Origin of the sequence: Streptomyces spiroverticillatus (assembly GCA_014650415.1) — a bacterium.
Lineage (GTDB): Bacteria > Actinomycetota > Actinomycetes > Streptomycetales > Streptomycetaceae > Streptomyces > Streptomyces spiroverticillatus.
Genome location: BMUX01000008.1, coordinates 1 through 226,209, shown reverse-complemented (window position 1 = coordinate 226,209; position 226,209 = coordinate 1). Strand labels below are relative to the sequence as shown.

The following is a 226,209-nucleotide window of genomic DNA, read 5'->3' as shown; positions in this document are numbered from 1 at the left end:
TTCACCGACGCCCGTACGTCCCGCGCCACTTCGGCGCATCGGGTGCGGGCCCGGGCCTGCGACTCTGCCGGGCTGATCCGGCCGTCGTGGTCGGTGTCGGCGGCGGCCCGGTCCTGTGCCGTCGGGATCTCCGCGCTGTCGGTCACCGCCGTGTCCTCGATACGGTCCGGCAGCAGGCGGAGCCTGTCGTACCGGTTGACGGTGAAGTTGCCGAGAGGGTGGGCCGGCGCGGCAGCCTCGACCCCCGTGCCCGCAGCGGCGGCCGGGCCCGTGATCGTACAGAGCGCGGCTGCCGCCACGACGGACAGCAGGGGCGTGAAGCGCCTCATCGTGCGGATTCCTCCGGGGCGAGGTAGGGGTTGAGGGTGCGGGACTGCCTCAAGTGGTGTGCAGCAGAGGGCAGTTGGAGGGAGGTCTCGATCGCGCCGAGGTGCTGGAGGGCGTCGGCGCTGCGTCGGCCGCCAGCTGTCGCCCTGCGTGCGTACTCCAGTGCCTCTTCGCTGCGTCCGGCCCGGTGCAGCGCCCAGCTCAGCGCGTCCGCGACCGAGGAGTGCTGCCTGCGCTGCCATTCGGCGCGCAGCAGACGCACTCCCAGGTGCGGGTCCCGGTGGTTGGCCTGGTAGAGGCCGAGGCACGGGTCGACGGCTCCGCCCTGGGCGAGGGCGAGCCGGGACTGGGCGTCGAGCGCGGCGAAGGCGGTACGGGGGTCCTGGCCCAACTTCTTCTGCAAGGAGCCGAGTTCGTAGAGGAAGCGGGGTGCGGGCGTGCGTTCGGTGACCTTGCGGTAGAGGCGCAGGGCCTCCTGCGTGCGGCCGAGTGCCGCCTTGGCGCGGGCCTTGCCCGCCACGGCGTACGCGTTGCCGGGGGCGACCGCGAGGGACCGGTCGTAGTGGCGGACCGCCCGGTCGGGGTGGCCGGTCTCCAGGTCTAGGTCACCGAGGCGGAGTGCGGCGAACGAGGCGTCGGCCGGGTTCAGGGCGATCTCGGAGGCTCGTTCCAGGGCGGCCCTTGCCTCGTCCGTGCGGCCCTGGGACTCCAGTTCCTGGGCGGCGCGGGCGTACGCGGACGAGGTGGGGGCCAGGTCGAGCAGCCGCTGCACGGCGGCGGTCGCGGCGGCCCGGTGACCGAGCTGCGTCTCGGCGTCGGCCAGGACCGCGTAGCCGGGGGCCCGGTCGGGGGCCATCGCGGTGGCCTTCAGCGCGTGGGCGCGGGAGGCGGCGAAGTCGTGGCGGGCTCCGGCGAGCATGCCGGAGCCGACGACGGCGGTGTAGTTGTCCCGGGGCTGGAGTGCCAGGGAGCGGGCGAGCGCGCGCTCGGCGGTGGCGAGGTGGCTCTCGTCGAGGGTGGAACGGGCCAACTCGATGGATTTCAGCGCTCGTTGGGAGTGGGCGAGGGATGCCGTCGGCGCATGGTCCGGCAGTGCGGGGGATTCCGTGGGGCCCAGTGCCAGCAGGCCTGTGGCGCAGGCGAGTACGACGAGGGTCGACGCGCTTGCGCCCAGGGCGGCTCGGACGGGACGCCTCACAGTCCGGCGTGCGGCAGATTGACGTACGGGAAGGTGTTCTGCGCGGGGGCGGGCTGGAGCTTGGCGATCGGCGGCGGCAGGAGGGCGGGGATCACGGGCTTCGCGGCGGGTTCGCCCATCAGCATCCGCAGCAGCGGCGGGTCGATGTGGTCGTTGATGCGGCGGCCGTTGGGGAAGCCCTGCCGGTCGCCGTCGATGACGCCGCCCGCCTTGGGGTTCGCGGTCAACGGTGTCGACATGTTCAGGCGCATCTCCTCGGCGGGGCGGATGGCGTCGGGGTCCGCGTCGGCGTTGCGGGCGTGCGTGTTGAGGTCGAAGCCGAACTTCGAGCCGTTGTCCTTGCCGATGCCGCTGTAGAGCAGCGCGCGGATGTCCTCGCGCGGTCCCGCGGGCACCGGCAGGTTGTTCAGGCGTCCGATGCGGGCGGGCGGGACCGGGTGGAGGGCGTCCTTGAGGGCGTCCTCGGCCTTGTGGTCGTCGGCGGCCGGGCGCGCCTGGGCCCGGTCCTCGGCACCGCCGGGCCTGGCGAGGATGCCCGTGCTGCCGTAAATGGTGAAGTTCACGTGCGGCATGCCGGAGCGGGCGACCTGCCGGTAGGACGGGCCCTGGGTGCGCAGGTCGCGGCTCAGGTCGACGCCCTCGCGGGAGACGGTGGACCAGACGCCGATCACCGGATTGCGCTGGGGGTCGCCGCGCAGGGCGAGGTCGCGCTTGGGGACCTGGACGAGGAGGGTGCTGACGTTGGTGGCGCTGAGCGGGTTGAGGTCGGGCAGGTAGCCGGGGACCGGGCCGACCGTACCGGCCAGGAACAGGCCGAAGACGCGGATGTCGGCGCGGAAGGGGTCGGCCGACTGCGTGGCCAACGTCTTGATGTTGCCGGGGAGTTGACGTACGGCCTGCTTGCGCAGCGCACCGTAGTCGGGCATCAGGAAGGCCCCCGCGTGGGAGGGTGCGGCGATGCCGTCCTCGACCAGGACCTCGGCCTTGCCGTTGCGTACCCGCTCCAGCGTGTACAGCTGACGGAACATCAGGGCCGGGTCGTTCAGCGACCGCACCGGGGCGAAGGCGATCGGGCCCACCTTGAAGGGGCGCTTGTCCTCGTTGCGGAAGGTCCAGCGGTACGTGGTGTCGGGCCGGCCCGTGCCCCGGGAGTCCACGTGGATCTCGTACCGGGAACGGGTGGTGAAGGGGTAGTTGAGCGCGGCGTTGCCGGGGAGCTGCGCCGGGCGGACGGTGACGGCCAGGGTGACCGTGTCCGGGGCCTCCGGGCTGGTGAACGCGTAGAGGTCGGCGAGGTCGGTGTCCGAGTTGACCATGTCCGTGGGGCTGTCGACGTGCCCTCCCGCGGTGCCGGTGCCGAGCAGCGGGCCACCGAGCGCGGCGCCGATCAGGACGGAGCTCGCGAGGGCGCCGCCCAGCAGGGTGCGGGGTCTTCTGCGGACGCGGGGAAGGGCGGGGGACGGCTTCACGGGGGCTCCTGGGGACGCGGGGAGGACGCGGGGGACGCACGGGTCGGTGAGGTCGACGCCGGATCCGGGGACGGGAACCGGCGGCGGTCTCCTGCCGTGCAGGTTGCAAGGTCCTCTCCCCGTACGCGCGACGGGTGCACCACTCGGGTCGCCGACTCGCACCGCATGGCCCAGCGGGGCGGGCCGTTCGGATGCGGCGGACCGGCCGTTCGGGTGGGCATTGCGGCGCGTCGTGTTGTGCGGGGAAGTGTCGACGGTGCGGGCGCGGCAGAGCGCCCTGCGGCGCGCCCCGTCGCAGGGTCGCCGAGAGCGCCCGGTCCCCCAGTCGCCGAAAACCGCCTCCGTCCCGAGGCATCCAGGAGTGTCATGAAATCCCGTACGTCCATGAACGCCGGTACGTCCACGACTGCCCGCACCTCCACGAAGGCCCGTCGGTCACTGACCGCCGCGCTGCTCGCGGCGCTCGCGCTGACCGCCGTACCGTCCGCCGCGAACGCCCAGTCGGCGGACCCGACGCCTCCCCCGCCGCCCGTCGGCGTGCAGGGGCTCTACATCTCGCCGTGGGGCAGCGCCGAGGCGGAGTGGGGCCCGGAGATGCGGGACTGGATGGAGGAGGAGGGCATCAAGGTCACCGCGCAGGCGCCGTTCAAGGTCACCAAGAACGGCTTCCGCACGCCGATCGGCGCGACCGAGGGCGACCACCTGGAGTTCAACACGAAGGCGCGGATCTTCTATCCGGGCGGCATCACGCTGTACCACCCGCGGACGAAGTCGACGATCAAGCTCGACCCGACGTTCATCACGCTGGTGCCCCCGGGCTGGTCCACCGGGCTGGAGATCAACGGCAAGAAGGTCTCCGACAACTACCAGGTCGCGTACACGACGGTCCACGACGTGCTGCTGGCCGGCCGCCCCACCTTCACCGGCTTCACGCTGCACGCGGTGCCGTTCTACCTCACCCCGCAGTTCTCCGCGCTGCTGTCCAGGACGACGAAGAGCGAGGCCCCGTCGCTCGGGACCCAGATCATCCGGCTCACGCCGAAGTTCGACTACGTGCCGACGAAGCGGTCCTGACCTGCGGGGTCCCGAGGGGGGGCTCACCCGCGGCTCACACATGGCTCACCCGCGACTCACCCGCTCGGCACGCTCAGCGTCTCGTCGAAGAAGTCGCCGACATGGGCGAGGACCTGCGCCCGGTCCGAACCGGGCAGGCCCATCGCCACATGCGTACTGAAACCGTCCAGAAGCGCCCGGATCCGGGTGGCGATGCGTTCCGCGTCCACCGCGCGCAGCTCGCCCCGGGACGCGCCCTCGACCAGGAGGGCCACCAGGTCTCGGTGCCAGGACAGCTCGATGTCCAGAAGGCGGCCCCGGGCCTCGTCGTCGAGGGAGCGCGCCCGGTTCCACAGCTCCAGCCACAGCGTCCAGTGGGGGTCGCGGGGCGCCCGGGGAACGTACAGCCGCACGAAGGCGTCGAGCCGTTCCCGTACGGGAACCTGCCGGGCCAGCGCCTGGCGGCGCTCCACACCGAGCTGCTCCTCGCTCCACTCCAGGGTGCGCAGCAGCAGCTCGTCCTTGGAGCGGAAGTAGTAGAGGAGGTGGCCGCTGCTCATGCCGACCTCCCGCCCGAGCCCGGCCATCGTCAGCCGGTCCAGTCCGTCGTCGGCGATGGCGGCCATGGCGGCGGCAAGCACGGTCTCACGCGGCGGCGCGGCCCGGCGGCGGCGCGGGGCGGGGGTGTCGGGAGTGGAGGTGTCGGGTCGGACGGCAGGGTCGTTCTTCACTCGTACGTTCTACCCGATGAGGTGGCGCAGGTGGTCCCGACTCCGAGAGGCCCGGGTCGTCGCGGGCGTCCTGGAATCGCGCACCGCCGAGCTGGTGGCCTCGCCGTACGTCGGCAACCGCCCAACCCGGTACAGGTAGCGAACTGGCGTGCGAGGATTCCACACCATGCGACCACTGACTGGCGAGGACCAGTCCCACCTCGGCCCCTACCGGCTGCTCGGCCGGCTGGGAGCCGGGGGCATGGGGCGGGTCTACCTGGGGCGGCACCGCGACGCGACGGACGCGACGGCAGACGGTCTGGCCGCTGTGAAGACGATCAGGACCGACATCGACGAACACCCCACGTTCCGGGCCAGGTTCGACCGTGAGGTGCGCGCCGCCCGACGGGTAGGCAACGTATGAACGGCACCGGTCCTCGACGCGGACACGGCCGGGAGTCCGCCGTGGATCGCCACCGCCTACGTCGCGGGTCCCACCCTCCAGGCCGTGGTGGACAGTGACTTCGGGCCTTTGCCCTCGGCGTCGGTCCATGTGCTCGCCCATCGGATGGCTCTGGCCCTCACCGCGATCCACGACGTGGGAATCATTCACCGCGACCTCAAGCCGTCGAACGTGCTGCTCACCGCGTCGGGACCCCGGATCATCGACTTCGGCATCGCCCGCGCCTTGGAAGGGACCGACTCCGACACCCTCTCCTCGACCGGTGCGAGGCCCGGCTCCCCCCCGGTACATGTCGCCGGAACAGGTACGCGGCCAAGACATCTCCACGGCGGCCGACGTCTTCTCGCTGGGCTCGGTACTGGCGTACGCGGCGACCGGCCGGACCCCGTTCGGAGACGGGGATTCCGGCATCCACGCGCTGCTCTTCCGCATCGCCTACGAGGAACCGGACCTCACCGGGATTCCGGAATCGGTGGCCGACCTGGTCGCGGACTGCCTGGCGAAGGACCCGGCCGCACGGCCGAGCACGACACAGATCGCCGAGCGGACGAGGATCGCACCGGCGGGCGCGTGGCTTCCCCCCTCCCTGCTGGCACGGGTGGACAGGTTCGCCGCACAGCCGGTCCCCGCCACGGCCACGCGCGAGGAGATCCGGCCGGCACCGCGGCCGGAGGTAAGCGCCGTCCGCGTATCCGCACCTTCGGCACCTTCCGCACCTCCGACGACTCCCGCGCCTTCGGCGACTTCCGCGAGCTGGGCCCAGGAGTCGGAGGCGGGCGCCGTACTCCACTCCTCACCGCCCACCGTGGACGAGGTACGCGTGGCCCCGCCCGCCGTACGGGTGGCCGTCGTCCACAGGCCCACGCCGACGCGCCGCCCACGCAGGCGCATCGCCACCACCCTGCTGGGCTTCGCCGCACTGGCAGCAGCAGGTTTCGGCTTCTGGTTCGGGATCGACAGCCTGTGGAAGGCCCGCACGGCCCCTACCGGATCGAATGCCAACTTCTCGGGGTCGTGGGTGACGGAGCACTCGAAGAACGTGCCGCTGTTCGTGCTCCGCCTGGACGTACCCGAGAGCTGGGCTCCCACGTACCGGGTCGATGTCATGACGGCCACGGGTGACGCCCTCTGCCGGGGCAGCGCGGTCGCGACGTACGAGAGCGCGACGAGGCTGAAGGTCTCCGAGTTCGCGCTGAGCGAGGTCGGCTCGGGACCGGCACGATCGTGCGGCGAGCCGGACAGCATGCATCTGTCGAGCGAACCGGACAACACCTATGGGGCGATCGGCTCGGGACGGACTGCCGATCACCTTCACCGACGGGGGCCTCGGTTCCGTCGCCGTGACCGGTGAACTGGGTCCGGGCAACCGCTCGTGCCGGTGGGAGGCCGCTCTCCTCTCCTACCGGAACGGGGTGCTGTCGACGACCGGCGCACAACCGGTCGCCGGTGCGCCGCAGTGCAAGGCCCCGCACGGCGCGTACAACTACAGGCTGAACACCCGCGACCGCAACGTCCTCGTACGGACCTCCACTGCCGGGAAGGGCTCCACGTCCGGCGGCACCAGGATCGTCCTGGCGCCGCCGGACGGCTCGACCGGTCAGCAGGGGACGGTCGTCGGCCTGCAAGTCGGGCCGTTGCAGAACGAGTTGAGCCCTACGAAGCGGGCTGCTGCTGCGTGATGCAGTGGATGCCGCCGCCGCCCGCGAAGATCGTACGGGCGTCGACGAGGACGACCTCGCGGTCGGGGAAGAGGCGTCGGAAGATCGCCGCCGCCTCCTCGTCGCGGGGGTCGTCGAAGGCGCAGAGGACGACGCCGCCGTTGCAGAGGTAGTGGTTGATGTACGAGTGGTCGAGCCAGTGGCCCTCCTCGTCCTTGACGCCCGCCGGGGCCGGGACCTCGATGACCTCCAGGGGGCGCGCCTTGGCGTCGGTCTCCGTGCGGAGCCGTGCGGCGATGTTCTTGCACAGCTCGTGGTCGGGGTGGACGGGGTCGGGCTGCGAGTGGACCAGGACCACGCCGGGCGCGGCGAACGCGGCGACGATGTCGACATGGCCGAGGGTGCCGTAGCCGTGGGGCGGGTAGTCGCCGGTGAGGCCGCGGGGCAGCCAGATCGCCTTGGTGGTGCCGAGCTTGGCGTGGATCTCGGCCTCGACCTGCTCGCGGGTCCAGTCGGGGTTGCGCTCGGGGCCCAACTGGACGGTCTCCGTGAGGAGTACGGTGCCTTCGCCGTCGACGTGGATGCCGCCGCCCTCGTTGACGAGGCGGGAGGAGTGGGTGGGGACCGAGGCCAGGTCGGCGACGTACGCGGCGATCTTGGAGTCGTGCTCCCAGGAGGCCCAGTCCTGGGCGCCCCAGCCGTTGAACACCCAGTCCACGGCGGCCAGTCGGCCCGTCTCGTCGTCGGTGACGAAGGTCGGGCCGATGTCGCGCATCCAGGCGTCGTCGAGGTCCTGCTCGACCAGGTCGACGTCCGGGCCGAGAAGGGCTGCGGCGCTGTCGGACTCCCCCGGGGCCACCACCATCGTGACGGGCTCGAAGCGGCGCACCGCGCGGGCCACGGCGGCCCAGGCCTCGCGGGAGGCGGCGAGTTCGGCGGGGTCGGAGAAGGTGGTGTTGGCGCTGGGCCAGGCCATCCAGGTGCGCTCGTGCGGGGCCCATTCGGCGGGCATGCGGAACATGGTCACGTCCTTCAAGCGGGTGGAGGTCAGAGGAAGTAGAGGCGGTTGAGCGAGACGGAGTCCGAGGGTTCGGAGCGCAGCGGGTCGCCGTCGAGGGTGACGAGTCCGGTGCGGCCGTCGACGTCGACGGATCCGGTGCGGGAGTTGAGGAGCAGGTCGGCGGGGCCGATGCCCCGGGTGTTCCGTACCGCGACCCTGCGGCGGCGCGTCGGCATGGTGTCGTTGCCCTGGTCGAGGGCGGCCTGGGCGACGAAGGCCACCGAGAGGTCGGCGGGTGCGGCTCCGTGCGCGCCGAACAGCGGGCCCAGGACGAGCGGTTCGCAAGTGTCGGTCGCGGCGTTCGGGTCGCCGGTGACGCCGTACGCCGGGAAGCCCGACTTCAGCACCATCTGGGGCTTCGCACCGAAGGAGTTGGGCCGCCACAGCACGATGTCGGCCATCTTGCCGACCTCCACCGAACCGACCTCGTGGGCGAGGCCGTGGGCGATGGCGGGGTTGATGGTGAGCTTGGCCATGTAGCGCAGGACGCGGGCGTTGTCGTCGTCGCCCTCGGCGCCGCGTTCGGCCTTCATCTTCCCCGCGAGCTGGAAGGTACGGCGTATGGTCTCGCCCGCGCGGCCCATGCCCTGGGCGTCGGAGGAGGTGATGCCGATGGCCCCGAGGTCGTGCAGGACGTCCTCGGCGCCCATCGTCCCGGCGCGGATGCGGTCGCGGGCCATGGCGGCGTCGCCGGGCAGGTCCGTCTTCAGGTCGTGTACGGAGACGATCATCCCGTAGTGCTCGGCGACGGCGTCGCGGCCGAAGGGGAGGGTGGGGTTGGTGGAGGAGCCGATGACGTTCGGCACACCGGCCATCTTCAGCACGTTGGGTACGTGTCCGCCGCCGCAGCCCTCGATGTGGAAGGCGTGGATCGTACGGCCTTCGAGGACCTTGAGGGTGTCCTCGACGGACAGGCACTCGTTCAACCCGTCGCTGTGCAGGGCGACTTGGACGTCGTGCTCGTCGGCGACGCGCAGGGCGGTGTCCAGGGCGCGGGTGTGCGCGCCCATGTCCTCGTGCACCTTGAAGCCGGAGGCCCCGCCCTCGGCGAGCGCTTCGACGAGCGGCGCGCCGTGCGAGGACGAACCCCGGGCGAGGAAGCCGATGTTGACCGGCCAGGCGTCGAAGGCGCTGAAGGCGTGCTTCAGGGCCCAGGGCGAGTTGACGCCGACGCCCCACACCGGGCCGAACTCCTGCCCGATGATCGTGGTGACGCCGCTCGCGAGCGAGGCCTCCATGATCCGGGGCGACAGCAGGTGGACGTGGGTGTCGACGGCTCCGGCGGTGGCGATGAGCCCTTCGCCGGAGACGATGGTCGTCCCAGTGCCGACCACCACGTCGACCCCGTCCAGGGTGTCGGGGTTCCCGGCCCGCCCGACACCGGAGATCCGCCCTTCCCTGATCCCGATGGACACCTTGCGGATGCCCTGCACGGCGTCGATCAGCAGCACATTGCTGATCACCACGTCACAGGTGTCGCGCACGGCGGCGGCCTTGAGGTGCAGCCCGTCCCGCGCGGTCTTGCCGAACCCGGCGAGGAACTCGTCCCCGGGCAACTGCGCGTCGGACTCCACCCGTACGACGAGCCCGGAGTCCCCGAGCCTGACCCGGTCCCCGGCGCGGGGGCCGTGCACGGCGGCGTACTCGTAGGGGGTGATGCCAGCGGTCATCGTGTCGCCTCCGTCGGACGGGGAGTCGGGTGTTCGGTGGGGGAAGGGGTTACGGTTCCGGGCCGGCCGGCGGCCGAGGTCGCGACGCGGGTCACTCCGCCGCCCCGGGCCTGACGCGCGTCACTCCGCCACCCCCGGGTCCCCCGCTCCCGGGTCCGTCGTCCCGAGGTACCCGCACGCCGCCGCCCTCCGCAGCGCCTCCCCCTTCGCGCCCGGTGCGTCGAGGGGGCCGTCCACGAGGCCCGCGAAGCCGATCGCCACGCGGGCGCCGCCGATCGGCACCAGGCCCACCTCGGCGCTCTCGCCGGGGCCGAAGCGGAAGGAGGAGCCCGCGGGGACAGCCAGGTGCATGCCGTACGCGGCGGCGCGCGGGAAGTCCAGGCGGGGGTTGGCCTCGAAGAAGTGGAAGTGCGAGGTGACCGACACCGGCACGTCGGCGGTGTTGCGCACGGTGATGCGTACGGTCGCGGCCGGGTCCTCGTAACCGGGCCCCGGCAGGAGCGCGCCCGGTGCGTCGGCGCCGAGCGAGCCGCCGCCGAAGGGGTCGCTCACCACGGCGAGCCGCGAACCGTCGTCGAAGACCGCCTCGACATGGACCTCGGTGACCACGTCGGCCACCCCGGGCAGGACGTCGTCCGGCCCGAGCACGCTGCGGGCCGCCTCGATCGCCTCCGCGAGCCGCCGCCCGTCGCGGGCCGCCTCGCAGACGGTGTCGGCGATGAGGGCGGTCGCCTCGGGCACGTTGAGCCGCAGCCCGCGCGCCCGGCGAGCCCGGGCCAGCTCGGCGGCTCCGAAGAGCAGCAGTCGGTCTCGTTCGGTGGGGGTCAGTCGCACGCCGTCACTCCTCCGGGCTTCATTTAGAACGCCACTCTAAACACAAGGCGCTAGGGAGGGAAGCATTGACGTGCACTTATCTGCCGTCGGGCCGAGCGTGAGGGTGCTCTTTTTGAACAGCACTCCAAATGGAGGCACTCGGGCGTTGGGCGACTGCCGGCGGGCGGGCCATAGGCGAAGACGCCCTCCGTACCCCGTTTCTCCCGTCCCTCACGATGACGCACTTCACACCGATCCCCCTGTCCGATCGGTCAGTTCTGACCGATCGGACAGTTACGGTTGCAGGCATGGCACGCCCTGCGTCCGCGATGCGCGGAGAAATTCTTCGGTCCGCCCTGCACCTGTTCGCCGCGAACGGGTTCGGCGGCACCTCCCTGCACGCCATCGCCGCCGACGCGGGCTGCTCGAAGGCGTCGCTGATCTACCACTTCAGCACCAAGGAAGCGATCCTCACCGAGCTGCTGACCCCGGCGGGCGAGGGCCTGGCCGCCCTCGACGCACGGCTCGACGCCCTGCCCCCGGAGGAACGGGTCGCGGCGGCCGTCACCGGATACGTGGAACTCGCCCTGCGCTACCGGCGCGAGGTCAAGATCCTCTTCGAGGCCACCCCCACGATGATCTGCAACCCGGCTCTGGGCGACATCCCGGCCATGGGCGAGCGCCTCGTCGTCGCCATGAGCGGCGGCTCGCGGGACCCCGGACGCATCGTCGGCGCGCACATGGTGCTGGGGGCGGTCTTCGTCACCTGCGCCGGCGAGGTCGACGTCCCCGACGAGGTCCTGCGCGACGAACTGATCGCCGGTGCCCTGCGGACGCTGGACCACCGCGCCGGGTAAGCCCCCGTACCCCCTCCGTACCGAAGACCGCCCCCCGTACCGAACCAGGAGACACACCCTCCGCATGGCATCCCTGCTCTACCGGCTCGGCCGGTTCTCCTTTCGCCGCCGGGGGCGCATAGCCGCCGGCTGGCTGGTCCTGCTCGCCCTGCTCGGTACGTTGGCCCTGCTCTTCCAGGGGCCGACGACCGACAAGTTCACCATGCCCGGCACCGAGTCGCAGCGTGCTCTGACCTCCCTCAAGGAGGAGTTCCCGGAGGCCAGCGGGACCACGGGCACCATCGTGGTGGCCGCCCCCGAGGGCGAGAAGCTGACCCCGGCACGGGTCGCCCCGATCGTGGCCGAGGCCAAGGACGTACCCGGCGTGCTGGGCGCGATGGACCCGTTCCAGACCAAGGCGCTCACCCCCGACCTGCGGTACGCCCTGGTCCAGGTGCAGTTCGACAAGGGCGCCGAGGACGTCACCGACGCCGAGCGCACCGCCTTCGAGAAGGCCGGGAGCGGCGCGAAGGGGCTGACCGTCGAACACGGCGGCGAGGTCATGACCGCCAAGGTCGAGGTCGGCTCGACCGAGGCGATCGGCGTCGCGGTCGCGGCGGTGGTCCTCGTGGTCACCTTCGGCTCGCTGGTCGCCGCCGGAATGACCCTGCTGAACGCGCTGATCGGCGTCGGCGCGGGCATGGCCGGGCTCTTCGCGCTGAGCAGCACCGTCGAACTCACCAGCACCGCGCCCATCCTGGCGCTGATGCTGGGCCTGGCCGTCGGCATCGACTACTCCCTCTTCATCACCTCCCGCTACCGCCAGTACCTCGCCGAGGGCCTGGACGGCGAGGAGGCCGTCGGCCGGGCCACCGGAACTGCCGGTTCCGCCGTCGTCTTCGCGGGTGCCACCGTGGTGATCGCACTCGTGGGGCTGTCCGTCGTCGGGATTCCGTTCCTGAGCGTCATGGGCCTGGCCGCCGCCGGAACCGTCCTGGTCGCCGTGCTCGTCGCGCTCACCCTGCTGCCCGCCGCGCTCGGCTTCGCGGGCGAGAAGGTGCTGCCGCGCCGTCAGCGCAAGGGTCAGCCGGCCGTCGAGAAGAAGGAGGCGTTCGGCTTCCGCTGGGGGCGGCTGGTCGCCAAGCTGCGCATCCCGCTGCTGGTCGTCGGCATCGCGGGCCTCGGCGCGCTCGCCCTCCCCGTCCAGGACATGCGCCTCGCCCTGCCCGACGCGGGCACGGCCGCCGTGGACTCCCCCGCCCGCAAGGCGTACGACCTGACCAGCGAGGGCTTCGGCCCCGGCTTCAACGGCCGGCTGCTCGCGGTCGTCACCTCCGACGACCCGGCGCAGACGAAGACCGCGACCGCGCAGGCCGCGGGGATCATCAAGGACACCAAGGGCGTCCTGGCCGTCGCGCAGCCGCAGTTCAACAAGGACGGCACCACCGCCCTGATCCCCGTCATCCCGAAGGCCGGTCCCACCGACGAGGCCACCGAGAACGCGGTGCACGCCATCCGCGACCGCGTCGAGCAGGTCAAGGGCGTGGACATCGCACTGACCGGCGTCACCGCGCTCGGCATCGACGTCTCCGAGAAGCTGTCGGACGCGATGCCGATCTACCTCGGGCTCGTCGTGGGCCTGTCGGTACTGCTGCTGATGCTGGTGTTCCGCTCGGTGCTGGTACCGCTGAAGGCGGCGCTGGGCTTCCTGCTGACCGTCGGCGCGACCTTCGGCATCACGGTCGCCATCTTCCAGCAGGGCCACCTCGCGGACCTGCTCGGCATCGACACCCCGGGACCGCTGGTCAGCTTCCTGCCGATCCTGCTCATCGGCATCCTCTTCGGCCTGGCCATGGACTACGAGGTCTTCCTCGTCTCCCGGATGCGCGAGGACTTCGTGCACGGCGCACCCGCGCGCGAGGCCGTGGTGGGCGGCGTCGGCCACAACGCCCGGGTGGTGACCGCGGCCGCGCTGATCATGACGGCGGTGTTCGGCGGGTTCGTGCTGCTGGACGACCCGATCATCAAGTCGATCGGGTTCGCGCTGGCGGTGGGCGTCGTCGTGGACGCGTTCGTCGTACGGATGACGCTGGTCCCCGCGATCATGACGCTGCTCGGCCGCGCCGCGTGGTGGCTGCCGCGCCCGCTCCAGAAGGCCCTGCCCGACCTCGACATCGAGGGCGCGAGCCTGGACGCGAAGCCCGCCGGAAGCGACGAGGGCGAGGACGGCGCGGCCCGCGAGCGCGATGCGGTGCGCGTCTGATCCGTACGGCTCCATCCGATCTCGTACGAGGACGAGCAATCGGACGAGTACGAGTACGGCGCCCCGGCCCCGGTCCACGACCGGTGTCCGGGGCGCCCGCGCGTCACACGGGGGCTACGGCAGGATGACCGCCCGCAGCCCGTAGTCCAGCTCCGCGCCGTCGACCAGCAGTGCCTCGACCGCCGGTGTCGCGGCGTCGATGTCCGCGACGAGGCCGCCGCCCGCATAGCGCGGGTAGCCGGACGCGCCCTGCTCGCCGGTGGGTTCGACCACCTCCGCGCGGACGGCGGTCTCCTGCACGGTGGCGTGGGTGCCCTCGACGTGCTCGGGCACCAGGTAGATCGTGAAGCGCTCGGTAGCCATGCCCGCAATGTAAGGGGCCCGGCCGCGCCCGGCACTCCGGGAACGCTCAGGTGGCGGTGCGCTCCCGCAGCGTGCGGTGCCAGGCCGGGGCGGTCTCCTCCGGTTCGACGGGGGCCGGGTGGCCGCCCCGGGCGAAGAAGTCGGCCAGCGGCAGGATCGCCGCGCCGACGGTCACCGCGTCGGGACCCAGCGTGCCGAGGCTGACGGTGACCAGGCTCGCCGGGTAGCTGAGGGCGTACGAGGTGGCGTGGGCCCGCACCAGGTCCAGGAAGCGCGCACCGAGCTGCAGGCCCGCCCAGCCGCCGACGAGGATGCGTTCGGGCTGGAAGAGGTTGATCAGGTCGGAGAAACCGGCGCCCAAATACTCCGCGGTCTCCTCCAGGACGGCCAGCGCCGTGGCGTCGGGCGTGGTGTCCTCGCCCGGCGGCGGATAGGCCGCGGCCAGCATCGCGGTCAGCGCGGTCTCCTCGGAGGCCCCGGCCGGGGGCCGCCCGCCCGCCTCCGCCCAGCGGTCCAGGAGCGCTTCGGCCCCCGCGTACGCCTCCAGACAGCCCAGCGCCCCGCACCGGCACCGGCGGCCCTTGACCCGTACCGTCAGATGGCCCCACTCCAGGCCGCGCCCGGGACTGACCTCGTCGGTGACCACGCAGGCGCCGACGCCCGAGCCGAAGAGCACCACGACCGCGTCCCGCGCGCCGCGCCCGGCGCCGAACCACATCTCGGCCTGGCCGAGGGTCTTGGCCCCGTTGTCGATGAAGTACGGGACGGAGTCGGGGAGTTGGACCGTCTCGCGGAGCAACTTCTCCAGCGGTACGGCGTCCCAGCCGACGGTCTGGCCGTGCACGACCGCACCGTCCTCGGGGGTGTGCGCGACGATGCCGGGGACGCCGATGCCGACGCCCAGGAGGAGTTCGGGGGCGATGGCGGCGCGGGCGAGGACCTCGTTGATGCCGTCGCGGAGGTGGGCGACGACCACGTTCACGTCGTAACGGTCGGTGCGGCGCGGGCCGTTCGCCTCCAACCGCCGCTCCACGCGGGCGAGTTCGGACAGGGCGAGGTCGAAGAGCTCGATCCGGACGCGGGTCTCGCCGACGTCGACACCGATCAGGTAGCCGCTGCCGGGTGCGATGCGCAGCAGGATGCGCGGGCGGCCGCCCGCGGAGTCCACGCTGCCGGCCTCCTCGACCAGGCCGTCGGCGACCAGTTCGGCCACCACATTGCTGACGGAGCCCGAACTCAGGCCCGTGGCGGGGCCGAGCGAGAACCGGCTCATCGGGCCGTCGAAATACAACCGTTGCAGAACCGCGGTCCGGTTCGCCCGCCGCAGGTCACGCACCGTGCGTCCGCCACTCGCCATCGTCTCTCCCCCATGTCTTCGAAACCTGACCGCAACATACCTCCGTCACAGCCCTTGACGCGACTTTCCCTTGAGGTTTAACTCACACCATAAATTAAGCCGTGTGGGGCTTCAGAAGGTGAACGCGGAACGTTCAACACCCCTTCCCCGCAGGCGACTTCAGCCTCTTCGAAAGGCCCTGGAGCCATGCCCAGAATCAGAGCCGCAGTCGTTGGTGCCCTCACGCTCTCGCTCGCCCTGTCCGCAACCGCCTGCGGCGGGGGTTCGACCGGCGGCGGGTCCAACGAGCAGCCCAAGACCCTTACGTACTGGGCCTCCAACCAGGGCGCGAGCATCGAGGTCGACAAGAAGGTCCTCCAGCCCGAGCTCGACAAGTTCGAGAAGCAGACCGGCATCAAGGTCAAGCTGGAGGTCGTGCCCTGGGCCGACCTGCTCAACCGCATCCTGACCGCGACGACTTCGGGCCAGGGCCCGGACGTCCTGAACATCGGCAACACCTGGTCCGCCTCGCTCCAGGCCAGCGGCGCCCTGCTCGACTGGGACGACGCCGCCTTCCAGAAGATCGGCGGCAAGGACCGCTACGTCGACTCCGCGCTCGGCTCCACCGGAGTCGAGGGCAAGCCGCCGGCCGCGGTGCCGCTGTACTCGATGGCGTACGCGCTCTACTACAACAAGAAGCTGTTCAAGGAGGCGGGCATCGCCCAACCGCCCACCACCTGGGCCGAATTGGTCGAAGCAGGCGAGAAGCTGAAGGCCAAGGGCAAGAACGGCATCGGTGTGGAGGGCTCCAACCTCTCCAACAACATCCACCAGATCTTCGTCCTCGGAAAGCAGCACGGCGCCGACTTCTTCACCCCCGACGGCAAGGCCGACTTCACCTCCGAGGGCGCGGTCAAGGCCGTCAAGCAGTACGTCGACCTGATGGCCGCCGACAAGATCGTCGCCCCGGGCAACGCCGAGTACGCGCAGAACCAGTCGCTGAGCGACTTCACCAAGGACAAGACCGGCATGGTGCTGTGGCAGACCGCCGCCGCCACCTTCAAGGCCCAGGGCATGGCCGACGACGCGTACGGCGTGGTCCCGGCCCCCGTCCAGTCCGGCACCCCGGGCACGGGCAAGAACGTCAACTCCATGGTCGCGGGCATCAACATGGCCGTCTTCAAGAACACCAAGAACACCGACGGCGCCCTGAAGTTCGTGAAGTTCATGGGCAGCGACGAGGAGCAGAAGATCCTCAACAAGGCGTACGGGTCCATCCCGCCGGTGAAGGCCGCGCAGGAGGACCCCGCGTTCAACGGCCCGGCCACCGCCCCGCTGCGCCAGACCCTGGCCACCAGTGCGGCGGCCCTGCCGCAGGTGCCGGAGGAGTCCCAGTTCGAGACGGTCGTCGGCACCGCCGTCAAGGAGCTGTTCGCGGAGGCCGCGGCCGGGCGTCCCGTGACCGAGGCCTCGGTGAAGGCCAAGCTCGACAAGGCCCAGCAGCAGATGCCGAAGAAGTGAGTACGGAACCTTCATGACCACCACCGCTGCCCCCGAAGCAGGCCGGCGGGCGGTCCGCAAGGACAAGAGCGGTCCCGGAGCGCCGGCGCCTCGTGCGCCGCGCTTCGGGCGGCTCCGCCAGATCGGACTGCCGTACCTGCTCCTGCTCCCCGCTCTCCTGCTGGAACTGCTGGTGCACCTGGTGCCGATGGTGATCGGCATCGTCGTGAGCTTCAAGGAGCTCACACAGTTCTACATACGGAACTGGGGCTCCGCCCCCTGGGCCGGGCTCGACAACTACAGCGTCTCGATCGACTTCAACGCCCCCGTCGGCAAGGCACTGCTCGCCTCCTTCGTCACCACCTGCCTGTTCACCGTCCTGTCGGTCGGCCTGTGCTGGCTGCTGGGCGTGACGGCCGCGATCTTCCTCCAGGAGAACTTCCGGGGGCGCGGACTGCTCCGCACGATCTTCCTGGTGCCGTACGCACTGCCCGTGTACGCGGCCGTCATCACCTGGGCGTTCATGTTCCAGCGGGACAACGGCCTGGTCAACGGCGTGCTCAGCGATCTGGGCATCACCGACGGCAGCTCGTTCTGGCTGATCGGCGACAACGCCTTCGTCACCCTGCTCGTCGTGTCGGTGTGGAAGGGCTGGCCGTTCGCCTTCCTGATGCTGATGGCCGGGCTCCAGAACATCCCGCGCGACCTGTACGAGGCCGCCGCGCTGGACGGGGCCGGGATCTGGCAGCAGATCCGGAAGATCACGATGCCCTCGCTGGCCCCGGTCAACCAGGTCCTCGTGCTGGTCCTGTTCCTGTGGACCTTCAACGACTTCAACACGCCGTTCGTGCTGTTCGGCAAGGCCGCGCCCGAGTCGGCCGACCTGATCTCGCTGCACATCTACCAGTCCTCGTTCCAGACCTGGAACTTCGGCACCGGCTCGGCCATGTCGGTCCTCCTGTTGCTGTTCCTGCTGGTCGTGACCGGTGTCTACCTGGCGTTCACCTCGCGAGGCTCCCGAGGAAGGAAGGCCTGACATGCCTGGACCCACAACGCGCTCCCCGATGGCGGCCCCGCCCTCGTTCCTGTGGACCCGCCGGGTCTTCCTGACCCTGCTCACCGGCTTCGTGCTGCTGCCGGTGTTCGTGATGGTCTCCAGCTCGCTGAAGCCGCTGGCCGACGTGACGGGGAAGTTCCAGTGGCTCCCCTCCTCGATCACCGTCCGCCCCTACCTCGACATCTGGAAGACCGTCCCGCTCGCCGACTACTTCGTCAACTCGCTGATCGTGGCGGGTGCGGCGACGGGCTGCTCGGTGGTCATCGCGGTCTTCGCCGCGTACGCGGTCAGCCGCTACAACTTCCGCGGCAAGCGCGCCTTCACCGTGACGGTGCTCTCCACCCAGATGTTCCCCGGCATCCTCTTCCTGCTGCCGCTGTTCCTCATCTACGTCAACATCGGCAACGCCACCGGGATCGCCCTCTTCGGCTCCCGCATCGGCCTGATCATCACCTACCTGACCTTCTCGCTGCCGTTCTCGATCTGGATGCTCATCGGGTACTTCGACTCGGTGCCCCGGGACCTGGACGAGGCGGCGAAGGTCGACGGCTGCGGGCCGGTCGGCGCACTGTTCCGCGTGATCGTGCCGGCCGCGCTGCCGGGCATCGTGGCGGTGGCGGTGTACGCCTTCATGACGGCCTGGGGCGAGGTGCTCTTCGCCTCGGTGATGACCAACGACACCACCCGCACCCTCGCGGTCGGGCTCCAGGGGTACGCCACCCAGAACGACGTGTACTGGAACCAGGTCATGGCCGCCTCCCTCGTGGTGAGCATCCCCGTGGTGGCCGGCTTCCTGCTCCTCCAGCGCTATCTGGTCGCGGGCCTCACGGCCGGTGCGGTCAAGTAACTCGTCCTTGCACATTCTTTGTTGACGGTACGTCAGTGACGTGCGCCCACCGAACCCCGAGAGGTTTACCACCCGTGCCCGAATCCATCGACCTCGCCGCCTTCCCCCCGGGCTTCGCCTGGGGAACCGCCACCGCCGCCTACCAGATCGAGGGAGCCGTCGCCGAGGACGGCCGCTCCCCCTCCATCTGGGACACCTTCTCCCGCACGCCCGGCAAGGTCGCAGGCGGCGACACCGGCGACGTGGCCTGCGACCACTACCACCGGTGGCAGGAGGACATCGCCCTGATGAAGCAACTCGGCGTCGACACCTACCGGTTGTCGGTGGCCTGGCCGCGCGTGGTGCCCGGCGGCGACGGCCCCGTAAACGAGAAGGGGCTCGACTTCTACGACCGGCTCATCGACGGCCTGCTCGACGCCGGAATCAAGCCGTCCGTCACCCTGTACCACTGGGACCTGCCGCAGATCCTCCAGGAGCGCGGCGGCTGGACCGTCCGCGAGACCGCCGAGCACCTCGCCTCGTACGCGAGTGTGGTGGCCGGAAGGCTCGGCGACCGCGTCACCCAGTGGGCCACCCTCAACGAGCCGCTGTGCTCGGCGTGGATCGGGCACCTGGACGGCGTGATGGCCCCCGGGCTCACCGACCTCACGGCCGCCGTCCGCGCCTCGTACCACCTGCTGCTCGGTCACGGACTCACCGCCCAGGCGGTACGGGCGGCCGTGCCCGGCGCGCGGATCGGCCTGGTTACCAACCACTCCCCCGTCGAGCCCGCGAGCACCCGCCCCGAGGACCTGGCGGCGGCCCGCCGGATGGACGGACACATCAACCGCTGGTTCCTCGACCCGGTGTACGGGCGCGGCTTCCCCACCGACATGCGCGAGCTGTACGGGGTCGAACTCCCCGAGCGGGAGGGGGATGCGGAGATCATCGCCACGCCGCTGGACTGGCACGGGGTCAACTACTACTTCCCCGTCACGGTCGAGGACGACCCCGCCGGGCCGATCCACGCCCGCGAGATCAGGCTGCCGGGCGTGCCGCGCTCCGGCATGGACTGGCAGATCGACGCGGGCGGGCTGGAGACGCTGCTGATGCGGCTCACCGACGACTACGGGGTGCGCGAGCTGTACGTCACCGAGAACGGCTCGGCCTTCCCCGACACGGTGACGGCCGAGGGCACCGTCGACGACCCGGAACGCATTCGCTACCTGGAGGAACATGTGGCTGCGTGTGCGCGGGCCGTGCGCAAGGGGGCTCCGTTGGCCGGGTATTACGCGTGGTCCCTGCTGGACAACTTCGAGTGGGCGTACGGGTACGACAAGCGGTTCGGGCTGATTCACGTCGACTACGAGACCCAGCAGCGCACGGTCAAGGCCAGTGGCCACCGGTACGCAGACCTCATCCGCGCCCACCGCTCCTCCACGGCCCCCTAACCTCGCTGCCCCGTCGGGGCCGCCCTCCGCTTCCGCCCCTGCCCCCTCGGGCGGCCCCCCGTCCGCCCCCGCCCCCTCGGGCGGCGCCCCTTTCCACCTCCCTCGTCCCCTTGGGCGGCGGGGCCGCCCCCCGGGGGCGGAACGGGCGGGCAAGGGGGCGGTACGCCCGATCCGGGCCCGCCCCGGCACCGGCCCCCGCCCGCACCTCCAACGCCGGACGCCCGCGACGCCGGGGCCCGGGTCCGCCTCCCGGCACGGGACCAGTTCAGCCCCGGCCCGCCGGGCCAAAGGGTCCCCAGCCCCGCCCCTTCACCTAAACCCTGCGGGGCAAGAGGGGACCGGTTCCGTGCAGGTGCGTCGTGGCTGGTCGCGCAGTTCCCCGCGCCCCTGAAGGGGCACGGATCAGCGGCCGCGTCGCGCCCGCGCGGCGGAGCCGCAGATCCAGAACAGCCCCGCGCCCCTGCCGGGGCACGGGCCCCCAAAGCCACCCGACCCGCACCACCCCACCCCCGAGGATCGGCGCCACACCCCAACACACCACACCCGCACGGGAATCCGAGGAGACCCCCCATGCCCGCAGCCGCCACACCCCCCATCAGACCCCCTCACCGACCCCCCACCCACACCCCCCACCGCACCCTCGCCGCAATCCTCGCCGGCACCCTCACCGCCGTCCTGCTCGTCCTTCTCCCCTCCACCAGCGCCTCCGCCGCCCCCGTCCTCCTCTCCCAGGGCAAGCCCGTCACCGCCTCCAGCCAGGAGAGCGGCGGTACCCCCGCCACCGCCGCCGTGGACGGCGACACCGGCACCCGCTGGTCCAGCGCCTTCGCCGACCCCCAGTGGATCCGCGTCGACCTGGGCGCGCCGACGGCCGTCAGCCAGGTCGTCCTGCGCTGGGAGACCGCCCACGCGAAGTCGTACCGCATCGAGCTCTCGACCAACGGCACCGACTGGACCACCGCGCACTCCGCGACGAACAGCCCCGGCGGCGTCGAGACCCTCAACGTCACCGGCACCGCCCGCTACGTCCGCATGCTCGGCCTGACCCGCGCCACCGGCTACGGCTACTCGCTGTGGGAGTTCCAGGTGTACGGCGGGGGCGACGGCGGCCCCACCCTCCCCGGCGGCGGCGACCTCGGCCCCAACGTGCACGTCTTCGACCCCTCCACCCCCGGCATCCAGGCCAAGGTCGACCAGATCTTCAAGGAGCAGGAGTCCGCGCAGTTCGGCACCGGACGCCACGCCCTGCTCTTCAAGCCCGGCACGTACAACAACATCAACGCGCAGATCGGCTTCTACACCCAGATCGCCGGTCTCGGCCTCAAGCCCGACGACACCACCTTCAACGGTGACGTCACCGTCGACGCGGGCTGGTTCAACGGGAACGCCACGCAGAACTTCTGGCGCTCGGCGGAGAACCTCGCCGTCAACCCGGTGAGCGGCACCAACCGCTGGGCCGTCTCCCAGGCCGCCTCCTTCCGCCGCATGCACGTCAAGGGCGGGCTGAACCTGGCTCCCGACGGCTACGGCTGGGCCAGCGGCGGCTACATCGCCGACAGCAAGATCGACGGGCAGGTGGGGAACTACTCGCAGCAGCAGTGGTACACCCGTGACAGCGCCATCGGCGGCTGGTCCAACTCGGTCTGGAATCAGGTCTTCTCGGGTACGGAGGGCGCTCCCGCCACCGGCTTCCCGGAGCCCCGGTACACCACGCTCGACACCACCCCCGTCTCCCGCGAGAAGCCCTTCCTGTACCTCGACGGCAACGAGTACAAGGTCTTCGTCCCCGCCAAGCGCACCAACGCCCGCGGCACCACCTGGGCCAACGGCACCCCGGCCGGTGAGTCGATCCCGCTGAGCAAGTTCTACGTCGTCAAGCCGGGCGCGACCGCCGCCACCCTCAACCAGGCCGTGGCCCAGGGCCTCCACCTGCTCTTCACCCCGGGCGTCTACCACGTCGACCGGCCCATCGAGATCAACCGGTCCAACACCGTCGTGCTGGGGCTCGGTCTCGCCACGATCATCCCGGACAACGGCGTCACCGCGATGAAGGTCGCCGACGTCGACGGCGTCCGCCTGGCCGGCTTCCTGATCGACGCCGGGCCCGTCAACTCCCCCACCCTGCTGGAGGTCGGCCCGCAGGGCGCGTCCGCCGACCACGCGGCCAACCCCACCACCGTCCAGGACGTCTACATCCGCGTCGGCGGCGCCGGTCCCGGCAAGGCCACCACCAGCATGGTGATCAACAACGACGACACCATCGTCGACCACACCTGGATCTGGCGCGCCGACCACGGCGAGGGCGTCGGCTGGGAGACCAACCGCGCCGACTACGGACTGCGGGTCAACGGCGACGACGTCCTGACCACCGGCCTGTTCGTCGAGCACTTCAACAAGCACGACGTCGAGTGGTACGGCGAGCGCGGCAAGACGATCTTCTTCCAGAACGAGAAGGCGTACGACGCGCCCAACCAGGCCGCCATCCAGAACGGCGCCACCAAGGGCTACGCCGCCTACCGGGTCGACGACTCGGTCACCGTCCACGAGGGCTGGGGCCTGGGCTCCTACTGCTACTACAACGTCGATCCGACGATCCGTCAGGACCACGGGTTCAAGGTGCCGGTGAAGCCGGGTGTGAAGTTCCACAGCCTGCTCACCGTCTCGCTGGGCGGCAACGGCCAGTTCAACCACGTCGTCAACGACACCGGCGCACCGACCTCGGGAACCTCGACCGTTCCGTCGACGGTCACCTCCTTCCCGTAGGGGTTCGCCGCCTCAACTGCCCGACGCGTACGGGTGCTTGGTACGCGTACGGGTGCACCACCCCTCTCCGGGCCGGGGCACTCAGCCTCCCGCGAACCCCGGCCCGGAGAGACCCACCCGCACCGTCGGACACCCGGTTCCGCGGACCGTCCGGTCTGCATGTTTGGCAGGTGCATGCCATATGCATGCGTCGGCTGCCCGGAACCGGCCCCCCACCCCCTGGAGCAGTCATGACCCGTCCACCCGTCCCCCTCACCCCACCCCGCGTGCGCTGCCCCGTCGCGCTGATCACCCTCGGGGCGCTCCTCGCCTCCTGCGTCACCCTCGCCACCGCCCCCTCCGCCGGGGCCGCCGACACCCTCCTCTCCCAGGGAAAGACGGGGACCGCCTCCTCCCAGGAGGGCGACGGGCTCGCCGCGGCGGCCGCCGTCGACGGCAACCTCACCGGCACCCGCTGGGCCAGCAAGTGGAACGACTCGGAGTGGCTTCAGGTCGATCTCGGCGCGACCCGCAACCTCAGCCGGGTCGTGCTGAGCTGGGAGTCCGCGTACGGGAAGTCGTACGAGATCCAGTCCTCCGACGACGGCACCACCTGGCGCACCCTGAAGACCGTCACCGGCGGCAACGGCGGCACCGACGACCTCGCCGTGTCCGGCTCCGGCCGGTACGTGCGCATGCAGGGCGTCGCCCGCTCCGGCGGCTACGGCTACTCGCTCTGGGAGTTCCAGGTCTACGGCGGGGACGGAGGGACGAACCCGCAGCCGGGTGGTGCGGTCAAGGTGACCGGTTCGCAAGGGAATTGGCAGCTCACGGTCGGCGGCCAGCCATACACCGTCAAGGGTCTGACCTGGGGCCCCTCTGTCGCGGACGCCCCGAAGTACCTGCCCGACGTGAAGTCCATGGGTGTCAACACGATCCGCACCTGGGGCACCGACGGCTCCACCAAGCCGCTCCTCGACAGCGCGGCGGCCCAGGGGCTGCGCGTGGTCAACGGCTTCTGGCTCCAGCCGGGCGGCGGCCCGGGAAGCGGCGGCTGCGTCAACTACGTCACCGACACGACGTACAAGACGAATTCGCTCAAGGAGTTCGCGAAGTGGGTCGACGCGTACAAGAGCCACCCGGCGACGCTGATGTGGAACGTCGGCAACGAGTCGGTGCTCGGGCTCCAGAACTGTTACAGCGGTACGGAGTTGGAGGCGCAGCGCAACGCCTACACCACCTTCGTCAACGACGTCGCCAAGAAGATCCACTCCATTGATCCCGACCACCCGGTGACGTCCACGGACGCGTGGACCGGCGCCTGGCCGTACTACAAGCGCAACGCCCCCGACCTCGACCTGTACTCGATGAACTCCTACGGGAACATGTGCAAGGTCCGCCAGGACTGGATCGACGGCGGCTACAACAAGCCGTACATCATCACCGAGACGGGCCCGGCCGGCGAGTGGGAGGTGCCCGACGACGCCAACGGCATCCCGGACGAGCCCACCGACGTGCAGAAGGCCGAGGGGTACACCAAGGCCTGGGGCTGTGTGACGGGCCACGCGGGTGTGGCGCTGGGCGCGACGATGTTCCACTACGGCACCGAGCACGACTTCGGCGGCGTCTGGTTCAACCTGCTGCCCGACGGGCTGAAGCGGCTCTCGTACTACGCGGTGAAGAAGGCGTACAAGGGCAGCACGGCCGGGGACAACACTCCGCCGGTCGTCTCCAACATGGCGGTCACGCCCGCGGGTTCGGCTCCGGCCGGGGGCGAGTTCACCGTGCGGGCGGATGTGCGCGACCCCGACGGCGACCCGATCACGTACAAGATCTATCTGAGCGGCAACTACGCCAGCGGCGACAAGCGCCTGGTCGAGGCGCAGTGGCGGGCGACCGGCAACGGGACCTTCGCCGTCACCGCACCCGAGAAGCTCGGGGTGTGGAAGGTGTACGTCCAGGCGGAGGACGGGCGCGGCAACGCGGGCATCGAGACGAAGTCCATGAAGGTCGTCGCCCCGCCGGTCACCGGGACGAACGTCGCGCTGAACAAGCCGACGACCGCCTCCTCCTTCCAGGGTTCGTACGGCGACTGCCCGTGCACCCCGGCGATGGCTGTCGACGGCAAGCAGGGGACCCGGTGGGCGAGCGACTGGGCCGATCCGCAGTGGATCAGGACGGATCTCGGCGCGCCGACCCCGATCCGCACGATCCAGCTCGTCTGGGACCCGGCGTTCGCGAAGGCGTACGAGGTGCAGGTGTCGAACGACGGGAACACCTGGCGCACGGTCCACTCCACCACCACCGGCAACGGTGACATCGACACCATCGGCCTCAACGAGACCGCCCGTTACGTCCGGCTCAACCTGACGCAGCGCGGCACCGGTTGGGGCTACTCGCTGCACGAGTTCGGGATCTACAGCTGACCACCGGGCCCCGCCACCGTGCGGGGTCCGGGGCACCATCCCTTCGACATGGGCAGGAGAACCCCATGCCAGTGAGCAAGAGAGCCAGGTCGCGAGGCCTGCCGGCACTGCTCGTCAGTACGGCGCTACTGGTCGGTGCGCTGAGCGTCGGCACGGTCGCCACGGCCGCACCGGACACGGGTGCCAGCACCACGGCCAGTTCGCACGCGGGGCACAACATGGCCCCCTCCACCAAGGCGTCGGGCGACGACCCCGACGGCGACGGCTACATCCCTGCCGTCCCGCAGGTCACCGGGGTGACACCGTCCGACAAGACCCCGCCGCGCGCGTACTTCCACGAGTTCCAGGCCAACTGCGCCCCCACGCACACCGCACCGGACGACCCGATCGTCTACCCGGGCCAGTTCGGCAAGTCCCACGACCACACGTTCATGGGCAACACCTCCACGAACGCGGCCAGTACGACCGCGAGCCTCTACGGCGGGAACACCACGTGCAAGGCCCCCGCCGACGCGTCCGCGTACTGGATGCCCTCGCTGTACAACGGCGACCAGAAGATCCTGCCCGTCGGCCCGCAGACGATCTACTACAAGTCCGGCGTCACCGACTACACCAGCGTGCGTCCCTTCCCCAAGGGGCTGCGCTTCGTCGTCGGCAACCCGATGCAGTCCGCCGAGGAGTTCCGGGCGCACAAGGGCTTCGTCGAGGGCTGGGAGTGCGGTGACAGTTTCTTCAACACCGACATCCCGGCCACCTGTCCGCAGCGGCCCGACGTACAGCTCAACCTGCGGATGCAGGCGCCCAGTTGCTGGGACGGCAAGTACCTCGACACGCCCGACCACAAGAGCCACATGGCGTACCCGGTCGTGAAGCCCGGCACCAACGACAACATGTGCCCGGCCACTCACCCGGTGGCCCTGCCGATGATCGAGTTCAAGATGGCGTGGCCGGTCAACGGCGACATGAGCGAGGTCAGGCTGGCCAGCGGGCGCGGCTACTCCTTCCACTACGACTTCTTCAACGCGTGGGAGGAACGGACGCTGAAGGCGCTGGTCGACCACTGTGTCGTCGGCGGTCTCCAGTGCAACGCGCGCGGGTACGACGAGACGCAGCCGCAGAAGGGAGCGGCGCTGAACGCGGACTACCGGCTTCCGTAGCCACCGGTCCCGGCCCGGCCGTCCTTCCCGCGTGTACGGGGAGGGGCGGCCGGGCCTCCCCGTGTCCGCCCGCAGGAAGGGCGGCCGGGCCCCGCCGCTTTGGCCGGGCGACCAAAAGGCGGGCCGCACCTTCTTTTCCCCGGCCAAAGAATCCGGGAAGGCCCCGCTCCTACTCTTCGCACGTGGAAATCACCGGAATCGAACTTCGCCGCATCGCCATGCCCCTCGTCACCCCCTTCCGCACCTCCTTCGGCGTCGAGAGCACCCGCGACGTGCTGCTCGTGCGCGTCGTCACGCCCGACGCCGAGGGCTGGGCCGAGTGCGGGGCGATGTCCGAGCCGCGCTACTGCTCCCAGTACACCGACGGGGCGCAGGACGTCCTGCGCCGCTTCCTCATCCCCGCGCTGCCGAAGGGCTCCGTGGACGCGGAGGCCGCGGGACGGGCGATGCGGCCGTTCACCGGGCACCGGCTGGCCAAGTCCGTGCTGGAGACGGCGGTGCTGGACGCCCAGCTGCGCACCACCGGCGAGTCCTTCGCCTCCTTCTTCGGGGCCGACAAGGACCGGGTGCCGTGCGGGGTGTCGGTCGGGATCGCGGACTCGGTGCCGGAACTCCTGGACACCGTGGCGGGGTACGTCGCCGAGGGGTACGTCCGCATCAAGCTGAAGATCGAGCCCGGCTGGGACGTCGAGCCCGTGCGGGCCGTGCGCGAGCGCTTCGGGGAGGCGTTGCAGCTCCAGGTCGACGCCAACGCCGCGTACACCCTGGCCGACGCCCGTCACCTGGCCCGGCTGGACGACTTCGACCTCCAGCTGATCGAGCAGCCGCTGTCCCACGACGACCTGGTCCAGCACGCGGCGCTGGCCCGGCAGTTGCGCACCCCGCTCTGCCTGGACGAGTCGATCGAGTCGGCGGCCGACGCCGCGGCGGCGATCCAGCTGGGCTCCTGCCGGGTGATCAACATCAAGCCGGGGCGGGTCGGCGGCTATCTGGAGGCCCGCCGCATCCATGACCTGGCCCGTGCGCACGGCGTCACCGTCTGGTGCGGCGGGATGCTGGAGACCGGCATCGGCCGGGCCGCCAACGTGGCCTTCGCCGCGCTCCCGGGCTGCACGCTGCCCGGCGACACCTCCGCCTCCGACCGCTACTTCGCCGCCGACCTCACCGAGCCGTTCGTCCTGGACGACGGCCACCTGAACGTGCCCACGGGGCCCGGCATCGGAATCGACCCGCTGCCCGACGTGCTGGAGGCGGTCACCGTGTCCCGGGAGTGGATGGCAAGGTGAGCACGCTGTGGGTCAGCCGCCCAGGGTCCGCAGGTGCAGCCACAGGACGAGGCGCTCGTCCGGGTCCTGGAGGTCGATCCCGAACTGCCGGCCGGCCTGCTTGAGGCGGTAGCGGCAGGTGTTGGGGTGCACGGAGAGCTCCTTGGACGCCCTGGCCACGTCGCAGCCCGCGTCCAGCCAGGCGGCCAGGGTGCGGGCGTACTCGGTGCCCTGGTCGGCGTCGGCGGCCACGATCCGCTGCCGGACGCCCACCTGGAGCCGCTCGTCCTCGCGCATCGCCGCCGCGAGCCCAAGCAGCGTCACCCGGGCGCGCAGCTCGTCGACCGTGGCGACCGGCAGGCCGTCGTGGAGCAGCCGCAGCACCAGGTCGGCGTCCGCGCGCGAGTCCGGCACCGCGCCGGGGTCGGGCACGACGCCGCCGAGTGCCGCCCGTACCGGCACACGCAGGGCCCGGCCCGCGCGGCGCACGATGTTCTCGGCGAGCTGCCGGTGCTGCGCGGCGTCCCCGGACGCGCCCAGCAGCGCGTACACCACCCCGTCCACCAGCACGCACGCGTGCCGTCCGCTGCGGGCCTCGCACTGGAGGCGTACGACGTCCAGCAGGCGCAGCGAGGTCCACTCGGAGTCCGGGGCGTTTCCGGTGTCCTCCAGCGCGAACGCGGCGACGCGGACCGGGCCCGCGCCGAGCTGGCGGGCCGCCGCAGCGGGGTCGGCGGTGCCGTCGAGGAGGCGGCGCAGCAGGTCGGTGTTGCGGTGGCGGGCGAGTTCCTGGGCGGCGCGGGCGCGCAGCAGGAGCAGGGCCGCGGTGGAGGCGCCCTGGGTGAGGGTCTTCTCGGCGTCGGGGGCCAGTGAACCGCTGTCGACCACCCAGATGGAACCGAGCGGTTCGTCCCCGGCCCGTACCGCGACGGCGAGCCTGGGCAGGTCGCCGTCGGCGATCGGGGGCAGCCGTACGGGTCCGGGTGCGGCGAACACCGTCCGGTACTGGGCGCTGTTGCCGAGCCCGTCGGGGACCTGGAGGCCGAGGATGCCCTGCCTGCGGTCCTCGTCGACGGGCTGTCCGGGGACGGTGGAGTAGGCCAGGATCCGCTGGTGCGGGTCCTCCAGGCTGGTGGCCCCGCCGGTCGCCGTCGCGATGGCCCCGGCCAGGGCGAACAGGTCGGCGAGGCTGTCGCTCTGCGCGGGCCGCGCCTCGATCGCCGAGGCCAGGGTGAGGTGCACGTGGTGCCAGGCGGCGCCCTCCTCGACGGACAGCAGGGCCATGCCGTACGTCTCGGCCTCGGCGACCGGTGCGTCCTCGGTGCCGCGCACCAGGACACCGGCCAGGCCGGCCGCGGCTGCTTCCCGTACGAGCGGACCCGCCTCCGCCGCCCGCACGCCGACGGCGAGCAGCAGCGCGCCGGGGGTGTGCGGGAGCGGGGCGTGGGCGTCGTACAGCAGGACGTCGCCGATCTTCACGGCGGCGTCGCGCGGTACGGCCAGCAGGCGCAACGCCGGGCTGCGGACGACGTCGATCAGGTCGCCCAGTGCCATGGCGTCCATGCGTGCTCCTTGCTCGGTCCTTCGGATCGCCCGGATCTCCGGTGTGTCGCCCGGATCTCCGATGTGTCGCTCGGATCTCCGGCGCGGATCTCTGTGGGAAGCACATTCTCTCAGCGGACGCCGTGGGGCTTTCAGCGGACGTCGTGGAGGATTTCCGCGATGGCCGCGTTGACCTTGTCGTCGTCGAACTTTTCCGAGCCGATCAGCAGGGTCACGGCGCGCTTGCCGTCTTCCGTGACGGCGTTCCTCACCTTGTGCCCGGTTTCCATGTGGCCGGTATGGCCCCAGGTGACGGTTCCGGAGGAATTCTCGTAGCGCTCGATTCCCAGGCCGTACGATTCCCCGCCGTCGTCCGGGACGGTTTTCTTCATCTCGGCCAGTTGTGCCGGGGCGAGGAGTTTCCCGGAAAGCAGGGCACTCCAGAAGACGGTGACGTCGGCGCTGGTGGAAACCAGCGCGCCGGAGGCACCGGCTCCCGAGGTGTTCCATTCGGTCTTGTCGACGAGTTTCCCGTCCTGGTCGACGTAGCCGCGCAGATCGGGCTGCGGCAGCGCGGTGCGGTCGCCGGGCCAGTGGGTGCCGTGCAGGCCGAGCGGCTTGACGAAGCGCCGTTCGATCTCCGCGCCGATGCTGCGGCCGGTGACCTTCGTGACGATCAGGCCGACGAGGTTGTAGTTGGTGTTGGAGTAGAAGAAGCCGGAAGGGGCCTGCTCGGGCGGGGGCAGGGGCAGCGCCTGCCGGACGGTCTCCAGCGGCTCGACGTGCTCCCAGCGGCGCTTCTCCCAGTCCTCCCAGTACGGGGACTCCAGGTATTCGGGCAGTCCGCTGGTGTGCTGGAGGAGCTGGCGGACGGTGATCCTGCGGCCGTCGTAGTGCTCGGTGCGGATCAGTCCGGGGAGGTACTTCTCGACGGTGCCGTCGAGTTCGAGCTTTCCCTCGCCGACGAGCTGGAGGACGACGGTCGCCACCCAGGTCTTGGTATTGCTGGCGAGCCGGCTGTGCTCGTTGCCGGTGGCCTTGCGTCCTGTGCGCAGATCGGCGTAGCCGACGCCGCCGCTCCAGATTCCGCAGCGCGGGCTCTTCACCGACATGCTGATTCCGGAGACGCCCAGGGGACCCAGGACTTTTCGTGCCGTTTACATCGGTTGAGTGTCGCACCGGGGTGTTGCGACGGCCGAAGAGGGTGCGGATAACAGGGCGGTGGTGAAAGTGAGCGCGACGAGGGCGCTCGTTCCGGTGCGCATGGGGCCTCCCTGCGAATTGCCGGCTTTCGCCGGTGAATGGTCGGGGTGTGTGGTTGGCAGGAATTCTGACCGCGGGACCGGCCGCGCGCTTGCGGCGTCCGCCCAAAGTTTCCGCACCGCTTTTGTCCGTACGGCCAAGGGCGCACCCGGTGCGCCGGCGGCCGACGGCCCCCGGCCGGCAGCCCGTTGCCCATCGGGAGGCGGACTCTGAGACCATGCAGGGGACGTCGAGGACCCCGTGCGCGCGGAAGGGACCGCGCGGGCCGTCGGGAATGCCAGTGGCTGTGAGTGATGTGGGGAAGGACCGTCGGGATGTCCGACGCACACGACGATGGCCTTGCCGTCGTCATGCACCTTGAGTCCGCGCGGGATCTGCGGGCGGCGCAGGCGCGCGAACAGGTACGGAAGTTGATGACGGCCTGGGCCGCCGGGCATGCGCCGGGTCCGGTCGGGGCGTCCTTCCCGACGCGGTTGCAGGACGCGCTGCTGGCCTGCTCCGAGCTGGTCAGCAACGCGCACCGGCACGGCGGGGGGCTCACCCGGTTCGCGGCCCGCATCGAGGCCGGGCATCTGCTGGTGGAGGCCGACGACCGCAGCTCCCTGCCGCCGGTCGCGCACACCGGGGCGCGGACGGACCCGGGGGGCTTCGGCTGGGCGCTGGTGCAGACGGTCGCCTCGGACACCGAGGTGCGGATGCACGCCGGAGGGTCCGGCAAGACCGTGACCGTACGGCTGCCGCTGAGCTGACCGGGGTGGCGGCAGGACCGTCGACCGTACGGCCGCTCAGTCGGCCCGCGAGTCCGTCACCGCTGTCCGGGGCGGCAGGGCCTGGTCGACGAACTCGAAGTAGCAGCGGGCCCCGGTGAGGTCGAAAAGGCGTTTCACCACGGGTTGCAGGCGGCTGCCGATCCTCATCCGGGTGCCGCGCGCCCGGCAGTGCCGCTGCATGTCGAGCAGCAGGTGCAGGAACGAGGAGTCGGCGAACTCCAGACCGCTCAGGTCGACGCGGACGGATCCGCTCACACCGAGGGCCGCCTGGATGAGCGCGAGTTGGAGCGTGGGCGCGGACTGCCAGTCGACGCTGCCCGTCAGACGTATGGTGCAGCGGCCCGCGCCCATGGTGATGCTCAGGGAGTAGCTGTGGTCGCCGTCACCCGGCATCGGGTCGCTCATTCCTTCTCGTACATTCATCAGCATGCGCACAGTCGTCCGCGCGATCCCTCTCCGGGTGGGACGGCATCCTGCTCGTGGTGGCGGAACTGGTGGTCAACTCCCTGCACCACGGCGGCCGGAGGACCAGCTTCCCATGCACCGGTACCCGTAAAACAGGATGGGATGATCGCACGATCGGGTGTATCTGGACGCCGAATCCTCATCCTGCGCAGGGGTGTTCGGTTGTCCCGGGCGCGCCGGTCCGGCTTCGGAGGTCACGCGGAGGCGGCGGACGGGGGCCGTATTCTCTCTGCATGGAGCAGAGCACTTCCCCGAACGACGAGCATGCCGCGCACGGGACGGACCGCGGCACGTCGGGGACGGACACACCCACGGACACACCCACGGACACACCCCTGGACACACCCGTGGTCGTCGCCACGGGCGACCTGGACTGGGACAACTCCGAGGACTTCGGCGAACGGCTGCAGCGGGCCACGGCGGGCGACGACCCGCTGGTGATCGTCGATCTGGCGACGGTGACCTTCGCCGACTCCTCCGTGCTGCACGCTCTGCTGACGGCGCACCGGACGCTGGAGAGGCGCGGCGGCAGGCTGGCGATCGCCGGCCCGTTCTCGCACGCGGTGCTGCGCCTGTTCGAGATCTCGCGGGCCGACGTCTACCTCAACCTCGTGGACGGCGTCGAGGCTGCCCGGAAGCTGTCGTAGCCCCGTCCGCCGGTGCGGGCGCGCTGCGCCGGACGACCTTGCTGGGGTTGCTGCCGGAGAGCGCGGCGACCGTGACGGCGACCAGCGCCAGGGCGATGCCCGCGACGGTGGCCGCGGTGACTTCGGTGCCTCCGTGCGGCAGCAGCAGGTCGAGCGCGAGGGAACCGGCCAGCTGGCCGGTGATCGTGCACAGCCCGAGCAGCAGGACGCCCAGCTTCTGCACGGTGGCGACGGCGATGGAGATGAACGAGATGCCGACCAGTCCGCCGAGGTAGAGGTACGGCTCGGTCGGCAGCCGGTCCGGGAGGCCGGTCAGGGCGGCGTGCACCAGGAAGACGACGACGAGCGCGCCCGTACCGGCGACGAAGTTGAAGAACGTGCCCGTGTACGCGGACCCGGAGGCGTTGCGCACATGCCCGTTGACCGCCTGCTGCCAGCTCACGCACACCCCGGCCACCAGCGGCAGCGCGAGCGCCGCGTAGGGAAGGTCGCCGCCCAGCTTGTCGGCCACCGACAGGACGACGGCCGCCAGCACGAGCAGCGCGCCGACCACCCGGCGGCGGGTGGGCCGCTGCGGTCCGGCCGGGCCGAGGCCCATGCGGTCGAAGAGCAGCCCGCCCGCGACCTGCCCGGCAACGATGGCCACGCTGAACAGCGCCACCCCGAGCACCCCGACGGTCAGCCCCTGGGTGAGCACGAACGCCGCCCCGCCGAACCCGCCGAGCACCTGCCACCACCGCAGCCGCCGGGCCCGGACGTCGGCGACGACCAGGCCGACCCCGCGCCGGGCCGTGCGCACCGCGAGGAGCCCGAGGGCCAGGACGAGGAGCCCGGAGCCGAAGGAGAGCGCGGCGGCGGCGAACCCGTCCCCGCCGAGCCCTGCGGCGAGGCCCCCGGTGATACGGGCCTGGAGGGAGATCAGGGCTCCGGAGAGGACGGCGAGCAGGAGCCAGGGGAGTTGGGCGGTGGGCATGGGCGGACGGACCTCCGGGTGTGGTTCACGGCGGGCGCGCCGGGGCCCGGGAGCCGGTGCGGCGGCGTCCGGGCCCGTGTGCGTGCCGACTGGTCTTTCTAGCCCACCGGCCGGTGAGGACGGGTACCGGGGGTCCTTACGCAGGTCCTTGCGCACAGGGGAAGTTGAGTACGGGTACTCACGTCCGGACCTGCCAGGACGATCAGGATGAGGGCATCGTCCCGCCCCGCCGACCTGGAGGTTTCGTGATGCTCAGCCGTCTTGCCGGTGTTCTGGTGCCCTGTGCCGGGCGGTTGTCCGTCAGCGCCGACCCGGGGGCCGAGGTGGCGCCGGGGAGCATCGTGGCCGCCAACCACACCTCACTGGCCGACCCGGCGCTCGTCCTGGCCGCCCTGCACGGACTGGGGGTGCGGCCCACGGTGATGGCGGCGGCCGGGCTGTGGCGGGTGCCGGTGCTGGGCCGGGTGCTGGAGGAGGGCGGGCACATTCCCGTGCACCGGCGTTCACGCCGGGCGGCGGACTCGCTGGACCTCGCGGCCGACGCGCTCGCCGAGGGCCGGGTGGTGCTGATCTACGGGGAGGGCGGCATCCCGGACCGTACGGACGCGGGCGAGGCCGCGCCGGAGGCCTTCCGCAGCGGGCTGGCCCGCCTCGCGGAGCGCACCGGGGCGCCCGTGGTGCCGCTCGGGCAGGCGGGGGCCCGGCGGATCACCTCCGGCAGCGTGGCCAAGCAGCTCGCGGGGCTGGCGACGGCTCCGCTGCGGCGGCCCCGGCTGCACGTCCACGTCGGTACGCCGATCCGCCCGACCGGCGACCTGGCGGCCCGTACCGCGCACGCCCACGCGGCGGTGACGGCGGCCTGGCGCACGGCGGCGGCGCGCATCGACGGGCTGCCGGTGACGCTCGCGGCGTGACGTTCCGGGGTCAGCCCGAGCGGGGCGGCTTGCGGGTGTCGAAGGCGAAGAGGGTGTTCTTGTCGGCGGCCACGACCAGGGCACGCCCCGCGACGACCGCCCGGGGGCTCGCGCCCCACTCACCGGTGAGGCCGTCGGCCTGCGGGTCGGTGGTCCACAGGGGGGTGCCGTCGCGCGGGGAGAGGGCGACGACGCGGCCTGTGGCGGAGCTGAAGTAGAGCGCGCCGGGCCCGGCAACGGGTCCTGAGGCTCCCTCGACGCTGGTCTGGCGGGTCCACTTCTGGCGGCCCGTCAGGGGGTCGAGCGCCGTGACGCGGCCGGTCTGCCCGCTGACGTACACCGTGCCGTCGGCCATCCCGGGCGTGCCCTCGACGGGCTTCGGCAGGCGGCTGTACGTCACCTGGCGCGTCGCCGGGTCGAAGCGGGCCACACCCTCGTAGCCCGCCGAGGCCGGGCCCTGCATGTGGACCTGGAGCAGGACGAGCCGGCCGGCGGCCACGCCCATGGGTACGGCCGGGCCCTTGACGGCGACCGGGCGGCCCGGGGTGCCGGAGGAGCGGTCGAGCGGGCGCAGGGTGGGATGACGTACCTCGGAGTCGCCGATCTCCGCCGAGGGCGCGCACATCGCGTACAGGCGGGAGCCGACCGGGACCGGCGCGCACTGGGTGTGCGCGGGGAACGGGGTCCGCCAGGCGACCTTGCCGCTGTGCGCGTCACGGGCCTCGAAGCGGGAGTTGGAGCCGTCGATCATGATCACGGAGGAGCCCATCAGCACGGCGTCCTGCGTCCTGCCGGTGACGGCCGTGGACTGGGCGCCGGAGGGTGCCGCCCACAGTTCGCGGCCCTTGTCGGCGTCGACAGCCACGACTTCACCCTGGGGGTGCCGGTCGGTGATGCGGTACCCGAGGACCGTGTCGTCGGTGGCGCCGACCATGTGCATGCCCTGGACGGGGATGCCGGGGCTGGTGCGCGTCCATACGCGGCTGCCGTCGGAGACCTTGATGCGGGTCGCCAGGACTCCGCCGCCGCCGCAGAACAGGGCGTCGCCCCGGGCGACGCAACGCAACTCGTCCGGGATGTCCTTGCGGCCGCCGAGCACGGTGGTCTTCCAGGGGGCGAAGCCCTTGGGGAGCGGGGCGGCGGGGGCGGCGACGCTGTGGCTGCGGCCGTCGTCGGTGGGGTCGGTCTTGCTGCCGAGGCCGTCGGAGGTCACCGCGGCGATGCCGCCGCCGATTGCCGCCACGGCGACGGCGGCCGCGAGCACGGGCCGCCACCGTCGGCGCAGGCGGCTGCGGCCCGGCCTTTCGGAAGCGGGGGCCGTCGGATGGTGCTGGGTGTCCGTGTCGCGGGTGCGTGCGCTGCTCGCCGTCGGGGCGGCCCCGCCGAGGTCGCCGGGCAGGTCGCGCAGCCGTACGAGGAGTTCGTCGGCGGTGGGGCGGCCCTCGGGCTCCTTGGCCAGGCAGGGTTCGACGACGGCGCGCAGCAGTGCGGGGACGGAGTCGAGGGCGGGTTCCTCGTGCACGACTTGGTAGGCGGTCATGTACGGGCTGTCGGCGTCGAAGGGACCCTGCCCGGTGGCCGCGTACACCAGCAGCGTGCCCAACGAGAACACGTCCGACCGCGGGCCGACCCCGCGCGGGGCCTGCAACTGCTCCGGCGACATGAACGGCGGGGTGCCGATGACACGCCCGGTCATGGTGAGTGTCTGCTGGTCGGCGGCGCGCGAGATGCCGAAGTCGATGACGCGCGGGCCCTCCGGGGAGAGGACGACGTTGGAGGGCTTGAGGTCGCGGTGGACGACGCCGGCGCGGTGGATGTCGCGCAGGGCCTCGGTCAGGCCGATGGCGAGCGTGCGCAGCTCCGGTCCGGAGACGGGTCCTTGGTCGGTGATGCGCTGGGCGAGGGTCTGGCCCTCGATGTACGTCGTCGCCATCCACGGCTGCTCGGCCTCGGGGGCAGCGTCCACGACGGCTGCGGTGAACGCGCCGCTCACCCGGCGGGCCGCCGCCACTTCCTGCCGGAAGCGGATACGGAACTCCTCGTCGGCCGCGAACTGCTGGTGGATCAGCTTGATCGCGACGGGGCGGCCCGAGTCCGTACGCCCGAGGAAGACCGTGCCCATGCCGCCGGAGCCGAGGCGTGCCTCCAGCCGGTAGCCACCGATCTCGGCAGGGTCACCTCCGCGCAGCGTCACTGTGGCCGACCTCTCGTCTCGTGGGCACCTGGTGTCGTTCCTGCCCCACTGTTCTCTGTTCTCTGTTCTCTGTTCTTGCCGTGCTTGCCCCACAAACTAACCGCCGGGCGGTGGAGCGGGGCAAGGCGGGTTCCGATCATGGCGTGCGTGTGCACGTGGCCCAAGGAACCTTCCCGTACCGTCCACGCTTTCTCCTCGGGGCGGAGGCGGAGTCCTGGCCACCGCTTGTGGTCAAGATCCTTCGTGTCACGGGTCTGTCCCGGCACCCCCGGGCATGTAACAGCCGTGTATGAGGGAAGGGTTGGGCGGAACGATTCAGCAGGCCGGGCGGCTCCTTGTGATCAGCAACGCCGTCCGTACCGGGCAGCAGGCACTGTCCACCGATGCTGAGGAAGAAATCATGCGCGTTCGCAAGCTCACCTTCGCCGCCCTCGCGGTCGCCGCCGGTCTCTCGCTCACCGCCTGCCAGAACGACGACGGCGCGGCACAGGGCGGCCCGGCCTCGGCGCCGACGAACGCCTCGTCGTCGGGCGGGGAAGGCGCGACGGGCGGCGCGGGCTCGGGCGACGCCACCCCGGACCAGGGATCCGGTGGTTCGGCGGGCAAGAGCACCACCGGCGGCGGCTCCGACACCGGCGGCAAGGTCGCCAAGTGCCGCACCGACGGGCTGAAGATCACCGCAACGGACGCCACCGTCGGCGGCGACGAGGACAAGACGGTCGCCGTGGAGCTGAAGAACACCGGCGGCAGCGCCTGCGCGATCTCCGGGTTCGCGGGTGTGGACCTGAAGACGAAGGAGGGCACGCTGTCCGCCAAGCGCACCGGCGAGCCGGTCGTCCCGGGCACGCTCAAGAGCGGCGAGTCGACGTACTTCGGCATCCACTACCCCACCAACGACACCGGCGGCACGGGCGTGCGCATCACCGGCCTGGTGGTGACCCCGCCGGACGAGACGAAGTCGGTCGTGCTGGCCTGGCCGGGCGCGGCCTCGCTGCCCGTCACGGACGGTTCGGGCAAGCCGGTCACGGTCGGCCCGATCGGCAGCGCGGGACAGGGCGGGGCGCAGTAGCCGTCAAAGCGGCGCTCTCGGATCCGCAGCCGCCGGAACGGGGCCTCTCATCTGGCGACGCCTTCTTCCGCCGTGCCCCCGGGCCGTATTGACTGGCCGTCACGTCCAGCGGACAGGGGTGGGGCATGGCCAAGAACGCCGCACGGGAGATTCTGGAGAATCTGGTACGGATCGGGGCGGCCGCCGCCGGTGAGGCGGTCCGCACGGTTCCCGCCCGGCGGGCGGGCGACGTGCCGGTACGTCCCGGTGAGGTGAACCCGCAGTGGCTGACGGCGGTGCTGTGCGCCGGGACTCCCGGTGCGGCGGTGACCGGGTGCGAGGTGACGCCGGTGAGCAGCGGGACCTCGTCGCGGTTCAGGATCGCGGTGACGTACAACGAGAGCGGTGCGGCGGCCGGGCTGCCGAAGCGGGTGTTCGCGAAGACCACGGCCGGGGTGCTGCAACGGCTCACCCTGCACCTGGCGGACGTCCTGGTCCAGGAGCCCGCGTTCTACAACGAGATCCGGCCCGCCCTGGACATCGAGGCGCCCCGGGGCTTCCACGGCGCGGCCCACCCGGGGACGGGGCGCAGTGTGGTGCTGGTGGAGGACGTGGCCGACAGCAAGGGTGCGGTGTTCCTGGATCCCACGGCGCCGTTCACCCGCGCCGAGGTGAAGGGGCTGCTGGTGGAGACGGCGCACCGGCACGGCCGGATGTGGGCGGATCCGGCCCTGGCGGCCTACGGGTATCTGAAGACGCCGGACGTCCACTTCGCCAACCTGGACCGGCTGATCGGCATGAACGCGCGCTCCCGGGTCGGGATGCGCAGGTCGGCCCCCGTGCTGCCCACGGAACCGGGGCCCGCGCCGGACGTCCTGTACGCGGCGCTGCGGCGCTCGCTGGAGCAGGCCGCCGAGGGCCCGCAGACGCTGCTGCACGGGGACGCGCACATCGGCAACACCTACCGCACCGCCGACGGGCGGATGGGCTTCGTCGACTGGCAGGTGATGATGCGCGGCAGCTGGGCCTGCGACGTCGCGTACCTGATCACCTCGGGGCTGGCGGTGGACGACCGGCGCGCGTGGGAGCGGGACCTGCTCGCCCTGTATCTGGAGCACCTGGCGAAGGCGGGCGGCGCCGCGCCGGATCCCGGCGCGGCGTGGCTGGCATACCGCAGGCAGAGCCTCTACCCGCTCTACATCTGGCTGACGACGCGCGGCCGCAACCCGATCCAGCCGCGCTACCAGCCGGACGCGATCTGTGACGCGATCATCGCCCGCACGGCGGTGGCGGTCCGCGACCTGGACGCGGTCGGGGCGGTCGCCGAGAAGCCCTAGCAGAACTCAGCGGACCCGGGCAGACCTAGGCGGACCTCGGCGGGATCACCGCCACCGGGCAGTGCGCGTGCAGCAGGACCGCGTTGGCCGCCGAGCCGAGCAGGAGCGAGTCGGCGCTCAGCCTGCGCCGGTGCCTGCCCACCACGAGCAGACCGGCGTTCTGGGCGGCCACGACGAGGCGGCCCGCCGCGTCGGACGCGGCGACGACCTGCTCGACCGGCACCTCCGGGTAGCGCTGGGTGAAGGGCCGCAGCCGGTGCGACTGGGCCTCCCGGAGGTCGGCCTCGATGCTCGGGCCCTCGGAGGCGTGGACGGCGTCGGTGCCGTTGCCGTACCCGCCCGCGAGGGCGAGCGTGGAGAGCGGGACGGGGTAGGTGGTGACGATCCGGAGCGCGGCTCCGCGCCGCCGGGCCTCCGCGAAGGCGAACTCCATGACGACGTCGCTGGTCTCGTCCGGGGCGAGGCCCAGCACCACCGGGGCGGGTCCGTCCGGCTCCGCGCCGGCCGTGTGCGGCACGACGACCACCGGGCAGGCGGCGCGTGCGGTGCTTGCCCGGCTGACCGAGCCGAGGAGCAGGCTGGCGAAGCCGCCGCGTCCGCGCGAGCCGAGGACGAGGAGCTGTGCCCGGGTGCTGAGTTCGACCAGTTCGGCGGCAGGGCTGCCGTTGACGGTCTCGTAGCGCACCGGCGGCAGGTCCTCGCGGCCCGCCAGCAGGTCCCGTACGTCCGTGAGGACCGGAACCTCCTCTTCCGCAGACGGAGGCATCAGGGGCACGGAACCCAGCATCGGGAGGGCCTTGGTGTGATCGGTCCTGACGTGCACGACGAGCAGCTCCGTGCCCCGTGCGCGGGCCGCCTTCAGGGCCCACTCGAGGGCCTTCAGGCTGTGGTCCGATCCGTCGACTGCGGTGATGACCGGGAGGCTTTCCATGCCTCCATCGTGGTACGGGAGGGACGCGCGGGGCAGGGACGAAGGGCCCGAATCCAGGCCAAAGGTCCCCTGGCAGCGGGCACTTGGGAAGGGGCCCGCAGGCCCCCGCGAGCCCCTTCCCGGTCCCTGCCGGCGTCCCTGCCGGCGTCCCTGCCCGCCGGCCCTAGCGGCGCGGCGCTCCGAACAGCCGCAGCGACATCACGTCCACGCCCTGCGCGTCCGAAGCGGTCTCCACGACAAGCCTGACGTACCGGCCGACCCCGGTCAGCCGCTCGAACTCCTCGATGCCGACCGCCCTCGGGTCGAAGTCGATCAGGTCCTGCGGTGTGGTCGCCTTCCGGTAGGGCGTGGTGCCGCCCTTTCCGGCGCCGGTCGCGGCCAGGCCGTACCACCGTCGTCCGTCGCGGGAGACCTCCAGCCGGTACGCGGTGGCGAACCGTGCGCCCCACTGGACGGCCGCCCGGTCGAGGGCGACCTGGCTGCCGAGGTCGACGGTCAGCGCGGTGCGTCCGCCGGTCGCCGGGCCGCTGCTCCAGCCCGTCGAGGGGTCGTCGTCGACGGCCGCCGCCGGGTTCGGGCCCGAGGTCGCGCGGACCGGGCGGCCCATCGCGAGGTCGGCGGTGGCGCGTCCGCCGGGTGCGTCGCCGACCTGCTGGAGGGCGCGGACGAAGGAGGGATAGTCGGGGGCGGGCTTGGGCGAGCCCCAGCCGGCCTGGGCGACGATGTGGGTGAGGCGGGTGGTGTACTCCGAGACGTGCTCCTCGGTCTCCGGGTCGCCGACGTCGCACCAGATGTGCATGGAGGTGCCCTGGTTGGCGGCGCCCGTGACGGTGCGGTACGGGGAGGGGGTCTCGCCGTCGGGACCCCAGTTGAGGAAGGCGTCGACCTGCCAGTTCTCGTACGTCCAGGGCGTGTCCTTGCGGTAGTCCCAGCCGCCGCCGGCCGCGTAGTAGGTGGGCGGGCTGCCGCCGTTCATCACGGTGAAGCCCTGGTCGACGAGCCACGTGGGGTCGGCGCCGCGCGAGGTCCAGAAGTCGACGTTGATGGTGTTGGAGGGCTTGACGACGGCGGTGGTGATGCCGTTGAGGCCGTCGTTCCACATACGCATGGTCTTGCCGTGGCGGCGGACGATGTCGTTGGCCCAGTTCAGGAAGCCGAAGACGCAGTCGTTGCCGGTGACCTTCGCCGGGTCGCCGCCGGCGGGGAGGTAGTGGGCCTTGGCGTACGCGATGTACGAGGCGTTGTTCTTCACCGAGTCGGCCTCGTCGCCGCCGAGCATCCAGTAGCGGCCGGGGAAGAGCGGCAGGTACTCCTCCAGCAGGTCGCGTACGAACGCGTACACGGCGTCCTTGCTCAGGTCGAGCGTGGTCTTCGAGCCCGGCAGGCCCAGCTCGGGGTGGACGGAGAGCACCTGCGTCATGTGCCCGGGGACGTCGATCTCCGGGATGATCTCGATGTGGTGCTGCTGCGCGAAGGCGATCAGGTCCTTGATCTCACGCTTCGTCAGGAAGCCGTCCTTGGACACCACTTCGGGGTGCGAGCTGGACTCGATCCGGAAGCCCTCGCTGTCGGTGAGGTGCAGGTGCAACGTGTTGAGCTGCATGTACGCCATGTTGCGGACGGTGGCCTTGAGCCACTGGGGCGTGAAGTACTTGCGGCCGTTGTCGACCATCAGCCCCCGGTAGGGCTTCAGCGGCCAGTCCACTGCGGTGCCGCCCGCGACGACGGGCGACTGATGGAGGAGCTGGAGCAGGGTGCGGGTGCCCCGGAAGACACCGGTCACGCGCGCAGCAGACAGGTTCATGACAGCTCCGGAGGCGAGGGTGTACCCCTCGTCGCGGGTGGCCGGGTTCTTGTCGTCGTGCAGTCTCAGGTACAGGTCACCACTCCTCGCGTGACCGGTGACCACGGGGACCCGGCGCCCGGTGAGCGTGTGCAGGTCGTCGGCGAACAGGGCCGCGGTGGGGGCCAGTCGGGCCCGGTCCGCCCGGTCCAGGACGATCCGACTGTCCGCACCGAAGCGGTAGGAACCGCGGCCGGGCGTCCACTGCTGAAGTCCGGGTACGGTCAACGGCCGCCCGCCGTCGGCCGGTTGACCGGCGGCGCTCTCGGCGTGGGCCGCACCGGCCGCGGCGGGAGTGAGCGCGGCGGCCGCCGCGAGCGCGGCCGTGCCGGTGACGAAGGTGCGCCGGGTGGGATGTGCCGAAGACATCGAGGCTGCTCCAGTCCAGGAAAGGGGGGCGAGAGGTCTAGACAAGACGAGCGTGGTCATCCTGGCCGCGATGTATGCGCTCTGCAAGGGTTCGGCCGGAATTTCACAGCTTCATGAGCTGGAAATTCACGGCTCTATAAGCTGAACCCGTGGCCAGTACAGGTGAACGAGACGACTCCCCCGCGAACCCCGGACCGACACCGCCCGACCCGGCGGCGGACGACGCGGGTGCGCCCGACGCCTCCCTCCAGGCCTTCGCCGTCCAACTGCGCCGTATGAACGGGGAGATCAACCGCCTCGTCCACGGCTTCGCCGCCCGCCAGGGCCTGCACGCCACCGACGTCCAGGCGCTGGCCGCGATCCTGGACTCCGAGACCCCGCTCACCCCCGGCCTGCTCCGTGAGCACCTGGGGCTGACCTCGGGCGCGGTGACCGCGTGCCTGGACCGGCTGGAGGGCGCCGGGCACATCCGGCGCTCACGGGAGAGCGCGGACCGCCGCGTGGTGCACGTGCACTACGAGCCCAGCGCCCGGTCCGCCGCCCGCAGCCACTTCCTGCCGCTCGCCGCCGCCACCGAGAACACCCGCTCCCGCTTCGACGGCGACGAACTCGCCCTCGTACTGCGCTTCTTGACCGACCTCAACGCCGAACTCGGCGAAGTGCGCGCACCACGTCGCTGAAGATCCCTGCACGGCGCTCCCCCAGGCCATATATTTCAATCATTGAGATTGTTTCCGCTTGAGATATGTGGAGACAAGGGGTGGAGACAGGGGGCAGCAGGCTCCCTGCCGGAAACCCTGATCACCTTGTACCGGGAGCACGATGTCCACCTCTGCCCGTTCCGCCCGCTGGCTGGTCCCGCTGGTCCTGCTGATCGTCTGGCTCGGCGTCGGCGGCGCGCTCGGCCCCTACGCCGGAAAGCTGGGCCAGGTCGCCACCAATGACCAGGCAGCCTTCCTCCCGCAGAACGCGGAGTCGACCCGCGCGATCGAGGCCCAGAAGGCGTTCCGACAGGACGAAACCCTGCCCGCCGTCGTCGTATGGACCCAGGAGGGGGACAGGAAGGGGGAGCTGGGCAAGGGGCAGGCCGATGCCGCGACCCGCGCACTGGCCTCCCTCAACGGCTCCCCCGGCCTCGCCGGGCGGGCCTCGCCCGCGCTCCCGTCGAAGGACGGCAAGGCGCTCCAGGGTGTCGTACAACTGCGCCCCGACCTCGGTGACGAGCTGGCTCCGACGCTGGAGCGCGTGAAGAAGGCAACCGGTCAAGTGGACGGCACCAAGGTCGAGCTGGCCGGGCCCGCCGCCAGTCAGGCCGACCTCAAGGACGCCTTCGCCGGGATCGACGGGCTGCTGCTCGGGGTCGCGCTGGCGGCCGTACTGCTGATCCTGCTGCTGGTGTACCGCAGTGTGCTGCTGCCGTTCGTGATCATCGTGGGGGCGGTGTTCGCGCTGGGGCTGGCGAGTGCGGTCGTGTACGTGCTGGCCGACCACGACGTCGTACGCGTGGACGGGCAGGTCCAGGGCATCCTGTCGATCCTGGTGATCGGTGCGGCGACCGACTACGCGCTCCTGCTCACCGCCCGCTTCCGGGAGGAACTCGCGGGTGGGGCCGACCGTTTCACCGCCGTACGGGCCGCCTGGCGGCAGTCGGTCGGGCCTGTGACGGCCAGCGCTGCGACGGTCGCGCTCGGGCTGCTCGCGCTGCTGCTCAGCGACCTCACCAACAACCGCGCGCTCGGCCCGGTCGGGGCGATCGGCATCGTGTGCGCGGTGCTGAGCGCGCTGAGCTTCCTGCCCGCCGTGCTGGCCCTGCTGGGCCGCGCCGCGTACTGGCCGGCCAGGCCGAAGCCCGCGACCGGCAAGGGCGGGAGTGCCGGGCTGTGGCAGCGAGTGGCCTCGCTGGTGGACCGCGCTCCGCGCCGGGTGTGGGCGCTGTGCCTGGCCGGGCTGCTGGCGTGTGCGGCGTTCGCGCCGATGCTGACCTCGCGGGGCGTGCCGCTCGACGAGATCTTCGTCAACGACGCCCCCTCGGTGGCCGCCCAGCGCACCCTGAGCGCGCACTTCCCGGGCGGCTCCGGCAACCCGGCTGTGATCATCACGGATGCCGCGCAGGCGAAGGCCGTCGAGGCCGCCGCCGAGAACACCGACGGCGTCGCGGACGCCGCCGCGGTGACCGCCTCCGGGCGGCCCGGGGGCGGGGCGCCGCTGGTGGTGGACGGCCGGGTGCGCATCGACGCGACGCTGGACGACGCGGCCGACAGCGACGCCGCGAAGGACACGGTGGCCCGCCTGAGGGACGCGGTGCACGCGCTGCCGGGGGCGGAAGACACGCTCGTCGGCGGGTACACGGCGCAGCAGTACGACACCCAGCAGACCGCCGCGCAGGACCGCGTGCTGATCGTGCCCGTCGTCCTCGCGATCATCCTCGTGATCCTGGCACTGCTGCTGCGCTCGCTGCTGATGCCGTTGCTGCTGGTGGTGACGGTCGCCCTCAACTTCGTTGCGACGCTGGGGGTTTCGGCGCTCGTCTTCCGGTACGTCTTCGGGATGAGCGGCACCGACTCGTCCGTACCGCTGTACGGCTTCGTGTTCCTGGTCGCGCTCGGCGTGGACTACAACATCTTCCTGATGTCCCGGGTCCGCGAGGAGTCCCTCGCGCACGGTGTCCGCGAGGGCGTCCGGCGCGGGCTCACCGCGACCGGCGGGGTGATCACCTCGGCGGGTGTGGTGCTCGCGGCGACGTTCGCGGCCCTCGGGGTGATCCCGCTGGCGTTCCTGCTCCAGATCGCGTTCATCGTGGCCTTCGGCGTGCTGCTGGACACGCTGGTCGTACGGTCGCTGCTCGTACCGGCGCTGGTACGGGACATCGGGCGCACGGCGTGGTTGCCGGGGCGGCTCAGCAAGGCTCCGGCGGAGAAGGGCTGACGGGCGGGGGTGGTCGCGCACTGCCGCGGCGGCGTAGTCTCGGCGGCATGGCCGATCTCCTGCCGCCGCTGCTGATCACCTGCGGCCTCCTCGCCGCCGTCGCCGGGTTCGCCCTGCTGGCCCGGCACGTCCGGCGGCGGGGTACGGCCGGTGCCGGGGTCGCCGCAGCGCTGGCCTCCTGGGAGGAGGCGTACCGGGTGACGTCGTACGAGGCGTACGTGGAGGTCAGGGCGCAGGCGGAGCGGCAGACTCCGGTGCTGTCACCGGACGGGCACTGGCGGCCCGGTGGATACAAGGCACGCTCCTCCCACCTGCGCCGACTGCTGCGCCGCCGACGCTGAGCCCTCACGGCTTCGTACGGAAGGCCCTCCGGTACGCCGCCGGGGTCGTCCGCAGCGCGGAATGGAAGCGGCGGCGGAGGTTGACGGCCGAGGAGAGGCCGACCCGGTGGGCGATGGTCTCGACCGGGAGGTCGGTCTCCTCCAGCAGGGCGCGGGTGGCGTCGATGCGCCGGTCCAGCAGCCAGCGGCCGGGACTGATGCCGAGCTGCTCGGTGAACCGGCGGGTGAGGGTGCGGGCGGAAACCTGCGCGTGCAGGGCCATGTCGGCGACGGTGACCGGCTCGTCGAGGCGGTCGGCGAGCCAGTCCAGGAGCGGGGCGAGGGAGTCGGCCACGGGTTCGGCGGCGGGCAGCTCGGCGTACTGGAGCTGGCAGCCCTCGCGGTGCGGCGGCATGACGAGCTGCCGGGCGACGCGGCGTGCGTACGCGGCCCCCTGGTCGGTGCTGACCAGGTGCAGGCACAGGTCCATGCCGGCCGCCGCGCCCGCGCTGGTGGCGACGTCGCCGTGGTCCACGTACAGCACGGCGGGATCGACCCGCACCTGCGGGAAACGGACGGCGAGTTCGGCGCTGCGGGCCCAGTGGGTGGCGGCGCGGCGGCTATCGAGGAGGCCGGCGGCGGCGAGGACGAAGGTGCCCGAGCAGATGCTGATCACGCGGGCCCCGCGCCGGTGCGCCTGGCGGACCGCGTCCGCCACAGCGGGCGGCACGTCGGTGCCGGGCGGTTGGTCCCAGCCGGGGACGAGCACGGTGTCCGCCTGCTCCAGCGCGTCCAGGCCGTCGGTGACCAGGAGGTCGTATCCGGCCTGGGTACGTATCGGGCCCGGCTGCTCGGCGCAGATCCCGAAGGCGTAGCGGCGGGGGACGTCCGGGCCGTGGTCCCCGAAGACCTCGGTCGCACAGGCCAGCGCGAGCGCCGACTGCGGGGCACTGATCAGGGCGACGACCCGGTGCGGGGGCGGTTCCGGGACACCGTGCGCGGCGGCGGACGCGGTGCAGGCCGGGGTCGCGGCGCCGCGCGCGGCGCCGGACGAAGCCCGGACCGGAGCCGGAGCCGGAACCCCGCGCGAGGCGGCCGACGCGGTGCGGACCGGGGTCGCGGTGCCGCGTGCGGCGGCGGATGAAGCGCGGGGCGGGACCGCGGTGCCTTGCGAGGGCGGCAGCGGGGAAGCGAGGTGGTGGTGCTGCGGTGACGGGCGGGGCGTCATGGCGGGAAAGTACCTCATCATGTCGTTCCGGACACCTGGATCCGCCAATTGGTCTGAACCAGTATGGGCGGGTGACGAACTCGCAGAACCAGACAACCAGCAAGCAGCGGACGTCCGGCAGGCCGTGGCTCCGCGCGGGCGGTCCGGCCGCCGGTGCCCGACTCCCCCTGTGGGACCGGCCCTTCACCCTCTTCTTCGCCGCCCGTACGGTCTCCCAGCTCGGCGACGCCATGATGCCGGTGGCCGCCGCGCTCGCGGTCGGCGCGGTGTACGGGATCTCCGGGGTGGGCCTCGTACTGGGCACCTGGACGGGGACGTTCGTCGCGCTGGTGCTGTTCGGCGGGGTGCTCGCCGACCGGTTCGGGGCGCGCCGGATGATGGTCGGCGCGGATGCCGTACGGGTCGTCACGCAGGGCGTGCTGGCCGTCGCCTTCTTCGCCGGGACTCCCCCGTTCTGGCTGCTGGTGACCATGGCGGCGCTCGGCGGTGCGGCCGTCGCGATGTTCCTGCCGGGGATGAACGGCATGGTCCCGCTGATCGCCCGCGAACCGCAGCGCGCCAACGCCACCCTCAAGGTCGCCGACGCGCTCGCCCATCTCCTCGGGCCCGCCCTCGCCGGTCTGCTGATCGCGGTCACCAACGCCGGGACGGTGTACGCCATCGACGCGGGCACCTTCGTGCTCAGCGCCCTGTGCCTGGGGCTCATCCGGCTCGCCCCGGGCATCTCCACGGCGGGGCAGGGCAGTTCGCTGCGCCGGGACCTGCGGCAGGGGTGGCGGGAGTTCCGGGCACGCACCTGGATGTGGTCGGTGATCCTGATCTGGATGGTCTACGGGGTGCTGGTGTTCGGCCCGCTGGTGCCGCTGAGTTCGGGGCTGATCGGGTCGCGACTGGGCCCGGACGCGTACGGTCTGGCGGTCTCGTTCCTGGGTGTGGGCACGGTGCTCGGCGGGTTGTTGGCGCTGCGGGTGCGCCCGACAAGGCCGCTCGCCGCCGGGGCGGTGGCCATGGCGCTGTACACCGTGCTGCCGCTGTGCGTGGCGCTGGACGCGGGGCTGCCCGTACTGCTGACGGGGCACGTGCTCGGCGGCGGTGCGATGGCGTTCTGGTCGGTGATGTGGGCGACCAGCGTGCAGACCCACACCCCCGCCGCCGTCCTCAACCGGGTCTCCGCGTACGAACTGGCGGGCTCGGTCTCGGGCATCGCGCTCGGCCAGATCCTCGCGGGGCCCGCGCTCGCGCTGGCCTCCCCGGCGCGGCTGCTGATGGTGTCGGCGGGCGTGTGCCTGGTGGGGTGCGTGGCGCTGTTCGCGATCCCGGCGATACGGACGCTGCGGCGCGCGGCCGTGGGCGAGGGTTCCGCGCCGGCGACCGGATGAACGTACGCGGGGATCTGATGGACGATGGCCGTACGCAGGGACCGGATGAACGTACACACCGCCTTGGAGCATTTGCCTCTCCGCTAGGAGCTTCCACCTAAGTGCCCGCGCGTTGCCGCAGGTTCCTTGACCCGTCTGCCTGCGGCGACTTAATTTCGAACGGCTCCACAAAGGAACAGTTCCACCGCGAAAAAGCTCAGCCCACGAGCCGTCCAGCCGAAAGGAGGCTTAGTCGGATGACGATCCTCTCCGACCTGCATCGCCTCGCCCGGCGCACCGCCTGGGTTCCGGGTCGTGTGGCCCACGGCTGCTGAGGCAGCCCCTTCGCCGGCGCGACCCGACCGAGGGACCCGGCATTCTCTGCACTCCTGCCACTTGCCTGCGGCGCAGCACCCGCCTCCCCGCGTACCGACCCGCGATCCCGGCTTCCCGGGCGCACGGTCGATGGCTGCATTGCCGTAGGTTGCACCGCCATAGAGAGAAAGCTCCCGAAATGCCCGCTACGGCGACCAGGTCGACTGTGCCCCAAAAAGAGGTTTTGCCATGGTAAGCGCGCGAATTACGGTCAATGGGAAGGAAACCCCCATTGCCCCGGACGCACCCCACACCACAGTGCTCGACTTCCTGCGCGAGCGCGGCCTGACCGGGACCAAGGAGGGCTGCGCCGAGGGTGAATGCGGCGCCTGTTCCGTCCTGGTGGCCCGGCCCGGTGTCAACAAGCCCACCGACTGGGTGGCGGTCAACGCCTGCCTGGTGCCGGCCGCGGCGCTGGACGGCCAGGAGGTCGTCACCGCCGAGGGTCTCGCCACTCCCGGTGCGGACGGCACGCCCGCGACCCTGCACCCGGTGCAGGAGGAGATGGCGGTCCGCGGCGGCTCGCAGTGCGGCTACTGCACGCCCGGCTTCATCTGCAGCATGGCGTCGGAGTACTACCGGCCCGACCGCTGCTCGCACGACGCTTCGGAAGCGGGCGAGGCCGACGCCGAGCACGGCCCCAACGGCTTCGACCTGCACTCGCTGAGCGGCAACCTGTGCCGTTGCACGGGCTACCGCCCCATCCGCGACGCCGCCTACGCGGTCGGCGAGCCCGCCGAGGACGACCCCCTCGCCCAGCGCCGCGAGCAGGCCGCGCCGGAGCCGGTGGCCACCTCGTACACCCAGGGCGACAGCACCTTCCTGCGCCCCGCGACGCTGGAGGAGGCCGTACAGATCCTGCGCGACCGGCCCGAAGCGGTCCTGGTCGCCGGAAGCACCGACTACGGCGTCGAGGTCAACATCCGCTCCCGGCGCGACACGTGCGTCGTCGCCATCGACCGGCTGCCCGAGCTGCGGGAGCTGCGCGTCGAGTCGGAGTACCTGGAGATCGGCGCGGCGGTCACGCTCACCGAGATCGAGCGCCGCCTGGACGGGACCGTACCGCTGCTGGCGGAGCTGTTCCCGCAGTTCGCCTCGCGTCTCATCCGCAACAGCGCCACCCTCGGCGGCAACCTCGGTACCGGCTCCCCCATCGGCGACAGCCCGCCGGTGCTGCTGGCGCTGGACGCCTCGCTGGTGCTCGCGAGCGCCGACGGGGAGCGTGTGGTCCCCCTCGCGGACTACTTCACGGGCTACCGGCAGAGCGTGCGCCGCCCCGACGAGCTGATCCGCGCGGTGCGCATCCCGACGCCGCTGTCGCAGGTCACCGCCTTCCACAAGATCGCCAAGCGGCGCTTCGACGACATCTCCAGCGTCGCCGTCGCCTTCGCGGTCGACATCGAGGGCGGCATCGTCCGCAAGGCCCGCATCGGCCTCGGCGGCATCGCCGCCACCCCGATCCGCTCGCTGGCCACCGAGGCTGCCCTGGAGGGCAAGCCCTGGACGCAGGAGACTGTGGATGCGGCCGCCCGCGTCCTGCGCGGCGAGGGCACCCCGATGAGCGACCACCGGGCCAGCTCCCTGTACCGCTCCGCGATGCTGGGCACGAGCCTGAAGAAGCTGTACGCACAGACCACCGAGGCGGTTTCGTCATGAGCCATCTTTCCGAACGCCCCGAGAAGCCGGTCGTCGGCGTCTCCATGCCGCACGAGAGCGCCTACCAGCACGTCACCGGCACCGCGCTCTACACCGACGACCTCGTGTACCGCACCAAGGACGTCCTGCACGCCTACCCGGTGCAGGTGATGAAGGCGCACGGCCGCATCACCGCCCTGCGCACCGAGCCCGCGCTCGCCGTGCCCGGCGTGGTCCGCGTCCTGACCGGTGCCGATGTGCCCGGCGAGAACGACGCCGGCATGAAGCACGACGAGCCGCTCTTCCCCGACGAGGTCATGTTCCACGGCCACGCGGTGGCCTGGGTGCTGGGCGAGACCCTGGAGGCGGCCCGCCTGGGAGCCGCGGCCGTGGAGGTCGAGCTGGAGGAGAAGCCCGCGATCGTCACCGTGGGCGAGGCCATCGCGGCGGAGAGCTTCCACGGTGCGCGCCCGCACATGGAGACCGGTGACGTCGACGCCGGTTTCGCGGACTCCGCGCACATCTTCACCGGCGAGTTCACCTTCGCCGGGCAGGAGCACTTCTACCTGGAGACGCACGCGGCGCTGGCCATGGTGGACGAGGGCGGTCAGCTCTTCATCCAGTCCAGCACGCAGCACCCCTCCGAGACGCAGGAGATCGTCTCGCACGTCCTCGGCGTCCCGGCGCACGAGATCACCGTGCAGTGCCTGCGGATGGGCGGCGGCTTCGGCGGCAAGGAGATGCAGCCGCACGGCTTCGCGGCGATCGCAGCCCTCGGTGCCAAGCTCACCGGCCGCCCGGTCCGCTTCCGCCTGAACCGCACGCAGGACCTGACGATGTCCGGCAAGCGGCACGGTTTCCACGCCTCGTGGAAGATCGGCTTCGACGCCGAGGGCCGCATCCAGGCCCTCGACGCCACGCTGACCGCCGACGGCGGCTGGAGCCTGGACCTGTCGGAGCCGGTGCTGGCCCGCGCGCTGTGCCACATCGACAACACGTACTGGATCCCCAACGCACGGGTCAACGGCCGCATCGCGAAGACCAACACGGTCTCCAACACGGCCTTCCGCGGCTTCGGCGGCCCGCAGGGCATGCTCGTGATCGAGGACATCCTCGGCCGGGTGGCCCCGCAGCTGGGCCTGGACCCGATCGAGCTGCGCGAGCGCAACTTCTACCAGCCGGGCCAGGGCCAGACCACGCCGTACGGTCAGCTGGTCACGCAGGCCGACCGGATCTCCGCGGTCTGGGAGCAGGTCAAGGAGAACGGCAACCTCGCCGACCGCAAGCGCGAGATCGCCGCGTTCAACGCCGCGCACCCGCACACCAAGCGGGCCATCGCGCTGACCGGCATCAAGTTCGGCATCTCGTTCAACCTCACCGCCTTCAACCAGGGCGGCGCGCTGGTGCTGATCTACAAGGACGGCTCCGTCCTGATCAACCACGGCGGCACCGAGATGGGCCAGGGCCTGCACACCAAGATGATGCAGGTGGCGGCCACCACGCTGGGCATCCCGCTGCACAAAGTGCGGCTCGCCCCGACCCGTACGGACAAGGTGCCCAACACCTCCGCCACGGCGGCCAGCGCGGGCGCGGACCTCAACGGCGGTGCGATCAAGAACGCCTGCGAGCAGCTGCGCGAGCGCCTGCACCAGGTGGCCGGGACGCAGCTCGGCGGCAACGCCTCCGACGTACGCATCGTGGAGGGCGTCGCCCGGGTCCTGGGCAGCGACAAGGAACTGGCCTGGGACGACCTCGTCCGCACCGCCTACTTCCAGCGCGTCCAGCTCTCGGCCTCCGGCTTCTACCGGACCGAGGGACTGCACTGGGACGCCCAGGCCTTCCGCGGCACGCCGTTCAAGTACTTCTCCAACGGTGCCGCCGCGACCGAGGTCGAGGTGGACGGCTTCACGGGTGCGTACAAGATCCGCCGGGTCGACATCGTGCACGACGTCGGCGACAGCCTCTCCCCGATGATCGACATCGGCCAGGTCGAGGGCGGCTTCGTGCAGGGCGCGGGCTGGCTGACCCTGGAGGATCTGCGCTGGGACACCAGCGACGGCCCGCACCGGGGCAGGCTCCAGACGCAGGCGGCGAGCACGTACAAGCTGCCGAGCTTCTCGGAGATGCCGGAGGAGTTCAACGTCACCCTGATGGAGAACGCCACCGAGGAAGGCGCGGTGTACGGCTCCAAGGCCGTCGGCGAGCCTCCGCTGATGCTGGCCTTCTCCGTACGAGAGGCACTGCGGCAGGCGGCTGCGGCGTTCGGCCCCGCCGGGACGAGCGTCGAGCTGGCGTCCCCGGCGACGCCCGAAGCGGTGTTCTGGGCCGTCGAGTCGGTCCGGGAGGCTTCCGCAGAGGGTGCCGAGGGCTCGGCCGTCGGCTCGACCGCGCTCAGCAATGCCTGACATGACCTGGGTGGCCGCGGTCGCGCGGTTGCGGGAACGCCGGGAGACCGGCGTACTTGTGACCGTCGCGACCGTGCGCGGCCACGCCCCCCGCAAGGCCGGCGCCAAGCTCGTCGTGGGGCGCACCGAGACGTGGGGTTCCATCGGCGGCGGCAACATCGAGGCCGTCGCGATCGACCGGGCCCGCGAGCTCATCGCCGCGCGGGGCGCGGAGCCGGAGCTGATGGATTTCGCCCTCAACGACAAGGTGTCGGGGCCGCACGGGGTGCAGTGCTGCGGCGGGGCGGTGACGGTGCTGCTGGAACCCCTGCCGGTGGTTCCGGCGGTGGCGGTCTTCGGGATCGGCCACGTCGGCATGGAACTGGCCCGCATCCTGTCCCGACACGAGCTGGACCTCCACCTGGTGGACACCCGGCCCGAGATGGTCTCCGCCGAGCGGCTCTCCGTCCTGTCGGACGCGGTGGCCCAGGTGCACGCGCACCATGTGCCGCTGCTGCCGGAGGAGGTGCTGGCCGAGCTGGCGCCCGGGACGCACGTGCTGATCATGACGCACGACCATGCGGAGGACGCGGCGTTGTGCGATGCCGCTCTGCGCACTCCCGGTCTCGGCTCGATCGGGCTGATCGGGTCGTCCGCGAAGTGGGCACGCTTCCGCAAGCGTCTCGCGGACGAGGGGGGCCACGACGACATCACGATCGACCGGATCAAGACCCCGATCGGCCTGCCGGACATCACCGGCAAGGAGCCGGCCACGATCGCGGTGAGCGTGGCGGCCTCCCTCCTCCTCGCCTTCGAGGCGGACCGAGGCTGAGGAGCGCCCCCGTCAGGGGCGCGGGGAACTGCGCAAAACGCCGGCCACAACGCCCCGCGGGTTTAGGTGAAGGGGCGGGTCTGGGGCGAATCCGCCCCGGCACCGGGTGCCGACACCCCACCGGGTGCCGACCCGACCGAGCCCGCCCCACGCCCCAGCGGCCCCGGGTCGGTCACCCCCCAGCTGGCCAGCAGCCTCAGCCCCTGCTCCGACTCCGAGCCCGGCTCGGCGTGGTACGTGACCAGGGACTGGTCATGGTCCTCGGGGAGGCGCAGCGTCTCGTACGACAGAGTCAGGTCCCCCACCACCGCATGGTGCATCCGCTTCACCCCGTGCCCCTTCTCCCGCACATCGTGCCTGGCCCACAGCGTGCGGAACTCCTCGCTCTTGACGGAGAGTTCGCCCACCAGGGCGGACAGCAGCGGGTCGTTCGGGAAGCACCCGGCGTCCATCCGCAGGAAGCTCACCATGTCGGACGCCTTCTGCTCCCAGTCCACGAACAGCTCGCGCGACGCCGGGTGCAGGAAGCAGATCCGCGCCCAGTTCCGCTCCTCCGCCGGCAGCGCCCCCCAGTCGCCGAAGAGGGCGGCGGCCATGCGGTTCCAGCCGAGGATGTCGGACCTGCGGCCCACCACGTACGCGGGAACCCCCTCCATCGCGTCGACCAGCTGGAGCAGCGCGGGACGCACCCGCTGCGGACGCGCCCCCCGCTTCTTCTTGTGGGCCTTGGGCTTGGCCAGGTGCAAAAGGTGGGAGTGCTCCGCGTCCGTCAGCCGCAGCGCGCGGGCGATGGCGTCCAGGACCTCCCCCGAGACGTTGCGGCCGTTGCCCTGCTCCAGACGCGTGTAGTACGCCACGGACACCCCTGCCAGCTGCGCCAGCTCCTCGCGGCGCAGCCCCGGCACCCGCCGGTGGCGGCCGAAGTTCGGCAGGCCGACGTCCTCCGGCTGGAGCCGGGCCCTGCGGGTGCGCAGGAACTCGCTCAGTTCGGCGCGGCTGTCCAGGGGCTCGGGGGCGGGGAAGGAAGCGTCCATGGATTCCAGTATCCAGGGTCGTACGCATACGAGACTGTCCCCGCCAGTAGTAGGAACACTGGACGTAGGCAGAGCGGTGACCTGGGTGAATGTCTCCGAGCCTGGCACGGTGGATGCATGACCAGCGCAGAGACCACCAGCACCAAGAACACCACCACCGTCCCCGCCTACGCGGCGCCCTCCGCCAAGGCTCCCCTGGAGCGGACCACCATCGAGCGCCGCCCGGTGGGCGCGCACGACGTGCTCATCGACATCAAGTACGCCGGTATCTGCCACTCGGACATCCACCAGGCCCGCGACGGCTGGGGCGAGGGCATCTTCCCGATGGTCCCGGGCCACGAGATCGCCGGTGTCGTCACCGAGGTCGGCCCCGAGGTCACGAAGTTCGCGGTCGGCGACCGGGTCGGCGTCGGCTGCATGGTCGACTCCTGCCGCGAGTGCGAGAACTGCAAGGCGGGGCTGGAGCAGTACTGCCACAAGGGCAACATCGGCACCTACAACGCCCTCGACAAGAACGGCGAGCCCACCTACGGCGGCTACTCCACGCACATCGTCGTCGACGAGGCGTACACCGTGCGCATCCCCGACGGCCTCGCACTCGACGTCGCCGCACCGCTGCTGTGCGCGGGCATCACCACGTACTCCCCGCTCGCCCACTGGAACGCCGGTCCCGGCAAGAAGGTCGCCGTCGTCGGGCTCGGCGGGCTCGGCCACATGGCCGTCAAGATCGCCCACGCGATGGGCGCCGAGGTCACCGTCCTCTCGCAGACCCTGCGCAAGAAGGACGACGGCCTGAAGCTGGGCGCCGACCACTACTACGCGACCAGTGACGAGGCGACCTTCGAGGAGCTGCGCGGTTCCTTCGACCTGATCGTCTCGACGGTCTCCGCGCCGCTGCCGCTGGACAAGTACCTGTCCCTGCTGCGCACGGACGGCGCGATGGTCAACGTCGGCGCCCCCGAGGAGCCCGTCTCCCTCAACCTCTTCTCCGTCATCGGCGGCCGCAAGACCCTCGCGGGCTCCGGCATCGGCGGCATCCGCGAGACCCAGGAGATGCTGGACTTCTGCGCGGAGCACGGCCTGGGCGCGGAGATCGAACTGATCGACGCCGACAAGATCAACGAGGCGTACGAGCGGGTGCTCGCCAGTGACGTGCGGTACCGCTTCGTGATCGACACGTCGACCATCTGAGCCTTCTGAGCCTTCTGAGCCGTACGAGTCGTCCGATCCGTACGAGCCGCCGCGCCCGGTCCCGGAAGTCCTGGGGCCGGGCGCGGCGCGCTGTGCCGCAGCAGTACGCGGTACGGGTCAGAGGGTCGTGCGGACCAGCTCGACCACGTCCTTGCTGCCCGACGCGGCGATGAGCGTCGTGTCGTCGGCGGACGCCTGGCGGAGGCTGGTGCGCGCCGTGCGCACCGCCACCACCACGGGGTTCGTGGTGCCGCCGGTCTCCTGCTCCTTCTCCAGGAGCTTCTTCGGGTTCAAGTAGTCGTACGTGTCGGAGCGTTGACGGCGTGCGGCGATCGCCAGTTCCAGGAGACGGATGTCGCGGGCCGCGGCGTAGTCCGCCGCCGAGATGCCCGCCCAGACGTCGGGGCCGCCGGTGACGAAGAAGTGGTTGGGCGAACCGTTGGGGTTCAGGCCGCTGTTGTCGATCAGGTAGGTGCGCTTCGAGGTGACCGTGAGGGTCTTGCCGAACAGCGCCTTCCAGCTGCCCTTCGCCTTCTTCAGCAGTTCTTCGACCTTGTCGCCGACCTCGATGCCCTCGGCGATCATGGTCGCGTCGGTGACGCTCGCGTGCAGGAGGCTGTTGGCCACCGCTGCCGCGCCGGTGCCGCAGTGGCGGTAGGAGTGGCGTTGCAGGGACATGTCCAGCCGGAGAGGTGTGTCGCCCCCGACGTTGACGGTCAGGACGGCTCCGGCGATTGCTGCTGTGGCCATGGGAGTGCTCCCTCGCGGGCCTGCGCCGGGCCCTCTGCCGGATCCCGGCGGCTTGTGCCGCCCCACACTGGCACTCCTTGCGTACGCCGGGAACACCCCGTGCGGGCCCGGTATCAGGTCGACCGGAGCCACTGCGCACAACGGTGTACGTCCGTTTCGTCACCCCGGATGACGCCTGGCGGGCCCGGTGCCGGGAGCCTGGAAGCGGAACCGAGGTTCCGTTCCCTCCTCCATCCTTCGCGGAAGGAAACGTCATGCGCAACGTCATGCCGGGACACTCCAGGCGCACCGCGTCGGCCGTGCTCGCCGCCCTCCTCGCCGGAACCGCCGCCGCGACGACACCCGCCTCCGCCTCGCCCTCGCCCCCTCCCCCGGACCTGCGCGCCGACGTGAACCAGGACGGCCGCGTCGACCTCACCGGCGAATCGGACGAGAGCGGCGAGGACCAGTGGCGGCCGGGCCGGGGCGCGGTCTTCCTGCCCAATCTGGACGACGACGCCCGCCGCTGCCGGGCCACCGCCGCCGACCTGGACCGCGTGGACCCGGCGGTGGACGAGCGCCTCGCCGCCTGCCACGACGCCGCCGACGAGCGGGTGAACGGTGAGCGGGACGCCCAGGATCTGGCCCCACTGCGGGTGCGCCCCATGCGGGTGGCCGACGACGCCACCGGCCGCGTCGAGATCCCGGCCGCCCAGGCTCCGTACGTACGCGTCTTCGTCCGCCGCGACGGCCAACTGGCGGCGCTCAAGGGCGACCTGACGGCCCGTGAGCTGCGCGCCGGGGTGGAGCTCGCCGTCGAGGGGCGGGACGTCGTACGCGATCCGCGCCGCTGGAACGGCGAGGTGGACCTTGTCCTGACGGTACGTCAGGGAGGTGCGGCGGCGTCCGACCGCGTACGGATGCGGGTCGCGCCCGTGCTCGTCCAGCACGATCTCCAGCGGGCGCAGTCGGTGTTCGCCGCAGCGCCCGGACCCGGCAGCGGGATCGTGCCGAACTGGATCGGGGCGCGCTACAAGCCCACCGAGTGGAAGCCGTTCGCCGACTCGCTGCGGCGGGCGGCCGAGCGGGCGGGGCTGCCGCGCGAAAAGGTGACGTTCACACCCGGAACGTCGCAATGGTGGCGGGACATCTGGCGGCAGGACATGGTCGAGCCGGGCACGGTGAGCATGCCGGTGCCGGGCGGCGTGCACCGGATACGGATCCTGCTGCGCGCGCCGGTCGTGTGGCCCGCGAGCGAGCTGGGCCCGAGCACGCTGAGCCGTTCGGCGCGGCTGCTCTTCCGGGAGCTGCGCGGTCCGGACGTGGGCGTGGTCCAGCAGTTCACCCGGGCCCGCCCGGCGAACGTGAACGACCTCCAGAACTTCGCCGGGAACTTCGAGTCCGTACCCCCTTACCCCGGGCACCCGCAGGGCCGCATCGTCTTCGGCACCAGCGCGAAACGGGCGCCCGACCCGTCCTTCGTGCGGATGCTGGCCGCGCAGGGGCAGCAGTCGCCGATCGCGATCGACACCTCGTGGCTGCTGGTGGGGCACACGGACGAGACGGTCCATGTCGTACGGTCCGACAACGCCCGGGGCTGGACCCTGATGGTCTCCGACCCCCGGCTGGCGACGCGCCTGCTGCGCGAGGCCTCCGCACGGGGCGAGGGCGGACGGCGGCTCTTCGAGGGGACGACCGCCGAGAACCGGCCGACGGTGGACGCGACCCTCGGCGACGCGAAGTTCCTCGCCGGGAACGAGAAGGCGGCCCGGCACATCGACGCCCAACTCACCGTCCTCCTGCGCGAAACCGGCCTGTCCGACGACGAGTTGGTGCGCGTCCCCGTGCTGTACTCCTGGGGACATTACGACCCCTCGGCCCCCGAGGAGCGCGCCATCGCCTTCTCCCCCGGCCTCGCCAACGGGCTGTCCCTCACCGCCCGCCACTACGCGGCCCCGGACCCGCACGGCCCGCGCGTGGGCGGCACGGACCTGTTCCGGGCGGCGACGGAGCGCGCCCTGCGCCGCCAGGGCGTGCGCGTGAGCTGGGTGGAGAACTTCAAGTGGGCCCACCTGGCGGGCGGCGAGGTCCACTGCGCGACGAACGCTCTGCGGGACACGTCGGGGGGTGTGCCGTGGTGGCGGGGCACTGACACACGGTGAGGTCGGCGGGTCCGCCGAACGGACGCGTCGGCGCGCCCGTGCCGTACTCCGCTTGGTAGGTATCCGGACATGACCACCTCGACCAGCACACCCGACCCGGCCGCCTCCGTAACCCAGGCCGCCTCCATAACCCCGGCCGGCACTCTCGCGGCCGTGTCCCCGCGCACCGCACCGGCCGTCGCCATGCTGCGGCTGCTCGGCGGGTTCCAGCTCTCGCAGGCCCTGTACGTCGTGGCCAGGGCCGGTGTCTGCGACCGGCTCGCCGACGGGCCGCGCCCGGTCGCGGAGCTCGCCGGGGCCACCGGGCTGCGCCCCGAACTGCTGCGCCGCCTGGTGCGCACGCTGGCCGGGGAGGACGTCTTCGCGTACGACGCAGGCCGGGACACCGTGGCGCTGGGAAGGCTCGGGCACACCCTGTGCGGCGAGGGCGAGGACTCCCTGCGCGACGTGGCCCTGATGTGGATGGACACGCACTACCGGCCGTTCGCCCGGTTGTGGTCGACCGTCCACGACGGGGTTCCGGCGGCGGACCGCGAGTACGGCGAGCCCTTCTTCGACTGGCTCGCCCGGGAGCCGGAGCGGGTGAGCGGGTTCAGTGCCGCGATGGCCTCGCTGATGCGGACGGTGCGCCGGGACGCCCTGGACGGGGTCGACCTGAGCGGAGTGCGGCGACTGGTGGACATCGGGGGAGCGGACGGCACCGCGCTGGCGTCACTGGCCCGGCGGTACCCGGACCTGCGCGGAACCGTCTTCGACCTGCCGCACGTGGTCGCGGAGGCACCGGCGCTGCTGGCACGGGAGGGGGTGGCCGACCGGGTGGACACCGAGGGCGGCGACTTCTTCGCGGCGGTGCCCGCGGGTGCGGACGCCTATCTGGCCTGTTTCATCCTGCACGACTGGAGCGACGAGCGGTGCGGCCGGATCCTGGACGCCGTCCGGGCCGCGTCCGCCCCCGGTGCCCGCCTGTTCCTGGTGGAGACCGTCTTCGGCGAGGGCGCGGCGCCCGAGGTCGCCGCCCTCCTGGACCTCACGATGATGGCCATGCTGGACGGCCGCGAACGCACCCGCGCCGACTGGGCGGCGCTGCTCGGCGACAACGGCTTCCGCCTCGACGGCATCACGCAGACGACGAGTCCGATGTGCGTGATCGCGGCGACCCGCCGCTGAGCGGCACCCTCATCGGGACGTGCGCGGGCGGAGCCAGCGGCGCAGGACGCGGGTGACCAGCGGCATGGAGACGTAGGTCATCAGCACACTGAAGAGCGGCGCGAAGACCGCGGTGCGGGCGACCTGCGGGAGCGCGGTCAGGTGGGGTGTGAGCAGGACGCTGCCGAGCAGGGAGATCGGGAAGATCCCGAGGGCGGAACTCGCGGCCATCTTCCAGCGGGGCGGGGGCGGCAGCGGCCGCTCCGGGGCGGTGAACCAGCTTTCCAGTCCGGTGAGTTCACGGCGGGCGACCTCCTGGTGACGGTGGCCCCGCGCGTCGGCGAAGCACGCCGCGCGCTGCGCGGAGTCCAGCCACGTGTGCAGGGCCGCCCGGTCGCGGAAGCGGTGCACGACGATCCAGGGGGCGCCGTCGGCGGCCGGGTGGAAGAGGCCGCCGCCCAGGTTGCCGGGGAGACCGGCGGCGGCGGCCAGCACGCCCGCCGCCCAGTCCTGGAACGCCGCTTCGTGCCCCGGCTCGACCGTGCGGGCCGCGACCAGGGCGACATCGCCGTGCGGGGTGAGGACGGTGGTGCCGTCGGGGGTGGGCATGGGGGCGCTCCGGGGCGGTTCGCTCGTACGGGAGTGGCAGGGACGGAATCCGGGGGCGGAGCCGGTGGCTCCGCCCCCGGGCGCCGGGTCAGGCGCGCGGTGCCGCGTGGACGAAGTGCTTGGTCTCCTGGAACTCCTCCAGGCCGCGCACGCCGTTCAGGCGGCCCATGCCGCTCTGCTTGAAGCCGCCCTCCTCGAACATGTCGTGGACGATCGCCCAGGTGTTGGTCCACACCGTGCCCGCCTTGATCTCGCGCTGGATGCGCAGCGGGCGGTCCACGTCGCGGGTCCAGATCGACGCGGCGAGGCCGAACTCGGTGGCGTTGGCGCGGGTGACGGCCTCGCTCTCGGTGTCGAAGACCTCGAAGGTGGCGACCGGACCGAACACCTCCTGCTGCACGATCGGCGCGTTCAGGTCCGCGACCTCGACCAGGGAGGGGGCGAGGAAGGCGCGGTCGCGCGCACCCCGCACGAGGACCTTCGCGTACGAGGCGGCTTCGGCGACGACGCCTTCGACGCGCTGTGCGTTGCGCTCGTCGATCATCGGGCCCATCTCGCTGGCCGGGTCGTCGCCGGGGCCGACCTTGACCGACTCCAGGGAGGCGATCATGCGGCGGCGCAGCTCTTCGGCGATGCCCCGCTGGGCCAGGATGCGGCTGCCGGTCATGCAGAACTGGCCGGTGAAGGTGGTGATCGCCTTGGTGAGGACCGGCACGACGGCGTCGAGGTCGGCGTCGTCGAAGACGAGCATGGGGCTCTTGCCGCCGAGCTCCAGGGAGAGCGGCTTCAGGGTGGGCGCCGCGTTGGCCATGATCGTACGGCCGACGACGGTGGAGCCGGTGTAGCTGACGACGTCGACGTCCGGGGAGGTGATCAGCAGCGGGGCGCCTTCGTTTCCGGACTCCGTGAAGACGTTCATGACTCCGGCCGGAAGGCTCTTCGTCTGCGCGACGAGCTCGCTGAGCAGGCCGTTGACCAGGCCGGTCTGGCCCGGCAGCTTCAGTACGACGGTGCAGCCGGCGGCCAGTGCGGGAGCGAAGGAGCGTACGGCGAGGACCACCGGGGAGTTCCACGGGGCGATGACTCCGGCGACGCCGGCGGCTTCGCGCAGGGTCATCGAGTACAGGCCGGGGCGGACCTCGCCCGCACTGCCGTGGTCGCTGAGGGCGAGAGAGGCGTAGTAGCGGAGCTTGGGGATGGTGAGGTCGATCTCGAAGGCGGCCTCGCCGAGGATCTTGCCGTTCTCGCGGGCGAGCAGGGTGATGAACTCCTCGCGGCGCTCCTGAAGGTGGTCGGCCAGCTCGAAGAGGGCCTTGGCGCGGAGGTTGCGGTCGCGGGCCCAGTCGGTGTTCTCGAAGGCGTCGCGGGCGGCGGCGATGGCCGCACGGGCCTCATCGGCGCCGGCGTCGGCGAAGGTGCCGAGGACCTCACCGGTGGAGGGATTGAGGGATTCGGTGCGGCGCTCGGAGTCGATCCACTCGCCGTTGATGTAGTTGCGGGCGTGCTGAGTCACGGAATGTCCTTGCAGGTAGCGGTATTTGACGGGTAGTCAGATCTGGCGGGCGATGTGTTCGGCCGCCGCGATGACCGTGAGGTTGGTGGCCGCCGACGGGACGTCGGGGAAGATCGAGGCGTCGACGACGCGCAGGCCGGTGACCCCGCGCACCGCGCCCAGCCGGTCGGTGACCGCCGTCGGGTCGTCGTCCGCGCCCATCGGGGCGGTGGAGGTGGGGTGGTGGTAGGTGTCCAGGGTGGCCAGCGCGGACGCCTCGATCTCGGCGTCGCTCACGGCCTGCGGACCGGGGTTGAGCTCGCTGCTCACCAGTCCGGCGAGCGGTTCGGTGGCGCCCAGGCGGCGGGCGAGCCGGATGCCCTCGATCAGGCGGTGGCGGTCCTCGGGCTCGGCGAGGAAGTTCAGGTCGATGCGGGGTGCGTCCTGCGGGTCGCGGCTGACCAGGGTCAGCGTGCCCTGCGACTGGGGGCGGACGAGCGCGACCGCGAGGACGAAGCCGACGCCGGTGGGGCTGGAGGCGTGGTCGAAGAGGTGGGTGGCGGTGATGTGCAGGTCGAGTTCGCCCTCGGCGACCGCCGAGGAGGCGGTCCACACCTTGGCGCCGATGACCGGGGTCTGCGCGCCGATGCGCTCGGGGTCGGCGGCGTACGCGTTGTAGTAGAAGGGGTGGTCCTGGAGGCGCAGGCCGACCGGGAGGTCGGCGACGACGGGGATGTCCAGGGCGGCGAGGTCGTCGGCGGGGCCGATGCCGGAGCGCAGCAGGGCGGCGGCGCTGCCGTACGCACCGGCCGAGAGGATCACCTCGCGGGCCCGGATCTCGCTGCCGTCGGCGAGGACGACGCCGACCGCCCGGGTGCCCTCGAACAGGACGCGGTCCACCAGGGTTTCGGCGCGGACGGTGAGGTTGGGGCGGGCCCGTACGGCGTCCGTCAGGTACGCCATGCCGGTGTTGACGCGGACGCCGTCGCGGACGTTCATGGGGTACGGGCCGACGCCGTGCGGGTCGGTGCCGTTGAAGTCGTCCACGGCCGGGATGCCGTCGGCGAGGGCCGCGTCGACGAAGGCACGCTGCATCGGGGAGACGTCGTCGCGCCCGAGCTGGGTCACCGGCAGCGGTCCGGTGCGGCCGTGCCGGGCGTCGTCGCCCGCCCCGGTGGCCTCCAGCGCCTTGAACGCGGGCAGGACCTCCTCGTACGACCAGCCCTTCAGCCCCCGCTCCGACCAGCGGGCGAAGTCGGACGGCAGGGCGCGCACCGCCACGGAGCCGTTGACGGCGGATGACCCGCCCAGCACCTTGCCGCGGAAGGCGTCCACGGGGTGGCCGATGAAGCCGGGTTCGGAGCGGTAGCCCCAGTCGTGCCCGGTCCAGCCGCCCAGGACGCTGCTGGAGGCGACGGACTCCGGGTAACCCTCGGGGGCGTAGGAGGGTCCGGCCTCCAGCAGCAGGACGGTGCGGCCGGGGTTCTCGGTGAGGCGGGCGGCGAGGACGGCGCCCGCGGAGCCGCCGCCGACGACGAGGGTGTCGAAGGGCGCGGGGGTGGAAGGGGTGTTGTCGTGCATGGGGAAACTCCTGGGTCGTCCGCCGGCCGGTCAGCCGAACGGGGACGACGTTAGGAAGGTCCCAGCGCGTGCGCATCGGTCATCGCATCCGTCATGACCAGGCACGATGCATGTCCGGTGGCCGACAGCCGACCGGGCCGGCCACTCCCCCGCGCCCGGGGCGGGCCCGTCGGCAGATCATCGGCCGCACCCCGTTCACGACATCAGCCGCATCCCGTTGTCGAAGTCCACCCGGGCCAGTTCGCCGCGGGCGACGACGCCCAGTTTGGGAAAGACGTTGGAGAGGTGGTGGCCGACCGTGCGGGGGCTGATCAGGAGGCGGGCGGCGATCTCCCGGTTGGTCAGGCCCTCGGCGGCCAGGCGGGCGACGCGCAGTTCCTGCGGGGTGAGTGCGGCGTCGTCGTGGCCGGGGTCGCGGCGCAGCTGCTGGCCCGTCAGTTCCTGTTCGTTCAGGGCCCGTTCGAGCAGCGGTGTCGCGCCGACCCGGCGGAAGGTGTCGGCCGCCTCGGCGAGCTGGACGCGGGCGTCGGTGCGCCGGCGGGCCCGCCGCAGCCACTCGCCGTACAGCAGGCGGGTGCGGGCGTGCGTGAACGGGCGGTCCGTCGCCCCGGGTACGTCCAGGGCGGCCCGGAATTCCTCCTCCGCACGGTCGGCGACCAGCAGCGCCGTGCTCTGGTGGGCCGCGGCGACCGCCCAGGCCGCACCGGTGCGGTCCGCCCAGGCGCGCAGCACCCGCAGCGCGGGCCGGCCCGCCTCGGGGTGGCCCGCGCGGACGGCCGCCTCCACGGTGTCGGCGGCGGCGAGCAGCGCGAAGGTGGAGTGGGCGGCCCGGTGTCCGGTTTCGGCCAGGGGCAGCAGCAGGTCGAGGGCGTCCTGCGGGCGTCCGGCGAACAGGGCGGCCTTGGCGCGGTGCCAGTACGCGGCGGCGCTCAGCGCCCGCACTCCGCGCGGCACCGACAACTCCAGGCTTTGTGCGGTGAGTTCGGCGACCCGCTCCTCGTCGCCGCGCAGTGCGGCGAGCCAGGCGAGCGAGTTGCGGCACTGGGAAGCGGCGTGGTCGGCGCCTATCTCGGTGGCGAGCTTCAGCGTCTCGGAGGCGTTCGCGGCGGCCTCGGTCCAGCGTCCGGCCATGATGTCGACCATCACGGTCTGGGGCACCGCCAGCACCAGGGCGCTGGCCGCGTCCATCCGGCGCAGGTCCTCCGCCTTGCGGCGGAACGCCTCGGCCAGCACCCGCTCCACGCCCCAGGCCACGGCCAGCGGTGCGGGCGGCATCAACTGCCAGGAGACCGCGCCGAGCCGGGCGATGGTCTCCTCGGCCGAGAGCTGTTCGGTGACGTCCTCGCCGCCCCACCACTGGGTCAGGGTGGGCAGCAGGGTGGCCTCGGGCATGCCCGCGCCCGCCGCCAGTTCGGCCACCCGGCACAGTGCGGAGGCCTGCCGTTCGGGGGATCCGCCCGACCAGCCGGCCCGTACCGCCAGACAGGCCAGCTCGACGGCCTGGGCCCGGTCGGAGACGGCGTGGGTGTGGCGCAGCAGCAGCCGGTGGGCGCGTTCCTGGTCGCCGTGGGCGAACTCGATGACGCCGCGCAGCCCGCCGCTGTCCTCGGCGACCCGAGGTTCGGGCACCAGCCGGGTCGCCCGGTCGAGCAGGTCCTGCGCCCTGGCCACCCGGCCGCACTCCCAGGCGGCGCGGGCCGCGAGGGCGAGCCTGCGGGCGGCGTCCGTCGGGGCGGGGGAGAGTTCGGCGGCCCGGCCGAGGGCGCGGGCGGCGGAGGCGAAGCCGCCGCGGGAGCGGTCGGTGTGCGCACTGCGTTCGAGCAGGGCCGCGACCTCTTCGTCGCTCTCGTCGGCGGCGGCCGCCAGGTGCCAGGCCCGCAGCCCTTCCTCGGTGCCGTGCGTGCGCAGGGCCTGCGCCAACGCCCGGTGCGCCGACTGGCGTTCGGCGAACGGGGCCGCTTCGTAGACGACCGCCCCGACGAGCGGCGCGAGGAAGCCGACCCGGCCGTCGCGGACGGCGAGCAGCCCCGACCGTGTCACCTCCTCCCAGGCCGCCTCCCCGGCCCCGAGCACCCCGGCCGCCTCGCGCAGCAGGCCCCGGTCGCCCCGGTCCTCGGCGGCCGCGACCAGCAGCAGGGTGCGGGCGGCGGCGGACAGCCGTGCGGTACGGGCGCCGAAGGCGCGGCGCAGCCGGGGCCCGACGGGCTGCCGCTCGCCGGAGTCGGCGGCGCGGGAGGGGAGTTCGCGCAGGGCGAGCGGGTTGCCGCAGGCGAGCCGTACCGTACGCCGTACGGTCTCCTCGTCCGCGTCCGGCACTTCGGCGTGCAGGTAGTCGGTCGCCTCGGCGTCGGTCAACGGGGGTACGGGCAGCGCCCGCAGCCCTTCCCAGGGGCCGCCGGCGGCGGGGTCGGTGTGTCCGGTGAGGAGCAGCACCAGCGGTTCGGCACGCAGCCGCCGCGCGACGAACCCCAGGCACTCGGCGGTCGGCTCGTCGAGCCAGTCCGCGTCGTCCACGATGACCAACAGGGGCTTTTCGTTGGCGAGTTCGGCGAGCAGGGTGAGAGTGGCGACGCCGATGAGGAAACGGTCGGTGACGTCGCCGCTGTGGCCGAGCGCCGCGTGCAGGGCGGCGGCCTGCGGCGGCGGGAGGGTGTCGATCCGGTCGGCCAGCGGCCACAGCAGCCCGTGCAGGGCGGCGAAGGCGAGGCCCGATTCCATCCGGCTGCCCCGGCAGCCGATGACGGTGAAGTCCCCGGCGCCTTCGGCCGCGTACTCCAGCAACGCGGTCTTGCCGATGCCCGGGTCGCCCCAGAGCACCACTGCCGCCCCCCGGCCCGCACGCGCCCCGTCGAGGACCCGGTCGAGCTCTGACTTCTCCTGATACCGCCCGTACACAACCATTTCCTTGTGATCCTATGCGGCCCCGCCCTCCGCCCGGATCCGGGCGGCGGCAGGTCCGACCGATACGGCGACCGATGCGCGGGAGTGGTCGATCTCCCTAGGGTCACCGCCATGACCAGCACTTCTTTGAACAGTGGCGCGCACGTCGCCCCGCAGGACGGGGCCGCGCACAGGTCCTCGCCCAGCGGGGCCGCGCTCGTCGCTCAGGTCGCCGAGGCGACCGGCGCGGACCCCCGGGACCGCCTTCTGCACGCACGCGGCGCCTGGGCTGCGGGCACGTTCACGCCCTCGGCCGAGGCCGCCGGGCTGAGTGCCGCCGCCCTCTTCGCCGGGTCGGCCGCCGTCCCCGCCACGGCCCGGTTCTCCAGCACGCTCGGTGGTCCGGGCGGGCACGACGGTGCTCCCGGCGACCACGGGCTCGCGGTCCGGATCGGCGGCCTGGACCTCGTGATGTTCACGCTGCCGGTCTTCTTCGTACGGACCGGGGCGCACATGGTCGAGTTCCTCCGGGCGACGAACTCCCCGGACCCCGCCGCGGTGCCCGCGTTCCTGGAGCGCCACCCGGAGGCGGCGACCGCCATGGAACTGGCCCAGCGGTCGCGTCCGGCGGCGGGCTTCACCGGGCTGGCCTACCACGCGGTGCACGCGTTCGGCCTGACCGATGCGGCGGGCACGGTCACCTGGGCCCGGCTGAGCTGGCGGCCCCGGCGGCCCACGGAGCCGCTCACGGAGGAGGAGGCAGCGGCCCGCCCGCAGGACTACCTCATGCGGGGACTCGCGGCCGAACTCCCTTCCGCCTTCGACCTGCTGGCGCACCTCCCCGGTCCCGGGGACGAGGTGCACGACCCGACCCGCCTGTGGTCCTCGCAGCGGTCGATGCCGCTGGGCACCTTGGTCCTGGACCGCGCCGAACCGCCCGCCGTGGAGGCCGACTTCGACCCCCTGCGGCTGCCCGAGGGCATCGCCGCCCCGCTGGACCGGCTGGCGGCGGACCGCAGCCGGGTGTACGCGGCCGCACGCCCGCTCCGTACACCGCACTCCTGACCCCGTGCGGGGGACGGCAACCCGTCGTCCCCCGCCATCCCCTCTTCCACCGAACCTTCCACCGAACCTTCCACCGGCCCTTTCACCGGCCCTTCTACCGAACTGGAGCAACCCACCATGTCCGACCTGCGTTTCCTCGCCCTCTCCGGCAGCCTGCGCCGCGGCTCGCACAACACCGCCCTGCTGCACGCCCTGAAGGCCCTGGCCCCGGACGGAGTCTCCGTCGAGATCCACGAGGGCCTCGGCGAGCTGCCGTACTTCAACCAGGACCGCGAGGAGGTGCCGCCCGCCTCGGTCGCGGACCTGCGGGCGCGGGTGCGGGAGGCCGACGGCCTGATCATCGCGACGCCCGAGTACAACTCGGCGATCCCCGGCGTCCTGATGAACGCCTTGGACTGGCTGTCCCGTCCGGCGGGCGACTCCAGCCTGCGCGGCAGGCCCACCGCGATCCTGGGCGCCTCGCCCTCGCAGTTCGGCACCGCCCGGGGGCAGTTGGTCCTGCGCCAGATCCTGCACCGGGTACAGGCACCCGTGGTGGCCCACCCGGAGGTCACCGTCTTCCGCTCGCACCAGCGCTTCGACACGGAGGGGACGTTCCTCGCCGACCAGTTCACCGAGAGCCTGCTGAAGGAGCTGCTGGCGGAACTGGTCCACCTCGCGGAGCTCACCCACGCGCGGTCCGACCGGGTGCCTGCCTGACCACCGCTCCCCCGGACACGGCGACACCCCACACCAGCACCGCGCAGACGAACGCCGCCCCGGCGAACACCAGCGGTCGCGCCGCCGTGTCCTCGCGCGACGCGGCGAGCACGGCGACGACGGCCGCCACGGGCCATACGTACCAAAAGCGCGGCCGGGCCCCGCCGCCCGCCGCCCCCGGGCCGAGGAAGCACCGGGCGGCGGCGAACGCGGCACAGGCCAGCAGGACGGCGCCGAGCACGTCGCTGGGCCGGTGCCAGTACAGCGCCTGGACGGCGCCCGCCGTGAGCGCCACCCACACGGCGCCGACGGCGGCCACCGGCAGGCGGGCCCGCCCGGGGACGACGAGTACGAGCCCCAGGGCGAGTGCGGCGGAGATCGCCACGTGACCGCTCGGGAAGCTCGCCTCCCGGAGGTTCTGCGCGGCGCCGACGAGGTCGGGACGTACCAGAACGGCCTTGTTGAGCAGTTCCGTGACGGCGAGCGTGCCGACCACCGCGGCGACGGCCGCACACCCTTCGCGCAGCCGTCGCCGTACGACGGAGACCGCCACGACCAGGGCCAGGCCCACGACGAGCAGCGGGATCTCGTGCGCGAGGGGCGGCGGCCCCCAGGACTGCACCCAGGGGAAGATCCGCGCCTGGTCGGCGTAACCCACCACCAGGGCGTTCTCCGCCCGCTGGCCGATCGGCGTCCACACGGCGAGCCCGTGCAGGGCGGCGAACGCCAGGAGGAGCACCACGGGGCGGCAAAGGGACGTGCGGGCGCCCGGGAACGGTGGGGACATGGCGGTCGCTGCTTTCGTACGTCGGGTTCGGGGGCCCGGAAGCCCGGGGCTCAAGGGGTTGTGGGCTCGGAAACCCGGGCTCAAGGGTTGTGGGCGCGGAGAACCGCTCCGGACGGCGGGATGCCGTCCGGAGCGGGGGCGTCGCCGGCGGTCAGCGCGTGGCCCGGTCCGCCTGCTGGACGAGGCGGGTCACGGCGCCCGGGTTGCTGACCATGGCGGCGTGGGAGCTGGGCACCTCGGTGATGTGCGCGCCCGCACGCCGGGCCATGAAGCGCTCCAGGCTCGGCGGAATCGCCTTGTCCCGGGTGGCGACCAGGGCCCAGGAGGGCAGCTTCTTCCAGGCCGCCGCCTTGGTGGGCTGCTCGAACGCCTCGACGGCAATGGGGCGTTGGGAGGCGGCCATGAGGTCCGCCTCGGGTGCCGGTACGTCCGCGGCGAAGGCGGCCCGGAACCGGGCCGGGTCGAGGAGGACGTCGGTGCCGGCGGAGCCGTCGGGCCGGGTGTAGCCGAAGGTCTGCTGCGGGAGCGCCGGGACGGTGGGGTCAGCGTGCTCCTCCAGCAGCGAGCCGAGCGACTCCCCCTGGTCGGGCACGAACGCGGCGACGTACACGAGCGCCTTGACGTCGGGCACGGAGGCGGCGGCGTTGGTGATGACCGCGCCGCCGTAGGAGTGGCCGACGACGATCTTGGGGCCCTTGATGCTCTTGAGGAGCCCAGTGACGTAGGCGGCGTCGTGGTCAAGGCCGCGCAGCGGGTTGGCGACGGCCCGCACCGGATATCCGTCGTGCCGCAGGCGCTTGACGGTGTCCGCCCAGCCGGAGGCGTCGGCGAACGCGCCGTGGACCAGGACGACGGTCGGCTTGGCCCGGTGCGCCGGTGCGGCGGTCTGTTCCTGCGTCGCCGACGCGGAGGGTGCCAGGGTGGCAAGAGCGACCACGGCGGCGGCCGCGGTGGCACCGACGGCGAGGGTGGTGCGGGGGCGTGTGAGCTTCACGGTGTGTCCGTTTCGGGAGTGGGCGGTCACGCGCGGTGAGTGAGGACGGCCTTGACGGTGCTGCCCGTCCTGACGTCGGCGATCGCGCGGTTGATGTCGGCCAGGGGGTACGTGGTCACGAGGCGGTCGAGCGGGAAGCGCCCCCGGCGGTGGAGGTCGAGGAGCCGGGGGATCAGCAGGCCGGGCGCCTGGTGGCCCATGACGGAACCGGTGACGGTGCGGCCCTTGAGGAGTTCGAAGGCGTTGGCCTTCAGGTCGGCGTCGAGTGCCGCGACGCCCAGGACGGCGGCCGAGCCGAGGGGCGCCAGGACCGAGACGGCGGTGTTCATCACCGGGACGACGCCGGTCGACTCGACACTGTGGTCCACGCCGCGTCCCCCGGTCAGCCCCAGGACGGCTTCACCGGCCTCGACGGCGGTGGCGTCGACGACGTCGGAAGCACCCAACTCCTTTGCCAGGGTGAGGCGTTCGGGCTTCCGGTCGATCGCGATGACACGCGTCGCACCGGAGGCGACGGCGGCCATCAGCGCCGCGAGACCTACCGAACCGAGCCCGAAGACCGCGACGCTGCTTCCGGCCCGCACCCGCAGCGAGTTGAGGACGGCACCCGCACCGGTGATGAGCCCGCAGCCGAGCGGGGCGAGGGTGGTGAGCGGCAGGTCGTCGGGGACCTTGACCAGGCCGCGGGGGTGGGCGAGGCCGTACGAGGCGAACGAGGACTGCCCGAAGAAGTGGTCGTGCACCGGGGCGCCGGAGGCGTCGCGCAGACCCACCGAGCCGTCCGCGCGCCGGGAGTGGAAGTTCAGCGGGAGGTGCTGGTCGCAGTAGGCGGGCTGCCCGGCCAGGCAGTTGCGGCAGACGCCGCACGAGTCGAGGCTGAGGACGACCCGGTCGCCGGGGGCGAAGCCGGTGACCGCCGCGCCGACGGCCTCGATCGTCCCCGCGCCCTCGTGGCCGAGGACCACCGGGTGCGGGGTGGGGAGCTTGCCGGCGGCGGCCTCCAGATCGGTGTGGCAGAGGCCGACGGCCGTGTAGCGGACGAGGACTTCGTCGGGGCGGGGGTCGTCGAGCCGGAGTTCCTCGATGCGGAAGTCCTCCCCGGGTTCGCGGGAGACGGCTGCGGTGACGGTGGTGGGCATGAGGGCCTTCTTCGGGAGGAGGGGGGGGCAGGGGCGCGGGTTGGACGCCGTGGGCGGTGCGCGGCAGGTCCTGCCGGACACCGCCCACGGCTGGGCCGGGCACCGGCCTTTCGTGGGTGAGGGGGAGGGCGTACGGCCGCCAGGGGTTCGGCGGTACGCCTCTGAGCACCCGGCCGGTGCCGGGCCGGTCGTGAGGGGGGGCGTACGGCTGCCGGAAGCGGACCGTACGGCCGAGGCGGCAGCCGGGACGGCCTATCGCGCCCCGCGTCCCAGCAGCAGGTCCGACGCCCTCTCGCCGATCATGACGCTCGGCGCGTTCGTGTTGCCGGTGGGCTCGTGCGGCATGACCGACGCGTCGGCGACCCGCAGGTTGCGTACCCCGTGGACCCGCAGTTCGGGGTCGACGACGGACAGGGCGTCCAGGCCCATCCGCGCGGTGCCGACCTGGTGGTGGCCGGAGACGACGGTGGCCCGCACGTGGTCGCGCAGCTGTGCACGCGTCGCGGTGCCCTCGCCCGGCAGCACCTCGCCGTCGTTCCACTCCTCGAGCGCGTCCTGTCCGGCGATGTCGCGGAGCTGCTCCAGGTTGTCGACGAGGGTCTCCAGGTCGCGCGGGTCGGAGAACACCTTCGGGTCGAGGACCGGCGGGGCCGACGGGTCGGCGGAGCGCAGCCGCACCTCGCCCCGGCTGTACGGGTGCAGCAGCTGGCCCACGGCGGAGAAGCCGTGCTCGGGCAGGTCCGCGCCCGGCACCGGGTAGGGGAACGAGAGGAAGAGGGGCTGGATGTCGGGGACGGCGAGCCCCGGCCGGGTGGCGGCGAAGTACTGGGCCTCCAGCCCCTGCGCCGCCCACGCGGGCAGCGGCTGCCGCGACTTCCAGACCAGCGGCGCCGACCAGTGGTCCTGGAGGTTCTGGCCGACACCCGGCAGGTCGGCGCGGACCCGCAGCCCGAAGGACCGCAGGTGCTCGGCCGGGCCTATGCCGGACAGCATGAGGAGCTGCGGTGTGCCGAACACGCCGCCGGAGAGCACCACTTCGTGCGCCGAGCGGGCGATGTGCTCCTGCCCGTCGGCCGTGTACGCGATGCCCGCCGCGCGGTCCCCGTCGAAGACGATCCGCGTCACGAGCGCGTCGGTGACCACGGTCAGCAGCGGGTTGTCCCGCACCGCGTGCCCGTACGCCACCCAGGTCGACTGACGGCGGTGGTCCTTGATGGTGTGCTGGGTGTAGCTCACGCCGTGCTGGTCGCCGCTGTTGTAGTCGTCGTTGTACGGCAGACCGTACTGCCGGGCCGCCTCCACCCAGGACCGCACCAGGGCGTCCGGGCCGGGGTTGCGCTGCACGTGCAGGGGCCCGCCGACGCCTCGGCCGCCCGCCGCGCCGCCGTCGAAGTCCTCCATGCGGCGGAAGTACGGTTCCACGTCCTGCCAGGACCAGCCCGCCGCGCCGCCGTAGGCCCAGGAGTCGTAGTCGGCCCGCGCGCCGCGCACGTAGATCATGCCGTTGAACGAGCTGGAGCCGCCGAGCGTCCGGCCGCGCGGCCAGGGCAGTTCGCGTCCGTCGGCGTGGGTCTGGGGCTCGGTCCGGAAGGCCCAGTCCCAGGGGCTGTTCCAGAGCTGGATCGAACCCGTGGGGTCGTGGATGGCCTCGGTGTCGTCGACCGGGCCCGCCTCCACGAGGAGGACCTTGCGGCCCGCGTCGACCAGCCGCCGTGCGACGACGGCGCCCGCCGATCCGGCGCCCACGACGATGTTGTCGAACTCCGTGCTGTTCATGGCTGTACCGCTTTCCTTGCTCAATGCGCCCCGTGCGCCCCGTGCGCCCAGCGCGCTCATTGCGCTCAGCGCTGCTCTCCGGCGAACCGCTCCTGTCCGGCGGGGGACGCCGGTCGGCCCGTGCGGTGACCACTGTCGCCGGGGCGGGCCCTGAGCGGATCGGTCGTCGGATCTGTCACGGTGACCGGGGTTGTGCGGCCAACGTCCCGCACCATGACGGGGTGTGACCGGGCATCGGATCACATGGCCACGCAACGGCCCATAACGCCTCCGGAATTTCCCGCACGGCATCCGTCATGGCCACGCTCCGTCGCGAGTTCATCCAGCTTTCAACGTGCTCCCGTATCATCGCCGCAGTGATGATCGGAAGAATGACGGAGCTGGACGCGGTACGCCGGCTCCTCTCCGGCGCGTCCACGGACAGGACGCCGGAGGACCAGGCGTCAGCGGATCAGCCGCCGCAGGATCAGCCGTCGCAGGACCAGCTGTCGCAGGACCAGCCGCCGCAAGGCACCGGCGGCGGCCTCCTGTTCGTCGGCGATCCCGGGTCGGGCAAGACGACCCTCCTGGACCGCGCCGCGCACCTCGCGGCCGGCGGCACCGCCGTCCTCCAGTGCCGGGGCACCCTAGCGGAGAGCCGCCTGCCGTACTCGGGCCTGCACGAACTCCTGTGGCCGCACACCACGGAGCTGCACCGGCTGCCCCCGGCCGGCCGGGCCGCGCTGGAGTGCGCGCTCGGCATCGAAACCGGGCGGGCCGAGCGCTATCCGGTCGCCACCGCCCTCTTCCAGCTCCTGCATCTGCTCGCGCAGGACCGCCCGGTGCTGCTGCTCGTCGACGACCTCCAGTGGCTGGACAGCGATTCGTGCGACGCGCTGCTGTTCGCCCTGCGGCGGCTGCACAAGCACCCGGTGGCCGCCGTCCTCACGGCCCGCCCCGGCATGCGTCACCTGGGCGACCGCGCCGGTCTGCGCCAGTACGTCCTGCCGCCGCTCACCGACGCCCAGTCGCGCGAGGTCGTGGCCCACCACCTGCCCGCCGCGGATCCCGCGACGGTGGAGCGCGTCCTGCGCACGGCACGGGGCAATCCGCTGGCCCTGGTCGAGACCGTGCGGACGGTCGCCGCGTCCTCCTCCACCGGTCCGCTGCCGGTCGGGCAGGCGTTCTCCCACGAGGTCCGCCAACTGTCCGCCCCCGCCCAGGGCATGCTCCTGCTGGCCGCCGCCGGACAGCACGAATCCCTGGAGGTCCTCCTGGAGGCGGCCGCACTCCTGGACCTGGACGTGCGCGGCCTGGACGAGGCGTTCACCGCCGGGGTGCTGCGCTTCGACCGGGGCCGCACGGAGTTCCGCCACCCACTGCTCCAGCAGACCGTGTACGAGGAGGCGGGCCCGGTCCGCCGGATGCTCACCCACCGGGCACTCGCCGAGGTCACCACGGCGGAACGGCGGACCTGGCACCGGGCGGCGGTCCTCACCGACCCGGACGACGACGTCGCCGCCGCCCTCCAGGAGCAGGCCGGGCAGTGCCTGGAGCGCGGCGCCCCGCACGCCGCCCTCCAGGCGCTGGTGCGGGCGGCCGAACTCTCCACCGAACCGGCCGACCGCACCGTAAGGCTGGCGAAGGCGGCGCACGCCGCGTGGCTGGCGGGCGACGTGCGCCAGGTGCGCGAGCTGCTGTCGCGGGTCGATCCGGCCGTTGCCGCCCCGCCGGTACGGGGCCGGATGCTGGCCCTGCACGGGCTGACGGAGTTCTTCGGCGGCTCGGCGGCGCGGGCCGCCCGGCTGGCCGTGGAGGCGGCCCGGCTGCTGGCCCCCACCGACCCCGAGTACACGTGCGGTGCCCTGCACCTGGCCGTGCGGGCCCTGTGGTCGCAGGGCGACTTCGCGGGCATCGCCGCCCTCGCACAGGACCTCCCCGCCCTCGCCGGGCACGCGGACCTCGCCGCGGAGCTCCACCAGCGCATCCGGCTGAGCCTGGACTCCGTACCCACACCCGCGTCGCACGACGACTGGCCGCGCTCGCGGCTGCGGCGCCCGCCGCACGACACCGGTCTCGACCTGGGACCCGTACCCTCGCACCACGCGGTGTCCACCGACACCGAGGACCTGGCCGCCGACGCCTACGTGCACAAGGCGGGCCAACTGCGGCGCTCGGGCGCGTCGTTGGCCCAGTTGCCGGAGGTCCTCACCGACCTGGCCGCCACCGAGATCCTCTCCGGCCAGTGGGGGCGGGCCGACGCCCACCTGCGGGAGTCCGTCCAACTGGCCCGGGAGCACGACCTGGTGGCCCTCCAGGGCGCCGGGGAGATCGGCCTCGGCTGGCTGGCCGCCCTGCACGGGGCCGAACAGGACGCCCGCCGCCACGTCAGCACCGGGCTGCGGCTGCTGTCTCCGCACCCGCGCGCCTTCATGACCGCGCTCGCGCACACCGCCCTCGCCCTGCTCGAACTCGGTCTCGGCCGCCCCTCGCAGGCCCTGGACCACTGGCTGCCGGTCATCGCCGAGCAGGGCCCGGCGGCCCATCCGCCGACGGCCGCCCTGGTCGCGGCTGACGTGGCGGAGGCGGCGGCGCTCGCCGGGCGCGTCGAGGAGGTCCGCGCCTTCTGCACCGCGTACGCGGCCGGCGCCGACCGCACGGGACCGGACACCGGCACCGCCCGGGCCACCGCGCACCGCATCCGGGCGCTGCTCGCCGACGACCGGGAGGCCGCACTCCCCCATCTCGCCCTGGCGGTACGGGCCGAGGCGACCCGCACTCCGCACCGCCCGTTCAACCTGGCCCGCGCGCACCTCCTGCACGGCGAGTGCCTGCGCCGTCTGCGCCGCAGGTCACAGGCGCGTACGGCGCTCGAAGCGGCCCGTACGATCTTCGCCTCGCTCGGCGCGACCCCCTGGCAGGCCCGCGCCGAACGCGAACTCGCCCACGACCGCCCCTCCTCCCCCGCCCGCCTGGGCCTGACCCACCAGGAGTGGCGGATCAGCCGTCACGCGGCGCGCGGCCACACCAACAAGGAGATCGCCGCCCGCCTCCATCTGAGCCCGCGCACGGTCGGCTACCACCTCTCCAACGCGTACGCGAAACTCGCCGTCCCCGACCGCACCCAGCTCCGCCACATCCCGGCCCTGCTGGCTCCGGAGCCCTGACGGACGCGCAGACCGCCCCGCACCGGGGTCCGTCAACTCCCCCCTCTACGATGACGCGATGACGACGACAGAGATCAAGAACTCCGCGGCGCCGGAGATCAGGAACTTCCAGATCACCTTCGACTGCGCCGACCCCGAACGCGTCGCCCGCTTCTGGTGCGAGGTCCTGGGGTACGTCGTGCCCGCGCCGCCGGAGGGCTTCGCCGACTGGGACGCGTACAAGGCCTCGTTGCCGGCCGACGGTCCGTTGGCCGGGTTCGTCTGCCAGGACCCGACGGGGGTGCGGCCGCGGATGTACTTCCAGCGGGTGCCCGAGGGCAAGGCGGTCAAGAACCGCGTGCACATCGACGTGCGGGTCGGCACCGGACTGGTGGGCGAGGAGCGGCTGGCCGCACTGGAGGCCGAATGCGTACGGCTGGAGGCGCTGGGTGCCACCCGCGGCACGCTGCTGCTGGCGGACGAGTACAACGAGTCGTGCCAGAACATGCAGGACGTCGAGGGCAACGAGTTCTGCCTCGACTGAACAACCTTACGACGGCGGTCACTTGGGCCCCGGGAGCCAGACGATCGCGGCGGTGCGGGCACCGTGCCTGACACCTCGCGTCACGCCCTCCTTGACCACCGCCGCCGTGCGGCCCGCGAGGTACTGGCGCCGTGCGCCGTCGTCGCGCCGGGACAGCTGGATCACGCCGTCGGAGCGGCCGAGCGAGAGTCCCGTACCGAAGTACCCCATGGAGTACGGTCGCGGCTCGCGCCCCCGGATCAGCCGGGCCAGGGTGTCCGCCGCGTGGGCGCCCTGCGGTCCGGCCGTCTGGCAGGCGGCGCGCGAGCCCGGCACGGCGGCGCAGTCGCCGACGGCGAGGATCCGCGGGTCGCTCACGCTGCGCAGATACGGGTCGACGAGGACGCGTCCGCTGCCGTCGACGTCGAGCCCGCTGCGGGCGGCCAGGTCGGGAATGGTCCCGAGGACGCCCCACAGGGTGAGGTCGCAGGCCAGGACCCCGCCCGACGCCAACCGGACCTCGTCGGGCCCCACTTCGGTCACCGTGTCCTCCCGGACGGAGACCTTCAGTCGCTCGAGCCCGGCGCGCACCCGGCGGCGCGCCCCGTCGGAGAACGAGGCGACGAGCCGGTTCCCCACCAGCCGTACGTCCAGGTCGGGACGCCCCTCGGCGACCTCGGCGGCGGTCTCGACGCCGGTCGCCCCCGTGCCGATCACGGTGACCTTCGCCCCGGCGGGCAGGGCCGCGAGCCGGGCGCGGGCGTTCTCCGCACCCTCCCAGGTGCCCACGGGGACGGTGCCGGGCAACGGCGTGACCGTACTCCCCACGGCCAGGACCAGATGGTCGAAGTCGACAGACTCGCCGGTGTCCAGGGTCGCCGTGCCGTCGCCGATCTTCGTCACGGCGGCGAGCCGGGAGCGGATGCCGGGGTGCAGCATCTCGGCCAGGGGTGTGGTGACCTTCCCCGTGCCCGCGATCTGCTGATGAAGACGGACGCGCTCCACGAAGTCGGGGCGCGGATTGACGACGGTGATCTGCGCCTCCGGCACCTTCTTGGCCAGCCGGTTCGCCGCGAGAGTGCCGGCGTATCCGGCGCCTGCCACGAGAATCTTCACGGGTGCCTCCTGTGTGATCTGCGTTCTCATGCCGTACGACGACGCAGCCCCGCGAAGTGTGAGGTGCGGCGGCCCCCGGTCGGCCGGGGGCCGCCACCCGCCCGTTCGCCAGGTCTTGCCGGCCTGCTCCCGGACGGTGTGGTTGAGCCGGTTGAAGAGGTTGGTCAGCGAGATCTCCAGGGTGATCGCACCCAACTGCTCCTCGGTGAAGTGGTCGGCCGCCGCGTCCCCGATCTCGTCGGTCACGCCCGGCGCGCCGTCCTGGATCCGGGTCACCGCCTCCGCGAGGGCGAGGGCCGCCCGCTCCTCCTCGGTGAAGAAGGGCGTCTCGCACCAGGCGACCACGTGGTGCAGCCGCTCGGCGCTCTCCCCTGCCTTCGTCGCCGCCTGGACGGTGGCGTGGATGCAGGGGCTGCACCCGTTGATCTGGCTGGTGCGCAGGTGGACCAGGGCCAGCAGCTTGCCGTCCACCCCGGCGGAGTGGATGACCTTGTACAAGTGCTGGATTCCGGTGATCAGGTCCGGGTTGGTCGGGCTCTTCATCCGTACGCCGCCACGTGATTCCATCTGTCCTGCTCCTCGTCGTCGGTTACCTGTGCCCACTCGGGCTCGTCATCCCCATGACGGAACAGCGCCGAGGAAGGTAACCGGATGAGCCAGATGAACCAGATGAGCCAGATCGGCCCGCGAGACCCGATGGCCGAACTCTTCGAGGCCGAGCGCGACCGGCTGCGCGCGGTCGCGCACCGCATGCTCGGCTCGCACGCCGACGCCGAGGACGTGGTGCAGGAGGCCTGGCTGCGGCTCTCCCGCCCGGACGCGGCGACCATTCACAACCTGGCCGGGTGGCTGACCACGGTGGTCGGCCGGATCAGCCTGGACGTGCTGCGCTCCCGGCAGGCCCGGCTGGAGGCCTCGTACGACGACGGCGTGGCGGATCTGCTGGTGACCCTCGACGAAGGTCCTGCCCCCGAGGACGATGCGCTGCTCGCCGACTCGGTCGGGCTGGCGCTGCTGGTCGTACTGGATTCGCTCGGGCCGGGCGAGCGGCTCGCGTTCGTGCTGCACGACCTGTTCGGGGTGCCGTTCGGGGAGATGGCCCAGATCCTGGGCAAGTCCCCGGACGCGACGAAGATGCTCGCCAGCCGGGCCCGCCGGAAGGTCCGGGACGGCGAACGGCCGGCGGGCGCCGGGCGGGAGCGGCGCGAGGTGGTCCGGGCCTTCCTGGCGGCGGCCCGCCGGGGCGACTTCGAGGAGTTGCTGCGGCTGCTGGACCCCGAGGTGGAGCTGACCGTGGAGACCCCGGACGGCCCCGTCGTCTCGCTGGGCGCGACGAAGGTCGCCGCGGGCGCGCAACTGGGCGCGAGGGGCGCGGCGGAGGGACTGGAGGTGCTGGTCGGCGGACTTCCGGGAATCCTGGCCCGGCACGCGGACGGCACCCCGCGCTCGGTGGTGGCGTTCACGGTCACCGACGGCAGGATCACCGCCATCAGGACGGTGACCGACCCTGCCACGCTCGCGCGGATGGACCTGCCGTGGCGGCGCTGACCAGGAACCGGGACCTGGCCCGCCGGGCCCGCGCCGTACGGGAACCCCGTCGCGGTCGTGTCCGTTGAACGGACATGCCAGAGCCTCAGCAGCCCCATGAGCACACTCAAGAGCACACTTCCGTACGCCCTCTCACCGACGCCGACGTGACCGTCGCGGTCGACACCCTCGCTCGGGCCTTCGCCGACTACCCCTTCACCCGGCACGTGATCGCCGCCGACGGACACCAGGAGCGCATCCGGCGCTTCCAGGAACTGGCCCTGACCCGCATCGGAATGGTCTACGGCCGGGTCTGGGTCGCGGACGCGGGGCGCGCGGTCGCGGTGTGGACCACTCCGGACCGGGATCCGTCCCCCGCCTTCGCCGAACTGGGCGCGCAGCTCGGGGAGTTGGCGGGTGACCGGGCCGATGCGTTCGAGTCCGCCGAGCAGGCCGTCGCGCCGCACCGGCCGAAGGAGCCGGTGTGGTTCCTCAGCACGGTGGCGGTCGCCCCGGAGGCGCAGGGGCGGGGTCTGGGCAGGGCGGTGCTGGTCCCCGGCATCGAGGCGGCCGAGCGCGCCGGGCACGCGGCGTTCCTGGAGACCTCCAGCGCGCGCAACGTCGCCTTCTACGAATCCCTCGGCTTCACGGTGACGGCCGATGTCCCGCTTCCCGACGGCGGCCCCCGCACCTGGTGCATGCGCAGGGACCCCCGCCGGTAGCACGCACCGGTCAGGGGCGGTAGACCTCTCCGGCCTCGGGCTTCGCCGGGGACATGAGCTGGGAGACCGTCACGAACGTGTAGCCCTGCTTGCGCAGCTCGCCGATGATGCCGGGGAGCGCGGGGATCGTACCGGGGTAGCGCTCGTGCAGCAGGATGATGCCGTCCGGCTTGGTCTGCTCCAGCACCCGCTTCTTGACCTCCGCCGGGTCCTTGACCTGGAAGTCCTTCGCGGTGACGCTCCACAGGATCTGGGCAAGACCCATCTCCCCGAGCACTTCGGAGACGTCGTTGCTGGTGGCACCGCCCGGCGGGCGCATCAGGGTGGGGGCCTTGCCGGTCGCCTTCTCGATGTCCTTCTGCACCGGCTCGATCTCGGCCCGGATCTGGTCCGGGGTCAGCTCGGTGAGGTTCTTGTGCGACCAGGTGTGGTTCGCGACCTCGTGGCCTTCCTTCGCCATGCGGGTCACGGTCTGCGGATAGGTGTCGGTGTGCCCCTTCCCCTGGAGGAAGAAGGTCGCCGGCACCTTCTGCTCCTTCAGTACGTCGAGGGCCTTCGGCGTGGGGGCGCTGGGACCGCCGTCGAAGGTGAGCGCCACGCACTTCGCCTTGGCGCAGTCGACCGCCCCGCTCGCGGCCTTCCCGTCGTCGACGGCCTCCCCCCGCACCTCCGCGGGCGACAGGACCCCGGTGAGGCCGCACGAGGTGAGCAGCGGCAGCAGGGCGGCGGCGAGGAGCAGGCGGGTGGTGCGGGTGCGGTGGTTCATGGTGCTCATCATGTCGGTCGGGGTGCGGGCGGCTGCGGGCAGGGGGTGCGCGGGCTCGACCTTCCGGTGCCGGGCACGCTCTTGCCGTGCCCCGTCAGGGGCGCGGGGCTGTATTCGATGTGCGGCTCCGCCGCGCGGGCACGACCGGCCGCTTATCCGTGCCCCTTCAGGGGCGCGGGGAACTGCGCGCTCAGCCACGACGCTCCCGCACGGAACCGGTCCCATGCCCCTGCGGGTTTAGGTGAAGGGGCGGGGCTGGGGACCCTTTGGCCCGGCGGGCCGGGGGCTTCACGTGCCCGGCACGGGCAGGCGCCCCGAGGGCCCCGGGCCGAGCGCACCCGGCACGGAAGGTGCGGGCAGGGACCGGTACCGGGGCGGGCCCGGATCGGGCGTACCGCCCCCTTGCCCGCCCGTTCCGCCCCCGGGGGGGCGGCCCCGCCGCCCAAGGGGGCGGGGGGAAAGGGGGGGAGGGGGCGGCCCCGAAGCCCCGAAGAGGCCGTGCGCCTCGGCGCCGAAACCGAATTGCCGCTCCCGGAGCAAGGGGGACTCCCGGCCCGGGAATTAACGGGAATACACAGACACCCTATTGCACAGCGGAATTCCCCGCGCCGGGTCTTTGACAATTGGTCAGGCGCCTTGCAGGGTGAGGCCGAATACGCGGTTTCGGGAATTCCGGCCCGTACCCCTCCCCACTCGGATCGTCCGGCACGTACCGCCGGTGAACAGGGACGACGCACTCATGGCAGAGATCACGTTCGACAAGACCACCTGTATCTATCCGGGCGCCGAACGGCCCTCCGTGGATTCGCTCGATCTGCATATCGAGGACGGTGAGTTCCTTGTGCTGGTGGGGCCCTCCGGGTGCGGGAAGTCGACGACGCTCCGCATGCTGGCCGGCCTTGAGGACGTTTCCAGCGGCACGCTTTCCATCGGCGGGCGGGACGTCACCCATTTGCCGCCGAAGGACCGGGACATCTCGATGGTGTTCCAGAACTACGCGCTCTATCCGCACATGTCCGTCGCCCAGAACATGGGTTTCGCTCTGAAGATCGCCAAGGTGGAGAAGTCGGAGATCGCCCGGCGGGTGGCGGAGGCCGCGAAGATTCTCGGGCTGACCGAATTCCTGGACCGGAAGCCGAAGGCCCTCTCCGGCGGACAGCGGCAGCGGGTGGCGATGGGGCGGGCGATCGTGCGCGAGCCGCAGGTGTTCCTGATGGACGAGCCGCTGTCGAACCTGGACGCCAAGCTCCGGGTGCAGACCCGCGCCGAGATCGCCAACCTCCAGCGGCGGCTGGCCACCACCACCGTGTACGTGACGCACGACCAGGTCGAGGCGATGACGATGGGCGACCGGGTCGCCGTACTGAAGGACGGTCTGCTCCAGCAGGTCGATTCGCCGCGCACCATGTACGACCGCCCGGCGAACAAGTTCGTCGCGGGTTTCATCGGCTCTCCCGCCATGAACCTGATCTCCCTGCCGCTGCACGAGGACGGCATCCACTTCGGCGGCAGCGTGCTGGCCATCAGCCCGGAGGCCCGGGCGGCGGCGGGCGGGCCGACGGTGACCATCGGCATCCGGCCCGAGCACCTCGACTTCCACGCCAAGCACAGCGACAAGGGCCTCCCGGTCACCTTCTTCACCGTGGAGGAGTTGGGGTCGGACGGGTTCGCGTACGGGAACATGGAGGTCGAGGGCGGGGGCCAAACCCCGCTCACGGTAAGGACGTTCGGGCGGGAGAGCGGGCTGCGGGACCAGACGATCCGGGTCATTCCGCGTCAGGACGAGCTGCATCTGTTCTCGGACGTGACGGGTGAGCGGCTGCCCGACTGACGTGGGTGCCCCGACCTGCATCGGGGCACCCCGCCACACCTCACCCCGCCAGCCACACCGCCGTGTCCCCCGGCAGCCCGTCGCCCTCCAACGGGCCGGAGGACAAAAGGACTTCACCGTGTGCGGGGAGCGCACAGAGCCGTGAGGAGGTGTTGACGACCACGATGACCCCCTCACCCCGCCGGAAGGCGAGGACCCCGTCGTCCGAGGGCAGCCACTCCATCGGCCCCTCCCCCAGGTCCGGCAGCGCCCGGCGCAGCCGCAGCGCCTCGCGGTAGAACTCCAACGTCGAGGCGGGATCGCCGAGTTGGGCCTCCGCCGTACGGTCCTTCCAGGCGGCGGGCTGCGGCAGCCACGGCGCGGTGTGGGCGTCGGGCGGCGAGAAGCCGAACGGGGCCGCCTCACCGCTCCACGGCAGGGGGACCCGGCAGCCGTCGCGGACCGGGTCGGTGTGGTCGGCCCACAGCCGGGAGGGGTCCTGCCAGACCTCTTCGGGGAGGTCCTCGACCTCTTCGAGGCCCAGTTCCTCGCCCTGGTAGACGTACGCCCCGCCGGGCAGGCCGAGGCTGAGCAGGGCGGCGGCCCTGGCCCTGCGCAGGCCGAGTGCCAGGTCGGCGGGTTGGCCGTAGGCACGCTTGGCGTCGGCGAGGGACGTCAACTCCCGTGCGTACCGCGTGAGATGGCGTACGACGTCGTGGTTGGACAGCACCCAGGTGGGCGGGGAGTCCGTCGCCGCGAGGGCGGTGAAGGTGGCGTCGATCTCGCGTCGCAGCGCGGGGGCGTCCCAAGGACAGCCCAGCAGGCCGAAGTTGAAGGCGGTGTGGAGGCGGCCGGGGGTGAGGTAGCGGGCCATGCGTTCGGGCGAGGAGACCCAGGCCTCTGCGACGAAGATGCGTTCGCCGTCGTAGGAGTCGGTGATTCTGCGCCAGGTCTCGTAGATGGCGAGGGTGGCGTCGCGGTCGAAGTAGGGGTGGTCGGCGGCCTGGGCGGAGCCGAGCATTTCGGTGTCGGTCTCGGCCAGGTCGGGCAGGGCAGGGTCCTTGGTGAGGCCGTGGGCGACGTCGATGCGGAAGCCGTCGGCGCCCCGGTCGAGCCAGAAGCGCAGGATGTCCTCGAACTCGGCCCGCACCTCGGGGTGGTCCCAGTTGAGGTCGGGCTGGGCGGATGCGAAGAGGTGCAGGTACCACTGGCCGTCGGGGACGCGGGTCCAGGCGGGGCCGCCGAAGATGGACTGCCAGTTGTTGGGCGGGAGTTCGCCGTGGGCGCCGCGGCCCTCGTGGAAGTGGTAGCGGGCGCGCGCGGCGGATCCGGGGCCGGCCGCGAGCGCCTGGCGGAACCAGCGGTGCTGGTCGGAGGTGTGGTTGGGGACCAGGTCGACGAGGACCCGCAGCCCGTGCGCGTGGGCCTCGGCGAGGAAGTCCTCGGCCTCGGTGAGGGTGCCGAAGGCGGGGTCGATCTGCCGGTAGTCGCTGACGTCGTAACCGGCGTCGACCTGCGGCGACGCGTACCAGGGGTTGATCCACAGGGCGTCTACGCCCAGGTCGCGGAGGTGTCGCAGGCGGGTGCGGAGTCCGGCGATGTCGCCGATGCCGTCGCCGTTCCCGTCGGCGAAGCTGCGGATGTAGACCTGGTAGATCACGGCGTCGCGCCACCAGGGGGTGCGGGGGGCGGGGTGGTTCATGGAGGGGGGTGCGCCTTTCGGGGCGGTGGGGGGTGCGGGTGCGCTCGTGCCCGTACGAGAGGAACAGGCACGTGTGCCCGTACGAGAACAGGCACGTGACGGAGGGTCAGCCCTTGACCGCGCCGGAGGTGAGGCCGGAGACGATGAAGCGCTGGAGGTAGAGGAAGAGGGCGACGATGGGGATCGCCATCAGGAGCGAACCGGCGCAGAACAGGCCGAAGTTGGCGTCCCGGTTGCCTTCCTGGATCATTCCGTAGAGGCCGACGGCGAGGGTCTTGGCCTCGGGGTCGGTGAGGAAGATGTTGGCGAGCAGGAACTCGTTCATGGTGCCGATGAAGCTGAGCAGGCCGGTCACCGCGAGGACGGGCGAGACCAGCGGCAGCATGATGGTGAAGAAGACCTGCGCGTGGGAGGCGCCGTCGACCTTCGCGGACTCGTCGAGGGACTTCGGGACGGTGTCGAAGAAGCCCTTCATCAGCCAGGTGTTGGCGCCGAGCGCGCCGCCCATGTAGAGCAGGATCAGCGCCCATGAGGTGTTGAAGCCGATGCCCGGGTAGCGGGCGGTGATCCAGGTGAACATCAGGTAGATCGCCACCACGGCGAGGAACTGCGGAAACATCTGCACCAGCAGCAGCCCGGTCATGCCCGCCCGCCGCCCCCGGAAGCGGAACCGGGAGAAGGCGTACGCCCCGCAGGCGGAGGCGAACATCGACAGGGCTCCGGCGGCGGCGGAGATCAGCAGCGAGTTGCCGAACCAGCGCCCGTAGTCGGTCGAGGTGAACAGCTTGCGGAAGTTCTCCAGTCCCGCGCCCGATGGCCACAGGGTGGTGGAGCCGAGGGTGCCGCGCGGGTTGAACGCGGCGGAGACGACGAAGACGATCGGGATCAGGGCGAAGACCGCGCAGAGCAGCGCGACGGCGTGCCGCCACCAGCCGACCCGGTGGGCGACGCCGCCCCGGCGGCGGGACGGCGACGGTCCGGTGGGATGCGGTACGGCGGGGGGAATGGGCGTGGCCATCAGCCGTTGACCTCTTCTCTTGACCGGGACATCAGCCGTTGACCTCTTCCATGGCGCGGGCGCGGCGGAAGCTGACCAGGGAGATCACCGCGACGATGACGAAGATGAACAGCGAGATCGCCGCCGCGAGCCCGTACTGGGCACCCTGGCCGCCGAAGGCGAGTCGGTAGGTGTACGTGATGAGCAGGTCGGTGGCCCCCGCCATCGGGCTGTCCGGCGGGAAGGGGCCGCCGGCGGTGGTGAGGTAGATGGCGTTGAAGTTGTTGAAGTTGAACGCGAAGGAGGCGATGAGCAGCGGGAACAGCGCGACCAGCACCAGCGGCAGGGTGACCTTGCGCAGGATGGTCCAGCGCCCGGCCCCGTCCACCCTGGCCGCTTCCTTGACCTCGTCCGGCACGGCCTGGAGCGCCCCGGTGGCGACCAGGAACATGTACGGGTAGCCCATCCACAGCTGTACGAGCAGCACGGCGGCCCGTGCCGTCCAGGGCTCGCCGAGCCAGTTGACGTCGAGCCCGAAGAGCCGGTTGATCAGGCCGAAGTCCTTGTTGAACATGTCCGCCCAGACCATGAGCATCGCGAAGGCGGGCATGGCGTACGGGAGGATCAGCAGCGCCCGGTAGAACCAGCGGCCGCGCATCCTCGGGTGGTGCAGCGAGAGCGCCACGAACAGTCCGAGGACGAAGGTGATCAGTACGGTGAGGACGGCGAAGGCGATGTTCCACAGCAGGGTCTGGCCGAAGTAACGGCTGATGGTGGGGTTGGTGAGGACGTCGGCGAAGTTCCCCAGGCCGACGCCGACCCGCCAGCCGGAGCTGATGCGCTCGCCGTCGTCGGTGACGAAGGTGCCGGTGGTGCCGTCGGCCTTCCAGACGGTGCCGGTCGTGGCGTCGCGCAGGGTGTCGGAGGAGGCGTCGTAGCTGCGGGCGGGTGCGCCGACGTAGGCGCGTTCCAGTCCTTCGGTACGGATGTGGCCCGGGCCGTCGGCGATGCGCAGGGCGGCGAGCTCGGCCCCCCGGCGGGCGGCCTGGGGGTCGGTCAGGACGGTGAGGGTGGCCCGGGAAGGGAGGTCGGTGACGGTGCCCGTGTCGGCGCGGGCGGCGCGCTCCTTGCCGGTGGCGGGGTCGGTGAGGACCAGGACCAGAGGGCCGTCGGCGGGTGAACTCCCTTGCGGGACGGCGAGGTTGAGCCGGTAGTCGGGGGTGCCGGGCACCGGGGAGACGGAGGCCTCCTCGATGCTGTGGATCGCGGACTCCTTGCTGCCCCGGTGGCCGTCGCCGAAGTTGGTGAAGGCGGTGGAGACCGTGTACAGGATCGGCAGCACCTGGAAGGCGATGAGGAAGACGGTGCCGGGGAGCAGGTACTTGGCCGGGATGCGGCGCGGGGAGAGGTAGCCCCAGAAGATCAGGACGGTGGCGGCGACGAGGACGGCGAGGGCGAGCCAGTCGCGGTGTTCGACCAGGGGGAACGCGCCCCAGATCGCGAGCGCGAGGGCGAGACCGAGCAGGAGGGCCTTGGCGAGAACTCCGGCGCTGCCGAGGGGGGTGCCGAGAGGGTTGCCGAGAGGCTTGCGGGGCGGGACGGTCATCGGCGGTCAGTCCTTGCCGGCGGCGGGGTGGTTGGTCGTTGCCGGTGCACCGGCGAAGCGGACGGCCTTGTCCGGGTCGAGGCCGATCTGCCCGGCGACCGCCCGGGTGAGGGAGACGACCGTGGAGCGCACCGGCGCGCCGCCGATGATCGCCGCCTCGGCCTTGCCGAAGGGGTCCCACACGACGTTCATCTGCGGAATGGCGGGCTGAATCACCCCGTCGGCCCCTGCGGCGAGGAACTTGCCCAGGTCCGGGTTGCTGTCCTTGAAGTGGGCGAGGGCCGCTTTGAGGGCGGGCGGTCGCGGGTTGGCCTCGGTGAGGGCGATGGCGGTCCGCTCACTGCCTCCGGCCTGGGCGACGAACTCCTGGGCGAGCGCCTTGTTCTTCGCCTTGGCGGCCACGTAGAAGGCCTGTACGCCGATGAACGGCCCGCCCTTCCCTCCCGTCCCCTCGAATCGGGGCACGGCCTGGATGTCGTACGCGATCCCCGCCTTCTTGATGTCGGGCACCGCCCACGGCCCGGAAATCAGGAACGGGGCCTTGCCGGTGGTGAAGGTGGGAATGGCGTTGTCGGGGCCGATGGTCCGCTTGAGCGCACCCACCCCCTTCTCCCCCAGCGCACGGAACTTCTCCAGCGCCCGCACGGAGGCTTCCGTGCCGAGGCCGAGGTCGGCGGGGTTGTACTCGCCCTGGGCGTCGCGCCCGAAGAGATAGCCCCCGGCCTGCGAATAGAGCGCGTACGCGTGATACGCGTCCCCCGCCTGCCCCACCGGGACGGACATGATCTCGCTGACCTTGCCCTCCCCCTTCAGCCGCTGCCCGACGGCGACGGCCTCCTCGATGGTGGCGGGGGCGTCGGGGACGAGGGCGGTGTTGCGGATGAGGGCGACGTTTTCGAGCGCGTACGGCATTCCGTACGTCTGGCCGTTGAAGGTGACAGCCTTGACGGCGCGCGGTTCGAGGGAGTCGCGCTGACTCGTGCTCAGGCGTACGGGGTCGATGGCACCGTTCTGGACGAGGTTGCCGATCCAGTCGTTGGCGCCGACGACGACATCGGGGCCCTCGCCGGCCTGGGAGGCGGTGACGAAGTTCGTCTGCAGGTCCTTCGACACGGCCTGCACGGACACTCTCGCCCCGTACTTCTCGCCGAAGGTGCGGGCGAAGTCCTTGAGGGCGGCGGCACGTTGGTCGTCGGCCCAGACGGTGACAACGGGCCGCGCGGAGGCACTCCCGCCGGAGCCCGCGTCACCGCCGCATCCGGTGAGGGCGAGGACGGCCCCGAGGAGCGCGGCGCCGAGGGCGCAGGGTCTTCGGAGGCCCGGGTTCGCAGCTCGGTCGGGGGCACGGCTGCGCGCACGGTGCTCGTTCATCGGGGTCCTTCCACACGGCGGGTGGGGCAAGAAGGAGAGTTTTGCCCGAATCATCGCGCCAAGTGCCGTTTTGCCCGCCCACGGCACACGCATTTGTGCCCGGCCCGCCCCGCATGGTGGGGTGCCCGTCATGGGCGCGACACCAGCAACACCCGTACGAGCAGATTGAGGTACCCACCATGACAGCGGCCAGGACCGTGACCTTCCCCTCCGGCGCGAGCGTGCCCGCCCTGGGCCAGGGGACGTGGTACATGGGCGACAGCCTTACGCGGCGCGCCGACGAGCTCGCCGCGCTGCGCCGGGGCATCGACCTCGGCATGACCCTGATCGACACCGCCGAGATGTACGGCGGCGGCGCCTCCGAGGAGCTGGTCGGCGAGGCGATCCGGGGCCGCCGCGACGAGGTGTTCCTCGTCAGCAAGGTGCTGCCCTCGAACGCCGACTCGCGCGGCACCGTCGACGCCTGCCGGGCGAGCCTGCGCCGCCTCGGCACGGACCGCATCGACCTGTACCTGCTGCACTGGCGCGGCGGCATCCCGCTGGCCGAGACCGTCGAGGCGCTCGAAGGCCTGGTGAGCGACGGCAGTATCGGCGCGTGGGGCGTGAGCAACCTGGACGTCGACGACCTGGAGGAACTCCCCGCGGGCGACCTCCCCGAGACCAACCAGATCCTCTACAACCTCACCCGCCGGGGCCCGGAGTACGACCTCCTCCCCTGGTGCCGCAAGCGCTCGGTCCCGGTGATGGCCTACTCCCCGTTGGAACAGGGGCGACTCCTGGGGCACCCGGTGCTGGAGTCGGTGGCGGAGGCGCACGGGGCGACCCCGCTCCAGGTCGCGCTCGCCTGGGTGCTGCGCGACGACAACGTCATCGCCATCCCGAAGGCCTCCACCGTCGCGCACGTCGAGGACAACCACGCGGCCCTCGGCCTCACGCTCACCGACGCGGACCTGACGGCACTCGACACCGCGTTCCCCGCGCCCGTACGCAAGCAGCCGCTCGAAATGCTGTAACGGTGGTACGGACGGGCAACTCCTTCGCGCCCGGCCGCGTCATCCCCCGTACAGAAGGCGAATGATCAAGGGGGACGACCATGTTCGACCGTGGCCGTAAGTGCAGGCGTTGCGGAAGGCCGGTGCAGGGACCACTGCGCCGGGTGTGCCGGACCCGGCCGTGCCGGCGCGAGGGCGTGTCGGACGACGTCGCCGAGATCGGCGCCGAACTGATCACGGCGGGTGCCGCCGAGGGGATTCTGCGGATGGTGGTCGGCGCGGTGGTACGGGTGGTGCGGGGCGTGGTCAGGGTGGTCTTCGACTCGTAAGGGGGAATGCGGGGGAGAAATCACCCGGCCCGCCCCACAAAAAAGTGCCGTGGGTGGGCAAGCCTGTCAAAAGGCTTGCCCACCCACGGCACTTCTGCTTTTCCGGCCTAATCAATCAGCACCGGGCCGGTCAGAAATAGTGCTTGCGCCCGCCGACCGCGCGCCCGGTCGCACCGAGAATCCACAGGACCGCACCGACTACGACGAGGATTCCGCCCACGGTCGTCAGAATCGATATTCCGGCCAACACTCCGATGAGGAGCAGGATGACACCAAGAACAATCATCGCGGTTCCACTCTCTTCTCTCTACCAACGCGTGCGACCCACGGTTGGGCCTTCGTCCTGCCACCTCCGAGTGCCCTGCTTTCGCGCGGCAATGCATCCGCATCCCCGGGTTTTTATCCGGAGCTCACATCACCGGCAGTGCGCACCTCTCCCCGGTCGGCCGCAGGCGCTCGACGCGGTCCAGGTCGCCGTCGCAGGCGAGCAGGTCGGCGTGGGAGACGGTGAAGTCGCCGTTGGGGAGGTCCTGGTCCTCGTCGAAGCGGCGGCCCACGACCCTGGCGGGGAGGAAGGCACGCAGCCGCTCGCGCATGCCCGTCGGATACTCCACGGGCTCACCCCAGCCGTCCGGCGCCTCGTCGCTGGCGAACAGCACCCAGTGGTCGACGGGCACCGGCGCGTCCAGGTCCGGCGTGCCGCCGGTGTGGCTGTCCAGGGCGGGCACGGTCAGCCGGTCGGGGTCCAGCGGCTCGTACCAGAGCAGGAGCGGCTTGGCCCGGCGCGCGTCGGTGTTGGAGAAGCAGCACAGGGCGATGGTGTGGTCGGGGAAGTGCTCGGCGTAGAAGCTCAGCAGCTCCGGGTCGATCTCGGGCCGCCGGTACGACGGCACCCGCCACAGGGCGGTCGGGATCTGAGTGGGGTCGTCGGCCAGGAGCACGGTGTAGACGTCGTGCTCGAAGACCCGTACGGACGGCGTCGGCTCCCACCCCATCCAGTCGATCCCGTCCGCAGAGACGTCCACCGGCCGTACGGCGTCGACCATGCGTTGCAGGACGTCGTCGGAGTGCCCGACGGGCAGGAAGTGCTCGGGGGTCAGGTGACGGGTCGGCAGGTGCAGGAGCATGGCGTTCGGTCCGACGGCCAGGCTGACGGCGGTGTTCTGGTAGCCCAGCACGTGGATGAGCCCGTGCTCGGGGTGGTGCTGCCGCCCGCAGTACACGGTCGTTCCGGAAAACTCGGCCTGGCCGGTTGAGATGCACATGGCGTGAAAGGTAGCGCGCCGGGCCGAGGGCCTGTTGCCCCTACGGGAGGCGGGTGGCGACCACCATGCGGCACCGGGGGGTTCCGTCGTCGCGGCGGCCGAGTCCGTCCAGTGCGTACGTCTCGACGGCGAAGCCCGCTGCGGAGAGTTCGGCGGTGACGTCGGCGAGCGTGAAGCCGCGGTAGTACATGACGAACGGCGGCCGCCAGAGCGCGTTGCGGACCCGCATCACGGCGTCGAACCCGAGCATCGCCAGATGGACGTACGAACCGGGGCGGGCCGGGGCCGGCAGCGGGAACGCGAACCGGCCGCCCGGGCGCAGCGCGCCGTGGACCTGGGCGAAGAGGGCGGGGCGCTGGGCGGGCAGGAAATGGCCGAACGCCCCGAAGCTGACGGCGAGGTCGAAGACCGGGCCGAAGGGGAGGGCGAGCGCGTCACCGCGTACCCAGTGGGCGGGGACGGGGCCCGGGGTGCGGCGGCGGGCGACGTCGAGCATTCCGGTGCTGATGTCGACGCCGGTCACCTGCTCGCGGCAGACCTCCTGGAGGACACCGGCCCCCGCGCCGGTGCCGCAGCAGACGTCGAGCCCGGCGTCGAAGGGGCCGAGGCGGCGCAGGAGGTCCGTCACGGGGGCGAGGACCGCGTCGGGGGTGCGGAAGGGGGTGTGGTCGAACTTCGGGGCGAGCAGGTCGTAGCCGTGCTCGACGGAGGAGAGCGCCTGGACGGCGAGCTCGCGGAGGGTGGGGCCCTGGGGGGTGAACACCGGGCTCAGCATAGGGGGCGGGGGCCGGGGGCGGTCCGGGGCGCTTGTGCGGGCCCGGTCCCCGGCACGGGCGCAGGGCGGAGGGGCCCGAAAAGAAGGGGGTGTCCGGGAGGCCGCCGGGCGTGGTACATTGCGGCTGCATCGCTTCTCGCCCTTCTGTGGCGCCGGTGCATGATCTGTCGCCGGACGTTCTTCTTACGTCCTGGCCCTCGCAGCCCCCGACATCCGGTTTCCGGGGCGGCACCCGTTTCTCACTTCCGCAGGGGTTCGCTCCCCTGCCGTTCTTCGCCCGGGGCATCCGCGCCGTCCACCCATGGACCTGTGCGCCGATCAGCCCACATCACCGGGCCCCTCCCCCAGCACTTCCCTCAACTCCCGCGTCCGCGAAAGGACCGAACCCCCATGACCACCACACTCGAAACCCCTCACACCACCGAGCCCGCCGCCACCACGGCCGCAGGCATCCTCGACCTGGCCGGGAGCGGCTCCGGCAGCCACGGCTTCCTGCGCGGGGCGAACCTCGAAGCCGCCCCGCACGACGTCCAGGTCCCCGCCTCCCTCATCCGCCGACTCGCCCTGCGCAAGGGCGACTTGGTGACCGGCACCTGCGGCAGGCCCCGCGTGCTCGCCGAGGTCGACCTCGTCAACGGCGCACCGGCCGACGCTGCCCGCCGCCGCCCCCACTTCCGTGACCTCACCCCTCTGCACCCGCGCGAGCGGCTGCACCTGGAGGGTGCGCCCGGTGCGCTAGGGCCGCGGGTCGTCGACCTGGTCGCCCCGGTCGGCAAGGGCCAGCGCGGGCTGATCGTCGCGCCGCCGAAGACCGGGAAGACCGTACTGCTCCAGCAGTTGGCGGCGTCCATCGCCGACAACCACCCGGAGGCCCACCTCATGGTGGTGCTGCTGGACGAACGCCCCGAGGAGGTCACCGACATGCGGCGCAGCGTGCGCGGCGAGGTGTACGCGTCGACCTTCGACCGGCCCGCCAAGGCGCACATCGCGCTCGCCGAACTGGCCGTGGAGCGCGCCAAGCGTCTGGTCGAGGACGGCCGCGACGTCGTGATCCTGCTGGACTCCCTGACCCGGCTGTGCCGGGCGCACAACAACGCGGCCGCGTCCGGCGGCCGTACGCTCAGCGGCGGCGTCGACGCCTCCGCCCTCCAGGGCCCGAAGCGGCTGTTCGGCGCGGCGCGGCTGACCGAGGAGGCGGGTTCGCTGACCATCCTGGCCACCGCCTTGGTCGACACGGGCTCGCGGGCCGACGACTACTACTTCGAGGAGCTGAAGAGCACCGGCAACATGGAGCTGCGGCTGGACCGTTCGCTCGCCGACCGGCGGGTCTTCCCGGCCGTGGACATCACGCCGTCCGGCACGCGCCGGGAGGAACTCCTGCTTCCGGCCGCCGAGTTGGCGGCCGTACGGGGCCTGCGCCGTGCACTCCAGTCCCGCGAGGGTCACTCACTGCTCGAAACGGTCCTCACCAAGCTCCGGCACACCCCGGACAACGCGTCCTTCCTCCGCCAGGTCCACGCGACGCTGCCGGCCGGCTGAGGGTCCGCGTCTTCGGGCACGGACCTCGGCCCCTGCTCGCACACCGGACCCCGGCCCGATCCGGCACTGGCCCGACCTCCGGGATCGCCTCCCGGCAGCGGGCACACGTTCAGCCCCGCCCTGCCGGGCAACAGGGTCCCCAGCCCCGCCCCTTCACCTAAACCCGCAGGGGCAATTGCACGGTTCCGTGCGGGAGCGTTGTGGCTGGTCGCGCAGTTCCCCGCGCCCCTGAAGGGGCGCCCCGGGTACCCGGACTGGGTGCCGTGCGGGTGCGTCGTGGCCGGGCGCGCCCATACAGCGGATCCGCACATCTCCCCGACGGGGCTCCGCACATCCCCCGACGGGGCAGGGACGAGGCTCACCCGCCAGCGCACGGCATCCCGCCTGCCGAGACACTCACTCGTACCCCTCGGGACGCCGCTGCGGCTTCGCCGCGTAGGGGTTCAGCGGGCCGTCGACGTCCACCAGCAGTACGGGTCTCACTGCATCCCCCTCGCCCACGGCCTCAGTCGCCGAAGACCTCGTCCAGGCTCATCGCGTCCGTCTCCGGGCGGCCGTCCGCCAGCCACTTGCGGTAGGCCGCCGCCGCGTGCATCCGGGCCCGGGCCTCGCGGAGTTCGGGGCCGCCCGATGCGGCGGCCTGGTCCGCCTCCAGGACGGAGGCGACGTAATCACCGAGGTTCATCCCGGCCCGGGAGGCGGAGGCGCGCACGCGCGCGGCCAGTTCCTCGGGCACTCGGGCGTTCAGCTGAGTTGTCGCCATAGCGGAATCCTAGCGATCCGCTACCCGACGGGGGAATGGACCGGCCACCACCCTGTGACGCGGATCACTCGATTCCGAAAACCCGCAGCGTATGCCGTACGTCTAGCAGGTGTGAAACGGGTTGGGGCGGCACCGCCGCAGGAACTGGACGAGGAGCGTCTCCTCCGACGCGTGGCCAAGGGGGACCGGGCCGCGTTCGAGGAGCTGTACCGGCGTACGTCGCCATGGCTGGCGGTACGGCTGGGGCGGCGCTGCGCCGATCAGCAGATCGTCGCCGAGGTGATGCAGGAGACGTACCTGGCCGTGTGGCGGGCGGCGGGCTCCTTCGCGGGGAGCGGCGTGGGGGGTTCGGCCGTGGGCTGGCTCTGGACGATCGCGGCCCGGCGGCTCGTCGACGCGTTCCGGCGCCGGGCGCACCACGCGGAGCCGCCGCTCGCGGCCGCCCCGCAGCCGGTGGCGCCCGCCGCCGAGGAGGAGGCGCTGCGGGACAGCGTGGGCGGCGACGTCGGCGACGCGCTGCGCTGCCTGGCCCCGGAACTGCGGGAGGTGTTGCAGGCCATGGTGCTGGACGGGCTGTCCGTACGGGAGACCTCGGTACTGCTGAAGGTGCCCGAGGGGACGGTCAAGACCCGTGCCCGACGGGCCAGGATCGCGATGCGGAAGGCGCTGGCATGAGGGACAAGGAAGGCGCCGGGCCGGTGGTCGTGCATGCGTCCGCGCGGCTGGTTGAGGGATACGTGCGGGGTGGGGGCGCGCTCGCTGCGGATGAGGTGTGGGCGGTGGAGGCGCACCTGGAGGGGTGTGCGGAGTGCCGGGGGCGGCTGGCGGACGTCGTGGCGGGCTCGGCGCCCGAGGTGGCGGCGCTGTCCGATGCCGTCTGGGCCGGACTCGTACCGGAATTGGAGGCCGTCGCTCCGGTGCGGCGGCGTCGGCTGCGGTGGTCGGCGTGGGCGACGCCCGCGATGGCGCCGTGGCTGGCGATGGTGCTGGCCGTGACGGTGCTGGCATGGGTGCTGGACGTGGTGGGGCCGGGGTCCGGTGAGGTGTCGTGGGTGCTGTTGCTGGCGCCCGTCCTGCCGGTGTGCGGGGTGGCGGCCTCTTGGTCGCGCGGGCTGGATCCGGCGTACGAACTCACCGCGTCGACCCCTCGCGCCGGGCTCCAGCTCGTGCTGCGGCGCACCGCGTCCGTGCTGGCCGTGGTGGTTCCGGCGCTGCTGGTCGGGGGGTGGGCGACAGGGGTGATGGCCGTGCAGTGGCTGCTGCCGTGCCTGGCGTTCACCTCGATGACGCTGGCGCTCGGCGGGGTGATCGGGGTGACCCGGGCCGCCGTGGCGCTGGTGGTGGCGTGGGCGGGTGTGGTGGCGGTGCCCACCCTCGCCGCCCACCGGACGGCCTTCGCGCTCCAGGCGGACGGGCTCCCCGTGTGGGGGCTGGTCCTGGCGCTGTGTGCCGGGGTCGTGTTCGCCCGCAGGGGCGCGTACACGGTGCTGGGGGCCCACCGATGAAGCCCGAGCCCCTGTCCCGAATGACTTCGATCAACGAGATCAACGAGATCAACGAGCAGAGGAAGCGTGCCATGCCCGCAGTGAGCAGTGCCGATGTCGCCCCGACGACGTACGCGTGGGAGATCCGGGCCAGTGGGCTGAAGGTACGGGCCGGGCGCACCCGGATGGCGGTGAACGGGCTCGACCTCTCGCTCGGTACCGGCGTGCACGGACTCCTCGGGCCCAACGGGGCCGGCAAGACCACCCTGATCCGCGCGCTGGCGACCGTGCTGCGGCCCGCCGGGGGCGAGCTGGAGCTGCTCGGGGAGTCCGTCGGGGGGCTCGGCGAACACCGGGCGCTGCGGCGGCGGATCGGGTATCTGCCGCAGGAGTTCGGCTACTACAAGCGCTTCACGGTGCGGGAGTTCGTGGAGTACATGGCATGGCTGAAGGAGGTGCCGAAGGCGGACATTCCGGGTGCGGTGCAGCGGGCGGTGGAGCGGGTCGGGCTCGCCGACCGGGCCGACGAACGGATGAAGGCGCTGTCGGGCGGGATGGTGCGGCGGGCGGGCATCGCCCAGGCCATCGTCAACGACCCTGCGGTATTGCTGCTCGACGAGCCGACGGTGGGCCTGGACCCGGCGCAGCGGCTGCGGTTCCGCGAGCTGTTGCAGGAGCTGGGCACGGACGCGTGCGTGGTCGTGTCGACGCACCTGGTGGAGGACGTGGCGGCGGCATGCACGGACGTGGTGCTGTTCGCGGAGGGGCGGCTCGTGTTCCAGGGCACCCCGGCCGAACTGGCCGCCGCGGGCGGCCCCGAGCACGTGGGCGACAGCCCGCTGGAGCGCGGCTACTCGGCGCTGCTGGCGGACCCGGAGCCGACGAAGGGGACGTGGTGAGGGGCAGCCGGAGGTCGCCCTCCGTGCCGCCGCGACGGTGAGTCGGCGGCGGGCGTGCCCCGACCGTGCCCGTGAAGGGTGCCGGTGAAGGCTGGTTCTGCGTACGCGCTCTTCTTCTTCGTATTCGTACGTACGGGCATGGATCGGCCGGTGACGCGCGTACCCGCCACGCGGCGCGGGGCGCCCGGGAGTTCGGCGTGCGCCGGGCCGACGGGGCGGCCGAAGTGCCGGTGAGACCGAGAGCCGCCGCACCAGTCCCCACCTCCCTCTCCCCCACAAGTGACGTCCCCGCGCCTGCGACGGGCGCATGTTCCGGCCCACCCGTACGCGCCGCAACGGCCCGTTGGGCCATGGCCGTACCCGTACACCCCCTCCTGCGCATCTCCCCCGTATCAACGAAAGGCACCCGGTGAATCCCCGTATCCTCCGCATCGAACTGCGACGGTCCGTCGCCCCGTGGGCCGGGGGCGTCGTCCTCGTGGCGGCGCTCGCGTTCCTGCTGCTCCTGCCCGGGGCGTGGGCGAGCGACAACGTCTCGTGGACCGGGCAGTGGACGTCGATGGCGTTCTGGACCCGGTATCCGCTCTTCTTCCTGTGGCCGCTCGCGGTCGGGCTCGGTGCGCTCCAGGGGCTGCGCGACCACCGCTCGGCGATGGGTGAGCTGCTGACCAGTACGCCCCGGCCCGCGCGGCACCGGGCCACCGCCGTCGCGGGCACGATGGCACTGACGCTGGTGGTCGGATTCGGGCTGCTCGTGGCGATCGGCGCGGTGCGCGTACTGGCGGGCGACACGACGTACAACTCCCTTGCCTGGCTGCCCATTTCGGCGGTGGGTGCGCTGGCGCTCGGCGCGGGGGCCGTGCTCGGCATGGGCGTGGCGCGGGCGCTGCCTTCCGTGCTCACGCCGCCCGCGCTGGCCGTGGTGGCGCTGATCGCGAACAACTTCCTTCGCCACACCCAGAGTTCGGAGTCGGAGGTACCGGTCTCCGGTGTGCCGAACGCGCTCGCGCTGCTGTCGCCGGGGGTCGCGGAGGTGCGCGACACGCTCCTCACGCTCGCGCTGCCCGTGCACCTCGGGCAGACGCTGTGGCTGCTGGGCCTGGCCGTGACAGGGGTCGGCCTGCTGGTCGCCGTACGGGCGAGGGCCCGGCTGCTGGCCCTGGTTCCGCTGGTGGCGGGCGGGGCGCTGGCGCTGGTGCTGCTGCCGGGCGACGCCCGTGACACGTACGTCGTGGACCGTGCGGCGGCGGCGCAGGTGTGCGAGGGCGAGGTCTGTCTGACCAGGGCCCGTCAGGCGCGGCTCGACGCCTGGGCGGCTCCCGGCAAGGAGGCGCTGCGGGCGCTGCGCCTGACCCTGGGCGCGCAGGCGCCGGCCGGGATCCGCGAGCGGGTCGCCCCGCGTGCGCTCAGCGCCACGCCGGAACGGCCGCGCGACGCGGTGCTCGTGGACTTCGACGACCCGATGTACACCGCCGCCGAGGGCAAGCGGCTCACCCGGGCCCTGACGGCGCAGGGCCTGATCCCCCTGTGCCACCCGCGCAGTGCGACCGAGAGCGGTACGCAGGAGGACGCGGCGGCGCAGCGGATCGCGGTCGCGTGGACGTTCGGCGAAGAACTCCGGCCGCTCGAAGGGACGTCGTACCCCTTGGCGGGATTCCCGGACCCGGCGGTCGCGGTGTGGCAGAAGTTCGGCGCGCTGCCGCGTGCGGAGCAGCAGAAGCGTCTCGGCGCGGCGCACACGGCCGCCGTGAGCTGCTCGGGCGACGCCCTGACCGTACTCAACGGCGGTGCGCTGCGGTGAGGTGGCTGACGCTGTACGCACGCTCCCGCCAGGTGCCTGCGACGCTGGCCGTGCTGCTGGCGGGGGCGGCGGCGATGTGGGCCCTGACCAGGGCATTCAGTGAGGGGGACGGCGGCCCGGCGGACCCGCGCCTGTCCGCGCTCGCCCTCACGGTGGCGGCGATGGCGGTGTCGGTCGGCCTCGGCGGCCAGGACCCCGCGCTCGACCGCACGGCGGCACTGGCCTGGATCCCGCGCAGGGCGGCGCACTTGGCGCTGGGCGGGGTACTGGCCGGTGCGGTGCTGCTGGGGGTGCAGGTGCTGAGCGGGCAGGAGACTTCGGTGGGATTGGTCGTGCGGGATGCGGCGGGGCTGATGGGGCTGGTGGGGCTGGGGGCGGCGTGGTGCGGAAGGCAGTACGCGTGGCTCCCGGCGTTCGCCTGGCTGGCGGTGTCCTTCGTCGTGCCGCCCTCGCCGGACGGCGCGACGCAGGTCCTGACCTGGATGCTGTCCGCTCCGGAGGCACCGGGGGCGGCGTGGACGGCGGGGGTGCTGGGGGCCGGGGGGCTGGTGGCGTATGGGGTGGGCGGGGTGCGGAGGTAGGCGGGGCCGGTGGGCGGGGGGCGGCGGCAGGTGGGGGGGCTTTGCAGGCTCGGGGGCCGTGGGCTGCCGTGGGCGGGAAGCAGCGGCCGCGAGACGCGGCAGCAGGCGAGACCGCGCGGCGGCAACCCCGAGGCCCGGGAAACGTGCACTGCCGTGGGCAGAAGGTGGCGGGCAAGGCTCGACCGGAGGCTGCGGGCCGCGCAGCGGCAGGCGTGGGGGCCGTGGGCTGCCGTGGGCGGGAGACGGCAGGCAAAGTGCGACCGGAGACTACGGGCCACCCAGCGGCAGGACGCGGCGACCGCGAGACGCGGCAGCAGGCGAGGCCGCGCAGCGGCAGGCGCGGGGCGCGGGGGCCACGGGCTGCCGCAGGCGGGAGGCGGCTAGAGTGCCCGGCCATGACCGAAGCGAACCATCTGCACGCCACGCGTCTCGCCTACGACACCGTCGCCGTCAGCTACGCGGAGCTGGTGCCCGCCACGTTCGCGGACGACGTGCACGGGCGCGCGATGATCGGCGCGTTCGCGGAGCTCACCCGGAAGCTCGACGCCGGGCCCGTCGCCGACCTCGGCTGCGGGCCCGGGCACGTGACGGCGCATCTGCGGTCCCTCGGGGTGGACGCGTTCGGTGTCGACCTGTCGTCGCGGCAGGTCGAGGTCGCCCGGCGCAGGTATCCGGACCTCCGCTTCGCGGAAGGGTCCATGACCGGCCTGGACCTGGCCGACGGCAGTCTCGGGGGCGTCCTCTCCTGGTACTCCGTCGTGCACACTCCGCCGGAGCTGCTGCCGGTGGTGTTCGCGGAGTTCCACCGGGTGCTGGCCCCGGGCGGGCATGCGCTGATCGCCTTCAAGGCCGGTGACAGGCTGCGCCACCTGGAGCACGCCTACGGGCACGAGCTCTCCCTCGACGTGTACTGGACCTCCCCCGACCGGATCGCTGAACTGCTCGGCAGGGCAGGCCTGTTGGAGGTCGCCCGCTTGATCCGCGAGCCGAGCGAGCAGGAGCGGCCCCGGCAGGGGCAACAGGCCTACCTCCTGGGTCGGAAGCCCGTGCGGCCTGCGGCAGGGGCCGGTGAGGCCGCCGCGCAGGGCGGGTCGGTGGCAGAGCCCGGGTGAGTAGCTCGCGAGTGTGCTGAGGCGGGTGGGCCGGGAGGGGTACGCCGGGGCGCTGCCGAACCGTACGGCGGCACCCCTGGCACCGGGCATGGCCTCCCGAACACGGCTCAGCCGCGACGCTGGAAGCCCTCGGGGCAGTCGGTGGCACGGGCCGGGGTCCCACCCTCCCCTGCACGGCGGCGAAGCCAGGGGACCTGAGTCGCACGACAGCATCCCCGGCACGGCGCAGGCGCGACGCCGGGGGCCCTGCTCCGAGCCCGTCTCCCGCAGGGCGCACGGGACGACCGGCCTCGCGGCCCCTGTCCCGGTCAGGAAATCCTGGCAAGGCGCCGCCCGTGCGGCCTATGCTGCCCCGTCGGCGATCTTGGGAGCGGCCGGGGGGTCGCGAGGTCGGCACGAACGGTTCAGGGAAGAAGGCATCCGCATGAGCACACCCGTCCGCATAGGCGCCCTCGCACCGCTCAGTCGGCCCGGGTGGGCCGAGGCCGGGCAACACCTGCTTGCCGGGATGGAGTTGGCAGTGCGGGACGCCCTGGCCTCCGGCGGGGTCGGCGGGCGGGAGCTGGAGCTGGTCGTGCGGGACACCGCGGCCGATCCGCAGCGGGCGGCCGACGCCGTCGACGAGTTGGCCGAGGCAGGCGTGGTGGCGCTGGTCGGCGAGTACCACAGTGTCGTCGCCCGGGCCGTCGCCACGCGGGCCGACGCCCGGCAAGTGCCGTACCTCTGCGCGTCGTCCGTCATCGACGTCCTCACCGAGCAGCCGTCGGACTGGGTCGCGCGGCTCTCGCCGCCGCAGTCCCGGGGGTGGCGGGTGTACGCGGACCATCTCGCCGGCGCGGGTCATTCCCGTATCGCGGTGGCGTACCAGGCCGGTGCCTACTGGGCTGCCGGGACCCGCATCCTGAGCGACCGCCTCGCCGTCACCGGGATCGACATGGGCGCGCACACGGTCGCGTCGGCGTGCGACGCGCTCGTGGAGGCCGAGGTGAGCGCCCTGCTGCTCCTGGCCGGCCATCCGGAACCGGCCATACCGCTGGTGGCCGCCGTACGCAGCGATCCGCGGTTCGAAGGGCTGCTCGTCGGCGCTCCGGCCGGGCAGCCTGAATTCCCTCAGTGGGAGGGGGAGTTGGGGGCCGGGATTCCCTTCCTGCGGTATCTGCCCGAGCAGCTGGGCCCGCTGGGACTGCGCGTCGAGAAAGAGCTCGGGGCTCCCTCGTTCGTCGCCTACGAGGGGTACGACGCGGCCACCGTCCTGACCGAGGCCCTCCGGATCCACGGTGCCGATCGCGCACGCATCGCCGCCTCCTGGCCGAGCCTGGTGGTCGACGGCACGCGCGGGCGGATCCGTTTCTCCCGCACCCCGGGCAGCACCGTGTGGCAGTGGGCCGACGCCCCCGTGCAGGTCGTCGACCGCGACCCGGCGTCCCCCGACCGCTTCCGGGTGCTGCGATCGGGGGACGGGGTGCGATGAATTCGGCTCCTGGTGGGAGTCTCCCCTTCGACCGGCACCGCACCGCCGCCGCAAGGAGACCCCGCCCCCATGAAGCCCACCGCCTGGCCCCTCGTCCACGCCGAGCGTGCCGCGCTGGCCGACGACCTCGCGCACCTCACCGGCCAGGAGTGGGAAACCCCCTCCCTGTGCAGTGAGTTGACGGTGCGTGAGGTGCTCGCCCACCTCACCGCCTCGGCCCGGCTCAACCCCGTGCAGTGGATGGCGGGGGTGATCCGCTGCCGGTTCGACTTCGACAAGCAGGTCGCCGTACGGCTGGCGGAACAGCTCGGTGCCACCCCGGGCGAGACCCTGGAGCGGTTCCGGCGGGCGATTCCCAGTACGACGAAGCCTCCGCTGCCCGTCCTGGCGCTGCTCGGCGAGACCGTCGTACACGGACAGGACATCCGGCGCCCGCTCGGGATCGTCCGCGACCAGCCGGTCGAGACCCTCACGCGTGTGGCCGCGTACTACGCGGGCACCGACCTCGTCGTCCTCGCCAAGGGGCGCATCCGCGGCCTGCGGCTCGTCGCGAACGACGGACCTTTCACGGCCGGGTCCGGAGCGCCCGTCACCGGTTCGACCCTGGCCCTGATCATGGCGATGACGGGCCGCGCGGCGTACTGCGACGAACTCAAGGGCGAGGGGGTGGACCTGCTGCGCGAGCGGTGCGGTCAGGCGTGACCCTCGGGCACCCTCAGACGTCCACGTTCCACTCCTGCGGCAGGTCCTCCTCGCAGAAGACGCACGCGAAGTGGGCGTCCCGTACGACATTGACCTGCGCGCAGGCCACGCACCGCCGGAAGATCACCTCGTACGTGAAGCCCGGCGGCCGGGGAGTGCCCGCCCGGTCCAGCGCCTCCGCGACGGCGGGCCAGGACCGGGCGGGGTCCGGGCAGTAGCCGGTCGACTGGTTGGTCACCTCGTCGACGGCCCAACGCCCGTTCTCCGTACGGAAGCTCATCTCGCCGGCTCCCAGGACCGCTCCCCCGCCCGCGCACGCCACGTGCTCGCTGCGCCGGGGGGCGAGCCGCAGCACCCCCTCGGCGTCGACCACGTAGGTGAAGGGCTCCGCGAACTCCTCCGCGTCCCGGCCCGCCGCCCAGGCGGCGAAGTCCGCCGCCGAGCGGATCGTGCGTCCCGTGCGGGCGAGAGCCCTCAACTCGGGAGGCCCCACGTACCGATAAGCCCTCACGCGCGCCGCTGCCTCCTCACGCACACCCCGGGCAAAGCCCCCTGTACGTGATCGCCGCCTCCGACACCGTGAAGCCGTAGCGCTGGTCCGGCGGGAGGTCGGTGAGGGGGTCGCCCGCCGGGTGGACGTCGCGGATCACGCCGCAGCCCGAGCAGACCAAGTGCTGGTGCGGGCGGTGCGCGTTGGGGTCGTAGCGCTTGGCACGGCCGTCCGTGGAGAGTTCGGTGACCTCGCCGAGGGAGACCATCTCGCCCAGCGTGTTGTAGACGGTCGCCCGGGAGATCTCCGGCAGCCGGTCCACCGCGAGCGCGTGCACCTCGTCCGCCGTGAGGTGGACGTGGTCGCCGTCGAGGACTTCCGCGACGACACGCCGCTGCGAAGTCATCCGCCAGCCGCGCCCGCGCAGCCGCTGTAGCAGGTCACTCATGACGAACCACCCCCGTTGATGTCGATGAAGTCGTTGATGCCGATGTTGCCGATGTTGCCGATGCAGGACGGTGCAGGCCGGTGACGCGAATCGGTGAAAACGAGTCGAGTTTAAAGGCCGTTGTCATAGTTTTGATGAAACATGGAACAGGTGAGCTTCTTGACCTGGACCCAGTCCATCATAGGATCGGTTCTTGGCGACGGGCCACGGGCCAAGCGACAGGACACCAGGCAGTCCGTACCGGCCACCCGCTCATCAGATTTCTGAGATCCGCTGAGACTTGCTGATCTGCCCAGCTTGAGAGGAACCCATGGCTGACAACCACGATGCGATCGTCACCGACCCGAAGCCGGAGGAGACCGGGGGCTGCCCCGTCGCCCACGGCCGGGCCGCGCACCCCACGCAGGGCGGCGGCAACCGTCAGTGGTGGCCGGAGCGCCTGAACCTGAAGATCCTCGCCAAGAACCCCGCCGTGGCGAACCCGCTCGGTGAGGACTTCGACTACGCGAAGGCCTTCGAGGCGCTCGACCTCGCGGCGGTCAAGCAGGACATCGCCGAACTCCTCACCACCTCCCAGGACTGGTGGCCGGCCGACTTCGGCAACTACGGCCCGCTGATGATCCGTATGGCCTGGCACAGCGCCGGCACGTACCGCATCAGCGACGGCCGCGGCGGCGCCGGTGCCGGGCAGCAGCGCTTCGCGCCGCTCAACAGCTGGCCGGACAACGCGAGCCTGGACAAGGCCCGCCGTCTGCTGTGGCCGGTGAAGAAGAAGTACGGCCAGTCCATCTCGTGGGCCGACCTGCTGGTCCTGACCGGCAACGTCGCCCTGGAGACCATGGGCTTCGAGACCTTCGGCTTCGCCGGTGGCCGCGCGGACGTGTGGGAGCCGGAGGAGGACGTCTACTGGGGCCCGGAGACCGAGTGGCTGGGCGGCGACGCCCGTTACACCGGCGACCGCAACCTGGAGAGCCCGCTCGGCGCGGTCCAGATGGGTCTGATCTACGTCAACCCCGAGGGCCCCAACGGCAACCCGGACCCCGTCGCCGCCGCCCGCGACATCCGCGAGACCTTCCGCCGGATGGCGATGAACGACGAGGAGACCGTCGCCCTCATCGCCGGTGGCCACACCTTCGGCAAGACCCACGGCGCGGGCCCGGCGGACAACGTCGGCGACGACCCCGAGGCCGCCCCGATGGAGCAGCTGGGCCTCGGCTGGAAGAGCACGTACGGCACGGGTGTCGGCAAGGACGCGATCACGTCCGGCCTGGAGGTCACCTGGACCACCACGCCCACCCAGTGGGGCAACGGGTTCTTCAAGAACCTCTTCGAGTTCGAGTACGAGCTGAGCAAGAGCCCGGCGGGCGCCCACCAGTGGGTCGCCAAGGACGCCCCGGAGATCATCCCGGACGCCTTCGACGCCGAGAAGAAGCACCGTCCGACGATGCTCACGACGGACCTTTCGCTGCGCTTCGACCCGGTGTACGAGGAGATCTCGCGCCGCTTCTACGAGAACCCGGACCAGTTCGCGGACGCCTTCGCCCGCGCCTGGTACAAGCTGACGCACCGTGACATGGGCCCGGTCGCCCGCTACTTGGGCCCGGAGGTCCCCTCCGAGGTGCTGCTGTGGCAGGACCCGCTGCCGGCCCGCGAGGGCGAGCTGCTGGACGCCGCCGACATCGCGGCGCTCAAGGAGCAGGTGCTCGGCTCGGGCCTCACGGTCTCGCAGCTGGTCTCCGCCGCCTGGGCCTCGGCCGCCTCGTTCCGCGGCAGCGACAAGCGCGGCGGCGCCAACGGCGCCCGCATCCGCCTGGAGCCGCAGCGCAACTGGGAGGTCAACAACCCGGACGAGCTCGCCCAGGTGCTGCGCACCCTGGAGGGCGTCCAGGAGTCCTTCAACGCCAAGGGCGGCCGGCAGGTCTCCCTGGCCGACCTGATCGTCCTCGCGGGCACCGCCGCGGTCGAGAAGGCCGCCAAGGACGGCGGCGTGGACGTCGAGGTCGGCTTCACGCCGGGCCGCGTCGACGCCTCGCAGGAGCAGACGGACGTCGAGTCGTTCGAGGCGCTCGAGCCCGCCGCCGACGGCTTCCGCAACTACGCGGGCAAGGGCAACCGCCTCCCCGCCGAGTACCTGCTGCTCGACCGGGCGAACCTGCTCACGCTGAGCGCCCCCGAGCTGACCGTCCTCGTCGGCGGTCTGCGCGTCCTCGGTGCCAACCAGGGCGGCTCGAAGCACGGTGTCCTCACCGAGCGCGTCGGCACGCTGACGAACGACTTCTTCGTCAACCTGCTGGACCTGGGCACGGAGTGGAAGTCGACCTCCTCCGCGCAGGACGAGTTCGAGGCCCGCGACGCGAGCGGCGCCGTGAAGTGGACGGGCACCCGCGCCGACCTGGTGTTCGGCTCGAACTCCGAGCTGCGCGCCGTGGCCGAGGTGTACGCGAGCGACGACGCGAACGAGAAGTTCGTGAAGGACTTCGCCGCCGCCTGGCAGAAGGTCATGGACCTGGACCGGTACGACCTGGTCTGATCCGGCCCGCTTGTGCGGGGGAGGGCCCGCCGGTGCCGAACACAGCACCGGCGGGCCCTCCGTCGTATCTCCTCTTCAGCGCGCGAAGTTGGCGGCGATCCGCTGCCGGATGTAGTCGCCCGCGGTGATCGGCGGGTAGCGGCCCTCCGGGCCCTCGATCACCACGTCCTTGTCGGCCTGCGCGAAGAACGCGATGCTGTGGCGCGCCGCGCGGTCGTCCTCGGGGCCCGGTGACTTCACCCGGTGGAAGTTGGACGGGAGCCGGTCGTCGCTCCACCGCATCAGCATGTCGCCGATGTTGCAGGTGATGACGGTGTCGGCCGGTTCGACCGGCGTCCACTCCTGCGCCTCGGCCTCCCTGCCCGGGCAGACCTGGAGTCCGCCCTGCCCGTCGCGCTGGAAGAGCAGCGTCAGGCAGTCGAAGTCGGTGTGCGCGCCCGCCCGCCAGACGTCGGCGGGGATCTCGGTGTCCTCGGGCACCGCGAAGTAGTGCAGCATCCGCAGCGTGGACTGGTACTGGGCGCTCGCCGGGTCGTGGGCGCGGGCGAAGAAGCCGTCCGGCAGGCCGAGCCTGTCCGCGAAGCAGGACAGCACCTTCATCGCCAACTCCCGGCAGTGCGCCTCGAATTGGAGCACGCGGGCACGGAATCCGGGCAGCGCGTCGTCGGGCCAGAGGCCGTCCATGTGGGGGCGGGTGAGCTGGTACGACTCCTTCTGGTCCGGGGTGCCGACCGACGGCCTGACCTGGGTCATGGACTCCCAGCCCGCGTTGAGCCCCTTCTTCAGGGCATGCCGGGACTTGGCCCGCTCCGGCAGGCCGAAGAAGGCCTCGGCGTCGGCGAAGGCGCCGTCCACCAGCTCCTGCGGGATGCCGTGGTCGACGAGCTGGAAGAAGCCGATGTCCGTTGCGGCGGACCAGAGTTGCTCGGTGATCTCGGCCCGGCGGGCGTCGAAGTCGCTCAGGTCGATCCGGCGGATCTCCCGGGACGAGGTCTCCGTACCGGCCCCGCCCATGCGGGACTCCTTCGCCAACTCGGCCATGGCGTAAGGGGTTTCCTGTGTCGTCGTGCGGGTCGTCGTGCGTTTCGTCGTGCGTTTCGTCGTGCGTTTCGTCGTGACTGTCATCGCGGCTGTCGCTCCTCGAAGCGATCGTGGTTCGGATGCGGGATGCAGTCACCGCCCCTGCACTCCCCACCGCGGGCGCTCAGAGGCCCGCGGGCACGGTCGCCGTCGGTCCCCGCCCGGTCGCGGGTCCTGCGCCGTGGTCTGGTACGGACCCCTGTGGCCCGGGGTCCGTACGCGATGGGGTTCAGCCTGGGCGGTGCGTGTTTCCCGTCGCGGGTCCGGGTGTTACGCGGCCGTAAAGCCGTAAACCCGAGTCCGGCCGCCCACTCCCGTGCGGGGTTCAGCAGGCGGTGCGCGGTGGCAGCACTTCCCGGTGCGGGGACGGGCCGGTGGCCAGGTCGCGGCACAGGGCCAGGAAGCGGTCGATGTCGGCGGCGCTGGTGGCCATTCCGGCGGAGACGCGCACGACACCGGGGTAGGGCGGGTGGAGGCGGCGTACGTACTCCTCGGTGTTCGGCCGGTCGTCGTGGGCCAGCGCCCGGCGCACCTGGTCGGCGGTGACGTGGTTGAGGGCCTCGCCGACGCCCGGGTTGCAGAAGCAGCCGGTGCGCAGGGAGATCCCGGCGCGGGCCGCCTCGCGGACCACCAGGCGGTCGTCGAGGGGGCGGCCGTCGGCGTGCACCAGGGTGAGGGCGACGGTGGAGCCGCGGAGCGCGGTGCCGTCGGGGCCGTGGACGAGGACGGCGGGGGTCCCGTCCGGGCGGGTGAGGGTGCGCAGGCCGTCCAGGAGGCGGGCGGTCAGGCGGGTGGCGTGGTCGTGGACGGCGGAAATGCCCACTCCCGTCAGCCAGTTGAGGCCCTCGGCGACGGCGGGGATGTTCTGGAAGTCGAGGGTGCCGTCCTCGAAGGAGGCGGGCGGGTCGTCCAGGACGTGCCAGGACAGGTGGGTGCTGGAGGCGCGGACCGTGCCGCCGGAGAACCAGGGGCGGCGCAGGGCTGCCAGGGCGTCCCGGCGGGCGATCAGGGAGCCGACTCCGGTGGGGAAGCCGAGGATCTTGTACCAGCTGAGGCAGACGAAGTCGGGGTGGTGGCGGGACAGGTCGAGCGGGTTGGCGGGGGCGTACGCGGCGGCGTCGAGCAGTACCCGCCAGCCGGCCTCGCGGGCGCGGTCGATCCAGTCCAACGGGTGCTGCACACCGGTGGAGTTGCTCTGCGCGGGGAAGGCGAAGAGCCCGGTCGGCAGGTCGGACCGGGAGTCGGTCGAGCGCCGGCCGGCGGGGTGCAGGTGCGGGGCGAGGGCTTCGTACGACGTACGCAGATCGGGCAGGTCCGGCCGTACGGTCTCGACGCGCGCCCCGCGGGCGGTGGCGAACCGGCGAATTCCGAGTACGGAGTTGTGGTTGTCGCCGAGGTGGAGAAAGGGAACTCCGGGGCCGAAGGGAAATGCTTCGCCCACGAGGCGGCAGGCGCCGGTCGCGTTGGCGGTGAAGACGACCGTGTATTCGTCGGGCGAGGCACGGAAGAATGCGAGGACGGCCTTGCGGGCTTCTTCGACCAGTTCGGTGCTGCGTGCCGATGCGGGGCTCGCCGAGTGCGGATTCCCGAAGGATGTACTGGTCAGACGGGTGTGGTGGAGGTCGAGCAGGCTGCGGGGCGGCAGGGCGGCGCCGGTGTAGTCGAGGTAGCAGTGGTCCTCGTCGTCGAGGTAGCCGAATTCCTGCTTCCGCAGGGCGTCCACGGGACATTCCGGGAAAGGAGCGGAAAAGGGCTGCGCTATGGCAGGTAAGGCATTCATGGCGGATCCCCCGTGAGGTTTTTCTGGTGGTGCATTCGTCGCCGTTGTCGGGGCGAAAGTCTTTCTCAGGCTACGACGCGGCTTCCGGCGGGGACAGGCCGGGCAGCCCTCCTCTTCACAGCGGTACGGAACCGTTCGCCCCGGTTGGTCATCTGACCCCGTGTACGGCCCCAGCACAGTGAAGCACCGTCGAGAGGAACCGCTCCTGATGACCCGTCGCCTGCGCGCCCTGCTCCTGTCCGTCCCCCTGCTGCTGACCGCCTCGGTCCTGTCCGCCGCACCGGCCTCCGCCGTCATCGGCGGTGCGAAGAGCACGTACGGGCCATGGGCAGTGCGCATGTTCGTGGACGGGAAACCGGCGTGCACCGGGACGGCGGTGACCACGCAGTGGATCCTCAGCGCCTCGCACTGCTTCTACGAGCAGGCGCAGCCGATCGCCGACAAGCGGATCTCGTTCAAGGTCGGCAGCCTCGACGTCCGCAAGGGCCAGACCGTGCGCCCGCTGGCGGGGAAGCGGGTTGGCAGCGCCAAGGCCGACATGGTGCTGATCAAGGTCCAGCCGATGAAGGTCACGCCGGCGAAGCTGTCCGCCGCCCCCGTCCGTCCCGGTCAGACCGTCCGGCAGTACGGCTGGGGCGCGACCTGCACCACCGACGAGAACGCCTGCCAGTCCCCCGTCCTCAAGCAGGCCGACCTCAAGGTCGTCAAGCCCAACGACCCCCGCTGCACGGGCCACACCCTGCCGGGCGGACCGGACTTCTGCATGCTGAAGGGGTCCGGCATCCCCGCGGGCGGCGACTCCGGCGGCCCGGTCATGAGCATCGCCCCGAAGGGCAAGGAGGTTCTGCTCGGCGTCTTCTACGGCTCCGACCGGGAGTCCAGTGCGGAAGCAGGCGAAGTCTCCCAGCAGCTCGCCTGGATCCGGTCGGTCACGCGCGGCTAGCCGGTCCTGTCCGGGGCCTGTTCGGGTGCGGTGCGCTGGGGCAGGGTGGGATGCGGACGGGCCGTCGGGCCCGCCCCTCCCCGAGGAGGCCGCGATGACGGACGACCGCAACAACCCTTATCTGGAAGGCCTGTTCGCCCCCGTCAGCGAAGAGGTCACCGCGCACGACCTGCACGTCACCGGCCGCATACCGGAGGCCCTGACCGGCCGCTTCCTGCGCAACGGCCCCAACCCGCTGAACATCGAGGACCCGGCCGCCCACCACTGGTTCAGCGGTGAGGGCATGGTGCACGGGGTGCGGCTGCGCGGCGGGCGGGCCGAGTGGTACCGCAACCGGTGGGTGCGCAGCGACGCCGTGGCCGCCCGGCTCGGCGAGAAGGGGCCGCAGGGTCCGCGCCACCTGGGCATGGACTTCGCGCCGAACACCCACATCCTGAGCTTCGCCGGCCGCAACCTGGCCACCGTCGAGGGCGGGGCGCTCCCCTACGAGCTCGACCACGAGCTGAACACCCTGGGCCCGTACGACTTCCGGGGCACCCTGCCCGGTGGCTTCGCCGCGCACACGACCGTCGACCCAGCCACCGGTGAACTGCACGCGGTCGCGTACTGCTGGGCGTACCCCTATGTGCAGTATCTGGTGGCGGGCCTGGACGGGCGGATCAGGCAGCGGGTGGACGTGCCGGTCGAGGGCGGCCCCATGATGCACGACTTCTCGCTGACCGCGTCCTACGTCCTGCTGTACGACCTGCCGGTGGTCTTCGACATGGACGGCGCTTCGCGCGGGGACAACTTCCCCTACGTCTGGGACCCGGCCCGTCCGGCGCGGCTCGGCGTACTGCCGCGCGAGGGTCCGGCGGAGGCGGTGCGCTGGCTGGGCATCGACCCGTGCTTCGTCTTCCATCCGATGGGCGCGTACGAGTCGGCGGACGGCCGCACGATCACCGTGCACCTCGTGCGCTACGACAAGCTCTTCGACCGCAGTTCGCGCTTCGGCCCCGACGAGGCGCCGCCCTGCCTGGAGAAGTGGACGGTCGACCTGACCGCAGGGACGGTCCGCCAGGAGCAACTTGACGACCGGCCCGTGGAGTTCCCCCGCATCGACCCGCGCCGGGCGACGCTGGAGCACCGGTTCGGGTACGGGGTCGTCCAGCCCGGCGACGGGTACGGGGCGGAGCGCTCCCGGCTGCATCTGGAGACCCCCGGCGAGCTGCTGCCGCCGGACATCACGCAGGTGGGGATCGGCCTGGTCAAGTACGACCTGGTGAACGGCACGACGCAGGAGCACCGCTTCGACCCGCGCGGCGACGTGGGCGAGGGTGTGTTCGTACCGTCCGGGCAGGGCAGCGAGGAGGACCACGGCTGGCTGCTGACTTACGTCTTCGAGCCCGGGCGGGACGCCACGGACCTGGTGGTGCTGGACGCCCGGGACCTGGAGGCGGAACCGGTGGCGCGGATCCATCTGCCGGTGCGGGTGCCGGTGGGGTTCCACGGGAACTGGATCCCGGACGAGCGGTAGGCGCCTTGCGGCGCGTCAGGCGGCGCGGGCCTCGCGGCGGTATCCGCCCGGGGCCTGCCCGTACTCCCGCTTGAAGGCCTTCGCGAACGCGTACTCCGAGCCGTAGCCGGTGCGGGCGGCGACCGCGCCGAGCGGGGCCTCGGACTCGCGGAGGAGCTTCGCGGCGGTCGTCAGGCGCCAGCGGGTGAGGTACGCCATCGGGGGTTCGCCGATCAGGGCGGCGAACCGGCGGGCGAAGGCCGCCCGGGACAGCCCCGCCCGTCCGGCCAGGGCCTCGACGGTCCACGGGTGGGCGGGGTCCTCGTGGATGGCGTTCAGCGCCGGGGCGACGGCCGGGTCCTCGAAGGCGGCGGCCCAGCCCGGCGTCGCCGTCGAGGCCTGGTCGTCGAGCCAGGCGCGCAGGATGTAGAGCAGGAGCGAGTCGACGAGCGCGGGGACGATGCCGGCGGAGCCGATCCGCGGATTCTCCAGCTCGGCCCCCAACAGCTCGACGGCCGCGCGGAGTTCACGGTGGCGGCCGGGGCGGGCCGGCAGGTGCACGAGATCCGGGAGCCGGCCGATCAGGGGGTGCGGGCGGGTCCGGTCCAGTTGGTAGTGGCCGCACAGCAGGCTGGTGCGCGGGCCGTCGCCGCCGACGGTGGCCGTGCCGATCGGCCACGAGTCCTGCCGCCGCACCGGGCGTTCCACGTCCTCGGCGGGCGTCGAGGGGTGGTCGGCGAGGATGCAGCCGGTACCGTCGCGGAGGAAGATCACGTCGCCGGGGCCGAGCGGGATCGGCTCGGCGACGGGCGCGCCGTCGAGCGGGATCAGCCAGCAGGTGCCGCTCAGGACGATGTGGAATCCCGCCCCTGCGGCCGGGGACAGGCGCAGGGCCCAGGGGGCGCGGCCCTCGGTGCGTACGGACGTGGGCCGTCCGGTCCGCATGGAGCTGAGCGCCTCGGTCAGGATGTCCATCCTGCTTTCCCCTTTGAATCCGCTGGTCGTGGGCCGGTCCCTGGTCCTTCGTCGGGCCCCCGCAAACCCTAGGGTCACGTCGTCGTGAGGACGACCTTGCCCTGCACCCGGCCGCCGCCGACCAGCTCGTGCGCCGTGGCGGCCTCCTCCAGGGGGAAGGTCTCGGCGACGTACGGGCGGATGCGGCCCGCGTCGACGAGTGCGGCGATGGACTCCAGCGCCGGGCGGTCGGGCTCGACGGCGATGCCGGCGAAGCGGCGTCCGGCGGCCTCGATGCGGGCGGCCAGTTCGCGGTCGCGGTACTCCATGATGCTGACCAGGGTGCCGCCGGGGCGGAGAACCTTCAGGGACCGTACGCCTTCGGAGGAGGAGTCGAGGACGGCGTCGACGTCCCGGACCGCCTCGGTGTAGTCGGTGGTGCGGTAGTCGATCACCTCGTCGGCGCCCAGGCTCCGTACGAAGTCGTGCTTGGGTGCGCTCGCCAGGGCGACGACGTGGGCGCCGCGTGCCTTGGCGAGCTGGACGGCGAGGTGGCCCACTCCCCCGGCCGACCGGTGGATGAGCACCCGGTGCCCCTGCGTGAGACCGGCCGCGTCGACCAGGCCCTGCCAGGCGGTGAGGGCGGCGAGCGGCAGGGCGGCGGCGTGCACGTGGTCGAGGGTGGCGGGTTTGCGGGCCAGTTGCCGGGCGGGGGCGAGGACGTGGTCGGCGTACGCGGTGGCGGCGCGGGGGAAGTGTGGCATGCCGTACACCTCGTCGCCGGGCGCGTATCCGCTGCCGGGACCGGCCTCCTCGACGACGCCCGAGACGTCCCAGCCGACGCCGAACGGGGGTTCGCCGAGGATCGGGTGCTTGCCGGAGCGGACCACCAGGTCGACGGGGTTGACGGCGGTGGCGTGGATGCGGACGAGGACCTCGCCGTCGAGCGGAACGGGGCGTTCCAGCTCGACGGTCTCCAGGACCTCGGGGCCGCCGAAGGACTTCTGGATCACTGCGCGCATGGGGGCTTCCTGCTGGTCGAAGGCATGGATACGCGGACTGCCGGGTGCGGGCGGGTGCCCGGTCGGTGCCGCTGCCCTCGACCTTAGGAAGCGTCTGCGAGCGGATGAATGTCCTTCTGTCTCGGGAGAATGTCCCGGCGTCTCGCCAGGTGGCCTTCTGGGCTCAGACGCGGGCCAGCGCGACGAGGTAGAGGAGTTCGACGTAGAGGTTGGCCTGGGAGGTGGCCTGGAACTGGGTCTGGATGGTCTCGTTGGCGCCGACCCACCACACGTAGTTGGCGTCCGGGCGGCCGCGGAAGCGTTCGTTGACGGTGAGCCTGTTGCCGCGTTCGGTGGCCCCGTCGGAGCCCGCGCTGCCGGTGGAGTCCGACCACAGCTGCACCCTGCGGTTGACCACGGGGTGCCACTGCGAGCCGGGGGCGTCGAGGAGTTCGTCCACGATGACCGAGATCCAGCCCTGGCTGTCGGCGCTGCCGATCGCGGTGGAGAAGAACCAGTCGTACCGGTAGTCGACCGTGGTGCGGAACTCGAAGTCGCTGAAGGACGGCAGGCGGAACGGGCCGCCCATCTCGGCCGTGCCGCCCGCGGCTCCGGTCCTGTTGTAGAGGCCGAGGCCGACGTGCGCCTCGCCGCTGCCGAGGTCCACCGTCGCCTGCTGGCTGCCGTCGGAGGCCCTGGACCGGGGCCAGGGCCACGGGCGGCGGAAGAGCTGGAGGTCGGCGATCGCGGCGTCCGCCGTCGCCTCGGGCGGCCGGACGTACGTCGGGGTCTGCGCCAGACGCGTGCGCACCTGCTCCTCCCAGGCGGCGAGGGCCTCCCGGTCGATCGTGCCGGACTGCACGGCCGCCGCCGCCTCGATGAGGGCCGCGTTGCGCCGGGCGCGTTCCTCGCGCTGCCGCATGTCCTCGTCGAAGGCGCGGGAGCGGGCTTCGGTGAGGGCGTCCAGCGCGTCACCGGGGATCTTGACCTCGTCGAAGGGGCCTGGCATGGGTTCACCGTGCACGGTCATGGGGTTCCTCCTGGCCGAAGAGCGCGGGCCGATGCGCTCCACGGTAGGACCGCGCGCACACCACGGGGAGGGGGTATGCATCAACTTGCCGGTGTAGACAGGGGAGTTGGTGGGGATGGGGCGGGAGGTACCGTACTACTCACCAGTACGGCCCGTGCCCCGAGGGAGAAGACCGCCCATGAACAGGCCCGACAGCGTGCCACCCGGCAAGGCCGCACGCGACCACGACGTCGTCATCAGCGGGGCCAGCCTTGCCGGTTGCGCCGCGGCGATACTGCTCGCTCGGCGCGGTGTGCGCGTCGCGCTGCTGGAGCGCCGGTCGGACCCGAATGCGCACAAGGCCCTGTGCACGCACTCCCTGACGGCCTGCGCCCATCCGGTGCTGAGCGAGCTGGGGCTCGTCACCGCCCTGGAGGAGGCCGGTGCGGTTCCCAACAAGGGCCGCTGGCACACCCGTTGGGGGTGGATCGAGCCGTGGGGCGCGGCCTCGGACGCCGATCTGCCGATCGGTTACAACGTCCGGCGCAGCACGCTGGACCCGCTGATCAGGTCGCTGGCCGCGGAGACGCCCGGGGTGGACCTGCTGCTGGGACACCGGGTGACGGGGCTGCTGCGCGAGGGCGCCGATGCGCGGGTCGTGGGGGTGCGGGCGGCGTCGGCGGACGGGGAGCGGGAATTCCGGGCCCGGCTGGTGGTGGGCGCCGACGGCAAGGACTCGGTGGTGGCGAAGTACGCCGGGGTGCCGGTGCGGGAGCACAAGAACGGCAGGTTCGGGTATCTGGCGCACTACCGGAATCTGCCGCTGCGGGACGGGATCAGCCACACCTGGTTCCTGGAACCGGACATGGCGTACGCGTTCCCCAACGACGACGGGGTGACGGTGCTGGCCGTGCTCCCGGACAAGAAGCGCCTGCCGGCCTTCCGGGAGGACCTGGAGGGCAGTTTCCTCGACTTCGTCCGCGCGCTGCCCGGGGCGCCGGACGTCGACGCGGCCGAGCGCGTCACGAAGATCACCGGCACGGTCGACTACCCGCTGCACAGCCGCAGGCCGACCGCTCCGGGGCTCGCGCTCGTCGGGGACGCGGCGCTGACCTGCGACCCGCTGTGGGGAGTGGGGTGCGGGTGGGCGCTCCAGTCCGCGCAGTGGCTGGCGCGGGCGGTGGCTCCGGCGGTCGCAGGGCGGACATACGCTGACAGGACGGAGCGGACGGACAAGGCGTTGGCGGTGTACGCCCGTCACCACGGGAGGCGGCTGCGCGGCCACCAGTTCATAGCGGCGGACTTCGCCGTGCCGCGGCCGTTCAACCCCGTGGAGCGGCTGATGTTCTCGGCGGCCGCGCGTGACACGGAAGTGGCCCAGCACATGCACCAGTTCGCGTCGCGGCTGATCGGTCCGGCCCGGTTCCTGAGCCCGGCGGCCCTGGCGAAGGCGTCGGTGGTCAACCTCCGGCACCGCAGGGCGGGCGCCGGGACCTGATCCGGGCCCGGGGCGTCAGCGCGGGGCGAGGGCGTCCAGTTCGGCCGCGAACAGGAGGGCGGAGTCGAAGCCCATGCCCGCGAAGTGGCCGGCCAGCTCCAGCGACAGGACGCCGTGCATACGGGTCCAGAAGGTCAGCGCCAGGTGCAGGGCCGCGGGCGGGGCGGGATGCCCGGCGGCCCACTCCCGGTGCTCGGCCAGGAACGCGGGGGCGGGGGGAGGGGTCTTGCGTGCGGCGAGGGAAGCGGCGCACGCGTCCAGGAGCGTCTTCATGATCTCGTCGGAGATGCCGGTGACGTCCTGGGGGGCGTGGTAGCCGGGGACCGGGGTGCCGTAGATGAGCAGGTAACGGTGGGGGTCCTCCCGTGCCCAGTCGCGCAGGGTGTGCGCGAGGACGGTGAGGTCGGCGCCCGTGGCGGCGGTGGCGTGGAGGGTGTCGGCGAGGCTTCGGTAGGCCTCCCTGATCAGTTCGGTGATCAGGTCGTCGCGGCTGGCGAAGTAGCGGTAGAGGGCGGGTCCGCTCATGCCCATCTGCTTGGCGATGGCGTTGAGGGAGAGCGCCGAGGCTCCGGCCGTGGCGATCTGCTGCCAGGCGTGCTGCTTGATCTCCGCGCGCACTTGGGCGCGGTAGCGCTCGCGCGGGGTCCCGGCATCGGCCTGCGGGCCCGTTTCCGCGTCCGTCTTCGCACTGCTCTTCGCCACGGCCTGCCGCCTTCTTTCCACCTTCGCCGCAATTTTCGTTAGAACCTATCACTGAACTGTTGACCCCTCACAAGCCGTCCAGTTATAACTTCTAACGAACACACCGACTTATAGCTCCAGCCGAACCGAGACCGTTCCGAGAAGGGGACCACCATGTCCGCGATCCGCCGCACCCGTGCCGCACTGCTCACCGTCCCGCTCGTCGCCACCGGGCTCCTCGGCTCCACAGCCGCAGCCGCACCCGCCGGGGCCGCGTCCTCCCACTCCCCCGCCTCCCTCACCTGCCAGGGCCAGGGCGTCGACCCCGACGCCCGCGTCCGGTACCGCACCGAGACCGTCGTCCACGCTCCCCTGCACCGCATCTGGAAACTCCAGACGGACGTGGCGCGCTGGCCCTCCTGGCAGCCCGGCATCACGGACGTGAAGCGCCTGGACCACGGCCCGTTCCGCGCCGGCTCGGCGTTCCGCTGGACGACCCCGATCCCGCCCAACCCGCAGACGCCCGCCACCAGCCTGGAGATCACGTCGACCGTCGAACAGCTCAAGCAGGGCTCCTGCATCCGTTGGACCGGACCCGCCCTCGGCACGGGCCTGCGCATCGACGGCGTGCACGTGTGGAAGTTCACCAAGGTCAGGGGCGGGGTCCGGGTGACCACCGAGGAGACGCACACCGGCGCGGTGGTGGACGCGAACGAGGACGCCGCGCGGGCGATCCTCCGCGAGGGCCTGGAGAAGTGGCTCCGCGACCTCAAGTCGGCGGCGGAGTCCGGAAGGTGCTGACGCTCTCGCGGGCCGGAGGCCACCCGCACGGGTGGCCTCCCCCACCGGTTCAGGACAGCAGCCGAGGCCGATGTGAGCAGCCCCGGCAGGTGGGGACTCGGGTCGAGGTGTTCCCGTCGACGTCCGGCTGTCAGGCCGTCAGAGAGCCAGTTCGGCGAAGACTCCCCGGCGCTCGGTGCCGTCCGGGGTCTGCCAGGTGGCGGTCACGTGCGCACGGTCGAACCCCTCGGGAGCGGGCCGCAGCACGCGCGTCACCGTGAGCGTCGCCGTGTCCCGCACCGCGATGTCCGTGGCGTCCTTCCCGTCCCGTACGACCGCCGCGTCGGCCGGTACCAGCTCCCCCGAGAGGGCCGAGTGCACCGTGACGGACAGATCCGGCGTGTCGGTCAGGCTCTGTGCCTGCGGCACCGCGCGCTGGTGGAGCAGGGCGAGCAACTGGCCGACGAGGACCGGGTCGTGGGCGCCGTCGTACACCCAGCGCTTGCCCAGCACCCCGTGTTCCGTCGTGCCGACGAGGGCCTGTTCGGCGGCCCCTTCGAGCGGCGCGCCGCGATAGGTGACGGGAACGTGGTACGCGACCGGGCTCGCCCCGGAGGTGTCCGTCACCACCATGAACTCCAGGCCCACCTCGCCCTCGGGGTCGTCCAGCCGGAAGCCGCCCGCCTTGGCCAGTTCCGGGGTTCCCGAAGTGCCCTGGTACCAGGGGCGGGTGGGCAGCCACCGGGTGAGGAGTTCGAGCTTGGTGGGGATCACTGTGGTCTCGTGGATCGTTGCCATGCGGGGAAGGTACACGGCCGGTGCCGGTGCCTTCCCCGCAGGCTGTGGGGCGAGGGCTCAGGGAGCCATCTCGTACGTGCCGGACAGCGCCTCGACCTGCTGCCAGACGCGGTTCGAGCGGTCCTCGTCCACGGCGGGGCGGCGGACGGCCCCGAGCGCCCAGTTCTGCTGGGCCTCGGTGGCGGAGTCCTTTCCGTACAGCTCCACGGCGTGCGCGGAGAAGTCCCGCACGAGGACGGCGAAGAGCTCGTCGAGGACGTCCGCGTCGAGGTCCGTGAGCTTCGCCTGCTCCAGGATGAGCTGGGCGTGGACGACGAGCGCGAAGAGCTGGCCGACCGAGAGGAGGAGGTCCAGGTCGCGGCTCTGGGCCTCGTCGGGGGCGGCGGTCTTCACGAACTCGCAGAGTGCGTCGGCCTGTTCGCGCAGACGGGCGACGTTGGGGAGGGTCGCGTACGCGTCGAAAGCCGGGCGCCAGTCGTGGAAGCGGACCGAGCCGAGGCCCCGGGCCGGGCCCTGGCGGAAGAGGAAGTCGTCGTCGGCCGCGTCGCGGCGGGTCGGGACGGGCTCGTAGGGGGCCGGGTCCAGGAGGTGGTTCTTCATGAACTTCAGGATCAGGGCGAGGTTGACGTGGACCGTGCCCTCCAGCTTGGGCAGGCCGCGGATCTCGATCGCCGCCTGGGCGAAGTAGTTGTCCTTCTCGAAGCCCTTGGCGGCGATGACGTCCCACATGAGGTCGATGACCTTCTCGCCCTCGGTGGTCACCTTCATCTTCGTCATCGGGTTGAAGAGGAGGTAGCGGCGGTCGTCGGGCCCGGCGGTGCGGAAGTAGTCGACGGCGCGGTCACTGAAGAGCTTCATGCCGACCAGGCGCACGTACGCGTCGGTCAGCTCGCGTCGCACGTGCGGGAACGCGGTGACGGGGCGGCCGTACAGGATGCGGTTGCTGGCGTGGGTGACGGCCTCGTACATCGCGTGCTCGCAGATGCCGATGGAGGCGGTGCAGAGGTTGAACTTGCCGACGTTGACGGTGTTCAGCGCGGCGTCGAAGGCGGCGCGGCCGGTGTGCAGGACGTCGGCGGCGGTGACCGGGTAGTCCTCCAGGCGGAATTCGCTGACGTACTTGGAGGAGTCGACGACGTTCTTGACCAGGTGGTACGCCTCGTGGCGGCTGTCGGCGGCGAAGAAGACGTAGCCGTCGGGGCCCTCGACGTCGGTACGGCGGCCGAAGACGGAGACGAGTCCGGCGGCGTTGCCGTTGCCGATGTAGTACTTGGAGCCGGTCGCGCGGAAGCCGTCGCCTTCGGGGGTGAGCAGCATGTCCGTGTTGTAGATGTCGGCGCCGTGGGACTTCTCGGAGAGGCCGAAGGCGAAGACCTCGCCCTGGTCGAGGAGCTGGGCGGCGCGGGCGCGGGCGTCGGCGTTGTCGCTCTGCCAGACGGGGCCGAGGCCGAGGACCGTCACCTGCCAGGCATACCAGTAGTCGAGGCCGTAGAAGCCGAAGATCTCGTTGAGGGCGGCGATGCGGGCGGTGTCCCACCGCTTGTCGGGGTTGTCGCCTGCGGCGGCCTCGGGGGTGAGGAAGGTCGCGAAGAGCCCCTCCTTCGCGGAGAAGGCGAGGAAGTCGGCCAGCCAGGCGCGGGTGCGGTAGTCCTCGATGAGCCGGCGCTTGCCGCGTGCCTCGAACCAGTCGACGGTGGCGCGCAGCAGCCTGCTCGTCTCGGCGTCGAAGCCCTGGGGGTCGTAGGTCTGCGGGTTGAAGAGGAGGGGGGCGGCCATGAGGGGTGCCTTTCGGGGAGGGCGACCGGGCGGGTTCGCTGTTACCGGTGAGTACGTCGCGGGCAGGTCGATCTTGCTATGCAACTTGTTGCACAAACAAGACGGAGGGGACGGTTGAGACACGGCTCACGGCGGCGTGCCGAAATTGGCTTGCCTGTCGCCGTGAGGGGCGGTTCCCATGGGCGCCATGGTGACCGAGATCCGACCGCCGCGTCCGGACGAAATGACGTCGTACTACAAGGCCCTGCCCTTCGCGAACGGTTTGCCCCAATGGGAACCCGCGAACGCCGCCTGGCACGGCGGCCCCGAGCCCTGGCCGCCGCAGCGCTCCCCCGCGAGCGCCGAGCAGCTCGCGGCCTGGGCGCGGGAGGACCTCGCGGACCCGGACTTCCATCCGGTCGGCGCCTTCGTCGACGGGGCCTGCGTCGGCGCGTCCGCGACGATCACCTTCGCGGTGACCGTCCCCGGCGGCTCCACGGTGAACATGGCCGGTGTCACCTCGACCGGAGTGCTCGCCACCCACCGCCGGCGCGGCCATCTGCGCGCGATGATCCAGGCCATGTTCGACTCCGCCCTGGAGCGGGGCGTTCCGCTGGCGATGCTGAGCGCGAGCGAGGGCAGCATCTACGGGCGGTACGGATTCTCGCCCGCGACCTACCGGGTCCGCTGGGAGCTGGCCCGTCACGAGGCGGCGCTCGTGCCGGGCGAGCCGGACCCGGGGTCGCTGGAACTGGTCGACGCGGCCGTGGCACGCCAGGCCTGGCCCGCCGTCCACGCACGCGTACGGGCGCAACGCGTGGGCGAACTGGCCCCGCGTCCGGGCCGCTGGGACGGCCTCTCCGACGAACCGGACGGCACGAACGGCCCGCTGCGCTACCTCGTCCACCGCGACCGCACCGGCGAGATCGACGGCATCGCGCACTTCCGTCTCCCGTGGTCCACGACCGTGGCCGGGGCCGGAACCCTGGTCGTGGAGGCCCTGGAGGCGGCGGACCCGGCGGCCTACCGCGCCCTGTGGTCCCTCCTGATCGACTTCGACCTCACCAAGAAGATCGTGGCGCACACCCGCCCGCGCGACGAACCCCTGCAGTGGCTGCTCACCAACCCGCGCGCGATGCGCATCACCCGGCAGACCGACAACCTGTGGGCCCGGTTGCTGGACGTACCGGCCGCCCTGACCCAGCGCGCGTACGACACGTCCGGCGACCTCGTCTTCACCCTGGACGACGACCGGATGTGCCCGAAGAACAACGGGACCTGGCGCCTGCGCGCGGATGGCGGCGAGGCGACCTGCACCCCGACCGACCGCCCGGCGGACCTGACCCTCACGGTGCCCGCCCTCGGCTCGCTCTACCTGGGCGGGATGTCGCCCCGCGTCCTGGCGCAGGCGGGGCGCATCACCGAGCACGCGGCGGGTGCGGTGGGGCAGTTGGGCCGGATGTTCCGCACGGATCCGGAGCCGCACAACTCCTTCGGATTCTGAGGGCTGGCGGGGACTGCGGGGATCAGTCGTCCTCCTCCAGGAAACGGCGCCACCAGTCCGCCCGCTTGTCGCCGATCTTCTCGTAGTGCTCCGCCACCCGGCGGGCGGCGGCGACGCTGCCCGCGCAGGCGGCCCTGATCATGAGGTGGTTCGAGCCGTACGGGTCCCAGCCGGCCACGGCCTCCGCGTACAGGTCGAGGGCCGAGCCGGCGTGGGCCGCGTCCGACTGCCACTTCTTCGCGGCCTCCGCGTCGCCCTTCCTCCTGGCCAGCTCGGCGAGCGGGCTGTACGCGTCCGCGAGGCCCTCGGCTGCTGCTGCCCGCAGGTGGGCCTCGGCCTGCTCCGGGTCGCCGCCCGGGCCCGCCAGGTCCGTGCCCAGCCTGATCCGGGCGTAGTTGCTGCCCTCCGCCGCCGCCTGCTCGCACCACCGGCGGGCGCCCTCGACGTCGTCGGCCTGGAGCGCGAACTGCGCCAGGAACAGCGCTGCGTCCGGGTCGCCGCCCTCCGCCGCCCGGCCCATCAGGTCCCGGCTCGCTGTCAGGTCGCCCGTCCGTGCGGCGAGTTGCCCGAGGATCGTGGCCGCCTCCGGCACTCCGGCCTCCGCGACCTCGTGCAGCAGCCGGCGCGCGGTCCCGGCGTCACCCTGCCGCAGCGCCTGTGCGCCCGACTCGTAGAGCCTGCTCAGCGGCAGCCGGTCCGCCGGGTGGCCGTACTCCGGAATCCGGGCGAGGTCGAGCACGCCCAGGCCACGGGGTCCGCCGAAGGCCAACAGCCTTCCGTGGGCCGCGAGTCTCTGCACCGGACCGTCCACCGGCACGCACAGCAGCGGGCGTCCGTCGCTGGGGTCCCACACCCGCAGGGTGCAGTCCGCGCTGGTGGTCACCAGCACCGGCCCACCCGGCCCGGGGCGGGCGACGATCAGTTCGGTGACGTGGTCGTCGTGTCCGCGCAGTTCGCAGTGGAGTGCTCCGGTGCGCGGATTCCAGATCTGGACGCGCGAGCTTCCGGTGGCGGCCAGCAGTTGCCGTCCGAAGGGCAGATGGAGGTACTCCAGCATGCTCACGCCCCAGAACATGGTGGGGCAGGTGAAGCGGGCCGACGGCCGCTCGGCGCGGTCGGGGGCTTCCGCGTAGTGGCGGACCGTGCCGCTGTGGTCCCCGGACGCCCATACTCCGCCGCCCCACGGCAGCGTTCCCTCGGCGAGGGAGGTGATGTCGGTACTGCCGGGGACGGTCCTGTGCACGGTGGTGGACCTGGCCAGGTCGGTCACCCACAGTTCACCGTACGGAAGGCCGGAGGCGTAGTTTTCGCGGGCGCTCACGAAGGCGGGCGTGCCGCCGGTCTCGGTGAAGGTCAGCAGCTTTCGGTCCACGGCTTTCCCGGTGTTCAGGCGCACGAGGGCCTTCGGGCTCGACATGACGATGTCGGTGTCGTTCTCGGGGTCGCTCCCGGTGCTGACCACCGTGACCTGGCTGTCGGAGCGGAGATTCTTCAGTGTCCGGATGCGGCCGTGGTGCGGCGGCGCGGTGTGCGCCACGGTCGCCCCGGTGCGCAGGTCGCGCCAGTGGATGCCGCCCTGCGACTCCGTGACGGCCAGCAGGGGATCGCCGTCCTCGGGTGCATAGCAGGCCAGTTGGGCTCGGTGCGCCGGCTCGTGCGGTGCGTACGGTGGAGGCGCCTCGGGTATGTCCCACAGCCTGGCCGTGTCGTCGACACCGCCGCTGACCAGCACCCTCGTTCCGTCGCCGAGCGGGGCGGTGGCCAGGGCCTCGAAGTGGCGGGCGTGGCCGGGGAGCGTCGCGTAGGTACTGCCGTCGAGTTCGTGAAGGTGGATCGCGTCACGGCCGGGCCCGAGGTCGTGGCGGAGCGAAGTGGCGAGCAGCGGCCGGCCGTGCGGGCCCAGGAGCGCGGCCAGGGCGAGGATTTGGCCGCCCATGTCGAACTCAAGGACAGGCGTGGACAGTTGCGGGTCCCAGACCAGGAGACGGTGGTCGTCTCCCCCACTGGCGAGCAGGGTCCGGCCGTCCGGCCAGGGCACCGTCGCGAGGGCGCGGACCGACTTGTCGTGCCCCTCCAGCACACTGTGGGCGGTGCCGTCGGGGTGCCAGAGGCGGAGGTCGCAGAGCCTGCCGGTGCTGACGAACACCCAGCTGCCGTCGGGGAGTTGGAGAGAGGTGACGGCCGTCACCCCGGCGCGGTCCGCCTCCACCTTGCGCGGCTCGCCGCACGGGATGCCGTCGGCGCCGATGTCCCACAGGGCCAGTCCCCCGTCGAAGCTGCCCACGGCGAGCACCAGGCTCCCGGCCTCGTCGCGGGCCCAGGCGAGCCCGGAGACGTACTGCGTGTGCCCGGTCAGGGTGGCCAGGCACCGGCCGTCGCGGACGTCCCAGATCCGCACCTCCTTATCGTAACCACCGCTAGCAAGGAGCGAGTTGGCCATGGCGAGTGCCTGGAGGGAGCTTTCGTGGCCGACCAGCAGCGCGAGCGGCAGCCCGGTCCTGGTGTCCCAGAGGCGCAGGCGGCCGTCGCCGTCCCCGGTGGCGAGCACGGGCTTCCCCTCGTCCGTGAGGCCGCCGGCCAGGGCGTCCACCCGGGCTTCGTGTCCGAGCAGGGTGCGGTGGAAGGCCGCCGTCACCCGGGGCTCGCTCCACAGGGGCGTCCAGGTGGGACGTACGGTGAAGGTGAGCCTCTCCAGCAGTTCCGGTGCGTTCTGGGCGGCGGCGGTGAGCAGGATCGCCGCCCGCTCCTCGGGGGTCCGGTCGGTGAAGTGGTGGACCGTCCGCAGGTAGAGCCGGAGCAGCGCGGCCCCGGCGGGCGGCCTGCCAAGCAGCTCGGTGAGGCGGCGCGGCTCGGCGTGGATCAGGAACTCCGGGTCGGCGGCGAGACCGTACAGGGCCCCGGCGGCGGCCGCGTGCGCGGACAGGTGGCGGTGGAGGTAGGGGTTGGCCTCCGCCCAGCGGAAGGACCAGGCGGACTCGGCGTCATCGGCGCCGGAGCCGGTGTGGAGGTCGCCGATCGGGTGGAGCAGCGCCGCCACGAGTCGCTGCTGTACGTCGCGGACGGCCGCCGCATCCGGGGCCGACCGCTGCCGCAGGTGGTCGGAGAACGTCCGGTGGTACAGCCGGTACACGGCCTGGCCGTCCTCGCCCGACTCGGTGACGTAGTGGCCGACGCGTGCCAGCAGCCGGTCCACGTCGGCCGCGGTGTAGACAACTCGATTGCGGGCGACGGCAGTTGCCACGGCGGGCCACACCGTGTCGCGCGGCATCCCCGCGCCCTCCGCCCAGGCGAGCGCCGTCAGCAGGTCGCGGACGGCGGTCTCCGTGTCGCCGAGCCGGGCGAGGTCCGCGTCGAATGCCGCCGCGGCCCCGCCGCCGATCAGGGCGCGCAGTTCCTCGTCCGGCAGGTCGTCCGGCTGCGGGAGCTGTACGAGGCGGCGGGCGGCGATCCCGGCGAGGAGGAAGCTCTGCCCGCTCGCCCCGGCCACCCGGCGGGCGAGCCGGGCAGCGGCTTCCGGCTCCGCCGCGTACGGCGATCCGGGAGCCTCCGCGAGGCGCCGTCGAACGTACGCCTCGATGTCCCGGGCGGAGAGCGGGTCCTCGTCCAGTACGGCGAGTTCCTGCGGCGCCAGGTGCCACAGGAGCGAGCCGGGGGCGGTGTCCGGGGCCCGGCCGGGGCGGTCGGGCCTGGTGCCCACGAGTACCTTGACCCCGGGGACCTGGGCCAGCGGCCTGAGCAGGTCGGTCGCGAGTGCGGTGACCGCGTCGGGCCTGGCCTCGTCCAGGGCGTCGACGACGATCCGTACCGGCCGGGCGAGCCCGGAAACCGCCTGGACGAGGTCGGCGGTGCGCAGCCAGCCCCCGGCGGGCTCCGGCAGGCCGAGGCCGGCGGCGACGGCGGAACGGCAGTCCTGGAGCGACCTGCTCTTCACGGTGACCGCGATGTCCACCGTTCCGACGTCCGGCACCGTGCCGGGCTCGGCGTCCACCAGCACGCCTGCCCTGGCGGCCAGTTCGCGCAGGTGCGGGACGGCCAGGGTGGCGATGCGCCCCAGCACGGCGGACTTGCCGCTGCCCGGGCTGCCGGTGACCGCGAAGACACCCTGCCCCGGCTCGTCGAGCCAGGCGACGATCCGGGTGAGCAGGTCGGTGCGGCCGCTGAAGTACCAGCCGGGATCGTCCACTTCGGTCGCTTGGCCCGTGTGTCCGACGCCTCGGGCGGCGCGGACGAAGTGGGCGCGCAGTTCCTCGTCGATCAGGGACAGCCAGTGAGCCCTGGTGCCGGCGTCCGCGCCCGGCATGCCGGGCGTCCACAGGGGGTTGGCGAAGAAGCGGCCGGCGTTCTGGTGGCTGAGGAAACCCAGGTCGGGTCCGTCCTCGCCCATCGCCTCGCAGAGGGCGTCGAAGACGTCACCCGCGCCGACCTGTGCGCACTCCGCACCCCAGTCGGGATGGGGGACGGCGGGGCCGTACCGGAGGAGGTCGGCGAAGACCTCGGCGAAGCTTCCTTCCACGGCCGGTTCGAAGGGGCCGCAGGAGGCGATGACGTCGATGCCCTGACGGCGTCCGGTCCTGCCGCTCTCGCCCCGGTAGGCGCGGATCAGGGTTTCCGCGAACTCGGCGGCCTGCGCGCCCGCGTAACACGTGTCGAGTACGACGACGGCGCGCCGCACCCCCCAGTGGCGCAGCTTGCGGGCCAGGTCGGCGGCGCTGATCGCGGTGGAGCCGTCGAGGATGCCCTGGCGCGGGCCGGGGGTGTCGCGGACCAGCAGGAAGCCGCCGTCGGGCAGGAGTTGGGCGTGTCCGGTCCAGAACAGCAGCAGCTTGTCGACGCCGTCGGTGGACAGCCCGTTGAGCTGGGCGTTGACCTCGGCGTGCGGCCCGCCGTCGCGGAGGCGGGGCAGCACGGTCCGGAAGCCCGCCCGCTCCAGGGCTTCGCCGACCCGGGCCACGGCGTCCGGCACGTGTGCCAGCCGCTCGTACCCGTGGTCGTACTCGGCAATCCCCACCAGGAGTTGAGCACTCCTCGTGCCGTGCTCGTTCATCGGCGCCCCCGCTCCGCTGTCAAGCTCTGCCCCTGCAAAGGCAGTTGACGGCAGTATGGTCGATCATCCGCATGCCGGGGCCCAGTTGGCGGGAACTTCCCGGGCGGAAAAGGGACCCAGGAGGGGCCGTGGCGGTACGCGCACAGCTGGAGGATCTGGTCGTCGTGGTCCCCGGGATCACGGGGAGTGTCCTGGAGCGCGACGGGCACGAGTTCTGGAACCACTCGCTGAGCGCGTTGGCGCACGCGACGCCCGCCCGCAAGCTCGTACGGAACCTGCGGCTGGCCCCGGAGCCCGGCGCGCCGGACGGTGTGCGCGCGACCGGCCTGGTCCGGGGAGCGCACCTGCTGCCCGGCCTGTGGGGCATCGACGGGTACGGGCCCCTGCTCTCCTACCTGCGGCGGACCTTCGACTTCTCCGGCGGGAACCTGGTGGAGTTCCCGTACGACTGGCGGCTGTCCAACGCCGTCAACGCCGCCGCGCTCGGAAAGGTCGTGGAAGGGGCGCTGACACGGTGGCGGGAGGCCTCCCGCAATCCGGACGCCCGGGTCACCTTCGTCTGCCACTCCATGGGCGGCCTGCTCGCCCGCCACTACCTGGACGTGCTCGGCGGCTCCGAGGTGACGCGGCGGCTGGTCACGATCGGCACCCCCTTCCAGGGTGCGGCGAAGGCCGCCGACGTGCTGTGCCGGGGCCTCGCCCCGGAGGCGCGGGCGCGGCTCGGCCGGTTCGGGCGGGTGCTGGAGGAACTCACCGACGTGGTGGGCGAGTTCCCTTCGCTGTACGAGCTGCTGCCGACGTACCGCAGTGTGACGGGGGCCGACGGCGAGCTGCGCCGCCTCGGCGAGAGCGCGGCCCCCGGCGTGGATTCGGCACGGCTGAAGGGGGCGGAGGACTTCCACCGGGGGATCGGCGGGGCTCCGGCGGGCTACGAGATCGTGCCGTTCGGCGGGCACCTCCAGCCGACGGTACAGAGTCTGCGGGTGGACGCGCGCGGGGTGAGCCCGCTGCGGTCCCTGGGCGGCGAGGACGTGGGCGGCGACGGGACCGTGCCGCGCTTCTCGGCTGCACCGGCGGGGACCACCAGCGAGGCGGACATCCGGTCCTCCGCCGCCCGGCACGCCGCGCTGGCCTCGCCGCGCAGCTTCCACCTCGCGCTGCACGGCGTGCTGACGGCGGGCGATCCCCGCCGGTTCATGGCGCCCGGCGAGGAGTTGGCACTGGACTGCGGCGGGCTGGCGGCGGTCGGCGCACCCCACCCGGTCGCGGTGGAGGCGCGGGAGGAACGTCTCGTGCTGACGGTCCGGGCCGAGCACCTGGAGAGCAGGGAGGCCCTGCCCCCTGTGCCCCTGCGCAATGCGGGCGAGGGCCGGTACGAGGGCGCGCTCGTCCCGGACCGGCCGGGTGGCTGGCGGATCACGGTGGAGGCGCGGGCGGGGCTGCCGGTGGTGGCGGTGAGCGAGTTGGTGCTGGTGGTGGACGGGAGCTGAGGGGGCCAGGCCCGGGAACGGCGAGCCGGGCCCCCTCCGCCCCCCGCCTCAGCGGACCACGTCGAAGACGTTCTTCTGGATGCCGTTGGCGTACGCCTCGTGCTCGACCAGCTTCAGCTTCTGGGCGTCCTTGTCGGTGGTGCTGAACAGGCGCTTGCCCGCGCCCAGCAGCAGCGGGAAGACCAGGAGGTGGTAGCGGTCGACCAGGTCCGCGTCGGCGAGGGCGCGGGTGAGGGTGGCGCTGCCGTGGACGATGATCGGGCCGCCCTCGGTCTTCTTCAGCGCGGCGACCTCGTCGAGGGTGCGCAGGATCGTCGTGTCGCCCCAGTTCTCGACCAGGGCGTCCTCGGCAAGGGTGGTGGAGACGACGTACTTGGGCATCGTCTTGTACTCGGCGAACTCCGCCATGTCCGGCCACACCGGGCTGAACGCCTGGTAGCTGGTGCGGCCGAACAGCATGGCGGCGGCCTCCTGCTGCTCCCGGCCCTTGATCTCGTACGCCTCGGGCAGGAACTCCAGGTTCTTGAAGGTCCATCCGGCGTTGCGGTAGCCCTCCTCGCCGCCCGGGGCCTCGACGACCCCGTCCAGCGAGACGAAGGCGGTACTGATCAGCGTGCGCATGCGGTGACTCCCCTTGGCTGCCTTGGCGAAAGGGCACGTGCGTGCCCTTGTGCACATCGTTTCGGCACATTCTTGCGCGGGGAGCCGTCGGCGCGGGACGCATTGCCGCCGTTGCCGCGCCGGTGGGCATTTCACGCATGTTTTCAGCGCATGTAGAGACCGCCGTTGGCGTCCCAGCAGGCCCCGGTGACCGAGTCCGCGTGGTCGGCCGAGAGCAGGACGACCATGTCGGCCACGAACTCCGGGCGGCCCAGGCGGCCGAGCGGAATCATCGCCGTGGTCTGCGCCAGCTTCTCGGCGGGCACCGTGCGGTGCACGACCGGGAGGTCCTGCGGGCCGGGCGAGACCGCGTTGACGGTGACGCCACGGGGGGCCAGGTCGCGGGCGAAGACCTTGGTGAGGGTGGCGACGCCGCCCTTCGCGGCCGCGTAGTGGGCGCCGGTGGCGGTGCCGCCGTTCTGCCCGGCCAGGGAGGCGATGTTGACGATGCGGCCGTAACCCTGCTCGGCGAAGTACGCGCCGAAGACCTGGCAGCCGTGGAAGGTGCCGTTGAGGTTGGTGCCGACCACGGCGGTGAAGCTCTCCGGGGTGATGTCCATCAGGGACTCGACCTTGGAGTGGCCCGCGTTGTTGACGAGGATGTGCACCTGTCCCCAGCGGGCGGTCAGTTCGTCGCGGGCTTGGACGAAGGCGTCCTTGTCGCGTACGTCCAGGGCCAGGCCGACGGCGCTCTCCCCGGTGGGGTCGAGCTCCGCGGCGGCCTTCGCGGCGGCTTCCGCGTCGAGGTCGGTGAGGGCGACCTTGTGGCCCTGGGCGTGCAGGCGGGCGGCGATGCATCCGCCGAGGCCGCCCGCCGCACCGGTGACCAGGGCGACCCGCGCGGTCCCCGTCACTTGGTCACGTCCGGGAGGGGACGGCCGATGCGGGCCTCGATCTTCATGTAGCGCCACAGGCCGTACTCGCCGACCTGGACGGTGCGGAAGAGGTTGCAGGCGGCGGCGACCGTCTGCTGGTCGGGCACGTCCGCGAGGACGTAGCAGGTCCAGGGCCAGGAACCGGACGGGCCGACGAGGTGCTGGTCGTCGTCGATGGTGCCGAGCACCTGGACGCCGGGCAGCTCGTGGAGCTGACGGAGCATGGAGAGAGTGCCGTCCCAGACGGTCTTGTGCTGACCGGTGGGCAGGTCGAAGAAGTTCTGGTTGACGCCTATGCAGAAGAGGACGCGCAGGGGGGTGGTGGTGCTCATGGGGTTCGCCTTTCGGGGGTTGGGATTCCGGTACGGGTCAGAGGTAGCCGGGGAACGGGTTCGCGCCCATCAGGACCGCGCCCGCGCCGTCGTACATGCCCTCCTGGAGGAAGGCGTGCAGCGGCACCACGGAGGCGTCCCGCAGGTAGCGCTGCATGGGGCTGCCGTCGGCGATGGCCCGGATTCCGGCCGGTTGGTAGGTGGAGCGCACGACCTCGAAGGAGACCTTCGCCAGGTGGGCCGAGGCCAGCCGCAGCAGGCTCGCCTGGTGCGCGGACGGCGCGTCTCCCCGTACGACCGTCTCCCACACCTCCTCGGTCGCCTCGTAGAAGAACGCGCGCACCGAGCGCAGCCGGGCCTCCGCCTGGCCCACCGCGATGCGGTACGTCGCCCGGTCGGCGGCGACGGGGCCGCCCGTGTAGCCGGCCCGGCCGCCCTCGGTGATCACCTGGTCCAGTGCCGCGCGCGCCACGCCGAGGCCGACGACGGCCAGCACCTGGGCCGCGTACGGAACGCTCGGGTAGCGGTAGAGGGGCTCGTCGACGGTGGGTTCGCCGCCGCGCAGGAACGTCCACTCGTGCGGTACGTCGACGCCGTGCACGGCGAGGTCGTGGCTGCCGGTGCCGCGCATGCCCAGCACGTTCCAGTTCTCGACGATCTCGACCTGGTCGGGCCGCAGAAGTGCGGTGCGCGGGCGGCCGGTGCGGTCGTCGCCCGTCTTGATTCCGACGCCGAGAATGTCCGCTCCTTTGCAGCCGCTGGCGAATTTCCAGTGCCCGGACACCCGGTGTCCGCCGGGCGTCGATTCGGCGGGCTGGAGCGGAAAGAGACCGCCCGCGAATACGACGTCGGGCCCGTTCGCGTACAACTCCGCCTGGGTGTCGAGCGGGAGAGCCGCGAGATAGGTCAGGGCCGAACCGAAGCTGGCGACCCAGCCGGCGGAACCGTCGACCTCCGAGATGCGCTCGACGAGGTGCAGGAACTCGGCCGGGGGCAGGGGTTCCCCGCCGAACCGGCGGGGGGCGGCGGCCCGGTAGAGGCCGGCCTTCTTGAATTCGGCGATGGCGTCGCGGGGAATGTGGCGGAGGTTCTCGAATTCCTGGCGGCGTTCGGCAACGGTTTCCAGGAGGTGGGCGAATGCGGTGGTGCGGGGATTCGCTCGGGGGATTTCGTTCAGGGTGTGTGTCATGGGGTGCCCTTCGGTGGCGGGCGGGAGGCGGAAGCGGAAGGTGGCGCCGCGCGGCGGGTTGGCACCCGCCTCGATCTCGCCGCCGTGGCGGGTGATGATCCGGTGGCTGAGGGCCAGACCGATGCCGTGGCCGTTGCCCTTGGAGGTGAAGGCGCCGTCGAAGATGCGGTCCCGGTGCGGGCCCGGCAACCCCTGCCCCCGGTCGCGGACCGCCACTTCCGCCCAGCCGTCCCGCAGCCGCGTCCCGATCGTCACCGTGCGCTGGTCCTCGGGCCAACGGGCCATCTCCTCGATGGCGTTGAAGGCCAGGTTCATGACCACCTGGCCGATGAGGACCTTCTCGCAGTGGACGGGGAGCGGGTCGGGGGTGTGGTCCCAGTGCAGGGTCACCTCGTGCTGCTGGGCGCGCAGGTTGACGAAGTAGGCGCAGTCCGTGACCAGGTCGTTCAGGTCGGCCGACTGGCGCGATTCCTCCAGGCGTACGACGTACTCGCGCAGGCTCTTGAGGATCAGTGCGGCCCGGTCCAGTTGGCGGGTGGCGTTGTCCAGGCCCCAGGTGGGGTCCGCGCCGGTCGCCATCAGGCCCCGTACGCCCGCGAGGAAGTTGTGGGCCGCCGCGATGGGCTGGCTGACCTCGTGCGCGATGGCCATCGCCATGTCGCCCATGGCGTTGTAGCGGGCCAGGTGGTTGAGGTACTGGGCGTCGCGCCGGTGTTCCTGTTCGGTGCGGACGGTGGCGGTGATGTCGTGGAAGAGGAGCAGGGTGCCGCGCAGGTCGTTCTCGATGGCGATGTACTGGCTGCGCGCCGCGAACCACCGGTCCGGGCCGCCCTCCCCGTCCGGGACCGCCAGCCGGTAGCGGGTGTCGGTGGGCTGCCCGCCGCGTCCGCCCCGCGTCGCGGCGGCCTGGACGTCGCGCAGGACGGCGGCCGAGTCGGGGGCGAGGAGGTCGCCGAAGTCGGTGCCGAGGAGGGCGTCCGGGTCGCGGTCGAGCAGCGTAGCGGCGGATTCGCCCGCGAAGAGGACCGCGCCGTCGTCGGACACGGGCACACCTTGGCAGGGCGCGGCACGGGGAGGCCAGTGCGTTTCACGAAACCCAGGGGCGGTCCGGCGCGTCGGAAGGTCGGAGGCATCCCTGCCTCCCGGGGCGGGAGGAGCACGCGTGCGCGGCAGACGGTCAGGGGCTGTGGTGATGGTGCTGGTGGGAGTGGCGGGGTGCGGCGGAACCGACACGGACGAGGCGGAGGCCATGGCGCAGCGGGCGCGGGAGGTAGCCTCGGCGTGGGACGGTTCGCCTGCGGCGGCGGCATGGCGGGAGGGCTACCACCCCTTGGCGGAGGCGGTGGAACTGCCCCGGGGCGGCTGGCGGAGCCGACGGGACGCCCAGGCGTACGCGGAACGGGCCCTGGTGCTGCGGGGCACCCTGCCCGTGGTGCGGCGGGAGGAGGGGCGGGTGGTGTGGGCCGCCGGGAAGGGCGAGACCGTACGGCCGATGCGGGACGCGCGCGAGACGTACAAGGCACTGAGCGGGGGCACGATGACGGGCCGCCCGCAGCTCAACGTCACCGGGGTGCGGCTGGGCGAGATGACGGTGACGACGAGTCGCGGGGCGGCGGTGGTTCCGGCATGGCTGTTCCAACTGGAGGGCTATGCCACCCCGCTGAAACGGGCAGCGGTCGTCGCGTCGGACCTGCCCCGCTCACCGATCGCGGAGGCGGAGAACGTCCCCGGGAACTCGCTCCAACGCGTGATCACAGTCGACCCCGACGGCCGGTCCCTGACCGTGGAGGCGCTGCACGGGGCGTGCGACGGGGGGCCGGCGGTGGCGGTGCTCGAGACAAGGGGCAGCGTGGTGCTGTCGGCCTCGGTGAGGCCGGGGAAGGGGGATCGCCTGTGCACGAAGCAGGGCAATCTGAAGAAAGCGACGGTGCGGCTGAAACGGGCGATCGGTGACCGCGTCCTGCTGGACGGCAAGACCGGACGCCCGGTGGGAGCCGCGACCTAGCCCACTGCGGGCACGGGCCCCGCGCCCCCCGGCGGGGCCGCTGAGGCGTGCCCCGTCAGGGCCACCGGCCGAGCCCAGACCCCCCGAAGTCCCCGCAGATCAGCGGTATGCAGAATGGCCCCATGCCGAAAACGATCACCCCCGAAACGGCAACCGCCGCCCACGCCGCGCCCATCAGCCGCACCCTCGCCCGTGCCTTCGTCGACGACCCGATGATGCTGTCGTTCTTCACGGACGACGCCACCCGCGAAGACTCCCTCGCCCGGTATTTCAGCACCCTGTTCACCCGGCAGTACGTCTTGCACGGCCTGTGCGAGCGCACCGACGCCGCTGCGGCGTTCTGGGTGCCGGCCGAGGCACAGGAGAAGGCCGTCCCGGATGCGGCGACCATCGAGGTGCTGACCGGCATACTCGGCGAGCGGGCCGCACAGTTCGGCGCCGCCGTGGAGACCGCCGCGCACCACGCCCCGCAGGAGCCGCACTGGTCGCTGGCTCTGATCGGCGCGGACCCGGAGGCCCGTGGCCAGGGTCACGGCTCGGCGCTGCTGCGCTCGGGCCTGGCGCAGGCGGACGCGGCGGGGCAGCCCGTGTACCTGGAGTCGTCCAAGCCGACGAACATCCCCGTGTACGAGCACTTCGGCTTCCGCGTGCGCGAGGAGTTCGACCTCCCGGGCGGCGGCCCGACGCTGTGGGGCATGTGGCGCGAGCCGCAGGAAGCCACCGGGAAGTAAGCACCCGGCGGAGGCTGTTGGACGCCTGGGGTTCATCCACTCCTCGCCCCGGGGTCATGCGGCCCGTTGATCATCGGCCGCATGACCTCCCTCACCAAGGCCCTTCCCAAGGCCCTCCCCCTCGCCCTCGCCGTCTCCGCCGCGCTGCTGGCCCCCGCCGCCCCGGCCCACGCCGCCGAACCCTCCGTCTCGTACGAGGTGAAGATCAACCTCACCGCCGCCGCGCTCGACGGCTCGCACGCGCCGAGTGCGGCGGTGCGCAAGGCCTTCGGCATCACCGGTTCCGCCAAGGCCCGTTCGTACAGCTACTACGACACGGACGACCGCGCGCTCGACGCGAAGGGCTGGAGCGTGCGCCTGCGGCACAAGGACGGCTCGTCGTTCGAGGAGACGTACAAGAAGCGCTTCCCCGTGACGAACGGCGACATCGACGCCGCCCTCAGCACCGCCCGCGCGGCGGGCTTCGACAGCGCCGACTCCTCCTACAAGACGGAGGTCGACTGGGGCTACGCCAAGCAGACCCTCAGCTTCAGCAACGAGAAGAAGCGCAGCGCCAAGGACTACCCCGGCACCGCCCTCCCGTCGAACGACACCGGCCGCAGCTGGCTGGTCGCCGACGCCCCCGGCAAGCTGAAGGACGCGACGAACGCCCTGACCGCCTCCCGTGCGCACGGCCCGGTGACGGCGAAGGTGTACGGCGGTGCGTGGGGCGCCTCCGACGACGCGAGCGTCGAGGTGCTGCCGGTGGTCGGTGCGGGCGGCACCGGCACGGAGTACGTCGTGGAGCTGTCCTTCAAGACGGACTCCCGTACGGCCGCCGCCGACCTGCACCGGGAGTCCGTCGCGGTCGCCGAGGCCAACGGGTGGCTGTACCGGGGCGACATCCTGAAGACGCAGCTCATCCTCGACCGCTACTGACGGACGGGGGTCCGGGGGCGTTTCTCCAGCGTGCAGACCCCGTCCGCACACTGTCGTTCCAGCCGGCCCCGCGAGACCGTCTGCGCCAGGCCCACCGCCCAGCAGGTCGGGCAGCCCCGGAAGGCGACCAGCGCCAACGGGGCTGCCAGCAGGGCGACCGGGCCGACGACGGGCACGAGGGCGAGTGCGCCCCCGATCAGCGCCAGGCCGATCGCGCCGCGCGCCAGGTGGCGCGGGACGGACTTGCTGGCGAAGTCCGGTGCGGTGGTGGTGGTCCGGGTGCTCACGGTCGTACCTCTCCCTCTGCTCGTTCTGCCGACGCCAGCTCCTGGCGCAACGTCGCCCGCGCCCGGTGCAGCCGGGACTTCATCGCCGCCGTGCTGAGCCCCAGTGCGTGGGCGACCGTCCGGCCCGGCAGGCCCTGGAGGTCCCGCAGGACCAGGACCTGCCGCTGGTCGGGCGGCAGCGCGCCGACCGCCGCCGCGATCCGCGCCACCTCCAGCCGCTGGAGCACGGCCTCCTCGGCGGACGGCCCGGCGGACTCGGCCGGCGCCTCCTCACTCCGCACGGCGAGCATCCGCAGCTGCCGCAGGCACTCGTTCCGTACGATCCGGAACATCCACGAGGCGAGCGCCCCGGTCGCCCGCAGGGTGCCGATCTTCCGGTACAGGATGATCAGCGCCTCCTGCGCGGCGTCCTCGGCGTCCTGCGGCGAGGCGCACAACGACAGGGCGAACTTGCGCACATGGGGCTGCGACTCCAGCACGACGGTGGTCAGCGAGCCGACGTCACCACGCTGGGCGGCCCTGACCAGCCTCTCGTCGGGCCAGGTGAACCGGGATGTCACGGGCTGCTCCCCTCCACTGCGACCATGTCAGCCCCGCCTGCCGTAGCGGCGCACCAGATGCCAGCTGCACGCGCCCACGAGCAGGACGCCGACCACGATGCCAGTGATCACCACGGGTGTCTCCTTCTGTTTCCACCGGCCCGTCCGGCCGGATGCACAGACAAGAGGCGGCGGGCCCCGAAAAGGATTCATCGGCAGGTCCGCCGGGAGGTCCGCCGGGAAAGGGAGTTGCCAACTCCTCGACCAGGAGGCTGAGTTGCCCTGACGCAGCACCCATGCCGAGCGGAGATCACATCATGACCGCACAGCTCCCCCTCTCCTACGACGCGTTCGTCGCGCTCGCCGTCGCCGATCCGTCCGTGGTGGGCCTCGTCCTCAAGGGGTCCCGGGCCCACGAGGGCATGGTGACCGGGCATTCCGACCACGATCTGTACGTCGTCCTCGCCGACGGCACCGGTCAGCAGGCCACCGGTCTCACCCGGTACGCCGGGCACCGCACCCCCGAGCTCGACCTCGTCGTCCTCTCCCTCGACGCCTTCCGCAGGGTCGGCATGCCGGGTTTCGAGCGGTACGCCCTCGCCCGCGCCCGAGTCGTGCTCGACCGGCTCGACGGAGGCATCGCCCGGCTGCTGGCCGACAAGGCGAGGCTCGGCGTGGACGAGGCGTTCCGGGAGGCGGGCGAGTGGCTCGACGCGTACGCCAACTCCCTCTACCGCTCGGTGAAGAACGACCGCGACGGGCACGCCCTGGCCGCCCGGCTCGACGCCGTCGACAGCGTCCGCTTCCTGCTGGAGCTGCTCTTCGCCCTGGACCGGCGGCCCCGCCCGTACAACAAGTACCTGGAGTGGGAGCTGTCCCGCTTCCCGCTGCCCGGCTGGGAGACCGGCCCGCTGCTCCACGCCGTGGACCGCATCTCCCGTACGGGTGACGTGCCCGCCCAGCGCAGGCTCTTCGCCCGCGTCGAGGCGGCGGCCCGGCGGGCGGGGCACGGGGCGGTGCTGGACGCGTGGGGCGAGGATCTGTTGCTGATGCGGCCCCAATAGTCAGTCGACGGGCTGACGCGTGCGTTCACCCAGGGATTGCCCCTACGTCATGTACGCGTCGCCCTTCGTTGCGCGCCGCCGCCGATCATGGCGCTGTCGCCGTGGACTTCCACCATGCGCGAAGTGAGCAGAAGTCCGAGGGAGTTGTACTCATGAATCCGCGCGCCCTGCGTCGCCCCGCCGTCGCCGCCGCCGTCGTGCTGCCGCTGTCCACCGCGCTCGCGCTGACCACCGTGGTGGCCTCCGCCGACGCGGCCGCCCCGACGCGGCACCGGCCGGACACCGCGCGGGTCGTGTCGACGGCGACGCTGCCGGACCTTCCGCTCGGCAAGTTCAGCAATCGTCTGCTGCCCGGCACCGTGAAGGACGACCGCGGGGTCGACCTCGGCGGCATCGGCAGCGACCTGTACCCGGCCGAGCGGCGCGGTGAGTACTGGACGGTCACCGACCGCGGGCCCAACGGGCAGATCGAGATCGGCAAGGAGAAGCGGCGCACCTTCCCCGTGCCCGGGTTCAACCCGGCGATCGTGAAGATCCGCGCCGTGGGCGGGCGCATCGAGGTGCTGCGCGCGATCCCGCTGACGACGTCGAACGGCTCGCCCGTCACCGGCCTGCCGAACCAGCAGGGGCGGGACGAGGCCCCGTACAACTTCGACGCCTCCAAGCCGCTGACGTACAACCCCAACGGCCTGGACACCGAGGGCCTGGTCCGGGACCGGGACGGCAGCTTCTGGCTGGTCGACGAGTACGGGCCCTCGCTGGTGCACGTGTCGCCGCGCGGGCGGGTGCTGGAGCGGCACGTGCCGAAGGGGCTGAAGCTGAGGGGCGCCGGCTACCCGGTGATCGAGTCGCTGCCGTCGGTCTTCCTCAAGCGGAAGCTCAACCGGGGCTTCGAGGGGCTGGCGCTGCTGCCCGGCGGGGACCTGGTCCTGGGGCTCCAGAGCCCGCTGCTGAACCCCGGCAAGGAGGCCGGGGAGGAGTCGCGGGCGACCCGCCTGCTGCGCTTCTCGCCCCGGAAGGGGAAGGTCACGGCGGAGTACGTGTACCGGTTCGACCCGGTGGGCGTCGTCGAGCCCGGCCAGAAGAAGACCTCCGAGCTGAAGCTCTCCGCCCTGGTGGCGCTCGGCGGGGACCGGCTGCTGGTGCAGGAGCGCACGGACAAGTCGGCGCGGCTGCACGAGGTGCGGCTGCGGCCCGGCAACGACATCCTCGGGACGCGGTGGGAGTCCGCCGCGAAGCCGTCGGTGGAAGAGCTGCCCGATCCGGCGGCAGCAGGCGTCCCCGTCCTGTCCAAGCGCCTGGTGATCGACCTGAACACGGTCAAGGGCGTGCCCGGCAAGATCGAGGGCGTCGCGCTGGAGGGCTCGAAGACGCTGGTGCTGCTCAACGACAACGACTTCGGCATGACGGACGGCCCCGCCGCCTTCGACGCCAAGGGCCGCCTCGTCGACAGCAACATCGAGACCACCCTCGTCCGGGTACGCCTGCCGCACTCGGTGCGCTGAGCCCGCCCCTCTTCCCGCCGCGCCGGACCGCGCAAACGGTCCGGCGCGGCGCACGCATAATCACTTCCACTCGGATCATCGGACAAGAGAAGATGCGGGGGACCTCGACAGGAGCGATCCCATGTCTTCCACCCGCCTTCGTCTCGACCACCTCATGCAGCCCGACGACCTCGCCAAGGCCGTCGAGATCGGCCACGTCACGCGCCGGACCCACCCGGAACTGCCGCTGTCGATCTACGCGTACACCCGTTCCTGCCAGTACGAACAGGCCTGGACGGACGTCACATCGCGCTGCCGCGGACTGGTCGTCGACGACGAGACGGGCGAGGTGGCCGCGCTGCCGCTGCCCAAGTTCTTCAACGCGGCCGAGCACGCGCTGGACCGCCCGTACGCGCCCGCCCTGCCCGACGAGCCCTTCGAGGTGTACGACAAGGTCGACGGCAGCCTCGCCATCGTCTTCCACCACTCGGGCCGCTGGCACGTCGCGTCCAAGGGGTCCTTCATCAGCGAGCAGGCGACCTGGGCGGGCCGCTGGCTGGCCGGCCAGGACACCGGCCGGCTGGTGCCCGGCACGACGTACCTCGCGGAGATCCTCTACCCCGAGAACCGCATCGTCGTGAACTACGGCGACCGGCGCGACCTCGTCCTCCTCGCCGCGTACGGCCCCGACGGCACCGAAGTGCCGCTCGCCGAGGCCGCCGTGGCGTGGGAGCCGATCGGTTCGGTGGTACGGGTGTGGCCCGCGATGCCCCTCGCGGAGCTGGTCGGGCTGACCTCCTCCAGCACCCTGCCCGGCGGCGGCGCCTCCACCGGCACCGACGCCGAGGGCTTCGTGATCCGCTTCGCCTCAGGCCTGCGCGCCAAGGTGAAGATCGCGGAGTACGTGCGGCTGCACCGCATCCTCACCGGGATCACCGAGCGGGACATCTGGCGCGGTTACGGAATCCAGCGCTTCCGGGACGCGGGCCGCGCGCCGAAGCTGGTCGCCCAGGCGGTCGGCGCGTCGATCGCGGAGGCGACGAGCGCGACGCCGCTGGACGACCTGCTGGAGCAGGTGCCGGACGAGTTCGACGCGTGGGTGCGCGGTGTGATCGAGCGGCTGGAGGCTGCCCTCGCGGACCGCGAGCGGGCCATCGACGAGGCGTATGCGACGATCTCCCACCTCGGCGGCGACCGGGCGGCCTTCGCCCGCGCCGCCCAGGCGCTGCCGGACCGCGCGGTGAAGGCCGCGATGTTCCAGCGGCTGGAAGGACGGCCGACCGACCTCGTGGTCTGGCGCGCGCTGAAGCCGGTGGCCGCCGACCCGTTCAAGACCGATGAGGACAGCTGAACCATGCCCGACACGACCGACCGTGAGGCCCCGGAGCCTGTGGCCTCCGGGGCTCCCGAGGCCCGGACGCCCGGGGCGGACGCCCCCGCCTCCCCTTCCCGCCTCCCCGTCGTCCACGTCATGACCGGACTCCCCGCCTCCGGCAAGACCACCGCCGCCCGTGTCCTGCAGGCGGAGGCCGACGGCGGTATGCGGCGGGTCAACCTGGACGACCTGCGCGCCATGCTCGACCTGCCCGCCAAGCGGGAGCGCGACGAGTCGCCCGAGGGCCGAGCCCGGTCCTGGGCGCGTGAGCAGACCGTGCTCGCCGTCCAGGACGAGGCGATCCGCGCTGCCGTCCACGGCGGCTTCGACGTGGTCGTCGACAACACGCACCTCACCCCGCACATCCCCAAGCGGCTGAAGGCCGCCGTGGCGGGGCAGGCGACCTTCGTGGTGCACGACTTCACCGACGTACCGGTGGAGGAGTGCGTACGCCGCGACGCCGCCCGCGCGAACCCGGTCGGCGAAGACATCATCCGCATCCTCGCGGACAAGCACGCCAAGGCGACCAAGGGCGGCTGGCGGCTCACCGACGCCTGGTTCAACGACCAGGTGGAGGTGACCCCGTACGTCGCGGACCCGGCCCTGCCCTCCGCCGTGATGTGCGACATCGACGGCACGCTCGCGCTGACCGGCGACCGGGGCCCGTACGACTTCACGCGCTGCGGGCTCGACATCCTGAACCCGTCCGTGCGGGACGCGTTGCTCGCCTTCCGGCAGACGCACGGCGACACCCTCGTCCTGCTGTCGGGCCGGGGCGAGGAGTTCCGGGAGCAGACCGAGGAGTGGCTCAAGGCCAACGACGTACCGTACGACGAGCTGTGGATGCGGCCCGCGAAGGACCAGCGGCGCGACGACGTCGTCAAGGCCGAACTGTTCGACGCGCACGTCCGCGAGCGGTTCGCGGTACGGGTGTCGCTGGACGACCGGGACCGGGTGGTCGAGCTGTGGCGGCGGATGGGGCTGCCGACCTGGCAGGTGAACTACGGGAAGTTCTGAGCGACGGAGGCTCCGGGGACGGGCCCGCCCGGGCGGGGCGGCGGTGCCTCCGACGTCATGATCCACACCACCGTGGCGATCGAGAGGCAGAGGGCCACGATGGCCACGACCGCTATGACGGCTCGATTCACGGGACGCCCTTCCGCTTGGCTGCGGTCAATCCTGCCTTGACGGGCTGCGGGTGTCTCCGGTGCCTCTCTCGGACGGGCCGCTGTCGGCTCAGGCGCCCCAGCCGCCGCCCACGGCCCTGCTCGACAGGTACGAGTCGCGCAGGGCCTTGCGGAGGCCGGGGACCAGGTGGTCGTCGTAGTACGAGGCGTAGGACTTGAGCGTCTCCCGGTGTTCGCGACGGTCCTTGGCGGTGAACACGCTCGTCACCTCGACCTCCGCCGCGAAGACTCCGAGAGTCAGCGCGTCCACCGGCACCGAACTCGGTCCAGCGCCCTTCAACACCGGTTCGAGCACGGCCTGTTGGAGATCGAGAACCTGCTGCGGGTCCTGGACGTAGACCCGGTCGAAGGGCAGCACGCCGAGCTTCTTCTGCCGCTCGACGGTGATGGCCCCCGCCTCGGCGAGCTGTTCGCGGACGGGCTTCTCGGCGGTGGCCGCCTTGTTGTGCACGAACTGCAGCCAGCTCTTGGCCGTATCGGCGGGCAGGTCGTGCCAGACCTCGGCGAGGAATGCGTCGTCCTCGGGGGCGGTACCGCGCCGCCGGACCTTCTTCCCCTGGGCGCTCAGGAGCCCGGCGCGGGCCAGTTCGTGAAGGGCGGCGGCGCGCAGCAGTTGACCGCGGCCCTGGAGGTTGGTGAGCTCGAACTTCTCCTTGTCGACGGTGTAGCAGAGCAGGTAGAGCCGCTGCGGCAGGGTCAGTCGCATCTTCCGGCCTCCGGGTGTGGGGAGTTGCGGCGTGGTGGGCGCTGTGGGGAGTTACGGCGTGCTGGTCGGCGGCGGACCGGCCTGTGCCTGCGCCTTGAGCCGCTTGCCCGAGCGCCGGGCGGCCCAGACGACCACCAGGAGGGCCAGCGCGAGCAGCGGGTAGCCCATGGCGATCCTCGCGAAGGCCAGCCATCCCGTGGAGTCTTCCTCATAGAGCCACTGCTGGACCACGAACCTGGCCGCGAACACGCCGGTGAGTGCGAGCGTGGCGATGTCGTAGTACCGGACCGACGGCTTGTCCTTCAGCCAGGCGGTGCCCGTGCCGTTGAGCGCGCCCCAGACGATTCCGGCGAGGGGACGGCGTACGACGACGGAGAGGAGGAAGATTCCGGCGAACAGCAGGCTCGTCCAGATGCCGAGCAGGAAGTACCCCTTGGCCGAGCCGGTCTTCCAGGCGACGAACGAGGCGACCGCGACGCCGAACAGCCCCGAGAGGGCGGGCTGCAGGGGTTCCTTGCGGACCAGCCGCAGGACGGTGAGCACGATGCCCACGCCGACCGCGGTGGCGATGGCGGCCGTCAGGCCGAGGGAGGCGTTGGCGACCACGAAGGCCACGACCGGGAGCATCGTGTAGACCATGCCGGTGGCGCCGCCCATCTGCTCCAGGGCGGTGGGCTTGGCGGACTCGGTGGACTTGATGGACTCGGCGGACTTGGTGGTGCGGGGGTCGGTGGGACGTATGGGATCAGTCATCACGGGATCAACTCACTGAGTGGTGGGGGGAGTCCTGCATGTGCTGTCCTGCATGTGCTGTCCTGCATGTGCTGACGGACGCGCCTGTGTCTCAGGCCGTTCGGGTGCCCAGGTGCCGCGCGAGGAAGCTGTCGGCGGCCCGGTACATGTCGATGTTGTTCTCCGGGTTCACGAAGCCGTGTCCTTCGTCGTCCTTGACCATGTACGCGACCTCCACGCCCCGCGCCCGCAGCGCGTCGACGATCTGGTCGGACTCGGCCTTGGTGACGCGGACGTCGTTTCCGCCCTGGACGACCATGAGGGGCGTACGGATCGCGTCGACCCGGCTGAGCGGCGAGCGGGCCAGCAACTCCGCCTCCTGGGCCGGGTCTTCGGGATTGCCGGCGTACCGGTACCAGTTGTTGTACAGCGACGGCTTCACGAACTCCGGCACGTTGCGCAGGAAGGTGACCAGGTTGGAGATGCCGCAGAAGTCGATCGCGGCGGCGAACACGTCGGGGGTGAAGCTGACCCCGACCAGCGCCGCGTACCCGCCGTACGACCCGCCGAAGATCGCGACCCGGTCGCGGTCGGCGTACCCCTCGGCGACCGCCCAGTCGACGGCGTCGATCAGGTCGTCGTGCATCTTCCCTGCCAGTTCCCCGACGCCCGCCTGGAGGAAGGACTTCCCGTAGCCGGTCGAGCCCCGGAAGTTGACCTGGAGCACCGCGCAGCCGCGGTTGGCGAGCAGTTGGGCGGTGGGGTCGAAGCGGAGGCTGTCGCGGTGCCAGGGACCGCCGTGCACCAGCAGCACCAGAGGCAGGCCGCGCGGTTCGAGGCCGAGGGGCAGGGTGAGGTACGAGTGGAGGGCCAGCCCGTCGCGGGAGGTGATCGTGACGGGTGCCATGGGGGCGAGGGTGTCGGGGCCCAGTCCGGGCAGCGGCCGGAACAGGAAGCGGCTCTGGCCGGTGGAGTGGTCGTAGAAGTAGGTGACGCCGGGGTCGCGGGGGTGGCTGAAGCTGACCACCCAGCGCGTGCCGCTCAGGTCGCTGGACAGGGCGGCCACTTCCCCCTCGAACAACTTCTCCAACTGCGCCAGCACAGAGGCGAATTGAGGATCGACGGCGTGGATCGTCTGCCGTTCACCCAGGTAGCGGATGCCGAGGAGGTCCCCGGTGCGCCGGTCGAGGATCAGCGGGTCCGGCATGCCGGGGAAGACGCTGGAGCGGGTGTCGAGGTCGAACTCGGGGTGGCGGTCGACGTCGGTCCGCTTGCCGGTGGCCAGGTCGAGCCGGGCCAGGCCCAGCCGGTCGGTGCCGCCGTAGTCGGCGATCCACAGGCCGCGGCCGTCCGGGGTGGGGTGCAACGGGTTGACGCCCAAGGGGTGTTCGGCACCGTCGAAGGTGGTGACGGGGCGCAGGTTGTCGGTCCCGGCGTCCCACTGCGCGAAGTCGATGTCGCCGTCGGGCCGCCAGGTCTGGGCGTACAGGTCGCCGCCCGGTGTCACGAGGAGTCCGGTGAAGCGGCCCGGGTTCTGCGCCAGGACCGTCAACTCACCGCTCCGCACGTCGATTTCACACAGGTCGAACTCGACGGGGTTGCGGTGGTTGAGGTGCACGAGCACCTTGCCGGGCCGATCGGGGGAGGTCTCGCCGCCCACGGCGGTGGCGCCGGGGAAGGGGGTCAGGTCGAGGGCCTCCGCGTCCGGGTCGTCGAGGTCGACGCGGTACAGGTGCCAGTTCTCGTCACCGTCGCCGTCCTGTGCGTACAGGAGCCGGCGGGAGTCGTCGGTCCAGTGGAAGGTGTGCACGCTGCGGCGCTCGTCGGCGGTGACGCAGCGCGCGGGCTCGCCCGAGTCGAGGTCCTCCACCCAGACGTTGAGCCGGTCCCGCCAGGGGGCGAGGTAGGCGATGCGGGTGCCGTCGGGCGAGAGGGAGGCGGCGGCCCGGACGGGCGGCGCGAAGAACTCCTCGACGGCGAGCAATCGGGGCGGACCGTCGGCGCGGTCGAAGGTTTCGTACGGAACGGTGGACATGCGGACACTCCTTGTCGGACCTTGTCGGATTGCCGGGTGCCGAACTCTCCAACCTGCCTTTGCTCGGCGGGGGTTGTGGGTGCAGGCGCCAGTGCTGGTGCAGGCGCTGGTGCAGGCGCTGCAGAAATGTTCGGGGCGTTGGGCGCTGCGGGAACGCTCCGGTGGTTACGCGGAGGAAGCTGTGCGGCGATGACGTCGCCGGGGGCGTCCTGGCCGATACGTCACCGAGGCCGCCCCGGGCACCGCGTTCTGGGCAGCGACCCGGCCGGCCACACCAACGCGGTTGCCCCATCGGCACGCCGCCGGAGCCCGCGTCGCGGGGATCCTCACGGCGATCGCCTCGCCCGGGTCGCTCCGCACGCCGCCCCCCGCCCCGTCCCGGGCAGCCGCGCCCGTACCGCTCAGGCGACGGGATCTCCGACCGCGCCGCCCGTCGCCGTACGGATCGCATGGGCGAAACGTCTGGCGAGCTCCGGGAGGTCGCCGAACTCCGCGGGGTCGGTGCCTGCGAGGTAGGCCGCGCCGATGTGCTCGTCCAGCACTCTGATGACCGCTGCGGTGGACGCGGCGTGCAGCCGCACGTCCAGGTCGTCGGCCGGGCGGCCCAGCCGGTCGCCGATGATCGCGCGCATCTGCTGCTCCGTACGGTCGCAGGCCATCAGCCAGGCCGTCCGCAGCGCGGGCTCGGAGTCGGCGAGGCGGATCATCTTCATGGCCAGCATCTCGTCGGCCACGTCGACGGGTGCGCCCTCGCGGCGCAGCCGGTTGAGCTCCGCGGTGAGGTGGTCCTCCAGGGAGTGCTCCCGGGGCCAGGTGCGCAGCACGCTCAGCAGCGTGACGACGCCCTGCATGACGATCGGCTCGGCGCAGCTCTCCTTGCTGCGGAAGTGCCTCCAGATGGTGCGCGTGGACAGGCCCACCGCCTCGGCGATCTGATCGCCGCTGGTGCCGGCCACCCCGTGCTCCCAGAACAGGCGTGCCGCTTCGCGCGAGATCTCCAACCGCAGCCGCTCACGCCGCTGATCGCTCATCTTTCCGCCTGTGCTGCGCTGCGCGGTCACCACGCTCGTCCTCCCTCATCGGTCGACGTCACTCAACGACAGTACGTCACTTAGTGACACAGGACAAGGGGTGAGTGACCGCACGCGTTCGCTTACACGCGCACCTGCAGGTGCGCGCACCGCTCAGGAGCCCATGCCGATACTCAATGACCGACCGGCACCACGGCCTCCCCCGACTCCGGTACGCCCAGTCGCGCCGCGTCCTGCGGGGCGGCCCCCGTCCCGGCCGCCCTCACAGCCGTACGACTCCTCGGCCGGGATCCGTCACGACCCGTTCCCGTACGGAGGAACCTCCCGCTGCCCGACGATCCGCCCCCGCCGCTGACGCCCGCCGCGCAGGCCCTCGCCGCCCGCCGCGAGGGCCGCCTCCCGATCCGGGTCAGCTCAGCGCCCGCACCACCAGGTCCGTCAGGCGGGACTCCGCCGCCGGGGTCAGGGCGGTCAGCGCGTACGTGGTGGGCCACACGTCGCCGTCGTCCAGCGCGGCCTGGTCGCTGAAGCCGATGGTGGCGTAGCGGGCCTTGAACTTCGCCGCGCTCTGGAAGAAGCAGACCAGCTTGCCGTCCCGGTAGTACGCCGGCATCCCGTACCAGAGCTTGGGGGCCAGCTCGGGGGCGATCTTCTTGATGAGCTGGTGGAAGCCCTCGGCCAACACCCGGTCGGTGTCGGTGAGTTCGGCGATCTTCGCGACGACGTCCTGCTCGGCCAGGGCCTCCTTGTCCGCCTGCGAGCGGCGGCGCGAGTCCGCCTTCAGCTCGCGGGCGTGGTCCTTCATCGCGGCCCGCTCCTCGTCGCTGAATCCGTCGAAGGACTTGGCAGAGCTGGTCATGGTCACTCCGTAGTGTTCAGTGGCCCGGCGGGCCGTTCGCTGTGGTCACAGACTCCCCCGGAGCGACCCCCGCGCGCCTCCGTGGTGAGCACGGAATGCACTACGGAATGCGTCTGCGTACGAATCTCAGTTCTGCGTGAGTCCGGGCCAGCGCGCGGCGGCCCACTCCTCCCAACTCGCACTCCCGGCAGGCGGGTTGTCGACCGCCCGGCCGTCGGTCTCCGCCCGGTCCGGCTCCTCGAACAGCGCCCTCGCCTGCGCGAGCTCCGCGTCGCCGATGCGCAGGGCGGGCTCCCGGCGGCGGTCGATCCGCGCGCGCTGCGCCGCCGGTTCCACCGGCAGGTACACGAGGCGGAAGACCGCGCCCGCGGCCTCGGTCAGGCTGCGGACGGCGGAGCGTTCGTCGCGGGACCAGCAGCCGAAGTCCAGGACGACGTCGATGCCCAGGCGTACGGCTTCCAGGGCGAGCGCGAGCATGCGGCCCTCCAGGACGTCGCGCCGGCCGTTCACGTCGGGTGCGCCGAAGAGGGGGATCATCCACTCGTCGGGGGTGAGGCGCAACGCGCGCTGTTCGGCGGCCAGTTGGCGGGCGAGGGTGGTCTTGCCCGCGCCCGGCAGGCCGACCATGAGGTGGAGGGTGGTCATCCGCCGTTCTTTCCGGCCGCGTTGAGGCGGGCGGCCTGCCGGGTGAGGTGGTCGCGTTCGGCCAGGTTGGGGGCCTTGTGGGCGGCCTCCGCGTACAGCTCGGCCGCCGTGGTCAGGTCCCCGGCGCGCTCATGGAGGTGGGCCGCCGCGGCCGCGTACCGCGGAAGGGAGGGGTCCAGTTCGGCGAGGGCCTTCAGCCCGGCCTGCGGGCCGTCGGCCTCGCCCACGGCGACGGCACGGTTGAGACATACGACGGGATTGGCGGTGAGCCGGGCCAGCTCGTCGTACCACTCCACGATCTGCACCCAGTCGGTCTCCAGCGCCGTCTGCGCGTCGGCGTGCAGCGCGGCGACGGCAGCCTGTGCCTGGAACTCGCCCAGCCGGTCGCGGGCGAGCGCCGCCTGGAGGATGCGTACGCCCTCGGCAATCGCCGCGGTGTCCCACCGGCTGCGGTCCTGCTCGGCGAGCGGGACGAGGCTGCCGTCGGGTGCGGTACGGGAGTCCCGCCGGGCGTGGTGCAGCAGCATCAGGGCGAGCAGGCCCGCCGCCTCCGGGTGGTCGACGGAGGCGGCGAGCTGCCGGGTGAGGCGGATCGCCTCGGCGGCGAGGTCGAGTTCGCCGGAGTAGCCCTCGTTGAAGACCAGGTAGAGGACGCGCAGGACGGTGGCCACGTCGCCCGGCCGGTCCAGGCGCGTCCCCGAGACGGTCCGCTTGGCACGGCTGATGCGTTGCGCCATCGTCGCCTCCGGCACCAGGTACGCGGCGGCGATCTGCCGGGTGGTGAGCCCGCCGACGGCGCGCAGGGTGAGCGCGACCGCCGACGAGGGGGTGAGGGAGGGGTGCGCGCACAGGAAGTACAGCTGGAGGGTGTCGTCCGCGTCGGGCGCGGGGCCCTGCTCCGGCTCCTCCTCGGCGCGTTCCTCCCGCCGGCGGCGGGCCGCCTCGGAACGGGTCGCGTCGAGGAAGCGCCGCCAGGCGACGGTGACCAGCCACCCCTTCGCGTCGCGCGGCGGGTCGTCCGGCCAGGTCCGCACCGCTTCCAGCAGGGCTTCCTGTACGGCGTCCTCGGCCGCCGCGAAGTCGGCTCCGCGGCGGACGAGGGCGGCGAGCACACCGGGAATGAGGCCCCTCAGCAGGGCCTCGTCCAGGTCGGTGGCGCTCATTCGGTGACCGTGGGCGGCTCGGCCAGGAAGGGGCGCAGCTCCAGCCACTCGTGGAGGGGCTGCCCGCCGGCGCCGGGGGCTGCGGACAGCTCCCCCGCCAGCTCGACGGCGCGCTCGTAGCTGTCGACGTCGATGACCATCCAGCCCGCGATGAGGTCCTTGGTCTCGGCGAACGGCCCGTCGGTGACCGGCGGACGCCCCTCGCCGTCGTACCGCACCCAGGTGCCCTCAGGGGCGAGCGCCTGGCCGTCGACGAATTCGCCGCTCTTCTCCAGCCGGTCGGCGAAGTCCCGCATGTACTGCACGTGAGCGGTGATCTCCTCGGGCGTCCACTTGTCCATGGGAACGTCGTTCTCGCAGGCCGGGGCGCCGCGGTAGTGCTTGAGCATCAGGTACTTGGCCATGACGGTTCTCCTCGGTGCTGGTGCGGCTCTCGGTGGCCGCGTTCGTACCAGGGACGGAGCGGGACCCGGCTTCTCGACATCGTTCCGGCATCCTCCCCGAAAAACTTTTCACCGGTGCCCCGAACCGCACAACCCTCCCCGTGCGCCGCACGTCTCCCGGGTGTGGCAGTACGGGCGGAACGAAGCGAGGGGCAAGCACGCATGGTGTGGACGACAGGTGAGCAGGCGGACCTGCTGGCGCGGTACGCGGCAGTCTTCGAACCCGGCGACCCGGCCCGAACGGGCCTCCTGACCTTCTGGTCCCCGACCGGCACCGCGCTGCCTGACCTGCCGCTGGGCGAACCCGGCGAGTCACCGATGGCGGTACGGGACGGGGACACGGTGTCCGTACGCAAGGTCCCGGTGCTGCGCCTGCCGGTGGTGGAGGCGCTGCCGGTACTGGTCGCGGCGCGCCGGCTGTACGGGGAGGCCGCGGCCACTGCCGTGCACCCCGCCGCCGCCTTCTGGGGGGCCGTCGCCGGACTCGCACTGCAACTCGTCGCCCGGGAGAGGCTGTTGCCCGGGGTCTCCGACGGGGGCTACGACGCCTGGCGGGCCGGGCCGCTGGACCTCGCCGACGTACAGCAGATGCGTGCGCTGACCGCGGCCCTGCCCGCCGAGGCCCGTGCGGTCCCCGTGCCGGTGCCGGAGGGCGGACCCGTGCTGCTGCCGGACGCCGAGGATCTCGTACGGGACTTCCTCGCGGCGGTCGCGGACGCCCTGCCCCGCACCCCGGCGGCCGCGACGGCGGCCGGGCGGCTCGCCTTCGCCGCCGTCGAGCCCCAGCACGTACCGCAGCTCCGGGACTGGGCGCGGGAGTTGTCGGCGGGGGTCGATTCCGGCATCCGGATGGCGCTGCGGGTGGAGGTGGCCCCCGCACAGGACGACCGGGAGCCCGCACTGCTGCTGGTGCCGCACCTGTCCAGCCTCGCCGACCCCACCCTGGCCGCCGACGCCGCCGAGCTGTTCGCCGGGGCGGATGCCGCCGGGTTCGGGCCGCGCGCCCAGGCGGACACGGTGCTCGCGGTGCGGCGGGCCGCCGAGGCGTGGCCCCCGCTGGCGCGGCTGCTGCCGGTGCCGGGGGCGCTCACGCTCACCGGGCGGGAGCTCCAGGACCTGCTGGGCGACGCCTCGGCGCGGCTGCGCGCACAGGGCGTCGAGGTCCGGTGGCCGGAGGAGGCGTCCCGGGCGCTGACCGTGCGCGCGGTCGTCGGCGCGGACCGTACGCCCCCTTCCGACCTGCGCTCCTTCCTCGGCGGCGACGGCACGGTCGACCTGCGCTGGGCGCTGTCCCTGGACGGCGACCCGCTCACCGAAACCGAGACGGCCGCCGCCGTCGCCGCCGCTTCTCAGCCGCTGGTGCACCTGCGCGGGAGGTGGATCCTGGTCGACGCCGACACCGCGCGCCGGGCCCGGGACCGCGACCTCAAGCCGCTGACCGCCATCGAGGCGCTGAGCGTGGCCCTGACCGGTCGTACCGACATCGCCGGTACGCAGGTCACGGTGGCCCCCAGCGCCTGGCTGCTCGCCCTGCGCGAGCGTCTCGCCGATCCCGACGGCGGCACCGAGCCCCTGCGCCCGCCCGCCGCGCTGAACGCGACCCTGCGCGACTACCAGCTGCGCGGACTGCGCTGGCTGGACCGCATGACCTCGCTCGGCCTCGGCGGCTGCCTCGCCGACGACATGGGCCTGGGCAAGACCGTCCAGCTCATCTCCCTGCACCTGCTGCGCCAGGAACACCCGGACACCGCAGGCCCGACCCTCGTCGTGTGCCCGGCCTCTCTCCTCGGCAACTGGCAGCGCGAGATCAACCGCTTCGCGCCGGGCACGCCCGTGCACCGCTACCACGGCCCCGGGCGCACCCTCGAAGGCACCGGTTTCGTCCTGACCACGTACAGCACGATGCGCCTGGACGCCGGTCTCCTCGCCACGTACGGCTGGCGGATGGTCGTCGCCGACGAGGCCCAGCACGTCAAGAACCCGCACTCCGGCACCGCGAAGGCGCTGCGCGACATCCCCGCCGACGCGAAGATCGCCCTGTCCGGCACGCCGGTCGAGAACAACCTCTCCGAGCTGTGGTCCCTCCTCGACTGGACCACGCCCGGTCTCCTGGGCAGCCACGGCCACTTCCGCCGCCGCTGGATCGCCGCGATCGAGGCGGAACGCGCGGAGCGGGCGGAGTTCGGGCCGCCGGACGGGGAGAGCGGCGAGTACGGCGACACGGCCCAGCGCCTCGCCGAGCTGGTCCGCCCCTTCCTGCTGCGCCGCCGCAAGTCCGACCCGGGCATCGCGCCCGAGCTGCCGCCCAAGACCGAGACGGACCGCCCGGTCGCGCTCACCGCCGAACAGCAGGCGCTGTACGAGTCCCAGGTGCGCGAGGTGATGGGCCAGATCCGCTCCACGGAGGGCATCGCCCGCAGCGGCCTGGTCCTCAAGCTCCTCACGGGCCTCAAGCAGATCTGCAACCACCCCGCCCACTTCCTCAAGGAGACCGGGGACACCGCGCTGTCCGGCCGCTCCGGGAAGCTGGAGCTGCTCGACGAACTGCTCGACACCATCACCGCCGAGGACGGCGCAGCCCTGGTGTTCACCCAGTACGTCACCATGGCGCGACTCCTGGAGGCGCATCTGCGCGAACGCGGCGTGCCCACACTGCTGCTGCACGGCGGCACCCCGGTGCCGCGTCGCGAGGAGATGGTGCGCCGCTTCCAGGACGGCGAAGTCCCGGTCTTCCTGCTCTCCTTGAAGGCGGCGGGCACCGGCCTCAACCTCACCCGCGCCGACCACGTCGTGCACTACGACCGCTGGTGGAACCCCGCCGTGGAGGCCCAGGCCACCGACCGCGCCTACCGCATCGGCCAGACCCGACCCGTACAGGTCCACCGCATGATCACCGAGGGCACGGTCGAGGACCGCATCGCCGCCCTCCTCGAAGCCAAGAAGGGCCTCGCGGACGCGGTCCTGGGCTCCGGCGAGCAGGCCTTGTCGAACCTGACCAACGACGAACTGGCCAACCTGGTCGAGCTGAGGAGCGCCTGATGAGCGACGCAGACGCCTACGAAACGGCACACGCAGAGGCACATGACAACGCGCGGGGCTTCGCCGCCTTCCCCGCCCGCAAGGGCGCCCGCACCCGGGGCCAGACCTGGTGGGGCCAGGCCTGGACAGAGGCCGTGGAGGACACCTCCCTCAGCACGGAGGCCCTCAAGGCGGGCCGCTCCTACGCCCGTTCGGGCCGCCTCGGCCCGATCACGGTCAGCCCGGGCCGTATCACCGCCCACGCGTACGACGGCGAGACCTCCTTCACCACCTCGGTCACCTTCACGGAGCTGACCGAGGACGAGTGGGACCGCCTGTGGGAGCGCGTCACGGAACACCCCTCCGTCCTGTCGGACTTCCTCTCCGGCACTCTCTCCCCCGACCTCCTCGAAGCCTCCGAAGACGCCCGCGTACGACTCCTCCCCGGCTACGGGGACCTCGAAGGGGACTGCGGCTGCGACGAGTTCGAGGACCCGTGCTCGCACGCGGCGGCACTCTGCTACCAGGCGTCCTGGCTCCTGGACCAAGACCCCTCCCTGCTCCTCCTCGTCCGGGGACGGGACCTGCACCAGGCCCAGGACGACCTGAAGTCCGCCCTCCTCATGCAGGCACTGACCGGCGCGGACGACGAAGAAGACACCACACCGGCCCCACTCCCCGACGGCACCCCCGCCCAGGACGCCTACGCCACCACCCCGACCCCCCTGCCACCGCTCCCGCCCCTCCCCGGCCCCTCCGCCCGCCGATCGGAACCGGCGTCGGGCGGCATCGAGTCCGACCCCCTGGCCCCGCTCGTCGCCGACGCGGCGGCCCGGGCCCGGGAGCTCCTCGCCCACCTGCACGGCTTCCGCCCGTCGCCGCCCGTCCCCCTGGACGCCTGGCAGGACGCGGTACGGATCGCCGCCACGCACCCGGACCCACGGGCCGCCGCACGCCTCCGGGAGGCGTCCGACGCGCCCGAACGGTTCGACCGGGCGGTCCGGGCCTGGCAGTACGGCGGCCTCCTCGGCCTCGACATCCTGGAAACCCCCTGGACCCCGCCCCACCAGGACCTCGCCCGGGCCCGCACCACGCTCGCCGCGGACTGGGCGGAGGACGAACTGCCGCCCCTGGACCTCACGGACAACCGCCTGACCCTCACCGCCCGGGGCCTCCAGCTCCGCTACGGCCACGACGCCCGCTGGTACCCCTACCGCCTGGAGTCCGGCGAGTGGTGGCCGAGCGCCGCCCCTCACCAGGACCCGGCCGACGCACTGGCGGCGCTCCTGAATGACTGACACGGCCGCATGATGTGGGCGGGCCACCGCACGGCCCGCCCGCATCGCCACCCCGAGGAACCTCATGCGCACCCTGTACGTCGTCACCCATCCCGAAGCGACCCATCACGTCGAGGGCGTCGTCGGCGGCTGGCACGACTCGCACCTGACCCCTGCGGGGCTCCGCGCCGCCGACGCCATCGCCCGTGCGCTACGGGACCGGATCCCGGAGGACACCGAGGTCGAAGTCCACTCCTCGGACCTGCACCGCACCCGCGAGACGGCCGACGCGATCGCCGCACTGTTTCACGTGAAACCACACCTGGACCCCCGCCTGCGCGAGAAGTCCTACGGAGAGGCGGGAGGCCGCCCGCAGGAGTGGCTCGACCGCCGCTTCGTCCCGCCGCCGCCCACCGGCGAGCGGATGGACCACGACGAGGGCGTGCCGGGCTCCGAGACCAAACTCGCCTGGGCCCGCCGCCTCTACGAAGCCACGGACGCGATCCTGGCCGGCCCCTGCGCCCACCAGATCGTGGTGACCCACGGCGGCTCCATCACCTTCGTGATCGCTGCCTGGATCAAGGTGCCCCTCGCCTCGGCCGACCACGTCAGCTTCCGCGCCCCGTCCGGCAGCATCACCACGCTCCACGAGGACGACTTCTTCCACAACCGCCAACTGACCACCCTGGGCGACACCGCCCACCTCACCGGCAGCTCGACGTCGCAGCGTCGCAGCTGACGACGTGAAGCGGCGAAGGACTCTCAGACCGGGTCGCGCTCGGTGGGGTTGACGTCGAGGTGCAACCGGTGCGTGTCCGGCCACGGCTCGTCGCCGGGCAGCAGGACGATCGTCGGCTGCGCGCCGCCGAAGCCGGAGCGCGGACCGTACCGGGCGGGGCGGCCGGGGCCGGGCAGCTCGCCGCAGGTGTCGAACGTACCGCGCACACGCCGAACGGCCGTGTGAGAAAACGACCTTGGGAGACAACCGGATCGGGAAACGGAACATCTCCTCTCACAAGTCCGCACCGCGCCGGTGCGGGACCGTGAACGAGGAGCTGACCCCCCGCATGGCTCGACGCCCCATCCGCCTTCGTGTCCCGCGTGTCGACTACCCCCGCAAGGGCCGCAGCGGATGGCGCCGCTGGGTGCCCTCGTGGCGGCAGACGGGCGGCGGGGCACTGGCCGGGTGCGCGGCGCTGGCCGGGGCGTTCGTGGTGGTGTACGTGTCCGTGGAGATCCCGGACGAGAACGCCGAGGCCCGCCGGCAGGGCACCGTCTACTACTGGGCGGACAACAGCCAGATGGTGAGCGTCGGCGCGGTCAACCGGCAGAACGTCACCCTCGCCGACATACCCGACTCCGTGGAGCACGCGGTCGTCGCCGCCGAGAACGAGACCTTCTACGAGGACTCCGGAGTCTCCCTGAAGGGCATCGGCCGCGCCGCCCTGAGCATCGTCAAGGGGGGTGAAACCCAAGGCGGTTCGACGATCACGCAGCAGTACGTGAAGAACACATACCTCAGCCAGGAGCAGTCGGCGAAGCGGAAGGTGAGGGAGTTCTTCATCTCGCTGAAGCTGAGCAACCAGCGCAGCAAGGAGGAGATCCTCCAGGGGTACTTGAACACCAGTTGGTTCGGGCGCGGCGCCAACGGCATCCAGGCCGCCGCCCACGCGTACTACGGCATCCCCGCCAAGGACCTCAACCCCAGCCAGGCGGCCCTGCTCGCCGCACTGTTGAAGGGGGCGGAGGAGTACGACCCCGCGGGCGGCGGCGGCAATCACGCGCGGGCGGTCGAGCGCTGGAAGTGGATCCTGGACCGGCAGGTGGAGACCGGGGCGATGACCCGGGCCGAGCGGGACACGTACCAGGAGTTCCCGGAGCCCCGCAGGACCGCCAAGCCGACCAGTCTCGGCGGGCAGACCGGCTATCTGGTGGACATCGCCAACAAGTACGTGAAGAAACGGTCCGGCCTGACCGACAAGGACCTGGCCCGGGGCGGCTACAAGGTGCACACCACCTTCGACAAGGCGAAGGTACGGGCGCTGGAGCACGCGGTGCGCAAGGTCCGCGACCGCGACCTCGACCCGAAGAAGCGCGCGGAGGATCGGCACGTGGAGGTCGGCGCGGCGTCCGTGCGGGCGGACGGGGCGGTGGTGGCGGTGTACGGCGGGGCCGACGCGGTCACGCGCTTCGTGAACAACGCGGACACGGCGGGCGTGCCGGTGGGGTCCGCCTTCAAGCCGTTCGTCCTCGCGGCGGGCCTCCAGTACGACGACGCGGTCACCCTGGAGAGCGGCTTCGACCCCTCGGGGCGGCTGGTGAAGGTCGCCGTGGGCGGGGTGCCCGTGGGTACGCCGGGGGTGCGCGCCGACCGGGGCGCACGGCCCACTACCTTGTACGACGCCCTCCAGAAGCAGGGCAACGCCACCTACACCCAGCTCGCCAAGCACGTCGGGCTGGACAAGGTCAAGGAACTCGCGGTCCGGGCGGGCCTGCACGAATCGAGCCTGGCCCGCCTGGACAAGTCCTTTCCGCTGGGCACGTCCACGCCGAGCGCGGTGCGGATGGCGAACGCGTACACCGCCTTCTCCAACCGGGGCCTGCGGGCCGAACCGTACGCGGTGACCGGGGTGACCCGGGACGGCGAGGAGGTCGAGGGCTTCGAGAAGCCGGTGCCGCAGCGCGCGATGGACACCGAGGTGGCGAACAACGTCAACTCGGCGCTGAGCGCGGTCGCCTGGAACGCGCTGACCCGCGACCGCCAGCTCGAAGCGCTCTCCAGCCCGGACCTGCGCGCGATCTCGGCGGGCACGACGGGCGAGGGCGACCGGATGCGCTCGGCCTGGTTCGTCGGCCACGCGCAGGACACGACCACCGCCGTCACCATGTTCCGCACGAAGCCGGACACGCCCCAACTCCTGGGAATGCAGGGCGTGGGCGGCCCCGACTCGGGCCGCGGGAACGTCTTCCCGCAGCGCATCTGGACGGAGTACGTCACGGGCAGGGAGGACCCGTCCGGTGCGAAGCATCCCGTGGACGAAGGGTGAGGGGAAAGAGTGAGGGGCGACTGTCGCGGACAGCTGCGACCGTCGGCGGCATGACACTCACCGATCGGCGCCGGCCCCGCCCTGGGGCCGTCCGGCCGTCACCGCTTCCTGATGTGCGCGGTGCCCGAGTCGAGGTCGATGCCGGTCTTCTTCGGCGCACCGTCCTGTTCGTCGTCCCGCAGGACCAGCTGTATTCGGCGCTGCTCCAACTGCACCCGCTTGCTGGGGTGGATGAGGGCGTGCAGTTCCTCGGTGGCCGTCGCGCCCGCCCCGCGACTGCCGAAGCCGCTCTCCCGGAGCCGGCCCGGCAGCAGCCCTCGGCCCTGGGCCACCTGGGCGGCCTTCCGCAGGGCCGCCAGCAGGAACAGCGGCACCACGATCAGGAGCGCGAGGCCCGGGCCGGTCAATCAGCTGGTCATGCGGCGTGAACGCCTCGCCCCACGCGCGTGCTCCCGCCCCACGCACCCGGATGTCGCCCCCGAGGGCCACCGGCCGCCCGCCCCGACTCCCCGGCTACCGTGCTCACATGCGACCCACGACGGCCTGGCAGGCCATGGCCCAGCGCCCCTTGGGCTTTCTTACCTCGGCGTGGCCCTGGCGGTCCCTGGCCTATCTGGCGGCGGGCGTGCTCTTCGGGGCGGCCGTCGTCGCGGTGTTCGCCCTGGTGCTCGCGGCCGGGATCGCGCTGCTGACGGTGCTGGTCGGTGTCGCCGTCCTCGCCGGTCTGGTCCTGGCCTCGACCTGGGTGGCCTCGGCGGAGCGCCGCAGGCTGCGCCTGGTGGACCTCGACCCCGTGCCCGATCCGCACCGGCCCCCGGCCGAGGCCGGTCTCAGGGCCTGGGTGTCCCACCGACTCAAGGAGCCGGTGTCCTGGCGCGAGGTGGCGTTCACACTGGTCTCGGCCACCGCCCTGTGGTGGCTGGACCTGCTGGTGCTGGGGTTCTGCTTCGCTCTGCCCGGAGTGCTCTTCGAGGCGACGGACGCGGAGACCTGGCCCTGGACGGTCTTCGGCGCGTTCGTGCTGCTGGCCTCCCCGTACACGGTGACCTCCTGGGCAGGTGCGCGGGCCGCCATGACCCGCACCTTCCTCGCCCCGCGCGACCTGGAACTCCAGGAGGAACTACGGGAGGTCCGCGCCTCGCAGGCACGATTCCTCGACTCCTTCGACGCCGAACGAACCCGCATCGAACGCGACCTGCACGACGGCGCGCAGCAGCACCTCGTCTCCCTCGGAATGACCCTCGGCATGCTGCGCCTCGACACACCCGACGGCTCCCCGCAGGCCGAGCTCCTCACCCAGGCGGAAACCCAGCTCTCCACCGCGCACCAGGAGTTGCGGTCCCTCATCCGGGGCCTCAATCCGCCCGTCCTGGCCGACCACGGTCTCGTCGCCGCCGTCGAGGACTACGCGGGCCGTTTCCCGATACCCGTCACCGTCGACCTGTCGCTCCCCGGACGGCTGCCCCGCAAGCTGGAGTCGACCCTGTACTACCTGATCAACGAGGCCATGACGAACATCGCCAAGCACAGTGGTGCCACCAGCGCCCGGGTGCAAGGCCGTTACCATGCCGACGTGTTGATCCTCGACATCACCGACGACGGCCACGGCGGCGTGGACCCCGACGCGGGCACCGGCATCACCGGGCTCGCCGACCGGGTCTCGGCGCTCCAGGGCCGGATGCGGGTGTCGAGTCCGGTCGGTGGTCCCACCCTGCTGCACGTGGAGGTCCCTTGTCGCTTCGCCTGATCGTGGCGGATGACGCCGTCCTGCTGCGCGAGGGCCTGGTGGGGCTCTTGCAGCGGGTCGGGCACGAGGTGGTGGCGTCGGTCGGCGACGCGGACGCACTGGAGGCCGCCGTACGCGCCGAACGCCCCGACCTGGTCGTCACGGACGTCCGCATGCCGCCGACCCTGACGGACGACGGCCTCAAATCGGCGGTGCGGCTGCGCGAGGAGATGCCCGGCCTGCCCGTGCTCGTCCTGAGCCAGTACGTGGAACGGTCGTACGCGCTGGGCCTGTTGGACTCCGGCGGCGGCCAGGGCGTCGGCTATCTGCTCAAGGAGCGGGTGGGCGCGGTCGCCGACTTCATGAGCGCCGTCGACCGGATCGCCGCCGGTGGCACGGTCGTCGACCACGAAGTGATCCAGCAGCTCGTACGACTGCGGAAGGACCCCCTGGAGCGGCTCAGCCCCCGCGAGCGCGAGGTGCTCGGCCTGGTCGCGGAGGGCCGCTCCAACTCCACCATCGCCGCCCAGCTGTTCGTCAGCGACGCGGCCGTGAACAAGCATATCGGCAGCATCTTCACCAAGCTGGACCTCCCGGCGAACACCGAGGGCCACCGGCGCGTCCTGGCGGTGCTGGCGTTCCTACGCGCCTGACGCGGGGCCCGCCCGCAGCGGGGTTCCTGCGCGCCTGGCGCAGGAATCGCCCCCACGGGGGTTCCTACGCGCCCGACGCCGGACCCGCCCCGACCGCCGCCCGGACCCGCTCCAGCCACTCCCTGCCCATCCGCCGCCCGTCGGGGAACTGGTCGTTCCGGTCCCACCGCCACGCGGTGACCATCGCCGTCACCAGCACCCGGCACTCCCGCAGCAGGCCCGCGTCGGCCCCCGGGTACGCCGCACCGACCTCCTCGGGGGCGTGCGCGAGGTCGAACTCGACGGGCCCCCGGCAGCACGTCTCCAGGTCGATGAAGACGACACCGTCGCGCGTGTTCAGGACGTTCCCGGGGTGCGGTTCCCCGTGCAGCAGCTGCCCGGTCCCGGCGACGCGCCGGGCGGCACTCCGCAACGTATCCGCGAGCAACTGCCTGTCCACGTCGGCCAGTTCAGGGCTGAGCGCCCGGTCCTCCACGATCTGCACGGCCTCCGCGACCCGGTCCGTGCAGTGCGGCGCCGCCATGTCCACCGCCCGCATCCCGGCGTGCAGCCGCGCGAGCGCGTCGGCGTACGCGGCCGGGGCAACCGGCTCCCCCACGGACTCGTAGTACGTCCACAGGGTGACGACGAAGCCATCCTTCTCGTACGCCCGGGGCCCGACCCGAGGGTCGGGCGCGGCCACCGGGGCGCCGGCCGCCCGGAGCCGCTGCGCGAGGTCGACCTCGAACTCCGCGACCTGTTCGGCGACGGGCGCCACCCGGGCGAGCACGTCGCAGGGCAGCAGCCGCAGCGCGAGCTTGTTGGAGTCGTTGAGTACGGTCACGTCCTCGGCGTCCAGCCCCAGCGAGGCGGCGATCCCAACTGCCGCCTCCACGGCCCGTGTTCGCTGATCGGCCCGCATGTGCCCTCTTCTCCTCGCCGGTCGGCCCGCACACCGTAACCCTCAGCGGGAGACGGTCGCCTCTCCTTTCCCGTAGACCCCGGACCCCGGATGTACCGGCTCCGCTTCGGTCGTACGGTGTCGGGCGCGGCCGTCCTGGACCGGCGCCGGGCGCAGCGGCCACCACAGGGCGCGGCCGAGCAGAGCAGCGAGGGCGGGGACCACGACCAGCGCGAGGACCAGCGCGGAGAGCAGGATGCCGAGCGTCATCGCGAACGCGATCTGCGCGCTGCCCGGCGTGGCGGCGAGCGTCGCGAAGGAGCCCGCCAGGACCAGCCCTGCGGTGGCGACGGCCGGTGTCGTGTGCCGCAGGGCGCGGGCGACGGCGGTGCGGGCGGTTGTGGGCCGCCGCATCTCCTCCCGGATCCGGTCGGCGATCAGGATGTTGTAGTCGGTGCCCAGGGCGACGACGAAGAGGAAGAGCACCAGCGGCAGGGTGAAGTCCACGCCAGGTTCGCCCAGGGCGCGTTGGAAGAGCAGGGCGGCGGCGCCCAGGGTGGCGGCGAAGCCGGCGCCGACGGCGAGCATCAGGACCACGGGGGCCAGCAGGCTGCGCAGGAGCAGCAGCAGGATCAGCGTGATCAGGGCGGCGGCGACCGGGAAGACGATCCGGAGGTCGTGGCCGACGGCGGTCGCGACGTCGGCGAAGACCGCCGCCGTGCCGCCGACGACGGCGGTCGTCCCTGCGGGCGTGTGCCGGGCGGCTGCCTCGCGTATCGGACCAGAGACCAGGTCGCGGGCCTGTTGGCTCTGCGGGTCGGCGGTCGGGTAGAGGTCGATGCGGGCGGCTCGGCGGTCCTGGCTGAGGACGGTGGGTGCGGTCTTGCCGACGCCGTCGACCTCGGCGAGCGCGCGGGCGAGGCCGTGCAGCCGGGCGGGGGCGAGGGTGCTGCCGTCGTCGGCGGTGACGTACACGGACGTCGGGTCGGACACGCCCGCGGGGAGTGTGCGGGAGATCTCGGCGGCGGTGGCGGCGGCGCGGGTGGTGGATCCGGACGCGTCCCGTCCGTAGTCCATGCGGATGCCGATCAGTCCGGCGGAGAGCGCGGCGAGCAGGGCGGCGGAGGCGGCCAGCATCAACAGCGGCCGCCCGGTGACGAGTTCGCCGAAGCGGGCGGCCCGGCCCGCGACCGGCGTGCGCTTGAGGGCCTTGGACGGCCAGAACATTTTCCGCCCGGCGGCGGCCAGCAGCGCGGGCATCAGGGTGAGGCTGCCCAGGAGCATCACCAGGACGGCGACGGCGATCGCCGGGCCCATCGAGCGGAACTGGCCGAAGGTCGCCAGGCCGAGCGTGGCGAACGCGGCGACGATCGTCAGCGCCGCCGAGGTGATCGCGGTGCCCACCCGGCCTGAGACCTGCGCGGCCGCCTCGCGGGCGTCCTGCGTCGGCCTCTCCCGCAGGTGCTCCCGGTACCGGAAGAGGAGGAAGAGGAGGTAGTCGATGCCGATGCCGAGCAGGACGACGTTGATGAGCCCGGGGGTGCCAGCGTCGAGCTTGCGGCCGGAGAGCAGCGCGGCCCCGACGACGGCGCCCGCGGCCACTCCGCCGATCAGGGCGACCGCGAGCAGCGGCAGCACGGCCGCGAGGACGCTGCGGAAGGCCAGCACGTTGAGCAGGATGATCAGGACAGTGACGAGGATGCCGCCGACGGTGGTGGCGGTCTCGTGGTCGTCGGTCGTGTCGACCAGTTCGGCGAGGCCGCCGGTGAATCCGGTGCGCAGGCCCGCCTCGGCGAAGTGTCCACGGGCGTCGTCGCGGAAGGTGCGGTAGACGCCCTGCACGCCGGTGTCGGACGGGCTGCCCGTGAGCCGTACGGACAGCAGGGCGAAGCGGCCGTCGGGCGCGGTGGTCGCGGGGGCGACGGCGGGCGTCTGCGAGCGGTCGGGGACGAGAAACCTCGGCATGTCGTCCTCGACGGGCATCACCACCCGCCGCCCGCTCAACTCCTTCGCCCCCTGCTCGATGCGCTTGCGGTCGGCGGAGGCGAGGGGCTTGCCGTCCTCGCGGGCGACGAGGACGGTCACGAGCGTGGCATCGGGGTCCTCGCCGAACTTCTCCCGCGCGAGGTGCAGGGCGGCGGCCGAGTCGTAGGTACGGGGCAGGAAGTCGCCGGTGCTGTGCTGGGTGACGCGGGACATCAGGGTGGGGACCAGGGCGCTCAGCACGATGCCGAGCACGGCCCACAGGGCGATGACCTTCCAGGGGTGGCGGGTGGCGTACCCGGTCAGGGCGCGGATCACAAGGTCCTCCGGCGGACGGCTCGGGACGGGCGGCGGCCGGGGTTTCCCGGGCCGTTCCCAGACCATCAGCCGCTGCGGCCCCGGTCGTCGTGACACCGGACGATCCGGCACGGGGAGCAGGGTCCTGCCGGGGGCGGCCGCCTGGGACCGTGGTCCTACTCCCGCACTTGGCCTGGTCAGGGGCCGAGGGCGCACTGTGCGAGGCTGTGCCCGGGGCTGCGAGGCCGAATGCGGGGGGTACGTACATGCCGAGGAAGCGATCCGGGGACCCGGCCGACGGGCGAGAGCGGGCCGGCCACGAGGGTGCGGAGGCCAGGGACGGCGAGGCGGGGGGCACTGAGCGTGCCGAAGGCACGCAGAGCGCCAAGACAACCAGGCCCGAGCACACCGGGGTCACCGCCCGCACCGGCAGCACCGGCAGCGCGGCCAGCACCGAGGCCACCGACCAGCCGTGGTCCCGCAACGACGCTCTCGTGACCGGCGGGGCCTGTGTCCTGAACCTGCTCAGTTACGTGTTCTTCGACGACCCCGGCACCACCCACCGCGTGAACGCCGCCGGCTTCCTGCTCGTCGCCCTCGGTGCGCTGCCCCTCCTCGCCCGGCGGCGCAAACCGGTCCTCGCCTTCGCCGCCGCGCTGCTGCTCGACGCGGTGGCAGCCGTGACCGTACCGCTGCCGCATCACTTCGGGGCGGTCCTGGTGGTCGCCCTCTACACCGTCGCGCGGGCCCGCCCCGGGTGGACGACCGCGTGGGCGGCGTTCGCGACCGTGGTGGTGACACTCGCAAGCCAGAGCGGCGGCCGCGTACCGGAGTGGCAGCACCTCGTCTCCCCGCCCCTGACCGTCGCGCTCGTCGTCGGCACCGCGCTCGCGGTCAACCGCTGGCAGCGCGAGGTCGCCGCCAACCGGCAGCTCCTCGCCGACCGGGCCGTCGCCGAGGAACGCCGCCGCATCGCACGGGAGTTGCACGACATCGTGGCCCACCACCTTACCACCATGCAGCTCATGGCGGGCGGGGCCCGCGCCAACCTCGCCCGGCCCGAGGTGGCCCGCGAGGCCCTCGTCACCCTGGAGTCCTCGGGACGGCTCGCCCTCAATGAGATGCGCCAACTCCTGGACGTACTGCGCGCCGACGACGAGCCCGAGTCGACGCCCGCCCTGCCGCAGCCGGGCGTCGCCGACCTCCCCGCCCTGGTCGACGAGTCCCGCGCAGCTGGACTGCCGACCGAGTTCGCGACCGAAGGGCCGTCCCGCCCACTGCCGCCGACGGTCGCCCTGACGCTGTTCCGCGTCGTACAGGAGGCACTCACCAACACCCGCAAGCACGCCGGAGCTTCACGGGCGACCGTACGGCTGACGTACGGGAGCGAGTCGGTCGTCGTGGAGGTACGGGACGACGGCACGGGCGAGACGGCGCGCGACGGAGTGCCGGGCTACGGGCTCGTCGGGATGCGCGAGCGGGTCGCACTGCACGGCGGGAGCCTGAGCGCGGGCCCGCACCACGAGGGAGGATTCCACGTGTACGTCGAACTACCGGACGTGATCAATGATGTGACGACCTCTCAGCAGGAGCTGCACGAATGACCGAACCCACCCCGTCGCCGACACCCGTCACCGTCCTGATCGCGGACGACCAGCCGCTGGTCCGGCGTGGGCTCTCGCTGATCCTCTCCCCCGACCCCGGCTTCGAGGTGGTCGGCGAGGCCGAGGACGGGGCGCAGGCCGTCGCGCTCGCCCACCAACTGCGGCCGGACGTCGTCGTGATGGACATCCGGATGCCCGTCCTGGACGGCGTCGCCGCCACGGAACGGCTCGCCGCCGAGCTGCCCGGCTGCCGGGTGCTGGCGCTGAGCACCTTCGACATGGACGAGTACGTGGTGGGCGCGCTGCGCGCCGGGGCCCACGGCTTCCTGCCCAAGGACAGCTCCCCGGAGGACCTGGCGGCGGCGATCCGCACCGTGCACACGGGGGAGGCGGTCGTGGCCCCGCGCCTGCTCACCCGGCTGATCTCGACATACGTACGCGGACCGCACAGCGCACCGCCGCCGCCCCCGCGCACGGGTCACGACCTGCTCACCCCGCGCGAAGTGGAGGTGTGGCGTCTGATCGCCACCGGCCTGGACAACTCCGACATCTCCCGCACCCTGGGCCTCAGCCTCTCCACGGTCAAGAACCACATCACCAGCATCTTCGACAAGCTGGCCGTGCGGGACCGGGCCCAGGCGGTCATCGCGGCGTACGAATCGGGGCTGGTCGCCCCGGGAGGGTGAGGCGGGCTCAGGGGGCGGGTACGGGGCCGCCGGGGCGGAAGCGTTCGACGCCCACGATGTGGCGGACCTTGAGCGGGCGCACGATCACCGCGACGCGCTCCTCGCCGGGCATGGTCCACTCGAAGCGGTCGCTGCCCAGGTACTTCCGCGCCAGCCGGTCCATGTGGTCGTGCGCCTCCTGCCCCTCGACGAACCGCACCACCTCTCCGCTGATCTGGACGCGGTCGAAGGGGTTGTCGGCGTCTGCGTGGGAGAGGTAGACGCGGGGGTCGCGGCGGAGGTTCTCCTCCTTGACGCGGCCCACGGAGGTGTTGAAGGAGAGCTCGTTCTCGCCCTCCAGGTCCACCCACATCGGGCTCACCTGCGGTGCTCCGTCTGCGAACACCGTTCCGACGTACCAGATGTGAGGGGCTTCCAGTCGGGAGCGGACAGCTTCGTCGAACGTGGCAGTCATCCTCCGAGGCTAACAACCATGATCGCCGCGGCGCTCCGGGGCCCGCTCAGCCGGCCCTCACGACGCCAGCCCCGCCAGTGCCTCCTGCACCGTCGGGCGGAACGTGAAGACCTGGTCGAGGCCGACGATGCCGAAGACGTGGGCCAGGTCCGGCCGCAGCCCGGCCAGGAAGAGGCGGGAGCCGGTCTCGTTGGCCTGGTTGTAGGCCCTGATCAGCACCGTGATCCCGGTCGAGTCGCAGTAGGACAGCTCGGAGAGGTCGATCACCACGGGCGTTCTCGGCCCGAACGGCGTGTGCCGCAACGTGTCCGTGAGTTCGCTCGCGGTGTGGTGGTCCAGCTCTCCGGCCACAGTGAGGACCGTGGCGCCGGAGGCGTGGGCGGTTCGGGTGACGGTCAGAGCTGAGTTGTTCACCGGTTCTCCTGTGCGGGCACGACAAGGGGTGGGACAAAGGGCGGGACAAAGGGCGGGCAGAGCGAGGGCGCGGCGTCGTCGCTGACTCCCTTACCCGCATCGCCGGGAAGTACCGGGGGCCCAGCGTCCAACCCGGTCACCCCCACCGCCCTGCACCAGCGGTCAATGTTCGCAGTATCCTCACATCCTCCGGCCCGGTGTGCGGATTTCTCCTATGGTCCACAGTGAAGAAAGAGGGGTGTCCGGTGACGCACATCGAGGGTCCTGCCACGGAAGGTCACGAAGTTCCCGCAGGCCCCGGCGTTTTCGCCGCCGACGACGAGGTGGGTCGCGACCTCGCCGCCGTGGACTGGGCGTCGACCGCGGTCGGCCCGCCCGAGTCCTGGCCGCAGAGCCTGCGCACGGCGGTGAGCATCCTGCTGTCGTCCCGGTTCTCGATGTGGATGGCCTGGGGCCCGGAGCTGACCTTCTTCTGCAACGCCGCCTACCGGAAGAACACCCTGGGCACCAAGTACCCCTGGGCCCTCGGCCGTCCGGCCAGCGAGGTGTGGGCGGAGATCTGGGACGACATCGGCCCCAGGATCGACACCGTGATGGCCACCGGCCAGGCGACCTGGGACGAGGCGCTGATGCTGGTCCTGGAGCGGTCGGGGTACCCGGAGGAGTCGTACCACACCTTCTCGTACAGCCCCCTGCGCAATGACGACGGCAGCGTCGTCGGCATGCTCTGCGTGGTCAGCGAGGACACCGAGCGGGTCATCGGCGAGCGGCAGATGGCGACCCTGCGCGATCTGGGCTCCGACCCGAGCGTGGCCCGCACCGAGCAGGAGATGCTGGCCTTCATCGGCGGGCAGCTCGGCCGGAATCTGCGCGACCTGCCGTTCACGCTGACGTACCTGTTCGCGGAGGACGGGTCGGCGCGGCTCGCCGGTGCGACCGGCATCGGGGCCGGCCATCCGGCGGCCCCGCCCCTCCTCGCGGCGGACGCCCCCGACCCGGTGTGGCCGGTGGCCGCGCCCGCCCGGGGCGATTCGGCGGTGGTGGAGCTGGGCTCCGGGCCGCTGGCCTCCCTGCCGACCGGCGCCTGGCCGCAGCCGCCCCAACAGGCTCTGGTGGCACCGCTGTTGCAGCAGGGCGGCACTCCGTACGGATTCCTGGTGGCGGCCCTGAACCGGTTCCGGCCGCTGGACGCGGGCTACCGCGCGTTCCTGGAACTGGTCGCCGGGCATGTCGCGGCGGGCATCGCCGGGGCCCGCAGCTATCAGGCGCAGCAGCGGCGGGCGGAGGAGCTGGCCGAGCTGGACCGGGCCAAGACCACCTTCTTCTCCAACATCAGCCATGAGTTCCGCACCCCGCTGACCCTGATCATGGGCCCGGTGGAGGAGCTGCGCGGCCAGTTGGCGCAGGCCGAGCCGCAGGTGCGGGAGGAGCTGGACGCCGTACACCGCAACGGTCTGCGGCTGAGCAAGCTGGTCAACACGCTGCTCGACTTCTCCCGCATCGAGGCGGGGCGCATGCAGGCCCGTTATGCGCCGGTCGATCTGGCGTCGGTGACGGCGGAGCTGTCGAGCCTGTTCCGGTCGGCGGTCGAGCGGGCGGGGCTGGGCTTCGACGTGGACTGTCCGCCGCTGGACGAGCCGGTCTTCCTGGACCGGGGCCTGTGGGAGAAGGTCGTCCTCAATCTGCTCAGCAACGCGCTGAAGTTCACCTTCGACGGTTCGATCGCGGTACGGGTACGGGCGGACGGCGACCATGCGGTGGTGACCGTCGCCGACACCGGGATCGGCGTCCCGGCCGCCGAGGTGCCCAAGCTCTTCGAGCGCTTCCACCGCATCGAGAACGCCCGCGCCCGCTCCAACGAGGGCAGCGGCATCGGGCTCGCCCTGGTCAGGGAGCTGGTCGCGCTGCACGGCGGCACGATCACCGCCGAGAGCACCGAGGGCGAGGGCACCCTCTTCACCCTGCGGATTCCGTACGGCAGCGCTCACCTGCCCGCAGAATCCCTCGCCTCCGCCCCGGCCGGCGAGGGCCCGTCGGCCGCCGCCGATCCATACCTCCAGGAGGCCCAGCGGTGGCTGCCTGCGGAGGACAGCGAGGTACGGGAGCCCGCCCCGGACACGCCCAGCGCGCCCGTGTCCGCCTCCTCCGGCGGGCCGGCCCCGGCCCGGGTGCTGGTCGCCGACGACAACGCCGACATGCGCGACTACCTGACGCGTCTGCTGCGCGGGGCGGGCTACCGGGTGAGTGCCGTGGGCGACGGGATGGACGCCCTGCGGGCCGTCACCGATTCGCCGCCGGACCTGGTGGTCAGCGATGTGATGATGCCCCGCCTGGACGGGCTCGCGCTGGTCAGGGCGCTGCGCACCGAACCTCGTACGGCGGCCGTGCCGGTACTCCTGCTGTCCGCGCGGGCGGGGCAGGAGGCGTCCATCGAGGGGCTGGAGTCGGGGGCCGACGACTATCTCGTCAAGCCGTTCGCCGCGGCCGAACTGCTGGCGCGCGTACGGGCGAACGTGGAGCTGGCGCGGATGCGCACCCACCACGCCCGCTGGCGCACGGCGCTGGTGGACTCGCTCCAGGAGGCGTTCTTCGTCTGCGACGAGGACGGCGCGGTCATCGAGATCAACGCGGCGTTCGCCGACATCCTCGGGTACGGTCCGCAGGGTCTGCCGTACGCACCGACGCACCCGTGGTGGCCGGACCCGGACGTCGACCCGGTGGCGCACCGGCAGGTCACGGAGGCCTTCGACACCCTGCAGGGGCAGTCCAAGGGCAGCTACACCATCCCCGTCAACCACCGTGACGGTCATAGGCTGTGGGCCACCGCCACCTTCAACCGGGCGCAGGACCCGGACACCGGCAAGCGCGTCACCGTCGGCACGTTCCGCGACGTCACCGCCGAGCACTACGCCATCCAGCGCGAGAGTGCCCTCGGCTCCCTGAGCACCTGCCTGTCGCAGGCCGCGAACCTGCCGGACGCCCTCGCGGGCGCGCTGGACGAACTGCGCGAACTGTGGCGGGCGGAGGGTGTGCTGGCCGCGGTCTTCACGGGCGGCGACGAGCCCGAACTCACCGGCACCGGGCAGGCCCCCCGCTGGGAGCACCTGACGGGAGACCGCCGCCAGGCCCTGACCGACCTGCGCGAACGCCCCCTGCTGTCCCCGCTCGCCGACCGCGCCGGGGCCGGCATCCTGCTGGAGCACCCGGAGGGGCAGCTGGCCCTGTGGATCGACCTGGGCGGGCGTCGCCAGTTCACCGGCGAGGACCAGCTCCTGCTGTCCCTGCTCGCCGGGCGCCTGGCCCAGGGCCTGTCCCGGGTCCACCAGATCGACCAGCAGCGCGAGACCGCCATCGCGCTGCAACGCGCCATCCTCGGCCCGTCCCGGCTCCCCGACGGTTTCGCCGTACGGTACGAACCCGCGACCCAGCCCCTGGAGGTCGGCGGCGACTGGTACGACACGGTCGCCCTGCCCGACGGGCGCATCGGCATCGTGGTCGGCGACTGCGTGGGCCGCGGCCTCCAGGCGGCCGCCGTCATGGGCCAACTCCGCAGCGCCTGCCGGGCGTTGCTGCTCCAGGACGCCAATCCTTCCCGTACGCTCATGGCGCTGGACCACTTCGCCGCCGGCATCCCGGGCGCCCTGTGCACGACCGTCTTCTGCGGGGTGCTCGACCCGGACACCGGCCGTCTCACCTACTCCAGCGCCGGACACCCGCCGGGCATCCTGGCCCACCCGGACGGCGACACCCGTCTCCTCGACGCGGGCCGTTCGACGCCGCTGGCGGTGCGCCCGGGCCATCCGCGCCCGGAGGCGGACTGCACGATGCCCGCACGGTCCACCCTCCTCCTCTACACCGACGGCCTGGTCGAACGGCGGCGCCGCCCGCTCATGGACGGCATCCACCAGGCGGGCGCGGCCGTCCAGGAGGGCCGGGACACCGCGGTCGACGACCTCGCCTCACAGGTCATGTCGCGCCTGGCACCCGCCGGGGGTTACGACGACGACGTGGCGCTCCTCCTCTACCGCCACCCCGCCCCGCTGGAGGTGACCTTCCCCGCCGAGTCCTCCCAACTGGCCCCGGTACGCAAGGCGTTGCGCAGCTGGCTGACCGCGTGCGAGCTGCCCCCGCAGCTGCTCCAGGGAGTCCTGGTCGCGGCCGGTGAGGCCTGCGCGAACGCCGTCGAGCACGGGCACGGACACCTGAACACCCCGGGTGACACGGTCCGCCTCCGTGCCGAGGCCCTGGTCGACACGCTGCGCCTGAGCGTCGCCGACTCGGGCCGCTGGAAGACCCCGGCCCCGGAGTCGAACCCGCACCGGGGGCGCGGCGTGACCCTGATGCGCGCCATGATGCAGCAGGTCACCATCACCCCCGGCCCGTCCGGCACCACCGTCGAAATGCACGCGAGGATCTCCTGATGACGACACCGCTCACGCTCACTGCCGGCCACCGCCCGGACGGCACCGCCCTGCTGACGGCCTCGGGCGAGGTCGACATGAGCAACAGCGCCACCCTCGCCGAAGCCCTGGAGAAGACGGCGGGACGGCCCCTGGTCCTCGATCTGACGGCCGTCGACTACCTGGACAGCGCGGGCCTGAGCGTCCTGTTCGCCCACGCCGACCACGTCAGCCTGATCGCCACCCCGCTCCTGACCCCGGTCCTGACCATCTCGGGCCTCGCCGACCTGACGACAGTCCACGACGCGACGATCCCGGAGCGCACCTGAGGCCCACGCCTCGGCCGCCTGCCGGAGGGAGTCGGTCAGGGCGGCCACCTGTTCCGCCTGGTCCGCGGACAACCGGCACGCCTCCCACAGCAGTTCGGCGGCGCGGGCGGCCCGGGGCGGCGGGGCCGAAGGGTCCTCGGGCTGGGGTCCGCCGGTGAGCACGGCGAGTTCGCGGGCGTCGTACCCCAACAGGGCGGCGCAGTCGCTGACCAGACGGGGTGTCAGTTCGCTGCGCCCGGTGCCGATGACGATGCACGTGGCGGCCGAGAGATAACTCGGCGTCACGTACGCCAGGGTGTGGGCGATGCCGGACCAGCCCAGATTGCGGTACGTCAGCATCCGGACGACCAGCGCCCCGGGCCCCGTCCCGCGACAACTCCCCGCCCCACCGGTCCTCCTTCGGGTGACCTCCGGGCGGGCCCGCCATGCCTGCCGCGCCGCAGGTGCTTGGCTGCACCTCATGCCACTTTCGCGTACCGTACCGTCCCTCGCCCGCGCGGCCGCCGGACTCTCCCTGATCGCCGCACCGCTGCTGATCTCCGTCTCCCCGGCGCACGCCGTGCCGATGCCCGCCGCCGTCGACGCCGGGCCCTGCTTCAACGTGGAGACCCCGCCGGGATACACCTGTCTGCCCGCGCCGAAGCAGTGCATCGCCGCCCCGTGCCCCCAGTACGCGCTCGTACCGGTGACGGAGCCCGCGGCGGTCTGACTCAGCGCCCGTCGAGCCAGTGGGTGCGGCCGAGGCTGATCAGGCGGAGTTGGCGGCGGGCCAGTTCCGCCGTCGGTTCCTGGCCCTCGGGGCCCGCTTCCAGGAAGGCGGAGGCGGTCATCACCATGTGGTCGACGTAGACGCCCGCCAGCATCTCCAGGTCCTCCCGCGACCAGCCCGACGAGTCCGGCAGCGCGCCGAGCGCGTCCGCCACCTCACCGGCGAAGAGGGCCAGTTGGGTGCCGATCGCCTCCCGCACGGGGCGCACCCCGCCGTGCCGTTCGCGTGCGATGAACCGTACGTGCGCGGGCGCCGAGCGGACCAGGTCGGCGATCAGCCCCACCGTGAGGGCGATGCGGGCTTCGCTGTCGTCGGCGTCCGGCGCGGTGAGGCCGGCCCGGATCGCGGTGTGCAGGCCGTTCAGGGACTCGTCCACGAGGGCGACGCCGAGTTCGGCGGTGTCCTTGAAGTGCCGGTAGAACGCGGTCGGCGCGATCCCCACCTCCCGGGTCACCTCGCGCAGGCCGAGGCTGCTCAGGCTCTGGTGCTCCAGGAGCCCGAGGGCCGCGTCCATCAGGGCCTGGCGGGTCTTCAGTTTCTGGGCCTGACGGATTCCGGAGGTCCGGTTCGCTCCTGCTGTGTGACTCATGTCATCCAGTAAACAGTCGTTCTCCGAAGAACGGAAGCATGGGGATGTGGTTCAGTGGACAACTGTAAGTACAGATGTTCACTGAAAGCCGGAACTCCTGCTCCTCCGTGAGGTGTTGAGACCGTGATCGCACTCGTTGCCGTCCTCCTGCTCCTGGGCCTCCTGCTGGGCCCGGTCGCCCATGTCCCGCTGCCCGTCAGCCTGATCGCGGCTGCCGTGATCGGCGCCTGGCTGCTCATCTTCGCCGTGAAGGAACGCCGGCACCGCTGAGCCCCTTCCATCAGGTACGCCCCGGAAAGGAACCGCCATGCAGCTCACCGCCCCCACCAGTCGCACCACCCGCACCGGCACCCGCCCCGTCGGCCTGCGCGACGCCGACGGGATGGCCGTCGCCGCGTTCGTGCTCGGCCTCGTCGGACTGCTCGTCATGAACGTCCTGCTGGGCCCCGCCGCGATCGTCCTCGCCGCCCTCGCCCTGCGACGCGGCACCGCCCGACGGTTCCGGGCGTGGCTCGGACTCGGGCTCGGGGTCGCCGATCTCGCCGTGCTCGCCGTTGTCGTCGACATGAGCAACTCGATTTCGTGGAGCCTCGCCTGACCAGCCGTCAAGCCAGTAGGGCGGCAGGCGGCGGGCCCAGCAGCCAATTGCCCGGTGCGTCGGGTGAGTTGCTGGTGAAGTATTCCAGGACTGCTGCGTGGATCTCGTTGTGTTCGAGCGTTCCGCTGCCGTCCCGGTCGAGCATGCGGTAGGCCGCTGTCAGGTCGCGTTCCGAGGTGAGACCGAAGGCTGCCGAGAGCAGTACGCGGTATTCGCGTTCGGAGACCTGGTCGTCGCCGTCGGTGTCGGCGATGTCGACCAGGGCGCAGCACAGGCGGTTGAGGGAGGTCCGGAAGGGCCGGGCGCGGTCGCGGCCGGCGGCGAGGAGTTGTTCGGTGAAGGCGTCGCGGTCCAGTTCGCCGCGGGCGCCGGGGTCGTGCAGGGCCCAGAGTTTGCGGTAGCGGGCAAGCAGGCGCCGGTGTTCGCGCTGGCCGGGGCGGTGGTTGAAGGCGCGGGCCAGGCGGGCGGCGGCGAGGTCGTAGTCCTCGCTGGTGAGGCGGCCGTCGCGGTCGGTGTCCAGGCAGGCGAACCACCGGTGCAGCTTCCAGTGCAGCAGGAGGTCGTCGGGCGGATCCACGTCGGCAGGGGACGACGTACGGCCGAGGAGTCGGTAGAACACGTTCACATCTCCAGGTTCTGCATGCTCGCCACCACCGACTCGAAGGCGTCCGGCCCGATCCCCGCGTCCCCGCCGAACGGTTTCTCCAGCGAGGCGACCAGGAAGACGGAGAGGGCGACCACCGTGGCCAGTACCGAGACCACCAGGCGCTGGACCCAGTCCCGGCGGACGCCGAAGAAGTAGACCATCACCACCGAGAGCACGCCGCCGCAGTAGAGCATCAGCCAGACCACGGTGGGGACTTCGGAGCGGGCCGCCAGCAGGCGCAGGCGGCGGTTGTCGCCGAGGGCGTTCATGCGCTCGATGGACGGCTGGTAGAGGGGGCTGGCCTTGCCGTCGGGGCCCATGTCCGTGTAGACGGTCCAGAGTTCGGTGAGGGCGGCGTGCGCGCGCGGGTCGGGGCCGGCCGTGGTCATCGCGTCCCACTCGTCGCCGATCACGATCGTCGCGTACGTACGGGAGGCCTCCTGCACCTGGCGGCGGACCGGCACCGCGAAGCCCCGCGACATCCGCTCCAGGTCGGCGAGGGCGTTGGCCTCCTGGGCGACGGTGGACTCGGCGTCGGCGTAGTTCTCCCAGACCACGACCACCGCGAAGGCGACCAGGGTGGCGAAGACCGTGCCGATCATGGCGAAGACGGCGGCCTGCGAGGCACTGTTCTGCGTGACCGTCACATTGCGTACGCAGTAACGGGCAAGCGGCAGGCCCGCGTTGACGAGGAGGACGGAGAGCCCGACGAGGAGCGCGCAGGACGCCCACATGGGGAGCATCGCGCGTTTGACGAGGATCAGGCCGAGTGCGGAGCCGAGGAAGAGGAGCCAGTGCACCCAGAGGCGGTGGAACTTCACAGGCCGGCCTCCCCAAGCATGTCATTGGGGAGCACCTTGCCGCCGGGCGGGCGGTCCCACCGGCCGCCCCAGCCCTCGTACAGGCCCTTGAGCAGGTCGTTCCAGTCCTGTCTGCGGCGGAAGGGGCTGTAGGGGACGGGGTGGATGACCGTCTCCGACTCCCACACCACGTCCATCTGGCCGTCGGTGCGGATGCGGCCGAGGCGGGCGGTCTTCCAGAGGTGGAGGTTCTCGCGGTCGACGAAGACGGTGCCGCCGGGGCTCTGCCAGCTTGCGCCGCGCAGGGCTTCGGTGACGGCCGCCGGGTCGGCGCTGCCCGCGTCCCGTACCGCCCGGGCCCAGAGCATGACGCTGCTGTACGAGGCCTCCGCCGGGTCGGAGATCACGGCGTCGGGCCCGTAGCGGGCCCGGTAGCGGCGGACGAAGGCGGCGTTCTCGGGGGTGCGGACGGACTGGAAGTAGTTCATGGCGACGTAGTTGCCGGCCATGCGGCGGGCGTCCATGGCGCTGAGTTCGGACTCGTTGAGGACGAGGGAGAGGACGGGGAGGGTGCGGGAGGTGGCGCCGGCGTCGAGGAGGGCCTTGAAGAAGGGGAGGTTGGTGTCGCCGACGACGGTGGAGACGATCGCGTCGGGGCGGGCGCGCAGGATGCGGGCGGTGGCGTCGGCGACGGCCTCGGGGCGCATCTCGCCGAGCGGGAGGTAGTGCTCGCCCGCCACCGTGCCGCCCGTGGCGGCGAGTTGGGCCTTGACGACGGCGTTGGTGGCGCGCGGGTAGATGTAGTCGGAGCCGACGAGGAAGAGGCGTTTGCCGCGGTTGTCGAGGAACCACTTCACGGCGGGGGCGACGACCTGGTTGGGGGTGGCGCCGGTGTACACGACGTGCGCGGAGTGCTCCATGCCCTCGTAGAAGGTGGGGAAGAAGAGGAGCCCCTGGTGCTTCTCGACCAGGGGGACCATGGTGCGGCGGCTCGCGGAGGTGTAGCCGCCGAAGACCGCCCGCACCCCGTCGGTGGTGAGCATGCGGCGGACGGAGGCGGCGAAGACGGCGTTGTCGGAGCGGGTGTCGAAGGTGACGGGTTCGATCCGGCGGCCCAACACCCCGCCCTGGTCGTTGAGTTCGCGGACTGCCAGCAGGACTGCGTCGGTGAGCGGCTTCTCGGCTATGGCGAGGCCGCCGGTGGCGGAGTGCAGCACGCCGACCTTCACGGGGGCGGAGTCGGTGTCACCGGGTGCGGTGCAGGCGGTCGTGAGCAGCGCGGCCCCGAGGAGGGCGGCGAGCGCCGTACGGCTTCGTCGCTGATAGCTCCGGGCGATTCGAGTCCCGCTCCGGGCGATTCGAGTACGGCTGCGGGCGATTCGGGTACGGCTCCGGGCGCGTCGCGTCCTGGTCATCGCCTTCTGCCCCCGTGAATCCGGTCCGTCACCCTGCGCGCTGTGCGGTCACGCAGCGTACGCCGTGGGGAGGCGCACGGCCGCCTCGATGCCCGGTACGTAACCCGGACGGCCCAAACACGCCTCCGCCCCCGGTCCGGGCTCGGAGCGGGGGCGGGAAGGGGGGCGGGGCTCAGCCGTTGGGCAGGATCACCGCGCGGCCGTTGATGCGGCCCGCGTGCAGGCGCTCGTACACCTCGGGCGCCTGGTCCAGCCCGTACGTCTCCACGTGCACGTCGAGCACACCCGAGCGGGCCAGGTCCAGGACCTCGATCAGCTCGGCGCGCGAACCCCAGTACGGGGCGCGGAAGGCCGCGTCGTACGGAACGACCCCGAAGCCGACGGGGGCCGCGCCGCCGCCGATGCCGACGATCGTCACGTCGGCCTCCACCCCGGCGCAAGCCGAAGCGGTGGCGACGGTGGGCGGGGCGCCGACGAAGTCGAACACGGCCTGCGCGCCCAGGCCCCCGGTGAGTTCGCGGACCTTGGCGGCCGCGTCGGCGTCGGAGAGGACGGCCTCGTGCGCGCCGACCTTGCGGGCCAGGTCGAGCTTCTCCTCGGTGACGTCGAGGGCGATCACGCGGGCCGGGGTCAGGGCTCGCAGCAACTGGATGGCGACGTGGCCGAGGCCGCCGGTGCCGATGACGACGGCGGTGCTGCCGGGGGTCAGCTTCGGCAGCGAGGTCTTGATCGCGTGGTACGGGGTCAGGCCCGCGTCCGTGAGGGGCACGGCGGTGACGGGGTCCAGGTCGCCGAGCGGGACCAGGTGCCGGGGGTCGTCCACGATCATGTACTCGGCGAGTGCGCCCGGGGCGCCCAGTCCGGGCGGGCGGATGCCGAGTTCGGCGGCGCGCAGGCAGTAGTTCTCCTTGCCCTGCGCGCACATCAGGCAGGAGCCGCAGCCCCACGGCCCGTACACCGCGACCGAGTCGCCGACCTCGAAGCCGGTGACGCCCTCGCCGAGCGCGGCGACCGTGCCCGCGCCCTCGTGGCCGAGGGTGAGCGGCAGCGGGAAGGGCAGGGCCTCGGCGGGCCAGCTCATGACGGCGATGTCGGAGTGGCAGACGCCGGCGGCGGTCACCTTCAGCAGCACCTGGCCGGGGCCCGGCTCGGGGCGCTCCACGGTGACGACCTCGGGGGCGGCGCCGACGGCGCGGTACTGGACTGCCTTCATCTGAACGGGCTGGGCGGACATGACGTGCTTCTTTCCGACGCGGAGAGGGATTGTTGGGGGCGTACGAGGGTCAGCGGGCCGCGTAGCCGCCGTCGACGAGGTGGTAGCTGCCGTTGACGAAGGAGGCGCGGTCGGAGAGCAGGAAGAGGGTCAGTTCGGCGACCTCCTCGGCAGTGCCCAGGCGGCCCTGCGGGTGCAGGGAGACCAGGTAGTCGCGCTTCTCCTGGTCGCCGCCGGAGAGCAGCGGGGTGTCGATGAAGCCGGGGGCGACGGCGTTGACGCGGATGCCCCGGGACGCGTACTCGACGGCGGCGGTCTTGGTCAGGCCGACGACCGCGTGCTTGGCGGCGGAGTAGGCGGGCGAACCGGCGAAGCCGTTGGTGCCGAGGATGGAGGACATGTTGACGACCGAGCCGCCGCCGGAGGCGAGGATGAGGGGCAGTTCGTAGCGCAGGGAGTAGAAGACGCCGTTGAGGTTGGTGTCGATGACGCGCTGCCAGTCCTCGATGCCGTACTCGCCGGTGGGGGCGGAGGCTCCGGCGATCCCGGCGTTGTTGACGGCCAGGTGCAGTCCGCCGAACTTCTGGAAGGTGAAGTCGACGGCGGCGCGCACCGATTCGGGGTCGGTGACGTCCACCCGGACCGCTTCGGCCTTGCCGCCGGCCGCGACGATGGCCTCGGCGGTCTCCTTGGCGCCCTGCTCGTTGTAGTCGGCGACGACGACGGCCGCTCCGGCCTCGGCGAGACGACGGGCGACTTCGAGGCCGATGCCGGAGGCGGCGCCGGTGACGAGGGCGGTCTTGCGGGCGAATTCCTGGGTGCTGGTCATGGTGGTACCTGGTTTCACTTGTGCGGGGTGGTGCTGGGGGCGGGCTCGGCGGCCAGGGCCGCGAACGCCGCGTCGATCAGCTCGGGAAGGGGGGCCGCTGCTCCGGGGGCAGTCGTGTCCGCGCCGGGCGCGATCCAGAAACGTACGGCCGTGCCGAAGGCCCCGACGGCGAGTGCGATGGCGAGCGCCGGACGCAGGTCCCGCTCCGGGTCCTGCCCGAGGCGCTCGGCGACGATCCGTACCGACTCGTGCTGTGCCTCGTCCCGTACGTTGCCGTAGGCGGCCCGCAGCGCGGGCTCGGCGTGCAGCAGGTGCAGCAGCTCCCCGGCGCGGGGCCGGTGGGGCCAGGCGTGCGGGTCGCCGTCGAGCCAGTCGTGCAGGGCGCGGTGGTAGGCGGTGAGGGGGTTCTCGTCGGCGGGGCGGGCGGCGAGGGCGGCGTTGATGCGGGCGAAGTCGGCGCGCAGGGAGTCGACGACGGCGTCCTCCTTGCCGGAGAAGTACCGGGCGAAGGTGCGCCGGGAGACGTCCACACGGTCGCTGATGGCTTCGACGGTGACGCCGTCGAGGCCCTTCTCGAGCACCAGGTCCACGGCGGCCGCCGCCATGGCCTCGCGGCTCTCCTGGACTTTGCGGACCCTGCGGCCCTCTGTGGTGCTCATGGCATCGACTGTACTCCTCAAAGTGTCCCAATGGGACACTTGTCGCGACGGGACAGTAGATGTGTGCCACCTCACCTGTCGGCGAGCTCCTGCGTGCCGATGACGGACAGGAGCGCCAGGCGGTCGGCGTCCGGGGTGCCGGGCCTGGCGGACAGCCAGAGCAGACGCTGGCGGCCGTCCTCGCTGAAGAGGTTGTGGCAGTCCAGCTCCAGTTCGCCGACCACCGGGTGCACGAGCCGCTTGCGGGCCTGGCGGCGCACGGCGACGTCCCGCCGCTCCCACAGTTCCGCGAACTCCTCGCTGCGGGCGCGGAGTTGGGAGACCATCCGCCGTACGTCGGCGTCGTCGCGGCGGGCGGCCACCGCGCGCAGGTCGGCCACGAAGTCGTACGAGTGCGCGGGGTGGTCCTCGGCCGGATACAGGTCGCGGGTCTCGGGGCTGGTGAACCACAGGTGGACGTGGCTGTCGCTGCCCGGGCCCCTGGAGGCGGCGGGGAGGGGGCCGAGGAGGGCGGTGGCGAGCGCGTTCTGGGTGAGGGGCTCGTGCAGGTCGGTCATGATGCGGGCCGGGGTGTCGGCCAGCCGGTCCAGGAGGGCGAGCATGCCCGGGTCGATGTGGCCGAGGGGGCCGTGCGGGGGCGGCGAGGGGTGTCCGGCCAGGTGGAAGAGGTGGTCGCGTTCGTCGCTGGTCAGGCGCAGTGCACGGGCCAGGGCGGTGAGCATCTGCTCGGAGGGGCGGGCGCTGCCGCCGCGCTCCAGCTCCGTGTAGTAGTCCACGGAGGCCCCGGCGAGCAGGGCGACCTCCTCGCGCCGCAGACCCGGCACCCGGCGGCGCGGGCCTGCGGTCAGGCCGACCTCGGCGGGACGGATGCGGTCGCGCCGCGTCTTGAGGAAGGCGCCGAGTTCGGTGAGGTCCATGCCTCCATGGTCACCCTCGGCGCGGGGCCGGGCCAGGTGCGAGCCAGGGGGTGGCATCCCCTGGGTGAGCGCCCCCGTGGCTGTCGGGCGGCACGGGCGTGACAGTGGGGACGAGCCCGATTCCGTACCGGAAGGAAACGTTCATGAGCACCACGGACACCACGGACACCACACGCACCATGCGCGCCGCGCAGGCCGTCGCCGCGGGAGCCCCCTTCGAGCTGCGCGAGATCCCCGTGCCCGAGGCCGGTCCCGGGCAGGTACGGGTGCGGGTGCGGGCCTGCGGGGTGTGCGGCGGCGAGAACATCGCCCGCTTCGGCGCCCTCGGCACCCCGTTCCCCCGTGTGCCCGGCCACGAGATCGCCGGTGAGGTGGACGCGGTCGGCGCGGGCGTCACCGCCTGGCAGGTGGGCGACCGGGTCGGCATCGGCTGGCACGGCGGTTCCTGCTTCACCTGCGCGCACTGCCGCAGCGGCGACTTCGTGAACTGCGTGGAGCGGAAGATCGTCGGGGCGTCGTACGACGGCGGCTACGCGGAGTACGTCAGCGCGCCGCAGGACGCCCTGGCCCGCATCCCGGACGTGCTGTCCTTCACGGAGGCGGCACCGCTGATGTGCGCGGGGCTCACGGTCTTCAACGCGCTGCGCAACAGCGGGGCCCGCGCCGGTGACACCGTCGCCGTGCACGGCATCGGCGGTCTTGGGCACCTCGGGCTCCAGTTCGCGGACAAGATGGGCTTCCGCACGGTCGCGGTCAGCCGGGGCCGGGACAAGGAGAAGCTGGCCCGCGAGCTGGGCGCGGACGCGTACGTGGACTCCACCGAGGGCAGCGCGGGCGAGGCGCTGACCGCGCTGGGCGGGGCGAACGTCGTCCTCACCACGGTCGGGGTGAGCCCGGCGCAGGCGGACCTCGTCCAGGGACTTCGCCCCAACGGCCGCATGATCGTCGTGGCCACCGACCACCGCCCCGTGGAGGTCGATCCGGAACTCCTGGTCTTCGGCCGCCGCGAGGTGACGGGGTGGTACAGCGGGCATGCGCGGGACGCGGAGGAGACCCTGGCGTTTGCCGCGCTGAAGGGGGTGCGGCCGATGACGCAGACGTACTCGCTGGAGAAGGCTGAGGAGGCGTTCCAGGGCATGGGAAGTGCCGAATACCGGAATGTGCTGGTGCCCTGAGCGGACGCCGCCGGGGCGGCGGTGAAGCTCCGCGTGACGCCGCATCTGCTTCAACTGCCTTGTTGTCAAAGCCCTTTGACCCCCATAGAGTCCGGTCGTCGCGACGCGCACATGGTGTTTGCACGCACATGCAGAAAGCCTGAGCACGACCGGCGCGCCCGGAAGATCCCGGGGCACGCGTCCGGTTCCACGGCCAGAAGGAGTCGTCATGGAAGCACTCTCCGCGCTCACCCCCCGGGAAGCCGGCGCGCTCGTCACGGAGCCGCAGGTCTCGTTCGCCAACGTCGAGAACATGGACGGCGCGGTGGACAAGTGTCCCTTCAGCATCTGTTTCGACAGCTGCTTCGGCACCGGCTACACCGGCTGATCAACGGCCTTGCAACAGAGGGCGGTTGAGGTTCTGACGGCCCCTCAGCAGTAGTCGGCGAAACGACCCGGGGGAGACATGCGGTGACTGAATGGAACGCGGAAGAAGCACTTCGCGAACTGATCGGCACCGCTTCTCCCCCGGGTCGGTCGACGGGTGACTCGACGAGGGATTCGACGGATCACTTGCTGGGCCACTCGATCACCACCGGGCCGGTGTGGACCCGGGTCCACCCGGTCGGCCTGCACGTGCCGACGCCCGAACACCCGCTGCCCGAGCGCCCGTTGCCGGAGCACGGCTGGAAGCTGCACATCTCCGCGCGGCCCGTGAACCTTCCGTCCCTGGCCGCGCTCCTGCTGCCCGTACTGCTGGAGGAGCGCGTCTCCTTCAAGCTGGCACGCACCGTCGGGGTACTGGCCGGGCTGAACAAGGCGGAGAAGAACCCCGCCGCGGTCGGCAAGGCAGTCACGGTCTACCCCGAGCCGGACCAGGTCCGCCGGCTGGGCCTCCGGCTCGCCGCACTGCTGCGCGGGCACACCGGTCCCCGCATCCTCAGCGACCGGGCCGTCGCTCCCGACGCCCCGGTCTACTACCGCTACGGGCCCTTCGGCGCCCGGTGGCAGCCCGACGCGTCCGGCTCGCTGGCTGTGGTGGCCGAGGGGCCGGACGGTGAACGGTTCGCATCCGCCGCGTCCTTGGAGTACCGGCAGCCGTCGTGGGTGAGGGATCCCTTCGGTGGGGCCGGGGCACCTGAGAAGGAGGTGGACGACGGCGCCGGACACGTCGTGCTCGGCGGCCGGTACCGGGTGATCGAGGGGGTGCACGGGTCGGCGCGCGGCAATGTGTACCGCGCGGTCGACCTCCGGGGGAGCGCATCCCCCGACTCCGCCGACGCGCGCCATGTCATCGTCAAGCAGGCCCGCGCGTACGTCGGCGAGTCCCTGGACGGCACCCACGACCTCCGCACCCGGCTGCGCAACGAGCGCCGAATCCTGGAAGCCTGCGCCGACGCACCCAACATCCCCCGCTTCCTGGACCACTTCGCGCACGACGGCGACGAATATCTGGTCACCACCGACGCCGGTACGCAGAACCTGTACGACCGCATACGCGAGCACGGCGGCTTCCTGCCGCGCGTCGGCGACCCGGAACCGGAGGGGCTGACCTTCGCACGACTGGCCACCCAACTTGCCTCCATTCTGGTCGAGTTGCACGCACGCGGCGTCGTCATGCGCGACGTCACCCCGGCCAACATCGTGCTGGACGGGCCCGACGACGTACGCCTCATCGACTTCGGCATCTCGGCCCTCGGCGGTCTCCACCTGCCCGGCGCCACCCCCGGCTACGCGCCGCCCTCGCAGCACACCCCGGACCACGCACCCGTCCCGGAGGACGACTGCTGGGCGCTCGGCCAGGTGCTGGCGAACGCGGCGACCGGGCTGCCGCCGGTGACGGGGGCGGACACGGACGAGCTGGCCCGCCTCCGTACGATGCAGGGCCTGTACGCGGTGTACGGCGAATCCCGGCCCGAACTCACCTCTCTGGTGGCGGACTTGCTCGGGAGCGAGGGCGCTGGGCAAGCCGTGGCCCGACTACGGAAACTGGCGTCGGCCGACTTCCCGGCCGCCTCCGTGCCCGCTCCCCCGGCCCTGCCCGCCGCTCCCGCCACCCTCCTGCAGGAACGGGTCCTCGCCTCCCTCGTCGAGGGTGCGGCCGACTACCACCTCGGCGCCGAACGCGGCACCTTCCCGTCCGTCGACGCCGCCCTCTACACCGGCAGCGCGGGCATCGGGCTGGAACTCCTTCACCATCAACATCGAGCTGGTGTCGGGGAGTTGCTGGAGGATCTGGCCCGGCACGCTGCCGAGAGCCTGCGGCGTGCGCCCATGCGGCCCGGGCTGTACTCCGGCAGGTCGGGCACCGATGTCTTTCTCGACGCAGCGGCGCGCGCGGGCATCCGTACGGCCGGGCGCACCGAGCGGGTCGCGACCGCCACCGGGCCGGCCGAGCGCGACGGATTCGCCGACGTGGACGTCATCAGCGGTCACGCGGGGGTGGGGCTGGCCGCGCTCATGCATCTGGCCCTCAATGCTCCTGCGGGCGCGGCCTCCTCAGGCCCGGCACCCGCGAACCCTGCCCGCACGGACCCCGGTGCCTGTGAAGGTCTCCCGCTCGCCGACCACCGCAAGGCCGCCCTCGCCGCCGCCGAGCGCCTCCTCCGGCACCCCGACGCCCTCACGCTGCCGCCCGACGCGCTCGACGCCTTCGGCACGACGACCGGTCTCGGTTACGCGCACGGCTTCGCCGGGATCACCGACTTCCTCGTCCTCCTCGCCGCCGACACCGACGACCCGTCCCTCCTGGAAACCGCGCACCGCTGCGTCACGAAACTCGCTTCCCGTGTCCCCGAGGCGGTCGCCCTCTCCCGGGCGGGCGCACCGGGCGCGCTGCCGATGTCGGCCTCCTGGTGTCGGGGCCTGGCCGGGCTCGTACCGCCGCTCCGGCACGGCTGGAGCGTGTTCGGCGACCGGGAGCTGCGTACTGCGGCCGAGCAGGCAGCCGTGGCGAGCGCGGAGTGGGTGCCGCGTCTGGGCAACCTGGGCCAGTGCTGCGGGGCGGCCGGTGTGGGCGACGTCCTGATCGACCTCGCCCGTGCCACCGGCTCCGAACGGCACTGGGAAGCCGCCCACGAGGTCGCCCGCCACCTGCTGCGCCGCAGCCACGGCCCCGACGAGGCGCCGCGGCTGCTGGTCAACGCGCGCTTCCAGGAGGCGCCGCACTCGTGGGCCCAGGGGCACGCGGGCATTCTCGCCTTCGTACGACGCCTCGGCCGGCCGGAGACTCCGGGGCTGCTGCCGGAGCCCGGCCGCCGCCTCTGACGGACTACGGCGTACGTCCCGTCCAGGCGACCAACTTCTCGATGGCCGGGGCGTCGTCGGAAACTGCCACCACCGGGCCGAACGGCACCGGGCCGCCGCGGGGTTCGGCGGGGATCGACCGCTGGGCGGTGGTGGCGCTCAGGGTCACGACCTCCTCGTTCCAGTCGGGCTGCCGGCCGGTGGCGGTGGCCAGGTCCCAGGTGTGGACGGTGAACTCCACGGTGAAGGCGAGGGCGGCTGCCGCGCCGGGGAGCGTGCCGAAGGGGAGGGGCAGCGGGCGGGCCAGCACCGCCGGGTCGGCCCAGGCGTCCTGGGCCTCGCGGACGGCCTCCGCCCAGGCCTTCGGGAGGGCGTCGTCCGCTACGTCGTCGGCGACGGGGGGCACGCTCATCGGATCGCCGCCGCTGCCCGCGAGGGCGATCCGGCGGAGCACGGCCACGAGGTGCCGGCCGAGTCGGGCGACGGTGAAGTCGGTGCAGGGGGTGGGGGTGTCGAGCTGGTCGGGGCGGGCGGCGAGGAGGGTGTCTCCGGCGAGGGCGACGGCGGCCCAGAGGGAGTTGCGGGGGTCGGGGGTCGAGGTGCTGTCGGGTTGATTCATGCGTTCAGCTTGTGGGGTGAAGTGGCCATCTCCTGGCCACTTTTCTGGAGGGATTGCGGGGGCCACACCTGGCACGGGAGGGGCCGCCCCGGTACCGGCCCCTCCCGCACCTCCGACACCGGCCAAGCCCCCACGGCCCCGGCCCGCCCGGCACCCCCGCCAGAATGGCCCTATGACACAGCCCGCCCCCGCCCAAGCCCTCCGCCCATGAAGGCCGACCGGCTCGTCGCCGCCCTGCTCTTCCTCCAGACCCGCCCCCGCGTCACCATCGCCGAGGTCGCCGCCGAGCTGGAGGTCTCCGAGCGGACGGCCCGGCGTGATCTGGAGGCCCTGGCCACCGCCGGGGTTCCGGTGTACTCGCAGCGTGGGCGTGGTGGTGGCTGGTCCCTCGTCGGCGGAGCGCGGACCGACCTCACCGGTCTCACCGGCGAGGAGGTCCGGGCGCTGTTCCTGCTGGCCGGTCCGGCGGCGTCCTCGCCGGAACTCCGGACGGTGGTAAGGAAGTTGATACGGGCGCTGCCCGCACCCCTGCGGTCCGCCGCCGAAGCCGCCTCCCAGGCGAATCTGCACGACCGCACCGACTGGGCGCACAGCCCCTCCACCGCCGAGCGGCCCCAGCTCGCCGCCCTCCAGCGTGCCGTGGTCGACGGCATTCAGGTCCGGCTCGGTTACGCCGGGCCCGGCAAGCCCGCTTCCGTACGCACGGTGCACCCGCTCGGGCTCGCCTCCAAGGCCGGGGCCGACTACCTGCTCGCCGACACCGACCGCGGGCTGCGGACCTTCCGGCTCAGCCGGGTCACCTCCGTCGAGCCGACGGGGGAGGCGGTGGTGCGGCCCGAGGGCTTCGATCTGCCCACCGCGTGGCGGTCGCTCACCTCGCGCATGGAGGAGCGTATGCACGCGGCGACCGTGCACGCGCGGGCCGAGCCCGCCTCCCGCGCCATCCTGGAGCGCGTCCTCGGCGCACGGCTGCGCATCACCGGCACCCATCCGGACGGGCGACTGGAGATCGAGGTCGACGGGCCGACCGTGGAGGTCGTCGCCGAGCGGCTGGCCGGGCTCGGGCGGCGCGTGGAGGTCGTGGGTCCGCCGGAGGCCCGGGCGCGGCTGGCCGCGTTGGCGGAGGAGCTGGCTGCGATGTACGGGTCCTCCTGACGCCGTCTCACCGGGCCCGGGCCGCCTCCCGGAAGCGGCCCGGCGTCGTGCCGAACTCGCGGGCGAAGGCGTGCGAGAGGGCGTACGGGGTGGCGTACCCGACCTGGCGGGCCACCGCGGCCAGGGGTTCGTCCGTGTCCCGGAGCCTGGTGGCCGCCAGCGTGAGCCGCCACCACGTGAGGTACGCCATCGGGGGCCGGCCGACCAGCGCCGTGAAACGGCGGGCCAGCGTCGGGCGGGAGACTCCCGCACGGGCCGCCAGGGCGTCATTGGTCCACGGGGCGGCCGGATCGGAGTGCAGGGCCCGCAGAGCCGCGGCCGTCACCGGGTCGTCGAGTACGGCCGACCAGGTCCCGGCCCCGCCCTCGGCGCTCCAGGCGCGGATCATGTAGACGAGGAGGAGGTCGAGGAGGCTGGGTACGGCAAGGCAGGAGCCTGGTCTGCCGAAGTGGAGTTCTCGGCCCAACAGGCCGATGGCTGAACGGAGTTCGGTCTCCTCCCCTACCCTGTTCGGGAGGTGGACGACCTCCGGCAGTTCCGCGAGGAGCGGGTGCGTACGGCTGTGGTCGAGGCGGTACTTGCCGCACAGCATCTCCGTCCCCGTACCGTCGTCCTCATGGCGCGCAGGCACGCCCGCGCTCCGGCGCTCCAGCCACCGGTCGAGCGGCACCGCGGCCGCCGCCGTCGCCGGGTCGACCCGGGACGCGGACAGCACGTGTCCGGTGCCCTGCGGCAGCAGCACCGCATCGCCCGCACGCAGCAGGAGCGGGTCGCCGCCGTCGGGCAGCAGCCAGCAGGCCCCCTCCAGCACGACGTGGAACGCGGCGCCGCCGTGCGCCTCGACACGCGTGCACCAACTCCCGTATGCCCGCAGCCTGTCGGAGGAGGGCCGCCCGACCCGTACGACGGCTATCGCGTCACTCACCACGTCCATCCGCGCAGCCTAGCCGGTCGGCTCCAGTGTGAGACGTACGCGTATCTGTTTGAGCACATCAGGCATTGAGCAGCTCATCGGGGCTTCCTAGGTTGGAGGTCATGAAGAGCGAGAGCGCACAGAGCATGTTCCTGGGTGACGTCGAAGTCATCCGTGTCGTCGAGTGGCGGGCTCCCATCGGGCCCGCGCGTGACCTGGTCCCCGGGGCGCCGGGCGAGCTGTGGGAGAGCAACCGGGAGTGGCTGACGCCCGATCACTGGGAGCCCGGGACCGACCAGGCGCGGGGCGCGCTCCAGTCGTGGGTGCTGCGCAGCGGGGGCAGGACCGTGGTGGTCGACACGGGGGTGGGCGACGGGCGCGAGCGCCCGCAGTCGCCGCTGTTCCACCGCAGGCAGGACGACTTCCTGGGCGCGCTGGCCCGGGCCGGGATCCGCCCGGAGGAGGTCGACGTCGTCGTCAACACCCATCTGCACAGCGACCACGTCGGCTGGAACACCAGAGCGAGCGGCGACCCGGCCGAGCCGTGGGTGCCCACCTTCCAGAACGCCCAGTACCTGATTCCGGCCGCCGACGACTTCCACTACGGGCCGCGGAACGGGTACGCGCAGGGCGTGCGCGAGGACGACCGACTGATCTACGAGGACAGCGTCGCGCCCGTGCACCGGGCCGGGCTGAGCATGCTGTGGAACGGTTCGTACCGCATCGACGAGCACCTCACCCTGGAGTCCGCCCCCGGCCACACGCCCGGCTCCTCCGTGCTGCGGCTCGCGTCCGGGGGCGACCGGGCGGTCTTCGTCGGCGACCTGCTGCACAGCCCGGTGCAGATCCTCGCCCCCGACTGCAACAGCGGCTTCTGCCTGGATGAGGAGCAGGCGGCCGCGAGCCGACTCCGGATACTCCAAAGGGCTTCTGATGTACGGGAATTGGTGTTTCCCGCGCACTTCGGCGGGGCCGGTGCGGTGGAGGTCCGGCGTGCGGGTGACGGGTTCGCCCTCGGGGAGTGGGCGGCCATGCACTCGGTACGGCCGACCGCATACGGTTCGTATGCGTAGATCCCCCGGGGCCCGGCTCACATTCGCGCGGCGCCCGCCTTGATGGCCTCGCGGATGCGTACGTACGTCCCGCAGCGGCAGATATTGCGGATGCCGTCGAGGTCCGCCTCCGTGATCTCGCGGCCCTCCTCGTGGACCCGGCGCACCAGCGCGACCGCCGCCATGATCTGGCCGGGCTGGCAGTAGCCGCACTGGGCGACGTCCTGGTCGAGCCAGGCCTCCTGCATGGGGTGCAGGTCCGCGCCGACGGTGTCCGGGAGGCCCTCGATGGTGGTGACCTCGTCGGTGGGCTTCAGGGCCTTCACGGGGATCGCGCAGGGGTTGGCGGCCTTGCCGTTGAGGTGGCTCGTGCAGGCCTTGCAGACGTTGATGCCGCAGCCGTACTTGGGGCCTGTGATGCCGAGGAGGTCGCGCAGCACCCACAGCAGGCGTTCGTCGTCGGCCGCGTCGACGGTGACCTGTTCGCCGTTGACGCGGAAGGTGTGTTCAGGCACGGGGGTCTCTTTTCAAAGGGCTTGTGCGATGCGGGTGTTGGGTCAGCGGACGTGGTCGAGGCCGTCCGTCGGCGACGGCGGGACCGGGGGCACCGTCGGCTTCGGTTCGAAGGAGAGCGTGCCGTGGTTGATGGGGAAGCTCGTCGGCATGGTGCCGGTCGCCCTGCCGTACGCGCAGGCGACCGCCGCCGCCGAGGCCGCCACCGCCAACTCCCCCGCCCCGCCCGGCTTTTCGGTGGACGGCGGCATGACGACGACCTTCAGCTCGGGCGGAGTGTTCCACTGCCGGCTGTAGAAGTAGTTGTCCCAGCTCGCTTCGAGGAAGTAGCCGTCGCGCAGGTGCAGGGACGCGGTGAGGGTCTGGGCGATGCCGTCCATGATGCCGCCCGTCATCTGGGCCTCCAGGCCGCGCGGGTTGACCGCGAGGCCCGCGTCGACCGCGCAGATCGCCCGGGTGACGCGCGGTCCGGCGACTCCGTCCCGTACCGGACGGTTGACGGTCTCCGGGCGGCAGTCCAGCTCGACGAGGACCGCGACGACCGAGTGGTACTCGTTGTGGAGGGCGATGCCCTGGGCGACGCCTTCGGGCAACTCCCTTCCCCAGGCGCCCACTTCGGCCACCTTGTCGAGCACCGCCCGCACCCGCTTGTCGCGCAGGAAGTCACGGCGGAAGGCGAGGGGGTCCTTGCCCATTTTCTCGGCGAGCCGGTCCACGATCAGTTCCCGGGCGCACACGACGTCGGGCGAGTAGACCCCGCGCATGCTGCCGGTGTTGAAGCCCTTGTCGGTCTCGGCGAGGAGCCGGCTGTAGACCCCGAAGTCGTACGGCATGGACTGCGACAGCTGGAAGAAGGTCTCCGAGAAGCCGATGTCGCCGACCGGCAGCTTCGCCGCGAACGCGGTGATCACTTCGCCGAGCCCGTGCCCGAGGTCGGTGGCGACGCTGGTGTGCCGCTGTTTGTAGCTGAGTACGGAGTTGCCCAGGTAGGCGGCGCGCACCCGTGAGGTGGCCATGGGGTGTGCGCGGCCCTGGCGGGAGTCGTCGGCGCGGTGCCACATCAGCTTGACCGGCTTGCCGAACTCCTTGGAGATCTCGGCGGCTTCGAGCGCCGCGTCGAAGAAGAGTCTGCGCCCGAAGGAGCCCCCGCTCTCGGTGACGTGCACGGTCACCTTGTCGCGGGGCAGCCCGACCCGCTTGGCGATGGCCTGCTGGGCGACGATCGGCGACTTGAGGCCGGACCAGATCTCGGCGCGGTCGGGGCGTACGTCGGCGATGGCGCAGTTGGTCTCCAGCGCGCTGTTGCTGCGGAAGTGGAAGGTGAAAGTGGCCTCCACGGAGGGGGTCACGGCGGGCAGGCCGAGCCAGATCTCGGCGTCCTTGAGTTCCTTGCGTACGGTCGCGTCCGACTTGCCCTCGGCGCTGCCGGGCCGCCACGCGACCTGGAGTGCGCGGACGGCGTCGATGCACTGGCCGAAGGTACGGGCCCGTACCGCAACTCCCGTGGAAACAGCGGCCACATGGGTGACGCCGGGCATCGCGCGGACCGCGCCGAGGTTGGCGACGGCACCGGGCTTGCCGTTGAGCGTGGGCGGGCGGCACACCATGGTCGGCAGGGCGTCGGGGACCTGGAGGTCCATGGTGAACTTCTTGCGGCCGGTGACCGCTTCGAGTGCGTCGATACGGTTGCGGGGCGTGCCGATGACACGGAACTCGGCGCGCTCCTTGAGGGTCACGGACACCTTCCGCGCCTCTGCGCTGGCGGCCTTCTCGGCGAGCGCACCGATGCCGATGCTCTTGCCGAGGAGCCCGGTGACGACTCCGGCCTTGAGGGTGAGGTCACCGACCGCCTCCCCGAGCACCACGGCGGCAGCCTCCAGGAGCCGCCCCCGGGCGACGGCTGCCGCTACCCGGACCGGGGTAAAGGTCGAGATGGTGGTGTTGGAGGCGCCGGTGAACTGGTTGAAGGCCAGCTCCGGGCGGGCGTCGGCCAGCGTGACCTTCACCTTCTCCAGGGGGACGTCCAGCTCCTCGGCGATCAGCATCGCGGTCGAGGTGGTGATGCCCTGGCCGACCTCGGCGCGGGGGAGGGCGAAGGAGACCGTGCCGTCCGTGTTCACGACGATGGTGATGCGGTTGGCGGTGGGGAGGGCGGCGACGGTCAGCAGGTCGTTGAGGTCGACGATGTCGGTGATGTCGAGGGAGGGAACGGCCCTGGTCGCGGTGCCGACGCCGCGTTCGGCCGCGACCGACTCCCCTCCGCCCAGGCCGAGTTCGGCGGCGACGGCGAGGGTGGGTGCGGCGAGGAGGTACCCGAGGAAGCGCCGCCGGTCGACACCGGAACCCGGCCCGGTCTGCGGCGGTTTGTCCCCGCCCTCACCCGTCCCACGTACCCCCAACACCATCTGATGCCCCCTCAGTAACTTCGAACCGGCCCCTGAGTGTGCCCCGGATGCCCCGTGGCGATCAAGGAGTTGCGGGCAGCGGACCACACCGCTCTTGCGGGTGATCTTCCGGCTCCGGTGGAACCAGCGGTACGCCGCACGCGTACTCCGTACAGCACATGTCCCCCAGGATTCGCCAGCACGACGGCCGGACCCCTCAGCCCTCCCGGCCGCAGCGGAACGGAGCAGGCGTGACGGCATCGGTCAGTGGCAACCGCGTTGGCACTCCCCCGCAGTCCGGCGCGGACACGTACCCCGTGGTGTTCGGCTGCGCGATCCTCACCACACTGCTTCTGGCCGCAGGAGTGATCACCCTCGTGGTCTGGGGGTTCAACGCCCTCGTCGACCGTCAGCGGGCGGCGCCCTTCGAGGACGCGTCCGTGGTGAAACTGACGGACCGCATCCCCTTCGACGACGGGCTTCCACCCCGGGAGAGGGGCCCGGAGAGCACGCGGCCGCAGCAGGACATGGACAAGGTGAAGGACGAAATCCGGGAGAACTTCCTGCCGCTGCTCGGCCGCCCCACCGCCGAGGTGTCCGTCGACTGCGGCAGGGCCGCGCTCGGCTCCTCCCCCTTCGAGTGCACGGCACGCGAACTGGCCCCGGTGGGGCGGAAAGCGCTCACGGCCACGTACACCGTCCGTATCACGAACCTCCGGGAGACCCGCCGCTACCTGGGCACGGGCATGAAATTCCTGGTGGAGCGGACCTGGAACCAGGACGTACGCCCGAAGAAGGCGCCGGTACTGCGGGAGGCGGTGCACCGGGAAGCGTACGACCGGGCGTTCAACCAGTTCACGGAGGACTACGAGACCCGGGCGGCGGCCTGCGACGCGACGATCCCGCCCCTGCTGCTGCTCGCACCGGGATCGCGCACCCGGTACCGGTGCTACGTGCAGGGCGAGTACGACTGGACGACGTACCGGGTGGACGTGGGCAAGCAGGGCGAGCCCGTCCTGACGGCCCTCTCGGACGAGGAGGTGAAGTCCTGGCCCTCCGCTGCACCTGCGGCATGATGCGCCCATGACGACACCCGAAGCGTTCTCGCGCATCAAGATCCGTGTCGGCGCAGTGCTGTTCTGCGGAACGGAGGTCGCGCTCATCCAGCGGGAGCGTGACACCGGTGCGGTGCACTACAGCCCTCCGGGCGGCAACGTCGAGACCGGTGAGGACCTACTCGACGCGCTGCGAAGGGAGTTGGCGGAGGAGCTCGGGCTCGACCACGAGCAGGCCACCGTGCCGGAGCTGCTGCGGGTCATCGACCAGCGGGTGTCGCGGCCCGGACCGACTCCGCCGCCCCGCAAGCTGCACCTGCTGTACCGGATGCACGTCACTCCACAGGTGCGGGCCACGCTGGCCGCCGAGGAGTACGACGAACTGCCCGACGGGACGTACGACGTCGGCCGCGTGGTGTGGGTCGACCACCGCGAGGCCGCCGGCCTGCCGGTCTTCCCACCCGTCGGCGAAGCGCTCGCCGCACTCGCCCACCCCCGGGCGGCGACCGGCGATGCGGCGCTGCACGCCGTCACCGACGAGAACTACACCTGGGTCTAGCCACCTGGGTCCAGTCAGGCGCGGCCGGTGGGCGGCCGTGCCGATTCACTCCGCGAGCTCCGCGAGCTCCGCGAGCGCCAGCTTGTGGGCGTGGGTGAGGGCGTCGGGGGCGGCGCACGGGACGTCCGGCTGGACTCCGGTGCCCTCCCAGTTCGTGCCGGACACGGGATTGACCGCGCGGCCGAAGGGGACGGTGACCTCCAGGTGGGGGTGGACGGTCCAGCCCTCGCACGGGTGCGCGCCGCCACGGGTGCGCTCGCCGACGACCGTGGCGCGGCCCAACTGCTGTAGGTCGTAGGCGAGTTCCTCGGCGGCGGAGAAGGTGTCGGCGCCGGTCAGCACGTACAGCGGCTTGCTGCCGCCGAAGCGCGGGCCGGGGACGTGCGCCGGGCTCCAGGACTGCTCGATGCGGGTGCCGCCGCGCCAGTGCATGGTGTTGAGGTGGGTGCGCTCGTCCAGGAGGTGGCCGCAGACGAAGGCGACCGCGTCCGGGTCGCCGCCCTTGTTGCCGCGCAGGTCCACCACCAGCGCCTGCGCGCGGGAGACCAGGGTGAGCGCGGCGCCCAGCGCTTCGGCGGACCAGTCCAACGGGAAGAGCATCGGTCCCAGTTCCAGCAGTGCGACACCTCCGTCGAGCAGTTCGACCCTGGGTACGCCGCCGAGCGAGCTCTCGAAGTCCCCGCGTATGGAGGCCAGTACGGCTTCGCCGCGCCCTTGCGGCACCTGTTCGGCGTGGTGCTTGAGGCGCAGGTGGCGGTCGCCGTTGACGGACTGGAGGTCGGCGGTGACCAGGCGGGCGAGCCGCTCGGCGGCAGCGGTTTCGTCGGTGCAGTCGGGTTCACCGGTGCCGTCGGCCTCGACGTCGTACGCACCGTCGGCGAGGCGTCGTCGCAGCAGGCCGGCGAGTTGCTCGGCCACGTCGGGGAACACGTAGTTCTCGGTCAGGAGCCGCACCGTCTCGTCGATGACGGGGGCCACGGAGGCGGGGAGGAGTGGCGTCGGGGGCGTCTTGGCAGCGCTCGAAGTCGTCATGGCAGCGAGTAGAACACCACCCGCACAAAAGCGTCAAAGGTTTTCGACGCTTTCATCGAAAAGTGGTCCGCTCGGGGCCGGCATGCACGATCATTCGGGTATGAGCGAACAGCCTTCCCCCGCACAGCCCGCCGAGGACGTCCTGGAGATCGGCGCGCCCGAGCAGTTCGCGGCGCTGGCCCATCCCCTGCGCCAGCGGCTGCTCTTCGCCCTCGGCCACCGGCCCGCCGCAGCGGCCGGGCTCGCGGCGCAGCTCGGCGCGAAGAAGGGCACGGTGGCCCACCACCTCAAGGTGCTGCGCGAGGCCGGACTCGTCCGGGTCGCCGAGACCCGGCCCGTGCGCGGCGGCACCGAGCAGTACTACCAGCGCACGGCTCGCCGGATGCTGGTGACGGAGCCCCGGGCGGAGGGGACGGCGGCGATGTTCGCCGCGGTCGCCCAGGAACTGGAGCTCTCGCCCGAGGAGCACGTCCTGTCGCTGCGTCATCTGCGGCTCAGCCCGGCGAAGGCACGGGAACTCGGGGAGACGCTCACCCGGCTGGTCGAGGAGGCGGAGGAGGAGGCAGCGGGAGCGGCTGAGGGCGCGGAGGACCAGCCGGTGCACGGGGTGCTGGTTGCGCTCTACCGGCAGCCGTCAGCAGCCGCTAATTCCGATTCCGCTTAGTCGTCTCCCGGCTGCTGCTCAGCCCTCTCCCCTGCTCTCGCCCAGCCTTCCCCTCTGCTCAGGCCGCGCTGCGCAGCACGCACTCCGCGACGGTCCGGCGCAGGCTGCCCGTCTCCTTGTGCAGGGCCCGCTGGATCTCCGCGCCCGTTCCGCTTTTCAGCAGTTCGGCCGTGGCGCGGCGGGCGTCGGCGGCGTCGCCCGCGTCCTCCAGGGCGGGGGTCACATGGGCGAGCAGGGCGTGGACGACGTCGGCGGCCGGTTCCGGGCGCAGCGTCTCGGGGTGGACCAGGCTGTCGGTGAGCCCGGAGCGGGCGGCGCGCCACTGGGCGAGGCGCAGGGGGCCGACACCGTGCGGGGCGGGCGGCTGTCCGGCGCGGTGGGCGCGGGCGGCGGTCTCGACCAGGCCGCGCGCCAGGGTTGCCAGGAGCACGGTCGTCGACGCCTCCAGGCAGACGTCCGCCACCCGGATCTCCACGGTCGGGTAGTTGTGGGAGAGCCGGGCGTCGAAGTAGACCATGCCCTTGTCCTTCAGGACGCCGGTCTCCAGGAGGTCTGCGACCTGTCGGTGGTAGTTGGCGGCGGAGCCGAAGATCTCCACGGGTCCGGCGGACGGCCAGCGCCCCCACACCCGGTTGCGGTAGCTGCCGTACCCGGTGTCGGATCCCTGCCAGAAGGGCGAGTTGGCGCTCAGGGCGGTGAGCACCGGCAGCCACGGCCGGATCCGGTCGAGGACCTGCACGCCCTCCTCGTCGGACTCCACGGAGACGTGGACGTGACACCCGCAGGTCAGCTGCTCCTGCACGGGCATGCCGAACTGCTCCTCGATCCAGCGGTGCCGTTCGCCGGAGTTGAGGGACGGGCTGACGGTGAGCGGGGAGGTGGCGAGCGCCACGGCCGCCGCGCCCACCTCCTGGGCGCGCCGCCCCGCCTCCTCGCGCCAGCGCCGGATCTCCTCGCCCAGATCCCCCATGGAGAACTGCGGCCGGGTCGCGAACTCCACCTGCTCTCCGTGGAGTTCCTTCTCGAAGACGCCTTCCGCGTCGGCGTCCTCGGCCGGCACGGCCAGCACTGCCGACGACACCGCCCGCGACTCCCCCGACTCGGGATCGACGAGGAGGAGTTCCTCCTCCACTCCCACGCTGCGCACGATGCGGTCCTCCAGATCTCGCCGTACATCCCGCTGCACCGCGCCGACCAGGAGCGGGAGCGTTCGGGCCCTGCGGACCGGTCGTCCGCGGTACGGGCACGCAGTCACCGGTTCCCGAACCGCCGCCCCGTATGCTCCTGGGCCTGCGCGGACCACACGTACGGGTGCGGCGGGCAGGTGTGATGGGATGCGCGGCATGGAGCCGTGGAGCAGGAGCGAGGACCGTACGCCGCCGGGTCCGGACGGCGGACCGCTTCCGTCACCCACCGGCGGGCCGCTTCCGGCACCGGGCTGCGGGCCGCTGCCCGTGCCCGCCCTCGATCCCGAACTCGCAGTCGTACGAGCGGACTTGGGCCCCCTGGAACCCCTCACCCCGCACAACCTCGCCGCCCGGCAGGAGCGGGACGCCACCTCGCGGCCCCGCCCGACGGCTGCGGAGCTGAGCGCGGACGGGCGCTTCACGGTGAGCGAGGTGCGGGTGCCGGGTCCGCCGGGTGCCCCGGAGGTCACCCTGGTGAGCGCCCGCCCGGCCGGGCCGACCGGCCCGCTGCCCCTCCTGTACTACCTGCACGGCGGGGCGATGGTGATGGGCAACGCGTGGTCGGTCCTGCCGACGGTCCTGCGCGAGTGGGCCGAACCGCTCGGCCTGGCCGTCCTGTCGGTCGAGTACCGGCTCGCCCCGGCCACCCGGTATCCGGGAGCCCTGGAGGACTGCTGGGCCGGTCTGACGTGGGCGGTCGAGCACGCCGACGCGCTCGGAATCGATCCCGGGCGGATCGTGCTGGGCGGCAAGAGCGCGGGCGGCGGGCTGACGGCGGCGCTGGCACTGCTGACCCGGGACCGGCCGGGCGGCCCGTCGCCCGTCGGGCAGCTGCTCATCTCCCCCATGCTGGACGACCGCAACGACACCCACTCCGCGCACCAGATGTCGGGCCGCGACATCTGGGACCGCACCTCCAACTCCACGGCCTGGCAAGCGGTGTTGGGCGATCTGCACGGCACCGCGGACCTGTCCCCGTACGCCGCCCCCGCCCGCGCCACGAACCTTTCCGGGCTGCCTCCTGCCTACGTCGAAGTGGGTTCGGCGGAGGTCTTCCGGGACGAGGGCGTGGCGTACGCGAACGGGATCTGGCAGGCGGGCGGGGACGCGGAACTGCACGTCTGGCCGGGAGCCTGCCACGGCTTCGACGGGCTGGCGTCCCGGGCGGCCCTCACCCGGGACGCCCGAGACACCCGCACCCGCTGGCTGCGGAGGCGCCTGGCGGTCAGCCCGCCAGGCCCTCGATGACGACGGCACCAGGCAGTTCCGCGAACGCCTTCCCCGGCACGACCAGCTTCCCGACCCGTCGCGCGGGCGTGCCCGGCCGCACTTGCGTGCCCCGTCCAGGGGCGCGAGGAACTGCGCGACCAGCCACCCACTCACCCGCACGGAACCGGTCCCATTGCCCCGCGGGTTTAGGTGAAGGGGCGGGGCTGGGGACCCTTTGGCCCGGCGGGTCGGGGCTTCACATGCCCGGCACCGGGAGGCGCCCCGTGGGCCCCGAGGTGAGCGCGTCCGGCGTGCAAGGTGCGGGCAGGGGGCAGCACCGGGGCAGGCCCGGAGCGAGAGGGGCCGCCCCCTTGCCCGCCCGTCCCGCCCCCGGGGGGCGGCCCCGCCGCCCAAGGGGGCGGGGGGGAAAGGGAAGGGGGGGCGCCCCGCCGCCCAAGGGGGCGAGGGGAAAGGGGAGGGGAGGCCGCCCCGGCGCCCAAGGGGGCTGGGGGAAAGGGGAGCGCACGGCCCCGGCGCTCAAGAGGGCTACGCAGTCGCGGGGGTGCCCCAAGGGAGCTCGGTGGAAGGGGCCCATTGCCGAAGCGGGATCAGCCGAGGAGAGGCAGGAGGCGGTCGCGGGCCGCGCCCAGAACTGACCTGCGCCGCCCACCCCGCAGGCGCCGCGCCGTACTCCGCCCCCACCCCAGCATCACCAGTCCGGCCAGCAGGAGCCACCCCAACTCCCCCACACCGAAGCCTCCTTGACGTACCGTCACCAGCAAGCACGGCGCGGCGAGCGCCAAAGCCCCCGCCACCCCCCGCCCGTACCACAGCACCGCCTGCAACGGCCCCGTGTTCCCCATCGGCGTCTCCCCGCCGATCAGCACCTCCACCGGCATCGCCCCCCGGTACGCACTGACCAGCGCCCCGCCCACCAGCGCCGGGACCGCCCCCAGCAGCGCGAGGTGACCGGAGGTCCCGTACAGGATCGCGCCCGCAGCCAATCCCAGGAGCAGCAGCACCCCCGGCACCACCGCATGCCACAGCGCCAACGCCCCGAAGGTGTACGGAAGTCCCGTCGCCCGGCGGAAGTCGTCGCTCTCCAGGCGTGCGGGCTCGACGAGTTGGGCCGCGGCCAGGTACCCGGCGCCGAGCGTCAGCACGGTCACCGCGACCTGCCCGCGCCCCGCGTCCGGCGCCAGGCCGCACAGCCACACCGCGGCCGCCGCCCACAGCGCACCCCACACCAGCCGCCCCGGTTCCCGCAGCAGTCCCGTCGCGTCCCGCCACGGTACGAGCAGCCACCGCCGGCGCGGCATCGGCAGCCGTACCCGCTGCCGGGCGGCCCACCCGCGCCGGGGCCCGCGCACGGCGGCCCGCGTCTGGCGCAGGTCCAGCGCGAAGAGCGAGGCCGTGACCTGCGAGGCGAGCGTCGCGCGCGAGCGGAGTTCGGCCGCCGGGATCAGCGGCGCCGACCGCCACGCGACCACGAGGGCACCTGCCGCGCACACCGCCGAGAGCCCTGCCCCGACCGCCCACGGCCCCCCGTGTCCGGCCGCCGCGACCAGAGGTTGCGCCGCCCACCCCCATGGCCCGGACCACAGCGGCAGGACCGCGGCCGCGACGGCCACCGCCAGGGAACCCACCCAGAAGGGCCGCCCGTATCCCCACCGCTCGACCAGCACCCCGGCCCCGACGCCCGTGAGCCCCGCGACCAGTCCGGCCCACGCCCCTGCCACCGCGAGCGGTACCGGCGCGCCGGCTCCGGCGACGTACAGCACGTAACCCAGCACGGCTCCGACGACCGGTCCCACGAGCGCCGACCGGAGCACGGCCGCCCGCAGTCGGGGCAGCAGCAGTGGTCCGCGTGCGAGTGGCAGCGGGAGGAGCCAGTGGAGGGTGGGGAGGTCCACGCGCACGGGCCCCCGCCAGGCCGCGTTCCGCATGGTCAGCAGGAGGACGAGGGCCGTCAGCAGGGGCGCGGACCAGGGCAGGGTCGCCGTCAGCTGCCGGGCGGTCTCCCCGTGCCAGTCGCCCCGGCCGCCCGCGCGGGCGGCGGCCGCCAGGAGGGGCACGGCCCAGAACACCGCGAACAGTGCGACGAGGTAGACCACGTACGCGCTGTTCTTGCGCCGCTCCTGCCGCGACGACACACGCGCCGCACGGAGGAACGCGAGCGTCCGGTCCGTGGAAGCACGCATGGACCCGGTACGGGCGGGGCCCCCGTCCGCAGAAGCCCGAGGCGAATCCGCACCAGCGGGCCCCCCACCCGCCGAAGCACGAGGCGAATCCGCACCCGCCGCAGACCCCCCACCCCCCGAAGCGCACACGGAGTCCGTACGAGCAAGCCCCCGCTCCATCGGCCCCATCAGCGCCCCGCCCCCACCGGTATGCCGTCCTCCAGTGCCAGTACCCGGTCGGCCGCCGCGTCCGCCAGTGGCTCGTGGTGGGTGGCGAGCAGGATCGCCGTTCCGCGCTCCTTGTGGGCGGCGAGCCTGCGGCCCAGTTCCTTGCGGGCGCGGGCGTCCAGGCGCTGTTCGGGTTCGTCGAGGATCAGCAGGTCGTGCGGCCGTACGAGGGCCGAGGCGAGCAGCATCGCCTGCGTCTGCCCGGAGGAGAGGGCCGACGGCAGGGCGCGGGCGTGCTCGCTCAGGCGGTGGTCGGCGAGGGCGCGGTCGACGGTGTCCTCGGCCTCCGCGTCCAGGCCGTGGGCCAGCGCGACGAGCATGAGGTGCTCGCGCACCGTCAGGTCGGGGTAGTGCGCGCCGGGGTCCATCACGGTGGCGACGCGGGCGCGGACGGCGGGGGTGTCCTCGCCGACGGGGCCGCCCGCGAAGGAGATCTGCCCCTCCGTCGGCTCCTCCCGCCCCGCTGCGAGGCGCAACAGTGTCGACTTTCCGGCGCCGTTGCCGCCCACCAGGGCCACGCATTCGCCGGGGGCGAGGTCCAGGGTGACGGCGCGGACGACCCACCTCTCGCCGTAGCGGCGTCCGACGTCGGTCAGTTGGAGGAGCGGGGTCTGGCCTGTCACGTGGGGCGCCTTCGTTCGTACGGGCTCGGAGGAATTGCCACGAACAAGTATCCGCAGCGCGCCCCGCCCCGGGTCGGACGGGTCCTCAGCCCTCCAGCCGCCGCTTGCTCAGCCAGGCGACCATCTCGGGGTCGCGGTGGTCGAAGAACAGGGACGCGCCCGTGTCCAGGCCGGCGATGGATGCCATCTGTTCGTCGGTGAGGGCGAAGTCGAAGACGTCGAGGTTCTCGGCCATGCGCTCGGGGCGGACCGACTTCGGGATGGTGACGACGTCGCGCTGGATCAGCCAGCGCAGGACGACCTGGGCGACGGACTTGCCGTGCCGCGCACCGATCTCGGCCAGCAGGGGGTTGGTGAACAGGTCGTTCCTGCCCTCGGCGAAGCCGCCCCAGGACTGGTGCTGCACACCGTGCTCGCGCATGAGGGCCTGGTCGGCGGTGCGCTGGAAGAAGGGGTGGGTCTCGATCTGGTTGACGGCAGGGGCGATCTCGTTGTTGAGGACGAGGTCCAGGAGGCGGTCGGGGTAGAAGTTGGCGACGCCGATCGCCTGGGCGAGGCCCTCCCGGTGGAGGTCCTCCATGGCCCGCCACTGGCCGTACACATCGCCGTACGGCTGGTGCATCAGGTACAGGTCGAGGCGGTCGAGGCCGAGCCTGGTCAGCGAGGTCTCGAAGGCGCGGCGGGTGTTGTCCTGCGCGGGGGGGGCGTCCTGGACCCAGAGACCTTCCACCACCCGCACGTCGGGACCATCACCCTCACCCCCCCAGTCGATGGAACTGGAGGGCACCCCGGGCCGGCGCATCGGCGTCCACACGGCCGAACCGGGGACCCCCGACGACGACGCCATGCTCCTCCTCGACCTGACGGCCCCGGCACCGGCCGCGACCCCGGCCCGCACCCGCGAGGTCTAGGCGCCCTTGCGGATGCGTTCGAGCAGGAGGGCCCCGACGGCCGGGGTGACGTAGCCCTGGGGCAGTTCGGTGCCGAGGTGTTCGGCCAGGTGGGACGCGTACAGAACCATGCTCGACTCGACGAGGTCGGCGAGCGCCTCGACGGCGCGGCGCGCCCGCAACCAGCCGAGGGCCAGGGCGACGAGGCGGTGAAGCTGGCGCCGCCCGGCCACAAGGACCGCCCCGGCGCCCTGAACAATCTGGGCATCGCCTGGCAGGAGCGCTGCCACCGCACGCTCTCGTTGCCGGATCTGGAGCAGGCCGTCGCCATCACGCGGGAGGCGGTCGCCCTCTCCCCCGACCAGGGCGCGCACGATCCCGCCAGGGCGGGCCGACCGGCCAACCTCGCCCATCTGCTGAAATGGCGGTTCGAAGCGGTGGGGCGGCCCGCCGACATCGACGAGGCGATCGGCCTGGTGGACGAGGCACTGCGGATCGTGCCCCGCCACCACCCCAAACGCGCCGAACTGCTGCCGCAGTTGGTGACCCACCTCCAGGAACGCTTCGACACCTACCGGGGGCTGGAGGACATGCGCCGCATCCTGGACCTGGAACGGCTGATGGAAGCGGACGGTCTGGTGCCGGAGCACGGCCGGGGAAGGTAGGGCGCACGGCCGGGGTACGCGGGAAGGGGCTCGTCTACGCTCGGCGGGGACAGGAGCCCTTTCACTGAGTGGAGTTCGGGATGCGGGAGATGGCCGAGGCCGAGTGGCGGGAGTTCGTGCTCAGTGGCACGCGCACCGGCAAGCTGGCGACCAACCGCAAGGACGGCCGGCCACATGTGACGCCCGTGTGGTTCCTGCTGGACGACAGCGACGGTGACGGTGACAGTCACGGTGCTGGTGGCGGGCAGGTCCGGGTGGTCTTCACCACCTACCAGGACTCGTTGAAGTTCAAGTCGCTGAGCCGTGAGCCGCGGTTCTCGCTCTGCGTCGACGACCAGGAGCCGCCCTTCTCCTACGTCATGCTGGAGTGCACGGCGGAGTTCACGGACGAGCCCGAGTCCGTGCGCCGGTGGGCCACCCGGATCGGCGGCCGGTACATGGGTGCCGAGAACGCCGAGGCGTACGGGAAGCGCAACTCCGTGCCGGGTGAGTATCTGGTACGGGCCCGGATCGACCGGGTCGTGGCCTTCGCCGGCATCGCGGAGTAGCGGGCGGCCGAGTCGGGGCGCACGGGGCTGGTGTGACCCCTGCGGTACGACTTCTCACCGGCACGGGTGATCTTGCGCATAGCCGCTCGGGGTGGGTGGAAGTCCGCCCGTATGTCCGCCCGTTTGCGCCTGCCCGCCGCCCTGTTGGCCGCCGCCGCGCTGCTCGTCGCCGTACCGTCCGCGACCGCGCAGCCCGTCCTCCGTACACCGTCCGCATCCGCCGCCCCCGCCGCCCCCGCCGCCCTCCCGGGATACGTCTGTTTCTGGTCCGAGCCCGAGGAGCACGGCGCCGGGGGCGGCTGGTGCTACAACGGCACCGGCTACTCCGAGGCCGAACCCCGCGTGAAGCGGCACGCGAAGTCCTTCAGCAACCAGACCCAGGACACCTTCTACGCCCTGCACTTCCTCCGGGACGGCGGCTGCCTCTACCGGACGATCTACGGCGGGGACTACTCGCCGAACTGGGAGTGGTGGGAGAAGTTCGACGGGGTGCAGCGCAGCAGGCCCGCCGACTGCCAGCCGGGCTGAGCCATGCGGAGTCTCAGCGCTCAACTATCCCTGATGGCCTGCCTGTTGGCCATGTCACTCACCGGCTGCGGTGGGCCCGCAGGCCCGCCCGTCGAGCTCGGGCCCGACGACACCGTCAAGGCCGCGCAGAAGTTGCTGACCGACCGCTGTCTCGCCCGCCAGGGACTCGTCACGCCCCGGCCCGGGGCCGCCGTTCCGCCGCCGGAGCAGGCGCGCCGCGTCGTCGGCGCGCTCTTCGGGACCGGCCGGGCCGAACTGTCCCTGACCCTGCCGGGCGGGCAGGTCGTCAGCCAGCACTCCGACGGCTGTCTCGCCGCCGCCCAACGCCGTCTGTACGGGGACCAGAAGCGCTGGTTCCTGGTCTCGACCCGTGTCAACAACCTCCGCTCCGCCGCCCCCGCCGCCGACCGCGCCGAACACCGGCGGCTGCGCGCCGAGGCCCTGGAGCGTTCCCGAGCACTGCTCACCGAAGTCGCCCAGGCGCACGCCTGAGCCCCGCCCCGTCCCCTCTCCGAAAGGTCCGTCCCCCACATGACCCGCCGCAAGCGCCTCGTCGCCCTCCTCACCGCCGCCCTCTTCGCCACGGGCGGCGTCCTCGCCGTCCCCGCCTCCGCCGCGCCCTGCCCCAGTGGTTCCTTCTGCGTATGGCCGGACGCCGGTTTCAACGGCTCCGTCTTCGCCTCGTCCGGCGACGACGAGTGGTGGGAGTCCTGGATCGCCGACAACGACTCCTCGTGGGCCAACCACGGGATCTCGGGCCCCGGCGTGAAGGACCACGTGGTGGTGTACGAGAGCGCCATCCAGTTCCCGTCCGACGGCGGGGAGCGCACCATCTGCCTGGCGCCCGGCCAGGAGGTCTCCTCCAACGCCAACGCCAACGACCGCGGCGACGCCCATGTGTGGGCGATGCAGTGCTGACCGGCTGACCGTCCGCGCGCCGATACCGTACGGCCCGGGTCCCCCGCCGTTCCTCCCGGCGGGACCCGGGCCGTACTGCTGGATCCGGCAGGGCCGGCACGCGGGACCAAGGTCCCTGCCGCTCGGGTCCAATGGGCCCCGCGTCCGGGCCCCGGGTCGCGCAGGATGGGCAGGTTAGGTCGCATTGAACTTCTCGGGTCAGGTTTCGCATGCCCTCGTCCAGTCCTCCCTTGCAGAGCGTCGCCGCCCGCGAACAGTGGCTCGACCGGGCCATGGGGTGGCTGCCCTGGGTGGTGTGGGTGGTGGCCGTGGTCGCCGAGTTCCTGACGGGCAGTGACATCCGGCTGGGGCCGGTGATGTCCGCCGTGCCGCCGCTGGTGGCGGTCGCGCACGGCTGGCGGACGGTGCTGGCGTCCGGCGTGGTGGCGGGGCTGACCCAGCAGGCGTTCCTGGAGCTGGTGCCGTCGGTGGAGACGGGGGCCTGGACCACCGCCGTGACCGCTGTGACGGGTGTGACGCTGGCGAGCGCCCTGTCCGCCGCCGCGCGGGTGCGCCGCGAGCGGCAGGTGGAGGAACTGCACGACGTCGTCGGCGGGATGCAGCGTGCGCTGCTGCATCCGCTGCCGCCGGAACTGGGCGGGTACCGGATCGCCGGGTTCTACCAGGCGGCGCACTCCGAGGCGCGGGTCGGCGGCGATTTCTACGAGGCGCTGGAGACTCCGTACGGGCTGCGCATGGTGCTCGGCGACGTCTCCGGCAAGGGGCTACCGGCGGTCGACGCGACGGTCACGCTGCTCGGCGCCTTCCGCGAGGCGGCGTACGAGGAGGATCTCGGACGGGTGGCGCTGGTGATGGACCGCGCGCTGCGGCGCAGGCAGCTCATCTCGGACGACCACCGGTTCGCGACGGCGCTGATCGTCGAGGCGGGGGCGGACGGGCGGCTGCGCATGGTCAACTGCGGGCACGTCCACCCGTATCTCGTGAACGGCGAGGGTGCCCGCGAGATCGACCTGCCCGCGTGCGGCCTGCTGGGCCTGTTCCACCTCGTGCCGGACAGGCGGCCGGAGCCGGTCGCGCACACGCTCGCGCCCGGGGAGTCGTTCCTCGTGGTCACCGACGGGGTGACCGAGGCGCGGGACCCGCGACGGGCCTTCTTCGACCTGGAGGCGTTCCTCGCCGGGCCGCTTCCGACGGGGTGTCCGGTCGCGCTGCACGAGGCGTTGCTCGGCGCGCTCGCCCGGCACGCGCGCGGCCGTCTCTCCGACGACGCGGCGGCGCTGGTGCTGGCCCGCCGGCGCGCCGACCCGTCTGACGTCTGACGCCTGACGTCCCGTTCAGCCCGCCTCTTCCTCGCCCCCGTCCGTCGCCGACCGGGGGATCCGGTCCAGCCCCGCGAGGTGGTCGCCGAAGCCGCCCCGGGCGCGGGGGCGGGTGCGGGCCGAGGTGGTGACGGGGCAGTCCGCGGTACGCAGGAGGCGTGCGCGGGTGCGTTCCAGGGCGTCGACCAGGCCGTGGTCCTCGCTCAGCGCCAGGGGCGGGAAGCCTCCTGCGGCGGTGTACGCGCGGGCGCTGACGCCGAGGTTCGCGCCGTGCACGTGCGGGTGCTGCCAGGGCTGTCCGGCGGGCGGGCGGGACACCTCGTAGAGGCGGTGGTGGCGGGCGGCCAGCCGGGGCTTGTGCGCCGACCGGCGGTCGACGGCAACGGTGCCGACGACGGCGTCCCAGCCCTCGGCGGCGCGGGCGAGCTGGAAGGCGAGCCAGTCGGGCGGGACCGTGCTGTCGGCGTCGGTGTTCGCGATCCACGCCCCGGCGGGCGCGCCGGGAGTCGGCTGCATCCCGTCCGTGGCACCGGGGTTCGCCTGCACCCTGCCCAGGGCGGCGGGGTTCGCCTGCACCCTGCCCGCGCCCGCAGCCTCCGCCTCCCCCAGGGCCTCCAGCGCCGCGGCCACCCCCGCCGCCCGCGCCCGCCCGACGTTGCGGAAGCGAACGGGGACGACGAGCGCTCCCGCCTTCCCGGCGAGCTCCTCGGTGGCGTCGGTGCAGCAGTCGGCGACGACCACGGTGAGCACCCGCACCCCGTCCAGCGCCGGGTGCCCGGCCGCTTCCCGTACGGCGTCCAACGCGGCCGGGAGCAGGGCCTGTTCGTCGCAGGCGGGGATCACCACGGCGACGGCCGGCCAAGAGGTCATACGAGACCTTCGCGCGCGGCGGGCGAGGGTGCGGGTGAGCCGTCCAGCCAGGTCCTGGCGTACACCTGGAGGACGAAGTCGGCCTCGCGGTGGTCGGCCACGGGTGTCAGTCCGGGTACGGAGGCGACCGTCGCGGCGAGAGTGGTGCCCGTGCCCCGGTGGTCGGGGACGGGGTGGTTCCAGTGCACGGTGACCAGGGTGCCGCCGGGTTCGAGCGCGGCGGCGGTGCGGGTGAGGACGTCGTGCAGGGCCGGCTCGTCGAAGTAGTAGAGGAGCTCGGACAGGACGATCAGGTCGAAGGAGCCGTCCGGCCACTCCTCCGGGAGGGTGAGGCGGCGCACGTCGACGTGCGGGAGGTGGGCGGTGCGCTTGCGGGCGGTGGCGACGGCGGACTCCACCCGGTCGCAGGCCAGCAGCTCGTCGCACCGCTCAGCGAGGCGGGCGGTCAACTCGCCCACGGAGCAGGCGGGTTCGAAGGCGCGTCGGTAGCGCGGCAGGGGGAGGCTCGCCACAGTGAGTTCGTACTTGCGGCGTTCGTAGAAGCGCTCGGCGAGGTGCCAGGGGTCGGGGCTGTCGCGGTACATCTCCTCGAAGTACGAGGCGGGGGTGGCCCCTTGGGGCCGGTGGCCGGGTTCGTGGTTCATCGGAAGACGACCTCCAAGTCCCTTGTGTGGTGGGCCAGTTCGTCCGGGGGGAGGATCGCCGCGTCGCCCGGGCCCGGGCCCAGGGGGGCGATCTGGCTGACGAAGCGGTCGATGGCGGCGCGTTTGCGGATGCGTACGTCCGGAGGGAGCGTGATGCGGGCGGCCCGTCCCCACGGGACGCGGGGGTCGCCGGGGGCGGCCCAGTGCCACATCCACACCGGGTAGAGCCAGCAGGGGATGCCGGCGGCCTGCGCCGCGCGGAGGGCGGCGCGGCCCGCCGCCTCGTGGTCGCCGTGCACGTCGCCGGTCCACGGGGCGACGAGCAGGTCCGCGCCCTCGGCGATCTCCGCGAGGCGTGCGGCGACGTGGTCCTCGTGCACGGCGACCCGGGTGTCGGGGACGTGCAGGGGTACGACCGTGGCCTCCGGTGCGCCCAGTTCGGCGAGTGCCGCTCGCGTTTCGGCGGCTCGTACACGTACGAGATCGTCGGCGGTGAGCACCGTGCTGTCGGGGTGGGAGGCCTCTCCGTCGGTGACGGCCACGACGGTGATCCGCGTCCCGGCGGCGGCGAGCAGGGCGAGTGTGCCGCCGAAGCCGAGCACCTCGTCGTCGGGGTGGGCCGCGACGACGGCCACTCGGGTGAACGGGCCGACGGGAATGTCGGGGAGGTCCGCCCATCCCGGCCACGCCCGCCAGGCGGCCTCGGGGGTGCCGGGGGCCTGGATCGGGTCGGCTGTGGGGCGCACGGAGGTGGCGTCGGTCATCGGGTGTCCTCCGGTCGGGCGAGGAGCGCGCCGAGTGCGGCGAGGTCGCGTTCCGCGTGGTGCTGGCGGATGTATACGGCCAGGTCGGCGGCGGTGCGGGCGTGCTGGGCGTCGTGGCAGAGCGGTCCGGCGCCGGTGGCGCGGCCGACATGGTCGAGGACGGCGGCGCAGGCCGACTCGACGAAGGCGCGTACGCGCATGGCGCGGAGCTGCGCGCCGCCACGGATGTCGAGCGGGTCGGCGTCGATCTCGGCGGCGGCCCGGTCCAGGAGGGCTCCGGCGGCCTGGAGCTGGATGTCGACCGCGCCGAGGTGGGCGTCCGTGTGCGGTTCGGCGCGGCGTCCGGCCGCTTCCCGGAGCACCCGGGACACGGCGACCGCTCCTCCGTACCAGCAGGCGGCGACGCCGATGCCGCCGTGCCAGAAGCCGGGCCTTCGTACGTACGCCTCGGGGTCGCCGACCGCGCGGGCGGGGACGTCGGTGAAGCGGACGTCGGGGGTGTCGCTGCCCGCCATGCCGACGGCCCTCCAGGTGCCGTCGACCGGGCGGCAGTCGTCGCCGTCGACACGTACCGCGAAGAGCCTGCGTTCGTCACCGGCACGAGCGGTGACCAGGGCGTGGGTGCAGGAGTGCGCGCCGGAGCAGAACTGCTTCAGGCCGCTGATCACCCAGCCGTCGCCGCCCTGCCCCGCCGGGTCCTTGCGGAGGGCGGTCAGGCCCTCGCCCGGGGGTTCGGCCGCCCAGACGCCCCACCGCTCGCCGGGCCCCGGCGGTGGTTCGCCCAGCTCGGCGAGGATGGCCAGGGCGTCGACGTGCCCCTCCACCAGGCGTGCCGTGCACAGGTCGGCCTCGGCGACGGCTTGCAGCGCGGCGAACCGGCGTCCGGTGTGCCCGGAGCCGGGCAGCGGGAACTCCCGTTCCCCGGCCTCGATGCGCGCGAGTACCGAGCGGAAGCCTACGGCGGCCGTGACTTCGGGGGCCGTGAGCTCGGAGGCCTCAGAAAGAGGCAGGTCATCAGGCATGGAACGAACTCCCTGAGGCCGGTACGGAGGGTGGACCGAGGGGAAGGAGACGGGCCTCTCCCCACTCTGGAGCGCCTCCCTGGCGCCCGCATCGCCGCGAGCCCCGGTGGGGGCGAACACTCCAGTGCCCCTCGTGGCCGGGAGGAAACACGGGCCTCGCGCACGTCGCAGGGGGTGGCGGACGGGAATCGGGGTAAGGCGTCCGCCCCTGGCGGAGACCAGGTTTGGCGGCGGACAAGACCGGCTACACGCACCCAATGGTGCAAATTGGCTACACGATGATGACCGAACAAGCGGGTCCCCGCGCGCTCGTCGACGACGTGGTGGCCGCCGAGCGGGCCGGTTTCGACTTCTCCGTCACGTCCGACCACTACTTCCCCTGGCTGGACTCGCAGGGCCACGCGCCCTACGCGTGGAGCGTGCTGGGCGCGGCGGCGCAGGCCACCGAGCGGATTCCGCTGATGACGTACGTGACCTGCCCGACGGTCCGCTACCACCCGGCGGTGATCGCGCAGAAGGCGGCGACGATGCAGCTCCTCTCCGAGGGGCGGTTCCGGCTGGGCCTGGGCTCGGGGGAGAACCTCAACGAGCACGTGGTGGGCACCGGCTGGCCGTCGGCCGGGGTGCGGCTGGAGATGCTCGAAGAGGCGGTGGAGATCATCCGCGCACTCTTCGAGGGCGGCAACGTCAACCACCGGGGCACCCACTTCGACGTCGCGAACGCAAAGCTCTGGGACCTCCCCGACGAACTGCCGCCGATCGGCATCGCGGTCTCGGGCGAGCGGTCCTGCTCGCTGGCAGGACGTCTCGCCGACCTGGTCATCGCGACCGAGCCGAAGGCCGGCCTGATCGAGTCCTTCGAGCGGCACGGCGGCGCGGGCAAGCCCCGGGTGGGCCAGCTCCCGGTCTGTTACGACCCCGACCGCGACGCGGCGATCGCCCGCGCGCACGACCAGTTCCGCTGGTTCGCGGGCGGCTGGCCGGTGAATGCGGAGCTGCCGGGGCCGACGAGCTTCGCCGGGGCGACGCAGTTCGTCACGGAGAAGGACGTGGCCGAGGCGATCCCCTGCGGCGCGAAGGTCGAGGACTTCATCGAGGCGGTACGTCCGTACGCCGAGGCGGGGTTCACCGAGATCGCCCTCGTCCAGGTGGGCGGCGAGCACCAGCAGCCGTTCATTTCCTGGGCGGAGAAGGAGCTGCTCCCCGCGCTGCGCGAACTCTGAACACCTGCCAAGACTGTGCTTGAGCAAACTGAAAGGCATCCCATGCCCACGAACGACACCTCCGACCTGGTGCAGGTCGTCCTGAGCGACTGCACCTCCGACGACGCGGGCACCGTCCTGTCCGCACTGGGCTCGGCCTTCGCCTCCGGCCGCTCGTCGGACACCCCCGGCGGGGGCCCGGACGCCGGCTCCGACACCTGGACGGAGTCCTTCGTGGCCGCCTCCGACGCCTCCGGATCCTTGTCCGGTACGGGGCTGAAGGGCGCCGTCACGGCCGAGCTCCAGGGCACTCCGGTGGCGGTCGACCGGCTGCGGAAGGCCCTCACCTCGGCGTTCACCGTGGAGGAGCAGGGTTCGGCGTCCGGCGACCAGGAGGTCGAACTCCAGCTCCGGCTGACGGCACGGGACGCGTGACGTACGTAACTCCCTCGTACACGGAAAGGAAGTCGAGCCATGCCGCGAGGATCGAGCGCCAAGCGCGAACGGCAGTACGAACACATCAAGGACAGTGCGCAGAAGCGCGGCGAGAGCAAGAAGCGTGCCGAGGAGATCGCGGCGCGCACGGTGAACAAGGAGCGGGCCAGGAGCGGTGAGTCCAAGGAGGCGAGCAAGACCTCGACCCAGGACATCTCGTCCTCCCGCCGAGGCGGCCTGAACTCCCACAAGGGCGCGCAGGGCCCCACCCGCGACCAGCTCTACGCGGAGGCCAGGGCCCGCAACGTCAAGGGCCGTTCGACGATGACGAAGGCCCAGCTCGCCAAGGCCCTGGGCCACTGAACCCCACCGGAAAGGACGACGCCATGCCCCGCGCGGCGCTCTTCGACGTCGACGGCACCCTCGCCGACACCAACCACCTGCACGTGGTCACCTGGTGGGAGGCCTTCCGCCAGGCCGGTCACGAGGTGCGGATGCACGACGTCCACCGGGCGATCGGCCTGGGCTCCGAGGACCTGATCGCGCACCTGCTGGGCGACGAGCACGACCCGGACGAGGACGACGGCCTGAGCGCCGCGCACTCCACGCTGTACGGCACCTACTTCGACCGCCTCCCCGCTCTCCCCAAGGCGGGCGAACTGCTGCGCACCCTGCACTCCCGGGGCTGGCGCATCGTCCTGGCGACCTCGGCGGGCGGCCCAGAACTGGAGGCGCTGCGCCGGGCGATCGACGCGGACGACGTGATCGCGGGCGTCGCGAGCGCGGACGACGTGGCGCAGGGCAAGCCCGCCCCTGACCCGGTGCACCGCGCCCTGGAGATCGCCGGATGCGGGCCCGAGGACGCGGTGTTCGTCGGCGACACGGTGTGGGACATGCGGGCGGGCACGAAGGCGGGGGTGCTCACGCTGGCCCTGCTGGCGGGCGGCATCCCGCGCGCGGACCTGGAGGAGGCCGGAGCAACGGAGGTCTACTCGGACCCGGCGGACCTGCTGGCCGACCTGGACGGGAGCCTGGTGGGGAGGATGGAGCGCGGGGAGTGACGAGCTGCCGGCGGCTACGCCTGCCTCAGGTGTTCGGTCGGTCCGGCGAAGGTCAGGAAGGTGCCTCGCCGGTCGAGGAGCCACTGCCCGTCGACACGGCGGAAGGCGTCCTCGTAGTACCCGACCTGGGTGGGCGGGCGCGGCGGGACCATGCCGACGCCGGTGTGGCCGTCGACGCGGTAGGTGGTGAAGTAGCTGGTCGCGGTGGCCGTGGTGGCGGAGGTACGGGTGACCCGGACGTTCGTCGTGACGCGGCGGGAGAGCCGGTCGGCGGGGCGGGCGCCGAAGTAGGCGCGCAGGGCGTCGCGGCCCCGGACGGTCCGGTCGCCCTCGGCCCACTCCCAGACGCCGTCGGGGGTGAACAGGTCGGCGGCCGAGCCCGGGTCGCCGAGGTCGAGCCGGTGCACGAAGTCGAGGATCAGGCGCTCGCAGGCGCGTTCGGCGAGCAAGTCGTCAAGGGTGGCGTGGAGTTGGGCTTCCGCTGATGTGGTCATGACCGATACCTAGCAGGTCGAACTTCCCCACGGCGAAGGGGTTTTACGGTGGTCAACCGGTGAAAGCCCCTGCCGATGCCGCCAGGACGGCGGTGCGGGCCGCCCGGTCGGGGAGTTCGGGGTCGGGGGCCGAGCGGAGCAGGACCAGGTGGTGGTAGAGGGGGGCGGTGGCGGCGACGAGGAGGGCGCGGGCGTCGGCGCCCGGGGGGAGTTCGCCCCGTACGACTGCCCTGTCGACCACGGTCTCGCACTGCGCGTACCGCCCCTCCCAGAAGTCGCGCAGGGCTTCGGCCGCCTGGGGGGAGCGGAAGGACACCGCGATCAGGGCGGCGGCGATCGAGGGCTGTTCGGTGAGGGAGGCGTGCACCTCGTGGTTGAGGGCGGCCAGGTCGCCGAGCAGGGTGCCGGTGTCGGCGGGCTGCCAGTCGTCGTCCGCGCCGAGGGTGAGGAGGTCGGCGAGGAGGCCGCCGACGTCCTGCCAGCGCCGGTAGACGGTGGTGCGGTGGACGCCCGCACGGTCGGCGACCGCGTCGACGGTGAGGCCGTCGTAGCCGTGCTCGACCAGCTGGGCCCGGACGGCGTCGAGCACGAGGGCCCGCGTACGGGCGGTACGGCCACCGGGACGGCGGGCGGGGGCGCCGGGCGTCGCGGAAGGGGTGGACGGGGTGGACGGGGTGGACGGGCCGGTCCGGTTGCCTGTTGCCATCCTCGGAGACTCCATGTCATGATCCTAACGCAACTGTTGTCGCACTAACGGAGTCGTCGATGCTCATCCGAAGCGTTGCCCAGACCTCGCGGTCCGTACGTCCCGTACCGGCCGCTCCGTCCCCGAATGCTTCGGAGCCCACGTATGCCCATGCAGACCACTCAGACCACTCAGCTCGCCGCTCTCTCCGTCACTAAGTCCTTCAACGGCCGCACGATCCTCGACGCGGTCACCTGCTCCCTCTCCCCCGGCGAGCGCACCGGAATCGTCGGTGAGAACGGCTCCGGCAAGACCACCCTGCTGCGCCTGTTCGCGGGTGCCGTCCAGCCCGACGAGGGCGAGATCGTCGTCCGCGCAGAGGGCGGTGTCGGTTACCTCGCCCAGGACGAGGAACTGCCGCCCGGGATTTCCGTCCAGGACGTCATCGACCGGGCGTTGGGTGAACTCCGTTCCATGGAGCGGGAGTTGCGCCGCCTGGAAGCCGCCATGGCCGACGGGGACGACGCCACGATGTCCGCGTACGGCACGCTGCTGACCGCCTTCGAGGTGCGCGGCGGCTACGACGCCGACGCCCGCGTCGAACGCGCCCTGCACGGCCTCGGCCTCGGCCTCCTCGCCCGCGACCGCACCGCCGGAACCCTCTCCGGCGGCGAACAGGTCCGCCTGCGGCTGGCCGCGCTGCTCGCCGCCGCCCCGGAGGTACTCCTCCTGGACGAGCCGACCAACCACCTCGACGCCGAAGCCCTGCACTGGCTGGAGGAGCACCTGCGCGCCCGGCGCGGCACGACGGTCGCCGTCTCGCACGACCGGGTCTTCCTGGAGCGCGTCTCCACGACCCTGCTGGAGGTCGACGCCGACCGCCGTACGGTCGTCCGTTACGGCAACGGCTACGCGGGCTACCTCACCGAGAAGTCCGCCGCCCGGCAGCGCTGGATCCGGGCCCACGCCCAGTGGGTGACCGACGTGGCGGACGCCCGTACGCGGCTGGCGACCACCGCACACCAGGTGGTGCCGGGCCGCGCCATGAAGGACCGGAACAAGATGGCGTACGGCATGGCGGGCAACCGCGTGCAGGCGTCGGAGGCGACCCGGGTGCGCCAGGCGGAGGAACACCTTCGCCGACTGCTCGCCGACCGGGTGCCGACGCCGCCGGAGCCGCTGCACTTCTCGCCGGTGCTGGGCGGTGTGCGCCTGGAGGGTGCGGTGGTCGACGCGTCCGGTGTGCACGTCGCCGACCGGCTGGCACCCACGGACCTCAAGCTGCGCTCCGGCGAACGGCTGCTGGTGACGGGGCCGAACGGGGCGGGCAAGACGACCCTGCTGAGGGTGCTTGCCGGTGAACTCGCGCCTTCTGGCGGTGAGTTGACCAGGCGCGGCCGGATCGGGTACCTCCCGCAGGAACCCCGCTTCACCGTTCCGCGGATGCCGCTGCTGACCGCGTTCGGCAACGGCCGGCCCGGTCAGCCGGAGGAGCACGCGGAACGGCTGCTGAAGCTGGGGCTCTTCGGCGAGGAGATGTTCGAGGTGCCGGTGGGCAGGCTGTCGACGGGCCAGCAGCAGCGGCTCGCGCTGGCGCGGCTGGTCACGGCTCCGCTGGATGTGCTGCTGCTGGACGAGCCGACGAACCACCTGTCACCGGTGCTGGTGGAGGAGCTGGAGGAGGCACTGGCTGCGTACGAGGGCGCTCTGGTCGTCGTCAGCCACGACCGACGGCTGCGGGGGCGGTGGGAGGGGGCTCGGCTGGAGTTGGGGGCGGCGTGAGGGGCGCGGCCGGTGTCGGCGGGGGCGGAACGGGGGTGGCCCGGTATCGGGCGGGCCGCCCCCTTGCCCGCCCGTCCCGCCCCCGGGGGGGGCGGCCCCGCCGCCCAAGGGGGCTGGGGAACAGGGCTAGCGCTTGACCCACTCCTGCGCCAGCAACTCGTACGACCGCACCCGCGCCGCATGATCATGCGTGATCGTCGTGATCAGCAACTCGTCCGCCCCCGTCGCCTCCCGCAACCGGGCCAGATCATCGGCGACCCGCCCCGCCGTCCCGACGAAGCGCGTCTCCACCCGGTCCTGGACCAGCGCCCGGTCCGCGTCCGTCCACACATGGGCCCGCGCCTCCTCCGGCGTCGGGTACGGAATCGCCCCCTCCGCCGTACGGATGCTGCGTACCCACAGGTCGTACCCCTCGGCCAGCTCGCGCGCCGTCGCGTCGTCCTCGGCGACGACGACGTCCGCCGACACGGTGACGTACGGCTTGTCCAGGACGTCCGAGGGCTGGAAGGCCGCCCGGTACCCCTCCACCGCCTCCAGCACCGTCCCGGGGCTGACGTGGTAGTTCGCGGCGAAACGCAGCCCGTTGGCGCCGGCGACCGACGCGCTCTGGCCGCCGCTGCTGCCGAGTATCCAGAGCTGGAGGTCCGCGCCCTCGCCGGGAACGGCACGGGCGGCGATCCCGTCCGCCGACCGGTAGGTCCCGGCGAGCAGCGCCAGGATGTCGTCGATCTGCTCGCCGTAGTCCTGCGATTCGGCGTTCGGCTGCTGGAGCAGGGTCTTCTGGAGAGCGACCCTCGGCGAGCCGAGCAGGTGCTCGAAGGAGAACCGGGGCGGGATGCGCAGCCCGTTGGGGGTGCGCCCGTCGACGACGGGGGTCGTCGTGGGCACCGGCGCGGTGGACGCGGGCGGCCGCCCGCCGGAGCGCCCGAGGCCCAGGTCGAGCCGCCCCGGGTGCAGCGCGTCGACGAGCCCGAACTCCTCGACCGTGGACAGCGCGGTGCGGTGCCCGAGCTGGACCGCGCCGGAGCCGATCCGGATCGTGGAGGTGGCGGAGGCGGTGAGGGCGAGGACGACGGCGGGCGAGGTTCCGGCGACGCCCGGGTTGAGGTGGTGTTCGGCGAACCAGTAGCGGGTGTATCCGAAGCGCTCGGTCTGCCGGGCCAGATCGATGGACCGGTGCAGTGCCTCGGCGGCGGTGGAACCGGACGCGATCGGCACCAGGTCGAGGACGCCGAGAGGGGTGGCGGGCATGGGCGGTACTCCTCGGTGGCGGGTCAGGGGTGGACGGGTACGGGCGTCTCGTCCCGTACGTTCACGGGCTCGGCGGCGGTATCCCCGAACACCGGCCCCCACGCGAACGGCGGATCCGGGATCTCCCGGCGCAGCACGGGCGCGACGTCCGACTGGAAGAGGGTCAGCGAGTCCTTGTGCTGACGGTCCGTCAAACCGGCGGCATCCGCATGCAGATGAAGCACCGAATGCCCGAACTGCTCGTGGTAGCGGTGCACCTTCTCCACGATCTGCTGCGGGCTGCCCACCAGCGCCGAACTCCGCTCCACGAAGTCCTCCAGCGTGGTGAACACGGGCGTGAGCCCCTGCCTCCGCTGCACGGCGAGGTTCCCCTCGAAGACCGGCCGGTACGCGGCCAGCGCCTCCTGCGAGGTGCGCGCCGCGTAGAAGCCGGCGCTGCCCGCGCCGACCGCTATCCGGGCCGGGTCGTGCCCGTAGTGCTCCCACCGCTCGCGGTAGTAGCGGATCAACTCGGCATACGGCTCAATGGGGTTGGTGACATTGGCGGAGAAGAGCGGGTCGCCGTACCGGGCGGCGAGGTCGACCGACTCGCGGCTGGTCGCGCTGCCGTGCCAGACCCGTACGGGCTGCTGGTACGGCCGCGGCCAGACCTCGGCCTCCTTCAGAGGCGGCCGGAAGCGGGTGTCGGCGGTGACCTTGTCCTCCCGCCAGATCCGCCGGAAGACCTCGTAGCTCTCGGCGTTGCGCTCCCACTGGTCCTCGGTGGTGACCTGGAAGAGGTCGCGCTGCGCGGTCCCGTTCCCCTTGCCGACGATCAGGTCAAGCCGTCCGCCGGAGAGGTGGTCGAGCGTCGCGTAGTCCTCGTACGCCCGCACCGGGTCCAGCAGGCTCAGCGTGGTGACGGCGGTGAAGAGCCTGATCCGCCGGGTAAGGGCGGCGATGTGGCTCAGTACGACGGTCGGCGAGGAGGAGATGAACGGCCGCTCGTGCCGCTCCCCCACCCCGAAGCCGTCGAAGCCCAACTCCTCTGCCAGTACGGCGTTGTCGAGCACTTCCCGGAAGCGCTCCTGGGTGGATTTCTGCACGCCCGTCACCGGGTTCGGGGCGTGCACGATCAGAGTGATGGCGAGAAACTTCACGACGCCACCCGCTCAGCGCCGAGGTCCGCGTCGGGGTGGTGGAGGCCGAGGTGGTCCCGCAGGGTGGTCCCCTCGTACTCCGTCCGGAAGACGCCGCGCTCCTGGAGCAGCGGAACGACCTTGTCGGCGAAGGGCGCGAGGCCGCCGGGGGTGATGTGCGGGACGAGGATGAAGCCGTCGGAGGCGTCGCCCTGCACGAGGTCGTTGATCTCGGTCGCCACGGTCTCCGGTGTCCCGACGAAGGACTGCCGGTTGCCGGTCTCGATGACGAGGTCGCGGATGGACCAGTTGTTGGCCTCGGCCTTCTCCCGCCACTCGCGGGCGATCGCCAACGGGTCGCGGTACATGCGCACTTGGGCACGGCCCTTGGCGACGGTGTGCTCACCGGGGTCCGGGTCGACGTCCGGGAGGGGGCCGTCCGGATCGTATGAGGAAAGGTCGCGGTTCCAGACGAACTCCAGGTGCTTGATGGCGGTGGCCCCGCTGACCTGGAGCCGCCGCACCTCACGGGCCGCGTCCTGTGCCTCGGCCTCGGTGTCGCCGAGGACGAAGGTCGCGGCGGGCAGGATGAGGAGCTGGTCGTGCGCTCGCCCGTACCGCGCGAGGCGTCCCTTGACGTCGGCGTAGAAGGCCTGGCCCTCCTTCAGGGTGGCGTACCGGCTGAAGATGGCGTCGGCGTTCGACGCGGCGAACTCGCGCCCCTCCTCCGAGTCACCGGCCTGGAAGATCACCGGCCGCCCCTGCGGGCTGCGCGGGACGTTGAACTGGCCCTGGATGTCGAAGTGTTGGCCCCGGTGCTCGAAGGCCCCGGCCTTGGCGCCCGCGAGGAAGGCTCCGCTCTCGCGGTCGGCGACGATCTCGTCCCCGCGCCACGAGTCGAACAGCTCGTGCGCGGTCGCCAGGAACTCCTTCGCCCGCGAGTACCGCTCCTCCTGCGGGAGGAATCCGCCCCGCCGGAAGTTCTCGCCGGTGAAGGCGTCCCAGGAGGTGACCACGTTCCAGGCGGCGCGCCCGTCGGAGAGGTGGTCCAGGGAGGCGAACTGGCGCGCCACCTCGTAGGGTTCGTTGAAGGTGGAGTTGATGGTGCCGGTCAGCCCGAGGCGTTCCGTGACGGCGGCGAGCGCGGTCAGGACGGTGAAGGTGTCGGGCCGCCCCACCACGTCCAAGTCGTATATTTTCCCGCCCTGTTCACGCAGCCGGAGCCCCTCCGCGAGGAACAGGAAGTCGAACTTCGCCCGCTCGGCGATCTGCGCGAACTCCACGAACGAACGGAACTCGATGTGGCTGCCCGCCGCCGGGTCGCTCCACACGGTGGTGTTGTTGACGCCGGGGAAGTGGGCCGCGAGGTGAATCTGCTTGAGCGGCTTGCTCATGATCCGGTCCTTCTTGTACGAGAGTGAGTTGACGGAGGGTCAGGCGCTCGCGGTGGCGTAACGGCTGGCGGGGCGGGGCAGCCCGAGGTGCCCGCGCAGGGTGTCCGCTTCGTACGCGGTCCGGAAGGCGCCCCGGCGCTGGAGCTCGGGCACGAGCCCCCGGGTGATTGCCGGAAGATCCTCGGCCACACTGCCGGGACGCAGCCGGAAGCCGGTGAGGCCTCCCGCCTGCAACTCCTGCAACAGGTCGGCGAGTTCGGCGGGCGTCCCCGTGAAGATCCGTGCGTCGCTCGTGTACGCCTCCCCGGCCAGCGCGTCCAGCCGCTCCAGCCGGGTCCGCGCCGCGCCGGGTTCGTCGTCGACGAAGACGACCAGGTCCCCGAAGACGTGCAGGGTGTCGTCGGCGCGTCCGGCGGCGGCCTGCTCCTGGCGGATCTCCGCCACCACGGCCCGCGCCTGGTCGACGTCGTGCGGGGTGACGTACCCGACGTCGGCGGACCGGGCGATGAGCCGGTACGGGACGGAGGCGTGCCCGAGCGCGGTGACGAGGGGCTGTCCCTGCGGCGGCCTCGGCGTGATGGAGGGGCCCTTGACGCTGAAGTGCTCGCCCTCGAAGTCGATGTAGTGGAGCTTGTCCCGGTCGATGAAGCGGCCGGTGGCGACGTCACGGATCTCGGCGTCGTCCTCCCAGCTGTCCCAGAGCCGCCGTACGGCCTCGACGTAGTCGGCGGCCTCGTCGAACAGGCCGCTCACGGTCGCCTGCCCGGCGGGGGTGTTGTAGTCACCGTCCGGCAGCCGCTCGACCGTCCGCCGGCCGAAGTGGGCGGCCTCGTTCGGCCGGGCGGAGATCTGCACGCGCAGGCCGGCCCGCCCGCTGCTGACGTAGTCGAGGGTGGCGAGGGCCTTGGAGAGGTGGAAGGGCTCGGTGTGGGTGGTGACCACGGTCGGCACGATGCCGATGTGGCGGGTGAGGGGGGCGACACGGGCGGCGATCAGGACGGCGTCGAGCCGCCCCCGGACCTGGTCGGTGCGGTCGTCGGGGTCGAGGAGGAGGGAGGACTGGAGGCCGAGGCCGTCCTCGACGGTGACGAAGTCGAGCAGCCCGCGCTCGGCCTCGGCGATCAGGTCGCGCCAGTACCCGGCGGTGAGGAGGTCGTTCGGGCGGGCGGCCGGGGTGCGCCAGGAGGCGGGGTGCCAGCCGGTGCCGTCGAGGGCGACGGCGAGGTGGAGGGGCGGGGTGGTGCTCATGGTGTTCCTTCCTGGGGGTGTCGGGGCGGGTCGCTCACGCCTCCGGGGTGCGGGGAACGCTCACGCGTCCGGAGTGCGGAGGAGGAGGAAGCGGACGTTGCGGCGGAGCCGGAAGCCGAGGGACTCGTACAGGCGGATCGCCTTGACGTTGTGCGCCCCGGTGTGCAGGAACGGCACGTCGCCCCGCTCCCGGATCCCGGCCGCGACCGCCCGCACCAGCCGCGTGGCCAGCCCTCTGCCCCGGTACTCCGGGTGCGTGCAGACCGCGCTGATCTCCGTCCACCCGGGCAGCCTCAGCCGCTCCCCGGCCAGCGCAATGAGCTTGCCGTCCTCGTCGCGCACCCCGAGGTACGTCCCCAGCTCGACCGTCCTGGGCAGGAAGGGCCCGGGCTGCGTCAGCGCGATCAGCTCCAGCACCTCGGGCACGTCCGCCGCCCCGATCCGTACCGCCTCCGGCGCGTGCTCGGCCCGCAGCCCGGCGTCGACCAGCTGCACCCCTGCGATGCTCTGCTCGACGCCCCAGCCCTCGGGCACCTCCAGCACCCCGCTGACCGGGGTCACCACACCGGGCCCCCCGACCAGCCGGGCCAGGTCCGCCCAGGCGCGCGGGTCCGCGGGGTCCTCCAGTGCGGTGAACGGCGAGACCCCGGCGGGATACCGGGCCGCCCTCCCGAGCCGCTCCGCGAAGTGCGCGTGCGGCCCGGTCAGCGCGGCCCACGCGGCGTTGTCCAGCACATGCACATCACCGGGCACATGCACATCACCGGGGGTCTCGGTCCGGCCGGGCTCTCCCAGGACCTCTGTCCGACCCTGCTCCACACTTGTCGACATGTCGCTCCTCACCCTTCGCTCTGTCGTGTACGGATCCGGCTCACGAGTTGTCCAGCGGCAGCCCGGGCGGGTCGATCTGGGAGGTGGTGAGCGCCTCGTTGGAGAGGTTCCAGGCGCCCAGCGTCTTCGGGTACTGGCCGTTCTTGACCAGGTGGTTGATCGCGTCGGCGAGCGGCTTCGACAGCCCGCTGCCCTTCTTCGCGGTCGCCGCGATGAGCCCCTGCAAGGTCTCGCCCGCACCCGAGAACGTCCCCGCGCTGCGCGTCGGCTTCGGCGTCTTGGCGGTGGAGGCGATGTGGTACGAGACGGCCGGGTTCGGCCCGAAGTAGGCGTCGATCTTCCCGCTGGCCAGCGCCAGGTGGGTGGCGTTCAGGTCCTGGAAGTACTTGACGTTGAGCTGCTTGCCCTCCTTGGCCAGCTTGGCCTTCCACTCCAGGAGGATCTTCTCCTGGTTGGTGCCGTTGCTGACGGAGACGGTGCGGCCGGCGAGGTTGCGGTAGTCGTTGTTGAAGTTCCAGGTGCTGGACTTCTGCACCTCGAAGCCGAGGTTGTCCTTGCGGTAGGAGGCGAACTCGTACTTCTTCTTGCGCTCCTCGGTGACGGTGACGTTGGAGATCGCCACGTCGACCTTGCCGCTGTCGACGCCGACGAACATGTTCTCCCAGGTCGAGTTCTTGATCTCGACCTCGACGCCGAGGACCGCGCCGATCAGCCGGGCGAGGTCGGGCTCGGCGCCGGTGAGGGTCTTCTGGTCCTCACCGATGAAGGAGAGCGGCGGGAATCCTGCGGGCAGCGCGCCCACTCCGACGACCAGCTTGCCGCTGTCGACGATCTTCTTGGGCAGCTTGGCGCTGATCTCCTTCACCTCGGCGACCTTGACCGTGGTCTCCTTCGCGGCGCCGTTGGAGAGGCGGCCGACGGTGAGGGTGCCGTCCTTGGCGCTGTCGGTCCTGGCGACGGCGCCGCTGTCGCCGCCGCACGAGGTGAGGGTGACCGCGAGGGCGGCGACGGCCGCGGTGGTGGCGGCGCCTCGGCGGAAGGTGCTGCGGAGACTGAGGGTGCGCATGGCTGTCCTTGTCGGGGTCGTGTGGCGGGACGTACAAGAAGGAAGGAAGGAAGGAGAGAGGCGGGAACCTCAGAGCACCTTGCTCAGGAAGTCCCTGGTCCGGTCGTGCTCCGGGTGGTCCAACACCTGGGCGGGCGGGCCCTGTTCGACGATGCGGCCCTCGTCCATGAAGACCACCCGGTCGGCGATCTCGCGGGCGAAGCCGATCTCATGGGTGACGATGACGAGCGTGGTGCCGCTGCGCGCGAGGTCCTTGATGACCGCCAGCACCTCCCCGACCAGTTCCGGGTCGAGTGCGGAGGTCGGTTCGTCGAAGAGGATCACGCCGGGGCGCAGGGCGAGCGCACGGGCGATGGCGACCCGCTGCTGCTGTCCGCCGGAGAGCTGGCGCGGATACGCGTCCGCCTTGTCGGCGAGCCCCACCCGGCCGAGCAGGTCGCGGGCGAGTGCCTGCGCCTCGGGCTTGGTGAGCTTCCCGGTGGCGACGGGGGCCGCGGCGACGTTGTCGAGGACGCTCAGGTGCGGGAAGAGGTTGAAGTTCTGGAAGACGAAGCCGATGCGGCCGCGCTGGGCGAGGATGGCGCGCTCGCTCAGTTCCTTGAGCCGTTCGCCGTGCCGGCGCACCCCGATGGGTTCGCCGTTGAGGCTGACGTGCCCGGCCTCGGGCTTCTCCAGGTGGTTGATCACCCGCAGCAGCGTGGACTTCCCCGATCCTGAGGGCCCGAGGACGACCGTCACCTCTCCCGGCCGTACGGTCAACTCCACTCCGTCCAGGACGTGTTGGGCGCCGAACCACTTGTGCACTGCGTGCACTTCGACGGCGGCGGGACGTACGTCGACTGCTTCGGCCGTGGTCATTTCGCGGTCTCCCTCCGGGCCCGGGCCCGCAGTTCGCTCAGGCCGGTCCGCACCTTCTGGAGCGGGGTCGGCGGCAGGGTGCGCAGGGCGCCGCGCGAGTAGTGGCGTTCGACGTAGAACTGGACGACGGAGACGACGCTGGTGAGGATCAGGTACCAGGTGGTGGCGACCAGGAGCAGCGGCACGATGTCGCCGGGGTAGGTGCTGCCCATGCTCTGCACCGAGCCGAACAGGTCGAGCAGCGAGACGTAGAAGACCAGTGAGGTGGCCTTGACCAGGCCGATCAGCTGGTTGACGTAGTTCGGCACGATGGAGCGCAGGGCCTGCGGGAAGACGATCCGGGCGAACTGGTAGCGCTTGGGCAGGCCGAGCGCGGAGGCCGCCTCGTGCTGGCCCTGGTCGACGGAGAGCAGCCCGCCGCGCACCACTTCGGCCGCGTACGCCGCCTCGTTGAGGCTGAGGCCGACGACGGCGACGACCATGTCGGTGGCGAGCCGGTTCTCGTCGAAGGTGAAGAAGGCGGGGCCGAACGGGATGCCCAGGCTGAGCGTCTGGTACAGCGCGCTGAAGTTGTAGAGGAAGAGCAGGACGACGATCAGCGGCACCGACCGGAACAGCCAGGTGTACACCCAGCTGACGGTGCGCAGGACGGGGCTGTCGGAGAGCCGGGCGACGGCGAGCACGATGCCGCCGAGGAGGCCCAACACCGCGCTGTAGACGGTGACTTCGAGGGTGATGAGCAGCCCGTCGAGGATGGTGGGGCGCAGGAACCAGTACTGGAAGCGGTCCCACTGGTAGAAGGGGTTGGTGATCAGGCCGTGGACGAACTGGGCCGCGAGGACGAGGACGATCGCGGTGGCGATCCAGCGGCCGGGCCGCCGCAGCGGCAGCACGCGCTGCGCCTTCGGGGGCGTTGCGGAGGCCGACGCCTTCTTCGGGAGTTCGGGAGGTGGTGGCGCGGACGCGGCCGGTTCGGGACGGGGGATCGTCTCGGCGGTCGCTGCCGTGCCGGAGGACACGGCGACACCGGGAGAGTCACTCATGGAGGGCTCCAGCGGATTCGGACCCCGCACCGCGCACGCGGTACCGCAGGCGGGCCGCCGTCGGGCCGGGTGCGGCGCGACGGGTCCCGGCGTGCGGGGGCGTACGGGGGCGGGGACGGGGAGGAGGGGGACGTACGACCGCGAGGGCGGCGACGTCGGAAGGTGCGGCCGTCCGACGGACGGGCACGGAGTACGCGAGGAATGTCGCTTTCAGCTGACCTGACGACGCGTCACAAGCCCGCCCGCAAAGGGGCGTCGGCCGACGACGTCAGCCGAGGACAGGGCTCAGTGACCGGCGGTGCGGCACGTGGCCGTACACAGTGCGCTGTTGACGCGCAGGAGGTCGACGGAGCGGTCCGCGCAGAGCGGCACACGGCCGTGGGAGCGCCATACGGCCAACCCCTCAGCTGCGTCCATCTCGCCCACCGTCACCATTCCGCCCCCGAGGGGCTTCGCTTCCGCCGATGCGCCGCAACTTAGCCACGGCCGGATTCGAATGTCAACGGCGCCGCCCAGCACGTGAGATGGCCGAAGCGGCCTCCTTGACGGGCTTCGGAGGGGCCCGGAGACTGGCCGGGACGGTCACGATTGTCAGCGCTTCCGGGCGGGTTGCGAGCACCCCTCCCGGCGGTCATCGGCCCCGGCCCGCTGGCAGGCAACCCTTCCGCCGCGACGGGGTGCCCCGGGTGACGACCGGGTTCCGCCGGTGCGGCGGGGCAAGCGTGGTCCCGCGTCGCGCGGACCCGGAGGTGGGACCGGTGGACATGCCCTGGAACGGCCTGACAAGGCGACTGCACATCGACCTTCAGCGGGTCTCCAGCGCGTATTAGTGCTCTCGGGCGGGTTCGAGAGTTCATATGTCCGACACGCGACGAAACAGGGGGACACGTGTGCCCCCGAGGAGAGTCATGCCCGAGACCACTGCCCGCAGCTCCCTTCCCTGTACGCCCCGCATCCCCTGTTCCGCCGACACGCCCACGCCGCTGGTGCGCGGCCGGATCGGCGTCGACCGCGCCGGGGGCTTCTATCCGGCGCCGCACCGCTACGAACTGTTCCTGACCGAGGGGTGCCCCGAGTCGCGGGCCCTGCTGAGCGCCGTCGCCCTGCTCGGGCTGAAGGGTTCGGTGTACGTCACCACCGTCCCGGAGCGCCCCGCCGACGCCCCCGAGGCTCACGCGGCGCTGCTCAGCGCGTACGAGGCGACCGTGCACCCCTTCACGGGCGCCCCGGCCGTGCCCGCGCTGGTCGACCGGTGGAGCGGCCGGCTGGTCAGCAACCACACGGCGGACATCCTGGACGACCTGACGGGCCCGCTGTCGGAACAGGTCTCCTGACCTTCGTGCGGAGTGTGGACGCGGGAACATGCGCCTGCGCCTCTCACGCATGTTCCCGTGCGTCGCAAGGCAGTTGACTGTCCCTCATGACGACGAAGCACACGGCACACAAGACGGTTCTCGGAGCGGCGACGGTGACCGCCGGACTGGTGGCGGGCGTCTGGTACGCCTTCGCCTGCGGGGTGATGCCCGCCCTGGCCCGCTCCGAGGACCGGGTCTACATCGAGGTGATGCAGAACATCAACGTGGTGATCGAGAACCCGGTGTTCTTCGCCGGGCTCTTCGGTGCGCTGATCCTGATCGCGGTGTCCGCCTGGCAGCAGCGGCGAACTCCCGCCGCCCGGTGGGTGGTTGCCGCGCTCGTGCTGTACGTCCTGGTGATCGCCGTGACCTCGGCGGCGAACGTGCCCCTCAACAACGAGCTGGCCGCCGCCGGGGCCCCGGCCCGGATCAGTGATCCGGCGTCCGTGCGGGAGCGCTTCGAGGATCCCTGGGTGCTGTGGAACATCGTCCGGGGCGTGCTCGGGACCGCAGCCGTGTACTGCCTGTGGCACGCCACCACCCGGCTGCGCGCCCTGCGCCCGGACGCGGCGGCCCTCCAGCACGCCTGAACCAGGCCGGGGGTTTCGGTCGGCCGAGCACGACGCCGGTCAACACCAGCGCCAGGCCGCCCAGTTGCTGCAAGGTCAGCGACTCGGCGGCCAGCGCCGTGCCGAGCAGGACACCGGTGACGGGGTTGAGCAGCCCGATCAACCCCACGGTCCCTGCGGGCAGTTGACGCAGCCCGGCGAACCACGCGGTGAAGGCCAGCGCGGTCGCCACCAGGGTGACGTACGCGAACGCCCACAGCGCGGCGGCGGAGAGCGCGGGCGGCCGGCCCTCCACCAGCACGGCGGCCGGGAGCAGCAGGAGCCCTCCGGCGACGAGCTGCCAGGCCGTCGAGGCGAGGACGTCCGTACCGTCGTTCCAGCGCTTGGCCAGGATGTACCCGAAGGACGACACCACCATCGCGACGGCGGAGGCGAGGACCCCGGGCAGGCTCACCCGTTCCGCCCCGGTGAGCAGCATCAGGCAGACACCGGCCAGCCCGAGCACGGCCCCCGCCAGGTGGAGCAGCGCGGGCCGCTCCGCCACCAGCGGCCAGGCCATGAGCATCATCGCCAGCGGGGCCACCGCCATGACGGTCGAGGCGACGCTCGTCGGCAGGAGCTGGGAGGCGACGTACACGAGGACGAAGAACACGCTCACGTTGAGCAGCCCCAGCCCGGCCGACCGCCACCACCACGCCCCGCGCGGCAGCTTCCGGCACAGGAGCAGGAGGACGAGCCCGGCGGGGAGGGCGCGCAGGGCGGCTCCGTAGAGGGGGTGGTCGGCGGGGAGGTACTCGTGCGTGACGTAGTAGTTGGTCCCCCAGGCGACCGGTGCGACCGCCGTCAGCGCCACCCCGCGCAGATTGGCTTCCATGGACCCAATGTAGCTTCCCGGGAAGTTATTGTGGAACACATGAATACGCCTTCCGCCCCGGACCGCCTTCCACCGGACCACGTCGCCCGCATCCAGGCCGAGTGGCGGCGCGAGCGGCCCGACCTGGACGTGACCCCGCAGGGCGTGATCGGACGCCTGCACCGGCTCGCCGACCGGCTCACCCAGGAGCTGTACCGCGTGTACGACCAACACGGTCTGCACGAGGGCGAGTTCGACGTCCTGTGCGCGCTGCGCCGGGCCGGTGAGCCCTTCGAGCGGGCGCCGCGCGAACTCGCCGAGCACACCATGGTCACGACCGGCGCGATGACCAAACGCCTTGACCGCCTGGAGCGCGCGGGCCTGGTCGTCCGCCGCGACTCGACCGTCGACCGGCGCGGCCGGATCGTGGCCCTCACCCCGCAGGGCCGCGACCTGATCGACCGCGCCTTCACCGACCACATGCGCAACGAACGCCGCCTGCTGGACCTGCTGGACGCCGCCGAGGCGCAGGACCTGGAGCGGACCCTCACGGCCTGGCTCGCCCGACTGGACACCCCGGATGCGCCCGACCGCATCTGATCCGGGTGCGCCCGATCGTTCCCGGCCCGGCCGTTTCCACCCCGGCCGCACCCGACTCCGGCCCCGCCCTCATCTGAGTACCCCGTCCCCCTCACCTGAGTACCCGCACCGATCCCCCGCGCCGCCCCCGCCGGTGGAATACGGTCATGACCTCAACAACCGCACCCGCCGCGCACCGCACTCACCTGCGCCACGTGACCGTCGCCGGTTCGGCACTCGCGGTCGCGCTCGTCCCGCTGCTGGTCGGGGTCCTCGTCGCCAAGGGAATGGGCGCCGACCCCCACTCCTCGGTCAACGCCCTGATGACGGGCGGCGGCCCCCGCGCGGGCCTCCCCCGCACGGAGTGGAGACGCCGCCGCCACGCCACGATGCACCGTCTGCGCACCGCCCGCCAGGGTGCGGCCCGCCGCTGCGCGCACGTGTGCGGCCGCCGGAGTCAGTCCGTCTGACGGCTCACGGGCCTACCGCGGCACAGCAGCCCCACACCTCACGGCAGTTCCTTGAGTACGGTCATGGTCCGGCCCATCAGTCCCGGCACGTCCGCGTCCCGCACTCCGTCCAGCTGCCACTGGCCGAGCTGGATCGAGGCGTCCACGACCATCCGCACCCTCGGCATCCGGCGGTCCCGGTACGCGGTCAGCAGGGCGTCGTCCCAGGTGTCCGATCCGCCGAGCAGCTCGGCCAGGACGTACGCGTCCTCCAGGGACATCGCGGCGCCCTGCGCGAGGGTGGGCGGGCAGGCGTGGACCGCGTCGCCGACGAGCACGACCCGGCCCCGGTGCCAGGCGCCCTCGATCAAGTGCCGGTGGAACCAGGTGTAGTTGACCTGGTCGGGGTCGGTGATCGCGGTGCGGATCGTCTCCCAGTGGCCGCCGTAGCCCTCGGCGAGGGCGCGCATCTCGTCGGCGTACGAGGCGGGGTCGAGGGAGTCCCGGTCGCGGTTCCTCTCGACGAGGTAGGCGTAGAGGGTGGTGTCGCCGGTGGGGCAGAAGCCCGCGATGAACGCCGTTCCGCCGAAGGCCAGTTGGGTGCGCTCGATGCCCTCCGGGCGCGGGGTGGTGGTGCGCCAGACGGCCATGCCCGTGGGAGTGGGCACGTCGGGGACGCCGATGAGTTCGCGGGTGGCGGAGTGGAGTCCGTCGGCGGCCGCCACCAGGTCGTAGCGGCCGGTCGTGCCGTCGGTGAAGGTCACGTCGACTCCGGTGTCGTCCTGGAGCAACTTCTCTACGGAGCAGCCCAGTTGGACGGCCACTCCCGCTTCCCGCACGGCGTCCATGAGGATCTGCTGGAGCGCGGGACGGCGCATGCCGAGGGTGGCGGGGAGGTCGTCGCCGCCCGAGCGCATGTCCTGCTGGGTGAAGATCGGGGTGCCGTCGGGGGCGGCGACGGTGACGCCGTCGGTGCCGCAGCCCTGCGCGCTCACCTGTTCCCAGACGCCCACCTCGCGCAGGACGCGCAGGGCGTTGCCCTGGAGGGTGATCCCGGAACCGGTGGTGGCGTTCCCGTCCGGCTGTATTTCGACCAGGTCGACGGCGATCCCGGATCTGCGCAGCAGCACGGCGAGCGCGCACCCGGCTGTGCCGCCGCCGATGACGAGGACGGTGCGGGGGCTCGCGGCGGGCTCGGTGGGCGCGGCGGGNCGCGGCGGGCTCGGTGGGCGCGGCGGGCTCGGTGGGCGCGGCGGGCTCGGTGGGCGCGGCGGGCTCGGTGGGCGCGGCGGGCTCGGTGGGCGCGGTGGATTCGGTCATGTTGCTGTCCTCCAGGGGCGGTTCACGGTTCGGCGGATCGATCGGTGAGCCTACGTCCCCGGCGATCATGACCGACGGCGCCCTCCGGCTCCGCCCGCGCCCGGCGGACGTGCTCAACTGGGAGAGCCCGCAAACACACCCAAGACGGCAGGAACGACGCATGCCCGAGCGCGACGGCAACCACCACCACGACACCCCGGACACCGGTTACCTGCTCGACAACCAGCAGTCCGAGGCGGGCATCCGCTTCGGCGCGCTGTCGGAGCTGTTCGACCCGGTGACCTTCCGGCACGTCGACGCCGTCGGCCTCACCGAGGGCATGCGCGTGTGGGAGGTCGGGGCGGGCGGCCCGTCCGTGCCGCTGGGGCTGGCCGCGCGGGTCGGCACCACGGGAGAGGTGCTGTGCACGGACATCGACGTGTCCTGGGTACGGGACCTTGACCGGCCCCATGTCGAGGTGCGGCAGCACGACGTGGCGGCGGATCCCCCGCCGCCGGGCGGCTTCGACCTGGTGCACGCCCGGCTGGTGCTGGTGCACGTGGTGGACCGGGCCGAGGCGCTGCGCCGGATGGTCCGGGCCCTGCGCCCCGGCGGCGTACTGCTCCTCGAGGACGCCGATCCGGGGTTGCAGCCGCTGCTCTGCCCCGACGAGTACGGTCCCGAGCAGCGCCTCGCCAACCGTCTGCGCAACGGCTTCCGCGAGCTGATGGCGGCGCGCGGCGCGGACCTCGCGTACGGCAGGACGCTGCCCCGCCTGCTCCGGGAGGCCGGTCTCGACGACGTACAGGCGGACGCGTACTTCCCCATCACGTCCCCCGCCTGCACCGTCCTGGAGGCGGCGACGGTACGTCAGATCCGCGGCCGGCTCGTGGCGGCGGGCATCGCCACCGACGCGGACATCGACCGGCATCTGGCGAACGTGGCCACCGGCCGCCTCGACCTGGCCACGTCGCCGCTGGTCTCGGCCTGGGGACGGCGGCCGGCACCGAAAGGGCGATATTCGCTGGCGGGAGGGACCGCCGCCCCGGAAGCTCGGGACATGAATCCCTTCCTGGAGACCGACCGGCTCACCCTGCGCGCGTTCACCGAGGCCGACGCCGACGGCCTGTGCGCGCTGGACCGCGATCCCGAGGTCATGCGCTTCATCACCGGCGGCCTGCCGACCTCGCCGGAGGTCGTCCGGACGCGCACCGTGCCGAGACTCCTGCACACCTACCCGCACTTCGGGACCCGCGGCTACTGGGCGGCGGAGGAGAAGGCCACGGGGACCTTCCTGGGCTGGTTCGAGTTCTGTCCGCTGGAGGACCGCAGCCCCTTCGTGGTCGAGCTGGGTTACCGGCTGAACAGGGCCGCGTGGGACCGGGGGTACGCCACCGAGGGCTCGCGCGCGCTGATCGACAAGGGCTTCCGGGAACTCGGCGTCGAGCGGGTCACCGCCAACACCATGGCGGTCAACACCAGGTCCCGGAGCGTGATGGAGAAGTCGGGCCTGAGCTTCCTGCGTGCCTTCACCGGCGACTGGCCCGATCCGATCGAGGGTTCCGAGCACGGCGAGGTGGAGTACGAGCTCACGCGCGCGGACTGGGAGAAGCGCGGTACGCAGGCATAAGGCGTGCGGTACTGAGTGCCCGTCAAGTACGGCACTCAGTGCTGTCGTTCGGTCCGCTCCTCCTGGTGGACCGAGTCAGTCCCGCTCGTCCGTCAGCGCGGACTCGACCTGCTGGACCACCCGCCACAGCGGTGCCCCCTTGCGGGCCACCATCACGATGACCTCGTCCCCGTCGGTCTCCCCCGCCGGGGCGCGCCCGCCCGTCCACACCTCGCGCACCGTGGCCAGCGCGTGCTCGACGGCGGCGTCCGCGTCGCTCTCGCCGCCCGTGCGCAGCCAGGTGCGCAGGGCGTTGTTGTGGGCGGCGACCACGGCCGCCGCGACCACTTCGGCACGCAGCGCGCCGTCCGGGGCGCCGTTCCACCGGGTGCGGAGGTAGGCGGCGAGGGTGCGTTCGTAACGGCGTACGACGGAGAGTTCGTACGTGCGCAGACCGGGGACCTCGCGGGTCAACCGGTAGCGCTGGACGGAGAATTCGGGCTTCGCGGCGTACATCCGCATGACCAGGTGGGCGGCGTCGCACACCGCGCCGACGGGTTCGGCGTCGCCCGCGGCCTCCAGAAAGGCCGTCATGTCGGCGAGGCAGCGGTCGTGGTCGGGGAAGACCGCGTCCTCCTTGGACGGGAAGTACCGGAAGAAGGAGCGGCGTCCCACTCCGGCCCGCGCCACGATGTCGTCCACGGTCGTCCGCTCGAAGCCGCGCTCCAGGAAGAGCGCGAACGCGGATTCCGCCAGGACTTCACGCATGGGCGCCTTGGGCACGTCCCCCGCTGAGGCGTCCTGTGAGGCTTCACTTTCGGGGGCCTCTCCCGCCGGCTTGCGCCGCCTACGCACCTCGGTCATGCGGGGAACGTAACACCGGAACCCACAAATGTGGCACTCAATGCATTTACAGAGGGTACTCAGTGCCATATGTTCGAGACATCCATCGTGCGCGTTCTGCGACCGCTCCGTGTGCGACACCCGTATGTGTAAGGAGACTCGGCGTGAGCTTGAGGATCGTTGTCTGTGTGAAGTACGTGCCCGACGCCACTGGCGACCGGCACTTCGCCGATGACCTGACGG

At 72.3% G+C, this 226,209-nt stretch carries 200 protein-coding genes, 7 pseudogenes and 1 riboswitch (1 of these 208 only partly in view); of the genes and pseudogenes, 102 read left to right on the top strand and 105 right to left on the bottom strand.

Annotated features, from left to right (window positions below; genetic code table 11):
• The 3 genes in view from IE269_RS22635 to IE269_RS22625 are tightly spaced (each overlapping or abutting the next) and all read right to left on the bottom strand, a layout consistent with a single transcriptional unit that may run on beyond the window.
• Positions 1–329, bottom strand: the beginning of a protein-coding gene (locus IE269_RS22635; RefSeq protein WP_189824909.1) for a sulfite exporter TauE/SafE family protein. 1,180 nt of this gene lie to the left of the window's left edge; the window shows 329 of its 1,509 coding nt (coding positions 1–329); it begins with the start codon at positions 327–329; its stop codon lies off the left edge, out of view.
• Complete coding sequence (locus IE269_RS22630) at positions 326–1,525, bottom strand: tetratricopeptide repeat protein (protein ID WP_189824908.1); 1,200 nt, start codon at positions 1,523–1,525, stop codon at positions 326–328. The genes IE269_RS22635 and IE269_RS22630 overlap by 4 nt, the downstream gene beginning before the upstream one ends.
• Positions 1,522–2,994 carry a DUF4331 domain-containing protein gene (locus IE269_RS22625; protein ID WP_189824907.1) on the bottom strand — a complete coding sequence of 491 codons (1,473 nt, stop codon included), beginning with the start codon at positions 2,992–2,994 and terminating at the stop codon, positions 1,522–1,524. Before IE269_RS22625 ends, IE269_RS22630 begins: the two co-directional genes overlap by 4 nt.
• A gap of 366 nt (positions 2,995–3,360) precedes the next feature.
• Between IE269_RS22625 and IE269_RS22620 the strand changes: the two genes are divergently transcribed.
• Positions 3,361–4,068, top strand: a complete 708-nt coding sequence (locus IE269_RS22620; protein ID WP_189824906.1) for a hypothetical protein — start codon at positions 3,361–3,363, stop codon at positions 4,066–4,068.
• A 56-nt stretch (positions 4,069–4,124) separates the two neighbouring features.
• Here IE269_RS22620 and IE269_RS22615 read toward each other — a convergent pair whose 3' ends face one another.
• Positions 4,125–4,778: a TetR/AcrR family transcriptional regulator gene (locus tag IE269_RS22615; protein WP_229898077.1), complete on the bottom strand. Its 654-nt coding sequence runs from the start codon at positions 4,776–4,778 to the stop codon at positions 4,125–4,127.
• Between the two features lie 166 nt (positions 4,779–4,944).
• Between IE269_RS22615 and IE269_RS43280 the strand changes: the two genes are divergently transcribed.
• The 4 genes and pseudogenes from IE269_RS43280 (at position 4,945) to IE269_RS22605 (ending at position 6,899) form a co-directional block, all read left to right on the top strand.
• The gene (locus IE269_RS43280) at positions 4,945–5,181 is read left to right on the top strand and encodes a protein kinase family protein (protein WP_229898075.1); all 237 of its coding nucleotides are present in this window, start codon (positions 4,945–4,947) and stop codon (positions 5,179–5,181) included.
• Positions 5,182–5,220: 39 nt separating this feature from the next.
• Positions 5,221–5,466, top strand: a pseudogene (locus IE269_RS43810) (protein kinase domain-containing protein); the annotation flags it as partial.
• A 43-nt stretch (positions 5,467–5,509) separates the two neighbouring features.
• Positions 5,510–6,571 (top strand): protein kinase domain-containing protein, encoded by a 1,062-nt coding sequence (locus IE269_RS22610; protein ID WP_308436974.1) that lies wholly within the window; start codon positions 5,510–5,512, stop codon positions 6,569–6,571.
• Positions 6,561–6,899, top strand: a complete 339-nt coding sequence (locus IE269_RS22605; RefSeq protein WP_189824905.1) for a hypothetical protein — start codon at positions 6,561–6,563, stop codon at positions 6,897–6,899. Before IE269_RS22610 ends, IE269_RS22605 begins: the two co-directional genes overlap by 11 nt.
• Here IE269_RS22605 and IE269_RS22600 read toward each other — a convergent pair.
• The 3 genes from IE269_RS22600 to ureA all read right to left on the bottom strand — a co-directional run bounded on the left by IE269_RS22600 (position 6,874) and on the right by ureA (position 10,442).
• Positions 6,874–7,899, bottom strand: coding sequence for an agmatine deiminase family protein (locus IE269_RS22600; protein ID WP_189824904.1), 1,026 nt, complete (start codon positions 7,897–7,899; stop codon positions 6,874–6,876). The two genes, IE269_RS22605 and IE269_RS22600, sit on opposite strands and share 26 nt — an antisense overlap.
• 26 nt (positions 7,900–7,925) lie before the next feature.
• Entirely contained in the window at positions 7,926–9,608 is a 1,683-nt protein-coding gene (locus IE269_RS22595; protein WP_189824903.1) for an urease subunit alpha, read from the bottom strand.
• A 120-nt stretch (positions 9,609–9,728) separates the two neighbouring features.
• The gene (gene ureA / locus IE269_RS22590; RefSeq protein WP_189824902.1) at positions 9,729–10,442 is read right to left on the bottom strand and encodes an urease subunit gamma; all 714 of its coding nucleotides are present in this window, start codon (positions 10,440–10,442) and stop codon (positions 9,729–9,731) included.
• 287 nt (positions 10,443–10,729) lie between these two features.
• Between ureA and IE269_RS22585 the strand changes: the two genes are divergently transcribed.
• Both IE269_RS22585 and IE269_RS22580 read left to right on the top strand, forming a co-directional pair.
• Positions 10,730–11,278: a TetR/AcrR family transcriptional regulator gene (locus tag IE269_RS22585; RefSeq protein WP_189824901.1), complete on the top strand. Its 549-nt coding sequence runs from the start codon at positions 10,730–10,732 to the stop codon at positions 11,276–11,278.
• Positions 11,279–11,342: 64 nt separating this feature from the next.
• Positions 11,343–13,520, top strand: a complete 2,178-nt coding sequence (locus tag IE269_RS22580) for an MMPL family transporter (RefSeq protein WP_189824900.1) — start codon at positions 11,343–11,345, stop codon at positions 13,518–13,520.
• A 114-nt stretch (positions 13,521–13,634) separates the two neighbouring features.
• Here the strand turns inward: IE269_RS22580 and IE269_RS22575 are convergent, their stop codons facing one another.
• Together IE269_RS22575 and IE269_RS22570 are read right to left on the bottom strand one after the other, a co-directional pair.
• A complete protein-coding gene (locus IE269_RS22575) occupies positions 13,635–13,883 on the bottom strand; it encodes a hypothetical protein (protein ID WP_189824899.1) in 249 nt (82 codons plus the stop codon).
• A gap of 46 nt (positions 13,884–13,929) precedes the next feature.
• Entirely contained in the window at positions 13,930–15,240 is a 1,311-nt protein-coding gene (locus IE269_RS22570) for an ROK family transcriptional regulator (RefSeq protein ID WP_189824898.1), read from the bottom strand.
• Positions 15,241–15,426: 186 nt separating this feature from the next.
• Here IE269_RS22570 and IE269_RS22565 point away from each other — a divergent pair, with 186 nt between their 5' ends.
• The 8 genes from IE269_RS22565 (at position 15,427) to menC (ending at position 27,664) form a co-directional block, all read left to right on the top strand.
• Complete coding sequence (locus tag IE269_RS22565; RefSeq protein ID WP_189824897.1) at positions 15,427–16,740, top strand: ABC transporter substrate-binding protein; 1,314 nt, start codon at positions 15,427–15,429, stop codon at positions 16,738–16,740.
• 13 nt (positions 16,741–16,753) lie between these two features.
• The gene (locus IE269_RS22560) at positions 16,754–17,755 is read left to right on the top strand and encodes a carbohydrate ABC transporter permease (RefSeq protein WP_189824896.1); all 1,002 of its coding nucleotides are present in this window, start codon (positions 16,754–16,756) and stop codon (positions 17,753–17,755) included.
• A 1-nt stretch (position 17,756) separates the two neighbouring features.
• Positions 17,757–18,623 (top strand): carbohydrate ABC transporter permease, encoded by an 867-nt coding sequence (locus IE269_RS22555; RefSeq protein WP_189824895.1) that lies wholly within the window; start codon positions 17,757–17,759, stop codon positions 18,621–18,623.
• Between the two features lie 74 nt (positions 18,624–18,697).
• On the top strand, positions 18,698–20,053 hold the full coding sequence (locus IE269_RS22550; protein WP_189824894.1) for a GH1 family beta-glucosidase: 1,356 nt from the start codon (positions 18,698–18,700) through the stop codon (positions 20,051–20,053).
• Between the two features lie 570 nt (positions 20,054–20,623).
• Positions 20,624–22,816, top strand: coding sequence for a discoidin domain-containing protein (locus tag IE269_RS22545; RefSeq protein ID WP_189824893.1), 2,193 nt, complete (start codon positions 20,624–20,626; stop codon positions 22,814–22,816).
• Between the two features lie 230 nt (positions 22,817–23,046).
• Positions 23,047–25,221 (top strand): discoidin domain-containing protein, encoded by a 2,175-nt coding sequence (locus IE269_RS22540; protein ID WP_189824892.1) that lies wholly within the window; start codon positions 23,047–23,049, stop codon positions 25,219–25,221.
• A 65-nt stretch (positions 25,222–25,286) separates the two neighbouring features.
• Positions 25,287–26,378 carry a DUF1996 domain-containing protein gene (locus IE269_RS22535; protein ID WP_189824891.1) on the top strand — a complete coding sequence of 364 codons (1,092 nt, stop codon included), beginning with the start codon at positions 25,287–25,289 and terminating at the stop codon, positions 26,376–26,378.
• A 182-nt stretch (positions 26,379–26,560) separates the two neighbouring features.
• On the top strand, positions 26,561–27,664 hold the full coding sequence (gene menC, locus IE269_RS22530; protein ID WP_189824890.1) for an o-succinylbenzoate synthase: 1,104 nt from the start codon (positions 26,561–26,563) through the stop codon (positions 27,662–27,664).
• Between the two features lie 12 nt (positions 27,665–27,676).
• Here the strand turns inward: menC and IE269_RS22525 are convergent, their stop codons facing one another.
• On the bottom strand, positions 27,677–29,206 hold the full coding sequence (locus tag IE269_RS22525; RefSeq protein ID WP_189824889.1) for a PucR family transcriptional regulator: 1,530 nt from the start codon (positions 29,204–29,206) through the stop codon (positions 27,677–27,679).
• 131 nt (positions 29,207–29,337) lie between these two features.
• The gene (locus IE269_RS22520) at positions 29,338–30,297 is read right to left on the bottom strand and encodes a serine hydrolase domain-containing protein (RefSeq protein ID WP_189824888.1); all 960 of its coding nucleotides are present in this window, start codon (positions 30,295–30,297) and stop codon (positions 29,338–29,340) included.
• A gap of 465 nt (positions 30,298–30,762) precedes the next feature.
• Here IE269_RS22520 and IE269_RS22515 point away from each other — a divergent pair, with 465 nt between their 5' ends.
• Positions 30,763–31,197 (top strand): ATP-binding protein, encoded by a 435-nt coding sequence (locus tag IE269_RS22515; RefSeq protein WP_229898073.1) that lies wholly within the window; start codon positions 30,763–30,765, stop codon positions 31,195–31,197.
• A 36-nt stretch (positions 31,198–31,233) separates the two neighbouring features.
• On the opposite strand, the gene IE269_RS22510 is transcribed toward IE269_RS22515, so the two are convergent.
• Entirely contained in the window at positions 31,234–31,623 is a 390-nt protein-coding gene (locus IE269_RS22510) for an STAS domain-containing protein (RefSeq protein WP_189824887.1), read from the bottom strand.
• Positions 31,624–31,916: 293 nt separating this feature from the next.
• On the opposite strand from IE269_RS22510, the gene IE269_RS22505 reads away from it, so the two are divergent.
• Positions 31,917–32,330, top strand: coding sequence for an STAS domain-containing protein (locus tag IE269_RS22505; RefSeq protein ID WP_189824886.1), 414 nt, complete (start codon positions 31,917–31,919; stop codon positions 32,328–32,330).
• On the opposite strand, the gene IE269_RS22500 is transcribed toward IE269_RS22505, so the two are convergent.
• Entirely contained in the window at positions 32,287–33,303 is a 1,017-nt protein-coding gene (locus IE269_RS22500) for a DMT family transporter (RefSeq protein ID WP_189824885.1), read from the bottom strand. The two genes, IE269_RS22505 and IE269_RS22500, sit on opposite strands and share 44 nt — an antisense overlap.
• A gap of 248 nt (positions 33,304–33,551) precedes the next feature.
• On the opposite strand from IE269_RS22500, the gene IE269_RS22495 reads away from it, so the two are divergent.
• Positions 33,552–34,217 (top strand): lysophospholipid acyltransferase family protein, encoded by a 666-nt coding sequence (locus IE269_RS22495; RefSeq protein WP_189824884.1) that lies wholly within the window; start codon positions 33,552–33,554, stop codon positions 34,215–34,217.
• A 10-nt stretch (positions 34,218–34,227) separates the two neighbouring features.
• Here the strand turns inward: IE269_RS22495 and IE269_RS22490 are convergent, their stop codons facing one another.
• A complete protein-coding gene (locus IE269_RS22490; protein WP_189824883.1) occupies positions 34,228–36,411 on the bottom strand; it encodes a protein kinase domain-containing protein in 2,184 nt (727 codons plus the stop codon).
• A 400-nt stretch (positions 36,412–36,811) separates the two neighbouring features.
• On the opposite strand from IE269_RS22490, the gene IE269_RS22485 reads away from it, so the two are divergent.
• Together IE269_RS22485 and IE269_RS22480 are read left to right on the top strand one after the other, a co-directional pair.
• Entirely contained in the window at positions 36,812–37,480 is a 669-nt protein-coding gene (locus tag IE269_RS22485) for a DUF4232 domain-containing protein (RefSeq protein WP_189824882.1), read from the top strand.
• A gap of 125 nt (positions 37,481–37,605) precedes the next feature.
• The gene (locus IE269_RS22480; protein WP_189824881.1) at positions 37,606–38,796 is read left to right on the top strand and encodes an aminoglycoside phosphotransferase family protein; all 1,191 of its coding nucleotides are present in this window, start codon (positions 37,606–37,608) and stop codon (positions 38,794–38,796) included.
• 25 nt (positions 38,797–38,821) lie between these two features.
• Here the strand turns inward: IE269_RS22480 and IE269_RS22475 are convergent, their stop codons facing one another.
• Positions 38,822–39,727 (bottom strand): universal stress protein, encoded by a 906-nt coding sequence (locus IE269_RS22475; protein ID WP_189824880.1) that lies wholly within the window; start codon positions 39,725–39,727, stop codon positions 38,822–38,824.
• A gap of 163 nt (positions 39,728–39,890) precedes the next feature.
• Entirely contained in the window at positions 39,891–41,939 is a 2,049-nt protein-coding gene (locus IE269_RS22470) for a family 20 glycosylhydrolase (protein WP_189824879.1), read from the bottom strand.
• Positions 41,940–42,088: 149 nt separating this feature from the next.
• On the opposite strand from IE269_RS22470, the gene IE269_RS22465 reads away from it, so the two are divergent.
• From IE269_RS22465 to IE269_RS22455, 3 genes are all read left to right on the top strand, one after another.
• Positions 42,089–42,619 carry a MarR family winged helix-turn-helix transcriptional regulator gene (locus IE269_RS22465; RefSeq protein WP_229898071.1) on the top strand — a complete coding sequence of 177 codons (531 nt, stop codon included), beginning with the start codon at positions 42,089–42,091 and terminating at the stop codon, positions 42,617–42,619.
• Positions 42,620–42,761: 142 nt separating this feature from the next.
• Complete coding sequence (locus IE269_RS22460; protein WP_189824878.1) at positions 42,762–44,864, top strand: MMPL family transporter; 2,103 nt, start codon at positions 42,762–42,764, stop codon at positions 44,862–44,864.
• 47 nt (positions 44,865–44,911) lie between these two features.
• Positions 44,912–45,205 (top strand): hypothetical protein, encoded by a 294-nt coding sequence (locus tag IE269_RS22455; protein WP_189824877.1) that lies wholly within the window; start codon positions 44,912–44,914, stop codon positions 45,203–45,205.
• Between the two features lie 4 nt (positions 45,206–45,209).
• Here IE269_RS22455 and IE269_RS22450 read toward each other — a convergent pair whose 3' ends face one another.
• Positions 45,210–46,142: a GlxA family transcriptional regulator gene (locus IE269_RS22450; RefSeq protein WP_189825061.1), complete on the bottom strand. Its 933-nt coding sequence runs from the start codon at positions 46,140–46,142 to the stop codon at positions 45,210–45,212.
• Positions 46,143–46,483: 341 nt separating this feature from the next.
• Here IE269_RS22450 and IE269_RS22445 point away from each other — a divergent pair, with 341 nt between their 5' ends.
• The 4 genes from IE269_RS22445 to xdhC all read left to right on the top strand — a co-directional run bounded on the left by IE269_RS22445 (position 46,484) and on the right by xdhC (position 52,996).
• Positions 46,484–47,791: an MFS transporter gene (locus IE269_RS22445; protein WP_229898069.1), complete on the top strand. Its 1,308-nt coding sequence runs from the start codon at positions 46,484–46,486 to the stop codon at positions 47,789–47,791.
• 543 nt (positions 47,792–48,334) lie between these two features.
• The gene (locus tag IE269_RS22440; protein ID WP_189824876.1) at positions 48,335–49,801 is read left to right on the top strand and encodes a xanthine dehydrogenase small subunit; all 1,467 of its coding nucleotides are present in this window, start codon (positions 48,335–48,337) and stop codon (positions 49,799–49,801) included.
• Positions 49,798–52,185 (top strand): xanthine dehydrogenase molybdopterin binding subunit, encoded by a 2,388-nt coding sequence (gene xdhB / locus IE269_RS22435; protein ID WP_189824875.1) that lies wholly within the window; start codon positions 49,798–49,800, stop codon positions 52,183–52,185. Before IE269_RS22440 ends, xdhB begins: the two co-directional genes overlap by 4 nt.
• Position 52,186: 1 nt before the next feature.
• Positions 52,187–52,996, top strand: a complete 810-nt coding sequence (xdhC, locus tag IE269_RS22430; RefSeq protein WP_189824874.1) for a xanthine dehydrogenase accessory protein XdhC — start codon at positions 52,187–52,189, stop codon at positions 52,994–52,996.
• Positions 52,997–53,058: 62 nt separating this feature from the next.
• Here the strand turns inward: xdhC and IE269_RS22425 are convergent, their stop codons facing one another.
• A complete protein-coding gene (locus tag IE269_RS22425; protein ID WP_189824873.1) occupies positions 53,059–54,030 on the bottom strand; it encodes a helix-turn-helix domain-containing protein in 972 nt (323 codons plus the stop codon).
• 117 nt (positions 54,031–54,147) lie between these two features.
• Between IE269_RS22425 and IE269_RS22420 the strand changes: the two genes are divergently transcribed.
• The gene (locus IE269_RS22420; RefSeq protein WP_189824872.1) at positions 54,148–55,221 is read left to right on the top strand and encodes an NAD(P)-dependent alcohol dehydrogenase; all 1,074 of its coding nucleotides are present in this window, start codon (positions 54,148–54,150) and stop codon (positions 55,219–55,221) included.
• Positions 55,222–55,338: 117 nt separating this feature from the next.
• Here IE269_RS22420 and IE269_RS22415 read toward each other — a convergent pair whose 3' ends face one another.
• Complete coding sequence (locus tag IE269_RS22415; protein WP_189824871.1) at positions 55,339–55,971, bottom strand: hypothetical protein; 633 nt, start codon at positions 55,969–55,971, stop codon at positions 55,339–55,341.
• A 254-nt stretch (positions 55,972–56,225) separates the two neighbouring features.
• On the opposite strand from IE269_RS22415, the gene IE269_RS22410 reads away from it, so the two are divergent.
• Positions 56,226–58,112: a protein-arginine deiminase family protein gene (locus IE269_RS22410; protein ID WP_189824870.1), complete on the top strand. Its 1,887-nt coding sequence runs from the start codon at positions 56,226–56,228 to the stop codon at positions 58,110–58,112.
• 69 nt (positions 58,113–58,181) lie between these two features.
• The gene (locus IE269_RS22405) at positions 58,182–59,279 is read left to right on the top strand and encodes a methyltransferase (RefSeq protein ID WP_189824869.1); all 1,098 of its coding nucleotides are present in this window, start codon (positions 58,182–58,184) and stop codon (positions 59,277–59,279) included.
• A 9-nt stretch (positions 59,280–59,288) separates the two neighbouring features.
• Here IE269_RS22405 and IE269_RS22400 read toward each other — a convergent pair whose 3' ends face one another.
• The 4 genes from IE269_RS22400 to IE269_RS22385 all read right to left on the bottom strand — a co-directional run bounded on the left by IE269_RS22400 (position 59,289) and on the right by IE269_RS22385 (position 65,835).
• Complete coding sequence (locus IE269_RS22400) at positions 59,289–59,867, bottom strand: antibiotic biosynthesis monooxygenase (RefSeq protein WP_189824868.1); 579 nt, start codon at positions 59,865–59,867, stop codon at positions 59,289–59,291.
• An 88-nt stretch (positions 59,868–59,955) separates the two neighbouring features.
• Complete coding sequence (locus tag IE269_RS22395) at positions 59,956–61,380, bottom strand: aldehyde dehydrogenase family protein (RefSeq protein ID WP_189824867.1); 1,425 nt, start codon at positions 61,378–61,380, stop codon at positions 59,956–59,958.
• Between the two features lie 36 nt (positions 61,381–61,416).
• Positions 61,417–62,940, bottom strand: a complete 1,524-nt coding sequence (locus tag IE269_RS22390) for a GMC family oxidoreductase (RefSeq protein WP_189824866.1) — start codon at positions 62,938–62,940, stop codon at positions 61,417–61,419.
• Positions 62,941–63,135: 195 nt separating this feature from the next.
• Positions 63,136–65,835 (bottom strand): helix-turn-helix transcriptional regulator, encoded by a 2,700-nt coding sequence (locus IE269_RS22385; RefSeq protein WP_229898067.1) that lies wholly within the window; start codon positions 65,833–65,835, stop codon positions 63,136–63,138.
• A 117-nt stretch (positions 65,836–65,952) separates the two neighbouring features.
• Between IE269_RS22385 and IE269_RS22380 the strand changes: the two genes are divergently transcribed.
• Both IE269_RS22380 and IE269_RS22375 read left to right on the top strand, forming a co-directional pair.
• Complete coding sequence (locus tag IE269_RS22380; protein ID WP_189824864.1) at positions 65,953–66,885, top strand: catalase; 933 nt, start codon at positions 65,953–65,955, stop codon at positions 66,883–66,885.
• Positions 66,886–67,002: 117 nt separating this feature from the next.
• Positions 67,003–67,584: an NADPH-dependent FMN reductase gene (locus tag IE269_RS22375; RefSeq protein ID WP_189824863.1), complete on the top strand. Its 582-nt coding sequence runs from the start codon at positions 67,003–67,005 to the stop codon at positions 67,582–67,584.
• Here the strand turns inward: IE269_RS22375 and IE269_RS22370 are convergent.
• The 4 genes from IE269_RS22370 to IE269_RS22355 all read right to left on the bottom strand — a co-directional run bounded on the left by IE269_RS22370 (position 67,550) and on the right by IE269_RS22355 (position 72,280).
• Entirely contained in the window at positions 67,550–68,371 is an 822-nt protein-coding gene (locus tag IE269_RS22370) for a phosphatase PAP2 family protein (protein WP_189824862.1), read from the bottom strand. The two genes, IE269_RS22375 and IE269_RS22370, sit on opposite strands and share 35 nt — an antisense overlap.
• Before the next feature lie 151 nt (positions 68,372–68,522).
• On the bottom strand, positions 68,523–69,365 hold the full coding sequence (locus tag IE269_RS22365; protein WP_189824861.1) for an alpha/beta fold hydrolase: 843 nt from the start codon (positions 69,363–69,365) through the stop codon (positions 68,523–68,525).
• A 26-nt stretch (positions 69,366–69,391) separates the two neighbouring features.
• Positions 69,392–70,504 carry an NAD(P)-dependent alcohol dehydrogenase gene (locus IE269_RS22360; protein ID WP_189824860.1) on the bottom strand — a complete coding sequence of 371 codons (1,113 nt, stop codon included), beginning with the start codon at positions 70,502–70,504 and terminating at the stop codon, positions 69,392–69,394.
• 252 nt (positions 70,505–70,756) lie between these two features.
• On the bottom strand, positions 70,757–72,280 hold the full coding sequence (locus tag IE269_RS22355) for a GMC family oxidoreductase (protein ID WP_189824859.1): 1,524 nt from the start codon (positions 72,278–72,280) through the stop codon (positions 70,757–70,759).
• A gap of 371 nt (positions 72,281–72,651) precedes the next feature.
• Here IE269_RS22355 and IE269_RS22350 point away from each other — a divergent pair, with 371 nt between their 5' ends.
• Together IE269_RS22350 and IE269_RS22345 are read left to right on the top strand one after the other, a co-directional pair.
• Entirely contained in the window at positions 72,652–75,426 is a 2,775-nt protein-coding gene (locus IE269_RS22350) for an AAA family ATPase (protein ID WP_189824858.1), read from the top strand.
• 58 nt (positions 75,427–75,484) lie between these two features.
• Positions 75,485–75,949, top strand: a complete 465-nt coding sequence (locus tag IE269_RS22345; protein ID WP_189824857.1) for a VOC family protein — start codon at positions 75,485–75,487, stop codon at positions 75,947–75,949.
• 18 nt (positions 75,950–75,967) lie between these two features.
• On the opposite strand, the gene IE269_RS22340 is transcribed toward IE269_RS22345, so the two are convergent.
• A complete protein-coding gene (locus IE269_RS22340) occupies positions 75,968–77,611 on the bottom strand; it encodes an FAD-dependent oxidoreductase (RefSeq protein ID WP_229898066.1) in 1,644 nt (547 codons plus the stop codon).
• An 84-nt stretch (positions 77,612–77,695) separates the two neighbouring features.
• Here IE269_RS22340 and IE269_RS22330 point away from each other — a divergent pair, with 84 nt between their 5' ends.
• Both IE269_RS22330 and IE269_RS22325 read left to right on the top strand, forming a co-directional pair.
• Positions 77,696–78,592: a sigma-70 family RNA polymerase sigma factor gene (locus tag IE269_RS22330; RefSeq protein ID WP_229898064.1), complete on the top strand. Its 897-nt coding sequence runs from the start codon at positions 77,696–77,698 to the stop codon at positions 78,590–78,592.
• A gap of 74 nt (positions 78,593–78,666) precedes the next feature.
• A complete protein-coding gene (locus IE269_RS22325; RefSeq protein ID WP_189824856.1) occupies positions 78,667–79,293 on the top strand; it encodes a GNAT family N-acetyltransferase in 627 nt (208 codons plus the stop codon).
• A gap of 10 nt (positions 79,294–79,303) precedes the next feature.
• Here IE269_RS22325 and IE269_RS22320 read toward each other — a convergent pair whose 3' ends face one another.
• Entirely contained in the window at positions 79,304–80,059 is a 756-nt protein-coding gene (locus IE269_RS22320; RefSeq protein WP_229898062.1) for a polysaccharide deacetylase family protein, read from the bottom strand.
• A 739-nt stretch (positions 80,060–80,798) separates the two neighbouring features.
• On the opposite strand from IE269_RS22320, the gene IE269_RS22315 reads away from it, so the two are divergent.
• On the top strand, positions 80,799–81,890 hold the full coding sequence (locus tag IE269_RS22315) for an ABC transporter ATP-binding protein (RefSeq protein ID WP_189824855.1): 1,092 nt from the start codon (positions 80,799–80,801) through the stop codon (positions 81,888–81,890).
• Positions 81,891–81,930: 40 nt separating this feature from the next.
• Here the strand turns inward: IE269_RS22315 and IE269_RS22310 are convergent, their stop codons facing one another.
• From IE269_RS22310 to IE269_RS22295, 4 genes are all read right to left on the bottom strand, one after another.
• Positions 81,931–83,571 (bottom strand): glycoside hydrolase family 13 protein, encoded by a 1,641-nt coding sequence (locus tag IE269_RS22310; protein ID WP_189824854.1) that lies wholly within the window; start codon positions 83,569–83,571, stop codon positions 81,931–81,933.
• Positions 83,572–83,677: 106 nt separating this feature from the next.
• On the bottom strand, positions 83,678–84,589 hold the full coding sequence (locus IE269_RS22305; RefSeq protein ID WP_189824853.1) for a sugar ABC transporter permease: 912 nt from the start codon (positions 84,587–84,589) through the stop codon (positions 83,678–83,680).
• Between the two features lie 31 nt (positions 84,590–84,620).
• On the bottom strand, positions 84,621–86,174 hold the full coding sequence (locus tag IE269_RS22300; RefSeq protein ID WP_189824852.1) for an ABC transporter permease subunit: 1,554 nt from the start codon (positions 86,172–86,174) through the stop codon (positions 84,621–84,623).
• A 6-nt stretch (positions 86,175–86,180) separates the two neighbouring features.
• A complete protein-coding gene (locus tag IE269_RS22295) occupies positions 86,181–87,545 on the bottom strand; it encodes a sugar ABC transporter substrate-binding protein (RefSeq protein ID WP_189824851.1) in 1,365 nt (454 codons plus the stop codon).
• A 179-nt stretch (positions 87,546–87,724) separates the two neighbouring features.
• Here IE269_RS22295 and IE269_RS22290 point away from each other — a divergent pair, with 179 nt between their 5' ends.
• Both IE269_RS22290 and IE269_RS43270 read left to right on the top strand, forming a co-directional pair.
• On the top strand, positions 87,725–88,558 hold the full coding sequence (locus IE269_RS22290) for an aldo/keto reductase (RefSeq protein ID WP_189824850.1): 834 nt from the start codon (positions 87,725–87,727) through the stop codon (positions 88,556–88,558).
• A 176-nt stretch (positions 88,559–88,734) separates the two neighbouring features.
• The gene (locus IE269_RS43270; RefSeq protein ID WP_268253615.1) at positions 88,735–88,866 is read left to right on the top strand and encodes a hypothetical protein; all 132 of its coding nucleotides are present in this window, start codon (positions 88,735–88,737) and stop codon (positions 88,864–88,866) included.
• 130 nt (positions 88,867–88,996) lie between these two features.
• Here IE269_RS43270 and IE269_RS22285 read toward each other — a convergent pair whose 3' ends face one another.
• The 3 genes from IE269_RS22285 to IE269_RS22275 all read right to left on the bottom strand — a co-directional run bounded on the left by IE269_RS22285 (position 88,997) and on the right by IE269_RS22275 (position 90,894).
• Positions 88,997–89,152, bottom strand: a complete 156-nt coding sequence (locus IE269_RS22285) for a DUF6131 family protein (RefSeq protein WP_189824849.1) — start codon at positions 89,150–89,152, stop codon at positions 88,997–88,999.
• A 124-nt stretch (positions 89,153–89,276) separates the two neighbouring features.
• Positions 89,277–90,131 (bottom strand): hypothetical protein, encoded by an 855-nt coding sequence (locus tag IE269_RS22280; RefSeq protein WP_189824848.1) that lies wholly within the window; start codon positions 90,129–90,131, stop codon positions 89,277–89,279.
• 40 nt (positions 90,132–90,171) lie between these two features.
• On the bottom strand, positions 90,172–90,894 hold the full coding sequence (locus IE269_RS22275; protein WP_189824847.1) for a class I SAM-dependent methyltransferase: 723 nt from the start codon (positions 90,892–90,894) through the stop codon (positions 90,172–90,174).
• Between the two features lie 402 nt (positions 90,895–91,296).
• Here IE269_RS22275 and rho point away from each other — a divergent pair, with 402 nt between their 5' ends.
• Positions 91,297–92,445 (top strand): transcription termination factor Rho, encoded by a 1,149-nt coding sequence (gene rho, locus IE269_RS22270; RefSeq protein WP_189824846.1) that lies wholly within the window; start codon positions 91,297–91,299, stop codon positions 92,443–92,445.
• A 505-nt stretch (positions 92,446–92,950) separates the two neighbouring features.
• On the opposite strand, the gene IE269_RS22265 is transcribed toward rho, so the two are convergent.
• The gene (locus IE269_RS22265; RefSeq protein WP_189824845.1) at positions 92,951–93,208 is read right to left on the bottom strand and encodes a hypothetical protein; all 258 of its coding nucleotides are present in this window, start codon (positions 93,206–93,208) and stop codon (positions 92,951–92,953) included.
• Positions 93,209–93,379: 171 nt separating this feature from the next.
• Here IE269_RS22265 and IE269_RS22260 point away from each other — a divergent pair, with 171 nt between their 5' ends.
• The 8 genes from IE269_RS22260 (at position 93,380) to IE269_RS22225 (ending at position 101,258) form a co-directional block, all read left to right on the top strand.
• Positions 93,380–93,883 carry an RNA polymerase sigma factor gene (locus IE269_RS22260; protein WP_229898060.1) on the top strand — a complete coding sequence of 168 codons (504 nt, stop codon included), beginning with the start codon at positions 93,380–93,382 and terminating at the stop codon, positions 93,881–93,883.
• The gene (locus tag IE269_RS22255; RefSeq protein ID WP_189824843.1) at positions 93,880–94,713 is read left to right on the top strand and encodes a zf-HC2 domain-containing protein; all 834 of its coding nucleotides are present in this window, start codon (positions 93,880–93,882) and stop codon (positions 94,711–94,713) included. The genes IE269_RS22260 and IE269_RS22255 overlap by 4 nt, the downstream gene beginning before the upstream one ends.
• Positions 94,714–94,784: 71 nt before the next feature.
• Complete coding sequence (locus IE269_RS22250; protein WP_189825056.1) at positions 94,785–95,591, top strand: ABC transporter ATP-binding protein; 807 nt, start codon at positions 94,785–94,787, stop codon at positions 95,589–95,591.
• Between the two features lie 409 nt (positions 95,592–96,000).
• Positions 96,001–97,392 carry a hypothetical protein gene (locus IE269_RS22245; RefSeq protein WP_189824842.1) on the top strand — a complete coding sequence of 464 codons (1,392 nt, stop codon included), beginning with the start codon at positions 96,001–96,003 and terminating at the stop codon, positions 97,390–97,392.
• Complete coding sequence (locus IE269_RS22240) at positions 97,389–97,973, top strand: hypothetical protein (protein ID WP_189824841.1); 585 nt, start codon at positions 97,389–97,391, stop codon at positions 97,971–97,973. Before IE269_RS22245 ends, IE269_RS22240 begins: the two co-directional genes overlap by 4 nt.
• A 395-nt stretch (positions 97,974–98,368) precedes the next feature.
• Complete coding sequence (locus IE269_RS22235; protein WP_189824840.1) at positions 98,369–99,085, top strand: class I SAM-dependent methyltransferase; 717 nt, start codon at positions 98,369–98,371, stop codon at positions 99,083–99,085.
• Between the two features lie 424 nt (positions 99,086–99,509).
• Positions 99,510–100,556, top strand: a complete 1,047-nt coding sequence (locus IE269_RS22230) for an ABC transporter substrate-binding protein (RefSeq protein ID WP_189824839.1) — start codon at positions 99,510–99,512, stop codon at positions 100,554–100,556.
• A 69-nt stretch (positions 100,557–100,625) separates the two neighbouring features.
• Positions 100,626–101,258, top strand: a complete 633-nt coding sequence (locus IE269_RS22225) for a maleylpyruvate isomerase family mycothiol-dependent enzyme (RefSeq protein WP_189824838.1) — start codon at positions 100,626–100,628, stop codon at positions 101,256–101,258.
• A 13-nt stretch (positions 101,259–101,271) separates the two neighbouring features.
• On the opposite strand, the gene IE269_RS22220 is transcribed toward IE269_RS22225, so the two are convergent.
• Both IE269_RS22220 and IE269_RS22215 read right to left on the bottom strand, forming a co-directional pair.
• A complete protein-coding gene (locus tag IE269_RS22220; protein ID WP_189824837.1) occupies positions 101,272–101,769 on the bottom strand; it encodes a hypothetical protein in 498 nt (165 codons plus the stop codon).
• A gap of 16 nt (positions 101,770–101,785) precedes the next feature.
• On the bottom strand, positions 101,786–102,196 hold the full coding sequence (locus tag IE269_RS22215; protein WP_189824836.1) for a Fur family transcriptional regulator: 411 nt from the start codon (positions 102,194–102,196) through the stop codon (positions 101,786–101,788).
• Between the two features lie 310 nt (positions 102,197–102,506).
• Between IE269_RS22215 and katG the strand changes: the two genes are divergently transcribed.
• Positions 102,507–104,726: a catalase/peroxidase HPI gene (gene katG, locus IE269_RS22210; protein WP_189824835.1), complete on the top strand. Its 2,220-nt coding sequence runs from the start codon at positions 102,507–102,509 to the stop codon at positions 104,724–104,726.
• A 75-nt stretch (positions 104,727–104,801) separates the two neighbouring features.
• Here katG and IE269_RS22205 read toward each other — a convergent pair whose 3' ends face one another.
• Positions 104,802–105,851 carry an isopenicillin N synthase family dioxygenase gene (locus tag IE269_RS22205; protein WP_229898058.1) on the bottom strand — a complete coding sequence of 350 codons (1,050 nt, stop codon included), beginning with the start codon at positions 105,849–105,851 and terminating at the stop codon, positions 104,802–104,804.
• A gap of 280 nt (positions 105,852–106,131) precedes the next feature.
• On the bottom strand, positions 106,132–107,529 hold the full coding sequence (locus IE269_RS22200) for an aminotransferase class V-fold PLP-dependent enzyme (RefSeq protein ID WP_189824834.1): 1,398 nt from the start codon (positions 107,527–107,529) through the stop codon (positions 106,132–106,134).
• Positions 107,530–107,794: 265 nt separating this feature from the next.
• On the opposite strand from IE269_RS22200, the gene IE269_RS22195 reads away from it, so the two are divergent.
• Entirely contained in the window at positions 107,795–108,529 is a 735-nt protein-coding gene (locus IE269_RS22195) for a S1 family peptidase (protein ID WP_189824833.1), read from the top strand.
• A 94-nt stretch (positions 108,530–108,623) separates the two neighbouring features.
• The gene (locus IE269_RS22190) at positions 108,624–110,045 is read left to right on the top strand and encodes a carotenoid oxygenase family protein (RefSeq protein ID WP_189824832.1); all 1,422 of its coding nucleotides are present in this window, start codon (positions 108,624–108,626) and stop codon (positions 110,043–110,045) included.
• Positions 110,046–110,060: 15 nt separating this feature from the next.
• Here the strand turns inward: IE269_RS22190 and IE269_RS22185 are convergent, their stop codons facing one another.
• From IE269_RS22185 to IE269_RS22175, 3 genes are all read right to left on the bottom strand, one after another.
• The gene (locus IE269_RS22185) at positions 110,061–110,999 is read right to left on the bottom strand and encodes an AraC family transcriptional regulator (protein ID WP_189824831.1); all 939 of its coding nucleotides are present in this window, start codon (positions 110,997–110,999) and stop codon (positions 110,061–110,063) included.
• A 74-nt stretch (positions 111,000–111,073) separates the two neighbouring features.
• Positions 111,074–112,000, bottom strand: coding sequence for an NADP-dependent oxidoreductase (locus IE269_RS22180; protein ID WP_189824830.1), 927 nt, complete (start codon positions 111,998–112,000; stop codon positions 111,074–111,076).
• Positions 112,001–112,163: 163 nt separating this feature from the next.
• Positions 112,164–113,009 (bottom strand): hypothetical protein, encoded by an 846-nt coding sequence (locus IE269_RS22175; protein WP_189824829.1) that lies wholly within the window; start codon positions 113,007–113,009, stop codon positions 112,164–112,166.
• A 178-nt stretch (positions 113,010–113,187) separates the two neighbouring features.
• On the opposite strand from IE269_RS22175, the gene IE269_RS22170 reads away from it, so the two are divergent.
• Positions 113,188–114,486, top strand: coding sequence for an NAD(P)/FAD-dependent oxidoreductase (locus IE269_RS22170; RefSeq protein ID WP_189824828.1), 1,299 nt, complete (start codon positions 113,188–113,190; stop codon positions 114,484–114,486).
• Between the two features lie 15 nt (positions 114,487–114,501).
• Here the strand turns inward: IE269_RS22170 and IE269_RS22165 are convergent, their stop codons facing one another.
• Positions 114,502–115,188, bottom strand: coding sequence for a TetR/AcrR family transcriptional regulator (locus tag IE269_RS22165; RefSeq protein ID WP_189824827.1), 687 nt, complete (start codon positions 115,186–115,188; stop codon positions 114,502–114,504).
• Between the two features lie 153 nt (positions 115,189–115,341).
• Between IE269_RS22165 and IE269_RS22160 the strand changes: the two genes are divergently transcribed.
• A complete protein-coding gene (locus IE269_RS22160) occupies positions 115,342–115,968 on the top strand; it encodes an SRPBCC family protein (protein ID WP_189824826.1) in 627 nt (208 codons plus the stop codon).
• Positions 115,969–116,106: 138 nt separating this feature from the next.
• Here the strand turns inward: IE269_RS22160 and IE269_RS22155 are convergent, their stop codons facing one another.
• Positions 116,107–116,745 carry a maltokinase N-terminal cap-like domain-containing protein gene (locus tag IE269_RS22155; protein WP_189824825.1) on the bottom strand — a complete coding sequence of 213 codons (639 nt, stop codon included), beginning with the start codon at positions 116,743–116,745 and terminating at the stop codon, positions 116,107–116,109.
• 57 nt (positions 116,746–116,802) lie between these two features.
• On the bottom strand, positions 116,803–118,521 hold the full coding sequence (locus IE269_RS22150) for an acyl-CoA dehydrogenase family protein (RefSeq protein WP_189824824.1): 1,719 nt from the start codon (positions 118,519–118,521) through the stop codon (positions 116,803–116,805).
• Positions 118,522–118,699: 178 nt separating this feature from the next.
• On the opposite strand from IE269_RS22150, the gene IE269_RS22145 reads away from it, so the two are divergent.
• Positions 118,700–120,004: a GNAT family N-acetyltransferase gene (locus IE269_RS22145; protein ID WP_318299658.1), complete on the top strand. Its 1,305-nt coding sequence runs from the start codon at positions 118,700–118,702 to the stop codon at positions 120,002–120,004.
• A gap of 22 nt (positions 120,005–120,026) precedes the next feature.
• On the opposite strand, the gene IE269_RS22140 is transcribed toward IE269_RS22145, so the two are convergent.
• Positions 120,027–125,048 carry a hypothetical protein gene (locus IE269_RS22140; protein ID WP_189824823.1) on the bottom strand — a complete coding sequence of 1,674 codons (5,022 nt, stop codon included), beginning with the start codon at positions 125,046–125,048 and terminating at the stop codon, positions 120,027–120,029.
• A 128-nt stretch (positions 125,049–125,176) separates the two neighbouring features.
• On the opposite strand from IE269_RS22140, the gene IE269_RS22135 reads away from it, so the two are divergent.
• The gene (locus IE269_RS22135) at positions 125,177–126,538 is read left to right on the top strand and encodes an esterase/lipase family protein (RefSeq protein ID WP_189824822.1); all 1,362 of its coding nucleotides are present in this window, start codon (positions 125,177–125,179) and stop codon (positions 126,536–126,538) included.
• Between the two features lie 48 nt (positions 126,539–126,586).
• Here IE269_RS22135 and IE269_RS22130 read toward each other — a convergent pair whose 3' ends face one another.
• The 4 genes from IE269_RS22130 to IE269_RS22115 all read right to left on the bottom strand — a co-directional run bounded on the left by IE269_RS22130 (position 126,587) and on the right by IE269_RS22115 (position 130,638).
• On the bottom strand, positions 126,587–127,159 hold the full coding sequence (locus IE269_RS22130) for a dihydrofolate reductase family protein (protein WP_189824821.1): 573 nt from the start codon (positions 127,157–127,159) through the stop codon (positions 126,587–126,589).
• A 143-nt stretch (positions 127,160–127,302) separates the two neighbouring features.
• On the bottom strand, positions 127,303–128,052 hold the full coding sequence (locus IE269_RS22125; RefSeq protein ID WP_189824820.1) for an SDR family NAD(P)-dependent oxidoreductase: 750 nt from the start codon (positions 128,050–128,052) through the stop codon (positions 127,303–127,305).
• Positions 128,049–128,405 carry a hypothetical protein gene (locus IE269_RS22120; RefSeq protein ID WP_189824819.1) on the bottom strand — a complete coding sequence of 119 codons (357 nt, stop codon included), beginning with the start codon at positions 128,403–128,405 and terminating at the stop codon, positions 128,049–128,051. Before IE269_RS22120 ends, IE269_RS22125 begins: the two co-directional genes overlap by 4 nt.
• A gap of 37 nt (positions 128,406–128,442) precedes the next feature.
• Complete coding sequence (locus tag IE269_RS22115; RefSeq protein WP_189824818.1) at positions 128,443–130,638, bottom strand: ATP-binding protein; 2,196 nt, start codon at positions 130,636–130,638, stop codon at positions 128,443–128,445.
• A 118-nt stretch (positions 130,639–130,756) separates the two neighbouring features.
• On the opposite strand from IE269_RS22115, the gene IE269_RS22110 reads away from it, so the two are divergent.
• The 3 genes from IE269_RS22110 (at position 130,757) to IE269_RS22100 (ending at position 133,248) form a co-directional block, all read left to right on the top strand.
• Positions 130,757–131,599: a hypothetical protein gene (locus IE269_RS22110; protein ID WP_308436973.1), complete on the top strand. Its 843-nt coding sequence runs from the start codon at positions 130,757–130,759 to the stop codon at positions 131,597–131,599.
• Positions 131,600–131,721: 122 nt separating this feature from the next.
• Positions 131,722–132,330, top strand: a complete 609-nt coding sequence (locus tag IE269_RS22105) for a GNAT family N-acetyltransferase (RefSeq protein ID WP_189824817.1) — start codon at positions 131,722–131,724, stop codon at positions 132,328–132,330.
• An 81-nt stretch (positions 132,331–132,411) separates the two neighbouring features.
• Entirely contained in the window at positions 132,412–133,248 is an 837-nt protein-coding gene (locus tag IE269_RS22100; protein ID WP_189824816.1) for a CYTH domain-containing protein, read from the top strand.
• Here IE269_RS22100 and IE269_RS22095 read toward each other — a convergent pair.
• Positions 133,242–133,535, bottom strand: a complete 294-nt coding sequence (locus IE269_RS22095) for a hypothetical protein (protein ID WP_189824815.1) — start codon at positions 133,533–133,535, stop codon at positions 133,242–133,244. The genes IE269_RS22100 and IE269_RS22095 overlap by 7 nt on opposite strands.
• On the bottom strand, positions 133,532–134,095 hold the full coding sequence (locus IE269_RS22090) for an RNA polymerase sigma factor (RefSeq protein ID WP_189824814.1): 564 nt from the start codon (positions 134,093–134,095) through the stop codon (positions 133,532–133,534). The genes IE269_RS22095 and IE269_RS22090 overlap by 4 nt, the downstream gene beginning before the upstream one ends.
• Positions 134,096–134,391: 296 nt before the next feature.
• On the opposite strand from IE269_RS22090, the gene IE269_RS22085 reads away from it, so the two are divergent.
• The 4 genes from IE269_RS22085 (at position 134,392) to IE269_RS22070 (ending at position 139,014) form a co-directional block, all read left to right on the top strand.
• Positions 134,392–135,138 carry a hypothetical protein gene (locus IE269_RS22085; RefSeq protein ID WP_189824813.1) on the top strand — a complete coding sequence of 249 codons (747 nt, stop codon included), beginning with the start codon at positions 134,392–134,394 and terminating at the stop codon, positions 135,136–135,138.
• Positions 135,139–135,290: 152 nt separating this feature from the next.
• Positions 135,291–136,643 (top strand): esterase-like activity of phytase family protein, encoded by a 1,353-nt coding sequence (locus IE269_RS22080; protein ID WP_189824812.1) that lies wholly within the window; start codon positions 135,291–135,293, stop codon positions 136,641–136,643.
• Positions 136,644–136,764: 121 nt separating this feature from the next.
• On the top strand, positions 136,765–137,973 hold the full coding sequence (locus IE269_RS22075) for an RNA ligase (protein ID WP_189824811.1): 1,209 nt from the start codon (positions 136,765–136,767) through the stop codon (positions 137,971–137,973).
• Between the two features lie 3 nt (positions 137,974–137,976).
• Positions 137,977–139,014 (top strand): phosphatase domain-containing protein, encoded by a 1,038-nt coding sequence (locus IE269_RS22070; protein ID WP_189824810.1) that lies wholly within the window; start codon positions 137,977–137,979, stop codon positions 139,012–139,014.
• Here IE269_RS22070 and IE269_RS22065 read toward each other — a convergent pair.
• The 9 genes from IE269_RS22065 to IE269_RS22025 form a co-directional block, all read right to left on the bottom strand.
• Positions 138,999–139,145 (bottom strand): hypothetical protein, encoded by a 147-nt coding sequence (locus IE269_RS22065; RefSeq protein WP_189824809.1) that lies wholly within the window; start codon positions 139,143–139,145, stop codon positions 138,999–139,001. The two genes, IE269_RS22070 and IE269_RS22065, sit on opposite strands and share 16 nt — an antisense overlap.
• A gap of 88 nt (positions 139,146–139,233) precedes the next feature.
• Positions 139,234–139,890 carry a GOLPH3/VPS74 family protein gene (locus IE269_RS22060; RefSeq protein ID WP_189824808.1) on the bottom strand — a complete coding sequence of 219 codons (657 nt, stop codon included), beginning with the start codon at positions 139,888–139,890 and terminating at the stop codon, positions 139,234–139,236.
• A gap of 51 nt (positions 139,891–139,941) precedes the next feature.
• Complete coding sequence (locus IE269_RS22055; protein ID WP_189824807.1) at positions 139,942–140,643, bottom strand: DUF3159 domain-containing protein; 702 nt, start codon at positions 140,641–140,643, stop codon at positions 139,942–139,944.
• Between the two features lie 91 nt (positions 140,644–140,734).
• A complete protein-coding gene (locus IE269_RS22050) occupies positions 140,735–142,657 on the bottom strand; it encodes a S9 family peptidase (protein ID WP_189824806.1) in 1,923 nt (640 codons plus the stop codon).
• A 401-nt stretch (positions 142,658–143,058) separates the two neighbouring features.
• Positions 143,059–143,688, bottom strand: coding sequence for a TetR/AcrR family transcriptional regulator (locus tag IE269_RS22045; RefSeq protein WP_189824805.1), 630 nt, complete (start codon positions 143,686–143,688; stop codon positions 143,059–143,061).
• Between the two features lie 409 nt (positions 143,689–144,097).
• Positions 144,098–144,547, bottom strand: a complete 450-nt coding sequence (locus tag IE269_RS22040) for an iron chaperone (RefSeq protein WP_189824804.1) — start codon at positions 144,545–144,547, stop codon at positions 144,098–144,100.
• A gap of 126 nt (positions 144,548–144,673) precedes the next feature.
• Positions 144,674–145,192 carry a P-loop nucleotide/nucleoside kinase family protein gene (locus IE269_RS22035; RefSeq protein WP_189824803.1) on the bottom strand — a complete coding sequence of 173 codons (519 nt, stop codon included), beginning with the start codon at positions 145,190–145,192 and terminating at the stop codon, positions 144,674–144,676.
• On the bottom strand, positions 145,189–146,355 hold the full coding sequence (locus IE269_RS22030; RefSeq protein WP_229898056.1) for an RNA polymerase sigma factor: 1,167 nt from the start codon (positions 146,353–146,355) through the stop codon (positions 145,189–145,191). The genes IE269_RS22035 and IE269_RS22030 overlap by 4 nt, the downstream gene beginning before the upstream one ends.
• Positions 146,352–146,759, bottom strand: a complete 408-nt coding sequence (locus IE269_RS22025; protein WP_189824802.1) for a YciI family protein — start codon at positions 146,757–146,759, stop codon at positions 146,352–146,354. The genes IE269_RS22030 and IE269_RS22025 overlap by 4 nt, the downstream gene beginning before the upstream one ends.
• A gap of 201 nt (positions 146,760–146,960) precedes the next feature.
• Between IE269_RS22025 and IE269_RS22020 the strand changes: the two genes are divergently transcribed.
• From IE269_RS22020 to IE269_RS22010, 3 genes are all read left to right on the top strand, one after another.
• Complete coding sequence (locus IE269_RS22020) at positions 146,961–149,837, top strand: DEAD/DEAH box helicase (RefSeq protein WP_189824801.1); 2,877 nt, start codon at positions 146,961–146,963, stop codon at positions 149,835–149,837.
• Positions 149,837–151,114, top strand: a complete 1,278-nt coding sequence (locus IE269_RS22015; protein WP_189824800.1) for an SWIM zinc finger family protein — start codon at positions 149,837–149,839, stop codon at positions 151,112–151,114. Before IE269_RS22020 ends, IE269_RS22015 begins: the two co-directional genes overlap by 1 nt.
• Before the next feature lie 64 nt (positions 151,115–151,178).
• On the top strand, positions 151,179–151,832 hold the full coding sequence (locus IE269_RS22010; protein ID WP_189824799.1) for a histidine phosphatase family protein: 654 nt from the start codon (positions 151,179–151,181) through the stop codon (positions 151,830–151,832).
• A gap of 23 nt (positions 151,833–151,855) precedes the next feature.
• Here IE269_RS22010 and IE269_RS43805 read toward each other — a convergent pair whose 3' ends face one another.
• Complete coding sequence (locus IE269_RS43805) at positions 151,856–152,038, bottom strand: hypothetical protein (protein WP_189824798.1); 183 nt, start codon at positions 152,036–152,038, stop codon at positions 151,856–151,858.
• A 122-nt stretch (positions 152,039–152,160) separates the two neighbouring features.
• Here IE269_RS43805 and IE269_RS22000 point away from each other — a divergent pair, with 122 nt between their 5' ends.
• Positions 152,161–154,140, top strand: coding sequence for a transglycosylase domain-containing protein (locus IE269_RS22000; protein ID WP_189824797.1), 1,980 nt, complete (start codon positions 152,161–152,163; stop codon positions 154,138–154,140).
• Positions 154,141–154,238: 98 nt separating this feature from the next.
• On the opposite strand, the gene IE269_RS21995 is transcribed toward IE269_RS22000, so the two are convergent.
• A complete protein-coding gene (locus IE269_RS21995) occupies positions 154,239–154,547 on the bottom strand; it encodes a DUF6191 domain-containing protein (protein WP_189824796.1) in 309 nt (102 codons plus the stop codon).
• A 119-nt stretch (positions 154,548–154,666) separates the two neighbouring features.
• Between IE269_RS21995 and IE269_RS21990 the strand changes: the two genes are divergently transcribed.
• The gene (locus tag IE269_RS21990; RefSeq protein ID WP_229898055.1) at positions 154,667–155,887 is read left to right on the top strand and encodes a sensor histidine kinase; all 1,221 of its coding nucleotides are present in this window, start codon (positions 154,667–154,669) and stop codon (positions 155,885–155,887) included.
• The gene (locus IE269_RS21985; protein ID WP_189825050.1) at positions 155,887–156,519 is read left to right on the top strand and encodes a response regulator transcription factor; all 633 of its coding nucleotides are present in this window, start codon (positions 155,887–155,889) and stop codon (positions 156,517–156,519) included. Before IE269_RS21990 ends, IE269_RS21985 begins: the two co-directional genes overlap by 1 nt.
• 64 nt (positions 156,520–156,583) lie before the next feature.
• Here the strand turns inward: IE269_RS21985 and IE269_RS21980 are convergent, their stop codons facing one another.
• Complete coding sequence (locus tag IE269_RS21980) at positions 156,584–157,420, bottom strand: phosphotransferase (protein WP_189824795.1); 837 nt, start codon at positions 157,418–157,420, stop codon at positions 156,584–156,586.
• Positions 157,421–157,462: 42 nt separating this feature from the next.
• Positions 157,463–159,700, bottom strand: a complete 2,238-nt coding sequence (locus IE269_RS21975) for an MMPL family transporter (protein ID WP_189824794.1) — start codon at positions 159,698–159,700, stop codon at positions 157,463–157,465.
• Positions 159,701–159,945: 245 nt separating this feature from the next.
• Here IE269_RS21975 and IE269_RS21970 point away from each other — a divergent pair, with 245 nt between their 5' ends.
• On the top strand, positions 159,946–161,283 hold the full coding sequence (locus tag IE269_RS21970; RefSeq protein WP_189824793.1) for a sensor histidine kinase: 1,338 nt from the start codon (positions 159,946–159,948) through the stop codon (positions 161,281–161,283).
• Complete coding sequence (locus IE269_RS21965; RefSeq protein WP_189824792.1) at positions 161,280–161,969, top strand: response regulator; 690 nt, start codon at positions 161,280–161,282, stop codon at positions 161,967–161,969. The genes IE269_RS21970 and IE269_RS21965 overlap by 4 nt, the downstream gene beginning before the upstream one ends.
• Positions 161,970–161,976: 7 nt before the next feature.
• Here the strand turns inward: IE269_RS21965 and IE269_RS21960 are convergent, their stop codons facing one another.
• Both IE269_RS21960 and IE269_RS21955 read right to left on the bottom strand, forming a co-directional pair.
• Positions 161,977–162,423 carry a TIGR03618 family F420-dependent PPOX class oxidoreductase gene (locus tag IE269_RS21960; RefSeq protein ID WP_189824791.1) on the bottom strand — a complete coding sequence of 149 codons (447 nt, stop codon included), beginning with the start codon at positions 162,421–162,423 and terminating at the stop codon, positions 161,977–161,979.
• 57 nt (positions 162,424–162,480) lie between these two features.
• Positions 162,481–162,837, bottom strand: coding sequence for an STAS domain-containing protein (locus tag IE269_RS21955; RefSeq protein WP_189824790.1), 357 nt, complete (start codon positions 162,835–162,837; stop codon positions 162,481–162,483).
• A gap of 437 nt (positions 162,838–163,274) precedes the next feature.
• Here IE269_RS21955 and IE269_RS21950 point away from each other — a divergent pair, with 437 nt between their 5' ends.
• From IE269_RS21950 to IE269_RS21940, 3 genes are all read left to right on the top strand, one after another.
• Complete coding sequence (locus IE269_RS21950; RefSeq protein ID WP_229898103.1) at positions 163,275–167,258, top strand: SpoIIE family protein phosphatase; 3,984 nt, start codon at positions 163,275–163,277, stop codon at positions 167,256–167,258.
• Entirely contained in the window at positions 167,258–167,566 is a 309-nt protein-coding gene (locus tag IE269_RS21945; protein ID WP_189824789.1) for an STAS domain-containing protein, read from the top strand. The genes IE269_RS21950 and IE269_RS21945 overlap by 1 nt, the downstream gene beginning before the upstream one ends.
• 460 nt (positions 167,567–168,026) lie before the next feature.
• Positions 168,027–168,275, top strand: coding sequence for a hypothetical protein (locus tag IE269_RS21940; RefSeq protein WP_189824788.1), 249 nt, complete (start codon positions 168,027–168,029; stop codon positions 168,273–168,275).
• A 1-nt stretch (position 168,276) separates the two neighbouring features.
• Here IE269_RS21940 and IE269_RS21935 read toward each other — a convergent pair whose 3' ends face one another.
• A complete protein-coding gene (locus IE269_RS21935) occupies positions 168,277–168,924 on the bottom strand; it encodes a TetR family transcriptional regulator (protein ID WP_189824787.1) in 648 nt (215 codons plus the stop codon).
• A 123-nt stretch (positions 168,925–169,047) separates the two neighbouring features.
• Here IE269_RS21935 and IE269_RS21930 point away from each other — a divergent pair, with 123 nt between their 5' ends.
• Positions 169,048–169,194, top strand: coding sequence for a hypothetical protein (locus IE269_RS21930; RefSeq protein ID WP_189824786.1), 147 nt, complete (start codon positions 169,048–169,050; stop codon positions 169,192–169,194).
• Between the two features lie 37 nt (positions 169,195–169,231).
• Entirely contained in the window at positions 169,232–169,522 is a 291-nt protein-coding gene (locus IE269_RS21925; RefSeq protein ID WP_189824785.1) for a DUF4190 domain-containing protein, read from the top strand.
• A 7-nt stretch (positions 169,523–169,529) separates the two neighbouring features.
• On the opposite strand, the gene IE269_RS21920 is transcribed toward IE269_RS21925, so the two are convergent.
• The 7 genes from IE269_RS21920 to IE269_RS21890 form a co-directional block, all read right to left on the bottom strand.
• Positions 169,530–170,141 (bottom strand): EF-hand domain-containing protein, encoded by a 612-nt coding sequence (locus IE269_RS21920; RefSeq protein WP_189824784.1) that lies wholly within the window; start codon positions 170,139–170,141, stop codon positions 169,530–169,532.
• Between the two features lie 2 nt (positions 170,142–170,143).
• Positions 170,144–170,989: a bestrophin-like domain gene (locus tag IE269_RS21915; RefSeq protein WP_189824783.1), complete on the bottom strand. Its 846-nt coding sequence runs from the start codon at positions 170,987–170,989 to the stop codon at positions 170,144–170,146.
• The gene (locus IE269_RS21910; RefSeq protein ID WP_189824782.1) at positions 170,986–172,383 is read right to left on the bottom strand and encodes an urea ABC transporter substrate-binding protein; all 1,398 of its coding nucleotides are present in this window, start codon (positions 172,381–172,383) and stop codon (positions 170,986–170,988) included. Before IE269_RS21910 ends, IE269_RS21915 begins: the two co-directional genes overlap by 4 nt.
• Positions 172,384–172,555: 172 nt before the next feature.
• Positions 172,556–173,596, bottom strand: a complete 1,041-nt coding sequence (locus IE269_RS21905) for an NAD(P)-dependent alcohol dehydrogenase (protein ID WP_189825048.1) — start codon at positions 173,594–173,596, stop codon at positions 172,556–172,558.
• 70 nt (positions 173,597–173,666) lie between these two features.
• Positions 173,667–174,425, bottom strand: coding sequence for an SDR family NAD(P)-dependent oxidoreductase (locus tag IE269_RS21900; protein WP_189824781.1), 759 nt, complete (start codon positions 174,423–174,425; stop codon positions 173,667–173,669).
• Between the two features lie 14 nt (positions 174,426–174,439).
• Complete coding sequence (locus tag IE269_RS21895; protein ID WP_189824780.1) at positions 174,440–175,084, bottom strand: TetR family transcriptional regulator; 645 nt, start codon at positions 175,082–175,084, stop codon at positions 174,440–174,442.
• Positions 175,085–175,155: 71 nt separating this feature from the next.
• Positions 175,156–176,001, bottom strand: coding sequence for a helix-turn-helix transcriptional regulator (locus IE269_RS21890; protein WP_189824779.1), 846 nt, complete (start codon positions 175,999–176,001; stop codon positions 175,156–175,158).
• 143 nt (positions 176,002–176,144) lie between these two features.
• On the opposite strand from IE269_RS21890, the gene IE269_RS21885 reads away from it, so the two are divergent.
• The 3 genes from IE269_RS21885 (at position 176,145) to IE269_RS21875 (ending at position 180,422) form a co-directional block, all read left to right on the top strand.
• Positions 176,145–177,176: an alcohol dehydrogenase catalytic domain-containing protein gene (locus IE269_RS21885; RefSeq protein WP_229898053.1), complete on the top strand. Its 1,032-nt coding sequence runs from the start codon at positions 176,145–176,147 to the stop codon at positions 177,174–177,176.
• A 208-nt stretch (positions 177,177–177,384) separates the two neighbouring features.
• Positions 177,385–177,543 carry a hypothetical protein gene (locus tag IE269_RS21880; RefSeq protein ID WP_189824778.1) on the top strand — a complete coding sequence of 53 codons (159 nt, stop codon included), beginning with the start codon at positions 177,385–177,387 and terminating at the stop codon, positions 177,541–177,543.
• Positions 177,544–177,728: 185 nt separating this feature from the next.
• A complete protein-coding gene (locus tag IE269_RS21875; protein ID WP_189824777.1) occupies positions 177,729–180,422 on the top strand; it encodes a class III lanthionine synthetase LanKC N-terminal domain-containing protein in 2,694 nt (897 codons plus the stop codon).
• Between the two features lie 4 nt (positions 180,423–180,426).
• Here IE269_RS21875 and IE269_RS21870 read toward each other — a convergent pair whose 3' ends face one another.
• Entirely contained in the window at positions 180,427–181,020 is a 594-nt protein-coding gene (locus IE269_RS21870) for a TIGR03086 family metal-binding protein (RefSeq protein WP_189824776.1), read from the bottom strand.
• 207 nt (positions 181,021–181,227) lie between these two features.
• On the opposite strand from IE269_RS21870, the gene IE269_RS21865 reads away from it, so the two are divergent.
• A complete protein-coding gene (locus IE269_RS21865; RefSeq protein WP_189824775.1) occupies positions 181,228–182,175 on the top strand; it encodes a helix-turn-helix transcriptional regulator in 948 nt (315 codons plus the stop codon).
• Positions 182,176–182,182: 7 nt separating this feature from the next.
• On the opposite strand, the gene IE269_RS21860 is transcribed toward IE269_RS21865, so the two are convergent.
• A complete protein-coding gene (locus IE269_RS21860) occupies positions 182,183–183,109 on the bottom strand; it encodes an AraC family transcriptional regulator (RefSeq protein WP_189824774.1) in 927 nt (308 codons plus the stop codon).
• A gap of 101 nt (positions 183,110–183,210) precedes the next feature.
• Between IE269_RS21860 and IE269_RS21855 the strand changes: the two genes are divergently transcribed.
• Positions 183,211–184,161 carry an MBL fold metallo-hydrolase gene (locus tag IE269_RS21855; RefSeq protein WP_189824773.1) on the top strand — a complete coding sequence of 317 codons (951 nt, stop codon included), beginning with the start codon at positions 183,211–183,213 and terminating at the stop codon, positions 184,159–184,161.
• A 17-nt stretch (positions 184,162–184,178) separates the two neighbouring features.
• Here IE269_RS21855 and IE269_RS21850 read toward each other — a convergent pair whose 3' ends face one another.
• Both IE269_RS21850 and IE269_RS21845 read right to left on the bottom strand, forming a co-directional pair.
• Complete coding sequence (locus IE269_RS21850; protein ID WP_189824772.1) at positions 184,179–184,655, bottom strand: (2Fe-2S)-binding protein; 477 nt, start codon at positions 184,653–184,655, stop codon at positions 184,179–184,181.
• 42 nt (positions 184,656–184,697) lie between these two features.
• The gene (locus IE269_RS21845) at positions 184,698–187,058 is read right to left on the bottom strand and encodes a molybdopterin cofactor-binding domain-containing protein (RefSeq protein WP_189824771.1); all 2,361 of its coding nucleotides are present in this window, start codon (positions 187,056–187,058) and stop codon (positions 184,698–184,700) included.
• Between the two features lie 230 nt (positions 187,059–187,288).
• Here IE269_RS21845 and IE269_RS21840 point away from each other — a divergent pair, with 230 nt between their 5' ends.
• Positions 187,289–188,113, top strand: coding sequence for a hypothetical protein (locus IE269_RS21840; protein ID WP_189824770.1), 825 nt, complete (start codon positions 187,289–187,291; stop codon positions 188,111–188,113).
• 7 nt (positions 188,114–188,120) lie between these two features.
• Complete coding sequence (locus IE269_RS21835; protein ID WP_189824769.1) at positions 188,121–188,651, top strand: NUDIX hydrolase; 531 nt, start codon at positions 188,121–188,123, stop codon at positions 188,649–188,651.
• 45 nt (positions 188,652–188,696) lie between these two features.
• On the opposite strand, the gene IE269_RS21830 is transcribed toward IE269_RS21835, so the two are convergent.
• Positions 188,697–189,683: a S41 family peptidase gene (locus tag IE269_RS21830; protein WP_189824768.1), complete on the bottom strand. Its 987-nt coding sequence runs from the start codon at positions 189,681–189,683 to the stop codon at positions 188,697–188,699.
• Positions 189,684–189,783: 100 nt separating this feature from the next.
• Between IE269_RS21830 and IE269_RS21825 the strand changes: the two genes are divergently transcribed.
• Positions 189,784–190,347: a winged helix-turn-helix domain-containing protein gene (locus IE269_RS21825; RefSeq protein ID WP_189824767.1), complete on the top strand. Its 564-nt coding sequence runs from the start codon at positions 189,784–189,786 to the stop codon at positions 190,345–190,347.
• A 58-nt stretch (positions 190,348–190,405) separates the two neighbouring features.
• Here IE269_RS21825 and IE269_RS21820 read toward each other — a convergent pair whose 3' ends face one another.
• The gene (locus tag IE269_RS21820) at positions 190,406–191,494 is read right to left on the bottom strand and encodes a glutamate--cysteine ligase 2 (protein WP_229898051.1); all 1,089 of its coding nucleotides are present in this window, start codon (positions 191,492–191,494) and stop codon (positions 190,406–190,408) included.
• A 196-nt stretch (positions 191,495–191,690) separates the two neighbouring features.
• Between IE269_RS21820 and IE269_RS21815 the strand changes: the two genes are divergently transcribed.
• Positions 191,691–192,782, top strand: a complete 1,092-nt coding sequence (locus IE269_RS21815; RefSeq protein WP_189825046.1) for an alpha/beta hydrolase — start codon at positions 191,691–191,693, stop codon at positions 192,780–192,782.
• Here the strand turns inward: IE269_RS21815 and IE269_RS43800 are convergent.
• The 4 genes and pseudogenes from IE269_RS43800 to IE269_RS21800 form a co-directional block, all read right to left on the bottom strand.
• Positions 192,760–192,843: pseudogene (locus IE269_RS43800) on the bottom strand (YbaK/EbsC family protein); the annotation flags it as partial. The gene IE269_RS21815 and the pseudogene IE269_RS43800 overlap by 23 nt on opposite strands.
• Before the next feature lie 508 nt (positions 192,844–193,351).
• A complete protein-coding gene (locus tag IE269_RS21810) occupies positions 193,352–194,944 on the bottom strand; it encodes a DUF6297 family protein (RefSeq protein ID WP_189824765.1) in 1,593 nt (530 codons plus the stop codon).
• A gap of 167 nt (positions 194,945–195,111) precedes the next feature.
• The gene (locus IE269_RS21805) at positions 195,112–195,774 is read right to left on the bottom strand and encodes an ABC transporter ATP-binding protein (protein WP_189824764.1); all 663 of its coding nucleotides are present in this window, start codon (positions 195,772–195,774) and stop codon (positions 195,112–195,114) included.
• Between the two features lie 85 nt (positions 195,775–195,859).
• Positions 195,860–196,507, bottom strand: a pseudogene (locus IE269_RS21800) (aldo/keto reductase); the annotation flags it as partial.
• Here IE269_RS21800 and IE269_RS21795 point away from each other — a divergent pair.
• Positions 196,493–196,685, top strand: a pseudogene (locus tag IE269_RS21795) (MmyB family transcriptional regulator); the annotation flags it as partial. The pseudogenes IE269_RS21800 and IE269_RS21795 sit on opposite strands and share 15 nt — an antisense overlap.
• Here the strand turns inward: IE269_RS21795 and IE269_RS21790 are convergent.
• The gene (locus IE269_RS21790; protein ID WP_189824763.1) at positions 196,682–196,897 is read right to left on the bottom strand and encodes a hypothetical protein; all 216 of its coding nucleotides are present in this window, start codon (positions 196,895–196,897) and stop codon (positions 196,682–196,684) included. The pseudogene IE269_RS21795 and the gene IE269_RS21790 sit on opposite strands and share 4 nt — an antisense overlap.
• Between IE269_RS21790 and IE269_RS21785 the strand changes: the two genes are divergently transcribed.
• The 6 genes from IE269_RS21785 (at position 196,874) to IE269_RS21760 (ending at position 200,642) form a co-directional block, all read left to right on the top strand.
• The gene (locus IE269_RS21785) at positions 196,874–197,329 is read left to right on the top strand and encodes a hypothetical protein (RefSeq protein WP_189824762.1); all 456 of its coding nucleotides are present in this window, start codon (positions 196,874–196,876) and stop codon (positions 197,327–197,329) included. The two genes, IE269_RS21790 and IE269_RS21785, sit on opposite strands and share 24 nt — an antisense overlap.
• Before the next feature lie 89 nt (positions 197,330–197,418).
• Positions 197,419–197,877: a PPOX class F420-dependent oxidoreductase gene (locus IE269_RS21780; RefSeq protein ID WP_189825045.1), complete on the top strand. Its 459-nt coding sequence runs from the start codon at positions 197,419–197,421 to the stop codon at positions 197,875–197,877.
• A gap of 111 nt (positions 197,878–197,988) precedes the next feature.
• Entirely contained in the window at positions 197,989–198,405 is a 417-nt protein-coding gene (locus IE269_RS21775; protein WP_189824761.1) for a hypothetical protein, read from the top strand.
• Positions 198,406–198,456: 51 nt separating this feature from the next.
• A complete protein-coding gene (locus tag IE269_RS21770; RefSeq protein ID WP_229898045.1) occupies positions 198,457–198,897 on the top strand; it encodes a hypothetical protein in 441 nt (146 codons plus the stop codon).
• 39 nt (positions 198,898–198,936) lie between these two features.
• The gene (locus IE269_RS21765) at positions 198,937–199,323 is read left to right on the top strand and encodes a peptidase inhibitor family I36 protein (protein WP_189824759.1); all 387 of its coding nucleotides are present in this window, start codon (positions 198,937–198,939) and stop codon (positions 199,321–199,323) included.
• A 230-nt stretch (positions 199,324–199,553) separates the two neighbouring features.
• Entirely contained in the window at positions 199,554–200,642 is a 1,089-nt protein-coding gene (locus IE269_RS21760) for a PP2C family protein-serine/threonine phosphatase (protein WP_189824758.1), read from the top strand.
• Between the two features lie 15 nt (positions 200,643–200,657).
• On the opposite strand, the gene IE269_RS21755 is transcribed toward IE269_RS21760, so the two are convergent.
• From IE269_RS21755 to IE269_RS21740, 4 genes are read right to left on the bottom strand one after another with little or no spacing between them, the layout of a single operon-like run.
• Complete coding sequence (locus tag IE269_RS21755) at positions 200,658–201,512, bottom strand: glycosyltransferase family 2 protein (protein WP_189824757.1); 855 nt, start codon at positions 201,510–201,512, stop codon at positions 200,658–200,660.
• Complete coding sequence (locus IE269_RS21750; RefSeq protein ID WP_229898044.1) at positions 201,509–202,156, bottom strand: class I SAM-dependent methyltransferase; 648 nt, start codon at positions 202,154–202,156, stop codon at positions 201,509–201,511. The genes IE269_RS21755 and IE269_RS21750 overlap by 4 nt, the downstream gene beginning before the upstream one ends.
• Positions 202,153–202,920, bottom strand: coding sequence for a PIG-L deacetylase family protein (locus IE269_RS21745; protein WP_189824756.1), 768 nt, complete (start codon positions 202,918–202,920; stop codon positions 202,153–202,155). Before IE269_RS21745 ends, IE269_RS21750 begins: the two co-directional genes overlap by 4 nt.
• Positions 202,917–203,942 (bottom strand): acyl-CoA dehydrogenase family protein, encoded by a 1,026-nt coding sequence (locus tag IE269_RS21740; RefSeq protein WP_229898042.1) that lies wholly within the window; start codon positions 203,940–203,942, stop codon positions 202,917–202,919. The genes IE269_RS21745 and IE269_RS21740 overlap by 4 nt, the downstream gene beginning before the upstream one ends.
• 257 nt (positions 203,943–204,199) lie before the next feature.
• Between IE269_RS21740 and IE269_RS21735 the strand changes: the two genes are divergently transcribed.
• The 4 genes from IE269_RS21735 to IE269_RS21720 are packed head-to-tail and all read left to right on the top strand — an operon-like array spanning position 204,200 to position 206,640.
• Positions 204,200–205,165, top strand: coding sequence for an LLM class F420-dependent oxidoreductase (locus tag IE269_RS21735; RefSeq protein ID WP_189824755.1), 966 nt, complete (start codon positions 204,200–204,202; stop codon positions 205,163–205,165).
• Between the two features lie 42 nt (positions 205,166–205,207).
• Positions 205,208–205,579, top strand: coding sequence for a hypothetical protein (locus tag IE269_RS21730; protein ID WP_189824754.1), 372 nt, complete (start codon positions 205,208–205,210; stop codon positions 205,577–205,579).
• 39 nt (positions 205,580–205,618) lie between these two features.
• Positions 205,619–205,942 carry a plasmid stabilization protein gene (locus IE269_RS21725; RefSeq protein ID WP_189824753.1) on the top strand — a complete coding sequence of 108 codons (324 nt, stop codon included), beginning with the start codon at positions 205,619–205,621 and terminating at the stop codon, positions 205,940–205,942.
• Positions 205,943–205,965: 23 nt separating this feature from the next.
• Entirely contained in the window at positions 205,966–206,640 is a 675-nt protein-coding gene (locus IE269_RS21720) for an HAD family hydrolase (protein ID WP_189824752.1), read from the top strand.
• A 14-nt stretch (positions 206,641–206,654) separates the two neighbouring features.
• Here IE269_RS21720 and IE269_RS21715 read toward each other — a convergent pair whose 3' ends face one another.
• A complete protein-coding gene (locus IE269_RS21715; RefSeq protein WP_189824751.1) occupies positions 206,655–207,134 on the bottom strand; it encodes a nuclear transport factor 2 family protein in 480 nt (159 codons plus the stop codon).
• 52 nt (positions 207,135–207,186) lie between these two features.
• Positions 207,187–207,840 (bottom strand): TetR/AcrR family transcriptional regulator, encoded by a 654-nt coding sequence (locus IE269_RS21710; protein WP_189824750.1) that lies wholly within the window; start codon positions 207,838–207,840, stop codon positions 207,187–207,189.
• A gap of 150 nt (positions 207,841–207,990) precedes the next feature.
• Between IE269_RS21710 and IE269_RS21705 the strand changes: the two genes are divergently transcribed.
• Complete coding sequence (locus tag IE269_RS21705; RefSeq protein ID WP_229898040.1) at positions 207,991–209,601, top strand: ABC-F family ATP-binding cassette domain-containing protein; 1,611 nt, start codon at positions 207,991–207,993, stop codon at positions 209,599–209,601.
• Positions 209,602–209,727: 126 nt separating this feature from the next.
• On the opposite strand, the gene IE269_RS21700 is transcribed toward IE269_RS21705, so the two are convergent.
• From IE269_RS21700 to IE269_RS21665, 8 genes are all read right to left on the bottom strand, one after another.
• Positions 209,728–210,852: an LLM class flavin-dependent oxidoreductase gene (locus IE269_RS21700; RefSeq protein ID WP_189824748.1), complete on the bottom strand. Its 1,125-nt coding sequence runs from the start codon at positions 210,850–210,852 to the stop codon at positions 209,728–209,730.
• Between the two features lie 23 nt (positions 210,853–210,875).
• Positions 210,876–211,991 (bottom strand): LLM class flavin-dependent oxidoreductase, encoded by a 1,116-nt coding sequence (locus IE269_RS21695; protein ID WP_189824747.1) that lies wholly within the window; start codon positions 211,989–211,991, stop codon positions 210,876–210,878.
• Complete coding sequence (locus IE269_RS21690) at positions 211,988–213,364, bottom strand: NtaA/DmoA family FMN-dependent monooxygenase (RefSeq protein ID WP_189824746.1); 1,377 nt, start codon at positions 213,362–213,364, stop codon at positions 211,988–211,990. Before IE269_RS21690 ends, IE269_RS21695 begins: the two co-directional genes overlap by 4 nt.
• Before the next feature lie 39 nt (positions 213,365–213,403).
• Positions 213,404–214,612, bottom strand: coding sequence for an LLM class flavin-dependent oxidoreductase (locus IE269_RS21685; RefSeq protein ID WP_189824745.1), 1,209 nt, complete (start codon positions 214,610–214,612; stop codon positions 213,404–213,406).
• Between the two features lie 60 nt (positions 214,613–214,672).
• Positions 214,673–215,443 (bottom strand): GNAT family N-acetyltransferase, encoded by a 771-nt coding sequence (locus IE269_RS21680; protein ID WP_189824744.1) that lies wholly within the window; start codon positions 215,441–215,443, stop codon positions 214,673–214,675.
• 40 nt (positions 215,444–215,483) lie between these two features.
• Positions 215,484–216,509 carry an ABC transporter substrate-binding protein gene (locus IE269_RS21675; protein ID WP_189824743.1) on the bottom strand — a complete coding sequence of 342 codons (1,026 nt, stop codon included), beginning with the start codon at positions 216,507–216,509 and terminating at the stop codon, positions 215,484–215,486.
• A 69-nt stretch (positions 216,510–216,578) separates the two neighbouring features.
• A complete protein-coding gene (locus IE269_RS21670) occupies positions 216,579–217,367 on the bottom strand; it encodes an amino acid ABC transporter ATP-binding protein (protein ID WP_189824742.1) in 789 nt (262 codons plus the stop codon).
• The gene (locus IE269_RS21665; RefSeq protein ID WP_189824741.1) at positions 217,364–218,410 is read right to left on the bottom strand and encodes an amino acid ABC transporter permease; all 1,047 of its coding nucleotides are present in this window, start codon (positions 218,408–218,410) and stop codon (positions 217,364–217,366) included. Before IE269_RS21665 ends, IE269_RS21670 begins: the two co-directional genes overlap by 4 nt.
• A gap of 629 nt (positions 218,411–219,039) precedes the next feature.
• Positions 219,040–219,139: riboswitch (SAM riboswitch) on the top strand.
• A gap of 179 nt (positions 219,140–219,318) precedes the next feature.
• Between IE269_RS21665 and IE269_RS21660 the strand changes: the two genes are divergently transcribed.
• Together IE269_RS21660 and IE269_RS21655 are read left to right on the top strand one after the other, a co-directional pair.
• Positions 219,319–219,744, top strand: coding sequence for a glutathione S-transferase family protein (locus tag IE269_RS21660; protein WP_189824740.1), 426 nt, complete (start codon positions 219,319–219,321; stop codon positions 219,742–219,744).
• Between the two features lie 86 nt (positions 219,745–219,830).
• Positions 219,831–220,229 (top strand): annotated as a pseudogene (locus tag IE269_RS21655) (anthrone oxygenase family protein); the annotation flags it as partial.
• Here IE269_RS21655 and IE269_RS21650 read toward each other — a convergent pair.
• Positions 220,195–221,208 carry a DMT family transporter gene (locus IE269_RS21650; RefSeq protein WP_189824739.1) on the bottom strand — a complete coding sequence of 338 codons (1,014 nt, stop codon included), beginning with the start codon at positions 221,206–221,208 and terminating at the stop codon, positions 220,195–220,197. The pseudogene IE269_RS21655 and the gene IE269_RS21650 overlap by 35 nt on opposite strands.
• A 39-nt stretch (positions 221,209–221,247) precedes the next feature.
• On the opposite strand from IE269_RS21650, the gene IE269_RS21645 reads away from it, so the two are divergent.
• A complete protein-coding gene (locus IE269_RS21645) occupies positions 221,248–221,787 on the top strand; it encodes a MarR family winged helix-turn-helix transcriptional regulator (protein WP_189824738.1) in 540 nt (179 codons plus the stop codon).
• 146 nt (positions 221,788–221,933) lie between these two features.
• Positions 221,934–222,236, top strand: a complete 303-nt coding sequence (locus IE269_RS21640; protein WP_189824737.1) for a hypothetical protein — start codon at positions 221,934–221,936, stop codon at positions 222,234–222,236.
• Positions 222,237–222,274: 38 nt separating this feature from the next.
• Here IE269_RS21640 and IE269_RS21635 read toward each other — a convergent pair.
• Positions 222,275–223,399: pseudogene (locus IE269_RS21635) on the bottom strand (FAD-dependent oxidoreductase); the annotation flags it as partial.
• 296 nt (positions 223,400–223,695) lie between these two features.
• On the opposite strand from IE269_RS21635, the pseudogene IE269_RS21630 reads away from it, so the two are divergent.
• Both IE269_RS21630 and IE269_RS21625 read left to right on the top strand, forming a co-directional pair.
• Positions 223,696–224,517 (top strand): annotated as a pseudogene (locus tag IE269_RS21630) (class I SAM-dependent methyltransferase); the annotation flags it as partial.
• 57 nt (positions 224,518–224,574) lie between these two features.
• A complete protein-coding gene (locus IE269_RS21625; RefSeq protein WP_189825041.1) occupies positions 224,575–225,144 on the top strand; it encodes a GNAT family N-acetyltransferase in 570 nt (189 codons plus the stop codon).
• Positions 225,145–225,219: 75 nt separating this feature from the next.
• Here IE269_RS21625 and IE269_RS21620 read toward each other — a convergent pair whose 3' ends face one another.
• On the bottom strand, positions 225,220–225,891 hold the full coding sequence (locus tag IE269_RS21620; RefSeq protein ID WP_189824736.1) for a TetR family transcriptional regulator: 672 nt from the start codon (positions 225,889–225,891) through the stop codon (positions 225,220–225,222).
• Positions 225,892–226,209: the final 318 nt, after the last annotated feature.

Coding starts and splice junctions, on each gene's coding strand:
- IE269_RS22620 (WP_189824906.1), top strand. CDS start 3,361: ATGAAATCCCGTACGTCCATGAACGCCGGTACGTCCACGACTGCCCGC.
- IE269_RS43280 (WP_229898075.1), top strand. CDS start 4,945: ATGCGACCACTGACTGGCGAGGACCAGTCCCACCTCGGCCCCTACCGG.
- IE269_RS22610 (WP_308436974.1), top strand. CDS start 5,510: ATGTCGCCGGAACAGGTACGCGGCCAAGACATCTCCACGGCGGCCGAC.
- IE269_RS22600 (WP_189824904.1), bottom strand. CDS start 7,899: ATGTTCCGCATGCCCGCCGAATGGGCCCCGCACGAGCGCACCTGGATG.
- IE269_RS22595 (WP_189824903.1), bottom strand. CDS start 9,608: ATGACCGCTGGCATCACCCCCTACGAGTACGCCGCCGTGCACGGCCCC.
- IE269_RS22585 (WP_189824901.1), top strand. CDS start 10,730: ATGGCACGCCCTGCGTCCGCGATGCGCGGAGAAATTCTTCGGTCCGCC.
- IE269_RS22580 (WP_189824900.1), top strand. CDS start 11,343: ATGGCATCCCTGCTCTACCGGCTCGGCCGGTTCTCCTTTCGCCGCCGG.
- IE269_RS22575 (WP_189824899.1), bottom strand. CDS start 13,883: ATGGCTACCGAGCGCTTCACGATCTACCTGGTGCCCGAGCACGTCGAG.
- IE269_RS22570 (WP_189824898.1), bottom strand. CDS start 15,240: ATGGCGAGTGGCGGACGCACGGTGCGTGACCTGCGGCGGGCGAACCGG.
- IE269_RS22565 (WP_189824897.1), top strand. CDS start 15,427: ATGCCCAGAATCAGAGCCGCAGTCGTTGGTGCCCTCACGCTCTCGCTC.
- IE269_RS22560 (WP_189824896.1), top strand. CDS start 16,754: ATGACCACCACCGCTGCCCCCGAAGCAGGCCGGCGGGCGGTCCGCAAG.
- IE269_RS22555 (WP_189824895.1), top strand. CDS start 17,757: ATGCCTGGACCCACAACGCGCTCCCCGATGGCGGCCCCGCCCTCGTTC.
- IE269_RS22545 (WP_189824893.1), top strand. CDS start 20,624: ATGCCCGCAGCCGCCACACCCCCCATCAGACCCCCTCACCGACCCCCC.
- IE269_RS22540 (WP_189824892.1), top strand. CDS start 23,047: ATGACCCGTCCACCCGTCCCCCTCACCCCACCCCGCGTGCGCTGCCCC.
- IE269_RS22535 (WP_189824891.1), top strand. CDS start 25,287: ATGCCAGTGAGCAAGAGAGCCAGGTCGCGAGGCCTGCCGGCACTGCTC.
- IE269_RS22525 (WP_189824889.1), bottom strand. CDS start 29,206: ATGGACGCCATGGCACTGGGCGACCTGATCGACGTCGTCCGCAGCCCG.
- IE269_RS22520 (WP_189824888.1), bottom strand. CDS start 30,297: ATGTCGGTGAAGAGCCCGCGCTGCGGAATCTGGAGCGGCGGCGTCGGC.
- IE269_RS22515 (WP_229898073.1), top strand. CDS start 30,763: ATGTCCGACGCACACGACGATGGCCTTGCCGTCGTCATGCACCTTGAG.
- IE269_RS22510 (WP_189824887.1), bottom strand. CDS start 31,623: ATGAGCGACCCGATGCCGGGTGACGGCGACCACAGCTACTCCCTGAGC.
- IE269_RS22505 (WP_189824886.1), top strand. CDS start 31,917: ATGGAGCAGAGCACTTCCCCGAACGACGAGCATGCCGCGCACGGGACG.
- IE269_RS22500 (WP_189824885.1), bottom strand. CDS start 33,303: ATGCCCACCGCCCAACTCCCCTGGCTCCTGCTCGCCGTCCTCTCCGGA.
- IE269_RS22495 (WP_189824884.1), top strand. CDS start 33,552: ATGCTCAGCCGTCTTGCCGGTGTTCTGGTGCCCTGTGCCGGGCGGTTG.
- IE269_RS22485 (WP_189824882.1), top strand. CDS start 36,812: ATGCGCGTTCGCAAGCTCACCTTCGCCGCCCTCGCGGTCGCCGCCGGT.
- IE269_RS22480 (WP_189824881.1), top strand. CDS start 37,606: ATGGCCAAGAACGCCGCACGGGAGATTCTGGAGAATCTGGTACGGATC.
- IE269_RS22475 (WP_189824880.1), bottom strand. CDS start 39,727: ATGGAAAGCCTCCCGGTCATCACCGCAGTCGACGGATCGGACCACAGC.
- IE269_RS22470 (WP_189824879.1), bottom strand. CDS start 41,939: ATGTCTTCGGCACATCCCACCCGGCGCACCTTCGTCACCGGCACGGCC.
- IE269_RS22460 (WP_189824878.1), top strand. CDS start 42,762: ATGTCCACCTCTGCCCGTTCCGCCCGCTGGCTGGTCCCGCTGGTCCTG.
- IE269_RS22455 (WP_189824877.1), top strand. CDS start 44,912: ATGGCCGATCTCCTGCCGCCGCTGCTGATCACCTGCGGCCTCCTCGCC.
- IE269_RS22440 (WP_189824876.1), top strand. CDS start 48,335: ATGGTAAGCGCGCGAATTACGGTCAATGGGAAGGAAACCCCCATTGCC.
- xdhB (WP_189824875.1), top strand. CDS start 49,798: ATGAGCCATCTTTCCGAACGCCCCGAGAAGCCGGTCGTCGGCGTCTCC.
- xdhC (WP_189824874.1), top strand. CDS start 52,187: ATGACCTGGGTGGCCGCGGTCGCGCGGTTGCGGGAACGCCGGGAGACC.
- IE269_RS22425 (WP_189824873.1), bottom strand. CDS start 54,030: ATGGACGCTTCCTTCCCCGCCCCCGAGCCCCTGGACAGCCGCGCCGAA.
- IE269_RS22420 (WP_189824872.1), top strand. CDS start 54,148: ATGACCAGCGCAGAGACCACCAGCACCAAGAACACCACCACCGTCCCC.
- IE269_RS22415 (WP_189824871.1), bottom strand. CDS start 55,971: ATGGCCACAGCAGCAATCGCCGGAGCCGTCCTGACCGTCAACGTCGGG.
- IE269_RS22410 (WP_189824870.1), top strand. CDS start 56,226: ATGCGCAACGTCATGCCGGGACACTCCAGGCGCACCGCGTCGGCCGTG.
- IE269_RS22405 (WP_189824869.1), top strand. CDS start 58,182: ATGACCACCTCGACCAGCACACCCGACCCGGCCGCCTCCGTAACCCAG.
- IE269_RS22400 (WP_189824868.1), bottom strand. CDS start 59,867: ATGCCCACCCCCGACGGCACCACCGTCCTCACCCCGCACGGCGATGTC.
- IE269_RS22390 (WP_189824866.1), bottom strand. CDS start 62,940: ATGCACGACAACACCCCTTCCACCCCCGCGCCCTTCGACACCCTCGTC.
- IE269_RS22380 (WP_189824864.1), top strand. CDS start 65,953: ATGACCAGCACTTCTTTGAACAGTGGCGCGCACGTCGCCCCGCAGGAC.
- IE269_RS22375 (WP_189824863.1), top strand. CDS start 67,003: ATGTCCGACCTGCGTTTCCTCGCCCTCTCCGGCAGCCTGCGCCGCGGC.
- IE269_RS22370 (WP_189824862.1), bottom strand. CDS start 68,371: ATGTCCCCACCGTTCCCGGGCGCCCGCACGTCCCTTTGCCGCCCCGTG.
- IE269_RS22360 (WP_189824860.1), bottom strand. CDS start 70,504: ATGCCCACCACCGTCACCGCAGCCGTCTCCCGCGAACCCGGGGAGGAC.
- IE269_RS22355 (WP_189824859.1), bottom strand. CDS start 72,280: ATGAACAGCACGGAGTTCGACAACATCGTCGTGGGCGCCGGATCGGCG.
- IE269_RS22350 (WP_189824858.1), top strand. CDS start 72,652: ATGACGGAGCTGGACGCGGTACGCCGGCTCCTCTCCGGCGCGTCCACG.
- IE269_RS22345 (WP_189824857.1), top strand. CDS start 75,485: ATGACGACGACAGAGATCAAGAACTCCGCGGCGCCGGAGATCAGGAAC.
- IE269_RS22340 (WP_229898066.1), bottom strand. CDS start 77,611: ATGGAATCACGTGGCGGCGTACGGATGAAGAGCCCGACCAACCCGGAC.
- IE269_RS22330 (WP_229898064.1), top strand. CDS start 77,696: ATGAGCCAGATGAACCAGATGAGCCAGATCGGCCCGCGAGACCCGATG.
- IE269_RS22325 (WP_189824856.1), top strand. CDS start 78,667: ATGCCAGAGCCTCAGCAGCCCCATGAGCACACTCAAGAGCACACTTCC.
- IE269_RS22320 (WP_229898062.1), bottom strand. CDS start 80,059: ATGAACCACCGCACCCGCACCACCCGCCTGCTCCTCGCCGCCGCCCTG.
- IE269_RS22315 (WP_189824855.1), top strand. CDS start 80,799: ATGGCAGAGATCACGTTCGACAAGACCACCTGTATCTATCCGGGCGCC.
- IE269_RS22310 (WP_189824854.1), bottom strand. CDS start 83,571: ATGAACCACCCCGCCCCCCGCACCCCCTGGTGGCGCGACGCCGTGATC.
- IE269_RS22305 (WP_189824853.1), bottom strand. CDS start 84,589: ATGGCCACGCCCATTCCCCCCGCCGTACCGCATCCCACCGGACCGTCG.
- IE269_RS22300 (WP_189824852.1), bottom strand. CDS start 86,174: ATGACCGTCCCGCCCCGCAAGCCTCTCGGCAACCCTCTCGGCACCCCC.
- IE269_RS22295 (WP_189824851.1), bottom strand. CDS start 87,545: ATGAACGAGCACCGTGCGCGCAGCCGTGCCCCCGACCGAGCTGCGAAC.
- IE269_RS22290 (WP_189824850.1), top strand. CDS start 87,725: ATGACAGCGGCCAGGACCGTGACCTTCCCCTCCGGCGCGAGCGTGCCC.
- IE269_RS22285 (WP_189824849.1), bottom strand. CDS start 89,152: ATGATTGTTCTTGGTGTCATCCTGCTCCTCATCGGAGTGTTGGCCGGA.
- IE269_RS22280 (WP_189824848.1), bottom strand. CDS start 90,131: ATGTGCATCTCAACCGGCCAGGCCGAGTTTTCCGGAACGACCGTGTAC.
- rho (WP_189824846.1), top strand. CDS start 91,297: ATGACCACCACACTCGAAACCCCTCACACCACCGAGCCCGCCGCCACC.
- IE269_RS22265 (WP_189824845.1), bottom strand. CDS start 93,208: ATGGCGACAACTCAGCTGAACGCCCGAGTGCCCGAGGAACTGGCCGCG.
- IE269_RS22255 (WP_189824843.1), top strand. CDS start 93,880: ATGAGGGACAAGGAAGGCGCCGGGCCGGTGGTCGTGCATGCGTCCGCG.
- IE269_RS22250 (WP_189825056.1), top strand. CDS start 94,785: ATGCCCGCAGTGAGCAGTGCCGATGTCGCCCCGACGACGTACGCGTGG.
- IE269_RS22235 (WP_189824840.1), top strand. CDS start 98,369: ATGACCGAAGCGAACCATCTGCACGCCACGCGTCTCGCCTACGACACC.
- IE269_RS22230 (WP_189824839.1), top strand. CDS start 99,510: ATGAGCACACCCGTCCGCATAGGCGCCCTCGCACCGCTCAGTCGGCCC.
- IE269_RS22225 (WP_189824838.1), top strand. CDS start 100,626: ATGAAGCCCACCGCCTGGCCCCTCGTCCACGCCGAGCGTGCCGCGCTG.
- IE269_RS22215 (WP_189824836.1), bottom strand. CDS start 102,196: ATGAGTGACCTGCTACAGCGGCTGCGCGGGCGCGGCTGGCGGATGACT.
- katG (WP_189824835.1), top strand. CDS start 102,507: ATGGCTGACAACCACGATGCGATCGTCACCGACCCGAAGCCGGAGGAG.
- IE269_RS22205 (WP_229898058.1), bottom strand. CDS start 105,851: ATGACAGTCACGACGAAACGCACGACGAAACGCACGACGAAACGCACG.
- IE269_RS22195 (WP_189824833.1), top strand. CDS start 107,795: ATGACCCGTCGCCTGCGCGCCCTGCTCCTGTCCGTCCCCCTGCTGCTG.
- IE269_RS22190 (WP_189824832.1), top strand. CDS start 108,624: ATGACGGACGACCGCAACAACCCTTATCTGGAAGGCCTGTTCGCCCCC.
- IE269_RS22185 (WP_189824831.1), bottom strand. CDS start 110,999: ATGGACATCCTGACCGAGGCGCTCAGCTCCATGCGGACCGGACGGCCC.
- IE269_RS22180 (WP_189824830.1), bottom strand. CDS start 112,000: ATGCGCGCAGTGATCCAGAAGTCCTTCGGCGGCCCCGAGGTCCTGGAG.
- IE269_RS22175 (WP_189824829.1), bottom strand. CDS start 113,009: ATGACCGTGCACGGTGAACCCATGCCAGGCCCCTTCGACGAGGTCAAG.
- IE269_RS22170 (WP_189824828.1), top strand. CDS start 113,188: ATGAACAGGCCCGACAGCGTGCCACCCGGCAAGGCCGCACGCGACCAC.
- IE269_RS22160 (WP_189824826.1), top strand. CDS start 115,342: ATGTCCGCGATCCGCCGCACCCGTGCCGCACTGCTCACCGTCCCGCTC.
- IE269_RS22155 (WP_189824825.1), bottom strand. CDS start 116,745: ATGGCAACGATCCACGAGACCACAGTGATCCCCACCAAGCTCGAACTC.
- IE269_RS22150 (WP_189824824.1), bottom strand. CDS start 118,521: ATGGCCGCCCCCCTCCTCTTCAACCCGCAGACCTACGACCCCCAGGGC.
- IE269_RS22145 (WP_318299658.1), top strand. CDS start 118,700: ATGGGCGCCATGGTGACCGAGATCCGACCGCCGCGTCCGGACGAAATG.
- IE269_RS22140 (WP_189824823.1), bottom strand. CDS start 125,048: ATGAACGAGCACGGCACGAGGAGTGCTCAACTCCTGGTGGGGATTGCC.
- IE269_RS22130 (WP_189824821.1), bottom strand. CDS start 127,159: ATGCGCACGCTGATCAGTACCGCCTTCGTCTCGCTGGACGGGGTCGTC.
- IE269_RS22120 (WP_189824819.1), bottom strand. CDS start 128,405: ATGAGCACCACCACCCCCCTGCGCGTCCTCTTCTGCATAGGCGTCAAC.
- IE269_RS22105 (WP_189824817.1), top strand. CDS start 131,722: ATGCCGAAAACGATCACCCCCGAAACGGCAACCGCCGCCCACGCCGCG.
- IE269_RS22100 (WP_189824816.1), top strand. CDS start 132,412: ATGACCTCCCTCACCAAGGCCCTTCCCAAGGCCCTCCCCCTCGCCCTC.
- IE269_RS22085 (WP_189824813.1), top strand. CDS start 134,392: ATGACCGCACAGCTCCCCCTCTCCTACGACGCGTTCGTCGCGCTCGCC.
- IE269_RS22080 (WP_189824812.1), top strand. CDS start 135,291: ATGAATCCGCGCGCCCTGCGTCGCCCCGCCGTCGCCGCCGCCGTCGTG.
- IE269_RS22075 (WP_189824811.1), top strand. CDS start 136,765: ATGTCTTCCACCCGCCTTCGTCTCGACCACCTCATGCAGCCCGACGAC.
- IE269_RS22070 (WP_189824810.1), top strand. CDS start 137,977: ATGCCCGACACGACCGACCGTGAGGCCCCGGAGCCTGTGGCCTCCGGG.
- IE269_RS22060 (WP_189824808.1), bottom strand. CDS start 139,890: ATGCGACTGACCCTGCCGCAGCGGCTCTACCTGCTCTGCTACACCGTC.
- IE269_RS22055 (WP_189824807.1), bottom strand. CDS start 140,643: ATGACTGATCCCATACGTCCCACCGACCCCCGCACCACCAAGTCCGCC.
- IE269_RS22050 (WP_189824806.1), bottom strand. CDS start 142,657: ATGTCCACCGTTCCGTACGAAACCTTCGACCGCGCCGACGGTCCGCCC.
- IE269_RS22045 (WP_189824805.1), bottom strand. CDS start 143,688: ATGAGCGATCAGCGGCGTGAGCGGCTGCGGTTGGAGATCTCGCGCGAA.
- IE269_RS22040 (WP_189824804.1), bottom strand. CDS start 144,547: ATGACCAGCTCTGCCAAGTCCTTCGACGGATTCAGCGACGAGGAGCGG.
- IE269_RS22035 (WP_189824803.1), bottom strand. CDS start 145,192: ATGACCACCCTCCACCTCATGGTCGGCCTGCCGGGCGCGGGCAAGACC.
- IE269_RS22030 (WP_229898056.1), bottom strand. CDS start 146,355: ATGAGCGCCACCGACCTGGACGAGGCCCTGCTGAGGGGCCTCATTCCC.
- IE269_RS22025 (WP_189824802.1), bottom strand. CDS start 146,759: ATGGCCAAGTACCTGATGCTCAAGCACTACCGCGGCGCCCCGGCCTGC.
- IE269_RS22020 (WP_189824801.1), top strand. CDS start 146,961: ATGGTGTGGACGACAGGTGAGCAGGCGGACCTGCTGGCGCGGTACGCG.
- IE269_RS22015 (WP_189824800.1), top strand. CDS start 149,837: ATGAGCGACGCAGACGCCTACGAAACGGCACACGCAGAGGCACATGAC.
- IE269_RS22010 (WP_189824799.1), top strand. CDS start 151,179: ATGCGCACCCTGTACGTCGTCACCCATCCCGAAGCGACCCATCACGTC.
- IE269_RS22000 (WP_189824797.1), top strand. CDS start 152,161: ATGGCTCGACGCCCCATCCGCCTTCGTGTCCCGCGTGTCGACTACCCC.
- IE269_RS21990 (WP_229898055.1), top strand. CDS start 154,667: ATGCGACCCACGACGGCCTGGCAGGCCATGGCCCAGCGCCCCTTGGGC.
- IE269_RS21980 (WP_189824795.1), bottom strand. CDS start 157,420: ATGCGGGCCGATCAGCGAACACGGGCCGTGGAGGCGGCAGTTGGGATC.
- IE269_RS21970 (WP_189824793.1), top strand. CDS start 159,946: ATGCCGAGGAAGCGATCCGGGGACCCGGCCGACGGGCGAGAGCGGGCC.
- IE269_RS21965 (WP_189824792.1), top strand. CDS start 161,280: ATGACCGAACCCACCCCGTCGCCGACACCCGTCACCGTCCTGATCGCG.
- IE269_RS21960 (WP_189824791.1), bottom strand. CDS start 162,423: ATGACTGCCACGTTCGACGAAGCTGTCCGCTCCCGACTGGAAGCCCCT.
- IE269_RS21950 (WP_229898103.1), top strand. CDS start 163,275: ATGTGGATGGCCTGGGGCCCGGAGCTGACCTTCTTCTGCAACGCCGCC.
- IE269_RS21945 (WP_189824789.1), top strand. CDS start 167,258: ATGACGACACCGCTCACGCTCACTGCCGGCCACCGCCCGGACGGCACC.
- IE269_RS21940 (WP_189824788.1), top strand. CDS start 168,027: ATGCCACTTTCGCGTACCGTACCGTCCCTCGCCCGCGCGGCCGCCGGA.
- IE269_RS21935 (WP_189824787.1), bottom strand. CDS start 168,924: ATGAGTCACACAGCAGGAGCGAACCGGACCTCCGGAATCCGTCAGGCC.
- IE269_RS21925 (WP_189824785.1), top strand. CDS start 169,232: ATGCAGCTCACCGCCCCCACCAGTCGCACCACCCGCACCGGCACCCGC.
- IE269_RS21910 (WP_189824782.1), bottom strand. CDS start 172,383: ATGACCAGGACGCGACGCGCCCGGAGCCGTACCCGAATCGCCCGCAGC.
- IE269_RS21905 (WP_189825048.1), bottom strand. CDS start 173,596: ATGAAGGCAGTCCAGTACCGCGCCGTCGGCGCCGCCCCCGAGGTCGTC.
- IE269_RS21900 (WP_189824781.1), bottom strand. CDS start 174,425: ATGACCAGCACCCAGGAATTCGCCCGCAAGACCGCCCTCGTCACCGGC.
- IE269_RS21895 (WP_189824780.1), bottom strand. CDS start 175,084: ATGAGCACCACAGAGGGCCGCAGGGTCCGCAAAGTCCAGGAGAGCCGC.
- IE269_RS21890 (WP_189824779.1), bottom strand. CDS start 176,001: ATGGACCTCACCGAACTCGGCGCCTTCCTCAAGACGCGGCGCGACCGC.
- IE269_RS21885 (WP_229898053.1), top strand. CDS start 176,145: ATGAGCACCACGGACACCACGGACACCACACGCACCATGCGCGCCGCG.
- IE269_RS21880 (WP_189824778.1), top strand. CDS start 177,385: ATGGAAGCACTCTCCGCGCTCACCCCCCGGGAAGCCGGCGCGCTCGTC.
- IE269_RS21870 (WP_189824776.1), bottom strand. CDS start 181,020: ATGAATCAACCCGACAGCACCTCGACCCCCGACCCCCGCAACTCCCTC.
- IE269_RS21865 (WP_189824775.1), top strand. CDS start 181,228: ATGAAGGCCGACCGGCTCGTCGCCGCCCTGCTCTTCCTCCAGACCCGC.
- IE269_RS21860 (WP_189824774.1), bottom strand. CDS start 183,109: ATGGACGTGGTGAGTGACGCGATAGCCGTCGTACGGGTCGGGCGGCCC.
- IE269_RS21855 (WP_189824773.1), top strand. CDS start 183,211: ATGAAGAGCGAGAGCGCACAGAGCATGTTCCTGGGTGACGTCGAAGTC.
- IE269_RS21845 (WP_189824771.1), bottom strand. CDS start 187,058: ATGGTGTTGGGGGTACGTGGGACGGGTGAGGGCGGGGACAAACCGCCG.
- IE269_RS21835 (WP_189824769.1), top strand. CDS start 188,121: ATGACGACACCCGAAGCGTTCTCGCGCATCAAGATCCGTGTCGGCGCA.
- IE269_RS21830 (WP_189824768.1), bottom strand. CDS start 189,683: ATGACGACTTCGAGCGCTGCCAAGACGCCCCCGACGCCACTCCTCCCC.
- IE269_RS21825 (WP_189824767.1), top strand. CDS start 189,784: ATGAGCGAACAGCCTTCCCCCGCACAGCCCGCCGAGGACGTCCTGGAG.
- IE269_RS21815 (WP_189825046.1), top strand. CDS start 191,691: ATGGAGCCGTGGAGCAGGAGCGAGGACCGTACGCCGCCGGGTCCGGAC.
- IE269_RS21810 (WP_189824765.1), bottom strand. CDS start 194,944: ATGCGTGCTTCCACGGACCGGACGCTCGCGTTCCTCCGTGCGGCGCGT.
- IE269_RS21780 (WP_189825045.1), top strand. CDS start 197,419: ATGGCCGAGGCCGAGTGGCGGGAGTTCGTGCTCAGTGGCACGCGCACC.
- IE269_RS21775 (WP_189824761.1), top strand. CDS start 197,989: ATGTCCGCCCGTTTGCGCCTGCCCGCCGCCCTGTTGGCCGCCGCCGCG.
- IE269_RS21770 (WP_229898045.1), top strand. CDS start 198,457: ATGTCACTCACCGGCTGCGGTGGGCCCGCAGGCCCGCCCGTCGAGCTC.
- IE269_RS21765 (WP_189824759.1), top strand. CDS start 198,937: ATGACCCGCCGCAAGCGCCTCGTCGCCCTCCTCACCGCCGCCCTCTTC.
- IE269_RS21755 (WP_189824757.1), bottom strand. CDS start 201,512: ATGACCTCTTGGCCGGCCGTCGCCGTGGTGATCCCCGCCTGCGACGAA.
- IE269_RS21750 (WP_229898044.1), bottom strand. CDS start 202,156: ATGAACCACGAACCCGGCCACCGGCCCCAAGGGGCCACCCCCGCCTCG.
- IE269_RS21745 (WP_189824756.1), bottom strand. CDS start 202,920: ATGACCGACGCCACCTCCGTGCGCCCCACAGCCGACCCGATCCAGGCC.
- IE269_RS21740 (WP_229898042.1), bottom strand. CDS start 203,942: ATGCCTGATGACCTGCCTCTTTCTGAGGCCTCCGAGCTCACGGCCCCC.
- IE269_RS21735 (WP_189824755.1), top strand. CDS start 204,200: ATGGTGCAAATTGGCTACACGATGATGACCGAACAAGCGGGTCCCCGC.
- IE269_RS21730 (WP_189824754.1), top strand. CDS start 205,208: ATGCCCACGAACGACACCTCCGACCTGGTGCAGGTCGTCCTGAGCGAC.
- IE269_RS21725 (WP_189824753.1), top strand. CDS start 205,619: ATGCCGCGAGGATCGAGCGCCAAGCGCGAACGGCAGTACGAACACATC.
- IE269_RS21720 (WP_189824752.1), top strand. CDS start 205,966: ATGCCCCGCGCGGCGCTCTTCGACGTCGACGGCACCCTCGCCGACACC.
- IE269_RS21715 (WP_189824751.1), bottom strand. CDS start 207,134: ATGACCACATCAGCGGAAGCCCAACTCCACGCCACCCTTGACGACTTG.
- IE269_RS21710 (WP_189824750.1), bottom strand. CDS start 207,840: ATGGCAACAGGCAACCGGACCGGCCCGTCCACCCCGTCCACCCCGTCC.
- IE269_RS21705 (WP_229898040.1), top strand. CDS start 207,991: ATGCAGACCACTCAGACCACTCAGCTCGCCGCTCTCTCCGTCACTAAG.
- IE269_RS21700 (WP_189824748.1), bottom strand. CDS start 210,852: ATGCCCGCCACCCCTCTCGGCGTCCTCGACCTGGTGCCGATCGCGTCC.
- IE269_RS21690 (WP_189824746.1), bottom strand. CDS start 213,364: ATGAGCAAGCCGCTCAAGCAGATTCACCTCGCGGCCCACTTCCCCGGC.
- IE269_RS21685 (WP_189824745.1), bottom strand. CDS start 214,612: ATGAGCACCACCCCGCCCCTCCACCTCGCCGTCGCCCTCGACGGCACC.
- IE269_RS21680 (WP_189824744.1), bottom strand. CDS start 215,443: ATGTCGACAAGTGTGGAGCAGGGTCGGACAGAGGTCCTGGGAGAGCCC.
- IE269_RS21675 (WP_189824743.1), bottom strand. CDS start 216,509: ATGCGCACCCTCAGTCTCCGCAGCACCTTCCGCCGAGGCGCCGCCACC.
- IE269_RS21670 (WP_189824742.1), bottom strand. CDS start 217,367: ATGACCACGGCCGAAGCAGTCGACGTACGTCCCGCCGCCGTCGAAGTG.
- IE269_RS21665 (WP_189824741.1), bottom strand. CDS start 218,410: ATGAGTGACTCTCCCGGTGTCGCCGTGTCCTCCGGCACGGCAGCGACC.
- IE269_RS21660 (WP_189824740.1), top strand. CDS start 219,319: ATGCCCGAGACCACTGCCCGCAGCTCCCTTCCCTGTACGCCCCGCATC.
- IE269_RS21650 (WP_189824739.1), bottom strand. CDS start 221,208: ATGGAAGCCAATCTGCGCGGGGTGGCGCTGACGGCGGTCGCACCGGTC.
- IE269_RS21645 (WP_189824738.1), top strand. CDS start 221,248: ATGAATACGCCTTCCGCCCCGGACCGCCTTCCACCGGACCACGTCGCC.
- IE269_RS21640 (WP_189824737.1), top strand. CDS start 221,934: ATGACCTCAACAACCGCACCCGCCGCGCACCGCACTCACCTGCGCCAC.
- IE269_RS21625 (WP_189825041.1), top strand. CDS start 224,575: ATGAATCCCTTCCTGGAGACCGACCGGCTCACCCTGCGCGCGTTCACC.
- IE269_RS21620 (WP_189824736.1), bottom strand. CDS start 225,891: ATGCGTGAAGTCCTGGCGGAATCCGCGTTCGCGCTCTTCCTGGAGCGC.